This window comes from Methylobacterium sp. Leaf91 (assembly GCF_001422815.1).
In the GTDB taxonomy this organism is placed as follows: Bacteria; Pseudomonadota; Alphaproteobacteria; order Rhizobiales; family Beijerinckiaceae; genus Methylobacterium.
Genome location: NZ_LMMP01000012.1, coordinates 56,738 through 285,858, shown reverse-complemented (window position 1 = coordinate 285,858; position 229,121 = coordinate 56,738). Strand labels below are relative to the sequence as shown.

Sequence of the window (229,121 nt, the reverse complement as noted above, 5' to 3'; positions counted from 1 at the left end):
TCAGCGGCGGTTCGACACCGGAGGCCTTCGGCGCCAACAACAGCGGGACCGGGGTTGGTGGCTCCACCCTGCATTGGGGGGCTTTCACGCCGCGCGCCGACGAGCGCGACCTGCGTCTTCACTCCGAGACCGGGATGGGCGTGGATTGGCCGCTCGATTACGACGACCTGCTACCATTCTATGAGCGCGTCGAGGCGTTTATCGGCGTGTCCGGCTCCTCCCAGTACCCCTGGGATCCCGGCCGGCGCTATCCTCTCTCACCGGTCCCGCGCAATGCGCCGGCGCAGGTGATGGGCCAAGCCTGCGACCGGCTCGGCATTCGAACCGCCGACTCGCCTGCGGCCGTCGTCTCGCGCGACTTCTCCCAGGAGGGCGGCGGCCTGCGACGAGGCTGCATCAGTTGCGGCTACTGCCACCAGGGCTGTCGCACCGGCGCCAAGACCAGCATGGATGTGACCTACCTGCCGCATGCGGTCTCCAATGGCGCGGAAATCCGCCCCGATTGTCGCGTGCACGGGCTCGAGCGCGACCGTGAGGGCCGGATCACGTCGGTGATCTACCGGCATGGCGGCATCGATCATCGGCAGCGTTGCGCGGCAGTCTACCTCTGCGCCGGGGCCGTGGAGACGCCTCGGCTCCTCCTGCATCTCGGGCTCGCCAACGGCAGCGGTCAGGTCGGCCGCAACTATATGGGCCATGTGGCGACACAAGTCTGGGGGACGTTCGAAGCCGAGATGCGGATGAACCGCGGCTATCCCTCGTCGCTCATCAGCGAGGACATGGTCCGGCCCGATGATGCGGATTTCGCGGGCGGCTACCTGATGCAGAGTCTCGGCGTCCTGCCGGTCACCTGGGGCAACTCGGTGGCGCGGGGGCGCGGCCTTTGGGGGCGGGCGCTGACCGAACATCTCAATCGTTACAACCACATGGCGGGCATCGGGATCAACGGTGAGACCCTGCCCTGCGACGCCAACGTGCTGGTCCTCGCCGACGAGGTGGACGCGTTCGGGATGCGCAAGGCGCAGATCGATTTCGGCTATTCCTCCAACGAGGATCGGCTGAACGCCCATGCGACGCGGACCATGAAGGCGATCTGGGAAGCCGCCGGCGCCTCCGACATCTGGGTGCTGGAGCGCGTCGCGCACACGATCGGCACCTGCCGGATGGGCATGGATGGCGACAGCGCCGTGGTCGATCCCCATGGCCGGAGCTTCGAGATTCCGAACCTCTGGATCAGCGACGGATCGACCTTCCCGAGTTCGCTGGCCGCCAATCCGGCCCTGACCATCATGGCGCTGGCCCTCCGCTCGGCCGAGGCGTTCCTCGGGCATCCCTCCTGAGGATTCATCAGGAACGCCACCGCCATTCCCCGGTTGGATTCACCGCAACGCGACGAGGTTTCAAGCGCCATGACCACGAAGATCTCCACGACGAATGCCCGCGCGGATGCGCATGGCGAAATCCGCCTCGCCAAGGGCGAGCGGGTCGCCATGCGGATGTGGCGCCACGAGCCGCCGACGGACGACAAGCCGAGCGCCAGCCGACCCTACGAGACGGTGGGATACGTCATTTCCGGCCGCGCCGAACTCACGGTCGGCGGCGAGACCGTGACCCTGGAGCCCGGCGATTCCTGGCTCGTCCCGGCCGAGGCCGAGCACACCTACACGATCCTCGAAGAGTTCACGGCGGTCGAGGCCACCGCTCCGCCGGCCGCGTAAACGGCAATACCCGCCGAACCCAAGGCGGCGACGTGAGACCAGACATGAGAGGGGCCGGATCGATCGCGATCCGGCCCTTTTCGATATTTTGTTCCCGAAGAGAGACCCGCCCTACGCGCCGCCCCATTGCATGGTCAGGCCGCCATCCACCACGAGGGTATGGCCGGTGACGTAATCGGCGTCGTCCGAGGCGAGGTAGAGGATCGCCTTGGCGATCTCGTCGGGCTGGCCGGCGCGGTGCCACGGGATGCGTTCCAGGGAGGCTTCGAGCTTCTCGGGGTTCTCGAACCGGTCGCTGGTCATCGGCGTCTCGATCAGGCCGGGGGCGACGTTGTTGACGTTGATCTTGTCCTCGGCGAGCTCGCGCGACAGGCTCCGGCAGAGTGAGCCGACACCGGCCTTCGACATGCCGTAGGGCGCGCTTTCCGGCGTCGGCAGGTGCTGGGCCACCGACGAGACGATGACGATCTTCCCCCGCCCGCCATTCGCCCGCCGGACCTTGATGAAGGCACGGGCACAGAAGACCGGCCCCATCAGGTTGACCCGCAGGATCTGTTCGAGCTTGCCGTTATCCATCTCGGCCACCGGCATCCCGCTCATGGCCTGGCCGGCATTGTTGACGAGGATATCGAGAACGCCGAACTCGGCCGCCACCTTGGCGAAGGTCGCCTCGACGGAGGCCGGGTCACCGGCATCGTCCTGGATCACCAGGCTTCTGCGCCCGGCGGCCTCGACCCGGCGCGCGGTCTCCCGCGCGCCGTCCGCGTCGGTGTTGTAGGTGATCGCCACGTCCGCGCCTTCGCGCGCGAACAACTCGGCCGCAGCCTGTCCGATACCGGAATCCGCCCCGGTGATCAGAGCGCGTTTGCCCTGCAACTTCATGTCTGTCCCATCTGTGCGAGAAGGGGTGCGCGGCCATTGCGCGGCCGGCGATCACCCGTGATCTTCAGGACAATGGGCCGAGGAAAACGCGGTTCCCGGAATGCGGCATCGGCGGGGAGGGACGTCCCTCTCCGGGCTCAGGTGATGACGCTGGGCTCGCTGCGCCCCGTGATGCCGGCGATGTCGGCGATGTCGCGCGCCGCCTGGACGACAGGGGCGAGGACGACATCCGGCGCTAGGTCGAGCCGGTCCGGGTCGCTCTCGTAGCGCTCGATATAGACCCTCAGCGTCGCCCCCGCCGTGCCGGTGCCGGAGAGGCGGTAGACCACGCGCGCATCCTCGGCGAAGCTGATACGGATGCCCTGCTGCGCCGTCACGGAGCCGTCGACCGGGTCGACATAGCGAAAATCGTCCGCCGTGGAGACGGTGAGATCGCCGATCCGGCGGCCGGGCAGGCTCGCGACCTGCGCGCGCAACCCCTCCATGAGACGGTTGGCGCTCTCGGACTCGATCTCCTCGTAATCGTGGCGGGTGTAGTAATCGCGGCCGAACGAGGCCCAATGCTCGCGCACAATGGCGTCGGCGCGCTTGCCCGTCGCCGCCAGGATGTTCAGCCACAGCAGCACGGCCCAGAGCCCATCCTTCTCGCGGACGTGGTTCGAGCCGGTGCCGGCGCTCTCCTCACCGCAGAGGGTGATGAGGCCGGCATCGAGCAGGGTGCCGAAGAACTTCCACCCGGTCGGGGTCTCGTAGGCGGGAATGCCGAGCGATGCGGCGACCCGGTCGGCGGCACGGCTCGTGGGCATCGAACGGGCGATGCCCGCCAAGCCGGAGGCGTAGCCCGGCGCGCGATGGGCATGGGCGGAAAGGATCGCCAGGCTGTCGCTCGGGGTGACGAAGAGGCCGGGCGCCACGATCATGTTTCGGTCGCCGTCCCCGTCCGAGGCCGCGCCGAAATCCGGCGCGTCCGCGCTCAGCATCAGCTCGTAGAGCTCGTGGGCATGGACCGGGTTGGGGTCGGGGTGGTGGCCGCCGAAATCCTCCTCCGGCGTGCCGTTCACCACCGTGCCGGAAGGGGCGCCCAGCGCCCCTTCCAAGATGGCGACGGCGTAGGGACCGGTCACCGCGCTCATGGCATCGAACCGCATGCGGAAGCCGGAGGCGAACAGGCGGCGGATCGCATCGAAATCGACGAGTTCCTGCATCAGGGCCGCGTAATCGGCCACCGGGTCGATGACGGACACGACCATGCCGTCGATCCGAGCTTCGCCCACGCTATCGAGGTCGAGATCCGGCACGTCGGCGATGCGATACTCGGTGATCGCCTTCGTGCGCTCGTAAATGGCGGCGGTGACGGATTCCGGGGCCGGACCGCCATTGGCGGCGTTGAACTTGATCCCGAAATCTCCGTCCGGTCCGCCGGGATTGTGGCTCGCCGAGAGGACGATGCCGCCGATCGCGCCGTGCTTGCGGATGACGCAGGAGGCCGCCGGTGTGGAGAGGAGACCACCTTGGCCGACGAGAACCCGGGCGAAGCCGTTGGCGGCGGCAAGTTTCAGGGTCGTCTGCACCACCTCGCGGTTGAAGAAGCGGCCATCGCCGCCCACGACCAGGGTCGCGCCCTCGCGGTCGGGGATGATGTCGAAGATGGATTGGACGAAATTCTCGACGTAGCGGGGCTGCTGGAAGACCGGGACCTTCTTGCGAAGGCCCGACGTCCCGGGCTTCTGGTCAGAGAATGGCGAAGTCGGCACGTGCCTCGAAGTCATCCGCGAAAGCCCCTCGTTGTCGGCGGGGACAACACAACGGCTGGTCCGTTCCGGTCAACCACCCTGAATGGGTCGAGACGGAAACTTTCTTCGGAATCGTCTCGTCGCGCCTCCTTTGCCACGAAGGCGGGCGACGTCCCGTCGCGTCATCGCTTGGTGTTCGTCGCGACACCTTCGGAGAACGGGACCGTCAGGACGGTTTCGCCCGCTTCGTCGATGATTTCGAACGAGCGATCCAGAGCGTCGCTCAGGGTGGAGCCACTGACGAGGGCGTTGGCGACGATCTGCTTGACGCCGATCATGACCTCGTCGCGCAGGTCGTCCAGGCCGCCGAACTCGTCTCCGTCCGGATCGAGATGGAGCCCGTCGCGATCGCGCAGGTTCAGAAAGTATCGCGGCATGCCGATCTCCTACCGTAACGGCCAAGCCTAGACTGGGTGTGCCATGCGGCTGCCGCAAGGGAGATCGGGCAGGAAACCGCAGGCAAGAAAATGTACGCAAGCAACCACGGGCAGGAAACCGGACGCAGCCCCGCCTTTGGGGGCGGCGAGCCTGCTCAAAACATGGTCTGTCCATCCACCCGAAGGTAGCCGGCCTTGAATTCGGCAAGAGACCTCAGCCTGGGCCAGTCCAGGACCTTCAGGTTCTTGCCCTTGAGTTCGATCAGCCCCCGCCGTCTCAGCTCCTGCAACGAGCGGTTGACGTGGACGGTCGTCATTCCCGTCGTGTCCGCCAGTTCGTGCTGCGTCATGGGGAGATCGCAGCTATCCTCCGTGGCCAGGCCGACAGCCCGCAGCCGGACGAGGAACTCGCAGAAGAGATGCGCGATCCGCTCCAGAGCCGACCGGCAGCCGATATTCACCAGCCATTCGCGCAACGTCGCCTCGTCGATCAGGGCGGAGATGCGCATCGCCCGGGCGATCGCCGGATGGTTCTCGGTGATCTCTCTCAGGGTCGTGGCGGAAACGCGTGCGACCTTGCAGGGGGATAGGGTCGCGATCGTATGGTCGAGCCGGTTCAGCAGGGCGATGTCGAGATCGCAGGTATCGCCCGGAACGAGATAGGCCGTGATCTGTCGGGCGCCGTTGGCGCGTTGCTTGAACCGGCAACCGATCCCTTCGGTGATGAAGATGATATCGCTCGGCGGCTCGCCTTCGCGGACGAGGTTGGTGCGGGCGGGAACGTCGCGGGCGACGGACGCGAGCCGATGAAGCGCGTCCCTATCGGCGTCGCTCAGTTCCACGAAGCCTTCCAGCTTCTGGATCAGAGGATTGAACACGCTATCCGCCGTATTCGAGAATCTATTCCGCGACAATGGTCGATATCTCTATGCGATCAACATCGGCTTTCGCCAAAAGTAGCATTCTTCGAAACGCGTTTTCAATGATCTATGACAATTGAAGGACGCGAACCGCGATTATCTTAAGATAGTCGTTCTCGTACGAAAGTCGTAGTCATGTCCCGGATCGACGCTCGGTTCGAGCCGGACGGGCGCTGCCCCCACCTCCTGCTGTGACTGATCGATTCCCGAAACCGTGGATCGTCATGGCGAAAGGGACTTGCTCGACCGCCAGATCCATGGGGATGATCATTTGTCGCATGCTCTCGTCTTCTTTGACTATACGTCCTCGCAAAATTGCCAAAAGCTCCTGGTGGGCCACATAACCGTAAAGACGGCTCCGATAACAGCTGTAGGGAAGGTGAGGCATCGATCGCGAAAGTTCTAGTTCAGGCCACGGGGCGAGCGCCTCGATCATATCGAAGACGAGATGTCGATTCTAGGACGGTGATACGCAAAAGGAAGGCGGTGAATAAGGTCGGCCAGACACTTGGTACGGATCATGACCATCGCCGGAGGGGAGATCGACGCTCATCGAGGCCTGAACACGTTGGGGGGCGGTCCAGGGATCAACCCTCCGCGGCATCCTCGGCGATGAGGCGGCGGTACTCCGCCTCCGGTATGCCGTAGCTTTCGCCCGCGATGAGCTTGAGCTTGTCGCGATTGACGATCTCGATGTGAGACCTCCGGGCCCGGACCGTGCCGGCGCCTTCGAGGATATGGATCGTCGTCGTCACCCCGGGGCGATGGACGCCGAGCATGACGGACAGGAATTCGTGCGTGATGGGAAACTCATCGCCCGAGACACGGTCGTGGCACATCAGCAGCCAGCGAGCCAGCCGTTCTTCCAAAGTATAAGAACCGTGCGACAAGGCTGTCTGAGCGGTGAGAAGCTGGAAGATGTGAGCATAGCGCATCATCAACTTGCGGAAGGCAGGTCTTTCCTCGACTAGGTTGCGGAACGAGGCCTTGTCCACCTGCAGCGCTTCGCCGTCGATCTGCATGAAGGTTTCGTGGGGCGTGGATTCCACGTCGAACAGCAGCGGTAGGCCGCTGGCTCCCTCCGAGCCGATGATCCCCACCTCGATGCGCCTGCCTTCGCGGGTGCCGACCACCACCGAGGCCACGCCGCTCTCGATGAAACGCATATGGGTCAAGGGCTGGCCGGGTTGGATGAGGACGTCCTTCCGCTTCAGCGTGACCGGCTCGAGAACGGTTTCGATGGCCGCATAATCGTCGGGGTGCATCCGGGAGAGAAGGCTGTTGCGAACGTGTTTTTGAGAAGGAATGACCATGCAATTGCCCCGAAGAGTCGGCGTCCGGTTTACGCGCCGCTCATCAACCCCAAACGCCGAACGTACCATAGCAACTGCGTCACGGGTCCAACAAATGATAGGCGGTGATTTGTGGATTATGAGCGTTTTTGGCGTTCTTTGTGCGTAATTCGACATTCGGCATGATCGAGTCCCTGTCTCGGGATCTCTGACGCGCCCGATCGAGACGATCGGCATCCTTGGCCGCTCGCCTCGATTTCCTTTTTCGGCCGGGCCGGACGAAGGGATTGCAGGTGCGAATACGCTTTCGGGCGATGCCGCCCGGAGGGATCATGTTGCTGCCGGGCGAGATTCCGTCATCGCGGCGCGGGAATTGCAGCCGTGGTTTCACGGGGTGGGGAAGGGCCGGTTTCCAGGCGTGTCACGAATGATGGGAGATTCGTTTCGGCCGTCGGGCATGCGGATTGTCACGTCGACCGGCGTGCCGTGGCCCTCGGATTCATGGCCCTCGGATTCATGGCCCTGGGATTCTTGCATGGCCTGTATGAGGAATGTCGAATTGTCATGGCACTGCGATAAGCTTAACCGTTTGAAGCCTCTGGGGTTAAGGCGCCGCAGATACATGTCTATGGCCGAAAGATCATAGATCCGACTTTTGAAACGGAGATGTCAGTGCCTAATTTCCTCAAAGCACTCGTCATGACGGTGATTGCTTTTGTTTCGATTTACTATCTGACCGGTAATTCGACGATGGCAGTGACGCTATCTGTCATCCCTCTCCTGCTCGGACTGCTGGGAGTGATGCACGGGCTTGCCTATAGCTTCGCTGCACTCTGCCTGGTCTGTGCGGTAGCCTGGTCCGTTGCTCCCCAGGAGACCAAGACGATGGTACGGGCCGAGGTGGAGAAGACCGGCGTCAAGATCACCGCAAAGTAGCACCGATCGGGCCGGGCGAGGGGATGCGGCACGAGGGGCCTCGGTGCCCCCTCCGATGCCGTTGTCGGCGCGGCGCTTCCCCTCGCTTTGGCGCGTTCGACACCGATCTGGTAGGGTCACCGCAGGGCTCGCGTGCGAGATCGGTGCGGGATGGGTTCGATGCCGGGGGAAGAGGGCAGGGGCGGGGCGGCCACGCGTCTTTTGATCGTCGACGACCATCCGCTGTTCCGCGATGCGTTGGCGAGCGCCGTCAAGCTCGCCTTTCCCGAAGCGGCGATAGCGGAGGCCGAGGGGATCGTCAGCGCCATGGCGGCCCTGACGGCCGACAGTCGAATCGATCTCGTGCTGCTGGACCTGTCGATGCAGGGCGTCGTCGGATTCGATGGCCTGATCTCGATCCGCTCCCGTTTCCCGCGCGTTCCGATCCTCGTCGTGTCCGGCCTGGAAGATCCGCGCATCATGCGCGAGGCGCTGCGGCACGGCGCGGCCGGGTTCGTGCCGAAGGCGGTGGACAAGGCGACGCTGACCCGTGCCATCGCGGACGTTCTGGGTGGAGGCCTGTCGATCCCGGCGGCGCTTTCCGGGCCCGCGGCGGATCTGGCCACTCCGGCGACGCAGCTCGCGGAGCGGATCGCCCGCCTGACGCCGCAGCAATTACGGGTCCTCCTGATGATCCGGCAGGGAAAGCTGAACAAGCAGATCGCGCACGAGCTTCAGGTCGGGGATTCCACCGTCAAGGCGCATGTCTCCGAGATCCTGCGCAAGCTCGACGTCATCAGCCGCACCCAGATCGTGATCGAGACGGCCCTGCTCGATTTCGACCAGATCCGCGCCCCGCAGGCGGGGTGAGCGCGGATCGTCGCTCCTCGGCCGAACCGCGCCGTCCCGGGGCCGATCCTCACGGGAATGTGCCCGGGGGCGGGCGAAGGGCAGGGGGCCGGATGTTGCATCCATGGCGGGCATGGTCGATGACGGAGTGTGGTGCGACGACCGACGCACGGGGCGCGTCGCCACACCGATCGCGGCCACGCTCCGGTCCGTCGCGATCCCATCCCCCCCTCCATCCGTTGAAGCGAGTGCGATTATGAAGAACTCGACGTTGCGACTCGTCCTGCTTGCCGGGATGCTCACCGGATTGCCCATGACGGACGCCTCCGCCGCCGTGGGTGGCCGCATCGGCGCCTGCAAGCAGGAGCTGAAGGCCAAGGGCCTGAAGGGCGACGAGCGCAAGACGTTCATGAAGTCCTGCAGGGACGACGCGCTCAAGGCGTGCAAGGAGGAGTTGAAATCCGCCGGCGTGGACAAGGCCGACCGGCATGCCTTCATCAAATCCTGCCTGAAGGGCGACGACGCCTCCGGAGCGGCCACCGCCCCCACGGCCCCCGCAGCGAATGCGCCTGCCCCGAATGTACCCGCCCCGACGGCGCCCGGCTCGACCGTGCCCACCGGCACCGGCACCGGCTCCGGCATGATACCGGAGGCGACGCCCCCGGCTCCTAAGCCCTGAAGCGCCAGACGCTGCTGCGCTTGATCTCCGCATCCTCGAGGGAGCGGCTCACCGGCACCTCGTAGGTCGCGAGGATGTCGAGCCGGTCCCTCGGCAGGTAGGAACGGCCGGGATCGCCGATGAGGATGGTGGCGCCCTGCTCATGCAGGGCCGCCAGCCAGTCGGTGACCCGGCCGGCGATGTCGCTCTCGTAGAAGATGTCCGCGACGAGGATCGTCGTGACGCCGAGATCGGCCGGCCGCGAACCGATGAGATCGTCGAGGACGGGCGTGATCCGTTCGCCGACGCCGTTGGCTTCGGCATTGAGGCCGATGGCCGCGATGGCGAAGGCGTCGAGGTCGCTCGCGGTCGCATGGGTGGCGCCGGCCAGCGTCGCCGCGATCGCCACCAACCCGGAGCCGGAGGCGAAATCGAGGATCCGCTGCCCGGCCACGAGGTCCGGGCGGTCGAGGATATGCCGGGCCAGGGCTTGCCCGCCTGCCCAGGCGAAGGCCCAGAACGGCGGCGGCAGGCCGATGGAATCGAGTTCGTCCTCCGTCTTCTGCCAGAGATCGGTGGCCTCGTCGGCCACATGCAGCACGATCTCCGGTGCGTGGGGGACGGGCAGAAGCCGCGTATTGGCGCGGATGAAGCGAAGTGGATCGACCGAGGGCGTCATGAGCGGATGAGATCCGCGTAGAGGCCCGAGACCGCCCGCATCACCGCATCCTCCGTGAAGCCGCCCTCGACCACGCGCCGCCGCGCGGCCTCTCCCATTCGCGCCACGAGGAGCGGATCGGCGGCGAGCCGGATCATCGCGGCAGCGAGGCTCCGCGCATCGTCCGGCGGGACCAGCATGCCCTCGATTCCCTCGCGAACCAGCGTCCGGCAGCCGGGAACGTCGGTGGTGAGGAGGGCGCGCCCGCAGGACGCCGCCTCCAGCAACGTGCGCGGCAGGCCTTCGCCGCCCCGGGAGGGCAGGCATCCGACATGGTGCTCCGCCCACACTCCGCTCACGTTGCGGGTCGGGCCATGCCAGGTGATGCCGTCCCGGCTCCAGGAACGCAGGGTCTCTTGCGGGATCGCCCTCCGGTTCGAGGCGTCCGGAGCACCGTAGAGGGAGAGCTCCACCGCCGCGCCCTCCGCGCGTGCGAGGCGCGTCGCCTCCACGGCAGTGTCGATACCCTTCGACCACAGCATCCGCGCCACGACGGCGATGCGCAGGGGCGGGGAGGGCGGTTGCGGCGTCTCTGCGAGCAAGGCCGGGTCGATGCCGGCCCCGCCGACGATGGTGACGGCCGTGTCGGCCGGATCGAGGCCGAGGGCGATGGCGTCGTCCGGGTTTTCGAACAGGAACCGGGTCTGTTTCGAGGCGAGCGGTCCACGGATCAGCTGGCGCAGGGCGATGCGGGCCATGCGTCCCGCGACGTCGGCGCGCGCGCCCATCAAGCCGAGCCCGGTCAGGGCATAGACCCGGCCTGAGATACCCGCCATCGCCGCCGCCGTCCCGCCCACGAGGATCGAGCGCAGCGCGATGCAATGGACGATATCCGCCTTCAGCGCCTTCAGGATCGCCGCGAGCTGGCCCGCCGCATAACCCGCCGCCATGGGGTTGAGGCTGGAGCGCTCGGCCTCCAACTCGACCACGCGCGCCCCCGTCGCCTCGATCACCGCCCGGTGGTCGCGCACGCGGGTCACCACCGCCACGGACAGGCCCATCGCCACGGCGGCCCGCGCCATGGGCAGGAAGTGCGAGGCGAAGAACCAGTCCTCGGTGACGACGAAGACGAGCCGCTTCATCGGCGCGGAGGAGGGCGAAGGGGACGTGGCCATGAGAGAGGCTGTAGCACGCCGCCGCTCCGGGGCGAGGCGAATGGCAGGAGTGTTATGGCAAGTGGGAGACAGGATGAGCGAGGACGTGCTTGTCAGGCATCCCCCCGGCGAGACATCGCGCCGCCGGTCCGGCTCGGAACGCCGCCCGTGCCCGGCCGGTTGACGGTTCCTGACGATCGACGGGAGGCGGGTGATGGCGATGGATCGCGAAGAGGACGGCGTTGTCGCCGATCCGCGGGATGCGGCCATCGAGGCAGGCCTGACCTATGTGGATGCCGACCGTCCGGGGCTCACGCGCCGCAGGAGCGGAACGGGGTTCTCCTATCGCGATGCCAAGGGCAAGCCCGTCCGCGACCCGAAGATCCTGAAGCGGGTCCGGTCCCTCGCGGTCCCGCCCGCCTATACCGATGTCTGGATCTGCCCCCGCGCCGACGGCCATATCCAGGCCACGGGACGGGACGCCAAAGGGCGGAAGCAATATCGCTATCACCCCGATTTCCGGCAGGCGCGCGACTCGACCAAGTTCGAGCGCATCATGGCCTTCGCCGACGCCCTGCCCGCCATCCGGGCGCGGGTGGACGAGGATATGAGCCGCCGCAGGTTGTCCCGCGAGAAGGTGCTCGCCACCATCGTCCATCTCCTGGAGACGACGCTCATCCGAGTCGGCAACGACGATTATGCCCGCACCAACAAGAGCTACGGCCTCACCACCCTGCGCGATCCCCATGTGACCGTCGCTGGCGCGGAGCTGACGTTCCGCTTCAAGGGCAAGAGCGGCAAGATGTGGAACCTGTCGGTGAAGGACCGGCGCGTGGCCCGCATCGTCAAATCCTGCCAGGACCTGCCGGGCCAGGAACTGTTCCAGTATATCGACGACGCGGGCGAGACGCGCGACGTCACCTCGGCCGACGTGAACGCCTATCTTCGCGAGATCACCGGGCAGGAGATCACCGCCAAGGATTTCCGGACCTGGGCCGGCACGGTGCTGGCCGCCCTGGCCCTGCAGGAATTCGAGGCGTTCGACAGCGAGGCCAAGGCCAAGAAGAACCTGCGCGCGGCCATCGAGAGCGTATCGGCGCGGCTCGGCAACACGCCGACGATCTGCCGCAAATGCTACATCCACCCCGAAATCCTCGACGGTTATCTGGAGGGCGCGTTGCTGATCCAGGTGGCGGATGCGGTGGAAGACGAGTTGCGGGACGATATCGCACGGTTGAAGCCCGAAGAGGCTGCGGTTCTCGGATTGCTGCGGGCGCGTCTCGAAAAGGCGAAGGGCACCGTCTCAGTCAAGACGAAGGTGCCGGCCAAGGTAAAGGCCAAAAGTTCGACGAAGGCCAAGAGTTCGGCAAAGGCCAAGAGTTCAACGAAGGCCAAGGCCATGGGGGCTGCGACGGGCAAGGTGACGCCGTGCAAGGAACGTTCCGTCTCGGTGAAGCCCGAGGCCCGAGCGACGGCATAGGCCGGGACCGGACATCCCGTGGCCGAAATCTACCGGACGGTACCCGCCCTGAACGTCCGCGATGGGTGGAAGCGGACTCTGACGGTACGCCCCGAAGCAGACGTTTCGCCTCGACCGTGATTGCCGCTGCGCATGCGCCATAAGCAACATGTCTATATTGAAAACGGTAGCTGCCCCTTACAAAATCTCGGACAGCCCATATAACCTTACTTAAAGGCTCCCAGTTTTGTTTGGTAAAATCTCATTTATTCAACCGAAGGTCGCGTAAGTTTCAATGAGATAGCGTCGATGTGCTGTGACCCCCGTGCAACAACTAGTCAAAAGGGCGTCTCAGTTTATAATACTTCTAGATTTTTTGGCATCCAGATTGAAATGCCTATAAACGTCACTTCTCGCGCAGGGCAAATCAAGCTTGACGCCATATGTTTCTGAATTGTAACGGACGAAAAACCATAACAGGCTAGCTTTTGTTCGTGTCCAAATCTTTCAAAAACAATAAAAAAATCTTTCCGCTGGTTACTTCGGTTGCCATTGGTTTTGTGGCGCAATCCGGATCATTGAACGGTTTCGGGCCAAGTTCCGCTTTAGCACAGCTTGCGGCAGACTCCTCTCAGGAAGTGCAGCTCGACGAATTATCAGTGGTTGGCAATGGCGGTCCGGCAAGCAAAGTGGATGGTTACCTCGCCAGAAACAGTGTCAGCGCAACGCGCACTGACACGCCCCTGCGCGAGGTGCCACAAACAGTCGTTGTCGTGCCAGACCAGATCCTCAAGGACGTCGCCGCCACCCGCGTCGATGCGGCGCTCGATCTTGCCGGAGTCGGCCGAGCGAATAACTTCGCAGGTCTCGGGCTGACGGAATTTACGATCCGCGGCTTCTCTACGGGGGAGTACTATCGAAACGGCTTCCCCGTGAACCGTGGCTATCCAAACTCGCCTGATGTCGTCTCGATCGAGCGGATTGAGGTCCTGAAAGGCCCCTCGGCATTCCTCTATGGTCGTGGCGATCCAGGCGGCACCTTCAACATCGTTACCAAACAGCCTCAGGCCGAACGCTCTCTCGCCATCGGAACACAGTTCGGAAGCTTCAATCAGAAACGCACCACCTTCGATGCTACCGGTGCGCTCGATCAGGAGGGGCGCGTGCTCGCCCGCGTCACAGGTGCAGTCGAGGACAACGGCAGCTTCCGAGACTTCGTGCATAGCGACCGTTACTATCTCGCGCCCGTAATCGCGTGGAAGCCGTCGGCCGACACCACGATTACGCTCGAGGGCGAGGTGGTGAGCACCGCGGCGACCTTCGACCGAGGTATCGTGCCTATCAACGGCAACTTGCGTGCGGTGCCGCGCAGCCGCTTCATCGGCGAGCCCGGCATCCCGCCCGTCCGCAACGACAACGCGCTCGGGCAGCTCCGCATCGAGCACCGGCTCGATTCGAACTGGGTGGTGAGCGCGGGCGCGCAGGCGCTCGGCGGCCAGCTTTACGGCGATGGTGTCGGTGCTGTGAACGTGCTGGGCGACGGCCGCACCCTGCGGCGCACCTTCGAACACCGCGATTTGAGCTGGTCGGATCTCAACCTGCAGCTCAATCTTGCGGGCAAGTTCGAGACCGGACCTTTCCGCCACACCCTGCTGATGGGCTTCGAGTACGACAGCTATCGCTACCGGGAGATCTTCGATCGCTCGAATGTGAACGTCAATCCGTTCACCCTCGACCTTCTCGCGCCTCGCTACGGGCAATCTCCGCTGCCGCCGCTCGGCTCGATTACCAACTTCCTCCAAAACACTCAAAGCTACGGAGGCTATATCCAGGACCAGATCGATATAACTCCGCGGCTTCACGCCCTCCTCGGCGTGCGCGTGGAGGATCTTGGTCTCGTCTCGACCGATTATCGGACTGGCCGCACCACCAGCCTGCAGGGGACGGTCGCGACCCCGCGTTTCGGCCTCGTCTACGATCTCACCGACGCAATCGCATTGTACGGCAATTATGGTCGCTCTTTCCGCCCAAACACCGGCACTGACCGCAGCGGGAACCCCTTTGCCTTCGAGCAGGGTGAGGGATACGAGGCCGGCGCGAAGATCAGCCTGCTCGACGGAAGCCTGAGCGCTACGGCCGCCGTGTTCGACATCCGCAGGACCAATGTCCTCACCGTCGATCCAGGCGATTCGAACTTCAGTGTTGCGGCTGGCGAGGTACGCAGCCGTGGTTTCGATCTGACCGTCGCGGGCTATCTGACCCCCGGCTGGCGGGTATTCGGCACCTACACTCATGCCGATGCCGCTGTCACGCGCGACAACACATTGGCCGTCGGGACACGCATCGCAAACATCCCGGCCGATAGCGTCGCTCTACAAAGCGTGTACGAGTTTCAGAACGCCGATCTGCGCGGTCTCGGTCTTGGCGGCGGCATGACCTATGTCAGCCAGCGGGTGGCTGGGACCGCTCTTTCCACCTTCCGCCTGCCGGAATACACGATCTTCAACTTAATCTCGTATTACTGGATCACGCCTCAGGTGCGGGTCTACCTCAACGTCGACAACCTGTTCGACGCAAACTATTTTGATCGCGCTTGGCAAAACCGGTACGCCACTCCAGGCACACCCCGCACTATCATGGGCGGTGTCGCGGCCCGATTTTGACGTGAATCACCGGTGAGTAAAGATCCTCGCCGGAGGCTCGCAGTTAACTCAGGCCATGTGCGCTTCGCTGTTCCAGAAACTCGCGGCAGGACAGTCGCAAACCTACCCAACCGGCCGTACCATCAGTTCCACCAATCTGCCTGGAAGCGGACCTTCGGCTGCGTGGAAGCTCGGCAACGATTGGAGCACCTCGGGATCGCCGCGTTTCGAGATGATGGGGGTTCCACTGCGGTTAAATAAACGACGCTGAAAGCGGGCTCCTCCCGGCGGCGGTTACCCAACGTCGGATTTTTACCGCTGGCATCGACGCGAAAGCGCCCGTTCGGCGAATCCGGTCCTGCCTGCGTCTGGCGGGATTTTCTTCGGGGGCGCGGGTACGGCCGACGCGGCGAGCCGTCCCGTCACGGTTCCTCAGTGTCGCGCCATCGCTTCGATGATGGTCGAGCGGCCGTGCAGGCCGGTCTCGCTTTTGCCTTTCTCGGACTTGCCCTTGTCGCCCTTGCCTTGGCGCGGCATCTCGCTTTCGACGACGGGGGCCAGACCCAGTTGTCGTGCGAGGCAGACGAGGTCCTTCAGCCGGCCCGTCTGGGTCTTGCGACGAAGATTGAGCCGATGCGTCTCCACGGTGCGGACGCTGAGGCTGAGGCGTCGCGCCACCTCCTTGTTGCTGAAACCGGCACTGAGAAACCGCAGGATTTCCGCCTCGCGGGGGGTGAGCCCTTCCCCGGCATCCGCCGCATCGGACGTTTCGACATTGGAGGTCGAAACGTCCGCCTTGCCCGCCTGGGCCAGGCGGACGATGGTGGCGCTGATCTCCCGCGGGGTCGCCGATTGGGCGACCACCGCATCGATACCGGCCACGAGCAGATGGCGCAGGGTGTCGGCGGGCAGGCTCTGGAAGGCCGCCAGCACGCGCAGCCTCGGATGATTCTTCAGCACGGTGATCCGGGCGAGGTCGGCCTCGCTTGCGTTCTCTCGCAGGAAGACCAGGGCGACGACGCTCTCGATTCCCGGACCGTCGAGCGGCAGATCGGCCTCGCTCACCGTATGCAGGCTGGGCTCATGCTCCAGGAAGGCCCTCAGGACAGGCCCGAGCCCCACGGGTTCGTCGACGATCAAAACTCCAACGGCCTGGTTCATGCCGCTCCCCCCTCTGTCCCATCGCGATACATCGCGCCCGGGCTGGTCAAGAGCAGTTCAAATCCCATTCCATCGGTTTATTCGGCGCGATTCCGCGCCGTGCGATGAATACAAGGGCGCATATCGCGAAAACAGCCGCGAAAATCGCCTTATCTCGGTTAACGCGGGCGAATGCATGCTGGCCGACCGACCACGCCTGTCCCTATCAGGAACAGCCCGGTCCGAAATGGGATCGGCTCATTCCATGCCTCACTGACACCGACCCATAGGTTGGGGGCAGTGAGATCCGGGATCAGCCTGCCCGGGCGAGGACGAGGTCGGAGGCGGCGGAAATCACCCGGTTGCGGCCCGTAGTCTTGGCCTCGTAGAGGGCGATATCGGCGCGCTTGATCATGGCCTCGATCGTGTCGCCCTCGCTCCATTGGCTGACCCCGAAGCTGCAGGTCAGCCGGATCGGCGTGCGTGCTCCACGGATACGCATGCCTTCGACGAGGCGGCGCAGGCGTGACGCGAGAGCCTCGGCATCGGCCACCGGCCGGTGCGGAAGCACGATGCCGAACTCCTCGCCTCCGAGCCGCCCGACGATGCCCTCCTCCGCGATAGTCTTGCTGACGTTCTGGATCGCCGCATCGCCGACATCGTGGCCGTACTCATCGTTGATGCGCTTGAAATGGTCGATATCCACCAGGATCGCCGACATTTCGCCGTGGTTGCCGACGCGGTCGGCGGCGTCCCGCACCCGCTGGAGGAAGGCGCGCCGATTGAGGAGACCGGTGAGCGGATCGGTCTCGGCAAGGCGAATCAGCTCGCTTTGCATGGTCGTCAGCCGTTCCGCGGCACGCATGCGGGCATGCAGTTCCTCGGCGCCGGGCGGTTTCTCGATGAAATCGTCCGCTCCGCTGTCGAGGGCCTCGGCCAGATTGCGGGAGTTACGGGCCGAAGACATGGTGATCACGTAGAGCGGACGATTGGTCTCGGCGATCAGGCGCGCCGACCAGCACAGTTCGAGCCCGCTCAAGGGGCGGACTTCCAGGCTCGTGATCAGGACTCGCACAGTCGTCTCGTAAGTCATGAAGTCGAGTGCTGCCTGAGAATCGGTAAAGACGTCGACCGTATGGCCTTGCGGTTCCAGAAGTCCGGCGACGACCTTCAGGACAACACGGCTCGTGTCGACGATGACAATGTGCATGGCGTTGGTCACTCGCCCGATTTCTAGCGCTGTGTTTCAGCATGGCAGCCACAGATTAACATGTTGCCAAGACGGCATGCCCACATGAGTCCATCCGAGGCCCCGGCAGGCGGATGCCCTGCATCGCCCCCTGCGGGAGGGGCGTCGCAAGGCAGATCACCGACGCTCCGTCATCCCCGGTTGAATGCCGCGCCTCCGACTGGTAGCTAACGCGTCGGGCCGGCGTAGCACAGCGGTAGTGCAGCGGTTTTGTAAACCGAAGGTCGGGAGTTCAATCCTCTCCGCCGGCACCACGCTTTCGTGTGTAAGCGCAATAGGTTACGCTGTCTGACGGACTTAGGCTGGCCGGGTCTCACACGGCGGCCTCCCAGATGGCGCGTCCCCGGAAGGATCCCGGCACGGGAACCTGTCACCTGCGGCAAAGGCCCCACAGGATTGTGTCTCCCGTATCAAAGGGACGCGAGTCATTCTTCACATCGATGAAAAGCCTGTGGCCGTCACTGCTGGCGCAGTGGTCCAGGTGTCCCTTCGAACCAAGGATGTTGCGGAGGCGAAGCGACGCCACAGCGAGGCTGATGCCGAACTCAAGCGCTATTGGGAAACCGTCCGGATCGGGCCACAGCCGCTGACGCATAGAGGAGTGATGGCGCTGACAGGCGAAATGTACGCCGCAGTGAAGCAATGTCTCGGTGACGACAGAAGTCGATACCTCCTTAGGGTGGCCGAGGAAGCCGATCGGGTTGGGAGCGATCTCAAAACGGATCACATCAATTTCGAGACCCTGCGCGACGCCTTCCTAAGCACTCTCGAGGATGCCGGAACACCGGCAGAGTGGGCCAAGTTCGACGATCTCCGTGCCATCCCGATGGTGACGCTAGAGCTGCGTTCGAAGCTCAAGCGGACGCACTTCTGCAGCAAAAATCGCTTGTGACGGATGTAGCCAGTCGAGTTCTTCTGATGCGGGAGCTTTGTCGAGCAACGCGCCAAGCTGCAGACAGCGGCTTTCGAAACGCGAGCTGGGATTATAGTGTGGATAAGACAATTTCTCGCTTCCCTGCCTGGGATAGCGGCGGTCGTCGTCGGGTGAAGAGGCGGTCTGTTACAATCAGCGACATTTTTTCGGCCGGGGAGGCAGGGCCAAAACAGGAAGTTCAGCCTGCGACAGGCAAACGCTATCGCTGCATATTTGGATTCCTTTCTTCATATTTCGGAGACCGTGACGTCAATTCCTTATCAGATGATGACGTTCATGAATGGGCAACTCATCACCGCGACAAGCAAGGCGTCACCGCGCGATCAATTAACAGGAATGATTTATCCGAGTAAAAGATGTGTTCGGATGGGCCACAACCCGTGACGCAACGCGCTTGCTGCAACAATACCCAGCTAGCAACGTGCGTTTGCCTGAACAAAAGTTCGATTTCACGCAGCAAACTCACCTAAAATCGTTGAGGGCAATGCGATGCGATTGGCTGATTGAATCCGATCTTATGGAACAAATGCCCCAAGGAGCTACGGCACGGTCAAGTGCCGTGACGCGGGCGACGATTCGCGATGGGCGTGAAGCTTGCGAACCTGGGCTATGGCCCAGACCGCCTGTGTACTCCTCCACGCCCGAAGCTGGATCTCCAGCACCCAAGTCGCCAAAGCCGGACGAGCATCCGAAAACCGCCGAAACCGAAGCACAGCCTGATAAGCCAGTGTCAATCAGGATGATGTTCTGTAGGGGCGGACGAGGAGGTCAACCGTGTCTTTTCCTCAGCGATCGCCTTCAGCCGTTAGCCAGGAAGGGCGTCACGCCCGTGATCGTGGCGACCCAAGCAGCGCCAATCCTTACCCCTTGGACACTGAGGAGCATGCCACCTGGAAACGGGGTTGGGAAATGCCCGACCGAGAGATCGGGCAGGAGAAAGCTAAGGGCGATCAGGAGTGAGAGTTTGGCCCATCACCTGTCAAAACAATCTGGCTAGGTTCTTCCGCGCCTTGGGTTTGCCCCACCCTCAAGCCCACCACTGAACGAACGAGCTGCAGCACGTCGCAGCGCAGTTGATCGTTCTCGATGGTGGCATAGGCACGAAGCAGGTCGACAGCGCTGGCCTCGCGGAAGAAGCCGAAGGTATCGTTGTGCTCCTCGGCTTCATGATCGCCGAACAGCGTAGACATCGGCACTTCGAGGAACTGAGCGATCTGCTGTAGCCGGCCGCTGCTGACGCGGTTCGCTCCTTTTTCGTACTTCTGGATCTGCTGAAACGTGACGCCGACGTGCTGGCCTAGCTCAGTCTGCGACAATCCCTTCGCCTTTCGCAGCGTTGCGATGCGTAGGCCGACGGTACAATCAACGTCTGTCGTGGATTTTACAGTCATAGTGGCCACCCACTATATTAAGTAATGATTAAGCATGATGGCATTCCATATGAGGGCCACTGCGTATTTGTCTTTGCAACATAGGGAATCGGCACTCGGCTGATACGCTGTAAATTCCCAGTGTTGCAAGATCGCACTATCGCTGCTGACGCTTTCGAGGCTCTGTGTCGTTCAAATTCATCGCACGGGCCAACGACTTCCATGTTCAAGAAGCTTCTCCTCACCACTGCGGCCACCGCTCTCCTCGCTGGCGCCGCTTCGGCCGCCGACCTTCCGCGTCGCGCCGCTCCCCCGGTCTTCGTGCCGGTGCCGGTGTTCACCTGGACGGGTGCCTACTTCGGTATCAACGCCGGTTACGGCTTCGACGCCGGCAGCAACAGCGACCGCTACGCCCTGCCGGGTGGTTCGGTGCTGAACTCCTTCACCCGTACCCCGGTGGTCGTCTCCACCAACGGCGGCAACGATCTCGAAGGCTTCGTCGGCGGTGGTCAGGTCGGCTACAACTACCAGTTCACCCCGGGTTCGGGCGTGGTCGTCGGTGTTGAGGCGGACGCCCAGTACACCGACTTCGGCAACAAGAGCCGCACCGTGACCGGCACCATCAGCCCTGTCGCCGGCGCTCTCAACAGCCCCGTCGGTGTCCGCGTCCCGGGCAACGAGATGAACTTCTTCGGCACCGTCCGCGGTCGCCTCGGCTACGCGTTCGATCGCGTCCTGTTCTACGGCACCGGCGGCTTTGCCTATGGCGACGGTGGCACGGGTGGCGACGACTTCCGCACCGGCTACACCGCTGGTGGTGGTTTCGAGTACGCGATGCCTACCGACTCGTTCTTCAACTTCTTCAAGTCGTCCGCAGTGACGCTGAAGGTCGAAGGCCTGTACGTGAACCTCGAGAACGAAGGCCGGGCCGGCAATCGCTCGGTGTTCAACCCGGCCACCAACGTTCTTACGCTCAGCCGTTCGGTCACCGCTCGTGAGAGCGAGTTCGCCGTCGTCCGCGCTGGCCTGAACTACAAGTTCGGATCTTACTAAGGCGCTTCGCCTTATATCCTCTGACTGAGCATCCCCAGCCCGATCCAGCCGGCCGCTCGGCCAACAGACGCCCTAGGAGCTTCTCCTGGGGCGTTTTTCGTATGGGCATCAATCCTGGTCGTGCCGATGAGTGGATGTGGCTGGCCAGTAGGGCCGATGCGCGCATCGCGATGGCTTGGGTTGGCTCGCACACACTCTCGCCGAACTTCAGGAGGATCGTGGCTGTGGTGCAGGCCCTATGCCGCTGCACGCCGGAGTGAGCAAGCCTATGATCAAAATCCTGACGGCGATCCTGTCGGTCATCGTGGTCCTGGCGCTGGGCGCCTGCCTCACGGTTGTGACGCTTCCGTTCCGAGCCGTCCGTGGCCTGGTGCGCAGCCGAGCCGTGCCAGCATAGAGAAGCGAGTCTTTCTCCCGCACCTTAACGGTTTGTTGCCAACGTCCGGTTAGGAAGTCTCAATCTTTTGAGGATCTTCCCATGCGCGTGCTGCTGATTGAGGACGACGCTTCGATCGCCGCGAGCATCGAACTGATGCTCAAGTCGGAGAGCTTCAACACCTACACGACGGATCTCGGCGAGGAAGGAATCGACCTCGGCAAGCTCTACGACTACGACATCATCCTGCTCGACCTCACCCTTCCCGACATGTCGGGCTACGAGGTGCTCCGCAATCTGCGCGTGGCGAAGGTCAAGACACCGATCCTGATCCTCTCCGGCATGGCCAGCATCGAGGACAAGGTGAAGGGCCTTGGCTTCGGAGCCGACGATTACCTCACAAAGCCGTTCCATAAGGACGAACTCGTCGCCCGCATCCATGCGATCGTCCGCCGCTCGAAGGGCCATGCCCAATCGGTCATCACCACCGGTGACCTGACGGTGAACCTCGACGAGAAGATGGTGGCCATTGCCGGCAACCGGGTGAACCTCACCGGCAAGGAGTACCAGATTTTGGAGCTCCTCGCGCTGCGCAAGGGCACGACCCTTACGAAAGAGATGTTCCTCAACCACCTCTATGGCGGCATGGACGAGCCCGAGCTCAAGATCATCGACGTCTTCATCTGCAAGCTGCGCAAGAAGCTCGCCAACGCTTCCTCCGGTAAGAACTACATCGAGACCGTCTGGGGACGCGGCTACGTGCTCCACGATGGCGTAGCCGAGATGCAGGCTTTGGCCGGTTAGGGTCTCTCATCCGCGTTTTGTGAGCAGGCTTCAAAACCGCTGCGCGTCAAACGGCTGCGTCTGGCAGCCGATGGGGCCGCGCAGGTCCGTGAACTGTGCCGCCTCCGGTTGGGCCTACGCGGCCGGTGTTTCGCCCATGGTCGCAGATCCACCGCCCATGATCGCCTGTAGGAAACTCGCGGCACTGAACGAGTGAGTTGCCCGAGCTTCCGTTGGCATCGGCCTCGGTGTCACCGGCCCGGTCGAAGCTGGCGCACTCGATACACCGAATGTTTGCTGTGAAAGTCTGCGGGGCCGTTCGGCCGTTCGTCTTCACCGACGGAAACGTCCGTGCCATCGAGGGAGGGATCTGCAGGAGCGCTTTGCCGACCACGAGGAGAAGACCCGCTCGCTGGGCGGAAGGAGCGGAGTGGTGGCTCGCAAACATGCTTGATCCACGATCGAACTCCTCATGGAGGCGCTTGCCCGCCTCGAGGCTGCGTTACCGACGCGCAGGTGGCGGCGCGCTTCGCACGATGAGGCCCAACCGCGCCTTCGCCAAGAACGGGCTTGGAGTAATTTAGCAGGCGATCCTGCCACCTGAGGCTTTAACTAGCCGGTAGCAGCATTGCTCCTCGACGCAACCTACGATCGGCGGGGCGGCATTGACGCCGAGAGGATCAGGGCGCCGATGCGGGACAATGCCGACGGATCGAACGGGTGCCGGAGTTGAGGCCGATCCGCTCACCTACCCTGGATATGGGGCAATTCGCATCTAGCTCTAAGCCCGCGGCCGAGAGCCTTAACCTATGCATGCAAGACAGAATCGAGTTGCTGCCTGGCGCAACGCATTGGCTGCACCATGAGAAGGGTAGGACGCTAACAATGCGCCTATGACCTTTCTCAGCCAGTAGACGCCCTTCGTGTACCCCTCAGCGAGGCCCGCTGACCGAAAACAACCTGAACTGCTACCACGTGTTGCGAGGAGATCTTTATTCACTTGCTAGTGCATGCGCCCGTGCTGCTGTGCGACAGTAGCTTGACCGATGCTTGCTGCGGAACTCTCCTCCAGCCCTTCCCGTTTGCGTAGCCCACAGAGAGAAACAACTTCTGACGGGCGCAATATGGTAGGAACCGACGAGCTTCGTTTCGGACCACTCGGCCGTAGCTGCGCGCATCTGTGTGTCGACATGCAGCGTATGTTCGCTGAGCAAACCGATTGGTGCACGCCCTGGATGCCTCGCGTTCTGCCGAAGGTGGTGCAGATCGTGGAGGCTCATCCCAAAGAGACCCTGTTCACTCGTTTCGTGCCAGCCCAAATGCCGGGCAATGGGGAAGGAACGTGGAAGCGCTACTACGAGCGCTGGACTTCCATGACGATTGCGCACCTCGGAGTAGACAGGGTCAACCTTGTCCCAGAGCTTAGCCGTTTCGTGCCGCCTGCTGAGATGATCGACAAGCACGTCTACTCGCCATGGTTGGGCACAGACCTGCACGAACGTTTGCGCGGGCGGGGCATCGACACGCTCGTGGTTACAGGTGGTGAGACGGACGTGTGCGTGCTTAGTGCCGTGTTAGGCGCTGTCGATCGCGGCTACCGCATTGTCGTCGTCACAGACGGGCTCTGCAGCTCTTCGGACGAGGCGCATGATGCGATGCTCACCCTCTACCATGGCCGATATGGCCAGCAGGTCGAGACCGTCACGACTGATACCCTGCTTCGGGGGTGGGTGTAAGGAAGCGGGCTCGTGATAGCTCGGAAACCATGCGATGCGTTCTCTGGTCTTGCTTATCGGCCATAGCAAGACTTGGCCGCAATAGGCCTGATACTTCCTCTGCCCTCACATCCTAGATGTGCATATCAGGTGAGACATCCATGCTGCACGTTGTACTGCTCGGCGACTCTGTTTTTGATAACTCTGCTTACGTGGGCGGAGCGCCAGATGTGGTAGAGCAACTGCGAACAGTTCTGCCTGAGGGCTCACAGTCCACATTGCTGGCCGTCGATGGTCACGTGATCACGGACGTGCCGCGCCAGCTGAGCCGGCTTCCAGACAGCGCGACCCACCTCGTGGTGAGTGTGGGTGGTAACGACGCGCTGAGAGCGTCCGGTGTGATCGAGCATCCCACCCGATCAGTAGCTGAGGCTCTCTACCTGTTGGCTGAGGTAAGAGAACGCTTTCAGACCGCGTACAGCGCCATGCTGGACACGGTCCTGGCGGCGGCACGCCCCACGGCACTCTGCACGATCTACGACCCACGCTATCCAGACCCTCAACGACGACGGCTGATCACGACAGCCCTCACGCTGCTGAATGACGTAATCACGCGCGAGGCCTTCACGCGTGATCTCTCGCTGGTCGACCTGCGCGTTCTGTGCAACGAGGACGCTGACTTTGCCAACCCCATCGAGCCGTCGGTCAAAGGCGGGCAGAAGATTGCCAAGGCTATCGCGGCCTTTCTTCATGCGCGTCCTGAGATGCAAGGTGCCAGGGCCTTCGCCAGATAGCGGCGGATGCACAAAGCCCCTATCGCTAGCTTCGCCCGACCCCATGGACCCGAGATGCCGCACCATCCGATCCAAATCCTACTACCCCTCTCCGATAACCAAGGCCACGGCTTTCCCGGCTCCGATTACACGTGGGTGCTGATCGGAACTTACCAAGCAGTTCGGCGGGCTGACGGCGTTTACGCGTAGTCCGGCTGAGGGTCTTTGGGCTCATGTGCGGCCGGGCGAATTCACGCCAAAGGCAGGCAATCTAAACCACCTAACCGGATGGAGACTACCTATGTGCATGCGCGATTGATCAATTTGAATTTGGCTAAAGATGATATGAGGCGTCACCTAACTTGGGTGTCCTCCTCACTGCGGCGGCAACGGCGATGGGATAGAGATGAAGTAAATGGCGTATGCCACCAGCGCTGCGAACAAGATACCTGCCGCAATCAGGCCGAAGCGGTTACTTTTGACCGGTGACGGTTTTTTATCGATGGGAGCCATTGAACCTCCTGTTTCGCTAAAAGAACCCCGTTTTTGAAGTTTGGTTCAGTATCTCTTGAACATACTAGGTGATTCACGGATGCTCGTGTTCGGAACGGGCGGCCTCGAACTGGGCTGTGTGGACGGATTAATATCCTTGGGCTGTCGCTCTGATGGGCGACACGGCAGACAGCGTCGAGGATTACCGCAACCGCCTGGAGGGTCGCCTTCGTGCACTCGCCCGGACGCAGGCGCTGCTCACCCGAACAGCCAATGCCGGCGTGGATCTGGCCACCCTGGTCCGAGAAGAGATCAGGGGCCAGGCGGAGCACAACGACCAGTACCGTCTCTCCGGACCGGAACTCCTACTGGCTCCAAAGGCCGCGGAAGTCCTCACGCTGGCCGTCCATGAACTGGCGACCAATGCCCTGAAGTATGGGGCTCTGGCTGAGCCGCATGGCCGGGTCATCATCGCCTGGACGGGATTATTGTGGGACACTCTCTCGTTAGCTCGCCTAGCGAACGTCTGCTTCCGGCGACCATTGGAAGTTGCGTCTTCGACTAGGTTGGGTCGGGACCCGTCCGTCCGCTCCAAGACCGGGCTGGGTGGATTTGCGACTGTCAGCTTCCACGAAGCGGAGGTCACGTAGAGGGCGTACCGGAGCTGTCGGATCTCGGCAGCCCGAATCTTCGGCACGTTGGTGCGAAGCTATCGCAGGGGTTGGCAGAACTCAGCTGCGAGCCCATCAAACGCGGCGTGCAGGAAGGAGTCCAGCGGCTGATCTCCGCCCACCTGGATCCAGTCCTCAATGGCCAGGCGCATGGCGCCGAGCGAGGCCATCGCGAGGAGGCGTAAGGGCGTGCTGCGATCGGGACTCGGCCACCGCTCGACAAGCGTCGCATACAGGGCCTGCTCATGCAGGCCGTAGGTTGCCTGCTTGCGCACCCTGAGGGTTTCGCTGGACCGCAGGACGCGGTCGATGCTGATGAACTCCTGGGTCCGGAAGCCTGCGGATAGCGTCAGCATCGCATCGCGGACCGCATCCACCGGCACCTTGTCGGAAGGCTGGGCCAGGATCGCCTTGTGCAGGGATGCGCTGAACCCCCGCATCTGCCAATCCAGCAGGATCTCCTCCTTCGACTTAAAGTAGTAGAAGAAAGTCCGACGCGAGATGCCGGCCGCCTCGGCGATGGCATCCAGCGTCGTCGCCTCGTAGCCGTTCCGGCTGAACAGCTTAAGGCCTGTCTCCGCGATCCTCTCCAGCGTCTCCTGACGCTTACGCGCGCGCAGGCCACTCGGCTTTGATGACACGATTTCCATTCCGGCGTTTTCGCATGCGATTTCGCACATACAAAACTGCACTCAGTGCGAATATATCTTTGCACCGAGTGCGATTTAGCGTGTGGGGCGGGAAAGACTTGGATGTCTGGCTGGACATTGAAAGACCTTCCTTCCCAGTCGGGACGGGTTGCCATCGTGACGGGGACAAGTGGCCTCGGCTTCGAGAATGCGCTCGCACTCACGCGGGGCGGGAGCGAGGTTATCATCGCTGGGCGCAACTCGGACAAGGGCGGACAAGCCATCAAGTTGATACGGCAGAAGTCGCCTGACGCCAGGGTTCGCTTCGAAATCCTCGACCTGGCAAGCCTCGCTTCGATTGCTGCCTTCGCTCAGCGCATGGCGGGCGATCTCAACGGCGTCGACTTACTGATCAACAATGCCGCAGTGATGAATCCGCCGGTGCGCAAGGTCTCTGGCGACGGCTTCGAGTTGCAGTTCGCCACGAACTACCTCGGACACTTCGCGCTCACCGCCCATCTGCTGCCGTTGCTGCGCCGGGGGCGCACACCCCGCGTGGTCACGTTGTCCAGCGTGGCGGCCCGTAGCGGCCGCATCGACTTCGACGACCTGCAGACGGAGCGCACCTATCGCCCGATGGCGGCCTACGCTCAGTCCAAGCTCGCCTGCCTGATGTTCGCGCTCGAACTTCAGCGCCGCAGCGAAGCGAACGGCTGGGGGGTCACCAGCCTTGCGGCGCATCCCGGGATCTCGCGGACAGACCTGTTGCCGAACGGCTCAGGTCGCTGGAGCTTCGCCGGCATCATGCGGACCTACATGTGGTTCCTGTTCCAGCCGGCAGCGCAGGGGGCATTGCCAACCCTGTATGCCGCGTCCTCGCCATTTGCTTTGAGCGGGGGGTACTACGGTCCGATGCGACTGGGTGAGACCCGCGGCGCGCCGGGGCCCGCCGCCATTCCGGTCCAAGCTCGGGACGAGGCCGTTGCGGCTCGGTTATGGGCCGAATCCGAACGTCTGTCCGGCGCGGTGTTCCAGTAGATCCCGGTCGTCGGACGGACCTTCCCGATCATACGTAGCGAAGCGAAGGAGCCGCCGGATGCCTGGGCGTCCCACTGCCCGGCCAAACGGTGACCCTCCGTCGGGCACAGTAAGTCGCCTCGACCGGCCTAATTCCCAAGATCCCATGCCCGTGGCCTTCCTCGGCCATTCCAGAGCAGCTCCCACTTGGATGGAAACGATGTCGAACGGCTCGCTCACGTTCTGGATCGTCATCGCCGCCGCCAGTGCCGCGTTCGGTGCCCTGTACGGCATCCTGTTCCACGAGGGGCCGGCCGTACTCGGCGTTACGTATGGGACGTGCATCGGCGTCCTCGCCATCGCCTACGAGCGCGGTGCCCTGTTCCCGCGGTACACGACCTGCCTCCGGCGCCTGCCCTCTCTGGCCTACTTCGCCGCGGCGGAGATGAGCTTGCTCCTCGTGATCATCATAGGAATGGGCGTGATGGGCATCGTGGTCCGAGCCCTAGGCCTGACGGACAAGAGCTTGGCGGAGGTCGTGATACCTCGGCCCCAGGCTGTCATCTACGCGATGGCTGTGTCGGCGCTCCTGATCGGCGTGTTGCGCATGCGCGACCTCATCGGCCGCAGCACATTCACCAACCTGATCCTCGGTCGCTATCATCGCCCGCGCAGCGAGGAGCGCATCTTCCTGTTCCTCGATCTCGTCGGCTCGACCGCCTATGCGGAGAAGCACGGGGACTTCGCGGCGCAGGAACTGCTGAAGGACGTGTTCGAGACGATTGCCGAACCGGTTCGCCGACATCGCGGTCAGATCGACGACTACATTGGCGATCAGGTGATCATCTCCTGGCCACTGATGCGCGGCATCGAGCGGGCCAGGTGCATCGAATGCATCTTCGCGATCCAACGAATGCTCCGCGATGACCGCAACCGATGGACTAGGAGATTCGGACTCGTCCCGGAACTCCGCGCGGCGCTCCATGGCGGCAGTGTCGTCACGGCCGAGATAGGGATCGACCGGCACAAGATCGCCTACTTCGGCGACGTCATGAACGCAACCGCCCGACTGGAAGGTCTGTGCCGGGAGACAAGCCGGTCCGTGCTCGTCTCGGAAGCCGTGCTCTGCAGGATTCCCGTGCTTCCAGACGGCATCGAGGCGGAGGCCTTGGGGCAGCATGTTCTGAGGGGGCGTAGCGGGGAGATGGTCGTCCACGCGCTTAGCGAACGGCGGAAATTCTCGGTCGTTGGCGAGGTCGTCGGTCAACCCCATCATGGGCGCGGGGTTGCGGCGTCCCATCGCTTGTCTTGAACGCTCTCCGCCGAAGTGGATGCCGGTTCGGCGAAAAAGAGCGCGGCAAACAGAGGCTTAGAGATGTGTCCCGACCCAACGTGGTCGGGCGCAGCTCTAGATGTCCATCCCGACCCCGAATGCTTCCGACGAAGGCCACCAGGCTCCCGCCCGATCAACCTGCCGTCAAACACCGTGAGACGTTCATGCCCATCACCGCCGATGTCCCGCAACGCACGGACGCCTTCCCGGCACCGACCAATCGTAGCCTCAGCCGCCGCCGCTTCGGCACGATGGCCCTGGCGTCGGGTGCCGCAGCCTGGCTCTCGTCCCTGTCGGCCCAGGCGCTGCCGGCATCCGAGGAAGCCCGGGTCATCGACTTCGAATGGGTCGATCCGACACGCGACCGCGCGGTGCCGGCGCGGCTCTACTGGCCAGCCTCCGCGACCCGGAAGGGACCGGTCCCGCTCATCGTCTTCTCCCATGGGCTCGGCGGTTCGCGAAAAGGCTACAGCTACCTCGGCGAGGGGTGGTCGGCGCGCGGGATCGCGAGCCTGCACATCCAGCACGTCGGCAGCGACCAGACGCTTTGGGAGGGCAACCCGATACTGCTCCTCGACCGTCTCGATGGGGCAGCGGACGAGCAGGAAGCCATAGAGCGGACGCGGGACGTGAGCTTCGGCCTCGACCGCCTGCTCCATCGTGACAATCCCTTCCAAGCCGCCATCGACAGGAAACGCGTTGTCGCGGCCGGTCACTCATACGGGGCGAACACGACCCTGATCCTGACCGGCGCTCAGGTGATCCGCAACGGGAAGCCCATCGGGGGCCGGGACCCACGCTTCACGGCGAGTATCGTGATCTCAGCCCCGCCCTTCTACGGCGAGGCCGACCTCGCGGCAGTTCTCGCTTCCGCGGATGTCCCCTCCCTCCATGTGACCACGACCGAGGACACGATCCGCATCCCCGGCCGTTTCTCGCCGGTGCAGGACCGCATCGACGTCTTCAACGCCATCCCTACGGCACGAAAGGCCCTCGTCGTGTTCCAGGGCGGTTCGCATAGCGTCTTCACCGATCGATCCCTTAGGAACGGCGGGCCGCTGAACCCTCTGGTGAAGCGTGCGACGATGGAAGCCGGCATAGCCTTCCTCGACCTCGTTCATCGCTCCGATCGCGCTCCAATGGAGGAATGGAACGTGACCTGGAAGCCGATCCTGGCCGCTGCACCGGTGCCTTTTCCGGTCCCGACGAGACAAGCGGACCGTAGACGTCGCGCCTGAGGTTCGGACCACATTATTGCTCAATTAAGCGGCCGGCGCGACCTAATCCCACGGCTGGCGGACGTTACGGCGTTGATGGGTTCGAACTCATATGCGTTGCCGTCTACGTACTTGCATGCACCCACTTCGAGACGTCCGCTCAGCCCCTCGCGACCGTGATGATCTGCCGCCATGCCGGGACGCGGCGAGGCCGCTATCCCGTCCTGCTCTCGCCACTACTGCCCCGGCTTAATAGCCCGAATGATCCGTTGTGGAAAAAGGCAATACAGCTGATCTGGCGATCCGCCTACGTCGCGCGGAACGACGGCATACCAGGACCGTTCGTTCCATTGCAGCGTGCTATGGGCGAACCCGCCTGCTGATGCTGCTGGCCACTTTGATCGGACACCTGCCATGGCTCAGAGCCGCGACTTCGCACGTCCCGCTGCTCTCATGGCGTTGGGAGCCGCGGCTCTCGGTCTTACCGCCGTTGTGGTGAGTGCGAGAGCACGACAGGCGGAGCGGGACAACCCGCCGACCGGCCGGATCATCGACGTTGATGGCCTTCAAGTTCACTATGCCGAGGTGGGCGACGGCGAACCTCTGGTGCTCCTGCACGGCAACGGCAGCATGCTCCAAGATTTTATGTCGAGCGGCTTCGTCCAGGCAGCAGCCAAGCGCTATCGCGTCATCGCCTTTGATCGACCGGGCTATGGTTATACCGAGCGACCCCGCAGCACCATCTGGACACCCTCCGCCCAGGCAGATCTACTTCGCACGGCGCTGCAGCAAATTGGGGTCTCGCACTCCCTCGTGCTGGGCCACTCCTGGGGTGCCTCTGTCGCCATCGCCCTCGCGCTCGACCACCCGGACATGGTCCGGGGCCTTATCTTAGAGAGCGGGTACTACTACGGTTCAGTCCGTGCGGACGTCGTACTGATGTCCGGTCCCGCCTTGCCGCTCATCGGCGACATCCTGCGCTACACCGTTTCGCCTCCCGTCGCTCGTCTTCTCTGGCCGTCAATGATCCGGAAGCTGTTCAGCCCTGCACCGGTGGCCGCCACGTTCGAAGGCGTCCCCTCCGAGATGGCAATCCGTCCCTCACAGTTGCGGGCCAGCGCGGCCGAGTCTGCATTGATGATCCCAGATGCGCTGGCGGTCCAAAACCGCTACGCCGAACTCTCAATGCCGGTGGCCATTGTCGCCGGAGCTGGGGACAAGATGGTGGATCTTGCCACTCAAGCCGTGCGCCTGCATCGCGTGCTACAAAATAGCAGCCTGCATGTCGTGCAGGATTGCGGTCATATGGTGCATCATACCGCTCCCAGTGAAGTGATGTCAGCTGTGGAGACAGTTGCCGAGGCGGTCGAAGCGGCGCCGCGCCTCAAAACCGATGGGTAGCGGTTAGAGCGCGTTCCAGCAGGGAATAGGCGGTGGCTATCGATGCCGGGGCGGTATTCCAATGGAGTCGACTTGGTAGGTTAAGATTGTGAAGACGCAGTCGAATCCTTCCCACCGGTTAGACCGATGGCCTGCTATCTCCGCAAGGCCGTACGACCCGTTTAATGAGCTGCACCATGCTGCTGGAGTGGCGCCCTTTGGCTCACGAGATCTTCGTCTTGCTTCCGCCAATTTGGGCCAAAGTCCCTGGGAGAATTCGCGAACGCTGGCGGCAAAAGTATGCCTCGGCCTTACGCAGCAAACTCGCCTAAATGCGCTGAAGGCAACGGTTAGACGGATGCCTTCTCGGCCTTCGCGCCTTCCGGTCTCTCTTGCCTTTCCTTTTAGGGAAGGTTGCAACCGGCCGCTCGTCCTCGCCACGCTCCTTGAGTGAGAATGCGCAGCAAGGCATTCCAGGAGGCCGGACCGTGCAGCGCCTGACCGACATGCTCCGGCGGTTGGTCGAGAAAGCAATGGCGGCGGATGTTCGGTTCGCTCCTTTCATTGGGATCGGTTGCCCCGGAGAGATCCGCTCGGACGGCTTCCATCACCCGGAACGCGTTTGCTCTGCCCTGCCGGTCATTGCTGGCGCCGAAACCGTCATCGTTTTGCACAACGATGCGGTGGTCCAGGGCCTGAGCGAATTGCCTTACATGCGTGATGTTCAGCGCCGGGGCATCCTGACCATCGGCACAGGTCTGGGCAACGCCCGCTTCACCTGGGCTCAAGACGAGTAGGGTTCGACCCCCAACATACACTCTGCAGCCTTCCGAGCACTGAGAACGGCGTTTTCCTCAGGCCGATCGACCGCCTATGGCGCATTATGGCGATCACCGGCCTGGGCGCGCGAAGCGTAGCGGACGCGAAGCACCCTGTGAAGAAAGAACAGCTAGCGAGCGCGTTTGAATGAGACGCTTATTTCCAGAATATCATCATTATAATGAGCGCCTCAGGCGAATATATGGGGTGGTGGCATGCTCGAATACTGCAGCACGGCCAGGAACGCGTCAGCGGATCACCTCAATGGCGAGCGCCAAATCCTTCCGTAGCATCGCCATCCTCCGGACCGTTTTCCTCCCGCTCCAACCTGCAGTAATCGACCAGTAAACGCTGAAAGGGAGCGAGGTCGGTCGCCTCAGGGTAAGTGTTCTCACGTTTGATGGCCGCACGACATTTGGCGATCTCCTGGTCCGCCTCCCGGTCGACATCCGCCGTCTGCGCAGAGCTCAATGTCTGTAGCGATCCCAATCCCATTCGATCAGCAATTGCTACGCGGATCTCGTCACGCTTGGCCACCAGCTTGTTCACGATGCTCTACCTCCGCGCCATGACAGGCTTCTTCCCAGGTAATCGCACGATGCCAAATATGGCTCCCAGCGGATCAACATCTTTATGCGGGCAGGCATTTCCTTAGGCGGCTCAAGTGAATTCGCCTCCTTTGATATTGAAACTGGCGATGCACTCGAGATGCATGATTGAAGTTCCGCCTTTCCTCGAATCCAGGCGTTGCAGTATGCGGCCTTGAAGGCTGAAATCGGGTCAGTATCCATTGTCGACAAGAGCCCACGCTTCGGTCCGCTTTAGGGCTACGCTTGCGGCCGCCAGTGCGACCCCGTCGAATCACTTCCGGCCAATGCTCTGTATTGCAAGGTCGGTCTGAGTAGGGTCGGGCCTTGCTGGTCTTCTCTACCGCCGGAGCGGGTAGTTTGCGGGCATGCAGCTTTCAGAAAGGAAAGTGCCGGAATCTGCGGCCTGCAGCCCTGTTCGACCGAGCGTTCAGTCCCTACCGCTCCTGGCGAAGGCCCCGAGCGAGACGCGCGCCACCTCTCGCAGAGCCTCGCGATTGGCCCCCGACGACGCGATGACGCCCATGCCAGAGGCCACCGTCGACAGGAATCGCGCCAGTGCCGCAGGATCCGCGTCCTCCGGCAGATCGCCGTCGGCCTTTGCCTGAATGAAACGCCCGAGGAGTTCCGTCTCCGACTCGGCCCGGCGCGAGGCCAGCTCGAACGGGATGTTCTCCGAGCCGGCGCCGCAGGCGAGTCCGCCCTGGACGAGAAGGCAGCCGGGCGGATTGGCCGGGTCGGTATGGCTCTCGGCGATGCTGCTCAGGAAGCGCTCGGCCACGTCGCGCGCCGTGGCGCCGGCGAGCACGTAGCGCATGTGCTCCGACCGCCGCAGCGCGTAGCGATCGAGGGCGGCCATGAGGAGGCCCTCTTTGCTGCCGAAGGCTGCGTAGAGGCTCGGCGCCTTGATGCCCATCGCCTTCGTCAGCATGGCGAGACTGGCGCCGTCGTAGCCGTGACGCCAGAACACCTCCATCGCCTCGTCGAGGGCTTTGTCCCTATCGAAGGACCTGGGTCGCCCCATCACCATTGTCAGCTGACTCCAACTTTTATAACGAGTGGTAGATAAGTCTCTTGACGCCCGCCGTCCATGCCGACATGTGTAGCGAACTCTACAGATGTCGGAGTCGGCCGTGAACCCTTCGCCTCACGCTTCCCCTACCCGTTCCGGTTTTCGCCGCAGCCTCGCGGCCGGCGTTGCCTTCGCTCTTCTGGCGGGCGCCTTCGTTCAAACCCTCCCCAGCCTGACGGCGCACGGAACGGAGGCGGTCGCCGCACCGGCGCCGTCCGAGCCCGCGACGCCGGTGCCCGTCGCCACCGTCGCGCCTCGCCCGGTCGTGCTGTGGGACGAGTTCTCCGGCCGACTCGAAGCGGTTGACCGGGTCGACGTCCGGGCACGTGTTGGCGGAGCGATCCAGGCGACGCACTTCACCGAGGGCGAACTCGTCAGGCCCGGCGACCTGCTGGTGACCATCGACCCCGCACCCTACGCCACCGAAGTCCATCGCCTGGAGGCACAGGCCGCCGGCGCCGAGGCGCGTCTCGCCCTGACCGCAAGCGACTTCGAGCGTGGACAGCGGCTTTCCGACCAGCGCATCGTCACGGCCCGCGATCTCGATGTCCGCGCCAACGCGTTCAAGGAAGCCAAGGCGAGCCTCGACGCTGCCAAGGCGACGCTGGAGGCCGCCCGACTCAACCTCAGCTACACGGAGGTGAGGGCCGCAGTCGGCGGACGCGTTGGACGCCGTGAGATCACGCCGGGGAACCTCGTCGCCACTGGCGCGGGCGCTGCTGTGCTGACCACCCTCGTCTCCGTCGATCCCGTCTATGCCAGCTTCGACGCGGACGAGACCGTCGTCCTCAAGGCCCTGGCCTCACTGGCTGACCCCTCGGGCAAGCGCGGCAGCCTCGACCGCATCCCGGTCGAGATGCTCACCGCCGACGGGGCGCGGGCGCGTGGGCACCTCCAGTTCATCGACAACAAGGTCGATGCGCGAAGCGGCACCATCCGGGTCCGCGCAAGCTTCGGCAACAGCGACGGACATCTCATCCCGGGTCAGTTCGCTCGCATGCGCCTCGGCCAGGCCGCACCCGAATCGCTGCTGCTCGTGGACGAGCGGGCGGTCGGCACGGATCAGGACAAGAAGTTCGTGCTCGTTGTGGGGGCCGACGACCGCGCAGAGTTCCGTGCCGTCACCCTCGGCCGGTCCGTTGACGGACTGCGCGTCGTGAACTCCGGCCTGTCAGGCGGCGAGCGCATCGTCGTCAACGGCCTTCAGCGGCTCCGGCCCGGCATGCTCCTCCGGCCCGAGCCGGTCGCCATGGGCGCGCGGCCGCAGGACTCCGCAACGGCTCCGCGCCGAGTCGCGCAGAACTGACGGGCGGCGCAGGCCGCTCTTCCCGATCGGACTTCTACCCAGCGGCCGCCATGCGACCGCTCTCTCTCCCCGTGCGCCCAGGAGGGCGGCATGAACCTCTCGAAATTCTTCATCGACCGGCCGATCTTCGCAGGCGTGCTCTCGGTGCTCATGTTCATCATGGGCCTGATCTCGCTCTTCGCGATGCCGATCTCCGAGTATCCGGACGTGGTGCCACCCTCGGTCGTCGTGCGCGCGACCTTCCCAGGCGCTAACCCCAAGGTCATCGTCGAGACGGTGGCGACGCCGATCGAGGAGCAGATCAACGGCGTCGAGGGCATGCTTTACATGTCGAGCCAGGCCACGACCGACGGCATCATGACGCTCACCGTCACGTTCCGTCTCGGCACTGACCCCGACAAGGCCCAGCAGCTCGTACAGAACCGCGTCTCGCAGGCAGAGCCGCGCCTGCCGGCCATCGTGCGCCAGCTCGGCATCGTCACGGTGAAGTCCTCGCCGGACCTGACCATGGTGGTGCACCTCGTCTCGCCCAACGGGCGCTACGACATGACCTACCTGCGCAACTACGCGGTGCTGAACATCAAGGACCGGCTCGCCCGCCTCGACGGCGTCGGGCAGGTGCAGCTTTTCGGCTCTGGCGACTATTCGATGCGCATCTGGCTCGACCCGCAGAAGGTTGCCGAGCACGGGCTGTCGGCCGGCGACGTCGTGCGCGAGATCCAGGCGCAGAACGTGGAGGCGGCGGCCGGTGTCATTGGCGCCTCGCCGGCAATCCCGGGACTCGACCTCCAGCTTTCCCTCAACGCCGACGGGCGGCTTACCACTGAGGAGCAGTTCGGCGACATCGTCGTAAAGACCGGGGAGAGCGGTGAGATCACCCGCCTGCGCGACGTCGCCCGGATCGAGCTCGGAGCTTCCGACTACGCCCTGCGCTCCCTTCTCGACAACAAGTCCGCCGTCGCCCTGCCGATCTCCCAGTCGCCCGGCTCGAACGCGATTCAGATCTCCGACGAGGTCCGCCGGACCATGGCGGAGATCAAGCAGAACATGCCCGAGGGCGTCGACTACGAGATCGTCTATGATCCGACGCAGTTCGTGCGCGCCTCCATCGAGGCCGTGATCCACACTCTGCTGGAGGCCATCGCCCTCGTCGTCCTCGTGGTGATCCTGTTCCTGCAGACCTGGCGCGCTTCGATCATCCCGCTTCTCGCCGTGCCGGTCTCCATCGTCGGCACCTTCGCGGTCATGCACGTCTTCGGCTTCTCCATCAATGCGCTCAGCCTGTTCGGCCTCGTGCTCGCCATCGGCATCGTGGTCGACGACGCCATCGTGGTCGTCGAGAACGTCGAGCGGAACATCGAGAGCGGCCTGTCGCCGCGAGACGCCAGCTACCAGGCCATGCGCGAGGTCTCCGGACCCATCATCGCCATCGCCCTCGTGCTCGTGGCGGTATTCGTGCCGCTCGCCTTCATCAGCGGCCTGACGGGCCAGTTCTACAAGCAGTTCGCCCTCACCATCGCTATCTCGACCGTCATCTCGGCCGTCAATTCGCTGACCCTGTCGCCGGCACTCTCGGCGCTGCTGCTGAAAGACCACCACGCCCCCAAGGACCGCCTGACCCGCATCCTCGACGGGATGCTCGGCTGGTTTTTCCGGCGCTTCAACCGCGTCTTCGGCCGAGCCTCGGACGGGTACGGGCGAGGCGTCGGTTTCGTCGTCTCCCGCAAGGCGACAATGATGGTGCTCTACCTCGTCCTCGTCGGTCTGACCGTGGTGCTGTTCCGCCAGATCCCCGGCGGCTTCGTGCCGGGCCAGGACAAGCAGTACCTCGTCGGCTTCGCGCAGCTGCCGGACGGCGCGACCCTCGACCGGACCGAGGACGTGATCCGCCGTATGAGCGAGATTGCCCTGAAGGAGCCCGGCGTCGAAAGCGCTGTCGCCTTCCCAGGCCTCTCCATCAACGGCTTCACCAACAGTTCGAACTCAGGGATTGTGTTCTCCACCCTGAAGCCATTCGAGGAGCGCCGCTCGCCGGCCCTGAACGGCGGTGCCATCGCCCAGTCGCTCAACAAGAAGTTCGCGGCAATCCCCGAGGCCTTCATCGCGATGTTTCCGCCGCCGCCTGTGAACGGCCTCGGCACCATCGGCGGGTTCAAGATGCAGATCGAGGACCGGGCCGGCCTCGGCTACGAGGCGCTCAACGACGCGACCAAGGCCTTCCTGGCCAAGGCCGCCCAGGCCCCGGAGCTCGCGGGCCTCTTCTCGAGCTTCCAGATGAATGTGCCGCAGCTCTTCGCCGACATCGACCGGACGAAGGCTCGACAGCTGCGCATCCCTGTAACGGACGTGTTCGACACGCTGCAGATCTATCTTGGCTCGCTCTACGTCAACGACTTCAACCGGTTCGGCCGCACCTACTCGGTCCGGGTTCAGGCCGACGCGCCCTTCCGCGCCCGCTCGGACGACATCGGGGCGCTGAAGGTGCGGGCGGGCTCCGGCGAGATGGTGCCGCTCGCCGCACTGCTTCGCGTCCGGCAGACGGCCGGGCCGGAACGCGCGATGCGCTACAACGGCTTCCTCTCGGCCGACATCAACGCCGGTGCGGCACCGGGCTACTCCTCGGGCCAGGCCCAGGCCGCCGCCGCCCGCATCGCGGCCGAGACCCTGCCGCGCGGCTTCGCCTTCGAGTGGACGGACCTGACCTACCAGGAGTTCATCGCCGGCAATTCCGGGATGTGGGTATTCCCGCTGGCGCTGCTCCTCGTCTTCCTCGTGCTTGCCGCCCAGTACGAGAGCCTGGCCCTGCCGCTCGCCATTCTGCTGATCGTGCCGATGGGCCTGCTCGCGGCGATGTTTGGGGTCTGGCTTTCAGCGGGCGACAACAACGTCTTCACCCAGATCGGCCTCATCGTCCTCGTCGGCCTCTCGGCCAAGAACGCGATCCTGATCGTGGAATTTGCCCGCGAACTTGAATTCGCCGGCCGCACGCCGCTTCAAGCCGCCATCGAGGCGAGCCGCCTGCGTCTGCGCCCGATCCTGATGACCTCGATGGCCTTCATCATGGGCGTGCTGCCCCTGGTGACGGCCACTGGTGCCGGCTCGGAAATGCGCAGCGCCATGGGCGTTGCGGTGTTCTCCGGTATGATTGGCGTCACCGCCTTCGGCCTCTTCCTGACGCCGGTCTTCTACGTCCTCCTGCGTCGCCTCAGTGGCAACCGGCCGCTCAAGCAGCATGGCGGCAGCGCCCCGGTTGTTCATCAGGAGCGGATCACAGAGGCCGCATAATGGTTCCGTACCGACGGGCTGGTCTGCCTGAGCCGGCATGGATCTGCTGCTCTATGACCAAGAAGGGTGGATTTCTGCCGGTCCGCTTTTGGAATGCGGTTCGCCCAATCAGACATACGACCAAACGGCTGAGCCCACGCGGTCTTACTCTTCGGTGCCCTGCTTCTCGCATGGCATGGCTTCCACCGCTTCGTCACGGCGATCAGCGCTGTCGAGGGGACAGGCATCTCACGGCGGATGGATCGAGACGTCGATGCCAAAGCGACCTCGCAATAAGGGCTGTAATGCGCTCCCTGATCGCGTCAAATCCCGCGTCACGTCGCTCGGAAGCAGCGGGCGATGAGGCCCCGCAGAGCAAGTCGCAGGCTCGCGGTGCGCGCGATCGGGTCCACTGCCTGCGTGAATAGTCGCAAGATCAGGGTTCGGCGCTGCAGAGGGTTTGGCGCGAGGGCAACCGCATAGTTGCCCGCCTGCACCGCAAGAAAACTGGCTGGAACCCAGCCGGTTGGCTCGATCAGGACATCGAGGCCGTCGCCCACTGCGAAGGCGTGGCCCGGTGCGGTGAGACGCAGCCGGGCGGTCTCCATGCCGAGGGTCGCCAGAACCGCGTCGTAAGCGACCCCGCCCGACCTCACCCGCACGGGCTCTTCGATCCGGAACTCCTCCGCCCCGCGGGGACGCTCGAAGCAGACCAGGAAGGCGACGAAGCAGAACAGCATGGCGACGCCGGCCCAGATCAGGTTGAAATAGTCGAGGGATGAGATCTCGGTGGCCCCGGACGGGGAGACGAACGACCAGACAATCGCGCCGGCGGAGAGCAGGGTGATCGCTCCGAATCCTGCCGCCATGCGCCAACGCACCATGGACACCGAGCGATCGCCGCCCTTGTCGGTAACCTTGAACGGACGACCGAACGGCCGAATCGCGGCGGATGCCAGGGTGAGCGTGATGGCCAGGGCCGTCATGATGTGAGTGACCTCCATGAACAATGGGAGGGTGCGCCGTCCGGACACCCAGCTACTGTAGGTCCAGAGGGCGAAGAGCGTCGGCAGGCCGTAGCGAAGGAACGAGAGGTAGTCGGCCTGGAAGGCCGGCATATCGAAGAGCCAGTAGATCGACGGGGCCACCAGCATGAGCACGATGAACGGCTTGCACAGCCAGTTCAGCACTCCGTGGAAGTAGTGCAGCCGCTGCAGCAGGGTGTAATCGCCGCTGCGGAAGGGGCCGACCTTGAGCAGAGCAACCTGAATCGTGCCGAGGCACCAGCGCGTGCGCTGGGTGATGTATTCCGGTAGTCCCTCCGCCGACAACCCGGCACTAAGGCGCTCGTTGAGCCAATGGGTGCGATAACCGTGGCGCATCAGCGAGTAGGTGAGATTGATGTCCTCGCAGATCGCATCGTGCGGGAATCCCCCCATCTCCTCGACGCGGTCGCGCCGCACCAGGAACGAGGTGCCGACGCAGAAGGCGCAGCCCCAGGCATCCTTGGCCGGCTGGAACACGTCGAAGAAGATCCGCTGATCGTCGACCCAGGCCTCCGACGCCATCAGGTTGTGCTGGATGGGATCGGCGTTGAAGAAGAATTGCGGAGTCTGGACGACGGCCGCTCGTTCGTCATGGAAGAGGCCGACGGCGCGGCGCAGGATGTTGGGCGCTACCGCGAAATCCGCGTCGAGCACCAGGATGATCGGCGCGTTGGACCGGCTCGCAGTATGACGCAGGGCATTGTTCAGGTTGCCGGCCTTGGCACCCTGGTTGTCGTGCCGCGTGACGTAGTTCGCCCCGACCTCCTCGCAATAGGTCCGCAGCCAGTCGCGCCGGGTGTCGTCACAGACCCACACCGTGGCGTTCGGGTAATCCACCGCCAAGGCCGGGATGATCGACTTCTCGACCACGTCCAGGGGCTCGTTGTAGGTGCAGATGAAGATGTCGACGGCGGGCCAAGCACCGCTCACCGAGAGCCGCGCCTCCTCGCGGTCGGCCTCGGCGGACCGGTCCTCGAAGCGGAATAGGATGACGATGGACATCAGCGTGTAGAGGATCGCCACCATCTCGAAGGCGAAGAACAGGTAGGGCCAGAGCATGTCGAGCCCCGGCTCGAAGCTTGGAAGGGTGTCGTGCCAGCGCCAGGCGGCGTAGCAGACGATGAACACGGCCGTGGTTAGGCCGAACAGAATGCGGGCGGCGGCGCTCGTGCGGTCGAGCAGGCCCGCCATGACGAGGAGCCCGATGAGAATACCGAGATCGATGGTGAGGACGGACAGGACGTCCTGAGGCGCTTCGAACATGGGCGGGGTTACTCCACGTTCCGTCCGGTGAAGGGATTCCAGCCCACGGCCGCGAGGATGCCCCAGGCGGTGGCGCCAAGATGCGGCCGGCGGAAATAGAAAAAATCGGGCTCGGCACTGGCCGGACCGATGGCGATGCCGGTGGTGAGGCGGGCGATATCGGTGGCGAACAGGAAGCCGGATGGCGAGAGCTGCCCAGCGATGGTGGCGAGGAGGCGGTCGGCCTCGGCGCTTCGGCCGAGAAAACGGACGGTCAACGCGGCCTGGGCCGTGCCCTCGACCCAGAGGCCATCGAGGTCCTCGTTAAAATCGAAACCGCCCCGGATTGCGAGATGGCGTTCGGCGAAGTCGAGCGCCCTGCGCCAGATGTCGGGTGCATCGATCACCCCGATCAGGGGCCAGAGCTGCGTATCCAGGGCGATCTTGGCGATGGGCTGGAGCTTGCCGTCTGGCGTCGTGCCGAGACGAAACACCCCCGGATCGCGCGCGTAGACGGCGTCGAGGAAGCCCCGCGCCGTCGCCGCGATCCGAGCTTCCTCCGCTCCACCGTCTAGACGATGAAGCCAGGCCGCGACCGCGTGGATGTCGAGGTTGTGCTCAGTAGATTTCCACATCAGGCGTGTCTGATGCGGATCGAAACCATCGACGCCGCCGGTATACCCTTCGGGAGACCGCGGATCGCCGGTCTGTCCGGCGATCCACCCCAGCATCCGTCGAGCGCCGGCGCGGTAACCGCCGCCGGGTGCCACTGCGTCTAGGTTGAGAAGGGCGAGGGCGGCCCAGGCGACGTTCCCGGTAGCAGTGCCATCCTGATAGGCGTCCTCGGCCCAGAGATTCTGCTTCGCGTCCCACCACCCGGGCAGAGCCAACGAGCCGTCACCTACTGGACCGGCACGATAAGCATTGCGAATGCGGCCATCGGAGAAGCTGCGGTCCCGTGCCAGCGCGGCGAGGAGTGCGTCACCGATCCTGCGGGCCCGCCCAACCTCCCCACAGGCAATCAAAGCGATCGCCGCAACGGCATTGTCGTAGGTGAAGGCCGAACTCTTCAGGGGAGCGGGCAGCTCAATCTCATGCGGGCCCGGACGATAGCTCGAGACAAAAATCGGTCCGGTTCCCGTCGTGTCGACGGCCTCAGATAGAGAGTGACACAGCGTTCCCGCCAACGGCAAAGGGGCACGTTGGCCTCTACCTGGCGAGGACTCCGCCTCCATGGGCCGGAGCGAGACCAGGAGCAGCGCTGCCACGGTCAGAGCCAGCACAGATCCGCCGCGCGGATGCGGCCGGGTCAATGGGTGTTCTCGGCGCTGTGCTGGCGCGGCGCGGATTGTGCCGTCTTACCGTTCGCGGGGGCGGTCGAACCTTTCGAGAACAGGTCTTTGACCCCATTCGCCACTGCATCTGCCGCCTGCGTGACGCCGTTCGCCACAGAGGCCCATGCCTGCTTCGCCGCCGGCGAGTTCACACCACGGCTCACGAGATCGGAGGCTTGCACCGCCGTCCCGTTGACGGTCGTGGCCAGAGAAGCCCAGGCCGCCTTGATCTCCGGCCCCGTAACCCCAGACGCAACCGCCTTCCAGGCCACAGAAGCCGATGGAACCCAACCGTTCTCCCGGGTAATCGTGACCCACTGGCCCACCGAACACGGCGTGGTGCGGCGCGCGGCCTCGGTGGGGGAAGCGGTCTTGTCCGAGTTAGGCAGCGTGTCGCGGTCCAGGCTTACGAGCACATACATCTCGCGCCGCTCGGTTTGAGGGAACGGCACCGCGTATTGCTGATCGGTCTTGTCGCTGGTCTTCGGCAGAATCTCACTGACCCACCCGCGCTCGGGAATGCTGCTGCCCGCCGCCGAAATTCGCACCGGCGTTCCAACTGCCAGTTCTTGTGCTTGGCGATAGGAGAAGATCCCGACAGCGAAGGATTGATCGCAATCGACCAAAGTCGCCACCGAGTCGCCTGGGTTGACGTGACGCCCTTCCGCAACACCGAGTCCGAGGACGACACCACCGTTCATGGCCCGCATCTCCGCATCGGCAAGGCTGTCGAGGCGCTTGCGTTCCGCGACGAGCAACGCCTCTTGCGCCTTCAGACTTGTGGAGAGTTGTGCCTCCTCGATAGCAAGCCGCTGGGCATCAAATGCAAGATCCCGCCGCTTCTGAGTCAGCACCGCCAGGCTATTGGACTGGTTGCCTACGAAGACGCTCTTCTTGACCGCACTGAGCTCCGCCAACTTCTGGTTCAGCTTGGCCGTTTCTGCTTCCTTGTCGAAGCGAGCGGCTTCGAGCTTGTGCTGAGTCGGACGCAGGAGATCGAGGCTGGCGGTGTTGCGATCAACCATGGCCTGCTGGCGGTCGACCACCGCCTTGGTGGATTGACCCTCGGCATCTGCTGACCCCACGCGGGCGCGAGCTTCAGCCACTTCTCCGTCGAGCTTAGCGACAGTTTGTTCCACCTGACGCCTAATCTCGGCATCAAGAGCCGCTACGTAGGTCTCGTCGGACTCCCTCTTTTGCCGCGCTGCCAGGAGAGAGCCGCGCAACTCGTCAACTTTGCCATCAAGAGTAATCAGCGTCGTGCGGTCGATGCGAACGTTCTGAATGCGCGCCACCGGTGCTCCGGGGCCGAGGTGCTGCCCGATGGTGGCAGAGACCTTAGTCATCTCCCCGGCAATGGGCGCCGTCAGTAAGCTAATTGGCGCGTTGATGACGGCACGATCCGACTGATCAGCGAGGAGGGGCGGTAGGGTCGCCGTAGTCATCAGTAGGGCGAGGACGGTTGCGACCGAATATGCTGAGACTCGCACCATCCGTGTATGACTTGGTTTCTGGCCAACGAGGGACGCGGAGGCCGGCACGGGTCGCTGCATAGGACTCTCCTTAAGTAGATAGCATGAGTGACAGGCACGCCAAGGATCCAAGCAAATCTATACTTGGCTCCAAGCGACTAATGGCACAGCGATCCAGGCGTCCAACATGGGCGCAGACGCAATCGCGGAGTATTAGATGTGGTTTAGGCCCGAATGCTGCCTGGCGTTGGCTCATTCGATGAATTTAAGATGGCTAATAGTAAATTAACCAAATGGCAACCTGCGGCTAACTGGCATGCTCAACAGAAGTTTAGCCGTTTTATTTAGAGGGCTATCACGCACGACTGTACGGCTGGATCAACGCCTCTGATAAGGCGGATGATCGCTAGTTCTACTGACTAATCTCGTTAACCCAAGGCAAGAGCGCACTTTGTTGCAAGTGCGCCCAATTAGTTGCATTATAAATCTATGAGGCGACCTGTCTCCGCGCCGCCTTTGTGCGCTGCGCCAGGATTTCGGCATCAGCGAATTATTCAACGGCATCGCAACAAAAACCGTTCCTTAACTAATTCATTCACTTTTCTGAAAATTTATGGCGCGAATTGCCTACGTAGTCCGACTTGCCGGTGGTGGCGCAATATGTGCCACATGTACACTCTATAGGTTGAAGATATGCTCTGAGCGCCCGGGCCTTTCCAGTTAACTCGCTGAGAACAAGGGCAATCCAACTCGGCGGTCAATTTTGCGGTCGCTGGTAGGGGCGGCATTTCGCCTATGCATCCGATCAATACGCGATGCGGCCAGAATGCGGGGTGGCAATCTGCGCCTCACAGTGTCGCTAGAGCGCTCGCCGCCGAAGTGGATGCCGGTTCGGCGAAAAAGAGCGCGGCAAAACAGAGACTTAGAGATGTGTCCCGACCCAACGTGGTCGGGCGCAGCTCTAGGTTGCGGAGTGAACTTCACTAGACGACGCTAGGACGCCCAACGCTCCAGGATCGAGAGCGCGTCGCCGGTCGCGGCGAAGGTGGCAGTGTTATCGAAGATGCACCAGCTTTCGCATCCCCGCGTCGCGTCTGCGGCGAGGCGGTCAGCCATCGCGTCGAGGGCGTGCTGCTCGTAAGCGGAGTAGTAGATTTTCGGCGAGCCGTGAAGTCGATAGTAGCGTAGGCCTTGCCAGCCACCGGGCTCGTCTGCGCCCGGCATCGGTGCCGGATCTGCTGCCACACGGGCAATACGAAGTTTCGTCAACAGCGCATCAACACTTGGCGCCAGCCAGCTGTCATGCCGCGGCTCGCAAACGATGCTGCCGCCATGGGCGTGCCGAAATGCTCGCAGGAACGGGTCGCTCGTCCGATCGTCGAAGCGAAGGCTCGGCGGTAGCTGAAGCAGGAGCGGGCCGAGCTTCGGGCCGAGTCCAGCGATCTCATCCAGAAATCGCTGTAGCGGGGCGTCGGCATTCCCAAGCCGCAGCTCGTGCGTGATCATGCGCGGGACTTTCACGGCGAAGCGAAAATGCTCAGGCGTGGCCTCGGCCCATCGCTTGTAGGTGGCGAGACGATGAGGGCGATAGAACGACGTATTGATCTCCACGGCGGTGAGGCGCTGGGCATAGCGCTGTAGGTGGCTTCCAACGGCCGGAAACGCACCAGCGTAGGCTTTCGGCACATTCCACCCAGCAGTTCCAATGAAGGCCACGCTTTCGGGCTCACAATGCGTTCGAACAGCTTCATTAACATGGTCGGCGTGCCGAGGTTTCTCTGCCGTCATGGTAGGGCGTGCGGTTCCTGGGTCAGTTCGAGTGCGCCGGCGACAGCACCGAGCCAGCTCCTGATCGAGAAGGCACCCAACGCTCTGCGATCGTCTTCGAGTTCGTCCTAGCCAGTGTCGGTGACAAGCCGCTCGAGGTCGGAGAGGAGCAGGCCGAGGAGGTCGACGTCGATCTAGCCGTCGTCCGCTCGCGCGCTCTGGATGCAGCTCGATTGACGCCCCAGGTCGCTGGCACTGAATCTCGCCGAAGCCTTTACCGACGCTCGGCAGCTGTCCGTCGCTACGCCCTCGCTCAAGCGGCCGGGATCTGTGAGAGCTGCAATCAGCCTGCACCCTTCGTCACTCTGCGGGGAGAGCCCTACCTTGAGCCCCATCATACTCGGCGGTTCAGCGACGGCGGTCCAGACGATCGACGGTTCGTAGGAGTTGTCTGTCCAGGCTGCCACCGCGAGATCCACCACGGCCTGCACGGGCCCGTAAAGAACGAGCACTTGGTGGAAGCGATCCGGCAGAAGGAGAGGGACTCTGACACGTAAGGTCTGCAACGAACTCTTCTCTTAGTGAGGTGCCCCCCGAAGCTTAACAATCGTCTCGAGGTCGTCCTGGCTAATGCTGCGCAAGGCGTGGAGGAACCTGGCAAGTGCCTCCTCTAGAGTGTGCCCCTGGGTTTGTGCCGCTTCTTCCATCTTCGCGAGCTCGGTCTCGGAGAACCGCCGCCCGGTGAGATGCTCGAGCTCCTGAAAGGCAATAAGGTGACCGACTTGGTCCCGGATAAAGTTGTCGCTCGTCATAGGTTTCCTCGTCGTCATCGATCGGTCCTACACCTCTGCCATCGTAGACGTCGTGTTGATTTGATCGACGTTCTTACAATGGTTTCTGTGTGTTAGCGGGCCCAAAAATGCGCCATCCCTTCGGCTCGCAGGGCTCCAGCTCATATTGACTATCGATTGCGAGCTATTTTTACGGACGGTTGCCACATCGAGAAACGTGGCTCGCACGGGGCCAGCGAGCGATCCTATGGAACTCAGCCCTGTACCTTGGCTGCCGAGGAGAAAAGCACGATGGATTGGCGCGCGATGATCGTACCGGAGCACTCGCTTCTTGAAATACTTCTGCGTGGCTCTGTGATGTACCTGATGCTATTTATCATCATGCGCTTCGTTATGAAAAGGCAAGCTGGCGCTGTAGGTCTTGCCGACCTCCTTGTGATCGTATTGATTGCAGATGTGTCGCAGAATGCATTTTCTAATGAATACAAGTCTCTGACAGAAGGCATCCTGCTGGTTCTGACGATCGTGTTTTGGAACTATGCTATCGATTGGTTGAGCTTTCGATTGCCAATTTTCGAAAATTTCATCGTACCCAAGCGCCTGCGATTGGTGGCAGATGGCGAAATCTGTTGGAAGAACATGCGCCAAGCCATGATCACTCATGCGGAACTGATGAGCCAGCTCAGACATCAGGGGATCGATGACCCAGCATGCATCAAGGAAGCCTCGATCGAAGCCGATGGCCGTATCAGCATCATCCCGGCGGATGAAACCAAGGCCAAGCCACCGGACGATAAAGCCAGAGGCGCGATCTAGACCGAGCGCCACAAGCCGGGGTTTGCGGCAGACCAGTAGCCACCGAGCATGTCCGCTCTCCACGTTCCTGCACGAATTGTCGCAGCGGAGTTTGGGTTCGCTGCATTCAGGCGGAGCTGGATGGCTGCCCCGTCGCCCCAGCGGGCCAGGGAAGGCACTCGGTCCGAAACCGCCACGACCACCGGCCGAGTTGACGGCGGCCCTAGACGGTCAATTTTGGCGACCCTTCGCGCATCGCATCACACCACCTCCTAAGGACGATCGCGTTGTGCAACTCGATCGGACGGGCCCTGTCGGTAATCGGCGGGGCCTTTCCATGTCAGCAACGCCGGTGGGGCACGGCATGTGACAGGATGGGGCATGCTTGAGATCCAGAGCGGGTTGGCGTGTGAGCGAGTGCCGAACCGCACGGCGTGCCGGGCGAGGCGGGCCTAGATCATGGTCACTGAACAAGTCACGGCCAACCGCCATTCGACGGAGACCGCGCAAACCCAAGTGGATTGTGCCATGAACACTCGTATTACGTCTGCTGTTGCTGCTGTCGTCCTGAGCGTCAGCGCCGTTGCTTCGCCCGCCCTTGCCAAGACCTATCTCGCACGTGGCGAAGTTCCGGCCTATGAGGTGACCTCTTCCGCCCCGAGCCGTGTCACGGCCGATGACGATCTGACTACCGGATCGATCGGGTACAGCCGCGGTCGCACTTCCGCTCAGGAAGGCAATGCGGAGCAGAACAGCTTCCCGGTCTGGCAGTATGGCCGCACCTCGGGCGGTAACCGCTAAGCTTGCTGAGAACGGTTGTCGTTGGCGGCGGGGCGAGAGCCTCGCCGTTTTTGTGTGTGAGATCCGACGGGCCCGCTGGGTATCAACCTGTGTGAATGAAGGTGGCGACCCTAAGGTGGACACACTTTCTTCTGACCTGACGGGAGAAGTCGCCATGCTCGAACGGTCCGGGGAATTCTGGGAAGCGATCCCCGGCCTCGTAGAGGCGAGGGTGACATCCGTGTTTGGTCGGGCACCCAAAGCGCGAGAGCCTGTGATCGAATATATGCGAGACCTTGAAGTCGTTGCCCGGCAGGAATGTTCTCGCCGCCAAGCCGTGCAGGTGATCGCATCCGGTCGTCGCCTGCTTGGCGATGAGACCGATGTCGGTAACGGCTTGGGCCACTCGTTCGAGAAGGCGTTGATGGGGTAGGCGTAGCCGTCAATCGCTCTGTCGGTGGGACGCTCATGACAACCACCCCGCGAGGCCGGTCCATGCCTCGGTGATGTTGGCCTCGCGAGGGTCGGCCTTGTTGGGGCCAGTTCGCGGATAAATGCGATTTCGTGTGTTAGGGCCTCGGGGCCGCCGGCCTGGATTAATTCGTCACCCTTCCTGCGGATCGCGCGACAGAACGCCGTGGCGGTTCGCCTGCCCGGGACAGGACCCCGAGATCGTGCGCCGAAGCGCTTTGGGCCGCATCTTGGCCTTCGGGCGACAGGCCGAAATAAACGGCGCCAACTCCATCGCCTGTCCGTCCGACAGCACCACGTCTCCTCACCTGAAACGGGAAAACGTCAGACTTTGCAATCCGTTCGGGCGAGGCCAGGTCCGAGGACGGACCATGTTTCAGGGGGGGCAAGCCATGGCAGAGCGCCAGCCCGGACGTTTTGCGGAACGTTCCTTCAGACACATGTGTAAGTGGAACGGGACGACGAAGGCTGGGGCGGGTAGAAACCTTTATGGAAGCGATCAAGCATCGTCTCAGAGACCTGTACGAGGGCGATAGCGACAGGGCACACCGATTTCGCTACGGCCTGCTTGTCTTCGATATCGCGACGATCCTTTTCATTGTGGTGTCGTCGTTCATGCCAAGGGCGCCGGTCGTGGAGGGACTCGATGTCCTCGTCGGCCTTGCAGTGCTCACGGACTTCGTCGCCCGATTCTCCATCGAACGGCACCGCTGGCGGGAATTACTCCGTCCGACCACCTGGGCCGACATCGCCGCACTGGTCTCGTTCCTCGCCCCCATCGTCGGCGAAGGGGCCGGGTTTCTGCGTATCCTGCGAACCTTACGGCTGCTGAGGACCTATCAACTCCTTGACCGCTTGCGCTCCGATAGCGGGTTTTTCCGCCGCAACGAGGAGGTGATCCTCGCCGCCGCCAACCTTTCGGTGTTCGTCTTCGTGATGACGGGGTTGGTATACGCCACTCAGCACCGCACCAATCCGGCTATCGCCAACTACGTCGATGCCTTGTACTTCACCGTCACCTCACTCACCACCACCGGCTATGGCGACGTGACCTTGCCTGGCACGTCTGGTCGCTTACTGTCCGTCGTGGTGATGATATGCGGAGTGACGCTGTTTCTGCGCCTCGCTCAAGTTCTGTTTCGTCCCAACAAGGTAAGGCATCCTTGTCCGGCCTGCGCTTTACAAAGGCACGAGCCGGATGCGGTTCACTGCAAGGCCTGCGGGACCGTGCTGAGCATTCCCGATGAGGGAGAGTACTGACCGGAAGGCGGCGTGGTCGCGTAGATGCCGCACCGGTCCACCGGGCTCACATGTCAGACAAGTGCCCTGGACGCGAGGTGGAGCCCGAGCCCCAACAGCCCGAGATAGAAGCAGCGTCGGAAGACGGGCTCACTCACACGGCCGCGCACCCAACCACCCAGCTTCATGCCGAGGAGGGCAGGGACCAGGGCGAGCGCCGAGACACTGGCGATGCCGAGGTTCAGGATCCCGCTACCCGCCAGGGCGACGGCAAGCGCCACGGTGGACACCGTGAAGGATAGCCCAAGGGCCTGGATGAGATCCTCCCGATTGAAGCCCAGTGCGGCGAGAAACGGTGCGGCGGGAATCGAGGAGACACCCGTGGCGGCCGTCACCAATCCTGTCGTCGCCCCAGCCAGAGGTGCCAGCCAGCGCTCGGTCCTCGGTGGGACTCTCAGGCGGGGGGCCGCGAGCCCGAGGATCGCAGAAGCGATCAGGGCAAGGCCCAAAGCAACGATGGCCCCGCCTCCGAAATTTCCATGTAGGAGCGCAGCTGCCGCCAGGGTCCCAACGACACTCGCCGTGAGCATCGGCCAGAGGCGCCGCGCCAGCGTCCCGAAGCGCGGACCGGCCGCAAGCTGCCAGATGTTCGTCACGAAGGCCGGCACGACCAGGAGTGCGGCGGCCTGAGCCGGTGCCATGACCAAGCTGAGCAACCCCATGGCCACAGGCGGTAGGCCAAGCCCGACGACACCTTTGACGAACCCGGCAAGGAAGAAAGCGAAGGCTGCGACAGCGAGAGGGAACGGTTCGAGGGCGAGGGGCATGATGACCGGGAGATCCAAAGGCATGAGGCCCAGCCTGCCTCGCCCCTGACCCTGGCGCCGTCACGGCACAATATGGAAAACAGGAGCGTTGTGCACGCGACTTCACGCAGGGCGATGGGCTAGGGCAAGATGACGGAAGACACCCTTACGGAAGCGAGCTTGCACGCGTTCCTTGGTGCCTTTTACGCCAGAGTTCAACGCGATCCCCTCATCGGGCCGGTTTTTGCCCGTGTCATCGCCAATGACGATTGGCCCCGCCACTTGGCTGTCATTCAGGATTTCTGGTCCTCGGTGCTTCTGAAATCCGGCCGTTACAAGGGTAATCCCTTCGGCAAGCATCAGGGGCTCGGTGATCTGACGCCAGCCCATTTCGCCCGCTGGCTCGCGCTGTTCGAACAAGCGGCGAACGAGGAGTTCCCACCTGACATCGCGACGATCCTCGTGGAGCGTGCTCACCGCATCGGCGACAGCTTGCAAGCGGGTCTTTTTTTCCGTCCGGGGATCCCGCGGGCGGAGACCTGAATTCGCGGACCGCTGCAAAAGCGAGAGCTACCCTCAGCGTATTGCAACGAAGTGGTCGCTGACTGCTTAAAGGCCCGACTGGCTCTTCGACCCAAGGAATGAGAATGCGCGGCTCAGCACGAATGCATCATACAGGACCGCGTCGCGCCGCCGCCGCTGTGTCGGCCATTCTGCTTGGGATTTTGACGACGCCTGCTTTCGCCATCACGCCGGTGACGCCGGTGGGAGTGGAGAGCTGCGACGCGTTCCTCGATGCATATGCCCGGTGTGCTGCCAGCCCTGGAGTTCCGGAGGCGGCCCGCCCAGGCATTCGACAGGGCATCAACACGATGCGGGAGAGCTTCCGCGACACGGTCATGCGTAACGAGACGGCTCGGCCGACCGTGGCCTATCAATGTGCCCAGGCTCACGAGGCCGTACGCAAAAGCCTGATCGATGCCTTCAAATGCGATTTTCCGGCAGCGCCCTCAGCTTCGCAGGCTCTGTTGCAAACCCCACCGTCACCACCGAGAAGCACTGGTGCGCCCACCCGCACTGCGCCGCCGCCGACCCCCGAGGCTCAGGCGCTCGCCAAGGCCAATGCCTATACGGAGGCTCAGAACCATCTCGTCCGGTCCCACCCTCTCGAGCAGCAACTCGCCGATTATCGCCGCGACAATGAGCGGGTGCTCAAGCTCGGCACGAAGCTCGGAGCCAATGCGTGGTACCATTTCGGCATCGTGGATTTCGATGGAGTCATCGGCGAGTTGGAGAAGGCCATCGCCTTGCCTGGAGCGGTGTCCGAGATCGATGCCGAGGCCGCCCGATTGCTCGCGGCGCTGCGCGAGCTCAACCCCACGCTGAAGGCACTCACCCGCTATCAGACCACGCGAGAATTCAAGGAGGACGGCTATAAATTCGCACGGGAGCAGAACGCGGTCCTCGTCCCCCGTGTCGAGGCCGCCGCCAAAGCGATGGAAACTTACGGCTCCGCGCTGTTCGAGCGTGAGATTGCCCGGGACGAGCGGCGCCTGGCGACGCTTCCGGAAGACGCGCCGGCGCGCCGTCTTCTCTCGACGAGCCTTACCTTGCGACGCGCCGTGCGGCGCTTCGAGTCACTGGGACCGAAGGCAGATGTCGCGCCCTTTCTGGCGGCGCTGGGGGAGGTATCGAACGCCAACCGGCAGCTTGGCACGACCTTCGACGGCATGAGTCCGAAAGCCGACTCATCCTGCACGGGCTACACAGATACGGTCGCGAGCCTGATCGGGCATGGCCGGGATGTGGCACGTGACATTCGCGCGAAAGGCGACCCGAGCCAGCCGGCGCAACGCTTCAACGAGACCTACAATCGCTCGGTGCGGGATTTCGAATCGTGCCAGAAGAACGACGATCGCGTCCGTCCGGGCTGATGCCGCGCGGACAAGAATGGCTGTAGCGCCCGGACGTCTCACGTCTCGACCGTCACGTCAGAAAGCTTCTTCCACGACCTCAAGGTCGGGCCTCGTCTACCCGCGACGATGGCCGGCCCGGGACGAGGCCTGACGCAACGTGTTCGCCTACATGGAGGGCTACGCTCGACCAGACTCATCACCTCCAATCGGTGATGCGTGATGTCGGTGAACAGGTGGAAGCAACGCCGCGTCAGATCGTTGACAATCTTTCGTATTTTTAATCATAAAGCAGCATCAAAACATAAATAAAATTCAACTTTCATCAGAATCCATCGTAATAATCAAAGAAGACGCGATCTGGATCGTGCTTATCTCTCAGGGCACAAAGCCGCTCCCATTTTTCAGGGGTGAAGGCTTGGGGGATATTGCTTGGCTGTTCGACCGTGTTCGTCTCGCCGATATAATATCCGGTATTGAAAGGGCGCAAGGTCGTCGTGATACGGCGATGCCATTCGGTGTTGGCGTCATCGTCTTCGGCCTTCCACCACATGGTCCACGGGCCACCGTAAACCTTGGAGGAGACGGAATAGGCCATGTCCTTCTGCGCGGCCGGGACATTGGGGCCGCAGAAGATGGTCAACAAGAAGACGGATGTCGCGGAAGGCGCGCTCGGAAGCAGGTGCAGGATGGCCTGCACCAACTCTCCCGGAGAGTGATCGGAATAGGTCGCCTCCACGCGAGAGCGGGCACCTTCCGGCCAGAAGGATCCTGACGCATCGAACAGTTGCTCGAAGGTAACGGGCGTCGCGAACGACGACGAAAGCGGAGGGATCGGAGCGTGCTCCAGCGCCTGCAGCGCGGCCTCCGCGGCGTGCGGTGTCTGCTCGAACGCCGTCGCCGTGACCATGCAAAGCCAGCCGTCCCGAGCGGCGGCCTGTCCTCTCAACTCCGGTGGCGCCTGTACGACGAACAGGCTCAGTTCGACCGCGGGAGACAGGCTCGGGGCTATCGTGCCGAGCCAGGTTCCGATCGCCGGTGCGTCCTCAAGCCGATAGTAATAGGTGCTGCCATGCATGGCTTCGGGCAGCCGATGAAGCTTGAGAAAGTATTTCGTGACGATCCCGAAGAATCCGGAGCCTGCTCCTCGGGCGGCCCAGAAGAAATCCGTGTTCTCGGTCGCGCTCGCCTTGATCAAGTCGCCCTGTGCCGTGACGAGTTCGATCGCCTCGACGCTCTCGGCTCCGCTCCCCCAGACGGTGGGGTTCCAGGCCATGCCACCACCGAGCAGATAGCCGCTCGCTTTCACCTGAGGACAATGGCCGGTGGGGAAGGCCAGCCCAAGGGGATTGAGTGCTTTCTGAATGTCGCGATTGCTGATGATCGGCTGGATGACCGCCTTCAGATTATCGGCATCGATGGAGATGATTTTCGTGAAATTCGAGAGATCGATCAGGATGCCGCCGTGACGCAACGAGGGCTGGCACCAGTTATGGCCGCCGCCGCGGACGACGACCTTCAGGCCGCTCGCGCGGGCGAACCGCACGGCCGCGACGACATCGTCCTCGTCCACGGCTCTCACGACGGCCTGGGGGGCACGGTCCGGGATCAGCCTGTTCCAGAGATTCCCATGGATCGCCTCGATGAACTGCGCATCGCCCGCAGCGAAGACCTCACCTTTGCAGGCGTCCCTCAGACCAACGATATTCATGGCGTCACGCAGTATGAAGGAGGAGCCCGCCCGGATGGGAGCAATCCGGGCGGAGGATCTTGCTTTGATCGGCGTTCGAGAGTCGGATTCAGTAGGGGACTCTGTCCGCCTTCTGGGCATACTTCTTCCAGACTTCGACGGCTTCCGCGCGCATGATCTGCGTTGTCGGAATGGAACGCTCGGAGACATCCTTCTTGAGCTCGGCATAGATCATGCTGTCGTCGAAGCCGCCGTATTCCAGTGCGTCTTCCACCTGAGCGGCGTAGTAAACCCGCTTGATGCCGGCCCAGTACGCGGCCGCCATACACATCGGGCAGGGCTCGGCGCTGGTATAGAGCGTCGCGTCGCGAAGCTTGAACGTCCCTTGCGACTTGCAGGCCTTGCGAATGGCCTCGATCTCTCCGTGCCATGTCGGATCGTTTTCCGCGACGACGCGATTGGCGCCCTCGGCGATGATCTCGCCATCCTGAACGATGACGCAGCCGAAGACGCCACCGGCGCTCTCGACCAGGGAGGTCTTTTCGGACAACGCGATCGCCCGAGCCATGAAATCAGTGTGGTCGTGAGCCATTTCCAGTCTTCCTCGGTTGAGTGGTCAGCTTATGCTGTGACGAACGATGACGAATGATTAAAACAGGTGGGAGAAGAAGAACATTTCGAGCCCGTAGAGTGCGACCAGAATCGTCACGCCCAGCAACTCCTTGCGCCAGCGCTTGTGCGTATCCGGTTTCAGCCACCAGCCCAGGCCGAAAATCGCCACCGCCATTAGCGGCCATGAAACGAGCGAGACGCTGATGGCATTGCCGATGAAGGTGGAAACGGTCAGCGGCAATCCGTTCAGCAAGGGGCTGAGGAAGCGGATTTCCAGCATGACGACGGGAAACAGAACGAGCAGGACGAGGCAGGTCTGCTTCCAGGCGGGTGGCGGCGCGAGACGTTGCTCATTGGCGAACCACCCGGCGAACGGGTTGCTCATCCTGTGGCTCCGCCAGGTCGATACCTGGGGCGTCGCTTCGGCCAGGATCGCCTGTCTTTCCGGGGATTGCAGCCAGGCATCGAGGAAGGCCGGGCTTTCGAAGCGAACCAGCGTTGTCCAGTACGGGACTTCCGGCGACAGGGGCGCCTGGACGAGGGTACCCATATATCCTGGAAAGCGGGCCTGTCCCTGCTGAATACGTTCGGCCCAACGCCGAAACGCCTCTTCCTGCCCCGGCTTCACAACCGTCGTGATGACCTCCGTGACAGTCGTCGTGGAGTGATAATCCGGCGCCGCCTCATCGGCGTGTGGTCCCTTGCCGTCGCTTTCCAAGGCTGTGAGGCTTGCCAGGAGCGTAGCGCGCGCCTCGTCCTCGACCCATCGGGTCAGCGCTTCGGGCGAGCGGAACCGTTGGATGATCTGCCATTCGGCCGAGCCGGCGAAAGCCGGGATGATCTCGAGGCTGACGAAGTCATGGGATGCCGAGACGGCCCGGGTAAACTCGGCCTGCCACGTTGCGAAGCGAGCCTCCATGCCGGGCCGCACAGTGAGTTTCGTCGCGACGGCCTTCGTCGTCCCGGTTTTGATTGCGCGCGACGCATCCTGCCGTAAGTCTAGACCGTCACTTGCATTCGGTTTTTCGATAACATCTTGGTTGTACGCCACCGAACTCATCCTGCGAATCCCATATCGCCCAAATACATGACTGGTTCGGTAGCCCTGTAGGTCATTGACCTACAGAAATTCACTTCCATGCTCGATTCTTGAGCAGCGAATGGAATTTAAATACAGAGATGAACGAAAATCATGAGCTTATTGTAAACATTTCAATCTTTGGGGAAAGTTCAAGTCAAACGAAGCTGATTGCTTTGATTGAAGGTTACTGAATTGTTTTTGCGGCGTGGGGCGGCATGGGGAGGGTACCTGAACGAGGGTGGTGCGGCGTGAAGCCGTGAAGCGTCGGCGCTGGTGCGCCTTCGTCCAAATGCTCCAGGTCGCTCACGCCGGGTGGGCGACACAGTCTCCGATGGCAGACTCGGGGCGTCGAGCGTCGGGCGTCGTGCGGACCAAGGCTGTCCGGTTGCCCGGGCCGGCGGGCGAGGGCTCTATCCGGCGGCGTGTACGGGTCTGTGAGACCGTATGGCTTATGGCTCACGGGCCTTGGCCGCCCGCGCGAAACGGATTCGCCTGAGGGTCATTCAGAAGCGTACGTGGCGTCTTGGACGGATCATGGTCGCATGACGTTGATCTCGTGTAGGTCGGTGACCTACAGGGGGGCGTAACAATGAGGAATCATACCCTGGTTGGCCGCTTCGCTCGGGGTAGACATGTCCTTGTTTCGGTTGCTGATCGTCGACGACCACCCGATCGTGCTGGCCGGCCTGAAGCTGTTGCTCCAGGGCAATGACCGCTTTGACGTGAGCGGAGAGGCCAACTCGGCCCGGACGGCCCGTATCGAGGCCGAACGAGTGCAGCCCGACATCATCGTTACCGATCTCATCATGGGGGACGGTGACGGCATCGCCTTGATCGAGGATCTGCGCGCCATCCTGCCGGCGGCCAGGATCATCGTCTATTCCAGCCGCGACGAAACGGTCTGGGGGCCTCTTGTGATCTATGCCGGCGCGCATGGCTACGTGGCGAAATCCGAACCGCTCGAAACCGTCGCCGTGGCCCTCGACCGCGTGGTGGCGGGTGCGATCCATCTGAGCGAGCCGGTGCAACAGCTGCTGATCGGTGATCTCGCGCGTCGATGCGACCGTCGGACGGATATCGGCGCCCTATCAGGTCGCGAGCTTCAGGTTCTCCGGCTGATCGGCAGCGGTGCGACGCTGCAATCTCTGGCGAAGGAACTCGGGTTGAGCGTGAAGACCGTCGGTACCTATCGGGAGCGCCTGAAGGTCAAGCTCGGGCTGGACAGCGTGAGAATGCTCGAACGCTATGCGGCGGATCACCTCGCGGGGCGTCTCGATCCGTCATGAAAGGCAGGCCATCATGAAGAGTTGGCTGGCACGCTGGGACGTGTCCCCCGCCGAGCAGGCCGGCATGAGCTTCGGAGACATGCTGACCCTCGTCAATATTCGACGGGTCGAGATCGCCTGCATGCTGGGGCTGTTCACCAAGTCGATCGAGTTCGCCACCGGACTCAGGACCGTTCAGATCGCCGTTGAGATCGTGCTGGCGCTTTGCTTCCTGCTCGCCTCGCTGACGCTGCGACGCGGCGGTGGAACGTGGCTCCCGCGCGTCTTCGTCGTAATCTTCCTGGTTCTGACATTGCTCGATACTCAATGGGCGATCGCCGCGATGGGCGCCAAGGGGCGGCTGACGAGCGGATACCCCATGATGCTCCTGTCTCTGACCTTGCTGTTCGTGCTGCCGCCGCTCACCTTCGGGCTGACCTTGATCCCGCTGCTGCTCACCTATTGTTGGATCGTGCTCGGCACGGCGACGTTTCCCGCCGAGCAGGTCATCGCCATCGTCAATGCCGCGATCGTCTCGGTCATCGCCGTCGTCGCCGCAGCGCTGATCCATGCCGGACGTCGCAGCGATTACGAGCAGAAGCGCACCATCCGCCTGCAGAATGACCGGCTGATGGAGAGGAACGGCGAACTCGACACCCTGATGGCGATCACCGCCCATGACCTGCGCAGTCCCCTCTACGGGCTGCGCAACCTGTTCGATCTCGCCGTCCGGCGCGCAACGCGGGAGCCGGAATTGCCGCTCGTCGTCTTGCAGCAGGCGAGAGCGAGCATCGACGCGATGCTCGCTCTCGCGACCCGGCTGCTCGATGCGCACGCCGCCGAGCACCGGCCGCTCACGCGCCTCACCGACGAGGATGTGCGAGGGCATGTGCTGGCCGCCGCAGGCCGGACCAAGCCGCTCGCCCAATCCGCCGACGTCCGGATCGACGTGGATCTGCCGGATCGCCCGTTGGTCGCCACGCTCGACGCAGGAGCCCTGGCACAGATTCTCGACAATCTTCTCGGCAACGGCGTCCGCTACAGTCCGACGGGGGGCATCCTGACGGTCAGCGCCGCACAGGAGAGCGGAAACGTATCGATCCGGGTTCAGGATCGCGGACCGGGTATCGATCCTGCCCGTCACGATCTCCTGTTCAAGAAGTTCCATCAGTCCGTGGGGACGCGATCCGATGGACCGCCGAGCACGGGCATGGGGTTGTTCATCGTCGCGACGCTGTCCGAGCGCATGGGCGCGACGGTGCGTTGTGAACCCGGGACGAATGAGGGCGCGGTCTTCGTGGTAACGCTGTCCGCCGGCAAAGAATGAGCATCGGCGTTCCCACAGCGCCTGTCTCCGACCCCTGCGCCAAGTGGCTGTCGCATATAGTGGGAAACGACCGACTTACGGAGCGAGCCGGAAGGCAGGCTCCAGCAGGCCACGTATTCCGGCGGCCACCAGGAGGGTGCGCCCGTGCTCGGGATCGGCGTCGCGTTCCTCCTGGCTCATGCCCTCATAGGCGCTGGTGATCAGCAGGCGATCGAGATCTGGCCCGGCGAATGTGGGGCATGAGGGGCGGGTCACCGGCAGGGGAATCGTCCGCACGCGCTCGCCCTCCGGGCTGTAGGCATCGATGCAGGATGCCCCCCAGCGGGCGCACCAGATGCGGCCCTCGGCATCGACCGCAGCGCCATCGAGGCCGCCATCCCCGCCGCGATGATCGTAGAGCGTCGACGGCTCGCCCGTCGGCAGGCCGGTGTTGGGGTCGAGGCTGACGCGCTTCAGCAGACCCGCATCGGTGTCGGCGAAATAGCCGGTCGCGCCATCGGGCGAGAAGCAGATGGCGTTCGGGATGGTGAGCGACCCGTAGAGGCGCGTCACCCGGGTACCGGCGACATGGTAGATCGCGCCACGCCCCGGCTCGGCATCGCGGCCCATGGTGCTGATCCACAGAGCGCCGCAGGGATGCACACGGCCGTCGTTGGAGCGGGTGCCTGCATCCTCCACCTCCAGCGGACAGAGCAGCGTGAGCTTCCCGTCACTCAGCCCGCGCAGGTAAAGCCCGTACTCGGCGGCGAGGAGATGACGGGTTTCGTCCACCGCGGCGACGGCGCTCGCCATGAAAGGCAGATCGTGCAGGCGCGCGGTGCCGTCCGCGAGCGACCTCTCGAACAGCTGCCGCTCCAGAATGTCGACCCACCATGCCGTGCCGGTTCGCGGATCGTAGCAGGGGCCCTCGCCGAGATGGCAGCGGTGCGCGTCGAGGATCGTCATCGTGTCCATGCTCGTCCTTCCTTGGGGCAGCCGCTCGCGGCGACCGGCATGCCTGTCATGCCGAAATATCCCCCGAGAGTATCCCCCGGGTCGAAGCATCCCCAAGTCGGGGCTTTCCCAAGTCGGGGCTTTCCGAAGTCGGAGCCTCCAATGTGGAATCTTCGGGTTTCGTGTGGGAACGATGAGCCCCCTCAGCATCCAGGATCGGGGCCACGAAAGATGCAGCGGGGCACAGCTCGATCTGCGCATACGCCTGCGAGACCGGCATCGATGGTTCAACAGGTCTTCGCAGGCTATTCTGAAGGTCGTCGATATCCGTTGCGATCACTGTACAAGGTGCGTGATGCAACACTCGGGTCGATACAAGCGTCAGTGCTGCGAGGATACGCAAGCGGCCTGCATGCCGAGAGCCAGGAGGCGCGCGGAAGCGATGCCCGCGCGACGGAAACCGAGGCCTCCCGTCGCGTTAGATCGGCAGGCGCATCACATACCGCGCGATGGGTTGCTGAGAGGATTCGATGGAATACAGGCAGCTTGGCCGCTCCGGCCTTACCGTACCGGTGCTCAGCTTCGGCACGGGCACGTTCGGCGGGACAAACGAATTCTTTCAGCGCTGGGGCCAGACCGATGTCGCTGAGGCGACCCGCATGGTGGACCTTTGCCTGGATTCCGGTGTCAATTTCTTCGACACGGCCGACATCTACTCGGGAGGTGCCTCGGAGGAGATCCTGGGCCAGGCTCTGAAGGGCAAGCGCGAACGCGCGTTGATCTCCACCAAGGCGACTTTCCGCTTCAATGACGACCTGAACCAGGTCGGCTCCTCGCGCCATCATCTGGTCCGTGCCTGCGAGGCCAGCCTGAAGCGGCTCGGTACCGAGCATATCGACGTCTACTTCATGCACGGATTCGACGCACTCACCCCCGTGGAGGAGACGCTTCGGGCGCTCGACGATCTCACCCGCTCGGGCAAGATCGGCTATATCGGCGCCTCGAACTTTTCCGGCTGGCACCTGATGAAGGCGCTCGCCACATCCGAGCGCTATGGGCTCGCGCGCTACGTGGCCTATCAGGGCTACTATTCCCTGATCGGGCGGCATTACGAGTGGGAGCTGATGCCGCTCGGCATCGACCAGGGCGTGGGCCTGATGGTTTGGAGTCCGCTCGGCTGGGGCCGTCTGACCGGCAAAATTCGCCGTGGGCAGCCGAACCAGAGCGGCCGCATCGCCGCGGGCGGCGCCGAGGGCGGGCCGCCGGTGTCAGACGAGTACCTCTTTGGCGTGGTCGATGCCCTGGATGTTGTGGCGGCGGAGACCGGCAGGACGGTGGCGCAGGTCGCCTTGAACTGGCTGCTGACCCGGCCCACCGTATGCAACATCGTCGTTGGCGCCCGCACCGAGGAGCAGCTCAAGCAGAACCTTGCCGTTCTCGACTGGACGCTGACGCCCGAGCAGGTGGCCCGCCTCGATGCGGCGAGCCAAGAGACGCCGATCTATCCCTATTGGCACCAGAAGGGGTTCGACGAGCGCAACCCCAAGCCGACGACTTGGTAAAACGGCTCTTCGTCTATCGTCTTGAGCAGTGCGTTCGTTACGCGTGCACCTGCTCTCGCTTGGCAGCGCGGCCTGCGTGGTGTCGCATTCCGCCCGTCTCGACTGGAAAACGGCCTTATGCGTCGTTGCCGACCAACTCGGAGATCATGCGGGCTCATCGGTCGGGCTGACTTGAGGGCCCGCGGACGGCCACCACGCGGCCGCGCGGGCAGGCTTCAAACCATCGAACAATGGAGGCTACATCTCGAGCAAGGCAGGAAGCCGTTGCGTTGGATTACCAAAGTGCACGTGGCAGCCGCCGCTTCCAACGCTCGCCCGGCCGTAGAGCCGCTGCCTGCTGAGCGCGCCGTGCGGTCCGCGCTTGAGCCAAAGCAGGCCCACTGACGCCACCGGATGGCTGTATCGAGTCGGGGCTCGCGACAACCGGTGTATCGTCGGGCTCGTCGTCCGCATCGGCAAACGAAAGTGCCGAGTCGACCTGCGCCACGACCTTCTGCTTACGTTTGGTCGGTGGCTTCACGCGTTGCACGCGTGGCAGTCGCTCCTCTTCCGGCGCTTTGACGACCTCGGGAGCGTCCGGCTCATCGGGCATGGCAAACATCGGCACGAGACTCGGCAGGACACGCCGAGCGGGCGGCTCGGCGGGCGCCACTGACGGTGCAGGCTCGGGATGAGCGAGGCGCAGGGGCTGCATATCGGCCGGCTTGTCGGCCACAGCTGCCTGCAGGTCCCCCCACAGGTCGTCGCCGACGCGGGAACGTGCTGGGGCGTCGGGGAGCGAGGCGCGGGACGTACGGGTGTGCTTGATTTCGACCGTGAAAGGTCGCGCGCTACGGCGCTTCATGTATGAGATAATCCTGAGATCGACACGCTCAAGGACGCAAGACGCGTCGGCAGCGAATGCTTAGCATATGAGGAACAGATGATGCTTGTCCAGTGAGATACAAGCACAAGCCGTTTTATCTTAGATGAATGCATGTTGGCGCAACCGCCGGATCGATGCATCCGCAGTGCGATGATGGATGAAGACGCCTCCAGCCTGCTCCCAAAGGGGCCGGTATTTCTCCCGGTCATCCACGAGGGCGTCGCCAGGACGGCAATGTTCTCGTTTCAGCGCGGCACTCGTCGTGATCACCTCGACACAGGGGAAATACCGGGCCGCCCAGAGGCGTTTCTGTGGCTCAGCCCAGTTTCCCCGCGGAAGACCCGTGAGGATGATGGGCTCGAGGTGGCGAACCGCCTCATACAGTTCCATGGCATCCGGCATCAACGGTAGCTCACCGAAGAAGTTGTTGAGCGAGGCAAGCTCGCCCCAGAAACGCTTCAGGCCAAAACGCCGCTCGAATTCCGCCGGTGCCATCCCGAAGGCTTGCTTCGCGCCGGCATCGAAATCGGCCAGCACGCCATCGCAATCCAGGAACACCGTTGGCATGGACAGTATGGCCTCAGAAATCGTGTATCGTTGATCTGGAGGAAGAACAGGGACGTACGATCTTCGTCTGCGACCGGTCAGAGGCTTTTCGAGACGACACCGAAAGCCAGCAGGACATACGCACCGACGAAGAACCAGGTCCGGTACTTGACCACAGTGGGACCAATGGTCGGAAGGCGCAAATAGATGCTGGCGACGGCGAGGCCGATCAGCACCAGCGAGAGAAGGAAGGTCAGACGGCGTGGAGGCGAGAGGTGCAGCATAACCCGATCCTGGCGCCGTGTGGTTGAGGAGTCGTGAAGGAGTCGGCATCCGTGCCGGACGGCGTATTGGCGCGGTATCCTATGAAGAGCCCGTTCTTCGGCGAATGTTTCGACAACCGATCCCTCGGCGCGCCCGTCATCGCCTCCGGTCCGAGACGGACTCCTGCCAAACTATGTCGTGACCGGCGAGAGCAACGATAACGGCGCTCGCTGGCCGAATGTCAGCCTGTGCCGGCCGCCTGGAGTTGCACCCGACCACGTTGGGTCGGGTGCAACTCTAGGCCTTTGTTTTGCCGCGCTCTTTTTCGCCGAACCGGCATCCACTTCGGCGGTGAGCGCTCTAGGACTGGTTCTGCGCGGCAGACCTGTCGCCTTCGGCAAGGAGGAAAGGGAGCAGCACGGCAGTGAATGCCTCGGGGTGGGAGTAGTTGATCCCGTGGGCCGCACCGGGAATGACGGCAAGGCGTCCGTGCGGCAGGCTTTCGGCGAGGATCGTGACGAACGCGTAGGGGACGATGTAGTCACGGGCGCCCCAGACCACGAGCGTGGGCTGCATGATGCGGAGCGCCTTCTCTCCGATGCGGTTGCCGATCATGCTGTGCAAGGTCAGGATGTATCGGTTGATCCCGCCCCGCGCATAATCGCTCAGCGCCACCCAGGCCAGCGACCAGCGCTCGAACGGCGCGATGGCCAGGAACCCCGCAACCTGCCGGAAGAGGCTCCTTGCCTCCGGGTCTGGCGTGGGCCCCTGCAGAACCAGGCGGTCGACGAGGTGGGGGTGAACGATCGCCAGTTCGACCAGTATCTCGCAGCCGAGCGAGTTGCCGATAAAAGCCGCGCGCTTCAGGTCGAGGGCCTGCATCCAGGCGGCCAGCGCATCGGCGAGTTTGCGAACGGTGAGCACGTGCCGGGGCTTGTCGCTCAAGCCGAAGCCGGGCAGGTCGGGGGCGTAGACCTTCAGGTGAGGGCCAAGATGCCTCGCGAGCGGGACCATGTATCGGCTGGACATTCCCAGCCCATGGACCAGGATCACGGGCAGGCGATCATCCGGCACGGAATCGACGGAGACCCTGGCATGGATGATCCGGCCGTCGACACGGGTTCGCCTCGCCGCGAGCCGTCCCAAACCTGCGTGGCGAGCCTTGCCGGCACGCCGCCACGGTAGGGCGGCGACCATGGCCAAGCGGGCCAGGATGCCGCCAGCCGTTGTACCGATCCACCGCAGGGACACGCCCATATTCCCGTTTCTGCCGCATCCGCCCTCGAACTCGACGCCGAAGAGAACCGGCCCCGCGAGACGCGAGCGCTCGCGAGATCGTTTCAGAGGGCCGGGCTTTGGGTCATGCACCGGGACTTGAGGCCAGTCGAGTGCGGGCACGCAGCCTTGTGGACGCGTTGCTATGTCTGCGGTCGAACCGCGTCAAATGCCGTACCCGGACTGGTCGCGCAGACTTCAACTCGCGAGCCGCTGAGTCTGACGTTTCGCGGCATCGAAAGCCTGAAGATCGAGGGCGAGGGCGATGACCTTGCCGCTTGTCAGGCGCGTCGGGTCGATGAAGCTTCCGATGCCATGCTGCAAGTAAATTTCTTCAACTTCTGGGGTTCGCATGGCGCCACCCATGGTCCAGTTGGGAAAGGAACGGCCCTGAACGTTCCGTGCATCCAGAATGGTAGCACTTGTATGGCGCGGATCGCGGGCGATGCGCGTATAGGTGCTACTCACCTGCGCTTGGTCGCCCTCAAGAACCTGAATGAACCAGGTTTTATCGAATATGAGAAAACCGGTAATCCCATCACGGCTGTTGTTGCGTTGTGAGGCCGAGACGATGTCACGCAAATTCATAAGCATGGAGCGATCGTTGCCGGCAACAACGTTTCGGCTATAGTAAACAAGCTGATGTATCATTGCGGATTTTTGTCCATCACGTTTAGCATGGCACGATCAAACGAGCTCCCCTCGTGCCGTGCGGACAGACAACGTAGAAAAGAGCGGCTGGTTTGGCCCATGAGGCGGAGAAAATTCTTTGGGTTAATACATACCTTTTACATCAAAAAGGCTAGGCATCCGGGCGGATGCTGAGAGGCGTTGACGTTGTTGCCAAGCCGATCGTCCGTCTTTCACAGAGCGGCAGCATGGCCATCCGTTGAATGGGTGTTGTAAGGGAGCCCCCATCATCCTGTCGGTCGCAACGGGCTCTTCCCCGCGAGGGAGCAGAGCGTTGTCAGGATCGCACGAACATCGAGGACATGGTCTGCATGGTAGATAAGACGAGACCTGCGCAGTCACGCTTGGGGCTGGCCGCGACGGTGGCCTTCGCAATCCTGCTCGCAGGCGTCGGCACCCTGGGCTGGCGCTGGTACAGCTACGTCACGGCCGGACTAACGCCCTACGACGAGGTTGGCATCGAAGTGAATCGCCGCCTGCCAGAGTCGCTGCGGTCGTGGGGCTGCGAGCGCATCAAAGAACGCTTCCCGCGCTCGGTGCCACCCTATGGCTGCCAGCCCGGACAGATCTGATACGTATCGAATCTCGTCCGTTATCGACTGTCTGCGCGTTGAACAGCCTGTTCGAGTAGAAGACAGACGAAGGCTGCGATGTGGAGATCTGCGAGCGCGCTGGAATACCATTCGTCATCCTTGACGATTCGGCGGAAGCGCGTGCCTCCGGCGCAGGAGCGTTCCACCGCCCGCCTGCAAAGCAGATCTTGACTTGGCCACCTGAACCGAGTGGCTCAGCGCTGCTCGCTTGCCTTCCTGCTGACGGGCGGACAAGTCGCGGACCGCAAGGCAGGAGCCTTGCTCCTCGAGCGCTCGCCCCGGTGCCGGATCCTGCTCGCCGACAAAGGCTACGACAGCGATGCCATTCGCCGGCAGATCGAAGCGACAGGAGCCGCCCCCAACATCCCGCCAAAGTCCAACCGGCGCTGGAAGCCCTGCTTCTCGCCGGTCCTCTACCAAGGCTGCAACGCCGTCGAGCGCATGTTCGGCCGCATCAAGGACTTCCGTCGCAGCGCCACGCCATACGACGGGTCTGCAGCCCACTCACTCAAAGCTGTCTGCATCGCTGCAACCATCAGCTATTGGTTATGAGTCCAAATCCTAATTCGTCGAAAAATTGGCGCACCCGACACGATTCGAACGTGTGACCTTTGCCTTCGGAGGATTGATGTCATGGGTTTCCCCGTGATTGCCCGACTTTCCCCGTCATTGCTAAAGCTTTGACAGATATTGCGAATTTCACGGGCCGAGTTATCCAGCGACGATCTGAAATGGCGTGAGTTTTCCGCCACGTGCTTCCGCAGCGCTTCCGCGGAGGCAGTGAGGATCGTATGGCACGGATCACGAAGAGGGTCGTCGACGCCGCCGAGCCCCTGGGAAGGGACTACTTCATCTGGTGCGACGAGCTCCCCGGTTTCGGGCTCCGCGTTTTCGCTTCAGGGCGCCGCAGCTACCTCGTCCAGTATCGATCGAGCGGACGAAGCAGGCGCGTGACGATCGGCTTGCATGGGGTGCTGACAGCTGACGAAGCTCGCCGGGAAGCGAAGTCGCTCCTCGGTCGCGTGGCCAGAGGGGAGGACCCTGCGGAGGAGAGAAAGGCACGGCGTAGCGCGATGACCGTGGCCGAGCTCTGCGATGCCTATCTCGCTGCGACCGATAAAGGGCTGATTATGGGCAAGGGTAGGCAGCCCAAAAAGGCGTCTACCCTCTATGTCGACCGCGGCCGTATCGAACGACACATTCGCCCCTTGCTCGGATCACGCCTGGTCAAGGATCTGACCGTCTCAGATGTTCAGCGGTTCGTCAGGGACGTCCAGACGGGAAAGACCGCTGCCGTGGTCAAGACGGGCTTCCGCGGCAAGGCGGTGGTCGAAGGCGGACCAGGCACAGCCGCTCGTACCGTGGGGCTTCTCGGCGGGATCCTGACATATGCCGTCAGTGAAGGCATCATCCACCTCAACCCCGCGACGGGCGTGAAGCGGCCGGCGGACCTGAAGCGCACACGCCGGCTGAACGCCGAGGAGTACGGTGCTCTTGGGCAAGCCCTGAAGGCCGCCGAGGCTGAGGAGGCCGAGCGCTGGCAGGCCGTGGCAGGCGTCCGGCTCTTGGCGCTCACTGGGTGCAGGCTGGGCGAGATCGTCAAGCTGCGTTGGTCAGAGGTAGACGCTGCTGGCTCATGCCTTCGGCTCGAGGACACGAAGGAAGGCGCATCGGTCCGGCCTATCGGTTGTGCTGTGACAGCCCTCTTGGCGGCTCTGCCTCACACCACGGACTCGCCTTACGTGCTTCCAGCGACCCGCGGCAGCGGACCCTTCGTAAGCCTTCCGGACGCCCTTGAGCGAATCATGGACCGCGCCGGCTTGGCAGGCGTCAGCGCCCACACGCTCCGCCATTCCTTTGCCTCTACGGCCGCTGATCTCGGCTACAGCGATTCCACCATAGGGTCCATGATCGGCCACGCTGGTACTGGCGTCACCTCGCGATACATTCATCATTTGGACGTCGTGCTCTTGAACGCGGCGAACAGATCAAGTTTATACATAAGTCTTTCGTTAGAAGCGGGATAAATTCTATTTGATAAGACTTAGCCGCTTATCTTAATCAGCCTATATACGCAAATATTATTGCTAATCTGTAATCTTTGTCGCTTGTTTGCAGCTAGACAATTATAATGACGTATCAAAATTCGGTTTTGCAAGATCACGCTGACCGCTTTGCGCGTCCGATCAAAATCTCTAGTCTGATCGTGAAAAACCATGGAATTGAACTGCGTGAGGCTTTAGAGGAGAGTGCGGACGCACGAACGCCGAAAGCATCGAGAGAATTCCGGATGGCACTTCTGCAAGAACTCCGGCAACTAATTGCTCTGATTTCCGTGGAACAGCATCCAGAAATCAGCACTTTTGAAGAAGGAGAGGACACAAGTACTTGGATAAGAGCCCAAAAATTTGTCTTTTTTATTGGAGTCATGCAAACTGGTGAGTATTACGGCTTACGCCAAGAGGCCGCACAAGAACTTATAAATTTTGCCGGTTTATTGCGAAGCGCTAATGTTAAGTATGTACGCGGGACGGATTTCTCGGTTTTCGTAAGGAAAGTTTTCGAAGAATTAGTCGCGATTAAAAGACGTATAGAGTCGCGGCCTGCTCAAAATGCTGATCTTACTGTTATCTCTGACAACATCGCAGCATGGTTTTCTGCCAACTCTATCAGGCGGTTACACTTAATTCCTTGCTCTATCATACCCGACATGGCGAACAGTGTAGAGGTCGGCCCCGTAATATTTCAGCACATCGCGTCGTTCGACTTCGTCGCCTTCGGCGTCAATCCAGCAATGCCCGATATATTTGTAAGTCGTTTTCTCGAAACCATGGGACAACGAGCAGCGACGTGGGTAGCATCAATTGAAATCATAGACGTTGAACCTGTTCGATCATCGGAAACCGCCGGTATTATTGTTGATGTTGCGCTCGCAACTCTTCAGTTAGCAACCCCCCAAGAATTGATCGATAAATCAGCGAGAATTACTGGGAGATCCCTGCCTCCGTTCGTTGTTGCCCTGACTCGTCAAAACGGCGAAGTATCACCGACATTCTCTAATTATGAGTCCGGGAAGTTGCTGCGAGGGGAGGCATTTAACAATCTAACTTCTAGCGCACGACCATTTTTTGAATCCGCAGGCAGGCGTATTAACACACTACTATTGAGCTCGACAGAATGCCCTCAACTAGAACTAGCTTGGTGCAATGCTGCTTACTGGTTTCACGAAGCTTTGGCCGAGCCCCTCGCAACGGTAGCAATCGCCAAGCTCGAAACGTCTATTGAAAACCTCTTTGGTGCCGGCAATCCCCTTGAATCGACAAATCGGATATTGCAGGCCTTAGAAGGAGTCTTTGGCCTGAAACCCAATGATATCATTTCCGCGGGATCCTCCGTCAAAGTAAAGGATTTCGTTAAAGATGTCGTTACATCTCGATCGCGGATCCTGCATGGAACTTGGTCAACTCTTACGGAAGACTTACCGCTCGGGCGTACCGAAGTCGAGAAATTAGCACGCCAGCTTTTGATTAGTTTTACCCTGAAACTCGACGAATATGTTTTAACGCCATCCCCGCCCGATAAAACGAAAAATTTTCTCGACTGGATAACAGCCGAGCGGGCTGCTGGATCAAAAGCAAGCCCGTTAGACCATGCTACCTCCCCAACACAGAAGTCGCCTTAAAACTTTTTTGGGGCTCATGGATACAACGAGGGCCAGCTATCTCACTCCTTACTACTCATGGCTAGCACGACTTCTTGCCCTTCAGCGCTTCTTCAACGAGCCTGCGGATGGCTTCTGAGCGCGTCGGCTTGTCTGGCTGCCCAGCCGCCCATGCGTCAATCTGAGCACGCAGATCGACCGATAGTCGAATCGCCGACACCGGGTCCTGGCCAGTAGCGGGCCGACCGCGTCTTTTTTGAACTACGTCAATTGACATCAGCATCCACTAAACGTAGTACGAAAAGCGGGCCGAGGGGAAGGTTGCAACTTCCTCTCGCGCCCTGACCAGCAACGTCGAGTGAGGACGTCCCATGGCTAATCCCATCCATACCACGCCGACCTTATTACCTGCCACGCCCCGTGAGCGCCTGGGCTTATTAGGGACGCAACAATCGCGGCGATCCTTATTATCCATAGGGCCCCGGCACACTCCGGGTCCCGTCACCCTCGCCATCCGCACAGCTCGCGGGGCAAGTACCATCGACCTCTGGCAGGCGACCCACGATGACGAACAACGCGCCCTCCGGGACCTCGACCATCGGCTCGAAGGGGGCGCCACATGAAGCGTCCCCTCCGCACCGCAGGTCTCTTCCGTCAAGATGACCACACACTGGCTTCGGCGTTTCTCGCCATTGAGGAACGGATGAACCTCGCGCGCACCTCCATCATCGCAGCCGAGATGTTGTTTGTCGACGCTTGGGCCTGCGGGCCACAGTTCCTGCCCGAGGCGAAGAAGGCCGCCCTGGGCCTCAGCGGCAACTATCACCTGCTGGTCGTCACAGATGACCAGTTTCAAGCCGTCGAGCACCTAATTGGTCGCGCACGCGAAGATGTAGATGCACTTCTAAGCGCCTATTACGAGTGGCTCGAACTGCCGGTGCAATCCACCGTCTAAGCAACTCGCAGCTATAGAGGTGGAAGAAGGATTGGCACTCACCCCTTCTTCCACCCGACGGCGGTAGCCGCAGCGATCTTAGCCATGTGGTGACGGAAAATGCCGGCTCGTGTCGTGGAAACTATCGCCCACGATGCCCCTTGCACGCCACGAAAGAGTATGATCGCGCCAAGCGGGCTATCCACCTAGCCGCCTACTTCGGCGATGGGTCAGGATCGATTTACTTCGTACTTCCTCCGATCAAACCGTTCTAGGGATCGTCATGACTGAGATTGCAATGCCCTCTCTGCAGGGCGCGGCGGAGCTTTGCCTCAACCCGAGGTTCCGAAAGCCACGGTTTAACCCGGTTGAAGCATCCGACTACTTGGCCCAAGTCCACGGCACGCCGGTGGCGATCGCCACGCTCGCAAAAATGCGGTGCCTCGGCGGCGGCCCGAGCTTCGACAGGTTCGGTCGATCCATCTTCTACTCCCGAGCCGATCTCGACGCCTGGGTCAGCGGCCGTATGACCGGGACGCGCCGCTCGACCTCCGATCAGAGCGCCCGATGAAAGCGCGGCGTATCTCACCTTGTAAAAGGCGGGCGGCACAGGAGGTCCGCCCTTCGCTGCCGCCGGAGTTCGATGCCGTGATTGAGGGCGATCGCCGCTACTTCGCCCGGCGCCGCGATCGATCCTACCGGGTCCGGCATATGGCCGCGATCGAGATGCAGGTCAGCCGTGACGCCGGCCAGACGTTCGAGCCGTTATTCCCGGGCGCACGCTGGTTCACCGCCGTCCGGCAGGTCGCCCCCGGCTATCGTATCCGCGCCGTCTATCAGGCCTTCGCCAATGCGGACGTGGATCTGTCAGAAGCCACGTCCTGTCGCCTCTACGTAGAGGCATGCGGACCAGACGGCCGCCGGCTGGCCGAAGCGCTGGAGCGGGCAATCCACGACACGCCGGGGTGCCGGTGACAGAAGACAGCGACGACCTCACTGCATTGCTTCAGGCGATCCGCCTGTCAGGCAGGCCTTCAGGCGACGGTGACGCGGTATGACGGCAGGCCTTCATGAGGCGTCATCCACATCTCAAAGTGAGTTTGCGCCAGGCGCGTCCGGTGCTCTGCCGACCGCCCTCACCCCTCTCGTCGCCGAGCGGCGCTGGCTGGTGTGGAAGTGGGAGCTCAACGACAAGGGGAAGCCGACGAAGGTCCCATATCGCGCCGACGCTCCGAGCGTGAAGGGATCCAGCACCGACTCGCGAACCTGGGCCGATCATTCGACCGCAGCGGCGGCCGTTGCCGCCGGGCGCGCCGACGGTATCGGCTACGCCCTGCACGGCGGAAAAGTCGGGGCATTCGATCTCGATCACTGCCGGGATCGGGAGACGCAGGAGATCGCGCCGTGGGCGCTAAAGCTCTTGGCCCGGGCCAAGAGCTATGCCGAGGTGACGCCCTCGGGCGAAGGCATCAGGATCCTTGGTTTTGCCGAGGGCAGCAAGGTTCATCGCCGCCAGCGTGTGCCGATGACGGCCGAAGGCGCGGTGGAGACGTTTCGAGACGCGGAGCGGTTCATCACCGTAACCGGAGATGTTGTTCCGGACACGCCGGCCACCCTGGCCCAGCTCGATGCCGTGATAGACGAGACGGTCGCGGAGCTCGACGAGGCGAAGCGCGCCGAGAAGGAAGCCCGACGAGAGGCCGAACAGGACGCACGCCGCGAGAGCTTCAGCGAGCGCGCCGCAGCCCAGGCACGCTCGCGAAGCTACGACGCCGAGCGCGATCTTCCACGTGAGCTTGACGAGCTCGTGCGGTTCGGTCCGGCGGCCGGGGCCGATCGTAGCGCGGCGTTCCATCATGCCGTGTGCTGGCTGAAGGATTACGGCTGGAGCGTCGATCGCATTGAGGGCCTTCTGTCAGCTCATCCGAACGGCGTGGCGGAGAAATACGAAGGCCGCCTGCGCGGTGAGATCGAGCGGTGCTGGGACAAGGCCGAGGCGCCGCGCGAACGATCGAGGCCGGGCAACGGCAGGGGCTCTCAACAGAACGGCGACGGCAGCGCTCCGCGTGGCGAGAAGGATGCGCGTAAGCCGATTCCATTGCGCTGGCACCGGGACGCCAATCTGGATGCCGATCGGCCCTGGTTGGTGCGCGATCTCATCGCCGAGGTGGGCAAGGGTCTGCTGTCCGGCCAGTGGGGGTCCGCCAAGACTTTCATCGCCCTGGACCTCTCGGGCTGCGTGATGACCGGCGAGCCTTTCGCCGGCCGGAACGTGATGCGCCGGGGCGGCGTCCTGTTCATCGCGCCGGAAGGTGCCTTCGAGATCCCCATCCGTCTGAAGGGCCTCGTATCGGGGAAGGTCGCAGGTACGGCCATTTCACAGGCTGCGTCGGGCGAACGCCCGATCGATCCCGACGACATGCCATTCGCATGGATCGAGGAATGCCCGCGCTTGGTCGATCGCGACGCTGCGGACTTGCTTATGCTGACGGCCGACGCCGCTGTGCGCGAGCTGCACGAGCGTTATGATCTGCCGCTCGCCCTCATCATCGTAGATACGGTTGCGGCCGGTGCGGGCTTCGACGACGAGAACAGTGCGGCCGAAACGCAAAAGGTGATGAACGCGCTGGAGCGCTTGAGTCATCACACTGGAGCCTTTGTGCTCGGGGTCGACCATTTCGGCAAGGCCGTGGAGACCGGGACGCGCGGATCTAGCGCCAAGGAGGCAGCAGCGGACACGGTGCTCGCGGCCCTGGCCAGCCGTGACGAGGCCGGCAACACCAGCAACATGCGAATGGCGGTCCGCAAGGTTCGCGGGGCCCGGACGGGCCAGGAGACGCCTTATTCGCTAGAAGTGGTGCAGATCGGCGAGGATCGCTGGGGCGACCCCGTCACGACCTGCGTGGTTAACTGGGAGGCCGATCGCATTGCGGAGCCCATGGCTTCCAAGGCCAAAGACCCTTGGACTAGATCACTGAAGGTCCTGCGTAGCGCGATTCTCAATGCGCTTGCGGTGGCTGGGAGCCGAGTCCGCCCATTTGGAGGTGAGGGGCCGGAGGTTCTGGCGGCGCGCCAAGAGGACGTCAGGCAGGAGTTCTATGCCGCGTATCCGACCGAGGGGGACACCGAGGCCCAGCGTGCAGACGCCAGGAAGAAGGCTTTCAAGCGTGCGCTGCTCCAGGGCGTCGAGAACGGACTGATCGCCACTCGCGACGTGATGGCGGTGCCGCACGTCTGGCTCGTGGGTGAGCAAGCATGATCAAGAATCTCCCCAGGGGACAGGGACACGGGGGACACTCCCTAGTGGTCGTGTCCCCGTGTCCCTCATGTCCCCCTACACGGGACACCAGGGACATGAGGGGACAATGTCCCTTTTGTCCCGCATGTCCCCCTCGGGATCGTGCAGCCTCGTTCTCTTTAATCGGCGCGAGGGACCCACCAAGGCGGAAGCGAAGGTGCGGGCGAACCGCACCGAGCACACCATCCGGATATGGCGCCCGGACCACGACAACGGATTCCTCATCAACGCCGACTTCGCCGTAGTGGAAAACTTGAGCTCCCCCGATTAGGGGAGCGGGAAACCGCGGGGCCCGGACTAACTATTCTTTTGCGCTCCTAGTGATCGAATGAAAGCTCACGAGAAGGAGGTGAAACAAACCCCTCAAACCCTTAACTCGGTTTTTCGACGTTTCTCGTCCTTACCCGCGGCCGCCTTGGATTCAGTAGAAATTAATATGCGCTTGAATCAACAACGCGGAATGATCCGCCAATTTTAGCAAATATTGATCTGGCGCTGCACCTGCATGTACATTCGTGCAACTTCAATTCGACAATTGACGGTTTCGCGAGGCGCCATGTCCAACCGTACAGCCTACGAGGTCCGCATCGCGGCCCGTATCCCCAGCGAGATGCCAAGCCTCATCAGTGCCGCTGCATCCCGCGTGTTCATCTCTCCCTCCGCCTACGTGCGGCAGGCCCTGGCCGAGAAGCTGAAGCGTGACGGTTTCGGCCTGCCCTCTCAGGAAGCCGCGTCCGCTCAGCAGGCAGCCTGATCCGTTTCGCAGAGGAGATTTCCATCATGGCCAGAGCCAAGCCCCAGCCCAGCACTGGAACGCCCGATAACGATCTCGCCGGCTTGATCCGTACCCGCGAGAACCTACAGGCACGGCAGGTCACCCTGGCGGCGGACACCGAAAAGGCGATGGCCGAGCGTCGCGCGCTGCTCATCGCTGGCGTCGACGCGGCCGGCATCGCCGATGCTGAACGCCGTTGCCGCGAAGCCGAAAGCGCAGCCGCCGGGATCGCCGATGCGCTGTCGGAGGTGGATCGACTCATCGCCGAGGCGGAAGCGCGGATCGAGGAAGCGCGGCAGGCCGACGAGCGCAAGTCAGCGGCCGACCGCCTGGAGCGCGACAGCCACGCCATTGAATCGGCGGCCGCGAAGGTCCGAAAGGTCGTGGACGATCTCGCTAAGGCCAATGCCGCCCTGGCGTCCGCGATCAGCCCCGTGGCGGCTCCGTTGTTCGGCAAGCGTGACATGCACGGCCCACGAGACGGCGAAGCTCCCGAAACCATCGCTGCCTACATCACGGGGCACATGCTCGCCACCACCATCCCGACGATCGAGGTCTCAGAGGCGGGCAAGAACATGGGGTTCGGATGGGTTAGCCCGAAACCCATCGAAATCACGGATGGCGACGCCCCGGCCGTCCCGCTCCTTGTCGCCCCCATGCGCGAACTGGCCGAGCGCATCCGCAGCGGAGAGGCCACTACAGACCTGCGTGCTTACGTCGAACCCGAGCCCAACTTCGAGGTGCACCCCGGCGAAATCCGCATCTATGCGCTGACGCGCTTTAGCTGGAAGCGGCGGGCGGACAGCGTGCCCGACATTGTGGAAGTCTCCCACGCCAGTCTCCCCGAGCCGGTGGCGCGCCTCGCCATCGCGCAGGGCGTCGCTTCCGAGACCGAGCCGTACAACTGGCGCCAGCTGCGCGAGGCGAGCCGGGCACGGGGCAGTCAGGGCATCCCGGTCTCGCAGTTCCCCTTCATCGGGTTCGTGCTGTCCGATTGGGTGAAGGGTGAGACCGAAAAGGCCCGCAACGCTTGGCTCGCCGAGCACGACGTTGCCGCCTGATCGCCAATCGTCGAGGGAGACTGACCCTCCCTTGATGAGGCGCCCGCGGTGTTGGCCCGGATCTGATCCGTGCCGCGGGCGCCGCCCCCCTTCAAGCAGCAGGATGATGCCATGCCCGGCTACAGCCAGGATCAACTCAACCGAGCCCGTCAGCCGTTTCATGGCGAACAGGACCGCAACGATGCCGTTGCCGTCTTGGGGCACTTGCTAACTGAGCAGCGGGATGGCCACAGCGACGACCGCGCGACAGCTATTCGCACCATCACGGCAGCCGTTCAGAACTTCGATACCCGGGCGGCCCTCGGCGCACCCGCATCAAGCTTCGCCGAACCTAGCGGACTGCCGGCGGTGGCCAGTGTCGTTCCGCCCCCGCGCCCCAGCCCTACGCCGCTCAGCCCGACGCCCCCTCCGGCAACGCCCGCCCGGCCGAGCGCTTCAGTGACCTTGCAGGACGGCAGCGTCGCCGCCTCTCGAGCCAGCATGGAGCGTGAGCTGAAGCGCGTCGGCCTCGCCGCGTCGGACGGAAGCGCGGGGAAGATCGATGTCCTCGGGGTCAGCCCTTCATCGAGCATGACCCGCGAGCTGAAGCGTGCCGGGCTGATCCCGCGGTGAGGGCTTGCGCGGCCCTCCACCGCCCGACCCAACCCGGCACCCGACTGACCGCCCGAGGTGCCGGGGACCCTGGGGGGTCTGACCCGATACGGGTGGTCGGGGCCCCCAATGTTCCTAGCGCCAACCCTCAAAACTCGCTTAACAGTACGACTTAACCGGATTTGCCGTGACCGTCATTACTAAGGCTTCACTTGCTGACGAGATGAGGGTTAGTCGCGCCCGCGTCTCCCAATACGTGAAATCCGGTCTGCCTGTACGTTCTGACGGCAAATTAAACCGCGATGAAGCCCTTAACTGGCTTAAGCGGAATGCGGTCGGACTTTACTCAGGCGAGGACCGAGGAGTTAACCGGGCGGGGCGCCTCGCGAGGGCGGTTAAGCCGGCCCCGAAGGCGCTTGAACCCGCGCCGGAGCCGGAGCCCGATATGATCCCCGACGTCGACCCCTGGGTGGTCGCCGCCGAACTCGTGGCCCAGAGCGGCGCCGTCGCAGCGCGCGTGGCCGTCGAGGCCGGCGCATCTATGCAGGTCGCCTATGCCCTCGACCAAGCCGTGACGGTTCTCCTTTGGGGCATCGCCGACGCGCAGCTTGGCATCCCAGCGGCGGGCAGCGCCGAGTTCGAGCGGATGGTTGACGCCCGGATTGCCCATCCCGACTGGCCCGTCCTCGCCGATCAGGCCAGCGAGCCCGTGGACGAAGACGCATGGTCGGCTTTCGCCGATTCGCTTCCCTCCCTGAAACCCTCTCACCCCTGACAAGGATTCGAAATGCTCAACCTCTCCCCGGCTCCGACCGAACCCACCTGGATCGACCTCATGGAGGGTGTGCGCCTCCAGATCCGCCCCCGCTCGATCGTCCACATCCTCGTCAGCCGAGAGGCCGCCGGCAAGGCGTACATCGAGGAGCGCGATGCGGGCTTGCTGGACGAAGCCAGCGACCTGCGCGCCACGACCGCGATGGTGATCCGGTACGCCCGCGCCGTCATCGCCGATTGGTCCGGCATCGGCGACACGAACGGCGACCCAGCGCCGGTCACCCCGGAGAACGTCGACGCCCTGATGGCCCGTTGGGACGCCTACGAGCGCTTCGACCAGCTCGTGTTCACCCCAGCCCTCAACGCGAACGCCGGCCAGTCGGTCGACGCCGCAGCCTGACCCCAACCGCATAAAGGAGGCGGACCATGGCCAACAACATCGCGATCCGCCTGGGCGTAGAGGGCGGAGCAGACGTAAGGCGGGCATTCGAGGATGCGGGCGGCGCCGGCCGGCAGGCGTTCGATGGGGTTGCGGCCTCGATGGACAAGGCCGGGGTGGCAAGCGACCGCCTCTCTCAGAAGACCCGCGAAGCGCAAGCGGCGGCTCGTGCGGCGCAGGCCGCCGCGAGCGCATCGGCCGCGACCGGCCCCGCCTCCGGCTCCGGCCAGCCGGCGAACGCTCCCGGCTTCAGCCCGGCATCCCTGCGAGTGGCCGAGCGGGTGCGGGCGGAGGTGGACGCCGAGTATGCCCGCCAGATCAAGCTTGCCCGCACCGAAACGGGCATTAACACCGGGTATGCGGCCGGCCGGTATGACGACGCCGAGCGCGACCGCCTTCGCGCTCTCGCCGCCGCGAAGTATTCGCCCGCCTCCGATCCTGTGCCGGTCACCACCTCGCGCACCATCGCCGCCGGTTGGCGTGATTTCGAGGCGGCTGGCAGCGCCACCCTGAAAGAGATCGAGGCCGGCCGCACGGCCGCCATGCGGAATGCCGAGGCCAGTCGGCGGCTCGGAGCGCTCGGCCTGTCGCCGCAGACGGCGGCGAACCAGAACCGCCGTTTGCGCCAGGATGAAGCCACCAACCTGATGTATCAGGGCGGTGATATCGTGGCCCAGCTGGGCAGCGGCTCCGGCCTTGGCATGATCGCCATGCAGCAGGGGCCGCAGATCGCTCAGATCTTCGCGGGTCCGGGCGGCGCCAGCATCAAGGGCGCGGCGGCGCAGGCGAGCGAGGCGGTTTCGAGCTTTGTCTCCCGCATCGGCCTCGTCGGCGGCGCGATCGGCGTCACCACGGCGGCGGTCATCACCGGAGCGGCCGCATTTGCCAGCTACCGCTCTCAGCAGCGCGAGGTGGAGATCGCCACCTCCGGCATTGGTCGGGCGTCCGGCGCCACGGTCGGCGCGATCAACGCCATCGCCGATGCGCAGGCCGGCGCTGCGGGCCTCTCGCGCAGCGCCGCCCGCGATCTACAGGCGCAGTTCGCTGGCACCGGGCAGATCGGCACGGAGATGTATGCCGGCCTGCTGGCCAGCGTGCGCGATTACGCGAACGCGACCCGTCAGGATATACCGGAGGCGGGCGCGGCGCTCGCCGAGGCATTTGCTGACCCGACGCGCGGCGCCGAGAAGTTAAACGCGCAGCTCGGTTTTCTCGATGATACCGCGCTCCAGGCCATCAGCCGGCTTCAGGCGCAGGGCGACCGCCTCGGCGCGCAGAAGATGCTCCTCGACGCCTATTCCGGCAGCGTGGCGGGCGCCTCGCAGAAGCTCGGGTTCTTCGCCAGGCAGTGGCAGGACTTCAAGACCACCACCAGCAACGAAATCGACGGAATCGGTCGGTTCATCGACCGGGGCCTCGGAGGCGGTGACGCCGAAACCCGCCTCAAGACGCTCCAGGCGCAGCTGAAGCGCAACGAAGGCTCGAAGGGCGCGCTCGGCGGGCTGCTCGACCCGCTGTTCAACTACGACGCCGGCGTCATCAAGGAGCAGATCGCGAAGGTTCAGGCCGAGATCGACAAGGCCACGAAGGAGGGCGGCCAGACGCAGGCCAACCAGCGCTCGTTCGCGGTCGGTAACCTCGTCCGGTCCCTCAACCCGGAGCGGGAGGAGCTGAAGAAGCTCACCAGCGAGGGCGTGCTCCTCCGCAAGGCCATCACCGATCCGATCGCCTGGGGCCTGAAGACGGACCAGATCGACGCCGCCAGGCGCGCCTTTGGCGACGTGAGCACGGTCGTGAAGAACCTTGTCGAGGACATGGACAAGTTCGGCAGCCGGACCGTTGCCGCGCTCAACCGGACGGCCGACTTCAACCTGAAGACCGTCGGCTACGCCCCCGGGGCGCAGGCCGTGGCGGCGACGAACGACAAATACGACCAGCTCCTCCGCGACGCCAAGGAGGCCGACCGAGCTGGCATCGAGGCGGCTCGTCAGAAGGAGCTGGAGACCCTTCGCCAGTCCTCGCTGCTTCAGCCCGGCAACTACTCCACCAGCGTCCGCGACATACCGGAGCAGTACCGGGACCGCGTGTCGTCGGCCGCGAATAGTGCTGGTATCGACGCCAGCCTCCTCGCGTCCGTGTTCCGGCAGGAGTCGCGGTTCCGGCCGGAGGTGATCGACGGTCGGAAGCTCAGCCCTGCCGGCGCGGCCGGTCCATTCCAGTTCATGCCGGGAACAGCGACGCAGTACGGCGTGGATCCGCTCGACTTCACCAGCGCAGCCAATGGCGCGGCTCGGCTCCTCCGCGACCGTCTGAAGGCTCGAAACGGTGACGTTGCCCTCGCCCTTGCCGATTACAACTGGGGTCAGGGGAACGTCGATAGCGTGGGCCGTGACCCGTCCCGCTTCCCGAAGGAGACCCGCAACTACATCGCCGACGTGACCCGGCAGACGCCCGGCCTCACCGAGCGGGTCCAGGACCTCGATGCGAACGCCCGCGCGGTCCAGCTCGCCACCGACAACCTGAAGGCCAACACTGAGCTCTACGGGGTCAACGGCCAGAAGCTCGAGGCCACCACCCGCGCGAACGAAATGCTCTCGCAGCAGATGGCGCGGGGTATCCCTGTCACGGATTCGCTTCGGGCCAGCATCCTGCAGTTCGCCAACGACGCCGCGGGCGCGGCGCAGAAGCAGCGCCTCGTCCAGTTCGCAGGCGACAGCACATTCGACCGTGAGCAGTTGGGCCGGTCCACCAGCGAGCAATCGGCGTTCGCGGCCGGGCGGCGGGTCGTCGGTGACACCACCAGCGACGCGGCCCGCGCGGTCATCGAAACCACCCGCATGAACGACACCTTGCGGGAGACGAAGGGCATCGCGACCGACGCGTTTGGCGGCCTGCTCACCGACCTGCGCCAGGGTCGGGACATCATCGGGTCTATCTCGAACCTCACCGGGCGCTGGGCCGACAAGCTGCTTATGACGGCGGCGGACAAGTCGATTTCGGCCCTCTTCGCGGGGGGAGGTGGCGCCGGAGGCAGTGGCGGCATCACTTCCATGCTCGCCAGCGCGAAGTCGTTCTTCGGCTTCGACCAGGGAGGCTACACCGGGCCTGGAGGACGGCTGGAGGCGGCGGGCGTCGTCCACAAGGGCGAACTGGTCTGGAGCCAGGACGATATCCGCAGGGTCGGCGGCGTTGCCAGCGCCGAGGCGCTTCGGAAAGGCTTCCGAGGCTACGATCTCGGCGGCTTCGTCGGCGACATGCCGGGGCGCCCCGTGTTCCCGAGCGGCGGCACCGGCCAGCCCGCCCTCTTCATCGGAGTTGCCGCATGACCGCCAACGCCATGTTTGTGGTGGAGGACGGCATCGTCGTGTTCTCGGACGGTGCCGCCTATGACGAGATGGGCACCGTCCGCCAGATCCACGACAAGCAGCTCATCCGCGCCGACATCGACACCGTCATCACGTGCTCAAGCAGCGGTTCGGGTCTGTCTCTGCTCAATCTCGCCATGAGCTCGGATGCGCCGGGGAGCTTCGATGATGTGGCCGACCAGATGCCCGGATGGTCGAGGGAAGTGCATGCCATGATGATGGCGGCGTTTCCGGAGCGCGGCGAGGCCGAGAATTGGGCCATGTACCTCTACGGAGGGTGGTCGGAGCGCGCGCAGGCGTGGAGGGCGTTCCTCATCATCACTCTGTCAGGGGCGATGTTAGGGATGCGCTGTGAGGCATACACGCCCGTACCGCTTTCCTCCTACGTCAAGCCGGAAGCTTCACCGGAGGCGCTCGCGAAAGTCGGGTTGCCGGCCGATCTGAATACCCTGTCGGCGCCGGTCGATCCCCACGACCTGGGGCTCCGAATGATGATGGCCCTGCGCCACACTGAGCAAACCGAGATCCATGGGCCGGGCTCGCGTTCTGGCTACATCGTCGGCGGGTTCCTTCAGCACACTCATCTCCGGCGGGGTCGCGCCGAGACGCGGGTTGTCTACCGCTGGCCGGACGAAATCGGGCGACCTATCGATCCATCGGGCGACCCACCCTTCACGATCGAATATGGCACCGCGCCGTCCTCAACGTTCGAAGATTGACAACTTGGCTTTTCACAAACCTCGGCGAACCCGCGCCGTCTGCCTGCAGGCTTCAAGCTAATCGCGTCAACAGCACGCCCGCTCGGTCCAAGAAATGCTACTAAACGCTGCGTTAAAGCATCAGGCTTTGATGTTTCGCATTCCCAAATAACAAGCACTTCCCACCCGGCATCTAAAAGTAATTTTTGAGATCGCAAGTCTCGCGCGACGTTGCCCCTGAACTTTTCGGCCCAATACTCTAAGCGACTTTTTGGAACAGAAGCGTCTTTACAACCGAAATGTTGATGCCAGAAGCACCCATGTACAAATAAGGCCTTCCGGCAGCTCGGAAAGGCAAGATCTGGCTTTCCCGGCAGGTCCCGGCGGTGAAGGCGGAATCTATAGCCAAGTGAGTGCAAAAGCTTACGAATCCGAATCTCGGGCTTAGTATCCTTTGATCGGATTTTTGACATGCAGCGGCTACGCTGAGCAGGGGTCATGACGTCTGTCATCTGACGTTTCCCACTGTTTTCGCCGATTGGGGATGGAGCCGCGGCCTTGCTATCGATAGAAGCAATGCCATAGCGTTCCTAACGTTCCTGGAAGAGGGTGTCATCCGTGCTGCTGAGTTTGTTTTGCGGCGCTGGGGGCCTGGACCTTGGGTTCGAGAAAGCGGGCTATAAAGTTGGATTGGCGTTCGATAAGAAGGCCGACAGCGTTGCCTCTTACAACCACAATCGTAAGCCTGCCAACGCAGTCGCGTTGGTGGCGGACGTCAAAGAGCTTACGCTCGACCATTTAGACCAGCTATATGGAAAGCGGTTTGAACCTACAGGCTTGATTGGCGGGCCGCCGTGCCAGAGCTTTAGCCAAGCAAATCGCACAGTTCTAGAGAGTGATATAAGGCACACTCTGCCGCTGGTTTATTGCGATATCCTAGAGCGTCTTAATAATAGGAAGCCAGTTCAGTTCTTTGTAATGGAGAATGTAACAGGTTTATGCAGACGCGAGCATGCGGACCGGCTTTCCGCAATTATTCGTCGGATGGATAGCATCGGCTTTAATGTTGAGAAGCACATCCTAAATGCATCATTGTATCAAACACCTCAGAAGCGAGAGCGTCTTTTCCTGGTGGGAATAAATCGACATTTATTTAATGATCAGCGCTGGCTTCCACCTATTCCTACAACGTTGGACCAAGAAAGTGTAACTGTTCGTTACGCTATCGGTGGGCTACCTGAACCTGCCTATTTTGAACGGGGAGCAGATCCGGCCAAATTTCCAGCTCATCCTAACCATTGGTGCATGCAACCCAAATCTTCGAAGTTTCTAGCGCCCGGCGCACTTATTCCGGGGAATGGAAGCAAAAGAAGCTTCAAAACACTTGCTTGGGAGACGCCAAGCATCACTGTAGCTTATGGTAATAGAGAAGTTCACATACACCCCAATTGCCACAGGCGCCTTAGCGTCTATGAAGCAATGCTGCTACAAAGCTTTCCTAAAAACTATGAGCTTGTAGGGTCGCTGTCGTCTCAGTTCGCCCAGGTCAGCGAAGCAGTGCCCCCATTACTGGCACAAGCCGTGGCCGAATCTATCTCGAGACAGCTAAAACACCGGCCACAGAAGCAAGATAAACATCCTTTTCGTCCTCTTCCGTTCCTCCGGAAAGTTGTCGAGCCCCATATTTCTAAGACAACTCGACAACAACTTCGTCGACAGTCATAGGTCTTTGAGGGTGGGCCGCCAGCCAATCTCTCCAAGCTTGTTCATCGTAGTTGGCGGAACGTAACAAACTCTCTGTGTTCCTCAGAGCTTCGCTTCGTAGATCTGGCTCTGCTTCCATCGCGCGATCTAGATCTTGCAAGCGCTGAGCACGCTCGGCGAGCTTGACTGCGCGCTGTGGCTCTAAAGATGGCACAACGGTTACGCCACCGGCGTTGGCGGGGAAAGCCCGCTGCGCCTCCGGGCTAATACGAAAAGCCAGTGCCAGCATGTCAGGCTGATCGCCATGAACTCTATATGCGTAGGCGCTCGCGAGCTCGACAAGAGCGGGCAGATTCGGCTGTGCATGAAAAAATTGAAGCAGAAATTTGCCAAGTCCAATTGTGTATAGCTTCAAAAATGAGCTGTCAGTACTCGCCCAAGCTCCGGCAAGTGCGGCTAGCAAGCGCGTTGGGTCGGCACCGATGGCTTCCGCTAGCGCACCCCCGAACTGTTCGGCACTGGCCCGAAGATTCTCACTGATCGCCCGCTGAAACTCAAGCCCTGGTTGTCCGAGCAAATCCGGGTGAACTCGGGTCGTAATAAAAAGCAACCACGGCCTCTTCGCAACCATTTGATGCTTCAAAATGGCGTTCAGAGCATCAAAGGTACAAACATCTCTACCTGTCGGCTTGTAAGCAAGATGATCACAGGCATCAATATTGACGACGTCAAATATGTCGCGCAGTCGAAGTTGCTCGGCGGCCTGTGAGTTGTTGATTGCAATATCCTCAAGTCTATCTGGTAATATTACTGCATCCCCAGTGATGCGATTAGCCTGACGAAGAGCTGACTCAGCGCTAATCCATGCCCCCTGATCCTCGTTCAGTTCAGTGAGATCCCCCTGAGCAGCAACATAGCCCGAGTTAAACCCAAAGTATTCAATTCTCACATTTATGGCCGAGCACTTTTCTGCAAGCACGCGGACATCTAGAAGATCTGCTCCGGGAAGTGTGAAGTAGCGGAGGGTATCGCCCTGTGTCGCACGAGCTTTAATAAGCCGAACAGTAAGATCTGCCCATTGCCGATCGCGGACGACTTGCTTTACGGGATGGTGCCATGGAAGAAACCCACGCCTCTTGCTTGCGAGCCCCGAAGGCGCATCTATGTCCGCTCCAACTAATTGCCCGAAGATCGCACGAAGATCCTCTTCGTTTTCTGGCTCGCTCGTCCCATGATCTTGTGCGCTCATCATTGGGCAGGCATTTCAAAGAAGATCCGCAAAATTGCGTCAATCATGATCTGCTGCTCTTCATAGGATCGGTCGTCGAGTACTCCGAAGGCAGAAAGCACTTGGACAAGCGCTTTCGCACGGCTGTCTCGATCTGTTCGCACGGCAGATTGATGTACGGCCAAGCTGGGCATCTCGTGGCGCGAGTATGCTATATAACCCTGCTGGCGAGCCTCCTGGGCGCGGAAAACATCCGGGGAAATTGTTACCTCGGGGGGCGGCTCAGAACCACGGTGGCTCCGCCACACTGTTTCTGCATAGGTAGCCACCGCGCTTCTTAGATCGGCGGCTTCTTCGTCCCTACGATTTTCTCGCGCTCGACCGCTGAGGTCTTTGTGTTTGTTCGTTAATTGTCTAATGGCGCGATGGAGCCACAGCGTAACGAGTTGAACGTGGGGGTGTGAAAAATTGAAAGACTCACGATCTATATTTAGCGCAGCATCTAGTCCGCGCTGAATAAACAACTCGGAGGTTATCTGGCGAAGTCGCGTCTGCTCAGAAATTTGATATTTAAAAAACGTAGGATCAAACAATGCGCCGCTAGATCCACGAATTCTGATCAATACACCGTTGTTTTCCTTAGGAACTACTCGTCCGTTCCAAAACAAATATCCTTCGAGTTCCAAGCCTCCGCCAGTTACATTTCTATCTACCCGGTGAAGGTTTGGGGCGTAACGACCCACGAATAGCATAGTCTTTTCAAGTCCGCGGCGCTCTGTTCGTATAAACTTGAAGCGTATCGGGCGCTTCAGTTCAACACCGTCAAGGGTTACCTTGAACCCTCCAGCAGGATCAGCTGCACCGTCCAATAGATCAGGATTGCCTTTAACCTGCTCCTTGACAGCAAGTCGAACAGTTTTCCCGGGGGGCAGGTCTAATTCTTGCGCTTGTCCTCGGGTTTCATTCGATATCCAGAATAAGCGTACAGACGCGTCTGAAGTCAGCTCGAATGGATGCTTGTCGACATAGCCAACCGGAACCGAAAGAGCTAGTGTCCATATCGTTTCTAAATAGGTATCAAGGGTATTTGCCAAATCCGGCCGTTCAAATTTTGTAAACTCCCTTTCAACGGCATCCATAAGCTTGCCCATACGCGAGCCCGCAGGATCGGATGCCCCCCATGGTAGATTGGGGGGGCGGCTCAAAATATCGGCGCCATCCTCGCGGACGCCGAGATCAGCAATCCAACCAGAGTGATAGACCGGCGCTTCAGTTCGAATGGTCGCTGCAAATTCGAAGTCGCCTCTCGCAACAGCAGCTGCTTTTTCGTCTACGGATCTCCACCGGTCCGCGCTACGTAACAAGTCGCGGACTCGCGGCTTAACGTCATCCAAGACAACGTCAGTCCCATGTGCACTTGTATCGTTCGTGTGCTCACGGGTTATCAGAACATCTCCGCTGATAAAGCTGTCGTCGGCCTCAGACTCGTCGTCATCGGAGTCGTCCTCAGAGTAGGCTCGGAGACTTATTTCAGCGATTAGTCTGTAACTTTCGCCTTTCACCTTCGTTACTATGCGAAACTTGCGAGCAAGCTGGCTCACGGAAAACAGCCCGATGCCTATCTTGCCGATTAGCAGCCTGCCTTTTGGCGTCCGGTCAGCGTCATCTTTCGCTGTTACGCCAAGCTCCTGTCCTTCCTCGCGTCTTTTCGCACTTCCGCCGATGGAATGCAGTAAGCGCGAGAGCGTTTGATGGGACATGCCCGCCCCATCGTCGCGCACATATATTCGCGAAAAACGAGGGGCGTCGGTTAAGATTGAAACCTGATTCGCATCAGCATCCCAAGCGTTGGAGATGAGCTCTCTAAGTGCGGATGCTGGCTGCCGATAGATGCCGTCCGTAACGCGCGCAATGACACGCTCGCTCGCCTTAAGCCGGGTGCGGGCGACCAATCCCTCATTGCTCGCCTCGGCAAGCCACTGCGACAACGCGGCGTTATCAGCTAAGAGTGGCAGAGTGCCGTCCGCTACGCCCTGTGACGTCGCTGCGGCCGACGTATTCGGTGATTCATCAACCAAGAGTCTGCCCCACGTTCAGCGCAAACTAGGTGCATGAGCACGCTCGAGGCAAGCCTCTTGATCCTTGCATGCACGACTTCTGGCTCCCTGCTCTCGCGTCTAGAACCGGCGGGAAGGAGACCTCACTACCAGCACTGACACCCAGCATGCTCGGGGCCCATCTGCCTGGAATCGAGCTGAGATCTAAACGATAGGGATGGGCTGATTCGCCCCACTTGCTTCCGCAGCGCTTCCGCAGCCCGTTCTTCAACAAACGACAAAACAGCTAAGTCATTGAAAAAATTGGCGCACCCGACACGATTCGAACGTGTGACCTTTGCCTTCGGAGGGCAACGCTCTATCCAGCTGAGCTACGGGTGCTGACCGTGGATGACACCTAACCCAAGCCGTGGCCCCGCGCAACGGTGTCGGCGGTCAAAGCGGCGTTTCGCCATGCGAGACTCGGATAGCCATCCGGAGCAGCATTGGGCGCACACGTTCATGCATCTCACCGGCCCCCGATGCGCCGGCATGGTCCGATCCTCGACGAACCTCTCCCGTAACGGAGCCGGGCTTCAGTTGGCGCCGCGCACGAAGGCGTAGCGACCGACCGTGGCGGCTTCTCCGCGATAGCGCACGCCTTCGCCATGGGCTGGGGGTGTCTCAGCGCGGTCGAGGGCTTTGGTCGTGATATCCACCCGGTGATCGGGATAGCGTGGGGTCAGGGCGAGCAAGGAATGCCTCAGGCGAGCCAGTTCGGCCCGCAATGCGGCGTTCTCGCGTTCGATCTGCCCGAGATGGGCGACGCCTGCCGGCGGTAGACCGCCGAGGCGGCGACGCCAGCGGTAGAACGTGCCGACGGAGATATGAGCCGTCTCGCAGATGGCCGAAATGGGAGTCCCATTCTCGGCTTCCCTAAGGAGAAAGGCGACCTCCTGATCGGTGTGTCGGCATCGACGCATGTGTAGACCTTCGCGATCGAAGATGGGGTTTGGCTTCGAGCAAGATGCACCAGCAAGAAGCGCACCGTGGAATGGGAGGACAGGCCGGCGAATAGCTGACGGCGCAAATGCGAATTTTGACGTTTTGCATCGGATCCAGCCCATGTTGCAGGCGGTCCGATGACCTTTTGCGCATCCCAGGGGGGGCATGCAGCCTATTTGACCTTCCGTTCAGTCCTGAGGAATTGGAAACTTCGGGTCGTATCGGGGGAGGTTCGAAGCCCATGGTCGATGTCACGAGGCGTCATTTCATCGGGACCGCGGCGGCGCTCGCCGCCCCCGCAATCATCCGTCCGGCCTGGGCCGCCGACACGGTCAAGCTCGGATGCCTGTTCTCCTCCTCGGGCACGATGGCCAATATCGAAGGCCGCCTGAACCATGTGGTGCGCATGGCGGCCGATGGAATCAACGCCAAGGGCGGCGTCAACGGACGCCGGATCGAGGTGGTGACCTCGGACCCGGCTTCGGATTGGCCGCTCTACGCCCAGATCGGCCGGCAGATGCTGCAGCAGGAGAAGGTCGCCGCCCTGTTCGGCTGCTGGACCTCGGTCTCGCGCAAGTCTGTCCTACCGGTGGTGGAGCAGAATGACGGGCTGTTGTTCTATCCTCTTCACTTCGAAGGCGACGAGAATTCGAAGAACGTCGTCTATGTGAATTCACCGCCGGCGAGCTCGGTGCTGCCTGCGGTGGATTACCTAATGGGTGCCGAGGGCGTCGGGGCCAAACGCTTCTTCATGATCGGCTCCGATTACGTCTGGCCGCGCACGATCAACAAGCAACTCAAGGCCTATTGGGCATCGAAGGGCGTGGCGGCGACGGCCTGGCGCGAGGAATACGTGCCCCTGGGTTTCTCCAACTTCCAGACCCTGGTGAACCAGATTCGCAGCTTCGCCGCCGAGCCCGGCGGGCAACCGATCGTCGTGCTCACGGTGGTGGGCTCGTCGATTCCGGATTTCCTGCGCGAATTCGCCAACCAGGGCATCCGGGCCACCGATGTGCCGATCCTCGGCCTCGATATGGTGGAGGCCGATCTCGAAGGACTGGATACGGCGCCTCTCGTCGGCCACCTCAATTGCTGGGCCTATCTCCAGGCGGCGAAGGCGGAGGCCAATACCCGGTTCCTTGCGGATTGGGCTGCTTACGTGAAGGCCAAATCCGTGCCCTTCAGCGCCGACACCGTCATCGATCCGATGGTCTCGGCCTATGACAGCGTTCAGCTCTGGGCCCTGGCGGCGGCGAAGGCCGGGAGCTTCGACGTGCCCGAAGTGCGCAAGGCCTTCGCCGGCCTGAGCTTCGCCGATCCCTCCGGCTACACACTGACGATGACGGGAGAGAACAACTACGTCGCCCGCGGCGTCTTCATCGGCTCGGTCAACGAGAAGCAGGGCTTCGACATCCTCTGGCAATCGCCCGACGCCTCCAAACCCGTGCCGTTCAGCCCGTATGGTTGAGAGCCTGAAATCCTGGCTCTGCGGCGCGATCCTGCTCGTCGCCGGTCTGATGCAGCCGGCCTTCGGAGCGTCGCCTAGCTTCGAGCGCGCGGGCTTCGCCGTCGGTCTGTGCGGTGACGGGGCCGCGCAGAGCCGGGTGCTCGATGCGCTGATCCGGTCGAGCGGTGAGGTAACGGCCGAGGATCTCGCTTTCGCCGGCATCCTGCTGGGCGGCTTGCTTGAGAGACGCCTCGTCTGCCTCGGCGATACGGCTGTTCTGCTCGAGAAGGCCGGGGCACCGGACGGGCGCGAGGTTGTGAGCGGCGGCGTTCGTTCCACGAATGGCGGACGTTCGCCGGTGCTCGGCCTCCGGCAGCGCGGCCTCGTGGAGACCGCCCTCGGCATCTCGGCCCTCATCGCGGGCGAGACGGTGGAGCTTCGACGGAAGGGGTTGGCAGCCGTCGAGCGGCGCATGGCGGGCGTCCCCGATGCCGTGCTGGTGCGGGCGCAGGACAACGAGAGCGATGCCGGATTAAAGACGGCAATCGGCGTGGCGGCACAGGGAGCGGCTTTGTCCTCGCCCGATCCGGCGCGTCGCCTGGCGGCGATCCGGGCGGTGGCCGAGGCTCTCTCGGGTGCTGCCTTCTCGCGGCTCTCCGCCCTGAAGAGTGATCCGGCCTATCGCGCCGACCCCGCCTTCCGTGCGGCTTTGGAGGCCGCGATCGCCAAGGTCGAACGCGCTGTGTGGATCGGCAACGGCCTCGCGCTCCTCTACAACGGCTTGAGCTTCGCCAGCATCCTGTTCATGGCCGCCGCGGGGCTGGCGATCATTTTCGGACTGATGGGCGTGATCAACCTCGCACAGGGCGAGTTCATCATGGTCGGCGCCTATGCGGCCTATGCCGTGCAGGAGGCGTTCCGCCGCTTCGCTCCGGGCTTCCTCGACCTCTATCTCCTCGCGGCGATCCCCGTCGCCTTCTTCGCCGCCGCCATGGTGGGGATCGTCATCGAAGCGCTGATCCTGCGCCACCTCTATCGTCGACCGTTGATGAGCCTGCTCGCCACCTGGGCCGTGAGCCTGTTCCTCATCAATTTCGTGCGCGTGGTCTTCGGATCGCAGAACCTGCAATTCGCCATGCCGTCCTACGTGAGCGGCGGCGTGCCCCTCTATGCCGATTTCATCGTGACCTGGAACCGGCTCTTCGCCATCGCCTTCGCGGCGATCACCCTGGTGCTGACGCTCCTGATCCTGAAGCGCTCGCCGCTCGGCCTCGACATCCGTGCGGTGACGCAGAATCGCGACATGGCGGCCTGTCTCGGCATCCGCACCCGCCGGGTCGACCGCCTCGCCTTCGGCTTCGGCTCGGGACTGGCGGGGCTCGCCGGTGTGGCCCTGTGCCCGATCTACAGCGTCAATCCGGGCATGGGCGCGACCTTCATCGTCGACAGTTTCATGGTGGTGGTGCTCGGTGGCGTCGGTACCGTCATCGGCACCCTCGTGGCGGCCCTCGGCATCGGCGGGGCCAACGTCCTGATCGAGCCGTTCTACGGCGCGGTCGCTGCCAAGGTCATCGTGCTCGTGGGCATCATCCTCTTCCTCCAGCGCCGGCCCGAAGGGCTGTTCGCCGTCAGGCGGCGGCGATGAGCGAGGCCGTGGAACCCTCGCTGATGACACCATCTCAGCCCATGACACGATCTCGGCCCATGCCGGCGTCCCGTTGGCGTCTTCCGGCTTTGGGGGGAGATCCCTTGCTGGCGGCGGTGATCGGTCTCGTCCTCGCCGGCGCGCTCGCAATCCTCCTGCTGCAACCCGCCCCCTACCTCGTCAACATGGTCGGCCAACTCGCGGCCTTCGCGATCCTCGCCGTCTCCCTCGATCTGGTCTGGGGCTATCTCGGCATTCTCAGCCTGGGACATGGCCTGTTCTTCGCCATCGGCGGCTATGTCTGCGCGATGCACCTGCTCTCCCACGCCTATGCCGTCACCGGCGTGGCGCCGGACCTGATGCAGTTCATGGGTTGGAAGACCCTGCCGATCTATTGGTCCGGTCTCGCGAGCGCGCCGTATGCCTTGGTCGTGGCCCTGGTCCTGTCGGCCGCCATCGCTTTCCTGTTCGGCTATGCCTCGTTCCGCTCGCGGGTGAACGGCGTCTACTTCTCGATCATCAGTCAGGCCCTGGTCTATGTCGCCATGCTGCTGATGTTCCGCAACGATACCGGTCTCGGCGGGAATAACGGCATGACCGGATTCCCGCTCCTGTTCGGCTATCCCATCGGCGCGCCCGGCATGGTCACGGGTCTGGCCGTGGCGACGCTGCTGGCCCTGGCCCTGATCCTCGTGGTCACGCGTGCCCTTGTGGTCGGCCGTATCGGCCGGCGCATGCTGGCCTGCCGCGACGACGAGGCCCGCCTGCGCACCCTCGGCTACAGCACGACGCGCCTGAAGCTCTGGATCTGGTGCCTCTCCGCGACGATCGCCGCCATCGCCGGGATCCTCTACGTGCCTCAGGTCGGCATCATCAACCCGCGCGTGCTGAGCCCTGATCTCTCCATCGAGATCGCAGTCTGGGTCGCCATCGGCGGGATGGGAAGGCTCGGCGGCGCGGTGATCGGCGCCGTGGCGGTCAACGCCCTCAAGTTCTGGCTGAGCGCCGCGATGCCGGAGGTGTGGCCCTTCATCCTGTCGGGGCTCGTCCTCGTCGTGGTGCTGGGGCTGCCGAACGGCCTCCTCGACCTCGCGGCCCTGCGCCTGAAGCCGACCTGGCTGCGGCGCGGCGGGAGGCTCGGATGAGCGCCCTGACCATCGACAATCTGAGCGTCGTGTTCGGGCGGTTCCGCGCCCTGGACGAGCTGTCACTGGCCATCGATCCTGGTGAGGTCCGGGCGGTGATCGGTCCGAACGGCGCTGGCAAGACCACCCTTCTCGACGCCATCACGGGCATCGCCAAACCGACCTCGGGCCGCATCATGCTCGGCGACGACCTCGACCTGACCCGCCGCTCGGAAGCCGAGATCGCCCGTGCGGGCGTGCGTCGCAAGTTCCAGAAGCCCAGCGTCTTTCCTGCCCTGACCGTGCGCGAAAACCTCGAGATCGGCTGTGGCCTCGACTGCCCGATCTCCGAGCGATCCGACCGCATCGCGGTATCCCTCGCCGAGACCGGGTTGGAAACGCGTGCGGACACCCTCGCCGGTTCCCTGGCGCACGGGGAGAAGCAATGGTTGGAGATCGGCATGGTCCTGGCTTCGCAGCCGAAGCTGGTCCTCCTCGACGAGCCGGTAGCAGGATTGTCCGATGCCGAGACTGCACGCACCGCCGATCTCATCCGATCCCTGCGCCGGCCCGACCGAGCCATCCTGGTGATCGAGCACGACATGGCTTTCGTGGAGGCGATCGCCGACCGGGTGACCGTGCTTCACGAGGGCCGCACCCTGTTCGAGGGCGGGATGGAGGGTGCGCGCGCCGATTCACGGGTCATCGAGGTGTTCCTCGGCCGATGAGCGACGTGTCCCCCTCCCTGTCGCCGGTTCCGCTCGGCTTGTCCGTCACCGGCCTCGACCAGCATTACGGCAGCGCGCAAGTCCTGCGGAACGTCGACCTGTCCATCGAGCCGGGTTCCTGCATGGCGGTGCTGGGCCGCAACGGCGCCGGCAAGACAACGCTGTTGCGCTGTCTTGCCGGCCTGATTCCGGTGAGCCGTGGCTGCATCATCCTCGGCGAGACCGACATCACCGACATGTCTCCCGACCGGCGAGCGCGGGCGGGCCTCGCCATCGTGCCGCAAGGGCGCGAGATCTTCGCCGACCTCACCGTGGCCGAGAACCTGCGTGTCGCCGCCCGGGCACATGGGCTGGACCGCACCGACGCCGTGGATGAAGCGGTCGCCTTGTTCCCGGCCCTGCGCGACCTGTGGAACCGGCCCGGCGGCAATCTTTCGGGCGGTCAGCAGCAGCAACTCGCCATCGCCCGCGCGCTGAGCACACGCCCCCGCCTCATCCTCCTCGACGAGCCCACGGAAGGCATTCAACCCTCCATCGTCTCGGCGATCGAGGCCGTGATCGAAGAGCTCAAAGGCCGGATCACCGTGCTTCTCGTGGAGCAATATCTCGAATTCGCGGTTCGCCTCGCCGATTCCTTCGTCGTGCTCTCGCGCGGCAACGTGGTCGAACGGGGCACGCGCGACACCTTGGACCACGCCACCCTGTCCCGGCACATCGCGGTCTGACCAGCCGCCATCAGACCTTCGGAAGGATCCCTCATGTCGACGCATCACGAGATTCCCGCGACCCCCGACACGATGGTGCTCGGCTATTTCGACGCCGCTCTGCCGCCGGTCCTGGAGGTCGAGTCCGGCGACACCGTCACGCTCCATTCGTTTCCGGCCGGCGGCAAGGAATCGCTCCATCCCGATCCGGCCCGGGTGCCGGCCGATTACCTCGCCGCCCTCGATACCCTCGCCTCCGGCCCCGGGCCGCATTTCGTCACCGGTCCGGTCCATGTCCGCGGGGCGGAACCCGGCGACGTGCTCCAAGTCGACATCCTCGATCTGAAGTTCCGCATGGATTGGGGCTTCGTGGCGATCCTTCCGCTGCTCGGCACCCTGCCGGACGAGTTCACCGACTACGAGACGATCCATCCCGACATCGACGTCGCCCGCGGCGTCGCGATCCTGCCCTGGGGCGCCGAGTTGCCCCTCGATCCGTTCTTCGGAATCATGGGCACGGCGCCTCCCGCAGCCTGGGGAAGGGTCGGTTCTCCGGTTCCCCGCGCCTTCGGCGGGAACATGGACAACAAGGAACTCAAGGTCGGCACGTCGCTGTATCTGCCAGTCTTCAACCCGGGCGCGGGCTTCTATGCCGGCGACGGCCACGGCGTGCAGGGTGACGGCGAGGTCTGCATCACCGCTCTCGAGACCGGCCTATCGGGGACCTTTCGGCTGACCGTGCGCAAGGATCTCGGCTATGCGTGGCCGTTTGCCGAGACCCCGACCGATCTCATGACGATCGGCCTGCATGAAAGCCTCGACGAGGCCATGCGCCAGGCGGTACGCGAGATGGTCCGCCATGTCTGCGCACGCAGCGGCCTGACCCGCAATCAGGCCTACATGCTGTGCTCGCTCGCCGGGAACCTCCGGATCACGCAAACGGTCGACGGCAACAAGGGGGTGCACATGCTACTGCCCAAGAGCGCCCTGGCAGGACCTGCCTGAGCCGGGACGCCCCCGGAGCTCATCGGACCGATCGGCCGGTCACTCGATACGAAATGCTCCGGACATGGGGTGGGTCGCGTCGCACTACCCGGGCGCTCGGACGGACTCAGGACGATGCCTGCCCGCAGGATGTGTTTGAAAAGACGGAACCCATCCCGTCCTTCGCAGGACCGCAGACCAAGCCCTACCCTTCGACCACATCCGCCTTGTGCGGGCGGAGTTCCGGAGCGCCCTGGTCGATCTCGGCCTCGACCGGGGCCGTGCGGCTCTCCACGCGGGTGCTGTCGACGAAGATGCGGGCTTCGCCTTCCTTCAGCCCGAGGCTGCGCAGGGCGTAGAGCGTCATGCCGAAGGCCAGTTCGCGCTCGGCCATGAGGACGAGGCCGACGCCCTGTTCCTCGAAATAGTGCCGCTCGCCATCGTTATGGGTGCGCACCAGCGTGTCGATGCCGGGATTGGCCTCGCGGGCGAGTTCGACGAGGCGGCGCGCCGTATGCGGCTCGGGCGATGCGATCACGATGAGCTTCGCCTGGCCGATATCGGCGGCTTCGAGGATACCCGGCGCCGTGGCGTCCCCGAACACCGCTTCGACACCGTCCTTGCGCAGGTCGAGGACGCGGCGGCGGTCGCGGTCGATCACCAGATAGGGAAGGTCCCAGGTGGCGAAGGCCTTGGCGATGGTGCTTCCGACACGGCCATAGCCGATGACGATGGCATGCCCGCGATGAGGCTTCGCCTCCTCGGTCACCGCCATCGCCGCAGCGCCGCGACGCTCGAACCGGGCCGCGAGTTCCGGCCGCTCGGCGAAGAAGCGCGTCGCCCGCTCCGCCAGGACGAAGAAGAGCGGGTTGAGCGTGATCGACAGGATCGCGCCGCCGAGGATGAGGTCGCGTCCTTCCGTAGGCAGGAGCTTCAGCGACAATCCGAGGCTGACGAGGATGAAGGAGAACTCGCCGATCTGCGCGAGACTGGCCGCGATGGTGAGCGCGGTGCCGATGGGATGCTTGAAGGCCAGCACGATGGCCACGGCGGCGAGCGATTTGCCGAGGAGGATGATGCCGAGGACGGCCAGCACCGAAAGCGGCTCGCGCAGGAGGATGCCCGGATCGAACAACATGCCCACGGAGACGAAGAACAGCACCGCGAACGCGTCCTGCAGGGGCAGGGAATCGGCCGCCGCCTGATGGCTGAGGTCGGATTCGGCCAGCACCATGCCGGCGAAGAAGGCGCCGAGCGCGAAGGAGACCCCGAAGAGCTCCGCCGATCCGAAGGCGATGCCCAGCGCCAAAGCGAGGACCGCGAGGGTGAAGAGTTCGCGCGAGCCGGTGCGGGCCGCCTGATCGAGGAGCCAGGGCACGACGCGGCGTCCGCCCACCAGCATCACCAGGGCGAATACCGCGACCTTGGCCAGCGTCAGGGCCAGGGTGAGCCAGATGTTGCCGTCGGCGACATGGTGGGCCGCGCCGTCGCCGGTTCCCCCGAGGGATGGTGCGAGGGCGGGGAGCAGGACCAGGGCGAGGACCATCGCCAGATCCTCGACGATGAGCCACCCCACCGCGATGCGGCCCTTGTCGCTGTCGAGGAGCCGACGCTCCTCCAGGGCACGCAGCAGCACCACGGTGCTCGCCACCGAGAGGGCCAGGCCGAAGACGAGGCCCGCGCCGATGCCCCAGCCCCAGAGATGCGCCAGCAGCCCACCCATGGCGGTAGCGGCCACGATCTGCACGATCGCGCCCGGCAGGGCGATGGTGCGCACCGCCATCAGGTCTTTGATCGAGAAATGCAGGCCGACCCCGAACATCAGCAGGATCACGCCGATTTCGGCGAGCTGGCTCGCGAGTTGGCTGTTGCCGACGAAGCCGGGTGTGTACGGCCCAACCAGAACCCCGGCCAGGAGATAGCCGACGAGGGGAGGAAGCCGCAGGCGTTGGGCCAGCATCCCACAGGCGAAGGCCAGGACGAGACCGAGGGCGATGATGGCAATCAGCTCTGTCGCGTGCGGCACGGGGCTGTCGTGTCCTCGTTTGGAAGATTTCGCGAAAACGGTGAGGGCAACGGCTGCCGAGGGCAAGCGCCGAATGGCGCTAGATAACCGCAGACGGGTTGACAGTCCGTGCCTGAGAGCACGCACCATGCCGGACAGCGCGTCTGCGGCTCTCCCTCACCGACTTCGTCCGCTGAAAGACGGTCGGGGACCGTGCATGAAACTCTCTGGGCGGCGGAAGGTTGTCGCAGGGAATTGAATTCACTTTCCGCTCTACAGGACGAACCGCCGATGGCCGAACCACATCATGACCCTGCGGGAGCGGGGGGGGCTGGGCAATCCGGCTCCACCCTGTGGACGCTGGGGCTCGTGACCGCGCTCGTCGGTCTCGTCGTCCTGCCGCGGAAGGGCACGCGGCCATCCCCGTCCGGGTCATCGTCGGACAGGTCTCCCTCCGCCCCGCGCACGAGCGAGCCCTCCCCCTCCCATGAGGGAAGGGACGCCAAGCACGTCGCCAGGACGGAGACCGAACGCGGGCGGCAGGCGTCGACACCGTCCGAAATCCCCGCCAAGGGTTGGAAGGATATCGGTCTTCGGGTTTTCCACGATATCGGCGAGAACAACCTCGTCTCGGTGGCCGCTGGCGTGACCTTCTACGTTCTGCTGGCGATCTTCCCGGCCATTGCCGCCCTGGTCGCCTGCTACGGTCTGGTGGCGGAGGTATCGACGATCAACGATCACCTGCAGAACCTCCAGGGCGTGATCCCGTCCGGTGCTCTCGACATCATCGGCGAACAGGTGAAGCGCATCGCTGAGAAGGGTGACACCACCCTGGGTCTCACTTTCTTCACCGGTCTCGCCCTGTCGATCTGGAGCGCCAATGGCGGGATGAAAGCGGTCTTCCAGGCCCTCAACATCGTCTACGAGGAGCGCGAGACCCGGAACTTCTTCTGGCTCAACCTGCGCTCGCTCACCTTCACGGCGGGGGCGCTGCTCTTCATCGTGCTGGCCCTGGTGGGCATCGTCGTGGTGCCGGCGGTGATCAACATCGTCGGTCTCAGCGCGGAGGCCTGGTACATCTCGCTCCTGCGCTGGCCGGTGCTGCTGCTCGCGGTGCTGGCCGGCCTCGCTGTGCTCTATCGCTATGGTCCGAGCCGCGACGCGCCGCGCTGGCGCTGGGTGACCTGGGGCAGCGCCATCGCGGGCGTGCTCTGGCTCGCGGGGTCGCTGGGCTTTTCCTGGTACGTCTCGAATTTCGGCAAATACAACGAGACTTACGGCTCCCTCGGCGCGGTCGTGGGCTTCATGACCTGGATCTGGATCTCGACGACCATCGTCCTCGTCGGCGCCGAGATCAATGCGGAGATGGAGCACCAGACCGAGGCCGACACCACTATCGGACACGAGGAGCCCTTGGGAGCTCGCGACGCCCGCATGGCGGATACGGTGGGCGCCGCGAGTTGAGTTCCGCTCAGCCCTTGTAGCTGATCCGGTAGATGATGCCGTGCTGGTCGTCGCCGAGGAAAAGGCTTCCATCCTTGGCGACCGCCAGACCGAAGGGCCGGGCGAAACGCGACCAGCCGCTCGGGCCGCCTTCGGTGAGGAAGCCCGACACGAACGGGGTGATCGTCGTCGGCAGGCCCTTTTCGAAATGCACGCGCAGGACTTCGTAGCCACTCGGCGGCTTGCGATTCCATGATCCGTGCATGGTGACGAAGGCATCGCCTTTGTACTCGGCCGGGAATTGCGCGCCGTCGTAGAAGGCGAATTGCATCGAAGAGGCGTGCGCCGTCCAAGTGAGAAGCGGCCGCTCGCTGTCCTTGTCCCACTGCTCCAGCGAGCTTTTCGGGACCTCACGGTAGAGGTTCTTGATCCCGGCACCGAAGATGTAGGGCCAGCCATACTTCTTGCCCGGCTCGATCCGGTTCAGCTCCTCCGGCGTTGCGTCGTTTCCGAGCCAGTCGACGCCGTCGTCCCAGCCATAGAGGGCCTTCGTCCCAGGCTCCCAGGCGAAACCGATGGTGTTGCGCAGGCCCGAAGCGACGATCTCCCGGCCCGACCCATCCGGTTTCATCCGAACCATGGTGGCGTTCTCGGGGTTGCGCTCCTCGCATTCGTTGCAGGTGGAACCGAGGCTGGCATAGAGCCAGCCGTCCGGCCCGAAGCCGATGGTGCGGTTTGGATGCTGGCCGGCATCGGGAAGGTCGGCGACGAGCCTCGTCTCGGGGCCGAGACTGCCATCGGCCTTCATCGGCGCGGAGAAGATCTCTTTCACCGTCACGTAGAACAGAGTGCCGTCATGGATGGCGAGCCCGTGCACATCCGGCTTCTTCAGGACGACTTGGCGCTTGGCCGCGTCGGTCGCATCAATGCGGGTGACCGTGCCGGCGTCGCGGTCGCTGACATACAGCGCCCCGTCCGGCGCCACGACGATGACGCGGGGCGCGCCGAGATCGCGGGCGAAGGCCTCGATCTTGAACCCTGCGGGGAGTTTCAGAGCGGCGATCCGCTCCGGTGTCGCCTCCAGCGGCGCGGCCTTCACCACATGGGCCTCGATCGTCGCCGTGCCGGGGTTCTGCAGCGCCTGGGCAAAGGCCGGGAGCGGGGCGGCGGAGAGGGCGAGGGTCAGGGCGAGGCAGGTCGAGCGGCGGACCGGGATCATGCGGTAGGATTCCGAAACTGTGGAGGACGAGGCTGAAACGCGGTCTTGGAATCCGCCGTTCCGGCACGCGACACTTCCACCCGGCCCTTCAGCGCGCCCGCGATTTGAAGTAGTGTCGCCGAATGGATCGCGGCATCGCCATCGGAATTCTTCGAGAGAACGAGGCGGAGCTACGCCTACGCGGCGTCCGTCATGCTGCGCTGTTCGGGTCGACGGCGCGGGGAGAGGCAATCGGTTCAAGCGACGTCGACGTCATGGTCGTTCTCGACCGAGAGACCATTCGTGACGTCGACGATTATGTTGGCCTGGTGTACTTCATCGAGGCGCTTTTTCCGGTCGCAGTGGACGTCGCCAGCCGTGATGCTCTGAAACCGCATATCCGTCTGCGGGCCGAACGAGATGCCGTTCATGCGTTCTGAACGCGTCCGCGATGCGATCATCGACATCATCGACAATATCGACGCCGCTCAGCACTTCACGGCTGGAATGACGTTCGATACGTTCATCGCTGACCAACGTACGGTCTACGCTGTCATCCGCTGTCTCGAGATCATCTCCGAGGCCAGTCGCCGCCTCGATCCGGAAACGAAGCTGCGCAACCCGTACATTCCCTGGCAATCGATCGCCAATGTCGGCAACGTCTATCGACATCCCTATCACAAGGTAGAGCTGGATCTGGTCTGGGCTGCCGTCCAAGAGCGGCTCGGCGAAGTACGTCATGCCTGCATCGCCGAACGCGACGCTTTTTCTGCCTCCTGAGCGCGCTCGCTCTCGTCTCCTGAACTTGGCCTTTTTCTCACGATGAACGCTGTCTCTCCATCCGCCCCCGTCGGCCCCGGCGATCAGATCATCCTGGTGGACGGGTCGTCCTTCATTTTCCGGGCCTACTTCCAGTCGATCAACCAGGACCAGAAGTACAACACCCGGCCCTCGGACGGGCTGCCCACGGGGGCGGTCCGGCTGTTCTGCACCAAGATTGCCCAGTTCGTTCAGGACGGGGCAGCGGGGATCAAGCCGACGCATCTGGCCATCGTGTTCGATAAGTCCGAGGGCTCGTTCCGCAAGGAGCTCTTCCCCGACTACAAGGGCCACCGCCCCGACGCGCCGGACGACCTCAAGCGCCAGATGCCGCTGATGCGCGAGGCCGTGCGCGCCTTCGGCCTCAAACCCATCGAGCTGGAGCGCTACGAGGCCGACGACCTCATCGCCACCTATTCGCGCCAGGCCGAGGCGCGCGGGGCCGGCGTCATCATCGTGTCCTCCGACAAGGACTTGATGCAGCTGGTGGGGCCGCTGGTGCGGTTCTACGATTTCGAATCCGGCGTGAAGGGCAAGCCCGGGCATCGGCCCGAGCGCAACCTCGACCTCGACGCCATCATCGCCAAATGGGAAGGCCTGCAGCCGAACCAGATCGGTGACGCCCTGGCGCTCATCGGCGACACGTCCGACAACGTGCCCGGCGTGCCCGGCATCGGCCTCAAGACGGCCGCCGCCCTGATCAAGGAATACGGCAGCCTCGACGCGCTGCTGGAGCGGGCGGGCGAGATCAAGCAGCCCAAGCGCCGCGAGACCCTTCTCGCCAGCATCGACCAGGCGAAGCTCTCTCGGAGGCTGGTGGCGCTGGAAGAGAACGTGCCGCTCCCCATCGCCCTCGACGACCTGCGCCTGCCAGCGCCCGACCCCGAGAAGCTCGTCGGCTTCCTCAAGGCGATGGAGTTCAACACCCTGACCCGCCGCATCGCCTCGATGCTGCATGTGGACCCCGAGAAGGTGAAGCCCGATCCGGCCCTGCTGCCGGGGTCGGACGGCGCCGACGCGCCCCCGTTCGAGGCCGCGGCACAAGGCGGCGAGGTCGATCCCTTTGCCGACCTGAACCTGCCGGAAGGCGAAGCGAAGCCGCGCGGCCCCTCAGAACCGACGCCCTCCGGCCTCGTTGCCCTGCGCGCGGCCGAGGCGACGAACCCCATCGACACGACAGGTTACGAGACGATCACCAGCCTCGACCAATTGGCGGCCTGGATCGCCGAGGCACGCGAGGCCGGAGTGGTGGCGGTGGATACCGAGACCGACTCCCTCGACGCCAACAACGCCAACCTCGTCGGCGTCTCCCTGGCGGTGGCGCCGGGGCGGGCGGCCTACATCCCCCTCGCCCATCTGGAACCGGTGGCTGCATCCGAGGCGAGCGACCTGTTCGGCGATGCCAAGGCGGCCACGGGGCAGTTCAGCCCGGTCGGCGGACAGATCCCGATCAATGCCGCCCTGACGGCGCTGAAGCCGCTCCTCGAAGATCCGGGCGTCCTGAAGGTCGGCCAGAACATCAAGTACGACTGGCTGGTGTTCCGGCGCCAAAGCGTCGCCATCGAGATCGCGCCGTTCGATGACACGATGCTGATCTCCTACGTGCTCGATGCCGGCAAGGGCGGGCACGGTATGGATGAACTCGCCCGTCGCCATCTCGGCCATCAGCCGATCACCTTCTCGGACGTGGCCGGCACCGGCAAGGCGAAGGTCACCTTCGACAGGGTGCCTCTGGACAAGGCCACCGCCTACGCCGCCGAGGATGCGGACGTGACCCTGCGCCTGTGGCGGATGATGAAGCCGCGCCTCGTCGCCGAGCGCCGGGTGACGGTCTACGAGACCCTGGAACGCCCCCTCATCCCGGTCATCGCCCGGATGGAAGCGGCGGGCATCCGCGTCGACCGCAACATGCTGAGCCGGCTCTCGGGTGATTTCTCGCAGATCCTCGTGCGATTGGAGGAAGAGATCCAGGAGGATGCCGGCGAGCGCTTCCAGGTCTCGTCGCCGAAGCAGATCGGCGACATCCTGTTCGGCAAGATGGGCCTGCCCGGCGCCAAGAAGACGCCGTCCGGCCAGTGGGCGACGCCCGCCACCCTGCTGGAGGAACTGGCTCAGGCCGGGCACGAACTGCCCAAAAAGATCTTGGAATGGCGCCAGCTCGCCAAGCTGAAATCCACCTATACGGATTCGCTGCAGCAGCATGCCGACCGGGAGACCGACCGGGTCCACACCTCGTTCTCGCTGGCAGCCACCACCACCGGCCGGCTCTCCTCCTCGGAGCCGAACCTGCAGAACATCCCGATCCGCACCGAGGAGGGCCGGCGCATCCGCCGTGCCTTCGTGGCGCCGGAGGGCAGGAAGCTCATCTCGGCCGATTACAGCCAGATCGAGCTGCGCATCCTCGCCCACATCGCCGATATCCCGCAGCTGCGCCAAGCTTTCGAAGACGGCGTCGACATTCACGCGGCCACCGCCAGCGCCATGTTCGGCGTGCCGTTGAAGGACATGACCTCGGACCTGCGCCGGCGCGCTAAGACGATCAATTTCGGCATCATCTACGGCATCTCGGCCTTCGGGCTCGCCGACCGCCTCGGCATCGGCCGCGAGGAGGCCTCGGCCTTCATCAAGCAGTATTTCGAGCGCTTCCCCGGGATCCGCGCCTATATCGACGACACCAAGAAGCTCTGCCGCGACCTCGGCTACGTCACCACCCTGTTCGGCCGCGTCTGCCACTATCCGCAGATCCGCTCGAACAACCCGAACGAGCGGGCGAGCGTGGAGCGCCAGGCGATCAACGCTCCGATCCAGGGCTCGGCCGCCGACATCATCCGCCGGGCCATGGTCCGGATGGAGCAGGCGCTGCGGGCGGAAAAACTCAACGTGACCATGCTGCTGCAGGTGCACGACGAACTGGTATTCGAAGCACCCGAGGACGAGGTGGAGAAGGCGCTGCCGGTGATCCGCCGGGTGATGGTCGAGGCGCCCGCACCCGCGCTGACCCTGCGCGTGCCGCTGGTAGTGGAGGCGCAGGCGGCGGGGAACTGGGAGGAGGCGCATTGAACGTTGTGCTGCTCTCTCACCTTATTCCAAGGCGGAGCCCTCCAGTTCGTGCGGTGGATTCTGGGACTCTCCTTCTAGGCCGCTTCGCGGTGCCTCAGGACGAGGTGATCGGGTAGGAGGGCGAACGATAGCCATGTCACAAATAGGTGAAGCATGCCGCACCGCACCACAGCCATGCCCTTCAAGCAGGAACCGTCACGTTAACGAAACGTTCATGCCGGACGAAACGGTCTTTCAACCAAACGCCGTAAGGGCGTGTGAGGACAACCTCCGCCATGATCAACACCAAGCTTCTCGCCGCCCTCGGCTTCACCGTCGCGGCGATCACGACCCCGGCGCTCGCGCAGGAGCCCCTCGGTATCCGTGTCGCGCCCCAGTTCGACGCCAACGCCCCTGAGGCCCGCGACACTTCCTCGTTCCGCGCCGCCGCCCTGCGCTCGGATGCCGTCAGCATCGAGTCGAGCCGCATCGCCCTCGAGCGCTCGCGCAACCCGAACGTCCGCAACTACGCCAAGAACGTGCTGGTCGAGCGTGAGGCCACCACCAAGGCACTGCTGCCCGAGGGCACTTCGCTGACCGCCGGCGGCACCGTCGTCTCCGACAGCCAGCCCTTCGAGACCCGCTTCGACAACCCGGTCGGCGTCGTCCTCGCCCCGGTGACGATCTCGGCCACCATCGCGTCACGGATCGTCGGCGGCGTGCTCGGCGGCGTCGGCCTCGTCGACAACACCCCCGGTGAGCCCGGCCGTCGCGTCGCCATCGGCCCGGACGGTCAGGCCCGGATCGACCGCCTGAAGAATGCCCGCACCGGCCGTGAATTCGACCGTACCTTCGTGCAGCAGCAGGCCCGTTCGGATGCCCGCACCCTCGGCCTCTACGAGTCCTACTCGCGCAACGGCGACAACGCACAGGGACGCGAATTCGCCAACCAGGCGCTGCCCTACATCGCCAACCAGCACGGCCACTCGGCCGTCCTCGCCAACCGTATCGGCGGCTGAATGATTCACTCCTGAAACAGGAAAGGGCCGCCCGGTGGGGCGGCCCTTTTCGTTTGCGCCCAATCCACCCTCTCCCCTCTGCGGGAGAGGGTGCCTGCGGAGCAGGCGGGAGAGGGGGCGACCTCTCCGGAGATGGCGCTCCCCTCTCCCGACCCGCTTCGCGGCCCACCCTCCCCCGCAGAGGGGGGAGGGAAAGCGTTCCGTCAGATCGTCTGCTGGCCGACCTCGTCCTCGGGACGCGTACCCCGGCGTCGGCGGGCGCCGCGCTCCAGGAGCGACCGACCGATGGCACGGAACGGCGCGGTGAGGCGGCGGGCATCGTCGGCCCGTTCCATGAAACGCTCGCCGTTGCGGATCTCCTTGTCGAGGCGGGCCATGGTGCGGGCGAGGGCCGGGTCGTCATCGTCGAGCCACACCTCGACGGTGCGGGCGAAGGCGATGACCACGCCCTGCAGCTTCAGCCGGCCCAGAGGCCCTTCGGTGTTGATGCCGGCCGCAGCCAGCATGAAGCGGTGCGAGTTCAGCGCCACGCCGTTTAGCGCGACGAGGGAGAGCGGATCGCCGCGTAGGGCGTAGGAGATCCGGCGCAGGGCGTCCTTGTAGGGGGTCATCGCATCGAGGCGGCGCATCAGCACGTCGAACAGACGCTCGCGGGTGGGCTCCTCGGCGAGGTCGGAGGAATCGCCTTCCAGCACCTTGCGGTCGATGATCCGCGAAAGGCCACCGAGTACCGCGCCCTTGGAGGGGAACAGGTCGCGGAATTCGGCGAGGGACAGGCCGGCCTCGCGGGCGATGTCGCCGATTTCGATGTCGTTCCAGGGCTGGACGGCGGCGAGCCGCATCAGCGCCTCGACGGCAGCCTCACGCGGGGAGTGCTGCGGGGCGGCGACGGCGATGTCCGTCCCAGCGGTCTCGTTGCCGCCGGTCTCATTACCACCCTCGGGCTTCGCACCTGTGGTGTTTGCCATGGTCGTTCGATCCTCGTGTCTGTTCCCTATCATGTAGGTTGTGCAGGCGGATCGGTTAGGGGGCGGCTCAGCCAGAGAGCTCGCCTGCCCGCAGCTTCGCGGCGGCGACCGCTTCGCGCATCAGGTCCGGCACACCGCCCTCGCGCATCAGCACGGAGAGGGCCGCCGCGGTGGTGCCGCCCGGTGACGTCACGTCGCGCCGCAACTGTCCCGCATCGTGAGGGCTGGTGGACAGGAGCGCCCCGGCCCCTGACACCGTGGCGCGGGCAAGCCGTGCCGACATGTCGGCCGGCAGCCCAGCCGCCACACCCGCCTCGGCCATCGCCTCTGCCAGGAGGAAGACATAGGCCGGGCCGGAACCGGATAAAGCCGTCAGAGTGTCGATCAACGCTTCGTTGTCGAGCCATTCCACGCCCCCGACAGCCTTGAGCAAGGCATCGGCCTGGTCACGCTGATCCGGGGAGACGTTGGCATTCGCCACCGCGCCGGTGACCCCGCGGCCGATGCTCGCCGGAAGGTTCGGCATCGCCCGGACAATGGCGCGCGCGGAGGGCAGGCGGCCCTGCAGGTCGCCGATGGTCTTGCCCGCCAGGATAGAGACGACGAGCGTATGGGGTGTGATCATCCCATCGAGGAGGCCGGCCGCACCCTCCAGCCCCTGCGGCTTGATCGCGAGGATCAGCGCATCGTTGGTCGGCAGGTCACTCGGGTTCAGGGCGATGCCATGGCTCTCGCAGAGCCGCACCATCTCGGGCGAGGCATGCGGATCGACGACGCATGTCCTGGCGGCATCGAGTCCGCCCGCGAGCCAGCCCGCCAGCATCGCGCCACCCATCTTGCCCGCCCCAACCAGGGTGAGGGAGGCGGGCAGGGCGGAGGAAGATGGAATGCTCACGCCTCGCCTTCGGTCTCGAACAAGACCGCATCCAGGGATTCACGGGCGGACTTGCCCGCCCAGAGCACGAACTGGAACGCCTGATAGTAGCGCTCGCAGGCATCCACGGCGGATTTCAACATCATCGCGCACTGGCTCTGGGTCGGCGCGGCACCGTCGGTGAGCAGCAGAGAATGCCGGAACATCACCACGCTGTCGGTGGACCACAGGTCGAAATGACCGACCCAGAGCTGCTCGTTGACGAGGGAGATGAGGGTGAGGATCTCGGTGCGGCGGTGAGCCGGCACCTTCAGGTCGAAGGCGCTGGCCACATGGAGGGCCTCCACATCCTCGATCCAGGTGAAGGCGACGTGATAGTCGGACCAGCGGCCGGCCACGGCCACCGACATCTCGTCGGTCTCGGCCCGGTCGAAGATCCAATCGCGAAGGGAAGCGAGCCGCTCGACGATGTCGAGGGGGTGCTCGTTCCGGTCGAGGCCTTCGATGTGAAGTTGGGTCATAGCGGTCCAGCTAGGCGTCCCGAAAGGGGCGCCGATAATGGTGAACGACAATCAATCCCCTTCCGGATTTCCCATCCCCAAGCTGAATCCGCGCACAGGCAAGACACAGCGTGATCGAGAGGAAGCTTAAGGGTCGAAGGTCGGGTCCGGGGGCGAAGCGAATCAGTGCTTCACTCACTATAGACCGTGGCGGACTCGCGTTTCAAAGCGCTCCCGATGACCGGTGAACAGGAAAGCGGATTTCCACCGTTCCTTCCTGTGCACAAGCTTAGACCGGACTCGGGGTCCGCGAATCAGACCGATGTCGCTGGCGGAGGCGGCGGCTCCTGCGTGCCGAGCCGGCCCTCCAGCACGGCGACGCGGGCTGCGAGAGCATCGTTCTGGGTGCGGAGAGCCGAAACCAGATCGCGCAGCACGTCCACCTCTTCGCGGGTGGCGATGTCCATGTCACGGATCAGCCGCTCGACCTGCGCCTTGAACACGGTCTCCGCCTCACGCTTCACGCCCTGCGCCGCACCGGCGGCATCGGTCATGAGTCGGGCGAAATCGTCGAACAAGCGGTTGGAGCCGCGGCCCGCGCCGTCCTTAGAGCCTTGCATCGTCGTCTCCCGAGATCGAGGCCCGCGTCGGACATCGCGCCGGCACCTGAGGTAAGCAGATAAGAATCGAAGGCGTGCGAGGCAATCCGAAGGCAAGGCGCACGGCCGAGGAATTCGCGGTCCGGCCCGCCAAAACCACGTTCGATCCGCCACGATGGGACCGCAAACCGGTCGCCATGGTCACCGCCGATTCGACGGACCGGCAAGGATGCGCATGGTCACCCGACGCGATTGGACCTTCGGCACAGCCGCCTGGGCAGCGGGACATCTTCTCGCCGGGGGGAGACCGGCGCTTGCCGCGGCTTCGTTTCCGGAGAATCTTGCCGACAGGTTCGCGCAGATCGAGGCGACGAGCGGCGGACGGCTCGGGATCGGTCTTCTCGATACCGGCAGTGGCACCCAGGCGGCGCATCGCGGGGCGGAGCGCTTCCCGATGTGCAGTACGTTCAAGGTTCTCGCGGCCGGTGCTGTGCTGGCGCGGATCGACCAGGGCGAGGACAGTCTCGACCGGCGGCTGCGTTACGCGGCGAGCGAGGTCGTGCCCTACTCGCCCATGAGCGGACCGAGGGCGGATGGCGAGGGCATGACCCTCGCCGAACTCTGCGAGGCCGCCGTTACGCTCAGCGACAACACTGCCGCCAACCTGCTCCTCGGGACGATGGGTGGCCCGGCCGGACTCACCGCCCAGATCCGCGCGTTCAGCGACGCGACGACCCGCCTCGACCGTATCGAGCCGGATCTGAACGAGGCCGTGCCCGGCGACCCGCGTGACACCACTACGCCGCTGGCCATGGCCCAGACGCTCCGGCGCCTCGTCCTCGCGGATGCGCTCTCGCCCTCATCGAGAGCCCTTCTCACCGCCTGGCTCGTGGGTTGCCGCACCGGCGATGCGCGGCTGCGCGCCGGCCTGCCGAAGGAGTGGCGCATCGGCGACAAGACCGGATCCGGCGAGAACGACACGGCCAACGACATTGCCGTGATCTGGCCGCCGCGCCGGGCTCCCCTCGTCCTGACGGTCTACCTGACCGGGGCGAAGACGTCGCCGGAGGCGCGCAGCGCCACCATCGCCTCGGTGGCCAGGGCCGTCGCCGCCGCCGCGGAACGAGATGGCGGTTGACGCGCACCGATCTGTGTAAGTGTCCCTTAAGTGGTTGTCTGCCAAGGCTTAACCGACAAGCGGTGGCACCGAGACGAGGGCTCCGCCGCCGCTTTACCAGCGTGTCGGAGGGGTGAATGATGATCGAGGGCCTCAAGCACCGCATCCGCGCCGCGGGACGCGGGTCCCGATCGCCCAATGAGGCAACGCTTGCCGCACTTGCTTTTGGGATGGCCGCCTTGAGCACATCCGCCAACCCGGCCTCCGCCGACGAGCGACCGCATTACGACGGCTTCCGTCAGGGCACGTATCTCTCCTACCTCAACGCGGGGGAGGATGGCGCCGAGATCACGCGCTCGCCGCGCCTCGGCCTGTCCTTCGGGGATGAGGTGCGCCCGGTCCTGATGGATACCGGCTCCACCGGCATCGTCGTCTCGGCGAGCCGGATCCCCGGCTTCGAGACGATGCCGTCGCGGCCCGGACGGCTCACCTACAGCAGTTCCGGGCGGATCATGATCGGACGCTGGGTGACGCTGCCCGTCACGCTCGTCGGCGGCAACGGGGCCAGCGTGACCACCTCACCGCTCCCCGTCCTGGCGGTCACCGAGATCGCGTGCACGAACAACGCCCGCGCCTGCACGCCGGAGACGATGCCGGGCCACGTGGCTATGTTGGGCATCGGCTTCGGACGGGAGGGCGACTCGCAGAGCCAGAGCACGCCCGACACCAACCCGCTCCTCAACCTCGCCCCTGACGGCAGGAGCCCCGCACGGCGCGGCTACGTGGTGACGCGGGACGGCATCCATGCGGGTCTCACCGGAGCCAATACGCGCGGCGGCATCCGCTTCGTGAAGCTCGATCCCCACCCCGACATTCCCGGCGAATGGCAGGGCGTCCCGGTCTGCATCACGGTGAACGGCCAGGCACCCGGCGCCTGCGGCCGGGCGCTCGTCGATACGGGCGTGTCGGCGATGTACCTGACCTTGCCGACAGGGGCCGTGGACGGTGCCGTCACTTCCGATGACGAAGGCCGAAGCCAGTTCCTGCCCGGCACCCGCCTCGGCTTCACCTTTCCCGGACGAGGCTCCGAACCGGCGGCGGCCTACGACATCGTCATCGGCGACGAGTCCCGACTCTCGCCGGGCAAAGTGACCCTCAACACCCGTCGCCCGGAGCCCTTCGTCAATACCGGCCTGCGCTTCCTCAATGGCTTCGACGTGCTTTACGACGCCGATGGCGGCTATTTCGGGTTTCACAGGCGGTAGAGCATAGTCGACGCAAGCGTCTTTGCGATGACATTTGCCGAATGTGTCCCGGATACCGGACCGAAACAGACGTTTACAATTCTGATCTCGGTATCCCCTTCGAATCCCTCCGCCGAGGCGTCATAAACGGCCACCGGATGGACGAGACATGACGCAGACGAATTCCGCCACGCCCCATATCCTCGTGGTCGAGGACGACCGCGAGATCAGCGCCCTGGTGGCGCGCTACCTCCGCGCCAACGAATGCCGGGTGAGCCTCGCAGGGGACGGGCGCGAGATGGACAAGGCGCTGGCGGATGCGCGCGTCGACCTCATCGTGCTCGACCTGATGCTGCCGGGCGAGGACGGGTTGAGCCTGTGCCGGCGCCTGCGCGCGGGGTCCTCGATCCCGATCCTGATGCTCACCGCCAAGGCCGAGGAGATCGACCGGATCGTCGGGCTCGAGATCGGGGCTGACGATTACCTCGCCAAACCGTTCAACCCGCGCGAGCTTCTCGCCCGCATTCGCGCGATCCTGCGGCGGGGCGCGAGCGCCGAGGCTGCCGGCGACGATGGCGCCCGCCGGCTGCGCTTCCTCGACTGGACCCTCGACGTGTCCCTGCGTCAGCTCCTCAGCCCGGACGACGCCCGCATCACCATCACGGGGGCGGAATTCGACCTGCTGCACGTGCTCTGCCTGAGACCCGGCCGGGTGCTCTCGCGCGACCAGCTCCTCGACCTGACCCAGGGACGGGCCGCTGGCCCATACGAGCGGAGCATCGACGTTCTCATCAGCCGCATCCGCCAGAAGATCGAGGCCGACCCTCGCAACCCGGAGATCATCCGCACCATCCGCTCCGGCGGCTACCTGTTCACCCCTGTGGTGACGCGATCATGAGCGCGACCACGAAGGGCCGGTGGGGGCGCCTCCTCGGCTTTCCGCCCCGCAGTATCGCCGGCCAGATCGCGATGCTCAGCGTGGCCGCCATCGTCGTCAGCCATGCGGTCGCGACCCTGGCCTTCCTGATGCTGCGCGAACCCTGGAACCCGGACAACCATCCGGGCGTAGCCGCGACACGGCTGGCCACCATCGTTCGCCTGCTCGATGCCGCTCCGCCGGGGGATCGGCCGCGCCTGCTGCAGGATGCGGCACGCAGCCTGCCCGGCCTGCAGATCGAAGCGGCCCCGCCGGAAACTCCCGCCCCCGGCACTCGGGACGGGCAGGCCGACCATCCCATAGTCCAGCGCATGCGCGACGGGTTCGGACGGCCCCTCACGATCACCGATCTCTCGTCTCCGGGGAAAGTGCCGGAGACGGCCAGTGGCATCCGGATCGGCATCACGACGCCGTCCGGTGCGAGCCTGCGCGCGACCCTGCCGGATGACGTCCGGTCTCCGTTCGGCCCCGGCCCGATCATCTTCACCTTCGTCCTCCTCGGCATCACCCTGTCGCTCATGTCGATCTGGGCGACGCGGGCCTTGACCGCTCCGCTGGCGAAACTCGCCGAGGCCGCCGATGCCTTCGGCACGGGCATGAACCTCGTGGCGCTGCCCCGGAACGGGCCGAAGGAGGTGATGGCCGTGTCCCGCGCCCTCGACACGATGCGCGGCCGCGTCCGCCGCCTCATCGACGATCGAACCCAGATGCTGGCGGCGATCAGCCACGATCTGCGCACCCCGATCACCCGTTTGCGGCTGCGGGCCGAATTCATCGAGGACGATCACGCACGCACCATGACCCTGCGCGATCTCGACCAGATGAACGGGCTGGTGGACGCCGCCCTGTCCTTCGTCCGGGACGGTCAGGCCGGGGGCACCCAGACTCTCGTCGACCTCGCTTCCCTGGTCCAGACCGTGTGCGACGGCTTCGCCGATGTCGGCGCGGACGTGCGTGTGGAACAGACGCGGCACGTCCTCGTGCGCGGCCGGGCGGACGAGCTCCAGCGGGCCATCGTCAACCTCGTCGATAATGCGGTGAAGTATGGCGGCGCGGCGCGGCTGACGATGCACCCGTCGGATCAGGGCGTGGCTCTCGAAGTGTCCGATGACGGTCCCGGCATTCCGGAGGCCGAGCGCGACGCCATGGTGCAGCCCTTCGTACGCGGAGACCGGGCCCGGAATCTCAACGAGGCCAGCGGCTTCGGCCTCGGTCTGTCGATCGTTCTCGCCATCGTGGAGGGGCATGGCGGCCGGCTGACCCTGTCGAACAAGCCCCCCCGCGGCCTCGTGGCCCGTATCGACCTGCCCCTCGCCGTCGCTCAGGGAGGGCAGCTGCGCGCGTCTCCATCAACGAACCCTGGGACCGTCGCCCCGGTCATTTCCTGATTTTGGCATTCGACTGTTTCGGAACGTGGGTTCGAAACATCGCGAAACTCTTGTGCCGGGCGCGGGAAAGGTCCGCTTAACCCTGGGTGTCGCTCTCTCGACACCCGTCGCGAGCTCCCCGCGACGGCATTCGACCGAGGCGACCGCGCCATGACATCTGTCAGTTCCACTCAGACCTCCGCCACGTTCCAGGCCCAGCGTCCGCCGCCGTCCAGAGGCAATCCGGTCGCGCAGGCCATCGCCAGCGAGGTCTCCACCGGCGGCATCAGCGCCACCGACGGCACCGCTCTCACCGACGCCCTCGATTCCATCGATTCGAGCCTCAAGAGCGAGAGCTCCAACGCGACCGGCAGAACGAGCACACGCCTCGACCCGTCGCAGATCGAGGACACGATCGGCAGCCTCATCGAGGATCAGGTCTCCAGCGGCGACCTCACCACCGATCAGGCCGAGACCCTGAAGACGCTGTTCGAAGCCAACGCGTCGGGCAGGGGAGGCGTTGGGGACGCAGGTGGCGCGGGCGCTCGACCAGCCGGCCCGCCGCCATCCGAGGTTGAGGCACAAGGCGCGTCATCCTCGACAGACATGTCGGCCGGCGTCAGCGAGCTTCTCGACAGCTTCATGACGACGCTCCAGGAATCGCAGACGAGTGCGTCCGGTTACGCCGCCTCCGGTGCCAAGGCGTCCGGCGCGAGCGCCAGCGCCCTGTTGTTCGACTTCAACACGTAAGGGCGGTCCCTCCCGGTGCCCGGCATCCACGCCCAGGCACCGGGGGGCTACACGCCGGGGGTCTCCCTTAGAACTCCATGTCGAGTTCTTCGATCTCGTTGGGCTCGGCGGCGGCCGCCTCGCTCCATTCCACCATCAGGGGCCAGGCCAGGATGGTGTCGCGATAGGCCGCGACGTTGCGGGGCAGCGAGACGTCGTAGGTCTGGAACCGCGTGCAGACCGGCGCGAACATGGCATCGGCGAGGCTCGGGCGCGTGCCGAACAGGAACGGACCGCCGTAGCGCGCCAGGCAATCCTCGACGATGGTGATGACGCGCTCGATATCGCCCCTGGCTCCGTTGAAGATCTTGAAATTGGTGTGGCGGGCCTTGAGGTTCATCGGCAGGGCCGAGCGCAGGTTGATGAACCCACCATGCATCTCGCCCGAGATCGAACGGCAGCGCGCCCGCGCCACCGGATCCTTCGGCAGGAAGCCCGCATCGGGGTAGGTCTCGTTGAGATACTGGGAGAGGGCCAGGGTATCCCAGACCTCGATCTCGCCATGGACGAGGCGGGGCACGAGGAAGGAGGGCGACAGGTGTAGAAGCTCGGCCCGTGAGGATTCGTCGTCACCGGACAGGACCTCGACCTCGAAATCGAGCCCGGCCATGCGGCAGACCAGCCATCCCCGGAGCGACCAGGATGAGTAGTTCCGGCTCGAAATCGTGAGCGTGGCGACTGGCATGTCCATCCCCTGTCTTCTCATCCCCGACCGTCCATAAGGTTTTCGGCCCGAGCTGTGCAGGGGGCATCCAAGTCTCGTGCCGCATCGAACCGGCCCTCTCCGAAGGAGAAAAACCTTTCCTGTCTCGTCGATGGGACAGTGATGCATTCTCACAACATTTATTACAGATCGTACCTGCAGCCGATTGCGTTGCGCGCAACCGTGGCTCAGCCTAGCGGGCTGTGACCACCGTCGGAGGCGATCCCGGCGGTTGAGCACAACGAAGCGAATGACCCGCTATCCGATCGTTCGCGCAGGAGTTCGAGCGTCATGCTCTACGATGCCTTCGAAGTGCAGTCCGACCTTGCCCAGCGCACGCGCTCCTGGGGGAAGCTCGTCCACGACGCCGTATCGCCCTGGGTCGGGTCGCGAAACGCGGCGCCGATGAACTGGTGGTCGGCCGGCGCCCGGATGATGATGCGCGCGGGCCTGACCTTCGCCCGCCCCGCCTTCGGCATCGACAGCGTCCGGGTCGGCAACCGCGAGGTGTCGGTGAGCGAGGAGGCGACGTTCTCGACCCCGTTCGGGACGCTTCTGCGCTTCAGGAAGGACATCGATTCCGAGCAGCCCAAGGTGCTCGTCGTCGCGCCGCTCTCGGGCCATTTCGCCACGTTGCTGCGCGGCACGGTGCGGACCCTGCTGGCCGACCACGACGTCTACATCACCGATTGGCACAATGCCCGCGACGTGCCGCTCGCCGACGGTCCGTTCGGGTTCGACGATTACGTGGATCACCTGGTGCAGTTCCTCGGCGTGATGGGCGAGGGCTCGCATGTGGTGGCGGTCTGTCAGCCGGCGGTCCAGGCGCTCGCCGCCGCCGCCGTCATGGCCCAGTCGAAAGACATCGCGCATCCGCGCAGCATGACGCTCATGGCCGGGCCGGTGGATTGCCGCATCAGCCCGACCTCGGTGAACAAGCTCGCCACCTCGAAGCCGATCGCGTGGTTCGAAAAGAACCTCATCGCCACCGTACCCCAGCGTCATGCGGGGGCCGGCCGTCGGGTCTATCCCGGATTCATGCAGGTCTCGGCCTTCGTCTCGATGAACGCCAAGCGCCACCAGCAGAGCCATGCCGACCTGTTCTGGCATTTCGCCAACGGCGAGGCCGACAAGGCCAACCAGATCGAGACGTTCTACGACGAGTATTTTGCCGTCCTCGACCTCGCGGCCGAGTTCTACATCGAAACCGTCCAGACGGTGTTCCAGGATTACACCCTCGCCAAGAACGAACTGACCTATCGCGGAAATCCCATCGACATGCGGTCCATCCGCAAGACCGCGCTGATGACCGTAGAGGGCGAGCGCGACGATATCTGCGCCGTCGGGCAGACCATGGCGGCGCACGACCTGTGCGGCAGCCTCCCCCCGCACATGAAGAGCCACCACCTGCAGGCGGGCGTCGGCCATTACGGCGTCTTCACCGGCCGCAAGTGGGAGGGCCAGACTTACCCGCTCGTGCGCAACTTCATCCAGTCGCACGCATGAGGATGCGGGTCCGGCTCAGGATTTAACCGAGAGCGGTTGGAACTCGTGTCCGCTTGGTGTATGAGCCTGCCCCAAGTGAGTTTTCAGCGTCGATTCGAGACCGTCACACACAGGTCCCTCCCTGGAGCGATCCAGGGTATGGGGCTATTGGCGGTTTGCCCTCGTCGGACAGGCGGGGGCGTTCGGAGAGGGCGCCGTCCGACAAACATACGTCTCTAAAGGATCAAGTCCGTTGCAGGTACTCGTTCGCGATAACAACGTCGACCAGGCACTCCGCGTTCTCAAGAAGAAGATGCAGCGCGAGGGCATCTTCCGCGAGATGAAGCAGCGCAAGGCCTACGAGAAGCCCTCCGTGCGCAAGGCTCGCGAGAAGGCCGAGGCCGTGCGCCGCGCCCGCAAGCAGGCCCGCAAGACCGCGATCCGTGAGGGCCTGATCGCCGCTCCGAAGCCGAAGCCCCGTTTCGGCGCCGGTGCGCCGCGTCGTCCGGGCGGTTCGCCTTTCGCTCCGAGCGCCGCTCCCTCGGCCAACGTCGCCTCGTAAGACCGACCGGCGGCCGATCCCGTATCGGCCCCGAACGCGGTTACTGGCGCTACCGTCCCATCTCTCAGAATGCCCGGGCGCCGATGCGGCCGGGCATTCTGTCGTTTCAGGCGATCCCCACGGCGGCGGAGGCGTGCTCGGCTTCCATCAGGACATCGAGGGCGCGCCAGGGCTTCTGCATGTAAATGGCCTGTTCGGGCAGGCGACCGGTGCTGCGCTCGTCGTAGCCCGAGGTCAGGACCATCCGAACATCGGGCCAGCGCCGCTCCACGGTCCGCGCCAGGGCGATGCCGTCCATGGCCCCGCCGAGGCGCACATCGGCGAACAGCAGGGCGACGTTCATGCCCTTGCGCTCGAGAACGCCGATGGCCGCCTCGGCGCTGTCACAGGCAATCACGTCGAGATCGGTTTCCTCGAGAATGGCGGCGGCGAGGTCGCGAACCGCCGCGTCGTCCTCAACCACGAGGGCAACGGGGCCGTCGATCTGGGCTGGCGATACGGTGTCGGCGGTCGAGTGGATGGTATGATTCATGAGGTCTCCTTCTTGGAATGGGGGCGGGCGCGATCGCGGCCCCACAGGGCGTCATGCGCCCGGTCGATGATTCGATTGTTCGAAGGCTGCGCCGCCTCGCCGGGATCGGCAAGAGTGCCAGCCGCCGCCACGGCCATGCGCCTCTCGCTCCATAAAAAGCGGAACCGCCTCAAAGCGGGCTTGGTGGCAGCCTAAGATCCGAGAATGCGCGAAATCGAGCGTCTCTGCACATCGTCTACGCAGACGCACAAGGTTCAGGCATACCGCAACGCATTAACGATCTGTTCACCGCAAAAGATCGAATGTTACAGTTCAACGACCGTCAAGCTGGATCATGGAACGGTTTCTGTTTCCCGATCCGGGGAGGGGTGCCGAAACAGGGGGTTGTTGCTCAGTCATGTGCCGCTTTCTCGCCTATAGCGGTGATCCGGTCTTCCTGACCGATCTCGTCTGCGCGCCGACGCACTCGCTGGTGCATCAGTCGCTGCACGCCACCGAGGCGAAGACGGAGACCAACGGCGACGGTTTCGGCATCGGCTGGTACGGCGAACGGACCGATCCGGGCCAGTATCGCGACGTCTGCCCGGCCTGGTCGGACGAGAACCTCGTCAACCTCTGCCAGCAAGTCCGCGCGCGGATGTTCTTCGCCCATGTCCGCGCCTCCACCGGCACGGCCACCACGCGGGCGAACTGCCATCCCTTCGCCCATGGCCGGCACCTGTTCATGCATAACGGCCAGATCGGCGGTTATCATCGCATCAAGCGGCGGATCGAGGCCCTGATCCCGGACGCGCTCTACGAAGCGCGGCGCGGCACCACCGATTCCGAGGCGATCTTCCTCCTGGCGCTGGCCAACGGCCTCGCCGAAGACCCGATCGGCGCCATGGCCGAAACCCTCTCCACGGTCCGCGACCTGATGCAGGCGGCCGGAATCACCGAGGCCCTGCGCTTCACCTCCGTCGTCACCGACGGCGAGACCCTGACGGCCTATCGCTGGGCCTGCGACGGCCGCCCGCCGAGCCTCTATTACCGCCAGACCGAAACCGGCCTCGTAGTGGTCTCCGAGCCCATCGACGATTGCAAGGAGGGCTGGATCGTGATCCCGCGCGGCGGCACGCTGCAGGCGACGCGCGGTGGCACGGTGACGGTGAAGGGCGCCGACGAGGCGCGGGTCCGCATCGCCGCCTGAGACCGCTCCCGAGGGTTGCGGCACGGAGGGTTGCGGCGTCGGCGCGAAGGGCGGACAACCCATGCTCCTTCGAGAGCGTGAGCCGCCGATGACCGACACGGACGTGACCCTTCACATCGCCGGGGCCTGGACGCCCGGTTCCGACGCGCGGACGATCCCCGTCCTCAACCCCGCCACCGGCGACGCCATCGGCACCGTGGCGGTGGCGACGCGCAACGATCTCGACCGTGCCCTGGAAGCCGCCCGTCGCGGATTCGCCGAATGGCGCAGGGTCGCGGCCTTCGATCGCGCCAAGGTGATGCGGCGGGCCGCCGATCTGCTCCGTTCGCGCGTCGACGACATCGCCCGGACGATGACGCTGGAACAGGGCAAGCCGCTGGCCGAAGCGCGGGTGGAGACGCTTGCCGCCGCCGACGTCATCGACTGGTTCGCCGAGGAAGGGAAACGCGCCTACGGCCGCATCATCCCCGCCCGCGTGTCGGGCGTGACCCAGATGGTTCTGCGCGAGCCGGTGGGTCCCGTGGCCGCCTTCACGCCCTGGAACTTCCCGATCAACCAGGCCGTCCGCAAGCTGTCGGCGGCGCTCTGCGCCGGCTGCTCGGTGATCCTGAAGGGGCCGGAAGATACGCCGGCGAGTTGCGCCGAACTCGTCCGCGCCTTCCTTGATGCCGGGGTGCCGGGTGACGTGCTGTCCCTGGTCTTCGGCGATCCGGCCGAGATCTCGTCCTACCTGATCCCGCATCCGGTCATCGCCAAGATCTCGTTCACCGGCTCCACTCCGGTGGGCAAGGAGCTCGCGGCTTTGGCCGGGCGCCACATGAAGCGCATCACCATGGAACTCGGGGGCCACGCCCCCGCCCTGGTCTTCGCCGACGCGGATGTGGAGAAGGCCGTCTCGGTGCTCGGCGCCAACAAATTCCGCAATGCCGGGCAGGTCTGCGTCGCGCCGACCCGCTTCCTCATCCACGATTCCGTCTACGACCGCTTCGTCGAGGGGTTCATGGCGCATGCACAGGGCATCAGGGTCGGCGACGGGCTCGATCCCGAGACCCAGATGGGGCCGTTGATCCATGCCCGCCGGCGCGAGGCGATGGAATCCCTGGTGGCCGATGCCGTAGCGCAGGGCGCGGAGCTCCGCACCGGCGGCAAGCGCATCGGCAACCGCGGCCATTTCTTCGAACCGACCGTGCTCGCCGAGACCCCGCTCACCGCGCGGATCATGAACGAGGAGCCGTTCGGCCCCGTGGCCCTGGTCCAGCGCTTCTCCGACGACGAGGCCGCCTTCGCCGAGGCCAACCGGCTGCCCTATGGTCTCGCCGCCTACGCCTATACGCGCTCGGCCACCCGCGCGACGGAGATCGCCGCTCGGGTCGAGAGCGGCATGCTCGGCATCAACCATCACGGCCTCGCCTTCCCCGAAACTCCCTTCGGCGGCATCAAGGATTCCGGCTACGGCAGCGAGGGCGGCTCGGAAGCGATCGAGGCCTATCTGACGACGAAGTTCGTCAGCCAGGCGAGCGCCTGAGCGCCCGCATTCGGTGGGCTCGACAAGCAAAACGCTCCATGGGGCAGACCCCATGGAGCGCTGATGCACGCCTTTGCTCCGGCCCCGCTCACGGGGGGCGGCCTTAGCGGGTCGCGGGGTCGACGATCTCGGCGACGATGCGCCGGGTCGCGGGAGCACGCGAGGTCAGGGACGGCGTGGTGGTCAGCTCGGAGGCCGGACGCACGGCGGCCGTGACGCGGGCCTGCTCCCGATAGAGCGTGGGGGTGACGGTGATGCGCTCGTCAGCGGTCGCGGTACCGACCAGGGTGGCGGAGGCGAGAGCGGCGAGGACAAGGCTACGAACGGTCATAATATTGATCCCTCTGATGTTTCGGGGCCGATGCCCCGTTTCGTGAGACCGATATATTTTGCGGCGCAACATTCATCAAACAGATAGCATCGATATCCGATATCGACCGTATCAATGCGATGCTTCCAATTGGACCGTGCGGCCGTTTACGTCTTCAGCCGTTTCGATCCGCAAACGTCGCTGGAAAGCATGAGACAGGATGGGATGTCTCACCCTGTCTCGTCATCGGCTGGGCTTGTCACTTCACCAAGGGTTTCAGACCTATGTCCCGAAGCCGAGGCGCCTCTGATCGGCAGCCGATGGACGCCGACCGCCAGCGATGAGGTGGAGCTTCGACGTCGTTCTCGGCCCTGCCGTCAGTAGCGGGGGGCATCGACGCGTGCACCCCAGATATTGAGCGTGCGGATCGATGGCTTAGACGGAGCGTCCACGGCCTCTGCGCTCGCCTTGGCGGATGCGTAGGACCGCTTCGGCACGATGGAAGCGGTGTTCGGCGAGTTGGTGGCGGGTGCGGTCAAGGTCGCTTGGGTACCGGGGACGGTGAAGCGATGCCCCCAGGCGTCGAACGACCTCGCCGGCTCGGCCTTGGCAGGAACGATGGCAGCGGCGACGAGTGTGAGGATGGCGCCGGTGATGAAGGTGGAGCGAGTGGTCATGATACGACGTCCTGTTCGGTGAGCGTTCGTCGGGGGAGGTTTCCGATGACCCGACGCTTCGGCCCGTTGCAATAACGTTGATATAAACGTAGCGCTGTGGCCTGCGGTGCGCGTCCGCACATAGGTTGATATCAATTATATTCCGAGGAGGTCTCGTTTGGCAGGGGCTGTACAAAACCCGCAGGACCATTATCTCGTTGGTATCAACACTCCAGGGAAATCTCGCATGGCCGGACATCCGGTCCTCACTCCAAAGATCGCGGCCGGGGTCGAACAAGCCTGCTTCAGCTTCGCGGCTCAGAAGGCGGCACGCGCCATTGGCCGGCGCTATGACGCGGCGCTCCGCCCGACCGGTCTCTCGAACTGGCAGTTTACGCTGCTGATGATGCTCGTCCGAGACGAGGCTCCGACCATCGGCGTGCTGGCACAGGCCCTAGCGATGGATCGCACGACCATCACCGCGAACGTGAAGCCCCTGGAACGACGCGGGCTGCTAAGAATCGAGGCCGATGCGGACGACAGGCGCGTGAGACGCATCCTGCTTACCGACGAAGGTCGCACAGTCCTGGCACAGGCGTACCCGCTCTGGGAGAAGGCGCAAGCCGCTTGCGCCGAACATCTCGGCGCGATCGATCAGACCATTTACCGTGCCGCCGTGGCCGCGCTGACGATGTGACCCGGCCCGGCAGGGCACTCGGGGCCTATCGCGCCCGGAGACCTTGCCACTTTGCTCGAAACATTCGCGAGGTGCGAGAAACCGGTGCTCTTCAGTAACGCACCGTCGCCCGCACGCCGAACACCGCGGCATTCTTGATCCGGGCGCCATCGGGATCGCGCGGATTGGGCACGCCGCCGCCCGGGCGAAAGATGTACTGGATGTCCGGCTGAACCGTGACGCCGGGTCCGAGGACGGCCTGATAGGTCGCCTCGATCACGGCCTCGCTGCTCCGACGGGGTCCACTCGCGCCGCCGAAGCGGATCACATCGGTGTCGAACCCGCGGGCACTGTCCGAGATGCGGGCCAGGGCGAAGGCGACGCCGATCGTGTCGTCTGACCGTCCCTTGAAGAGGCCCTTATAGGCAATGCCCATATCGGCGTAGAAATCCACGATGTTGCGGTCGGAGGGCGAACCGGACAGGCGCAGGAACACACTGGCACCGTCATTCGGGTCATCGGGCTCGCGGTAGATGGTCTGGTCGATGATGCCGTAGAGGCCGCTATCGCCGCGAAAGCGCCGGGCGATGCCGGTGGTGGACGGATCGGCCAGTGAGCGCCCGGCCTCGTCGAAACGCTGGCTGTCGAACCGGCCAAAATGATGCCAGCCCCCCAGCGTCACCGTGCCGGGATCGCCCTCATCACCCTGCGCGATGTTGTACGCATAGGCGGCCTCCGCGATGACGAGGGCGGGATCGCTGGTGCGGAAATTCGTGCCGGTGCGGTTGCGGCGCTGAGGATCGAGATCGCTGGGGTAAGGCCCTGCTGGATCGCCGTCGAAGACGCCGACCTGCAGCGAGAAATTTTGGTTCGGGACGTATTTCGCCCGGATCGCCGGCACCGCCAGCGGGTAGATCGGACCGCCGCTCGGCAGCACCTCCGCCATGATGTTGGGCCAGCCGAAGGTGGAATTGATGAACAGCGTGCCGGTCTGAGTCACGGCGAATTCGGTATCGGCCGCGATCTGACCGACCTTCAATCCGAACTGTCCGTCGAACAGCTTCTGTTCCAGCCAGATTTCGTAGAGCCGCGAAGAGGGCAGTGCCTCGATGGCGCTCACGGTGATGAAATTGTTGACGTAGTAGCGCGACAGGCCGGTGCCGTGGATGAGGTAGAGATTGGTGTGGAAGGTCGCCCCTTGCCAACCTGCCAGCTTCTCGAGGTCGGCATCGAACTGGATATCCAGGCGCCCTTCGACGATCGCACCGCGCCGTACACCGCCCGTCGCGTTGCCGAAGCTCTCGCCGATATAGGTGAGGCTGTACTCGATGCCTTTGGTCTTCAGAAAGGAACGCAGGCCATAGGGGTCGCCATACGGGCCGAGCTGGTCCTGTATCGAGGTGTTGAGGTTGGCCGAAGGCTTGGCCGAGGTCACCGACTGCGCCACCGACGTCTGCGGATCGCCGCCGGCGCCGCGCGGTGAGCCGATATCGAGCCCCTCCAGCGCCAGACGCGCCTGCCGTGCCGCAATCTCGGCAGCGGTCTGGGCGTGGGCGCCAGACACGGCAAGGCCGGACATCAGGGCTGCGACGGTCGCAAGAGGAAACGAGCGGAGCATCATTCCTCGGAAAAGCGTGTCCCAGGGCGACCGACCCCCGCTCGCGCTCTATCATGCAGAGCGTGACAGAGCTGTAACCGATACGAGGGAGCGATGTGGCCGCAGGGATTCCCTATCCCGGTGTGTCGCGCTTCCCACATCCGCTTCAGAGCAGTGCTCTGTGAGGAGCGCCTTACTTGCCGGTCCAGTTCGGCGGGCGCTTGGCCAGGAACGCCTCCATGCCCTCGCGGAAATCGGCGCTCGTGTAGCACATGAGGATGAGATCGTCGTCGGGCCGTTCCGATGCCTCCTCCTCGGCGGCGAGGCGGCGCAGACCTTCCTTCGTGGCGCGTAGGGTCAGCGGTGCATGGCCGGCAAGCTGCGTCGCGAGTTCCGTCGCCCTGGCGGCGAGAGCGGCGGCATCTTCCACGACTTCGCCGACGAGACCGGCCGAAAGCGCCTCCTCCGCGCCGAACAACCGAGCGGTGAAGATCATGTCCTTCACCCGTGCGGGACCGATGAGGCCGGACAGGCGGTGAAGGTTCGACATGGACAGGCAATTGCCGAGCGTCCGCGCAATGGGAAAGCCGAACCGGGCATCTCGTGTGGCGATGCGTAGGTCGCAGGAAGCCGCGATGGCGGCACCGCCGCCGGTACAAGCGCCGGCGACAGCGGCGATGACCGGCACGCGCAGACGCTCGAGCGTGCCGAGGACCTTGTCCATGAAGCGCTCGTATCCAAGGGCGTCCTCCGGGCTGGAGAAGTCCCGGAACTGGGCGATATCGGTGCCGGCGGCGAAGGCCTTCTCACCGGCGCCGGTAATGACGAGAACCTTGATCCGTTCGTCCGCCTCGATCCGTCCGCACAGGTCGATGAGGCCCTGATACATCGCGAAGGTCAGGGCGTTTCGTGCCTGTGGCCGGTTGAGGACGATGCGGGCGATGCCGGCATCGTCGGTTTCGAACAGGATCTCGTCGGTGGCGCTCATGCGGGGTTCCCATGCCGGACCGGCCGTTCATCGGCCTCTTCGACACAGGTCTTGCCCATCCGTGCCGCTTTGGGCAACCGCAGGGAGACCGGACAGGCGGCCTTCGATGCCCTCGGCTCCGATCAGAACAGCGCCGGGACGAACATATCCTGCGGAACTGGCTGGCGGGCGTAATCCTCGTGGCGCATGCGCTCGGGCAGATGCACCGGCGGGTGCTCCACGTCACCATAGGGGATCTGCGTGAGGAGATGGCTGATGCAGTTGAGGCGGGCCTTCTTCTTGTCTACGGCCTCGACCACCCACCACGGCGCCTCGGGAATGTGCGTGCGGGCGAGCATCACTTCCTTCGCCTTGGTATAATCCTCCCAACGGCGACGGGATTCGACGTCCATCGGTGAGAGCTTCCACTGTTTCAGGGGATCGTGGATGCGCATGTTGAAGCGCAGTTCCTGCTCCTGATCGGTGATCGAGAACCAGTATTTCAGCACGATGATGCCGGACCGCACCAGCATGCGCTCGAATTCCGGCGCGGACTGGAAGAACTCTTCGTACTGGTCCGGGGTGCAGAACCCCATCACGCGCTCGACGCCGGCGCGATTGTACCAAGAGCGGTCGAACAGCACGATCTCGCCGCCCGCCGGCAGATGCGCGACGTAGCGCTGGAAATACCATTGCGTGCGCTCGCGCTCGCTGGGAGCCGGAAGCGCGGCAACGCGACAGACGCGCGGATTGAGACGCTGGGTGATGCGCTTGATGGCCCCGCCCTTACCAGCCGAATCTCGCCCTTCGAAGATCACGACCACGCGGAGCTTCTGGGCCTGGACCCAATCCTGCAGACGAACCAGCTCGTGTTGGAGCCGAAACAGCTCACGGAAATAGACTCGCCGGTCCATGCTGGGCGGACGCGGGCTTGCATCGATTTCGCTAACCAGTCGCTCAAGGCGCTCGTCTTCTAGTTCCATCTCCAATTCTTCATCGAAGTCGTCGGCCATCTCTCGACGAATAGCCTCGATATCGAAAGGACGAGTCCCGGCGCGCGTGCCGTCCATAACATTGCCTTCCTGATGAATGGGAATGATCCAGGCCCTTGGATCACAACTGCATGACAGTAAGGAGACCTCCTCGGCGACGGCAACGAGCTCCCTAGAGCCTGTATTGGCCTGCCTTCTCATGCGGGATTGTCGAGGGCATTTTTGGCCGGGAGGACGGCGACGCAAGCGAGCCGTCTGGTTGCGACATCCAGGGCGTTCGGCACGTTGTCGGTGCGGGCCGCCCCAATGGCGAAGCCCACCGAAGATTCATTCAACGTCTCGGCGCTGTTCCAGCACGACATCCTTCGACAAGCTCAAGATGAGGGCAGCTCTGATCCGGCGGCTTCTCGATGGCGGGGTGGCGCGTGCCCTGGATCAGGCACCAATCCTGGCGGCGCTCGACCGTGAGGCACCGTCGAATTTGGCTGAGTGCAGGCTGGACCATCTCTTTTTGCCGTCATCAGGGGCAGCCAGCGCAACGCGATCCTGCACGTTCGCTGAAGCCAGGACATGCCCTTCGGCATCGATCAACGCCACGCGTTTGTGCCCGGCCAGCTTCTGGGTGCCGTCGTAGCCGCGCAGCCCTGCACGCCAATGCAGGTGACGCTTTTCTCCGGGCTAAGACGAAACTTCGCGGCTACACACAACCTGTCTGTTTCAAACATTCGCCCGGTTTCGGATTTCATCCGTTCTCCGCCGCCACTCCAGACGGCGTACTATCCCCGCGTGCCCCAGCGCACGCCCATCCGGCTCGGGGCGGCCGCATCGGGGCCGATCGGGGGACCGCTCGGCCGGGCGACCGGCGGGGAGGACGGCTCTGCGGCCTCCTCCTCTGAAGCGGTGAAGGCCTCCTTCGAGAACTGGCCCGCCTTGCGGAAGGTCCAGAGGTAGCCGGGCACGATGGCGGCCATCGCGGTGGGCAGGATGCCGAGCCCGTCCAGCGTGCGGCCTTCCGCCTTGGCGGCTTCCGAGACCACGTTGTCGGTCTGGAGCAGCGTGACCTGGTCGCGGGTGAGCTTGAGGCTGTCCGGCAGCAGGCCGAGGCTCAGCGTGTCCACGGTCTCGATCACGCGGGCCTGCAGCATGGCGATGGGCTTGGGCAGGTCGACGACGAGGCGGCGGCGGCGGGTGGTCTTCAGCATATAGCGGACGAGGCCGTCGAGGGTCTCGACCTCCGGGCCGCCGAGTTCGTAGACGCGGCCGGCCTCGGCCTGCCCGTCCACCGCGCGGGCCACGGCCTCGGCCACATCGCCGACGAAGACCGGCTGGAAGCGCGTCTCGGCTCCGGCGAGGGGGAGGACCGGGAGCACGCGGGCGAGCGACGCGAAACGGTTGAAGAAGCTGTCTCCGGGGCCGAAGACCAGGGAGGGACGCAGGACCACAGCCCGGGGCTGGGCCGCCAGCACCTTCGCCTCGCCCAGCGCCTTCGAGCGCGCGTAGAGAGAGTCGGAATGCGGGTCCGCCCCGATGGCCGAGACGTGGACCAGGGGCGCGCCGATTGCGGCGGCGGCACGGGCGATCTCGCCCGCCCCTTCAGCCTGAAGCGTGAGGAATCCCTGCCTGCCGGTCTCCTGGAGGATGCCGACGAGGTTCACCACCGCGTCGGCTCCCTCCACCGCCCTGGCGATGGAATCCGGGTAGCGCAGGTTCGCCTGCACGGCGACGATCTGCCCGACCTTGCCGAGAGGCTGCAGGAACAGGGCGAGGTCCGGCCGCCGGACCGCGACCCGGATACGGTAGCCGCGCTTGGCCAGCGCCCGCACCACATGGCGTCCGAGGAAGCCCGAACCGCCGAAGACGGTGACCAGCTGCGATGACGGACGCGGCAATGACGGTCCGGCGAAAGGAGAGGTCGAAGCGTCGAAGCCGGTCATCGCCTGGTTCCCACCTGTCATCCGAGATGCCCTGCCACGCCCTGTCCGGGCCGGGGCCGAGTCTCTGTCCGTCACCACTGAACGCGGGATTACCATCGCTCGCGCATCGATAGCTAGGGCCGTTGACCGCAGCGCGGGAGGCCCAGGCGGCGATGAAACATTCGGCGAGGGAAAACCCCCGATACCCCGTCGTTCACGGAGGGGCCGGCGGTCGGCACCCTGTGGCGAAGGTCGGCTCCGCGACGCGTCCGATGCACCCCGGGTGATCGTCTCACCGAGGGGGGGCGACGGGGAGGAAATAGAATGTTCTCGCTGAACGGCTGCGTATCGAAAGATTGTCCTTGTCTGCGGCAAGAAAATGTATTTCCATTCCTTTGACTATAGGGCCGGTTTGTAAGAGATTTCATCTATCAAAGATGAAGCACAAGCAGTGAATGATAATGTGCTTGCTGCAATAATGTATTCAACTGAGGCTTTCGCTCCAGATGAATGCCTGGTTTCTCACATTCGCGGATAGAACTATGACCCGCCCGAGCCATCGCCCTCCGGAGCCGATCCGTTTTGCCTATTGGGTGCCGAACGTGTCCGGTGGCCTTGTCATCAGCAAGATCGAACAACGCACGAGCTGGGAAGCGGATTACAATCGCCGCCTCGCACAGATCGCCGAGGAGGCGGGGTTCGACTACGCCCTGACGCAGATTCGCTTCACCGCCGGTTACGGCGCCGAGTACCAGCATGAATCGGTGGCGTTCAGCCACGCCTTGCTGGCTGTGACCACGAAGCTCAAGGTCATCGCCGCGCTCCTGCCCGGCCCCTGGAACCCGACCATCGCCGCCAAGCAGATCGCGACGATCAGCCAACTCACCAACGGGCGCATCGCCATCAACGTCGTGTCGGGCTGGTTCTCCGGTGAGTTCCGCGCCATCGGCGAGCCCTGGCTCGACCATGACGAGCGTTATCGCCGCTCGGAGGAGTTCATCCGCTCCTTGCGCGGAATCTGGACGCAGGACGACTTCACCTTCCGCGGCGATTTCTACCGCTACACCAACTACACCCTGAAGCCGAAGCCGGCCGACCCGCAGCCCGAGATCTTCCAGGGTGGCTCGTCCCGCGCGGCGCGCGACATGGCGGCCCGCGTCTCCGATTGGTACTTCACCAACGGCAACACGCCGGAGGGGATCCGCGCACAGGTGGACGACATCCAGGCCAAGGCCTCGGCCAACGGCCATTCGGTGAAGGTCGGCGTCAACGCCTTCGTCATCGCCCGCGACACCGAGGAAGAGGCTCGCGCCGTCCTCCAGGAGATCATCGACAACGCCGATCCCGATGCGGTGAAGGCCTTCGGCCACGAGGTGAAGAACGCCGGCAAGGCCTCTCCGGAAGGGGAGGGCAACTGGGCGAAATCGAGCTTCGAGGACCTCGTCCAGTATAATGACGGCTTCAAGACCAACTTGATCGGCACGCCCGACCAGATTGCCGAGCGTATCGTGGCCCTGAAGGATGCCGGCGTCGACCTCGCGCTCCTCGCCTTCCTGCACTTCCAGGAGGAGGTCGCCTATTTCGGCGCGCACATCATCCCGAAGGTGAGGGCGCTCGAAGCTGCGCGCGAGCGCCGGGCCGAGGCCGCCTGAGCGGCCTTTCCAGCGCCAGCTGACGACAGCCGCGCATCCCCTCTCCCCGCCTGCGGGGAGAGGGCCGCGACGACCTCATCGTCGGCGCGGCGAGGCGGCAGCCGCCGGTGAGGGGACTCGTCCGGAGGAGCCTCTTTCGGAATCGCCCCCTCACCCTCGCTTCGGCCTCGCCTCCGCTTGCCTCGCCCCCGACGAGGGGGGCTCGACCCTCTCCCCGCAGGCGGGGAGAGGGGGGCGGCTGAGATCTTCAAACGCCCGTTCAAACCAGCCCATCGTCTGCCCGGTACCCTGGAGCCATCCATGAACATCGCCGTCAGCGCCCAGTCGCTCGAAACCGCCCGGGGCGCGCCGCCGGTTCCCCGTCCGGCATCCCCCGCCCACGTCATCCGCGACGATGCCGAGGCGATCCGCGTCGCCCATTCCCTCGCCAGGGAGTTCCGCGAGGGCGCGTCCGAACGCGACCAGACCAACCGGCGGCCCTATGCCGAGCTCGACGCGTTCTCGCAGAGCGGGCTGTGGTCGATCAACGTGCCCAAGGCCTTCGGCGGGCCGGAGGTGTCCTACAAGACACTGGCGCAAGTCGTCGCCATCATCTCGGCCGCCGACCCCTCGATCGGCCAGATCTCGCAGAACCACCTCGGCATCGTAGCGGCGATCCGTACGGTGTCCGACCCGGAGCAACAGGCGCTGCTGTTCGGCGAGGTCCTGAAGGGCACCCGCTTCGGCAATGCCTTCTCGGAGATCGGCACGCCGCGCGCCACCGACTTCAAGACCCATTTCGTCGACGACGGCGACCACGTCATCGTGCGCGGCAAGAAGTTCTATTCGACGGGGGCATTGCTCGCCCATCTCGTCCCCATCGTCGCCCTCGATGGCGAGGGGCGCGCCTGGTACGCCATCGCCGACAGGGGCGCCCCCGGCCTCACCGTCATCGACGACTGGTCGGCCTTCGGCCAGCGGACCACGGCGAGCGGCACCGTCCTAATCGACGACGTCCGGGTGCCCAAGAGCCATCTCGTCCCGGCCTGGAAGGGCTACGAGCAGCCGCGCTCCGACGGGGCGATCTTCCAGATCATCCAGGCGGCGGTGGATGCCGGTATCGCCCGCGAGGCCATCGACGACACCATCGCCTTCGTCCGCACCAAGACCCGCCCCTGGGTCGATAGCGGCCAGGACCGCGCCTCCGACGATCCCTATACGATCCAGGCGATCGGCGAGCTGACGATCCGGCTCCATGCGGCCGAAGCCATCCTCGACAGAGCCGGCCTCGCCCTCGACGAAGCAGTGGCCAACCCGAGCGCGGAGACGGTGGCTGCGGCCCAGCTCGCCGTCGCCGAATCGAAGGTGCTCACCACCGAGATCGCCGTGCAGGCGAGCAGCAAGCTGTTCGAGCTCGCCGGCACCCGCTCGACCCTGGCCGAGAGCAACCTCGACCGGCACTGGCGCAACGCCCGCACCCACACCCTCCACGACCCGGTGCGCTGGAAATACGCGATCATCGGCAACCACGCCCTCAACGGCGTGAACCCGCCGTTCCACGCCTGGAGCTGACGGAAGGAGTCGGACGAAGGGTGCTCGTGCCTGAACCCAGCACTTCGTCGTGAAATGGTGACCCGTCCGCTTTCCAACGACGAACGAAGGAAGCGGACGTTCTCCCCGAAATGGCCGAGCTCTGTTTTGCGCAGGAAGCGAATGGCAGCAGCCACCCTACGGCCTCGCGCCCGAGGGAGCGCCCGCCGAGGTACAAAGGGCCAGCCACAGGGGTACTCTCATGGCTCATCGAGAAATGCCTCGAGAGCGCCGAATGGTCAGACCTCAGCGCCTCCACTCGCAGGCGGCATACGGTGTACCGCGCGATGCAGGAAACCGCCGGTTCGAAGCCTCTGACAACCATAGATCGATGGGGGGATTCTCGCTGGCCGGGATAAGCGCCGCGACAAGCCGCACGCCGCCAACACATTCCTGAAGGCCATGCGTGGCCTCTTCGGTTGGGCCACGGTTCGGGGCCTTGTCCCGGTCGCCCCGACCCTCAACGCCAAGCTGCTGACGGGCGCGAATGATGAGGTGGGCTTCTTTGGCTGGACAGACGACGAACTAGCCCGGTTCGAAGCGAAGTGGCCGGTCGGCACCCGCCAGCGCCTCGCCTTCGACCTGTCGCTCCATACGGGCTTCAGGCGCAGCGATGCGGTGAAGATCGGTCGCCAACACGTCCGGAGCAGGGAGCCATCGAAGACTGGAGACGTCGTCCCGCGGCCAATCCTCCGGATGCTGGCCGAGTCGATCGCAGCGACGCCGACCGGAGATCTCACCTGCATCATCAGCGAGCAGGGCCGGGCCTTCACGAAAGAATCGTACGGGAACTGATTCAACAAGATCTTTCGTGATGCCGGCGAGCGGGGTCAACGCGCGGTTTACGGAACTCCGGCGCGCCGTGCTGCCAAAGCTGGAGCTACGGTGGCCCAGCGCAATGCTCTCTATGGGTGGACGCCCGGAAGCCGGGAAAGCGCGGTCTACACACGCACCGCCGAAAAAGTCCGGCTAGCCCACTCGGCGCTCATTTATCCCTCACCTGCTACCCTGGTGCGGAAGCCGATCGGGATAATCCAGCGAAACTACGGGCTTAAAAAAATAGATGGTGCCCAGGGACGGAGTCGAACCGCCGACACTGCGATTTTCAGTCGCATGCTCTACCAACTGAGCTACCTGGGCCCCCGCCGAAGCGCTTGGCGCCGTCGACTGGAGCGGGGGTATAGTGAGGTGGCGGGGCCCTGTCCAGCCTCCTTTGCGCGCTTCGTGCGATGGAATCGGCTCAGGACGAACGCGGCGGGTCCTCGTCCTCGGTTTCGTCCTCATCGGTGGGGATCGCGTAGCGGTCGGTGAGCCAGCGACCAAGGTCGATATCGGCGCAGCGGGCCGAGCAGAAGGGCTGGAATTCCGGCTGTGCGGGCTTGCGGCAGATCGGGCACGGCTCCGGCTTCGGCTTGATGGGACCGGCCCGGCTCATGCCATCGCCCCCCAGCCTTGCCGCACGGGAAAGCCCTCGCCTTCGAGAAGGCTGATCGTCTCGTAGAGCGGCAGGCCGATGACGGCGCTGTGCGAGCCGACGAGCTTGACCACGAAGGTACCGGCGAGACCCTGGATGGCGTAGCCGCCCGCTTTGCCCCGCCACTCGTCCGAGGCGATGTAGCGCTCGATGTCGCGGCCCGAGAGACGCTTGAACCGCACCCGCGTCTCCACCACGCGCTCGCGGCGGCTTCCCTTGGGCGAGAGCACGCAGACCGCCGTGTAGACACGATGCTGGCGCCCGGAGAGCAGGCGCAGGCAATCGGTGGCCTCGTCGGCCAGTTCCGCCTTCGGCAGGACGCGCCGTCCCACGGCCACCACCGTATCGGCCGCGACGATGTAGCTGTCGCGCATGTCGTCGCGGCGGCGGGCGGCGTCCCCCGCCACGTCGAGCTTGGCCCTGGCGAGGCGTCGTGCGAGCTCGCGCGGCGCTTCCGATTTGTGGGGGGTCTCGTCGACATCGGCGGGAAGCAGGGCGTCGGGCTCGATGCCCGCTTGCTGCAGCAGCGCCAGCCGGCGCGGTGAGGCGGAGGCGAGAACGAGGCGAGGGCCCCGGCGCGGCGTCTCGCCGGAGGCGTCATTCATCGTGGCGTGCGTGCCGCCCTGCGCGGAAGAGATATCCATTGGTGCTTTTTGACAATCCGCAGGCTGGGGGAGGAGGCGGGCCGACCCGGTCGCGAGCGGCCCGCTCGGAGTGCCGGATCGACATGCCGGACCGGCCGGTACGCTATCGGAAAGCCCGCTCCTTGGAAACGCAAACCGTCGCGCCGCGCCCTGGCCAGGCCGTGGACAAAGCGGGCCGCTCTGATATGGTCCACTCCGCTGGACGAGTGGAGGCTGTCGAGGCCTTCCCGCAACCGGCATGCGGGCGTAGTTCAGTGGTAGAACGTCAGCTTCCCAAGCTGAATGTCGTCGGTTCGATCCCGATCGCCCGCTCCAACTAACTCGTTGAAGCGTCAGATTTTCTGGCCCCCTTCTGCTGATCTCGCGTTCCTCATGTTCGCCGTCGCGTTCCCCAAGGCCTGTTCAGGCCCCGTTCTTCACGGCCCGATGCGCGACCCGAAGATTCGCTGCTGCCCGTGATTTTCCGCCTGCGCCGCGCGAGTAGCGCTGCGTCGTCGATGTCCGTGCGTGCGCCGCAGCCGACCCGATGTGGTCGAGATCTGCGCCAGCATCCTCAGCTTCCGTGATCGCTCCTGACCTGGCGTCCACGTTCCAGACATGGTCCGGCACTCCTGCGGCCTTCGCGACGATTCGCCATTCGCGCCCTTAGCGGACTCGGCGAAGGGCCGGCCGGCTGTCTCGTCTAAGATTAACGGACCGACGCGGCGATCAGCCGGCACCTTGTCCGGTAAGGTCACTACGAGGGGGCAGAGCTTCAGATCGTGAGCGGCGAAGACGCCCGCCTTCGCCGTCGCCTTCCTCACCACGAGGTCGGTCGCGATATTAGACCAAGTCAGGCCGTTCACCCACCGGCGCCCGCTCAGGACGATATGCGGTGGATCGCAGGCCGCGGCGTCGACGGCCTGGTCGGTGTTCGCGTCGAGGGCCGGGGTGAACACGAGCCGGTCCACCGCTCGTAAGCCACCCGACGGGCCATCAGGGCGTCGATGTTCTCCGGGGTGACCGGGGCGGGGTCGCCGCACGCGTCGCCGATGCCGGACCAGTCGGCGATGGCGGCACGGGCGTACCGGGTCAGGCTGAGGGACGAGCGCTTTATGCGCCCTGTCCCATGACGAGCGACACCGGCTGTCCGCGACAGGTCTCGACAGCAGTGAACCCGCGGGAGCGCAGTTCAACCTCCATGTCGTGACAATCCCACAAATGCCCGCCACTCCGGGCCAGCCGCAGGGCCGCCAGTGCGGCTCCGATGGGCTCTGCCGGCGGGGCATAGAGCCCCACGACCAGATATCCCTTCGGTCGGAGAGCAGCCGTCAGTCGATCGAGCGCTGTCCGGGCCGCGTCCTGCGAAAGGAAGGGCGCCGGGAGCCATGTCAGCGAGTAGCCCGCTACTTCATCGAAACGGGTCACATCCTGCAGGCGAAGTTCGATGCGGCTGCCAAAAGGGCTCGCCGCCACGTTCTGGCGGGCCAAATCGAGGGCGGGCTTCCAGATGTCCAAACCAACGACATGCAGCGAAGGCCATTGCGCAGCCGCCTCCAGGGCGATGCCGGCGACACCGGTGCCGACGTCCAGGAAACGCCCGCCAAGCGCGGCCGCGAGCGCTGGACGCTCCGCCGCCAAGGCTGCCAAGCGCCGTACGACGCCGCGCGAGGCTTGGCCTTGGGCCTGCAGCATCGCAGGATCGCTGACCTGCCAGAGCGGAGGCCTGTCCGGATGCTCGAGCAGATCCCGTGCTTCCTCCAGCGCGTGGGTGGCGGATGTCAGCAGAGCGGACATCCGCTCCTGATCGAGCTCATCCAGGCCTCCCGGCACCAAGGCGGCGACCGCATCGAGCAGACGGCGCTCTACCTCCGGATGAACCTTTGCCGCTCCTTGCCGCACGCGTAAGACCGCACCGATCACGGCGAGCCCCCTTGCCTCATCTCCCATTTGCCGCAGCTTGCGTTCGACAGCATGGACGTTCATCGGGGACCACCAGTGCGACGATCGCGACACTTGGTCGTGACCTGTGAATGAGAAGGATCTCGCATGATTGCGACCGATCCGATGTGCCTGGATCAAGATCGATTCATGCGCGCGGAGATGACCGGCCGGCGATCATTCGGCGTTTCACAGACGACAAGCGCGCTTGAGCCGGCAGTACTGATGAAAATTCTGATGATGCCGATATGATGCTATGCATTTGCTTGACGATGCATGAAACTATCCGTTCTCGGCTCCCGGTATCACACAGGATGGCGCCAAGACCTGGGACAATCGTGTCGATGACCGGGCATCCAGGAACCGCCATCCTGCCGATATCCTCACCGCGAACGCCGTCCGTCGGCGCGGCGCATGGCTGCGCTACGATGACAGGCCGTGAGCTTGGTGGATCATCTGTGCAGCCCGCTCTCCGATAATGGCGCAGGGCGCTTGAGTATTCCCCGTGGTCACACGCGGCATGACCGAGGCATCTGCGATACGCAGGGATTCGATCCCGTAAACCTTCAGCGATGCATCGACGACCGACATCGCGTCACGGCCCATCTTGGCCGTGCAGCTCTGGTGCCAGTAGGTGACCGCGGCATCACGGACGAAGTCTTCGCGCGCGTCACCCTTGAGGTCGCCGGGCATGGCCTCGTCGCGGACAAAAGGCCGGAACGCGTGAGCATTTCCCAATTGGCGGCAGAGATCGACGCATCTGAGGGCCGTTGCCATATCCGCGGGCTCGGACATCATGTTGGCCTCGATCGCCATCGGCACCGAGGGGTCGGCGCTCGTCAGACGCAGCCGGCCGCGGCTCGCCGGATGCGCGAGACCGGCGAACATCGTCCAGCCATGCGCCGGCACACCGCGCGCCGCGGTCCGCTCGCTTGGGACGGGAAATTCGACTTGGCAGAACAACACGTCCGGCGCATCGAGTTCCGGACGACTCTTCCAGTACAGGGTGGCCTCGCTGCCGCTGTTACGCGGGGCGATCGGCTCTTCGTAATTCCAGATGCATCCGAAGGACACGTGGTCTTGAAGGTTTTGCCCGACGCCCGGCAGATGCTGCAGCACCGGTATTCCCATACGGGTCAGTTCCGCCTGATCTCCGATGCCCGAATGCATCAGGACCTTGGGCGTCTGGATCGCGCCCAGTGACAGCACGACCTCGGACCGGGCGTGGATCGTGAGGGCCTGCCCGGCGCGAACCACCTCGACACCAACGGCGCGCCGATTCTCGATCAGCACTCGCCGAACGGTCGTGTCGGTCAAGACCGTCAGGTTGGGGCGGTCGAGCCAGGGGCGGATATAGGCCCGGTAAAGCGACTGGCGCCGGCCGTCGCGGACCAGCATGTCCGAGATAGAGGCGCCGCCCGGCCCCTCCATCATCAGGCCGTTCGGGTGCTCGAAGGTCGGGATACCGATCTCGCGGGCGGCATCGAGCATCGCGTATGCAATGGGACTGGGATCAGAGGCGGGCTGGACCCAGACCGGACCCGATTGGCCGCGATAGGTGGGATCGGGCGTCCCCTGCCAATTCTCGATCCGACGGTAGATCTCGATGACGTTGTCGTAACCCCAGCCAGGATCGCCTGCCTCTTCGGCGAAGAAATCCCAGTCGCTGCGATGCCCGCGCGCCCACACCATGACGTTGATGCTGGAGCCACCCCCGAGACCTTTGCCCATCGACATCGACAGGGCACGACCGTTCAGATGCGGGTTCGGTTGCGCCTGGAAACCCCAATCCCGCTCGCTGCCCAGATTGGCGGGCCATTGAGCGGGGTCGAGCACAGCCTCCGCGTCATCGCTGCCGCCGGCTTCGATCAACAGCACCTGCGCTTCGGAGTTCTCCGCGAGCCGCCGTGCGACGACGGAGCCCGACGCGCCAGCGCCGCACACGATGAAATCGTAGTGCGGCTTCAACTCGGCGATCAGGCGCCCTTGGTTCTCCCGCGCACGACGAGACAAATCCCGGTCTTCATCAAAGGGGTGGCTCACCATTTCATGCCTCCTTCTTCCGTAAAACTGTGGTCACTAGGGACAAAGACAGTCTCCCCCGGTCTTCGGTGGCTTCCGCTGCGAAATGCTGAAGTTGCTGGGGTCCGGCTTCGGGAGACGGTGCACCCGTCTGAGGCTCTTAGCTGAACCGCTACAGGGAAGCGTCGCTATATCAAATCTATCAGATTTAGCAAATATGCCAATTTTGCGCGGGGACGGCTTCCCTGCTAGGGCTCGTTTTTTGCTGCCGACGGCGCCGTTCGCGTCGGCGGGATCGGCAGGTGGACACAGTGAAGGCGATGGAGAAGGACATCCTCACCACGGCCCAGACGGCCAAGCTGCTCGGCGTTTCAGTCCGCACAGCTCAGCTGCTCATCGAGGGGGGCTCGGTTCCGTCTTGGAAGACGCCGGGTGGGCATCGCCGTGTGTATCGGACGGATATCGAAGCGCTCATCGAGGGTGGTGGATGTGGCACGCCCTCGGCCTCCGCCACTGTGATCGTCATCACACCGGGAGATCGGATTCGATCCTACGAGGAAGTGTTCGCCGCCGTCCCCGAATGCGAGGCTGAGATCTTCGAAGATCTTCATGCCGCGCTGTTCGCGCTCGGCTCGGCCCGTCCCCATGCCATCGTGGTCGATCTTGCGGATGGGGATGTCGAGCGGTCCGGCCTCCTGCACAGTCTCGTGGCCAACCCCTCCTTAGGTCACAGCCACATTCTGGCCGTGGGTGCCTCCGTGCAGGCGAGGAAGACAGATGGGCTCGATCGGGTGATCGCCATCGATACCCCCGAACAGGCGGTAGCGGCCGTCCGCCGGTCGTTGGCTGATACGGGGCAGACGGCACTGCCGCCCGGGGCCTTGCCCTTCCCAGTCGCCCTTAACGAGGGCCAGAGGCTTGTGGCGTTGGAACGATCCGGGCTCCTGGGCACGGCGCCCGAGGAGACCTTCGATCGCCTGACATGGCTTGCCAGCCAGACACTGAAAGCACCGATCTCGCTGCTGACCCTGCTCACGCCGACGCAGCAATGGTTCAAGTCACGCCTTGGGCTCGACCTTCCGGAGACGCCGCGGAGTTGGGCGTTCTGCAACTATACGATTCTGCAAAAAGGGGTCTTCTCAGTGGAGGATCTCGCAAAGGACCCTCGGTTCAACAATAATCCGGCCGTTGCGGGCGATCCTGGGTTCCGCTTCTACGCGGGCGTTCCCGTCCTCGACAACGAAGGTTTCCCCGTCGGCGCGCTGTGCGTGATCGACTACAAGCAGCGCGTGCTCGATGAGCGTGAGGCGCAGGCTCTGTCGGCGCTTGCCGCTCTGGCCTCCTCCGAGGTCCGCCTGCGGGCGACCGAGCGGCAATTGCGAGAAGCGCTCCGAAGGGAGGGACGGCATGACTCGGCCCGAGGCCGCGCTCCTGCTGCGCAGCATGCGGTGAAACCTCACGCTCGATCTCGGGCTTGAGGGCGCAAGGCGGGGCATAGGTTAGGTTGCCCGCCTTTCTTCAAATCTCCCCTTTGGTGCAGCGTCCCGCGTCTTCGTCGAGCGACCCGTTAGGCCGTCTGCGGCTCAATCCGGCCGGGTGATCGAAGCAATTCCGCCGTTGCTGAGCATGACGATTCCGCGGCGCGATCTTATTCCTGCGTGTCTGGCGCAGCGGCCCATTTCAGAAGCGCGTCCAGCATCGGGCACAACGATTGCCCCCACTCCGTGAAGCTATACTCGACTTTCGGCGGGAACTGATGGTGGACGAGGCGTGTCACGATTCCGTCTGCTTCCAACCCTCGTAACCGCTGAACCAGCATCTTTTGTGAAATCGCCGGGATCGCGCGCTCGAGATCGGAGAACCGGAGACGCTGAATGACGAGCGCTCGCGCAAGACCAGCCAACCTGCCGGACGGTGTGGAATTCGTCGCGGCGGACCTGCTGTCATCCGCCGGATGCTCCGACTTGGCCCGGGCAGCGATTGCGGCGTTCGGGGGTGTCGACATCATCGTCAACGTACTCGGCGGCTCGAGCGCCCCGGGCGGCGGCTTTTCGGCGCTCGACGACGAGACCTGGGACAGGGAGATACAACAGAACCTGATGGCGGCGGTCCGCCTCGACCGAGCCCTTGTCCCTGCCATGGTCGAGCGTGGGCACGGAATCGTCGTGCATGTCACGTCGATCCAGCGCCAGCTCCCCCTGCCGGAATCCACCACCGCCTACGCCGCTGCGAAAGGCGCGCTCTCCACCTACAGCAAGGCCTTGTCCAGGGAGGTCACGCCCAAGGGGGGCAGGGTCGTTCGCATCTCTCCGGGATGGGTCGAGACCGAAGCATCGATCCAGCTGGCGGAACGCCTCGCGGCCGAAGCGGGGACGGATTATGAAGGGGGCAAGCAGATCATCATGAACAGCATTGGCGGCATCCCACTCGGACGCCCCGCAAAGCCCCAGGAAGTCGCGAGTCTGATCCTGTTCCTCGTATCACCCCATGCGTTCTCGATCAGCGGGACCGAATACGTCATCGATGGGGGCACGATACCGACCGTGTGAGGAAGGCGCGACGCCCCGACCGAAGAAGACGCGCAAGTCTTGCCGAAGGACCGGCCTTGCCAGATCTCCCGGCTCCAAGAGTGCTCACGAAACTCCCGGCCACGGTCGGCCCTCGCTCGGAGCACGACGGCGCAAAGGCAGTTCTGTGAGAGATACTGAGACGCCGTTGTGCATCGGGCCGTCATGCGAGCCTAATCTCGCGCGACGACTTGGCTGCGCCGCTCTGTGACCTTCATCACGGACGATCCGGCCCATGAAGAGCCATAGGGCGAGGCGTCGTGCCGACACGAGGCTGCAGGACGGATCGGACGATGACGGCGAAACAGAGCAATGCCTTCGGCGGGAGTACCCGTTCCGGTGCGAAGAAGACCCCGGGGGCGACGTTGCGCGCCGAACGCCGTCCTCACAGATCCGGTCCGAGGTTCGACCGTCGACGTATCGCTTGTCTGCGAAGTCTGGTCCCGAACGTGCGCCCGGCCTCGCGACTTCAGGGGGCGCTGTCGTGAGCACGCCACACAGGCTCACCCGCATCCTGGCGGCCAATCCTTTCTTCGCCGAACTGGGCCAGGAAGCCATCCAAAGCATCGCCGGCCTGTGCAGGACGGTGAGCGTCGCGCGAAACGGGGTACTTTTCCAGAAGGGCGATCCGGGCGATGCTCTCTACGCGATCCGTCGCGGGCAGATCCGCATCGCCGCTTGCAGCGAGGAGGGGCGGTCCGTGACGCTGAATCTCCTCGGGGCCGGTGATGTCTTCGGCGAGATTGCCCTTCTGGACGGCCATGCCCGCACCGCAGAGGCTGTCGCACTCGAGGCGACGGATCTCTTCGTCATCGAGCGGCGGGACTTCCTCGGCCTTCTCACGCATGACGCAACCCTGGCGGTCCGGATCATCGAATTCCTGTGCCAAAGACTGCGCTGGATGAGCGAGCGGATGGAGGAAGCCACGCTGCTTCCTCTCGACGCTCGATTGGCACGCCGACTGATCATGTTGTCCGAGGATTACGGTGCCGAGATTCAGGTGACGCAGCAAGAGCTTGCGGCTTATGTTGGCGCGGCGCGGGAAAGCGTGAACCGCGTTCTTCAGGATTGGCGTCGGTCCGGCATCATCGATCTTGGGCGTTCACGCGTGAATGTGAAGTTCGCACAGCGTCTGGCGGCCCTCGGTGGGCCGTCCCGGATCTGAGGCGGCAGAAGGGATCCAAATCATGAAAAACCCGGCACGAGTCGCGGCGGCACTCGCGGCCAGCATCGTCCCCGGTATCGCCCTTGCCCAAACGCGCTGCACGGAAACGACACGCTTCGATCCGCCCCTGCGGGTCCTGCATTGCACGGATGGTCTTTCACTGGAAACCGAGCGGTCGGCCACGCTGCGGCCGATCGATCGGAACGGCGACGGGCAACTGGAAGGCGCCGAGATCGGCGGCCGCGCCGTTCTGGTGACCCTGCCGCCCCGTTCGCGTCCCCGGAAGGGCGGCTTCCAGATCCTCACGCCCCACGCGATTGCCTCCGTGCGCGGCACGGTCTACGCCGTCGATGTGACCGACGCCAAAACGGCGGTGTTCGTGGCTCGCGGCCATGTCGTCGTCGCACGTCGTAACGCGCCGGGCGTTTCCGTCACGCTGGCCCCGGGTGAGGGCGTCGATGTCGACGGGGACCAGGGGCCCCTGGACGTGCGGCGGTGGCCGCAGGAACGCGTCAGAGGTTTGCTGGAACGCTTCGGGCAGTGAAAGCAGCGGGCCTGATGCAGGGGCGTGAGCCGATCTCGAAATGCCGTCGGGTGACCCGGCGCTTCGTCCTCCTTGCGTTGGTGACCGCTTTTGGCTGGAGCGGCTGGCTCGCCCATCTGCACATCGCCGGGCGGGCGACGCCTCTCGACCATCTCGAGGCGGCCATGACGGACCTGCGCATGCGGCTGGCCGGTCGGCGCGCCCCCCCCGAAGAGATCGCGATCGTCGCCATCGACGACGAGATCGTCCGCCGGGACGGAGGCTTCCCCATCTCGCGCGCGACGATGGCGCGGCTGATCGAGACGATCGCCGCCGCCCGCCCGCGCGCGCTCGCCGTGGATGTTCTGTTCCTGGAAGACGGGCGCCAGCCGGAGGCGGATCGTGCCCTCGCCGCTGCCCTTGCCAAAGTGCCCGCCGTGTTGGCGGCGGCGGCCGTGTTCAACGACGTGACGATCGAGGACGGTATTCCGGTCGCCACCGCCGTGCACCGGCCGATACCGGGGATCGGCGCGACCGCGCTGTCGGGGATCGTCAATGTGTCCGAGGACGCTGCGGGCGTGCCGCGGCACCTTCCCCTGGTTGCGATGACGGATGAGGGCGTGGCCACGGCTTTCGTCCTGCGCGCGGCGGCCCTGGCCGCCCGGACCGATCCGGTCCTGCGCGAGGGACAGGTCCGGATCGGCTCTAACGTCATCCCGCTCGATCTCGGCTATCATCTTCCTCTTCGTCCCTATGGGCCGCGGCGCACGATCCGGACCCTCAGCGCCGCCGCGCTCCTCGATGGTACGGCGGCAGTGGCAACTCTGAGCGACCATATCGTCGTGATCGGCGCGACGGCACTCGGAGGCAGCGACACCTTTGCCACGGCCTTCGATCCGGTGATGCCCGGCGTCGAACTGCTGGCGACCGGCATCGCCCACCTGACCACGGGGGACAGCTTGGTGCGCGATGCCCGCGTGCGGCGGCTCGACGCCCTGGCGGCCGTGACTCTCGCGGGCGCCGCCGTGCTTCTGATTGCGCTGGCGCCGCCTGGCCCGGCGACCATTCTCGTGCTGATCTTGCTGGCTGCGTGGTTTGCCGTGGGCACCGTCGCCTTCAGCCATGGCATCTGGTTGAGCGCCGCCCTGCCAGTCGCAGCGGTCGGACTGCCGATGCTTCTGTGTGCGGTGGCGCGGCAGATACTGGATCGCCACCGAGGCGTGCGGCTGGCGCAATCGGAGCAGGCCCTGCGCCAGCTTCAACCCGCAGCCCTCGCGGATCGTCTCGCCTGGGACCCGACTTATCTCGCTGAGCCCCTCGCGCGCGAGATCCCGGTGCTCTTCATCGATCTCACCGGATTCACTCGCCAGAGCGAGCGCCTTGGCCCGGTGCGCACCCGCAACATCCTCAAGGCGTTCCACGATCTCGTGGACGAGACGGCCTCGTCACACGGAGGTCTCGTCGTCAACTTCATGGGCGACGGCGCGATGGTCGTGTTCGGCGCATTGGACCCCGATCCGGCGCGAGCAGAAAACGCCGTGCGGGCAACCGAAGACCTCATCCGACGCACCCGGGATTGGATCGCACGCGACCTTGAACTGGCAGGCGCAGGACGCGCGCTCGATGTGCGCATCGGCGCTCATTACGGGCCGGTCATTCTCTCGCGCCTCGGAAGCGACACCAATCAGCACATCACGGCGACAGGCGATACGGTCAACGTCGCAAGCCGCCTGCTGGCGGTGGCCTCCGAGAGAACGTCACGCCTCGCCGTGAGCGCCGATCTGCTGAAAGCCGCCGGCATCGATACACCGGATGACATTTTCGACGAGCAACAGATTGCGGCCATCCGTGGACGCGCTCAGCCGATAGAGGTTTGGCTGCGGCACGATCCACCTCCGCCGTGATATTCTTCGAGTCGAGGCGAACGCTCAGGTATTCGTGACCCAGATCACAGAGATCAATCATCATCGAGGGCAGAGTGCTTCCACCCCAACAGGGAGAAGCACGATGAAGACAAATTCGACGAAGATGATGATTGCAGCCGGTCTCGCGCTCGCGACTTTGGCTGCCGGTAGTCTCAGTGCGGATGCCCGCGGGTTCAGACACGGCGGCTTTCACGGCGGCTTCGGCCATCATGGAGGCTTCGGTCACCGCGGGTTCGGGCACGGGCGGTTCGGGTACGGGCGGTTCGGGCATGATCGACGTTTCTACCACCGCGGGCTCCGCCAGCGCTTCGGCGGGCTCCCCTGGGTCGCTCCCGCAAGCGGCTACTTTCTCAGCTCCGATTTCGGCGATTGCCGCACCGTCTACACGCCCTTGTTCGACGGTTACGAGCGCGTCTGCGGCTGATCGGGCGCCAAGCTCTTCAGGTTTGGAACCGTAGAACGGCCGCCGCCGTACGCACGGCGGCGGCCCGGACACGCTCTTCGCCACATCACGCCTTGCGGGGACGACGGGGCGCGTATCGGCACGCTGGCCTCGGCCGTTGCGGAGATCTCGCGAGCCTCGTGAAAGACAACGCCATCGCGTTGAAAACAAATCGGGTCATGGTCCGGCACCGTATCGGCGGGGACAGCTCTACTTGGACAGGGGAGCCGCAATGGCACAGACATGGGATCGAAAGACATTCAGCGGCTTCATTGCGCGCGCGATACTGACGATCATCTTCACAGCTGCGGCCGGCATGAAGTTTGCCGCACTGCCCTTCGAGGTCGCGGGCTTCGAGCGCTTCGGCTACTCGCTCTGGTTCATGTACGTGATCGGGGCTCTGCAACTGCTCGGCGCGGTATTGCTCTGGGTTCGCGGCTTCACCGCAGCCGGAGCGACACTGCTCGCCATCCTGATGGCCGGCGCCGTCGGCAGCCACTGGTATGCGGGTGATCCTGCCGCGACGATGCTTCCTCCGCTCGTGCTGCTGATTGCGCTTGCCGGGCTCGCCTATGCCCGTCATGCGGAGTTTGCCGCCATGCCCTTGATGAACGCGTCGCGACCCGAACGCCGCTGGTCCTAATCTTGACTTGATCTGGTCTTTTCCGAGAGCGCTTCGCATCATCCGTTCTTGATGCACTTGCGCGAGAAGCAGGATCGCAAGCCTTCCCGTTGGCCGAGCCTTCCCGTTGGCATTGAGCAAAGGCGAAAAGGATCGCGAAGTCGTATGGCCAGAGACGAAGAGGATCGAGTTCTCATCGCCGGTGGCGGCATCGCGGGCCTCGCCATGCGGCGGGCGCTGCGACGGCGCGGGCTGCCTTCGCTCACCCTGGAGCGGCGTGGAGAGCCGGCGGATGCGGGCCTCGCCATCAACCTGCCGGGCAATGCGGTCCAGGCTCTCGGCCAACTTGGCCTGGGCGACGCCCTGCGCAGGGTCGGCGCACCCATTCACCGGCGCGAATACCGCACCGAGAGCGGGCGCCTCCTCTTCGCCGTCGACGAGACGGCGTTCTGGGGCGAGGCGGCACGGCCTCATTGTCTCCGTCGCGCCGACCTGCTGCGCCTTCTGACGCTCGACCTCGAGCCGGACGACATCCGAAGCGGATGCGAGGTCGCCGCCGTCAGGCAGGGGCCGCACGGTGTCACCGCCGAATGCCTGGACGGAAGTGTCGAAACCGGGGGGCTGCTCGTCGGCGCGGACGGGGTGCATTCGCGGGTCCGACGCAGCGTGTTCGGCGATCGTGCGCCCGACGCGGCGATGCTGGCCCCGGCGAGCTGGCGCTTCATGGCACCGAATCCAGGCCTCGACGCCTGGACACTCTGGGCGGGATCGGGCGGATTGTTCCTGCTCATCCCCGTCGGCCGGGGCGAGGTCTATGGCTGGGTCTCCGTCGTCAAGGCTGCCGGACAGGGGCGGGACTTGGCCGCCTCGCGTGCTGCCTTCGCGTCGTTCCCGCGTCTCGTCCGCGACACCCTCGATGTGGTTCTGGCCGAGCCGGGCGGGCTCTATCACTCCCCCCTCGAAGAGGTTCGGATTCCGAGCTGGAACCGGGACCGGGTGGTGCTGGTCGGAGATGCCGCGCACGCGACCGCGCCGGTCTGGGCCCAGGGCGCCGCCCTCGCCCTGGAAGACGCGCTCGTGCTGAGCGCTCTGCTGGCGGAGAGAACGGACTGGGGCACGGTGGGTGCACACTACGAAGCGCTGCGCCGGCCTCGCGTGGCCCATGTCCAGGCCATGACCGATCGCCTGTCCCGCACCGCGCGGATGCCGGGCTGGGCCAGAAACCTCCTGCTTCCCGTGATCGGCCCGCGCAGCTACCGCGCCACGTACTCCCCGCTTCGCACCCCAGTGTCAGCCTGAGGCTGGCTCCGGCGATCCCATCCTTCCCCTGATGAGGGGTCGTACCCCCGACCGCGGGAACCAGGAGAACGTTCCCGGACGCTGGTCCTCGGGACAGACGAATATGCCGGCTCGCTAACGACCGTGATCGGTGCGAACCAGGCAATGCCGATCCTATGCGGGGATGAGCCACGCTAGACGGCGCATGGCTCGGCTCGCACGAGAAGGACCGTTCATGAAAAAACGATGGCCCGAAGGCTGGAGTGAGTGTCCGGATGGATCGGTTGCGGAAGGAAACCTGTAGCCGCAGTTTCCGATCGACCCGACGATGGTGTTTCGCAATCCGACTGCTTTGCGGACTTCGCCGAACCATCGGGTCGGGAAGCGGTCGCAGTTGAACGAAGCCCGCTCACTCAAAATCTTTCGGTGAACATGGATTAAAGCGCGCCCTGCCGCGTAGCTTCACTCCGCGAGATCGGATTGCAAAACAAGTTGATTGTTAACGCATGGCCACTTTTAGAGGTTTCGGTTCAGGGCATAGCCTCTTGACAACGATCAATAGGGGCGATCCTATGATTTTAGGTCTATCTTTTCTGTGTGAGCGAAAGCGTTAGCTGCCCAGGCCGCGCAGAGGCCGTCCTCGAGGATACGCTTCGTCGGAACACATCTGATCTGAACATCGCTGTGACGACCGCCCGAAGAACGAAGGCGGCGCGCGTAGGGGAGAAACGATGAGTGACGCATCCGACGGCGTGCGGCGGACAAGGTCCATCGTGCCTGCGCCGCAGAGCTTCGTGGCCGGCATCGCGCTGGTTCTGCTTGGGATGTTTGGCATCTGGGCCGCAAGCGATCTGCCACGGGGCACCCTGGGGTCCATGGGACCGGGCATGCTGCCGCACTGGGTCGCGATCGGTGTCGCCATCTGCGGCGGCGTGCTGGCCTTGACGGGGCTCGTCCGTGAAGGCGCGGGCCTCCAGACCTTCGGCTTGCGCGGCCCGGTCACCGTCGTGCTGGCGATCCTTGCCTTCGCGGTCACGATCCGTCCCGTCTCCCTCGGCCCCGTTGCCGGTCCCGGCCTCGGCTTGATCGTCGCGGGGCCGCTCGCGGTGATCATCGGGGGCTACGCCACACCCGAAGCGCGATTTCGCGAACTTCTGATCCTGGCCCTGCTTCTCACCGCCGGTTGCATGATGCTGTTCGGGGACCTGCTCAACCTGCCGATCCCCATCTTTCCCACCGTCCTCATCGAGGCGGCGAGCGGCACGATCCCATCGCGCGTGATGCTGAGGCTCGGGGCCGGCGCCCTCGCCCTTGCGGGACTCGGCCTGCTCGCCATGCAGCGCCGCTCCACCCACCGAGGTCGGATCGACGTCGCGCCGCACACGATGTCGATCTGATCGGGAGCGCGGCACGTGACGGATCTCCTCGCCAATCTCGGCCTCGGCTTTGCCGTCGCGCTGAGCCTGCAGAACGTGACGCTATGCTTCTTGGGCTGTCTCGTCGGCACCCTGATCGGCGTGCTGCCCGGCGTCGGCCCGATCGCCACCATCGCGATGCTCCTGCCGATCACCTTTGGGCTCGATCCCGTCGGCGCCCTGATCATGCTCGCGGGGATCTATTACGGGGCGCAATACGGCGGCTCCACTACCGCGATCCTGGTCAACATCCCCGGTGAGGCGACGTCGGTCGTCACCACCCTCGACGGGCACCAGATGGCCCGTCAGGGGCGGGCCGGAGTAGCCCTCGGCATCGCCGCCATCGGCTCGTTCTTTGCCGGCACCGTCGCCACGCTGCTGATCGCGGCGCTCGGCGCACCGCTGACGCGCCTCGCGCTGATCTTCGGGCCTGCGGAGTACTTCGCCCTGATGGTGATGGGGCTCGCCTTCGCCGTCGTCCTCGCGCACGGCTCCGTGCTCAAGGCCGTGGCCATGATCCTGGTCGGAATCCTGCTCGCCGCCGTGGGCACCGACCTCGAGACCGGCCAGGAGCGCATGACCTTCGGCCTCGTCTTCCTCACTGACGGCGTCGATTTCTCGGTCCTGGCGATGGGCCTGTTCGGGGTCGCCGAGATCCTGCGTAACCTCGACCAGACCGAGACCCGTGAGATCGCCCGGGCGCGGATCGGCCGCCTGCTGCCCAGTCTCGCGGACCTTCGGCAGGCCGCACCCTCGGCTCTGCGCGGGACGGCGATCGGGTCGATCCTGGGCATCCTGCCCGGCAATGGCGCCGTCCTCGGCCCCTTCGCCTCCTACACGATCGAGAAGCGGCTCGCTCGCGATCCGAGCCGTTTCGGGCGCGGCGCCATCGAAGGGGTCGCTGGTCCGGAGAGCGCCAACAATGCCGGAGCTCAGACGGCCTTCATCCCGCTCCTTACCCTCGGCATTCCGCCGAATGCCGTGATGGCGCTGATGGTCGGCGCGATGACGATCCACGGCATCGTTCCGGGCCCCGGCGTGATGACCAAGAACCCCAACCTGTTCTGGGGCATGATCGCGTCGATGTGGATCGGCAACCTCATGCTCCTCGTCATCAACCTGCCCCTCGTCGGCATCTGGGTGCGCCTGTTGAAGGTGCCCTACCGGCTGATGTTCCCCGCGATCCTGATGTTCTGCTCGATCGGCATCTACTCGATCAATTCCCTGCCCACCGACGTGATGCTGATCGCGGCCTTCGGAGTGTTCGGATACGGGCTGATCAAGTTCGGCTTCGAGCCCGCGCCGCTGCTACTCGGCTTCGTCCTGGGCAAGCTGATGGAGGAATACCTGCGCCGTGCCCTCACCCTGTCGCGCGGCGACGCCCTGGTGTTCCTCGAGCGCCCGGTCAGCGCGGTGCTGTTCCTCGTCGCCTTCACCATCCTGGCGGCGGCGCTGCTGCCGTCGCTGCGGCGAAGCCGGGACGAGGTGTTCACGGAGGCCTGACGGCGCGGACGCCCCGGCGTCCTTCGACGGCGGACACGATAACCAGAAACGAAAAGGATGAGGAACATGAGAAGGGCTCTCGCCATCGGCCTCCTGTCGGCGCTCGCCGCCGTCAGCGCTGCAGCCGATACCTATCCCCAGCGCCCGATCACCATGGTGGTGCCTTTCGCGGCCGGTGGACCGACCGACGTGGTGGCGCGGATCGTCGCCGAACCCATGTCCCGCGCGCTCGGCCAGCAGGTCGTCATCGAGAACGTCACCGGAGCCGGCGGCACCACCGGCATCACCCGTGCATCACAGGCCTCGCCCGACGGCTACACCATCATGATGGGCCACATGGGCACGCATGGCGCGGCACCGGCCCTGTTCAAGGGCCTGAAATACGATCCGGCCAAGAGCTTCGATCCCATCGGCCTCGCCGCCGGCACGCCGATTGTCATCGTCGCCAAGAAGGGCTTCCCGGCGCAGGACCTCAAAAGCTTCATCGAGGCGATCAAGGCGGGCGGCCCCTCGATAAACCAGGCCCATGCGGGCGTCGGCTCGGTTTCGCATTCGACGGGCGTGCTCTTCGACTCGCTCACCGGCGCCAAACCCACGCTCGTCGTCTATCGCGGCACGGGGCCTGCGCTGAACGACCTGATGGCGAACCAGGTCGACTTCATGACGGATCAGATCGTCAACGTCGCCCCGCAGATCGCCGGCGGCACGATCAAGGCCTATGCCATCGCGACGCCCGAGCGCTCCCCGAGCCTGCCCGACGTGCCGACGACGAAGGAGGCCGGCCTGCCGGGCTACGAGGTCAGCGCCTGGAACGCCGTGTTCGCGCCGAAAGGCCTGCCGGCGGATGTCCGGGCCAAGCTCGTGGCGGCTCTCGCGACGGCGCTCAAGGACCCGGGCACGACGAAGCGCATCCTCGATCTCGGCGGCACGGTGCCGAAGGATGCCGAGGCCGGCCCGGACGCTCTGCAGGCGCTTGTCGAACGCGAGGTGGCGCGGTGGACTCCCGTGCTCCGCTCCGCCGTCGAAGCCAATCCCTGAACCCGCGATCAGAGCCGGTATCTCCTTGGGGGGATTGCCGGCTCTGCCGATTATCCGAGGTGCCCGTCTGCGCATGTGCAGGCGGGACAATGGGCACCTGCCGAGTGCTCGATCGCTTCGCCGAGCCGGAGCAGCAGAGGCGTTTTCGACGTGGAATCCTACCTCACCTCCTCCTTCCTGTTGTCGCTCCTGCAGATCGTCTGGATCGACATCATCCTGTCGGGCGACAATGCGGTGGTCATTGCCATGGCCTGCCGCGGCCTGCCCGAGCGGCAGCGGCGGATCGGCGTATTCGCGGGCGCTTTCGCGGCGGCTCTGCTGCGGATCTTCTTCGCCGTCATCATCTCGCAATTGCTGGCGGTGCCCCTGCTGAAGGTGGCCGGTGGCCTCATCCTGCTGCATATCGCGGTCAAGCTCGTGCGCGGCGAGGAGGAGGATGAGAGCGCCATCAAGGAGCATTCCAGCCTGCCCAAGGCGATCTGGACGATCGTGGTGGCCGACGCCGTGATGAGCTTCGACAACGTCGTCGCGGTGGCGGGCGCCGCCAAGGGACACGACGAACTCTTCATCATCGGCCTGGCTCTCTCGGTACCGCTGCTTGTGGTCGGCGCCAGCCTGATCACCCGGCTGATCGACCGGTTCCCGATCCTGATTTGGTTCGGCGGCGGGCTGTTGGGTTGGGTGGCCGGCGAGATGATCGCGACGGATCGGCTCGTTCAAGAGCACATGGTCGCGCTCATGCCCCCAACCCTGCAGGGCTTGGTCCCGCACGCGACAGGTGTGCTCGGCGCTACCCTCGTCATTGCCATCGGCCTCCGTCTCAAGCGCAGATCCGACAGGGCCGTCGCCCAGCAACAGGCTGCGGCCGTGGGCAGGGCAGAGGCGGACATGCTCGGGACTTGAAAGACGCACGAGAAAGAAAGAGCTTCGCGTCACCTCTCCGGTGCATCGCACGACTGTCTCCGGCGTCAGCAGGACAGATCGCCGATATGAGAAAAGCCTCGTCTTCAAGGGGCAGGGCTGATGCGTTTGGCCGTAAGGCAAAGGTTACGGTAGCTCAGGTGGTCAACGTTACCGGCTTGGGCGGGGTGTTGTTGTTTTCAATCACCAACCGCCGGTTCGCTCAACGGTAAGGTCGGGTGGTTTGCCGTCAGTCGGCTATCGTTCGATCAGATCCGCATGCGGTCGATGAGGACCTTGAGACCTCCGGAGACGTGCCGCCGGCTGGGATAGTAAAGGAACAGGTCTCCCTTTATGGGGCACCATTCCTCCAGGCACAGGACCAGTGTCCCGGCGTCGAGGTACGGCCTGGCGCGATCCTCCCAGACGTAGGCGAGGCCGCCTCCCTTGGCGGCCACCTCGATCATCAGTTGCTGGTCGTCGAGGGTGATAGGACCATCGACCTCGACCTCGATGGCCTCGCCGTCGCGCTCGAACCGCCAGTTGAAGATTTTGCCACTGGGGAAGCGGTATCGGATGCCGGTATGCCGTGCGAGGTCCCGTGGATGCTCTGGACGAGAGTTCTTGCTCAGGTAATCCGGCGAAGCCACCACGACGAGACGCTGCACCGGGCCAATCCGGATGGCAACCATGTCGCGGGATAGCACTTCGCCGAACCGGATGCCGGCGTCAAAACCTTCCTCGACGATGTCGACCAAGCGGTCTGTGGACACGACGTCCAGGTGCAGACCCGGATTTCCCTCGGTCAGCGGAACCAGGACGTCGCGCAGCAGGAAGGGGGCAATCGAGGTGGGCAGGTTGATCCTGACCATGCCGAACGGCGTCTCCCGGAAGGTGTTCAGGCTCTCCTGAGCCCTCGCGATCTGGTCGAAGGCGGGTGCGAGTTCGGCGAGAAAGCGTTCGCCTGCGTCGGTCAAAGCAACGGATCGGGTCGTGCGCTGTAGCAACCGAACGCCGATGCGTTCCTCAAGGCTGCGGATTGCATGGCTGACAGCGGAGGAAGCGACGCCACGCTCAGTTGCGGCTTTCCGGAAGCTGCGATGCTTGGCAACGGCCAGGAAGGTCGACATCTCACCGAGCTCGCTCGCGCGCATTGTTCACTTCCATTCATCACCGCGCGCAGAAACTAGCAGGTTATCGCAGCAGTCGCCCGTCCTTAGGTTCGAGACACCAGCCCATCCGCGATCCGCGGGAATGGCGCCCACGACAGGAAACAACCCATGACGCGCATCGTACGCTTCCATGAAATCGGGGGCCCCGAGGTCCTCAAGGTCGAGGACGTGGCGGTACCGGCGCCGAAGGCCGGCGAGGTCCAGATCCGGGTCAAGGCGATGGGTCTGAACCGCGCCGAGGTGATGTTCCGGACCGGCCAGTACGTCACCGAGCCGACCTTCCCAGCCATCCTCGGGTACGAGGCCGCCGGCACCGTCGAAGCTCTCGGACCGGACGTCGATGGCCTCGCGCTGGGCGATGCCGTCAGTGTAATTCCCTGCTTCATGCTGGGGGAGTACGGCCTGCACGGCGAACTCGTGAACGCACCGGCCACCGGTGTAGTGAAGCACCCGGAGACGCTGTCCTGGGAGGAGGCGGCCGCCGCCTGGATGATGTTCACGACCGCCTACGGCGCGCTGATCGACATCGCGGACGTGAAGGCCGGCGAGACGGTGCTGATCCGCGCTGCGTCCAGCAGCGTCGGGCTCGCCGCCATTCAGATCACAAAGGCGCTTGGCGCCATCCCCGTTGCGTTGACCCGGCGCAGCAACAAGCGCGACGAACTCCTGGCCCATGGTGCCGCCCATGTCATCGCCACGGAGGAGCAGGACCTCGTCGCCGAGGTGAGGCGGATCACGGACGGCAAGGGCGCTCGCGTCGCCTTCGACCCGGTCGGCGGACCGGAGGTCGGTAAGATCCTTGAGGCGTTGAGCTCCCTCGGGATCTTCTTTCAGTACGGCGCGCTCGACACCACGCCCATCACGATCCCGGTCCTGTCGCTGCTCGGCAAGAACCTCACCGTGCGTGGCTACCAACTCTTCGAGATCACCCAGGACCCAGAGCGTCTTCGGAAGGCCAAAGTGTATATCGTCGAGGGCCTCGCGTCAGGGGCACTCAAGCCAGTCATCGCGAAAACCTTCAAACTCGATGGCATCGCCGAGGCGCATCGGTTCATGGAAAGCAACGATCCGCCGAAGTGGATGCCGGTTCGGCGAAAAAGAGCGCGGCAAACAGAGGCTTAGAGATGTGTCCCGACCCAACGTGGTCGGGCGCAGCTCTAGCCGCGGCGCGAGGGCTCGGTAGGGCCGCCGATGGGGGACGCGTCCGCTTGCGGACGTCCAGGATGATTGCGACGACTGGGCTAACCATCCAGCAGCCCAATTCGGCCCGGGCTCGTTCTGCCAGCTTATTCATCTGCCGATTACTCAAGGAGGCCAGCCTCGTGATCGAGCTATGGCGGAGGCGCTACAACAGCATCCGTCCACACTCGTCGGTCGGCTGCCACCCGCCAGCGCCAGAGGTCGTCATCTGGTCAGAAGAGCCAAGCAGCTCAGCGCCGTTCACTCGCCCCGCCACCGTCACACGACCGATGATGCGCTAACTTTGTACTTGGGCCACCAGATGGGGCAGGCCGTGGCGTAATGGTGCCGATTACGGAGGATACCCCCATATTCAAGTTGGGCGGCGCATCCTAGCACCGTCGAAAATGGCCAGTACTTCACTACCGAGCGGACCGACTTCTAAGTCGCGCTGTCTTGGTGGCAGCGCATTACGATGTCTGGGAAGGCTGGCGTCGCCTACGTCCCGCCGGCCTACGCAAACGGGGCCTGCGCCGACGATCGCATCGTGTGCGAAATGGTTCCTCGCCGCTTCGTTTCCTATACAGGCCAACGACTGCAACGTTCAGGCATCATTGAACAATGGCGAGGGATATTCGGCCGCGTGGATGCCGATATGATCGCGTGCAGCAACGCAGATTGCCGCGATTTGCCAAACGAATAGCGCAAAGTAGATAATCTTTGCGCTTTCGTCAAAATGTTCAAATTCAGCCAGCAGGCAAAATTTGATAAGTCCCAAGCAAAGCGGCAATGCCGTTTTGCTTGGGACTGGGTCCTCTTCAGCCATTCACCAACGGTAGCGCAGCGTCGCCAGCACGGTTTGACGATTGCCGTAGAAGCAGCCGGTCGCGGCGATGCAGGTCGATACGTAGGTCTTATCGAACAGGTTCGTCGCATTGACGGCGAGATCCACGCCTTTCAGCGCTGGATAGCGGTAGCCGAAATCATACCGAACGGCCGCGTCGACCAGGGTGACGACCGGGATATGATAGAGGTTGGCGTTGTCCCCCACCGAGGCGCCTATGTAGCGCACGCCTGCCCCGAGACCGAGCCCGGCCCAATCGCCCGTTCGGAACGTGTAGTCGAGCCAAGCCGATGCCTGGTGCTGGGGCACGAAGGGGAGTTCGTTCCCGATGATGCTTGCCCCGGCCGCGTTCGCATTCGCCTTGGTGATCTCGCTGTTCATGGCGGCGTAGGAGGCGATCAGGTCGAGACTCTCGGTCAGGCTTGCCTTGACCTCCAGTTCCACGCCGCGGACGCGGGCCTCGCCGGTCTGTGCATTGAACCGGAAATCCGTCGGGTCCGGTGTCAGAACGTTCTTCTGCGTCAGATCGAATACCGTTCCCGTCATGAGGAGGTTCGTACCGGGCGGCTGAAACTTGATGCCGCCTTCGATCTGCTCACCCTCCGTCGGTGCGAAGGGCTGACCGGCGCGGTTCGTCCCGGCCGTCGGCTGGAACGAGGTGGCGTAGCTGATGTAAGGCGCCAATCCGCCATCCAGCAGATAGCTCAGCCCGACGCGGCCCGTGAAGGCAGCGTCATCCTGTTTCACTCGCGTGAGCGCGCCGGTCGCGGCATTCGTCGTGCGGGTCACCGCGTCGGCCCAATCCTGACGCCCGCTGACGGTCAGGCGGAAGCCGCCGAAGCGGATCTCGTCCTGCGCGTAGAGTCCGGTCTGGTTTCGTCCCTGGGTGATCCGCGTCCCGAGCGGGGGACGTGTGACCGTGCCTGCATAGACCGGGGCGAACACGTCGACGGATGGCACGATCCGGAGCTGGGACTCATCGTACCGGGCATCCTCGCGCAGGTAGTCCGCGCCGAGGAGAAGCGTATGCGCGAAGGGGCCGGTGGAGAAGCGGGCTTCGGCCTGGTTGTCGATGTTGAACAGGTCGGACCTCTCCGGGAAGGCCCAGGCGTAGCGGGAGAGCGTGCTGTTATCGGCGCCGAGGCCGATTGCCTGCACACGCTGGGTATTGGCGTCGACATGCGAGTAACGCAGGTTCTGCCGGACGGTCCAGACGTCGTTGAAGCGATGTTCGAACGCGTATCCGATGAAGCCTTGCTGCAGCTTGAACCGGTCGTAATTCGGCTCTCCGATGAAGCGTTTCGTAGGGATGCGGCCCTTCGGGTTCGCGTAGAGTGTGCCCAGGGCGGGCAAGCCCTGAGGCGCTCCCCCGCCGGGCGAATCGATGTTGAGATATTGTGACAGGATCGTCAGGGACGTATCGGCATCCGGCCGCAGAGTGAGGCTCGGCGCGATGAAGACGCGGTCTTCCTCGAGATAGTCGAGCTGCGTTCCCGTGGTGCGGGCCAGACCGGTCAGCCGATAGAGGATCCTGCCTTCAGGATCGATCGGCCCGGACAGGTCGAAGGCGGCTTGCGCACGCCCGAAACTACCGGTCTGGAGTTGGATTTCACGAAGAGGTGTCGCCGTCGGACGCTTGCTCACGAGGTTGAGTAGGCCCCCTGGGGAATTCTGACCATACAGTCCCGACGATGGCCCCTTCAGCAACTCGACACGCTCGAGACCATAGGATTCGACACGCGGTTGCGAGTAGCCCCGGGCTCCGAAGGGCAACCGCAATCCATCGAGGTAGCGGCCCGGCACGAAGCCGCGGACGTAGAGCCAATCATAGCGCACATCCGTGCCGTACTGGTTCATCACGCCGGGCGTGTAGAGCAGGGCCTGACTGACGCTCTGGGCCTGACGGTCCTCGATCTCCTTCCGCCCAACCACGTTGATGGCCTGAGGGGTCTCCAGGATCGGCGTTCCGGTTTTGGTCGCGGTGGCGCTGCGGCGGGCGACATAGCCGTGGACGGGACCGATGGCGTTCTCGCCCGACACCTCCAGCATGTCGAGGGCAACGGCCCCGGCCTGATCCGGGGCGACGATACCGGCCTGTGCCACCACGCGCAGGAGGGTGGCGGATCGCTCGGCGGTGAACTGGGGCGTCAGTCCCGTGCCGGCCAGGAGCCGCCGCAACCCTTCGGCACGGTCGTAGCGTCCGACGACTGCGATCGAGCGCAGATGTCGGGTGGCGCTGCTGTCATAGATCAACTGAACGCCACTGGCCGCGCCATAGGCCGCGAGCGCTTCGTCGAGGGGCATGGCGGGAAGGGCGAAGTCGATCGCCGCGTCCTGGGCCGGCATGAGTGCCGATGCCTGGACGAGATGTAACCGACCCATCGTTGCAGACGGGCCGGCATGCTCGATCGCCGCCGAAGCCGGAGCCGGCATGACGGCGACCAATGTCGCGAGACCGCTCAATCCAATGGCCATCCGGTACTGGTCCCGTCCCCGGTCTTGTCTGCTACGCCGCACCGTCATCAGCCCCATCGTCTCAAGGCGGCTTGCCACCGCTGTGCGACGGGTCGTGATCGCCCGTCTGATTCCTGAGACGCTGCGGAGCCCGTCACCCCGCAAGAAAAGTCCGTGACGGGTCAGCGCAGGATGACGAGCCGGTCGCCGAGCCTGAATTCGGAGAGAGCGAGGGCGGTGCGGATGTTCGTGAGTGCCTCCTCCGGACGGGACAGGTGGAAGATGCCCGTCACCCGCCGGGCGGAGGCCGCCGAACTGCCCAGCACGATCCGACCGGGGCGATAGCGGTTGAGATCATTGACGACCTGAGACAACGGCGTGTCGCGGAAGACGAGAAGGCCGCGCCGCCACGCCGCTGTCGTCGCCGTGTCGATGGAATGAATGTCCCGCGCCCCACGCTTCGTGCCGACCCCCTGGCCGGCGGCCAGAACCGTCGGCGGCGCGCCCGGTTCCGCCACCACTTCGACAGAGCCCGAGAGGCAGGAGAGTTCGGCGTCCGTCCCGCCGGTCCAGCCGGTAAGCCCCTCGGCCGGACGGCAGCGAACGACGAACTCCGTCGCCATCCCGGGACGCGTGGCCACATGCGCCGGACCGACCGTCAGGGAGATCGGACGCGCATTGGCGGGGACCGTGACGGCGACGGCCCCCGCATGCAGGACGAGGGTGCCGGGTTCGGCCGTCCCGGAATCGAGGGCGGTTTCGGCATCAAGCTCGATCCGGACCCCTCCTGGCAGATCGATCGTCCGCACCTCTCCGGTGCCGGTTCGGAAATCCGCGCTCAGTTCGGGCCAGTTCGCCAGGAAGGCAGCCCCACTCGCGGCGATGGAGGCCGAGGCGATGCCCAGCCCCGCACCCCGGAGTATCCGGCGACGGGCGATGTCACGTGGTGCCTCGCGGACAAGGGCAGGGGCGACCTGCTTCGGGAGCGCGATACCGGCTTGGCGCCACAGCTTTGAGGCCGCGATGAAAGCGGCATCGTGCTCGGGCCGCGTGCGCCAGGCGGTAAGGGCCTCCGCATCGGCATGCGTTGCCGTCCCGGACGTCAACCGCACGATCCAGGCACGAGCCTCCCGTTCGACGGCCGCCGCGTCGCCGGATCCGAGTTCCCGGTCGTGATCCCCGGCCATCATAGCCTTCGTGCCTTCTCCTCGTGGACACGCCGCAAGAGCATTCCCAGACTGCGGCGTGCAAGGGTTACTCTCCCGGAGCGACGGCTTAGACAGCCTATCCCGCCGCATGCTCGGAGCCTTCGCCGGTTATTGGCATGACTCTGCAACACAGCCCCTCGGTTGCGGGCCGTTACGTTGGAAGACGCCTCCGCCCGTGCCGCCCCGCAATCAGCTTCCATGGTGACCGATCCGTAGGCGCTCGGCGCAATGGTCCAGTGCCATCCGAACCTCCGATTCGACCGTGCGGAGTGAAACACCGAGATGCGTGGCTATGGCCGCATGGCTCATGCCCTCGATCCGGCTGAGACGGAATGCGGTCGCCCGGCGAGGCGGCAACTCGGACAGCGCCTGCGTCAGACGGCGGAGATCGGCACGTGCCTTGGCATCCCGGTCCGGTCCCGGTGCGTCATCCGGCACCGAAAGATGGGCGGCAATGTCCTCCGCGCTGAGCAGGCGTGCCCGACGTGCCTCGGCTCGCCGATGATCGATCGCCAAGTTCGCCGCGACCTTGAACAGGAATGCGCGTTCGTTCTGCAGCGGGGGATCGTCCAGGGCGACGTGGGCCACCCGAAGAAACGTCTCGTGCGCGAGATCGGAGGCTTCGTGAACACCCACCTTCCGACCGAGAAACCGCAAAAGTGCCTCGCGATGGGTGCGATAAAGTATGCCTAGCCGGGACTCCTGTTCGGACTGCGTTCGGGAAACGCGGAGCATTTCGAGTGCCGAGTTAAAGCATCCTGGAACAGATGCGCGTAAAGGATCGGATTGCAAAATTCCGATACACACACAAGAGGCAATTCACACAGAGCAGTGATGTGATCAATATTAGAATTGATACAATTAAATAATCAATCCGCCGCCATACGGGTAGCGTACGCAGCTACGACATCGATGCGCTCCTCGATCGTCTCACCGAGGAGGCTCATTGTACGGAGCGCAAATGGATTTGCGGTAATTACTCCGTGTGCCCCCGAGTGATGTCATACAGTGACGCATCGCCTTACCTCCTGCGCTCACTTCTCGGAGGCAGATCCTCCGTCCCGCCCAACACCATTGTCCTTTCGTTGTACGTCGAAACAGGCTGCGGTGAGGCGTCCTTGCAACCGGATGCCTGACACTGCTTCGATGCCGCATTGCCCCTGCCGACATCGCAGGAACGATCGAAATCACTGGTCGAAGCCAACGCGATCATGCCCGCGCTACAGCGGCCGAATCTCTTCGCGGCACGCTCAAGCTTCCTGACACTCGAACATCAGCGCAGCCGACTCGAATTCATTGAGGTGCGCCGTGCAAGACCGAAGGCGCCGATGAAAGCGTCGAGATAAGACCCATCCCATGTCACATCCGGCCTTGGCGCGTCGTCACCCACACTGACCAGTTACGTGGGGAGAGTGCGATGACCAAAGCTATTCGGCTGCTGGCTGGCCTTCTTGGCGCAGGATTGATCGGCAACGGCCTCTCCATGCTCGCCGCACCCGAGGCTTGGTATTCCGCCGTGCCGGGCGTGACCTCGACAGGCCCGTTCAATCAGCACTTCCTGCGAGATATCGGCCTGATCTTCGTGCTGATCGGGTCGGGATTTGTGTACGGTGTCGTGAGACCCGGCTCGCGTGTCCTGCTCTGGACCATGGGTGCGACCTGGCTCTCGGGCCATGCGCTGTTCCATGTCTGGGAGGTGGCCGTCGGCATTTGCGGGCCGGAGGTTCTGCCTCGCGACTTCCCCGCGGTGACACTTCCTGCGCTTATTGCGGTCGCCCTCAGCATCTGGTCGTTCCGCCATGCCGACCATTGACGATCCGACCCTCGTCTTCGAGCAGGAGCGGGTGCGGCTCGTCCGGCTCGCCTACCGCATGCTCGGGTCCATCGGCGAGGCCGAGGATGTCGTACAGGACGCCTGGCTCCGCTGGCGGCGCGTCGACCATGCCGAGGTCGGCTCGGCCGGTGCCTTCCTGTCACGCACGGTCACGCGGCTCTGCCTGGACGTCATGAAGTCCGCGCGGGTACGGCGCGAGACCTATTTCGGGACCTGGTTGCCCGAGCCCGTCGCCATGGCCCCGGACGAAGACCCGGGCGACGACCTGACACTCACGCTGATGTTGGCCCTGGAGCGGCTCTCGCCGCTGGAGCGGGCCGCGTTTCTCCTGCACGATGTCTTCGCGGTCCCGCTCGCGGACGTCGCGGTCACGCTCCGGCGTGAGCCGCCGGCGGTTCGTCAACTCGCCGCGAGGGCCAGGAAGCACGTGCAGTCCGCCCGCCCGCGCTTTCCGGTCGAGAGGGAAGAGGGTGCGCGGATCGCGAAAGCCTTCTTCGAAGCATCGGCGACAGGCGACGTCGCGGCCCTGCGCAGCATGCTCGCCGATGCCGTCGTCGTGCACTCGGACGGCGGCGGAAAGGTGCATGCATTCCCGCGGCCCATCGTCGGCATCGACAAGGTCACGCGCATGTTCGAGGGCGCCGCACGCAAGTCGTGGATCCAGCATGCCCAAAAGCTGCAGGACCTTTGGATCGATGGCCTGCCGGGCTATGTCAGCCTGGAGCCGGGCGGAATGCTCCAGACCGTCGCCTTGGATATTCAGGCCGGACTGATCGTCGGCATCTACTTCACCCGCAATCCGGACAAGCTCCAGCGGATGGCCATGCGGTTCGGAGGGATGCCGGGAGCGCCGGTGTCTCACTGAGCCTCAACGGCGGGCGATTGCCAGTTCCTTGCGGCAGGCGATCGAGAACGCGCAGAGCGGATCGAGGTCCCGGGCATGGCGGATGTCCGAGAAAGCGGCGAGATCCTTTTTGGGAGCGAAGTAGGTCTCGCCGATGCGCTGCATGACACGCTCAGCCTCTTCGAGTGTCTCCGGCTCTCCGAAGAGCCGGATCTTGTTCACGATGGCATAGAGGTTGACCAGCTTGGCCGGGTCGTCGAGGTCATGCTCGAAGGCGTCGCCGAACAGGGTCGAGGCCTCGCGGATGAACTCGCCGTAGAGTGCCTCCCGTCGCGCGCGGTCCTGCACCAGGAGCGTCGCGCGCTCCTGGCTGTGCTGCGTCAACCATGTGGTCGCGAAGGAGGCCATCGCGCCGATGGCCGACCCCGCAAGCGCGGACAGCGCCGAGATATAGGCCGCATCCACCGGCGGGGAGCCTCAGGCCACGCGCTTCGGCTGCGCCGCCAGCCAGTCGCCGTAGCGCCGCTGCGAGAGCCACGCGTCGCCGGTGGGCGTCAGCCAAGGCCCTCCAAGGACCACCCCGAAATACGCGGCCGTGTCGTCCGTGATGACGTCGCGTGTCTCGCCGATGCCGTCGAAGTGGTGCTTCACCAGCTCGGCCATCGGCAGCCGGTCAGGGCCGGCGATCTCGATCATGCCGTTCCGGGGCGGCGCCAGGGCAATTTCGGCGACCTTCGCGGCCACGTCGGCCGATGCGATCGGCTGGATCGACGCGGAGGTGACGCGCGCAACGCCGTCGACGATGGCGGCCTCCGCAATCGCCGCGACGAATTCGAAGAACTGCGTGGCACGGACAAGCGTCCACGGCACGCCCGCCGAGGCGATCAGTTCTTCCTGGGCGAGCTTGGCGCGGAAGTAGCCGCTGTCGAGCAAGAGTTCGGTCCCGACGACCGAGAGCGCGACATGGTGGGAGACGCCGGCATTCTTCTCGGCCTCCGCGAGGTTCCGTCCGGCACGAACGAAGAAGTCCATTGCCGCGTCGTCGGCGAAGGACGGTGAGTTGGCGACGTCGACCACCACGCCGGCGCCCCGCAACGCATCCGCGAGGCCTTCGCCCGTGACGGCGTTGACGCCGGTATTCGGCGAGGCCGCAAGGACCTGGTGGCCGGCGGCTTTGAGAATGGTGACGACCTGCGAGCCGATCAGCCCCGTGCCGCCGATGACGACGATCTTCATGTGACGCTCCATCTTGTCTCCAGTCCCATCGGGACCGGTCGCCGTCATGACGAGGAATGCCCCTCGCGGTGTGACATCGGCGCGGACGATCGATGCGTCCGACTCGGGACCGGCGAGGGCTCGCCATGTGGGATGCTCGCGACGGGCGCAGCCTCGGAGAAAAAGCGTCCCGGTTCGGGCGTGCCGGGACAGCGTGATCCCATGGAAACCGCTCCTCGCGACGGATCCCGAGGAGCGGCGATTGCCGATGGATCATGCGTGCGCGTACCCCGGTTCGAACGGACGACCGGGTCGGCACTGACCCCATGCCTTCAGTAGTCCCAGAACACGGGAACCCACCGAAAGGCGTCGCCATCGACCGCGACCCGACCGACCGACGGGAACGGCAGGTGCGTGGCGATCAACTGCTCACCGGTCGCCGCCAGCTCCCGCAGAAGCCGGACACGAACGCGAGCCGCCTCCTCGGGATCGTGTTCGAAGCCATTGTGCCAGTCTGGGTGCTCGAACCCGACCGTGAACACGGCGTCGCCGGCGAATGTCAGCCGGTCGCCGCCGGATGCCAGGCGGACCACGCTGTGCCCGGGAGTGTGGCCACCGGTGCGATGGACGACCACCCCCGGCGCGACCTCGTGCTCTTCATCGAACAGCCGCAACTGGCTTCGGTACTCCTGCGCGAACCGCTTGGCGGCCGCCCGAAGCGCGTCCGGGAACCCCTGTGGCATGTCGACATGAGTAAAGTCGGGCGCTTCCCAGAATTTGACCTCGGCGGCCGCCACATGGATCCGCAGGTCCGGGCGCAGCCGCTCCTTCACTCCCTCGACGAGGAGCCCGCCGACATGGTCCATGTGCATGTGGGTCAGCACCACGTCGGTCACGGACGCGAGATCAATACCGGCGGCCTCCAATCGCCTGACCAGTTGCCCGGCCCGCGGCAGGTTGAGGTTCGGGTCCAGCCCCAATCCGGCGTCGATGAGAATGGTCTGGCCGCCACTGCGGACAACCACCACGTTCAGCGACCAGTCGAACGCGTCCGGCGGCAGGAACATGTCGTTCAGCCAAGTCGCCCTCTCGGCCGCCTCGACGTTGTGTCCCAACATCTTGGTCGGGAGCGGCAGCACTCCGTCGCTGACGACCAGCACGTCGATCTCACCGATCCGCACCGCGTAGCGCGAGGGCACCAACTCCTCAGCCCCCACAGGTGGAGCGCCAGCATATCCCGGATCGGTTCGTCCGGTATTGGTTGTCACTGCAGTCGTCATCGTCATCCCTTTCGTGGGACGCGCTTGCATCTGGCTCGTTAGGATCAAGAAACGCGCGTCATGCCACAAGGACGAGACTGGGTCGGCAGATGTGACATGAGCGATGAGGCCTCGAACTCATCGCTTCTGGATGAACGGTTCTCCTCGATACTTCCCCTCTGGAGCGGACGGTCCCTCTTCCGACCAATAAGAAGCTTCGAAGCTGGTACCGAGCGTCGGGTTTCCACGTATGGGCGCGTCTCATTCCCCGCAGAGGAGTCGGGGGCTCGTCCGCACGCGAGGGCGACGAGAGGCTTCCGTGAGAAACTCGCTGCCCGGATCTTCTATCGCTGCGTGGATTCCAAGGAAAACCGCTTCGAGATTTCGGTGCGCACATGTTCGGGGAACAGGCGTACGCGTTCCGGCAAATTCCGTCCCGCCAGACTCACTGTCCTCGATGCCCCGCCCGTGGTGGCCCACGGTCCGCGAACCCGGACGAGCAGGCCCCCTTCGACGTCACGGGCGGCGATGAGGCTCGGGAGGTGCCCGCCCCGGCCAGGGTCAGTCGAAGCGTCGTCGCGACGTCGCTCGCCCGGATGGCGGGACGGATGCCGACCTGTTCCCTGCATCCCTTGCCGTCGTTGAGAAGGATGCCCATCACGCCGGGCCGCTGGCGTGCGAGGACAGCGTCGTGTTCCGCCAAGGCCGCCGACGGCGGCGCCCTCCGCTTCGCGGCAGCGGCGCTCCGCACCGGCGATGCCGGCCGCGTCGGTGCCGGCGATGAGAAGCACACGGCGCTCGACATTGATTTGTCGGTGTCCGCGGCGAGGGCAGCCTACGGCTCTCTCGTCGAAGCGGCGCCGAACCTTCCGAACCGCCGGCCGTTGCTGATCGACTTCAGCCGCACGGACGGACACATGACCCTCACGAAACTCGCTCTCACGACTACGCTGGCTGTCCTGTTGACCGCGCCGGCTTTCGCCGAGCAGCTGGCTCCCACCGGCGGGGCTGGGAACACTGGCGTCATGACGCCATCCATGGAGCCGGGTCCGGTGCCGCGGGCAAGCGGTGCGAGGGGCCGTCCTGCCGATGCTATTCCGGGCAATCCGAGCCCGGCTTCCGTTCCTGGCAACACGCCGGACGTGAATATCGGCGGCACGCTCACCAGCAGCCCGCCCGGCACCGGTGGGACTTCGGGCGGACCATCTCTTAGCGGGCAGTAGATTGAAGCTTGACCATGTGACGGTGCGACACCAGACCCAGGCATACCAGCCGGAACACGCCCGCTCGCAGCGCATTCTAAGCTCACTTCTCCCAATTCAACGCGTCCAGATGGGCCTGACAAATGTACAATCACATTGAACGTGATCGTCTTGCTACGCCTGCAACCTTGGAACCAGTGGTGCGCGGCTCTAACTCCTTGACCGAGATTGGGCGTAGAGAGCCAACCACTAATAGCGGGACGATCCAGCCTACGTCGGCACCTCCGGCTCCATATGTCAGAGCTGTGTCTCCGTCGGTTTTTGAGAGTTTCGGCTCATTCTCCTGAGAAGGCTTTCCCGCAACCAGATCCGTGGCGTCGGCCATACCACCGCGTGGCCGCCGTCACGGATGGGCTACGACCAATCGCCGTGTCGCGGGCTGTCGTAGCCCATCCGTTTGCCTTCCATGCGCGGACGAGCGTGTGAATGCAGTATGGAGGACTAGCGATAACCGGCGATACGTCATTCGGCCTCCCTAGCAGGAGGCAGCTTGACCGCGATCCCGCGAGCAAGGCCGCCCATGCGGATTTGCTCGACGATGATAAAAAGAAGCGTATCCTCTTTCTCGTCCCGCACGGGGCAAGGGAGGAAATAATGTCTGCAAACTGGAAATCAGTTAAAGACGACCTGGACTGGAGCCTGAACCAAGGACAGGATGTAAAAGGTCGCGCTGAGTTGAGGGAGGCCTTCAGCAAGGGCGATGCAAAAGAAATAGGGCACGTGATCGAAGCGTTTAAAATGGGCCAGCGCGACAGTCATAAGCTTGCAAACCTAGCGCGGTGTGCCCAGGAGGACGACAAGAGGCTGTACAATATTGGCCGGAAACTGATCGAGCTGAAGCCTTCATAAAAACCCAGTTGAGAAAGCGGATCGTAACACGAAGAACAGCTTAGGGTCATTGAAGCTGCCTTCACACGCCGACTGGAGGGGTAATGGCTTTGCCCATCCTCGCAATTTCTAGTTTCACGCCTCGCCTTGTTCCCCAATCGCGGATGGCCGGCACTGACCTGTTCGCGCGGAGCGAAGGCGGCTACACCCGTCAGCTTTATGGCCCAGCTCGCGATATCGGTCCCTTCGGGGGGGGGGCGCGAGACGGCCTCGACCTCGTGAATCCGAGGCGGGGGCGGGGCCATCGACAGGGGTCACGATATGCGGTCCAGCCGAAGATTGTCTGAACGCTGGTTGACGCTCGGGCTTTGGCTCATCGCCTTCCTCTTCGGCTGGTTCCTGATCGGCCTCGGCGCCCTCGTTGTCGGTGACCTGCCCCAGGTCGAGCACCGCTATACCCTCGAACAGTTCCTCGACGGACCGGCCGATGGCGCGGCGGCCGAGTCCCTCAAGCGGATCCGTCGCGAGCAGGACGACATCCGGCGCCGGACGGAGCAGGAGCAGCTCGCCCTCGATGCCGCGCGTTCGGCCTCGGAGGCTGCGCGCGAGACCTTCGCCAATTGGCTGAAGACCCGCGACGCCACGCAGCGCGTCGACCAGGATCCGGACCTCATCGCGCGCACGCAGGCGCTCGATGCGCTGAAGGGGGCGGAACGGACCATCGAGGAGCGGCTGGAAGGGCTGGCGAAGGCGCGGCTCGCCCTTTCCGAGCAGGAAGAACCGCTGACGCAAGCGGAGAGCGACCTGCGCGCGGCGGCTCAGGTCAAGCTCGACGCCGTCGAGCGGGAGCAGGAGCTACGCGTCTTCGGATATCGCCTCGCCTTGACCCTGCCGCTGCTGGGGCTGGCCGGGTGGCTGTTGCTGAAGCGGCGGCGGGGCCGCAACTGGCCCTTCGTCTGGGGCTTCGCCTTTGCGGCGACCTTCGCGTTCTTCGTCGAGCTCGTTCCGTATCTGCCGAGCTATGGCGGCTACGTGCAATACGGCGTCGGCGTCCTCGTGACCCTCGTCGCCGGCCGTGCGGCGATCGGTGCCCTGCAATCCTATAACGAGCGGCAGAAGCTGGCGGAAACGCGACCGACCGAGGAGCGCCGGGGCGAAATCGCCACGGATCAGGCGTTGGAGCGGCTCGCCAAGAAGTCCTGCCCGGGCTGCGAACGACCGATCGCCCTCGACGACCCGAACCTGAACTTCTGCCCTCATTGCGGCCTCGGCGCCTTCGAACGCTGCCCGACCTGCGACCACCGCAAGAGCACCTTCGAGCGCTTCTGCCGGGCCTGCGGAACGCCGTCCGCTCATGAGGTGCGCCCTGTCGCCACCTGACGGTGACACCCCAAGGGGCGTTAGATAAGCGGCGGACCGTCGGACCGCGGCCGACGGCCGGGCCGGATGGGGGACGTGGCGCGTGCGGGCGGGGAACGGCCCGGTTCCGCTTGGGAACACTGAACGATTGCAACCCGCTAACTGCCGCGCTTAAAGAGTTTTTAATGCTGATCTGTCTGTCTGATGTCTCCCCGACGGTCAGGAACGCGGTCCCGGCGTGACGCCGAGAACGATCAGCGTGAGATGAGATGAAGAAGCTCAGCCTGAGCCTGATGTCGCTGAAATCGCTCTATGCCGTGGTGGCCGGAGCATCGGCGCTCGTGGGCATCCTCGTCGTTTCGGGCAGTCTCGCGGTCTCCAACCTGAGCCGTGATGAGGCGCGCAAGCCGCTGGAGGCCGCCCAAGCCTCCCAGCGCTTCGCCGCCGCCCTCGATCGCGGGGTCTACAACGTCGTCCAGGATCTCAAGACGCTCGCCGTCACCCTGAAACAGACGTCCCAGCGCCTCGATGCGGATGAGCTTCAGCCGGTGCTGAGCGCATGGCTCAGGTTGCGTCCCGATTACGCCGAGCTCAACCTGGTGGGCCCGAATGGCCGCGTGAAGGTCGCCGGCAACGATCTCGGTTTCGGCCGGGACGTATCCGGCCGGTCCTGGTTCCTGCGCGCCAGGGCCTCCCAGGCCATCGTCGCCGTGCCGTCTCCGGGGGCGAACGGACGGACGGTGTTCGACATCGCGCTCCCGGTTCCGGGCCCTGCGGCCGGCGGAGAGGGCATTCTCGTCGCCCGCCTGAACGAGGCGTGGATCGGCGAGATTCAGGACAGGGTGCTGGCCGCCTCTGCCCCGGCGAGCGGCCCCGTGACGAACGGCGTCATGGGCCTGTCCATTCTCGCTCCCGATGCGCGGCCGAGTTCGGGCCTCATGGCCCAACAGGCTTCTGGTGCCCGGGAGGTCGTGGAACAGGCGACGCCGAGCGCAGGATTTCGTGATCTCGCCCCCTCGGGCTGGCTCGCTGTCGCACGCGTGACGAATGCCGGAGCGCCGCGGAGCATCGAGGCCTCCCTTCCCGATAACGGGAGCGTGGTGCTATGGCTGGCCGTCTGTCTTCTGACGGCCTGCGGCGGCTGGATCGTCGGCGATCGCATCGTGCGGCGGCTCAAGCTGATCGGCGAGAGCGAGCAGGGCGTCTCGTCGCCCTCGCGCATCGCGGAATTGTCGGAACACGAAGAGCGCCTCGTGGCACGGGAGCGCAGCGGTGTCCGCGCACTCCAGGAGACGCGCTCGGCCCTCTCGCGCATCCGGGAGCGCTTCCGCACCTTCGAATCCATGTCGGGCTGGACCTATTGGGAGATCGACACCGAGGCCGGCAGCGTCACCTGGAGCGACCCCGCCACGCACGCGAACCATGCGGTTCCGGACCGCGCCGTCGCCCTCACCGATCTCAAGAGCGGAATCGCCCCGGACGATCGCGACCTGATGGATTTCACGATGCGGTCGGCGCTGGACCAGCCCGGCCCGCATGACGTCGTCCTGCGCACCACCGGAAGCCTGGCGGAGAATGGCCAGCGGCGCCTCTTCGTCCGTTTCATCCGTGCCGAGGACGAGACGCAGTCGGCCAAGCCCACGATCCTGCATGCGCTGAGCCGCGAATTCGTCGGCGAGACCGTCAAAGACCCGAATTTCGTCGGTGGCGCGGAGGCGGAGGGCAGCGCGTCTCCGGTCGAGCGGCGTCGCCGGGAGACCGATGGTCCCGTGGAATCCCGGACCGGTACCGTCCTGCGCAAGGTGGTGGATGGGGTGATCCACGACTTCAACAACGTGCTCACCGTGGTCATCGCCAATCTGGCGACCCTTCAACGGCGTCATGATCTTCCCTCGAACCAGGCACGCCTGATCGATGCCGCCCTGGCGGGCGCCCAACGCGGATCGAGCCTGACCCGGCGCCTCGTCAACTTCGTGCGCCGCGACGATTCCGGCCTGCAGGAAACCGACGTGGCCGTGACGCTGACCGCCTTCGTCCCGTTCCTGGGCGCCAACGTGCTGCACCAGACCTCGGTGGAGACCCGGATCCGTCCGGGCCTCGCCAAGGTCCTGTGCAGCGAGAAGGTTCTGGAGGCCGTCCTTCTCAACCTCGCCTTCCATGTCCGCGACATCGGCTCGGAAGGGTTCGCCATCGGTGCCGACGAGAAGGTGCTCTCCGACGACGAGGGGATCGCACTCGCCTCCGGCCGTTACGTGCGGATCATCCTGGCCAGCGGCACGCCAGGTCGCCATGCCACGACCATACCCTCCAGCGACAGCGAGGCGACCAAGGCAGTGGCAGCTCTCCTCACCCAGGTCGGAGGTGGTTTCAGGCTTCTGGCGGATGGCAGCAGTGCCACCGGCTTCCTCGCGGAAGTCTGGCTCCGCGCCGGGGATGCGCCCTCCGAAACCGAGGCGCAGGAAGCCGGCGCGCAGATGCCCGCCCTTCGGGTGCTCCTCGTCGACAGCGACAGCCTCGTGCGCCAGAGCTTCGCCGATGCGCTCACCGATCTCGGTCACGATGTCGTCCAGGCGGGCTCAGCCGAGCATGCTCTGGCCCTCGTCGACGAAGCGGCGACCTTCGATGTCATGATCGCCGATTGGGCCATGCCCGTGGTGAGCGGTCTCCAATTGGCCGTGACCATGACCAATCGCCATCCCCAGATCCGCGTCATTCTCGCGAGCCCGGGGGGGCAGTTGCCAGCGAGCGCCCGCGCGTTCCTGCATATCGAGAAGCCATTCCGCTATCCGGCCCTGGCGGCGGTCATGCGCGAGGCCGCCCGCAAGAACGCGGCGGTCGCGGCCTGAGAAGGCGCGGGACGCCTCGTCCCGCGAGCTCGGACCGACAATCGCGGCTTCGTGGCTGGACTGGCGTGGGACGCACGTCCCGCCGGCCGACGATCCTGGATCGCGATCGATGATCGCGGCATCCGCCTCGGCTGTCGCCGCGCCCCCGTCGCCGGATGAGCCGGCCTGTCACGGACGTATTGGCTTGAGCGTTCTCGTCCCGTTGCGACACAAGATCGCGCGTCTCCGAGTAAGTTTCCAGCAAGCTTACGAAGAATGGTGGCTTCCCGCCCGCCGTTAGCTCTCAGTTAACGTTGACGGAACATAAAAGAAAACGCGTCGATGATAACGGTACCCGTTGAGGGATGCATCCGGGCGCGCCGGGACAACAGGGTCGTGCCCCCATGAAGTGCTTTGCAACTCTCGCTACTGTCCTCGTCCCCGCTTTGCTCGTCGGGATGTCGGCTCAGGCGGCGGATTGGTACACGGGCGCCGAGCCCGTGGCGCGGGACGACGCCTGGACCACGGCCGTGGATGCCTCGGCGGCCGTCACCTCGAACAGTTCGGCTTTCGGTTCGGTGACGGGGACCTTTGCCACGGAAGGCACTCTGCTTCAGAGCGGCCCGCGTATTCGCGTCGAGGCGGTCGCCGGAACCTACAGCTATCCCGGCCAGGGCGTCGCCCAGCGGGTCAACGGCTACCAGCAGGAAGGCGCGCTCAGCGCCGGCTACGAGTGGATCTGGCGCGACGCGGCCTTGGCCGGCTTCGTCGGCTTCAATGTGAGAAGCAACCAGCTCTCGATTCTCGACCCGGACAACCCCGTGATCGGAACCGGAGTCGGGGCCAAGCTCGCCGCGAATTTCTACGCTCGGCCCACCGAGAATACCATGGTCTCGGCCTATGGCTCCTACTCGACGCAGTTCAGCGCCTATTACACGCGCTTCCGCGCCGGCTACATGGTCGCCGACGGAATCTATATCGGGCCCGAGGCCATGGTCCTGGGCGACAATTTCTTCAGCCAGTACCGCATCGGCGCCCATGTCACCGGCTTCTCCATCGGCCCGATCAAGATGGCCGTGGGCGTCGGCTACGTGAAGGACCGGATCCAGGGCAGCGGCTACTATTCCAGTGTGGAGGCCCGGGCCGCGTTCTGAGGCCGTGCCTGCCGTGCTTCGTTTCGACGCGTCACACCATTCCGCGCTTCTTCGGCGTAGCAACCGCCCAATTGCATCCTAAACGACATATTAAGACCGAGATTTCTCGATTTTCAGCGTAGCAAGACAATCGCAACCGGTTGGCCGCAAAATGGCCGAGTCCGATGCCTGACGCTGCCGTGGATGTCGGATGCTGGAAGTTAAGCATTCTTCCTCACGACAGCTTCATGCACCCGCGCGATAATTGCTTGTGCCGACCGATTGCCCGCCCCCAGAGGGATACTCGTTTTGAGATCTGCATTGCGCTGGATCGTGTGGATGGTGTCCGCGGTCGCCGTTCTCGCTCTGCTGAGTCAGCCGATCAGCACGCAGGATCAGCTCGCGATGAGCCTGTGCGCCATGGTGGCGATGAGCATCCTATGGATTTTCTTCGACAATCCGCCGGCGCGGTTCGTCTTCCTGGCTCTCGGGAGCCTCGTGGTCCTGCGCTACATGTTCTGGCGCGTCACGAACACGTTGCCGTCCCCGTCCGATCCGGTGAGCTTCGGGTTCGGCCTCGTCCTGCTGCTGGGCGAACTCTATTGCGTCTTCATCCTCTTCATCAGCCTCATCATCAACGCCGATCCGCTGCGCCGCGCCACGCCGCCCCTGGGCCCGCCCGAGGACCTGCCCACCGTCGACATCTTCGTTCCGAGCTACAACGAGGATGCGGGGATTCTCTCCACGACCCTGTCCGCCGCCAAGCTCATCGACTACCCGGCTCACAAGCTCCATGTCTGGCTGCTCGATGACGGCGGCACCGACCAGAAATGCGCCGATCCCGACCCCGCGAAAGCGCAGGAGGCGATACAGCGGCGCAGCGAGCTTCAATCCCTGTGCAAGGCGCTCGGCGTCACCTATCTGACCCGGCCGCGCAACCAGCACGCCAAGGCCGGCAACCTCAATAACGGTCTCAAGCATTCGCAGGGCGAGATCATCGTCGTCCTCGATGCCGACCACGTGCCGTTCCGCTCCTTCCTGCGGGAGACGATCGGCCATTTCGCGGCCGACCCGCGCCTGTTTCTGGTTCAGACCCCGCACGCCTTCCTCAATCCGGACCCGATCGAGCGGAACCTGCGCACCTTCGACCGCATGCCGTCCGAGAACGAGATGTTCTACTCGGTGACGCAGCGCGGCCTCGACAAGTGGAACGGGTCGTTCTTCTGCGGCTCTGCCGCCCTCCTGCGCCGGCGCGCGCTGGACGAGGCCGGCGGTTTCTCCGGCGTCACGATCACCGAGGATTGCGAGACCGCCTTCGAGCTGCATTCGCGCGGCTGGAACAGCATCTACGTGGACACGCCCCTCATCGCCGGCCTGCAGCCCGACACGCTGGTGGCCTTCATCGGCCAGCGCTCGCGCTGGTGCCAGGGCATGTTCCAGATCCTGATGCTCAAGAACCCGCTGTTCAAGCGCGGGCTCCACCCGATCCAGAAGCTCGCCTACCTGTCGAGCATGACGTTCTGGTTCTTTCCGGTGCCGCGCATGATCTTCATGTTCGCGCCCATGCTGCACATCTTCTTCGACCTGAAGATCTTCGTCGCCAGCGTCGATGAGTCGATCGCCTATACGGCGACCTATATCGTCATCAACCTGATGATGCAGAACTACGTCTACGGTAAGTTTCGCTGGCCCTTCGTCTCGGAGCTCTACGAATACGTCCAGGGCCTGTATCTCTTCCGGGCCATCATTTCGGTGATCGTTTCGCCGCGCAAGCCGACCTTCAACGTCACGGCCAAGGGAGCCGCCCTCGATCAGGACCACCTCTCGCCCATGGCGTGGCCCTATTTCGCGGTCTACTTCATCCTGCTCATCGGCTGCGGCACGGCCCTCTACCGCTACCTGTTCGAGCCTGGCGTCACCAACCTGATGCTGGTCGTGGGCCTCTGGAACTTCTTCAACCTCCTCACCGCCGGCGTGGCCCTCGGCGTGGCGGCGGAGCGCAGGACCACCGAAGCGAGCCCCTCGCTGGCGATCAACCGGCATGGCCGCCTCGTCTTCGGGGGGCGCGCTCTCGATGTCGCCATCGAACGCGCCTCTGCTTTGGGCTGCACGATCCGTTTCGGCGCCGAGGCGCTGCCGCCGGGAGCTGGGAGTACGCACCGCACCGGCCAGCTCTCCGTCGTCCCCATCGACGGTGCTCCGGTGCAGGTACCGCTGCCGGTGGAGATCGGCGAAATGACCCAATCGGGCGACGAGATGGTGCTCAACCTCCAATTCCAGCCCCTCGATCCCAAGGGATACGGGGCGCTGGCGGGCCTGATGTACGGCGATGCCGGTGCGCTCCTGCGCTTCCAGCAGAGCCGCCGCCGGCACAAGAACATCCTTTCCGGCACGCTGCAGCTGATCTGGTGGGGCCTGGTCGAGCCGTTCCGCGCGGCGAGCTACGCCTTCAAGAGCGGACATGCCTCTACGGCGGAGACCGTGGCCAAGGCAGGCCCGGTCCTGCCGAAACAAGGCGCGCAAGCCCCCCTCCTGGTGCAGCAGCCGGCCCCTTTCACCGCACCCGCCGACACGCAGCCCACCCCGCCCGGCCCGTCCGACAATCCCCTCGTCGTCCGCCAAGGATCGAGCCGCATTCCCGGCAGCGAGGCCGCGACGGACTGGGTCCGGTTGATGCTGGAATTCGAGAACGACCGCCTTCTCGAAAGCTCGGGCAAGCAAGCGAGCCGTGGGTCGCACGACCCGCTCGTGCGGACGTGAGGCAGATCACCATGTCGACCTTTCGCGTCCTCGCCTGTCTTGGCGCCCTCGGCCTGATCCTGCAGACGCCGGCCGGCCAAGCCCAGAGCTTCCTCGGATCGGGGCCGACCGAGCGCTTCTCGGTGCCGCCCGTGGGCGATGCCATGCGCCGCCCGGACGCCCCGCCGCCCGCAACCCGCCCCGCCGCGCCCCCCGAGGAGGCCCAGCGCGAGCCTGTCGGCAGGATCGCCCCGGCGCGTCGCCTCGCGGCCACCACCGACGGGTTCCGGATGGAGGGGGAGGAGGCGACGCTGCGCTTCCCGGTCTATCTGACGGAAGCACAGACGCGGGGCCGCCCGCGCCTGCGCATTTCCTACCTCTCGGCCATCTCTGTCGCGCCCGAAGCCTCGGAACTGACCGTGAGCGTCAACGGCGCGGTGGTCGGACGCACCAACATCCAGGCGCCGGGCGCGGTGAAGGTGGTGGAATTCGAGATTCCGGAGGGAAGCCTCAAGCTCGGCTACAACGCCGTCTCCCTGCAGGCCAGCCAGCGCCACCGGGTCGATTGCTCGCTCAACGCCACCTACGAACTCTGGACGCAGATCGATCCGTCGCGCTCCGGGCTCGTGGTCGCGCCGGTCGCTGCCGCCAGCCTCGAACTCAAGGATCTTCCCGCCCTCGAGCCCGACCATAGCGGCGCCCTGCCGGTGCGGGTGGTCGCCAACGACAAGCCGAACCTGCCCCGGCTCGAGCGCATGATCCACGCGGTGGAGGCGGTGGGCCTGATCGGTCGCATCGCCCGGCCGGTGGTGGAGTTCGGCCCGCCCATGTCGGGCCGGTCGGGTCTCAACCTCATCGTCGGGACGGCGGCGGAATTGCGGGAGATGCCCGATCTCGAATCGATCGGCTCCACCGGCGGGCCGAGGCTGGTGGTCCTGCCGCCGCGCCCGGACCGGGTACCGACCCTGGTCGTCACGGGCACCAGCTATGCCGAGATCGAGGAAGCCATCGCCGCCCTCGCGCGGGGAGGGGAGGTCTACGGCACTCCCGCCGGCCTGAAGGCGGCGTCCCTGGCGCGCGGCACGATCTTGGACGGGGACGAGACGGTCTCGCTGCAGAGCCTCGGCGTCTCGACCCGCGAATTCTCGGGGCGGCTGCTGCGCACCGCCTTCGACGTCTACCTGCCGGCGGATTTCCTGCCGGCGGACTACGGCAAGGTCATGCTGAACCTGGCGGGCGCCTACGCGTCCGGCCTGACCTCGGACGCCCGCATCCTCGTGGATCTCAACGGCAGCAACGCTGCCAGCGTGCCGCTGGCCCAGACCCGCGGCGAAGTGTTCGAGAATAACACGATCCCGCTGCCCCTGGCGAAGTGGCGTCCGGGCCTCAACCGCGTCGCGATCATGGCCCAAGTTCCCGCCCCGGCGGACGAGACGTGCGGCCTCAACGCCACGGATTCGAAGCGGGAGCGCTTCCTCATCCTCGACCGCGCGAGCCTGTCGATTCCCACCCTGGCGCACGCGGCCAGGATTCCCGATCTCGCCGCGACGACGAGCGGGGCCCTGGCCTTCGTCAAGTCCGAACGCCGTCCGCGTCTGGTCCTACCCACCCTCGACAAGGATACGGTGGCGGCCGCCGCGACCCTCGCCGCCAGACTGGCGGGCGCCGCCGGGCGGATGATCGATTTCGAACTCGCCGGCGACATGCAGAGCGGCTCTCCCGGGCCGACCCTCGTCGTCGCCCCGGTGCGGTCCCTGTCTCCCTCGACGCTGTCGGGGCTGGGCCTCGACCCGGACCAGATCAGGACGATCTGGCAGGCGCGCGCAGAAACGGCGCGGGCGCCCGGCCAGTCCGGCTCGGTGCCGGCCCCGACCCTGGACCGGCTTCGCCGCAATCTGCCGCCGCGCTGCAGCCTGCCCGAACTGACCTTGCGCGCGCCGGCCCCCAGCCCGACCATTGCCTCCGCCGCGCCCGCCGAGGCGCGACGTTCGCCCCAGGCTAGGCTGTCGGACGGTGATCTCGTCACGAAATGGGACGAGACCCTTCGCGCGCGCCATCCCGTCCTCGAAGCTGCGGACGGCGTCGTCGAGCGGGGGAGGGCCTTGCTCAACTCCGTCGTGGGTGACCCCCGCGCCTTGTTCAGCGCGGCGCCATCGACGCCCGCCACGGTCACGGTTCCCCCCGGCGCCAGCCTGATCATGGCCCAGGGCTTTCCGACGACGGCGGCGGCGCAGAACGGCTTCGACGGGTCGGTGACCGTGATCACCGCCCCCAATGCCCTGCTGCTCAAGGCATCGGCGGCCTGCCTCATCGATCCCGAGGTCTGGTCGCGGATCGATGGGCGCTTCGCCTTCCTCGATGCCTCGGACGGATCCCTCGAGACGGTGGCTCCCCGGAACGTGGAGCTCGTCGAGACGAAGACGCGCTCACTCTCCAACATTCGCCTCGTCACCGCCGGCTGGCTCTCGATGAACCCGGCGATCTATGTGGCGCTGACCCTTGGGCTCGCCCTGCTCCTCGGCCTGACGACGACGTCCCTTGTCCGCAATATCGGCCGGAAAAACGGATGACCCGCACCGTGCATCCCATTCTCGGCCTGGTTTTCGGCGCGGCACTGGCCGTCGCGAGCCCCTGGATCGTTCCCGCGAGGGCGCAGGACGGCGCCTCGCCGGTTCCACCCGCCACCGCGATGCCCGGTGCCCCCACCGCGAAAGGCGAAGCCATGCCGGGAGCCTCGAAGCCGGCGGTTCTCGCCGATTCCCTGAAGAATCCCGATGCCTGGCGCTCCTACCGGTCCCGCTTCATCACCGAGGCGGGCCGCGTGGTGGACACCGCCAACGGTATGATCAGCCACAGCGAAGGGCAGGGATACGGCATGCTCCTCGCGGTCGCCGCCAATGACCGGACCACGTTCGAACGGCTCTGGGGATGGACCCGCGCCAACCTGATGGTCCGCTCGGACGAGCTGCTGGCCTGGCGCTGGGAGCCCGGCAAACGACCGGCGGTGGCCGATCTCAACGACGCGTCCGACGGCGACATCCTCGTGGCCTGGGCCCTCACCGAAGCGGCCGAGGCCTGGGACGAGGCCTCGTACCGGGTGGCCGCGCGGCGCATCGCCGTGGAGGTCGCGCGCAAGACCATCCTGTTCAAGGACAAGAACGGGGCGCTGCTGCTGCCGGCGGTCTCCGGCTTCTCCGCAGCCGAACGCGCGGACGGGCCGCTGATCAACCTCTCCTACTGGGTGTTCCCGGCCTTCGCCCGGCTCCCCATCGTGGCCCCCGAATTCGACTGGGCGGCCCTGACCGCCAGCGGGCTCAACCTGATCCGCCGCTCCCGCTTCGGGACGGCGAAGCTGCCGACCGAATGGATCTCCCTGAAGGGCGAGGAGCCGCGTCCGGCGGATGGATTCCCGCCGCTCTTCTCCTACAACGCCATTCGCATTCCCCTCTACATGGTCTGGGCGGGTGTGGGACGCCCGAGCGATTACGACCCCTTCGTCGCGCTCTGGTCCGGCCCCGACCGGGAGCGCCTGCCCATCGTCGACACCTCCGACGGCCGGACGGTCGAGTCCCTGAGCGAGAGCGGCTATACCGCCCTCTCGGGGCTACTCCTGTGCGACCGGAAGGGCATGCCGCTGCCCGACGGGTTCGGACGGCCGCAGGGGAACGAGAACTACTATCCGACCACGCTGCACCTCCTGTCGATGGTGGCGCTGCAGATGAGGAACCTGTCATGTCCGGCACGGTGATCCGCGGATGGGGGAGGCCGGCGACCGCTCGCGCCACGGGAGCGGCGCGGGGTTTCGCCTTGCTCTGCGGCGTCTCCCTCGCCGGGTTCTGCCTCGTCGCTCCGTTGGCGGCGCAGACCGAGAGCCCGGACGACGCGGCGCGTGCGCCCGCGATCATCGCGGTGCCCGGCAGTTCCGCCGCCGCCGGCATGGTCGATGAGAGCGCCCTGCGCTACTACGCGTCGCAGAAGCAGACGGCGCGGATGAAGGCCGAGGCGGCGCGGCTGAAGCAGCTCTATCCCGGCTGGGTCGAACCCACCGACCTCGACACCCTGCAGCCGAGCCCGCCTGAGGAGGCGCCGCTCTGGGACCTGTTCACTGCCGGGCGTTTCGACGACCTCGATGCGGCGATCGCGGCCCGCCGCGCCGCCGACCCGAACTGGCGCCCCTCCGACGAACTGTCGCGCAAGCTCCTGCGGGCCAGTTTCCGCAGCCGCCTGAAAGCCCTGACCACCGCGCGCAAGACGGCGGATATCGTTACCCTCTACCGGGCCGACCCGAGCGCCCTCGATCCGAGCGACGTGGAAAGCTACTGGACCACGGCGGAAGCCCTGGCCTCCGAAGGGGGAGCGGCCGGATCGGACGAGGCCCTGGCCCTCTACAAGACCGTGCTCGACACCAGCAACGACACCAGCGTGCGGTTGGCCACGATCCAGAAGGCGATGTCGACCTTGCCAATGGTCCTGGCGGAGAAGCTCATCGCCATCGGGCGCACGGATGCCGAGGGAGGCTCCGAGTTCAAGGCGATCGCCAACGACATCACCCGCGCCCGCATCGTCGCGGATCTCCACGGCGCTCCGGCCCAGGAGCCGAGCGCGGCGGACATGGCCGCGTTCCAGGCCTATGCCCGCGCCTCCGGCGATGCGAGCCAGACCGGATTGCTCGGCTGGTACACGTACAACCACCGCCAGTTCCGCGCGGCCCTCGACTGGTTCAAGCTCGCCATCAGCCGCGGCGGCGATGCCATGATCGCCCATGGCCTCGCCCATACCCTGCGCGAGCTCGGGATGCTGCGGGAGGCCGAGGAGGTCGCCTATGCCTGGCGCGACAAGTATGTCGGCAACAGCATCCTGTTCATCGACCTCATGGGCCGCAGGCTGACGCAGGCCAATCCCAGCTTCATCGATCTGGAGCGGATCAACCGCTATGCGAAGGTGACCCTGGCCACGGCGTCGGGGGAGGGGGCCGAGGCCCTCGGCTGGTACGCCTACAATTCGTGCCAGTTCGAGGCCGCGCTGGAATGGTTCCAGCACGCGGTCGCTTGGCTTCCGAGCGAGTCCGCGGTGACCGGCTATGCCCTGTCGCTGCAGCGCCTGAAGCGCAAGCAGGATTACCTCACCATCGTGAACCGCTACGACGGCCTGTTCCCCAAAGTAGTGGATCTCCTGTTCCGCGAGGGGCCGGCCGGACCACCCCTGGCCTGCGCCGCGACAGCGGACGCAGCCCCGTCCCAGGGGGGGCGCCCGGCACCGGCCGCCTCCGCCGCTCCCGCCCCGGCCGCGCCGGCCCGCAACACGGCAGCCTATGGCCGGGTGCCCAAACCCGATGCGTCGGGGGACGGCCAGGCCAAGCCCCTGCCGGTCCAGCGCAGCGAATTCCCCCTCGCGGTGTCGGCGGAGAACCCCCTGCGCTACGCTCCGCCCTCCCTGGCGCGGGTGGTCGCGGATCGGCAGGATGGCGCCTTCCTGGCCGAGCCGCCCGCCTCGAAGACCATGCCGCTCGTCGCGCGCCGGGTATCGGGAGCGGGGCCGATGCCCTACGAGAGCTATGGCTTCAACCTGTTGCCGGGCTATGACGGCTCCGAGCGGCCCTCCACCCTGTCGGAGCCGGGCGAGGGCACCCTATGGCGGGCGCAGCAGGCCTCGCGGAACCGTGGCCCGCAGGAGCGTGCTGCGTCGGAGGCCGACCGCTTCACCTTGCCTAATTCGCAGGCCGTCAATCGCGGCTACGATCAGCCCGATACCGCGCCGAGCTCGATGCAACGTCCATGATCCGCTCCCATCGGTTGGTCTCCTCCCTGCGATCCGGCGTTTTCGCTGCCCTGGTCCTCCTGCCGTGGGCCTTCACGACACGGGCCGCTCTCGCGCAATCCGTGGTCGAGATCCCCGGCGCGGGCCGCGTCTCGGATGTAGCGCAGACCTCCTTTCGCGATGGCTTCGCCCAGCGCGTGACCTTTGCCGGTGGCCCGCGCAACTACGCCGAGATCAGCGTCCGCAACGGAGCCGATGCGGGGGGGCGCTTCGGCTCCGCCCTGACCATGGCGAAGCCGACCCGCCTCGGCATCGCCGCGGAACTCCTGGCGCGCTTTCCCGGGGAGGGCATGCGCGTCTCCACCGTTCCCAAGCGGAACGCCTATGGCCCCGTGGGCCTCGCGGTGGGCAGCAACTGCCTCTACGCCTGGCAATGGATCGATCTCGCTCCGCGATCCGGCGGGCGATCGGCCCCTGACAGTCTCTTCGGCGGAAGCACCGAGCGCGCGGCGTCCCTCCGGGTCAGCCTGTGCCGGACGGCTACCGCGACCCTCGCGGATCTCGTCTCCGGCGTCGAACGCATGAACCTCTCCCTCGGTGCCGGACGCGAGGGCGGCCGACCGCACGTATCCACCCGCGCGGCGCCCAAGCCCCGGCGCGAGGCACCGTCCGCCCGCGCTTCGAAGGAGCCCGCGAAGGCGGCGGCGCAGCCGCCCGGTGCCATGGAACGGCCGAGCGCACGAAACCAGAAAGTCGATGACGGCCGGCGCGTCCCGGTTCCGGTCGTGGAGCGCACTTCCCCCACGATCCCGTTACCGCCCGCCGCGGGCACCGCCGTTCCGCTGCCGGCCGGTCCCGCCACGGGCGCCCCGCGCTACATCACCGATCCGGCCCCCGCCCTTGCGCCAACGGCTCCCGTTGCCGCGCCGAAACCCGCTGCCCCCACGAGCGTGGAGACGGAAGACCGCCTGTCCCCCGATCTGCCGATCCGGGCCTATCGCCCGCCGCCGTAGCGCCGACGCCGCATCTGGTTACCCAACTCTTCGCCCATCGTCGGCGACGTGTTCCTGGCGTCTCCCGGTGTGGGGATGTGCGAGGGCGCGACTGGAGCGGTCGCTCGCCGACGCGGAGAAGGCGGATCCGGTTCGCCGGCCGTGCTTCGATGACAATCTTCACGCCATGCCTGGGCGCCTGCTGCCAGTGGTGTCCAATCCCGGGAGGCAGGCCGAGATCATGCATCCATAGCAGCGGCATCTTCCTGCGACCGGGCGGCGATCGATGTCTCATCGATTGCCACATTCGCGTTTGACAACCCTGACGGATACTCCTTCTGCTCTTTTGAAAGGTTGCGAATTTTTCTATAAATTATCCAAGATCTTAAATTATTGCGCATCATGGGGGCCGCTTTTCCGATGCAGCATTTCGACAAGGGGCACCTGCCCGAGCCCGGTCCTCATTATGCCGACCATTTGGCCATCCAGGCCGTCATGATCTGCCGCGTGGTCATGGAGACAATCGTAATCGGAATTATTCTATTTGGATTGTCGGGATTACTAAACGTTTAATTGTGCGTCATCTTCAATTTAAGAATGATGTACTCAAGATGCTTGGTTTCCCGCGAGCAGGATCGCGGATGGAAGGTCGGTTGGCTTAGCGTCGCGACTCATGGGCGTCGCAGGCCTTCGAGACGCGAATGCCTCGCAGGCTTCGATCCTGCCGCCGTGCTTGTGCCTGTGGCGACTGATCCTGGACTGGCGGCCTCTGCATCCTCACACCGAACCACGATCTGCGGTCCTTGCTGGTGCATCTCCGGCGCTCGACCCGTTGCAGGGTCTCGAGCGACTGCTTTAAGCCATGGAACGTGCCGTTTCGAGAACGAATGGCATCGCTGTCGCCATCTTGAAGGATAAGCATCTCAACGACGAGGGGGTGGGAAATATTCGTCCGCGAAGGCGGGGAAATTCAAAAAACTGTTTTCTTGCGGAGAAGTAAAGCATCTCGGTAAGACACCGGGGTCGGTCGGTGCCTATGCTTGGTCAAGCCGCAGATCCGCAGGCGCTGTCTGGATCTGTGTGGGGCTTCATCTTGTAATAGGCTCGCACCGGACGTGCTTTTCTCACCCTGGAGACGAAGATGAATCACGACACTCCGGGCGGAGCATCCCCCTCGCGTCGGACGATTCTCCGTGCCGGCTTAGGAGTGGCAGCGAGCCTGTCGCTCGGATCGCCGGCGGTGCACGCCGCCGAGCGCACCGTCCGCCTGAGCTACCAGCGCTCCTCGACCCTGCTCACCATCCTGAAGGCGAAGGGCACCCTGGACGAGCGTCTGAAGCCCCTCGGCTTCGCGCCGTCCTGGCATCTGTTCACCAGCGTGATCGAGCCGATGAATGCGGGGGCCGTCGATCTGCACGCGGACGTGGCGGATGCCATCCCGATCTTCACTCAGGCCGCCAACGCTCAGCTCACCTTCTACGCGCGCGAGATCGGTGTTCCTTCCGCCGAGGCGATCATCGTACCGGCCGAATCGCCCATCCGCTCCATCGCCGACCTGAAGGGCCGGACGGTCGGCGTATCGCGTGGGTCGGGCTGCCATTTCATCCTGGCGGCGGCGCTGAAGAAGGCCGGTCTCGGCTTCCCCGATATCAAGCCGGCCTATCTCCAGGCGCCCGAGGGGCTCGTCGCGTTCAACCAGGGCAGTCTCGATGCCTGGGTCATCTGGGACCCCTTTCTTGCCATCGCGCAGTCCAAGCGGCCGGTGCGCGTGCTGGCCGACGCCACCGGCCTGTCGAGCTATCACCGCTATTTCCTCGCCAATGACCGTTTCGTGGCCGAGAACCCGCAGGTCGTCGCCACGGTCTACGAGGCCCTGAAGGAAGCCGGCCGGTGGGCGAAGGCCGAGCCGGACGCCGCGGTGGCGCTGCTGGCCCCGATCTGGGGCGACCTGTCCCCCGACATCGTCGCGACGGTGAACCGCCGCCGGACCTACGAAGTCACTCCCGTGACCCGTGCCGAACTCGGCGAGCAGCAGGAGATCGCCGATACGTTCTATGAGGCCAAGCTGATCCCCCGCAAGCTCGACGCCACCGGGGTGGCGATCTGGCAGCCGCCCGCCGCGCGGGCGGGGTGACGCGCATGAGCGATGCGCCCCGTTTCGGGATCTGGGCGGCCGTCCACGGCTCGCGCGCGTCCCACCACGATCCGGACGAGCCGGACGATGCCAGCTGGACCCGTAACCGGGCCCTGGTGCTGGAGGCCGAGGCGTTGGGCTTCGACTCGGTCCTGGTGGCCCAGCACACGGCGAATCCCTATGACGACGAGCGCGACCAGCTGGAGGCCTGGACCGCCTCCGCTGCGCTGGCCGCCCTGACCCGCCGCATCGAGATCATCGCGGCGATCAAGCCGGGGCTCTACCACCCGGTCGTGCTCGCCAAGATGGCCCTGCAGATCGAGCATGTGAGCGAGGGTCGCTTCGCCCTCAACCTCGTGAATGCCTGGAACAAGGCCGAATTCGAGCGGGCGGGCCTGCCTTTCCCGGCCCATGACGACCGCTATGCCTATGGACGGGAATGGATCGGCCTCGTGGACCGTCTCATGCGGGGCGAACGCGTGACCCATGCGGGCCGGCATTTCCAGGTCGAGGATTACCAGTTGCGCCCGGCCGGGACCTTTCGGCCACGGCCGACGGTCTATCTCGGCGGCGAATCCGAGCCGGCCCGCGCCCTGGCGGCGGAGCGGGCGGATGTCTGGTTCATCAACGGACAGCCGCTCGACGATGTCAGGGCCCTGATCGCGGATGTCGCGCGCCGGCCCGCCGCCAACGGGCCGCTGCGCTACGGCCTCTCCGCCTTCGTGATCGCCCGCGAGACGGATGCCGAGGCTGAGGCCGAGCATGCCCGGCTCCTCGTCCTGGCGCGGCGCGACGAGGGGCTACGGAATGCCACGAGGGCCCGTACCGACGCCGCCAGCGTGATGTTCGCCAAGACCGATGCGGCGGCGACCCGTCATGTCGGCACCAATGGCGGCACGGCGGCCGGGCTCGTCGGCAGCTACGAGACCGTCGCCGCGCGCATCCGCGCCTTTCATGACGCCGGCATCGACCTGTTCATGCTGCAATTCCAGCCGTTCGAGGCCGAGATGCGGCGCTTTGCGAAGGAGATCCTGCCGCGCGTGCGGTGAGCCCGCGACACGAAGGATAAGGACCGGTGGCATCGACTGCCCCGGATCGTCGTCGCGATGCCCCCTTTTGCATGAGGCCGATCATCTATATGTTGGGAGGTCAAGCAGGAGGGTCTCACCGTGCCAAAGGTTTCACAGGCGCAGGCCAAGCTGAACCGGCAACGGGTGGTCGAGGTCGCCGCGGCCATGTTCCGCGAGCGTGGGCTGCATGGCGTCGGCGTCGCCGACATCATGGCCTCGGCGGGCCTGACGCATGGCGGCTTCTACGGCCAGTTCGCCAGCAAGGAGGCGCTGGCGGTCGAGGCTTTCGACTTGGCCGCCAACCAGAACTGGCGCCCTGACGATCTCGACGGATGGATGGCGAGTTACCTGACTCTCGGCCACGTTCGGAACCCGGGCCTCGGCTGTCCACTGGCGTGTCTGGCCAATGACGTGTCGCGTGAAGCGCCAGGTTCTCCGCTGCGGGCGCGGTTCCTTCACGGGGCCCGAGGCCTGATCGAGCGCATGACCGGCCTGCTTCCCGCGGCCCTGGCGAAGCGGCGGCGCCAGCGGGCCTTGGCGAGCCTGTCGCTCATGATCGGAGCCGTCGCCCTGGCCCGCGCCATCGACGACGATGAGCTCAGCGAGGAGGTGCTGGCGGCGGCCCGCGGCGTCCTCACCACGGGCAAGGTCGGCTGAGGGGCGAGGTTCAGCCCTTCCAGGCCTTGAGCGCCGCGAAGGGGCTGGAGGCCGGATCGGGCTGGGGCGGGTTGAGCACCGGCTCCACCTGGGAGACGGCATCGGCCAGGGAGAAGGCCGATCCGGCATTCAGCTTGCCGCCGGCCGCATCCTTGTGGCCACCGCCACGGAACTTGCGCGCACCGTCCAGCGCCGTTTCGTTGTTCGAGCGGAACGACAGCGAGCCCGTGCGCTGGACATTGACGACGCGGGTCGCCCTGCCGCTCTCCATCACGAGGTCGGACACGCGCTGGAACATGCCCGAATCGAGGCCGAAGGACAGCATCGTCCCATCCGAGAGTCGCTGGAACAGGGCATCCGACCGGGCGAGCGCTCGGGCCATCCGCATGCGGGTGGTGAGGGTCGGGTCGTCCTGAGGCTCGTCGGCGAGGAGCGCGTCCACGAGTCGACGCCGGGTCGCGGCGATCTCGGCCTCGACGCGGGCCGGCGATGCCCCTTCGCGCAACAGGGCGGAGACCGCCCGCAGCAGCGCGCTGATGAAGCGGTCATGCCAGGGATGGCCCACCGGGATCAGGGTCGCGACGTTGTCCCAGAAGATCTCGTCCAGGGCGAGGCCGCCCCGGAAGGTCGGGCGCTCCTTCTTCCATAGATCGAGGGCATCGACGGCAGCGACAAGCGTCTCGAGTTCCTCGGTTGTCCCGGCCTCCACCTCACGCGAGGCGTAGAGCTCCCGATGCTCGTAGGCGAGGCGGGTGGCACAGCGGTCCTCGTCGATGAGCACGACCACGTTCGGGTCGGCGAGTTCGACCTTGGTGAGGCCGGGTCTCTCCGGCACGGGCGCGAGAGTGAGGCCCTGGTCGCGCAGCTGGTCGAGGGAGGAGGCATGGTGGTCGAGCACGATCAGCCGGTGCCGCGCGGCCTCGTCGCGACGCAGGTTCATGGAAGTGAACCGGGTGATGAAGGTGACGGCCACGGCCTCCAGGCCGAGATCCGTCATGATCAGGCATTCGGGCGCCTGGGCGCGGGAGAGCCGCTTCAATTCCGCGTCGACCACCGGGCCGACATCGGCATAGCGCGGGATATGGACGATCCGCGACACGTCGAGGAAGGCACCGACGATGGTCGAGGCTCCGTAGCCGTCGAGGTCGTGGTGGGTCAGCTGGGTGACGGTCAAGGTTCGTCCTCGTGGCTCGGGTCTTCCGCTCGCCTTATGGGCCAGACGGGCGGGCTCGGCGAGCCATACCACCGGGGATCGGGTAAAATTCCCCGGCGGCGGCAGGTTACGCCGCGCGGCGCGGAATTTCCGGCTCCTGCCGGGCGAGGGGCGCGGCCTCCGCCTGCATCCATTCCGCCCGCTGGCGCGGCAGGGCACCGGGATATTCCGTCTGCAGGAAGAAGATCATCTTCTCGCGCACCTCGCAGCGCAGGTCCCATGCCTGCGGCGCGTTGCGGGCGCTCACCAGCATCCTGATCTCGATGACGCTCTCCTTGGCGTCGGAGACCTGGAGATTGACGACGTTGCGGTCCCACAGACGCGACTGCGCCGCAATCTCGGAAAGCTTTGCCCGCATCGCTTCCACCGGTGCGCGGTGGTCGACATAGAGGAAGACGCTGCCGATGAGTGAGGCGCCCTCGCGGGTCCAGTTCTGGAACGGCTTCTGGATGAAGTAGGTCAGCGGCAGGACGAGGCGGCGCCAGTCCCAGAGCCGGATGACCACATAGGTGGAGTTGATCTCCTCGACCCAGCCCCACTCGTTCTCCACGATCACCGCGTCCTCGATCCGGATCGGCTGCGTGATCGCGATCTGGATGCCCGCCACGAGGTTCGAGAGGACCGGTTGCATCGCGAGGCCCAGGATCAGCCCCGCCGCCCCGGCCGAGGCGAGAAGACTGACGCCGTATTGCCGGACTGGCTCGAAGGTCATCAGCGCGATGGAGATGGTCAGCAGCGCGACGAGCGTCACGCCGGCACGTTCCAGGATGCGCATCTGAGTGAAGTGCTTGCGCGCGAGAAGGTTGTCCTCCGCGTCGAGCTTGAACCGGCGCAGGTAGATCACTGTCGCGATATGCAGGGCGGTGGCGCAGCACCAGCCGGCCAGCGCCACGAGCGCGACGACGAGGATCTGGTTGAGGACGATCCGCACGTCCCATGAGAGGGGTGCGGCAGACGAAGCCGCCGTGACGGAAACGATCAGCAGCGCGAGACGGCTCGGCCCATGCGTCCGCGAGACCAGGGACCGCCAGAACAGGCTCCGATCCGCCACTGCGCGCTGCATGGCGCGGAACACGACGCCATGGAGCGGGAGGACCACGGCACAGCATCCGGCGACGAGAGCAAGGGTCTGCGCCCACCAGGGCAGCCACGTGAGCCAGCGGATCGCATCGCCTGCGAGCGATTGGATGATCGGCATCGGACCTCCTGTATCAGCGAAGCCAATGATCCCGTTGGATGGCGGTTCCGCGCCGCACGGGCAGCCCCGTGCGGTGCACAACCGTGCGATACCGAAGGGACATCCGAGGCCGGAAATTCATATTTCCGCTCGATTTCAGGCGGCGCGATCGATGTCCCTACGCGCCGCGCCGAGGCGCATAAAACCGTTAGGATTCGTGAATCGGTCGGGCCGGCCTTCATCATCCCCGCGCGGGGCACCGTTCTCGTTCAGCATCCATCCAGATTTGTAAATGTAGTGTGGATCTACGGCTCAGCTTGTTCTGGCTGTGCTTCCGCATAAGATGTCTTTCGACACATCGAATCGCGCGAGAGACGCTGCTTTTACAAGCTTAAAGGTTTCTGAATACATTTTTCAGAACGCGTTAAAGCGCTCGTCACTAGGACCGACACCGACATAACGGTGGAGAACCATGACGATCGACGCCAGCGATATCCACGGCCCTTTCGACGTGCTGGACGTGGGGAAACGGGGTTCCCGTGACCACGCCTGCGGCGGCGAAGCGTCGTCTGCGGAAGCGGAAGCCATGGCCGGCCCCGGTCCGGGCGTCGCGCAGGTCGGCATGGACCGATGGGGCATGGACCGAGCCGGCATGGACACGGAGTCCCGGCGGCGGATCGGCCGAAACCTCCGCATTCTCTACGGCAACGTCCTGGATCTGCCGCTCCCCGACCGTTTCGAGACCCTTCTCGCCGAACTCGCGGCCAAGCCTGCTTCGCGGGAGACCTCATGATGAGCTGCCATACCCATCCTGTCGGCACGCCCTCGGGCGCCGATACCGAGATGCGTGAGCTTCTGCTCGGCGCGATTCCGGCCCTGAGAGCGTTCGCCTATTCGTTGACCTACGATCTCGATCGCAGCGACGACCTCGTTCAGGACACGCTGGTCCGTGCCTGGACCAAGGCGGACAGCTTCACGCGGGGCACGAACCTGACGGCTTGGCTGTTCACCATCCTGCGCAACCTGTTCTATTCCGAGCAACGCAAGCGCAAGCGCGAGGTGGAGGATGCCGACGGCGTCCATGCCGCGCGGCTCACCAGCCTGCCCGAGCAGGAGATCCGGGTGGAGATGCGGGAGTTCCAGGCCGCCCTCGACCTGCTGCCGCTGAGCCAGCGCGAGGCCCTCGTCCTCGTCGGCGCGCAGAGCTTCACCTACGAGGAGGCCGCCGAGATCTGCGGTGTCGCCGTGGGAACGATGAAAAGCCGTGTCAGCCGCGCCCGTGGCCGGCTGATCGAAACACTGGGCATGAACGGCACCGAGGATATCGGGGCCGACGCGCTCACACGGGCGGCCTTGGGCGGTCCCTGATCCTGCCCGCGCCGCAAAACGCGGTTCCTGATAGCGGGCCTCGATGACGTCTTCTCATCGGGGCCCGGCTGCGCGAGTGTGCGGCAGTGGACACTCGCGCGCCTCGTTGAGGCTTGGTCTTACTTGCATTCCTCGCGGGCGCGCTTCATCGCGTCACCGAAGCCCGCCAACGCGTATTCGTCGCTGGTGGAGGTGCCGCGCATGGACGTCGTCTTGACCTGAACCTTGGCCAGTTTGGCCATCTCGCCGACGAGGCGGGCCTCTTCGGACGGGTTCTGAAGCCAGGCATTCTCGTCCTTCACGACCAAGCCGTATTGCGAACTGCCGAGGCTGAGGATCGGATCGGAGGCGGCCGTGGCATTGGCCTTTGCCTGGCTGGCGGCCGGTTTGGGCGGGAAGCCGAACATGACCGCGACCTCGTTCTGCACGTTGTCACCCTTGCGGATGGTGACGAACAAGTAGGCGGTGTCGCGTTTGAGCGTTTTCGGTGTGCGGGCCTGGGGCTGAGCGATGGCGTAGCAGGTGCGTGATTTGCCCTGGCCGTTGGCGAAGACGTTCCAGTCCCCGAAGATGGCGACCGGCGTCGCCTGCTGCATGCCCGGCGCGCTGACCGCTTTCTTCTTCTCTCGCCCGCGCCCCCGTGATTTGGCCGGAGCCTCGGCTGCGGTGGCGGCCTCCTGCTGCGCCAGTGCCGGCGAGGGAGCGGTGAGAGAGGCCGGGCCGAGGGTCGCCAGGACAGCCGCCGAGGCGCTGACGGCGAGGAGGCGGCGGAGAGGATGCTGCATCGTGTTCAGGTTCTCGAATACGAAAGAAGGCCCGCCGACAGCGTGGAGGGCAAATCTGCGCCGCGAAGGACGGACTGGCAGCCAAAGCGGCTGTCCCGACACAGGCTGTAAAATTGTGCGGAATTGCGGCGAGACGCCATCAGGCGTTCACGCCGGGCCGGATCGACCAGCGGCTCCGCGCGAATGGGGTCGGCGCGTTGGGACGATTCAGGCCGGGTGCGCCTCCGGTGCGAAGGTCGGTCCCGCGAGGATGGCGCCCATTGCCATCTCCACCCGCGGCGGCTCGGCGATGGCCGCCAGATCGGCGATCGAGGCTGCCATATGCGGTGCGGTGGCATTGGCTTCCATCACGTCGCGGACGGGCAGGGCGCGGGGCTTCGGGTCGTTGTAGGGCGTGTTGTAGCATTTGCGGATCGATGCCCAGAACGCAGCCCGGTCCGCCTCGGGCAGGCGGGCCAGAACGGTATCGATCAGCGTGGTGGCTTCCGCCGCGAGGGCGGCGGTGTCTTCGGGATTCATCCAACTCTCGACGGGCATCGACATCTCCGGCGTGCGTGGGTCCGAGCTTTAGGCAGGATCACATAGCTCGACCGTGAACGCATCCGCTCCGGCCGAGCTTTTTTGTCGCCCTGTGAATCACGCTGTCGCGGCTGGCGCGTCGAGCAGCGCCAGCCAGCGCGTGGCCTGCGTCCTCACGTTGTCCGGCGCGGTGCCGCCATAGCTGGTGCGGCTGGAAACGGAGTTTTCCACGCCCAGCACCGCATAGACCGCATCGGTGATCCTCGGCTCGGCCGCCTGCATCTCGGACAACGCCAATTCCTCCAGCCCGATCCCCTTGGCGGATGCAGCGCCGACGAGGCGGCCGGTGACGTGATGCGCCTCGCGGAACGGTAGGCCGAGTTCACGCACCAGCCAATCGGCGAGGTCCGTGGCGGTGGCGTAGCCGGAGCCGGCGGCGCGGGCGAGCACCTCGGCATTGGGCTCCAGGTCGCGGACCATGCCGGTCATGGCGGCCAGACACAGGGAGAGGGCCTGCAGCGCGTCGAACGTGCCTTCCTTGTCCTCCTGCATGTCCTTCGAATAGGCCAGCGGCAGGCCCTTCATCACGATCAGCAGGCCGGTCAGCGCGCCTATGACGCGGCCGGACTTGGCGCGGACGAGCTCGGCCGCATCCGGGTTGCGCTTCTGTGGCATGATCGACGAGCCGGTCGTGTAGCCGTCCGACAATTTCACGAAGTTGAACTGGGCCGAGGTCCAGACCACGAGTTCCTCGGCGAAGCGCGACAGGTGCACGGCGCAGATCGAGGCGGCGGAGAGTGATTCCAGGGCGAAGTCGCGGTCGGCTACCGAGTCGAGGGAGTTGGCGGTGGGCCGGTCGAACCCGAGCGCCGCCGCCGTGGCGTGCCGGTCGATGGGGAAGGAGGTGCCGGCCAGCGCCGCGGCTCCGAGCGGGCACTCGTTGAGCCGCGCGCGGGCATCGCGGAACCGGCCACGGTCGCGGGCCAGCATCTCCACATAGGCCAGGCAATGGTGCCCGAACGTGACGGGCTGGGCCGATTGCAGATGGGTGAAGCCCGGCATCACCGTGGCGGCGTGCGCCAGCGCCTTCTCGGCCAGAGCCCGCTGCAGGCCGGCGGCCTGCTCGTCGAGGTTGTCGAGGGTGTCGCGCACCCAGAGCTTCATGTCGGTGGCGACCTGGTCGTTGCGCGAGCGGGCCGTGTGCAGGCGCCCGGCCGCGGGGCCGACGATCTCGGTGAGCCGGCTCTCGACGGACATGTGGATGTCCTCGAGCTCACGCTTGAACACGAAGCCGCCGCCCTCGATTTCCGCGCGCACGGCCTTGAGACCGTCCTCGATCGCTGCCACATCGGCCAATGGCAGGATGCCCGCCTTGCCCAGCATCGCCACATGCGCCAGCGAGCCGCGGATGTCCTGGGGTGCGAGGCGCTTGTCGAATCCGATGGAGGCGTTGATCTCCTCCATGATCTCGGCGGGGCCGCTCGCGAAGCGCCCGCCCCACATCCGGTTGCTCATGTCGACACTGTTCCTCTCGGCCGCCCCATCCACCCGTCGGGCGACGCAACGATGATGCCCGGAGCCAAGGCGACCCTGGCTGCGGGAGCCGTCGTCGCCGTCCTGATCGCGGGCGGTCTCGCCGTATACGGGACGCGTCCGACCGGCGGCAACAGCGAGGCTGTGGCCGAGCCGTGCCGTGGCGCCGTGGAGACGATCGCGCGCATCGCGCCCCATGCCCGTGGCGAGGTGGCGGCCATGGAAGTCTCCAAGGTTCCGCGCGCCGCGCCGGACCTCGTGTTCAAGGGGCCGGACGGCGCCGACCGGACGCTCGCCCAGTTGCAGGGGCGGCTCGCGCTGGTGAACCTGTGGGCGACATGGTGCGCGCCCTGCAAGGCCGAGATGCCGGCCCTCGACCGGCTCGAGCAGATGCTGGGGGGGACGGACTTCACCGTCGCGGCGATCAATGTGGACACGCGCAATCTCGAGAAGCCGCCGCAATGGCTGAAGGAGAATGGGATCACGAACCTCGCCTACTACGCCGATCCCGGTGGGCGGGTGCTGCCGGCCATGCAGAAGGCGACCGGTTCGCTCGGCCTGCCCACGACGATGCTGGTGGACGCCAAGGGCTGTATCCTCGGCGTGATGAAGGGACCGGCCGATTGGGGCAGCGAGGATGCCAAGCGGCTGATACGCAGGGCGCTCGGCCGCGCGCCGGATTGAACTCAGGCCGAGATGAGACAAGGCCGAGGTGAGACCGAACTGAGCGCCCGATCATGGCGTCGGCTGATGCTCCGCTCTTATCAGGGTTGGCTCCCTGCAGCCTCGGCCCCGTTCAATCCAAGAACGGACATTGAACGACCAAGCAATCACTGGTGGCGAAGGGGCGATCGGTGATTATTGGAGTTACGGTATGTTAATAAGCTCAGTGTTCCCTAGAATCGAGAATTTCAAGGGCGCTGCTGCGATGTTGTTGAGATCGGTATCCGTTCAGACAAGGCTTGTAGCCAGCTTCGGGGTTATATTTTTATTATCCCTTTTGCTCGCAGGGGCATCACTATATTTCCTTCACTCAGTCAACGATATCGGGCGGGAAATGCGGGACGATCACCTGCCGAACACCGAGATGCTCGGCAAGATCCAGGTTCTTGCCCTGCGGCAGCGGGTGAGCGGCGGGCGTCTGATCAATGCGGATACGCCAGAGCTACGCGCCAGCGCTGCCGCCACGGTCAAACTGCGTGCCGATGAGATGCGCGACGTCCAGGCCGCCTACATGCCTCGCTTGGACACGGACGAGGAGAGGGCGCTGTACAAGGCGTTCGAGACTCAATGGGTCGCTTACTCGACGTTGCAGGACACCATCATCATGCAGGCGCAAACCGGGAACCTGGCCGAGGCCCAGCGCACCTACAACACGACCATGTCGACGGGTATGAGCGCGGTGCTGGCCGAGCTTCAGAAGCTCGTCACCTACGAAGCGCGCGCCGCGCGCGAGAGCGGCACTCATGCGCAGACGGCTTATGACGGTGCCGTGATGGCGACCATCGTCCTCGTCGCCATCGCCGCACTCATGGCCTCGGGGGCCGCCATCATGCTGGTTATCACCGTGATCCGCCCCCTGCGCCGGATGACCTCGGCAATGGATGTTCTCGCTCGGGGGGGCACGGACATCGACGTCCCCGGCGTCGATCGCATGGACGAAGTGGGCGCGATGGCAAAATCTGTCCTGGTGTTCAAGGACAACATCATCCGTACCCGTGCCCTGGAGGTGGAAACGGAAGCCGCGCGCGCCGGTGCCGAGGCCCATCGCAGGGCGGTCATGCTCGACATGGCCGATCGGTTCGAGGCCGCGGTCGGCGGCATCGCCACTCAGGTCAGCGCCGCCGCCACGGAGTTGCAGGCCACGGCGGGCAGCATGAGCGCCACGGCCACGATGACCGCCCGACGCTCCGGTAATGCCGCGGCCGCGGCGGACACGGCCGCCGCCAACGTCACCACGGTGGCCTCCGCCGCCGAGGAGCTCGGCTCGTCGGTCCAGGAGATCGGCCGCCAGATGCAAGGCTCCGCCAGCCTGTCCCAGCGTGCCGTCAGCGAAGCGGCCGAGACCGCCGCGCTCGTTCGCGATCTCAGCGAGTCCACCGCCCGCATCGGCGATGTGGTGTCCCTGATCTCGACGATCGCGGGCCAGACCAACCTGCTGGCGCTGAATGCAACCATCGAGGCTGCGCGCGCGGGCGAGGCGGGGAGGGGCTTTGCGGTGGTCGCCTCAGAAGTGAAGGCACTGGCGAACCAGACCGCCAAGGCCACCGAGGAGATCACCGGTCAGATCGCGCGCGTCCAGGCTTCCACCGGCATGGCGGTCTCGGCGATTGCCGGCATCACCCAGCGCATCCGTGAGATCGACGACGTGTCCGCTTCCATCGCCGCGGCCGTGGAGGAGCAGGGCGCGGCGACCCAGGAGATCGTCCGCAACGTCACCGAAGCCTCGGCCGGGACCAGGGAGGTCACCCACAACGTCAGTGCCGTGGCCTCGGCCGCCGAGGAGACGGGGGCCGCCTCGGCCCAGGTTCTCGCCTCGGCCTCGGAATTGTCACTGCAGTTCAACCAACTCGATGCCGCGATGTCGCAATTCCTCTCCACGGTCCGGGCCGCATGACAGCGGGCGCCTGATCCGCCGTAAACCTTTCCGGTCCTGGATCATTATGCCTTCGTCGCATCGGGATCGGCAGGTGCCATAGCACGGCGGCTCTCGTCGGCGACGGCTGGGAGTGAGAACGATGCGCCTCGTCGGAATCTTCATGGCGGGGCTACTCGGCCTCGCGCCCGCCTGCGCCGCCGAGGCGCCGGCCTATCTCCTCGTCGGCCTCGACGGCAAAACCTTCTTCCTGCCCGAAGGCGGCCGGAACGGCCCCAATGGAAGCGATGCGCTGGCCATCGTCGATGTGAGCGACGAGGCCCGCCCCCGCCTCGCTCATGTCCTGCCTCTCGACAATTCCGTCTACGGGCCGCCCACCAACCTGCAGATCGCCCCGGACGGACGGCTCGGCCTCGTGGCGAGTTCGGTTCTCATGCGGCAGGAGGGCGAGGCCTGGTACGCGCAGGCGGACGACCGGCTCCACGTGATCGACCTCCTCGCGAACCCGCCGCGTCTGGTGGAGACCATCCGCGTCGGGCGCCAGCCCTCGGGCCTCGCCATCGCGCGAACAGGCGATGTCGCCCTCGTGGCCAACCGCGAGGGCCGCAGCGTCACGATCCTGTCGATCGCCGGGACGAACGTGCGCGCCGTGTCCACCGTGGATGTCGGCGACGAGGCAGCGGCTTTGGCCATCGCCCCGGACGGGCGCCGCGCGTTCGTGGCCAAGAACAAGGCCGCCAAGGTGGGTGTCCTCGCCCTCGACGGCGCCAAAGCCACCTACGATCCCGCCCTCGACCTTCCCGTCGGTCCCGGCATCTATGGCCTGGAGGTCACGCCCGACGGGCGTTTGGCACTCGCCGCCAATACCGGCCCCGAGCCCAGCGACGGGCACGCCGACAGCGTCAGCGTGATCCGAGCCGATGCGCCGCGCCCGGTGGTGATCGATCATCTCGGCATCGGCGATACGCCCGAAACCCTGACGATCTCGCCCGATGGCCGGCACGCGGCGGTGGCCGTGGTGCGCGGATCGAGCGCTCCGGCGAGCGGCCCCGGCTACACCCCGACCGGGGCGGTGGCGCTGCTCACCATCGATCCGTCGGGGCTCGTCCGCCGCACGGGAGAGGCCGAGGCGGGGGCGGTGACGCAAGGCATCGCCTTCAGTCCATCGGGATCGCATATCTATATCGGCAATTACGTGGACCGAACCATCGGCGTCTACCGCATCGACGGAGATGCAGTTCACGATACGGGGTTCAGGCTGAGTCTTCCCGGCCAACCGGCCTCGATGCGGGGGCGGGCAGGACAGTAACACCGGGACTGCCGTGTGCGGCTCACCTTGCCTGCGCGAGTCGATCCGGAGAACCAGCCGGTCGGACGAGATTAATCCCCGTATCGCCGGTGATTTAATTCTGGAACCCGTCTGATTCGTCACCGGTTTTTCGGGTTCGATACAGAGAGAGGCGCGCAAGCCGAAAGCACAGGCTGTGCTGGCACGCCGCCGACACGATGCGGGGAGGAATGATGCGAGATCGATACGAGGGTTCAGAGCGATCGAGACGTCACGGTCGCATCATCGCCGTTGCTCTCGGTCTGTCGTTCCTTGTCGGCCTGTCTGGAGCACGGGCCGCCGTCACCGGAACGGGGGGCGGACCTGAAACCACCGTCACGGCGCCTCATACGTCGACCACCGGCCAGACCGTTCCGCCGGGTGCGGCCGGCGCCCCCATCGTCGATCCGAACGAGCGGACCAACCGGCAGAAGCAGCTGGACCGCGTCCTGAACGGGATCTGCCGGGGCTGTTGATCCGAGAGGATCAGGCCCGGCGCAGGCGCAGGCCGAAGGCCCGTAGGGTTCCCAGCAGCAAGGCGGCGTAGACGAGGGCACCGACGAGCCCGAGAAGCCCGAGCACCACGATCTCGCGGAAATGCGGCAGGGCCGGTACCGACCGTTCCACAATCGGCAGGCCGTAGATCGCCGTGGCGGCGAGGGCGGCGCAGGCGACGACCACGCCGATGATCGTTACGCCGAGGCCCCGGCTCGGTGCCGTCCAACCCCGGCGCCAGGCAAGCCCCACGAGGAGCGCGAGGTTCAGCCATTGACCGATGGCGGTGGCGAGCGCCAGGCCGGTCACGCCGTAGGGGCCGGTGAGCACGATCTTGAGCGCGACGTTGAGGGCGATGGAGGCGAGCGAGGCGATGAGCGGCGTCATCGTGTCCTGGCGTGCGTAGAAACTCGCCACCGCGCTGCGCACCAGCACCACGGCGGGCAGGGCGAGGCCGTAGGCGGCGAGTACCGAAGCGGCGCGGGCGGCATCCTCGGCGCTGAACGCTCCGCGCTGGAACAGCGCCGTCATCATCAGGCCCGGCAGGGTGAGGAAGGCGATGGTGAAGGGGGCCGACAGGGCCAGCGAGAAGCCCGCCGCCCGGTTCTGCGCCGCATGCGCCCCCGCAACGTCGCCCTTGGCGATCCGCCGGCTCATCTCCGGAAGCAGCACCGTTCCCGCCGCGATGGCGATGACGCCGAAGGGCAGCTGGTACAGCCGGTCGGCGTAGTAGAGGGCCGAGACCGCTCCGGTGGGCAGGAAACTCGCGATGATCGTGTCGGCGAAGGAGGCGATCTGGAAGCCGGCCGCGCCGATCACCGCCGGACCGAGCACCTTGAAGAACCGCGTCATCGCCGGATCGCGCAAGGTCGGCCTCCCCCATTTCGGAGCGATGCCCGCGCGCCGGCAGGCGAGCCAGACGAGGCCGAATTGCAGCACGCCCGAGACGGAGACGCCCCAGGCGGCGGCATAGGCGGCGTTCGGGAAGAACCCCGCCAGCGCCAGGGCCACCAGCATCGACAGGTTGAGGAGAACCGGCGCTCCCGCCGCCACGGCGAAGCGGCGATGGGCATTGAGGATGCCCGACAGCAGGGTCACCAGGGTGATGAACAGGAGATAGGGAAAGGTGATCCGCGTCAGCGCGACGGCGAGATCGAAGCGCAGGGGATCGTCCGAGAAGCCCGGCGCCAGGGCCCGCACCACCCAGGGCATCGCCGACCAGGCGAGGGCGAGCAGCACGATCTGCGTCAGTAGCAGAAGGGTGAAGACGCGGGTGGCGAAGCGCCTGGCCGCGCCTTCCTCGCCGGTCTCCGAAAGGCCGGCATAGGCCGGGACGAAAGCGGTGTTGAACGCCCCCTCGCCGAAGATGGCGCGGAAATGGTTCGGCAGGCGGAAGGCGACGACGAAGGCGTCTGCCACCGGCCCCGCCCCGAGCACGGCCGCCATCACCACGTCGCGGGCAAAGCCGGTGACGCGGGAGACCAGCGTCCAGCCGCCGACGGAGAGGATGCTGCGGATCATGCGAATCGACCGGAGAGAGGGAAACGGAACGCTTCGTCGATGCGCGTTCTTCCCTCCCCCTTGTGGGGAGGGAGCGAGGGTGGGGGTGGTTCCGCCGGGCTCCGCAGCGGGTCGCCCAGCCACCCCCACCTCCAACTCCTCCCCACAAGGGGGAGGAGTGCCGCGCTCCGACGGTCTCGTCAGACTTAATGGATGCGAGCAGTTCCGTAAGGCAACGCCGCGGGCCAGAAGACCCGCGGCGCGACCGTGAGAGCGGAGCTTACTTCGAGGCTTCGCCGTAGAGCTTCTCGACGTATTCCCAGTTCACCAGGTTCTCGATGAACGCCTTGAGGTAGTCGGGACGGCGGTTGCGGTAGTCGATGTAGTAGGAGTGCTCCCACACGTCGACGCCGAGGATCGGCTTGGCGCCGTGGACCAGCGGGTTCTCGCCGTTGGGGGTCTTCAGGATCGCGAGCTTGCCGTCCTTGACCGCGAGCCAGGCCCAGCCCGAGCCGAACTGGCTGACACCCGCCTGAATGAAGTCCGCCTTGAACTTGTCGAAGCCGCCGAGATCCTCGTCGATCTTCGCGGCCAGGGCCGCCGGGGCCGCGCCGCCGCCATTGGGCTTCATCCAGTTCCAGAAATGGAGGTGGTTGAAGTGCTGGCCGGCATTGTTGAACAGCGGCTGGTTGGTGCCGTAGGACGCCGTGACGATCTCCTCGACGGTCTTGCCTTCGAGACCCGTGCCTTCGAGCAGCTTGTTGCCGGTATCGACATAGGCCTTGTGGTGCTTGTCGTGGTGGAACTCGAGGGTCTCCTTCGACATGTAGGGGCCGAGCGCGTCGTAGGCGTAGGGCAGTTCGGGCAGGGTGAAGGTCATCGGCAGGTCTCCCGGGTCTGGTGGCACAGGATGGCGGGTCTCGCTCCGAGGGATGCGAGGGTCGCGCCGTCATCCGGCCAACGCGTTCGTACCTAAGTCGCTCCTCCGCCAAGGGCAACGGGCGTCCGGTATCGAACGGTGAACGGGGATTTCTCCACGGATCGATTTTGCAAAACCCGGGCCGGGCCTTACTGTGCGCGCCGCACTTCCTACGTGCAGGCGTCATCTAGAGAGTTCCATGATCCTCGCGCTGTTCGCGCTCGCCGTCGTCATGATCGTCGGCGGCATTGCTTCCGTGGTCCAGGGCTTTCCCTATGTCAGGCTGGAAAGCGGATGGACGATGACCATCGCGGGCGCCGCCACGGCCTCGTCGGGCGCGCTCCTCCTCGGCCTTGCTGTGGTCGCCACCTACCTGAAGCGGCTGGAGCGGGTCCTGTTGGAGCAGGCCGCCGGCCTCGGCGCGGAGGGGGCCGTCCTGCCCGAAGGGCGGGGCCGCATCGACCCGACGGGGCTGGACGCCACCGACGCCGCGGAGGAGCCGGCACCGTCCGGGCGTCAGCGCCCCAGCGCGCTGGGACTGTCCGAGCCGAGGCTCGCATCGCCACCTCATTTCACCGACGAGGCCTCGCCCCTCGGCAGCGACCCGGCATCGCCGCTCCTGCCGGATCTCCTGCCCGAACCGCCGCCTCCTCCCGTCGAGGAAGCGCGGAAGGACCAGGTCCGCACGGGAGGGCCCGAGACGGAAGCCGATGCCGTGCCGGCGCGGCAGATCAAGCCGAACAAGCCGCCCCGGGCGGTGAAGCCGATGGCGATGGTCGATACGGTCATCCCCGCGCCGGAGCCCGCGCCCCCGGTCGTGGAAGCGCCCGCCGCCGTCGTCGTGCCGCCTTCGCCGCCGCGCGACGCCGATCGGGACGAGCCGCTCGGGCTGCGGTCGTCGGTGGTCGACGAGCCGGAGCCCGTTGCGGAGCGTGCTTCACCCGAGGAGGTCGAACCGGCCGCCGGCCCCGCCAAGGGCGGTCTGACCGTCGTGGGCACCTACGCGTCCGGCGGCAACACTTACGTGATGTATTCCAACGGCTCTATCGAGGCGGATACGCCACGTGGCCAGTTCACCTTCGACTCCCTGGATGAACTGAAGGCCTTCGTCGAGGCGGGCGGCGAAGATGGGGCTGCCCGCGGAGCGGCGTGACATCCGGTCAGGCCAAGGGGTTCAGCCCCTCGGTCCGGGCGGGCAGCGGCGCCGTCATGGTCAGGCGGAACCCTTCGGGCGGATAGCTCGCAGCGATGTCGGCGCGGACCTGGGCCGTGAGCACGCGCTGCAGCAGGCGTGAGCCGAAACCCTGGCGGGTCGGCGGTCGTACCGGCGGCCCATCGGATTCCGACCATTCGAGATGCAGCGTCTTGCCGCCTGCATCCTCCATGACGCTCCAGGTGATGGCGACCCGTCCCTCCTGCGTCGAGAGCGCGCCGTGTTTCGCCGCGTTGGTGGTCAATTCGTGGATCGCCATGCCGATCGGGACCGCGATCTCGGAGGCGAGGTCCACCGGCGGCCCGTCGAGTGCGATGCGCTTGATACCCGGCCCGTCCGACGCACCGTCGCCATAGGGCCTGAGCTCGTTCTCGAGAAGGTTGCGCAGGGACGCGGTCTGCCAGGTATCCTCGGTGAGGACCGAATGGGTATGGGCCAGCGACATGATCCGCCCCACGAAAGCCTCGTAGAAGCTCTCGATGCTCGACGCCGTGCGGGCGGTCGAGCCGACGATGGCCTGGACGGTCGCCAGCGTGTTCTTCACCCGGTGGTGCAATTCGCGGATCAGTAGCGCCTGCCGCTCCTCGGCGATCCTGCGTTCGGTGACGTCGGCGACGACGCCGATGAGGCGGCGGGGAAGGCGATGGGGGGCATCGCTCTCGAAGCGCCCGGCCATGTCGATGATGCGCCACGCACCGTCATGCGCGCGCTGGATTCGGCCGCTGGCCTGCAGCGTGGAATCCTCACGCAAAGCCGTCGAGATCGCCTGGCGGAATGCGGGGCGGTCATCGGGATGGAGAACGGTGCTGAGGAATTCGCGCTTGCCCAGAGCTCCCTCTTCGGGGTGTCGCCCGAAGATCGCGAACATACGCTCGTTCTCCCAGACGGCCTGGTCGTCCAGCATGTGCCATTCGAAAATGCCGAGTTCGGCCAGCGACGTGGCGATACGCAGGCGCTCCTCGCTCTCGCGGAGGGCGTCGCGCGCCTCCACCCGCGTCGTCACATCCTGCAGTACGCCGACGACGATTCCGGACCGGCCGCCCACGGCACCGATCGCCTGCCCCCTGGCGCTGATCCGGATCTCGACGTCGTCGCCCGCCCGACGCAGGCGGGCTTCGATGGCGAAGGGAGTGCCGTCGCTCATCGCGGCGCGGACGGTCGTCTTCACTCTTTCCACTTCGGGCGCGTCCATCAGCTCGGCGACCTGCGGCCAGGTTAGCGACGTGCCGGGCGGGAAGCCGAGGATATGGGCCGCGCGCCGCGACACCCTGAGGAGCCCATCGACCAGATCGATCCGCCATTCTCCGAGACCGGCGGCGGTAAGGGCGGCGCGGTTCTCCTCCGAGCGCACGATATCGTCGGCATCGACCCGTTCCACCACGAAGGTGCGGAGGACGCCCTCGTTCGTGGCTGAGGATGGCCGGATGCGGACGTCGAGGGGGGTGCCGCTCTCGGTGGTCCAGCGCCGGATGCCGGTGGAGAGCAGGCCGGAATCGTCTCCGAACACACTGACGGGCCGGCCTGTCAGGGCTCCAGTCTCGTATCCCAGGAGGTTCGTCAGGAACCGGTTGGCATCGTAGATGCGATTCGTGGCGTGATCGACGATCACCAGGCCGATCCCGGCCTCCTCGAAGCCGCGCCGATATGGGTCGGCCGGGGAGCGCGCATCCCCAAGCACTGGCGATCCTCGATCAGATCCGCTGCCCACTCCGCACCCTCACTCGGCGGCGCCCCAGGACTCGTATGGGGCATCAAGACTCGCTCCGGTAGCCCCGGATGCTCGTTGCCGTGGCATCTGAAGACGCAACGCTCTGCGCCGCAAGGGCTTACGACGAAAAAGCTGTGCCGGAGCGCACCCGTCACCGGTGGCCGAATTTCGATCGCGCCCGAGCTCGGCGCGGCCGCATCGCTCCCGACCGATCAGCCGACGCGACGAAATTCCAGGTAGGTCGGGCCCCGGCCCGCCGCGATTGCCTTGGCTTCGTAGCGGGTGCCGGGCCATTCCGCGAAGGGGCGTTTCCAGTCGGTGGCGGCTTCGGCGGTCCAGCTGAGAGCGTCGCAACGCGCGGCGCGGACCAGGGTCCAGCCGGCATAATCGTCGATGTCGCTGGCGAAGCGGAAGACGCCACCGGGCTTCAGGACCCGGGCGATCTCGGCGAGTGTCTCGTCCGAGACGAACCGCCGCTTGCGTTGGCGGCGCTTCGGCCAGGGATCGGGATAGAGCAGGTAGACGCGGGCGAGGCCCGCATCGGGAATGGCGGCGAGGAGCTGAGTGGCGTCTTCGTCCCAGATCCGGACGTTGCCAAGTTCGCCGTCATCGACGGCCCTCAGCAGCTTGACGACGCCGTTGACGAAAGGCTCCGCGCCGATGATGCCGACCTGCGGGTAAAGCGTGGCCTGGGCGGCGAGATGCTCGCCACCGCCGAACCCGATTTCCAGCCAGACCTCGTCGACCGGATTTGGAAAGAGCGCGGGCAGATCGAGCCTCGCGCCTGCTTTCGGCAACGCCACGCGCAGGCGCGGCAGCAGTTCGGCCAGCCGCTGCTCTTGTCCGGCACGCAGGCGCTTGCCTTTGCGCCGGCCGTAGAAGGCGCGGTCCGCGCCCTCGCTTCCGGCCCCGCCCTCGTCGGGCGGGAGATCATCCCGCCCGTACGTCACGGGTCAGGACAAGACCGACTTGAGCTTGTCGGCGAGGTCGGTGCGCTCCCACGAGAAGCCGCCGTCATCCTCGGGCTTGCGGCCGAAATGGCCGTAGGCGGAAGTGCGGGCATAGATCGGCTTGTTGAGGCCGAGTGCGATGCGGATGCCGCGGGGCGAGAGGTCGAGAGCGTCCATCAGCACGGTCTCGAGCTTGGCCTCGTCCACCGTCCCGGTTCCGTGCAGGTCCACGTAGATCGAGAGGGGCTTGGCGACGCCGATGGCGTAGGCGAGCTGGATCGTGGCGCGAGTGGCGAGACCGGCGGCCACCACGTTCTTGGCGAGGTAGCGCGCGGCGTAGGCCGCCGAACGGTCGACCTTCGTCGGATCCTTGCCCGAGAAGGCGCCGCCGCCGTGCGGTGCCGCGCCGCCATAGGTGTCGACGATGATCTTGCGACCGGTGAGGCCCGCATCCCCGTCGGGACCGCCGATGACGAACTTTCCGGTGGGATTGACGTGCCAGACGGTCTCTTCGCCGACCCAGCCCTGGGGCAGGGCCGCCAGGATGTAAGGCTCGACGATGTCGCGCACGTCGGCGGAATCGAGGGTTTCGTCGAGATGCTGGGTGGAGAGTACGATCTGCGTGATCCCGACCGGGCGGCCGTTCTGGTAGCGCACCGTCACCTGGCTCTTGGCATCGGGGCCGAGCTTGGCCGCATCACCCTGCTTCGCCTTGCGGGCGTCGGCGAGGTCCTTGAGGATCTTGTGGGCGTAGTAGATCGGCGCCGGCATCAGCTCGGGCGTCTCGTCCGAGGCGTAGCCGAACATGATGCCCTGGTCGCCGGCGCCCTCGTCCTTGTTGCCGGACGAATCCACGCCCTGCGCGATATCGGCGGACTGGGCGTGCAGGTGGATCGCGATGTCGTTGTTCTTCCAGTGGAAGCCCGACTGCTCGTAGCCGATGTCCTTCACCGCTTCGCGGGTGAGGTGCTCCAGGTGCTCGAAGGTCACGGAATCCGGTCCGCGCACCTCGCCGGCGATGACGATGCGGTTGGTGGTGGCAAGGGTCTCGACCCCAAGGCGGGCCTCCGGCATCGCCGCCAGATAGGCATCGACGATGGTGTCCGAGATCCGGTCACAGACCTTGTCCGGATGGCCTTCGGAGACCGACTCGCTGGTGAACAGGTAGTTGGAACGCGGCATCTGGGCCCCCCGGTTTCGGGTTCGCCTCGGCAGCGTTAGACCCGGTATTCGGAACGGAGAGCTTCTGGCACTCCCACTTCGACCGGTCAAGACGACAAACCGAACGTATCCGCTAAAACGAACAAAACATACTTTAGATCAGCCGTTTAGTTTCTCGTCGAGGGCGTGGATCGCGGCAGCGAATTCCCGGCGGCTGGCGTCGGAGAAATGCTCCGTCACGTGCTTGGCGACGACATCGACGAGGCCGACCCATTGGGCCTGCGGACCCTCCTGCCTCACGAAAGCCCGCTGCGGTGCCTCGCTCAACCCCTGAGCCGGAACATCGTCGCTGCGCTCCATGCCATCGAAGAAATATTCGATCGGTATACCGGTCATCCGGCTGAGAATCTCGAGATGGATCGCGCTGATGCGATTGATACCCTTCTCGTATTTTTGAAGCTGCGCTGCCGACATGCCGAAGCTCTGGGCGACGCGCTTCTGGGTCAGGGCCGATTTCTTCCTCTGCTCGGAAATGCGCAGGCCGACATGGACATCGCGTGCATCGGTCTTTTGTCCAGCCATGTCGGATCCCGTGCAGTCTCATGAATCCTGTCGCGAGCCGTGCACTTGGGCAGATCGTCGTCGCTCAGGGCGCTCGCAGCTACTGTTTCTTCCACGTTCGCAGGTTCAACCCAACCCGAAAAAGCACGGCGCGGTGTGCTATTCCGAGCGGTCACCTTGTCCAGGATATGGACGATACGTCGAGAATGGAGAGGTGGCGTCCCCGGCAGGTCTCGAACCTGCGACCCCAGGTTTCATCCCACTTCGGCTTCCGCCGCCGCTCCGTGCAGGAGCGTTCGTGGTCTGGACTATCCCTTCGCCATGGACCGGTGGGGATTGACCCGTCGCGATCTTTAGGCGCCGCCCGTCTAGTCTCTACACCTTCCCCGGATGGGTCCGGGGCTTGGCTCGGGATCGGCCGGGCCAGCACGCGTGCTGGCCTTGGGCGTTCCCCGAATTTGAGCGGATCCGCCGCGCGGTTTCCCATCGCGGCGCCCAATTGAAGTTTAGGAAACCTGTGCTCTGTCCAGCTGAGCTACGGAGACTCACCACGTGTTCCCCTAGCATCATCGGGCGGGCAGGCCAACCGGTACGGACGAGGGCAGCAGGCTAATCGGTCGAAGCGATAAGCCTGGCTTTACCCCTCGTCGCCGGCGGCCGGCTTCCGGCCGGTCCCCTCAGGCGACTTTGCGCCGGAGCCACCGGCGGGCCTTCTGCGCGCGGGCAAACCATTCCGGATGGCCGCGCAGCCAGATCTTCGAGGCTTCGGTTCCCGCGATCAGGCGCTTCACCAGATGGCCGCGCAGGGTCACGACCTCGAAGAGCTCGCTCAGATCCCGGGTCTGAACCCCGAAATCCGACTTGTAGGGCATCACGCCGACCGTGAAATCGAAATAGCCGAGTCCCTCGGCGCGGGCCCAGCGCAGGGTTTCCGCGACGATGTGGAGGCCCGGTGAGGTGTTGCGCCAGGCCTCGCCCGCCATGGTCAGGAGGATGCCATGGAAGGTGCCGCCATGGACGAGGCCGTAGGCGCAGGCGATCCATTCTCCGTCGACCGCCAATCCGAACAGGCGGACCGGTCCGCCGGTCAGGCCTCGATGCGCGCCGTCGCGGTAGAACGCTTCGACATCGGGCCGGGAGAGAAGGTTGAACCGGCCTATCTCGGCGAAACGCGAGCGGCGCTGCTCGACCAGCGCATCGAAGATCCGGTCGACCTCGCCGGCGCTTCGCGCCTCCACGAAGGTGACGGCGCCGGCACGCTCCAGCCGGCGGCGCAGCTTGGCCATGTCCTTCAGGGTGCTGGGACGACACAGGCGCGACAGCAGCGTCTCGGCATCGCCCTCGATGGCGACGCCCGAGGCCTGCATGTCCATCCGGCGGTTGCCGGGCAGGAAGGCGAACGGGTTCGGCCGGCCATTCACATCGTCGGGGATCCGGCTGATCTGGATCAGGTCGGTCCGGGGAAGCACGTCCCGGATCGCCGTCCAGGCCTGGGGCATCTCGTCGGCGGAGAGGTCGATCCCGGGGGCGAGGATCGGCGCCGCGTAGTCGCAGACCCCGAGATCGAGCCAGGTGATCGCGCGGTGGCCGCGCCGGCGCAGGCGCGCCAGGGGGACCAGCATGACCGGATGTCCGTTGGCGTCGACCACCTCGACAATAATCGGCTCGGCCTTGGATTCGGTGCTCAGACGCTCCGCCACCGCCGTCGCCCAATCGAGACGCTGATAGGCCGTGGCGGTCCCGTCGGTCTCTAGCCGGCTCCAGAGATCGGCGACCGTCGCCATCGTCGTATGCAGGCGGGCGCTGTAGCGGCGGGCGGAGACGGGGAGCGTCGGTGCGGGACGTTCCGGGATCACGCTCATGACTGGGATGTCCTGGCTATCGTGGTATGGCGGACCGCTTCCGCCTGGGCGGCGGACATGCCGCGATGGATGGCGCGAGGGGCCTCGCCGAGAGAGTCGAGGGTCATCGCCCGGGCCTCGCTTCGAGATCGCCGCCGAGGCCGGGCTGCATCGGGTGACGGGCTGAGCTCCAGGGCTTCAGCATCCACAGGCAGCCCGCCAGGACCACGACTTCCGAACCCAGGACGCCGAAGAGCGACCAAGCCGGTTGGGCGATCAGGAGCAGGCCGATGACGGCGACGGCGCCGATTCCCACGCTCACGCCCGCGATGACCGCCAGGGGACGGAATTCCTGCATCGTCTCCATCAGCACCCTCATCGGCGCATGAATGAGGGAGACCGTGACGATGGCCCAGGCCGCCACCGCGATCAGCGTCATCGGCGCCGCCGTGAACTGGCCGGCAAACAGCTTGTGCTCGATGAGTTCGAGCGCCCAGAGGATGATGGCGCCGTAGGCGATACAGCCGAGCCCGAGGAGGCCGGAGCAGATGAAGGCGAAGCGGCGGGCGAGGGTAAATTCGCCTCGGGCGAGATGGCCCGCCACCTCGGGCTGCACCATGTTGATGAGGGCGGATGCCGAGAGCCGCAGGGGGGAGAACAGCACGAAGGTGGCGGCCATCGGCGCATAGGCAGCCGGCCCCGCGATGGCGGCCACGAGTAGGCTCTGCCCCTGGCCCTGGACGTTGGCGGTGGTGACGTTGACCAGCGACCACGAGAGGGTCGGGATCATGGCCCCGTAGCGGCGGCGCACCGAGCGGCCGAGGCTGAGCCGGATGGGCTCCCGCAGCAGCGCGAGCGAGGCGACGATGCCGAGACCGTTGGCGCAGGCCAGGGCGAACAGGGTCTCGTCGAGGCCGGGCGCGCCCTGGAAATGGATCATCGCCACGGTAAAGGCGGTGCCCGAGAGGGCGAAGACCACGTCTCCCAGCCCCGAGATCGCCGGCCGGTGCTTAGCGAAGAGCGCGAGGCGAAGATAGCTGCGCAGCGACCAGAGGCCGACGAAGAGGCTCCCCGCGAGGGCGTTGATGTCCGAAGTGGCCATCAGCGCCGCGCAGACCCCGGCCCCGATCGCCGCGGAGAGGATGACCGCCACCGTACCGAAGGTCACATCGAAACCACGCGCCGCGCGTCGTCCGGCGCGCGGCGGAATGGTGATGGTGGCCGGCACGCCTGCCAGCGACCGGATGTAGGTGAGCGCCAGTCCACCCACGAGAAAGAGAATGGCGAAGCGCCCGTAATCGTGCGGGCTCAGGCTTCGCGCGAGGACGATGTTGATCCCGAAATGGAAGGCGCTCTGGGTGACTTCGCCCCCCAGCATGAGGATGAAGCGGCGCGCGAGGCGGCTCAGACCGTGCATGGCGATTCAGCTTGCCGCGACGGTGTTGGCATCGGCGCCCGTGCGACCGCCGATGCGGGCACGGATCATCGCCACCAGCCCTTCCGCGGCGGCTTCCTCGCCGAACAGCGACGCGTAGCGGGCACGGGCGGCCGCCGGGAATTCCTGCCAGGAAGCTGGATCGGTGACGATGCGCTCCAGAGCGGAAGCCAGGCTCGGCGCATCGTCAGGCGTGACGACCCAGCCACTTGACCCCTCCTCGACCACTTCCGTCAGCCCGCCGATGCGGGATACGACGGGCGGGCGGCCATAGGCCATGGCCTCGATCGCCACGCGGCCGAGGGATTCCGGCAGGCGCGATGGCACCGTCACCACGTCCGCCCAGCGATAGAGATCGGATGGATCGTCGACGAAGGGGGACAGGCGGATGATCGAGCCGAGCCCCGCATCGGCGATCTGGCGGCCCAGCGCCTCTTCCCGTTCCGTATCCTCGAAGGCGCTGCCGACGATGCGGACCTCGATCCGCCCGCGCACCTCCGGTGGAAGGGCGCGGATCGCCTCGACCAGGATTTCCTGGCCCTTGATGCGGCTGATCCGGCCCAGCATCAGCAGGCGCAGGGGACGCGAGCCGTCATAGGTGGAGGCCGGTGGCGTCTCGGGCCCCGCGATACCGTTATAGACCACCCGCATGGCGACCTTGGAGGTCAGCGAGAAGGCCTTTGCGGTGGCGCGGGAGTTGAACACGATGTCGGCCCCGCTCCAGCGGATCAGCCCGCGCAGCAGCTTCAGGGTGGCGCCCTGCGGGATCTCGTGGACATGCACGATGGCACGACCCGGGCAGAGCCGGGCGGCGAGGAGATAATCCGCCACCACCGAGGTGTTGATATAGACGAGGTCGCTCGCGCGCAGCCGCCGCCAGGCGCGCAGCATCGCTACAGGAAGCGTCAGCAGGCCGAGGGTGGCGAGGCGCGGCAAGTCGCGGCGCCGGAGAATCCAGAGCGGCTCGAAGACGATCCGCGAGGCAACGCCTTCGAGGGCACCCACGATGGGGCCGGTGCGGGGCAGGACGACGTCGATGACGGCAGCTGGATAGGCCGCGCGGATGATCCGCACGCTCTCAACGAAGCTGCGGTCGGACCCATAGAGCTCGTATCCCTGGTGGACGCAGGTGATGCGCATGCCGACTCGACCTCAATCCCAACCTCAACTGCCCCAAGATGACATGCCACGATGTTTTCAATCGTTACCGAGCAAGAACCTCGCCCAGTGTAATCATGGCGCATGGTTGCCTGGAGATGATTCTCATGTCCCGTCTCGGGACCGTTGGGGGCTAAAGGAGACTCGGATGCCGTCGCACAAGCCCTCTCTGCTGATCCTGGGGACGCGTGGCATTCCCGCATCCCATGGCGGCTTTGAAACCTTCGCCGAGAAGCTCGCACTCTTTCTCGTGAAGCGTGGCTGGCACGTGGCGGTCTATTGCCAGGACGAGGTCGAGGCGGTGACGGAGCGTTTCCGCACGACCACCTGGCAAGGCGTCGAGCTCATCCATGTGGCCGTCTCCACCAGCGGCCCGCGGGCGACCCTGGATTTCGACTGGCACTGCGTGCGCGACGCCGCCAGGCGGGGCGGCGTCAGCCTCGTCCTCGGCTATAACGGGGCGGTCTTCCTGCCGTATCTGCGCTTCTCCGGCGCGAAGATCATCACCAATATGGACGGCATCGAGTGGAAGCGGCCGAAATGGTCCATGGCGGTGCGCGCCTGGTTCTGGACCAATGAATGGATCGCCGCCTGGGCTTCGCACCGCCTCGTGGCGGACCACCCCGCCATCGCCGACCATGTGGCCACGCGCCGACCGCGATCCGCCATCGCCACCATTCCGTATGGCGGCGATCCGATTTCGGCGGCGCCGACCGGGCTCATCGAGGTCATGGGTCTGAAGCCGGGGCGGTACATGACCTCGATCGCCCGGATCGAGCCCGACAACAACATCCTCACCATGGTCGATGCCTTCTCGCGCAAGGTGCGGGGCATGCGGCTCGTGGTCCTCGGTACGCTCTCCGACAGCAATCCCTATCACCGCGCCGTGAGGGAAGCGGCCAGCGACGAGGTCCTTTTTCCCGGCGCCATCTATGAATCCGAGACGATCAGATCCCTGCGCTTCCATGCGCGGGCCTATCTGCACGGGCATACGGTGGGCGGTACCAACCCGTCCCTGGTGGAGGCTCTGTGGGCGGGCAATGCGGTGATCGCCCATGACAATCCGTTCAACCGGGGGACAGCCGGTGAGGAGCAGTTCTACTTCGCCGACGCGGATGCCTGCGAGCGGCACATCGAAACCCTGATCGCGGACGACGGCGCGGCGAGAAGGGCAGGTGTCGCCTCGCTCGCCCGTGCCGCCGACCGCTTCGAATGGTCGGAGATCCTGAAGCAGTACGAGGCCGAGGCCATGGCGCTCGGAGGCTTCGCCGCACCGGCGGGCCAGGAGTCGAAGCACGCCGGCACCTCGTCCGCCCATCTCCCTCCGGCCCCTATGCCGATGGCGGTGGGAGGCCAGAGCCGAGATCGCGCTTCGTGAGGCCAGCGCCGACACGCAGGGCGATCCTCGCGGCCGCGGCATGGACGGCGGCACGGGTCCCGGCCGCCGCCGCCCCGGCGCCGCTCCGCCTGAGGCGCGGCGTCAACACCTGGCCCTGGTTCTCCCTGACGCGGGAATTTCCGCCCCCCCGCACGGATTACGGGACGCCTCCGTTCCAAGAGGGCCGGCCCGTCCCGACCGGCCGCGACCTCGCCCGTCTGCGAGCGGCCGGGTTCGATTTCCTGCGCCTGCCCGTCGATCCCGGCCCCTTCGCTGCAGCCTCGCCGGAGGAGCGCGAGCGCCTCATGGCCGAGCTCAGGGCTGCGGTGGAAGCGGCGTTGCGCGCGGATCTCGCGGTCCTGGTCAATGTCCAAGCCAACGGTGCGACCCATCACTGGAACCCTCAGAATTTCTACGGTGATCCCGGCGCGCCGCTCTTTCCCGCCTATCGCCGCTTCGTTTCCGACCTCGCCCGCATGCTGGAGGGGATCGCCCCCGAGCGGCTGGCGCTGGAGCCCGTCAACGAGCCGCCGCAGGATTGCGGCGCGGCATCGTGGCTGACGATCCAGGACGATCTCCTCGGCGAGGCCCGCCGGGTCGCCCCGCGCCTGACCCTCGTGGCCTGCGGCGCCTGCGGCAGCATGATCACCGGGCTCACCGCCCTCGCCCCCGCGCCGCTTGCCCGCTTCGCGCCGCTCCTGTTCACCTTCCACTATTACGAGCCCTACCTGTTCAGCCATCAGGGGGCGCCCTGGATGCGGGAGCCGGTCTACCGCGCGCTCAACGCGGTGCCCTGGCCCGCCTCCGCCGGCAGCCTCGAGACGACGCTCACCGCCGTGCGGACCCGGATGGCCGGTGATGCCGGTCTGTCGGCGGAGGCGAAGCGCGACGCCTACGCCCTGACCGAGGCCAAGCTCGGCGAGTACTTCGCCGCCCAGCCGGACAAACGATACCTCGCCCGCCACCTCGCCATGGTGGGGGAATGGGCCCGCCGCCACGGCATAGCGCCAGCGAATATCGTCCTCGGAGAGTTCGGCGCCCTGCGCAGCGATGCGCGCTACGTCGCCGCTCAAGCGGACGACCGGGCGCGCTACGTCCGCGACGTGCGGGAGGCAGCCGAGGCCGAGGGCTTCCCCTGGGCGTTCTGGAACCTGTTCGACGGGATGGGGCTGATGGACGATGCCAGCAAGCGCTTCGATCCGGCCATCGTCACCGCCCTCGGTCTGCGCGTTCCGGCGGACGATCGCTGACCGCGTGGAACAGGCCGAGGAGGAGGATGGCGAATTTGGCCAGGAGCGTGGTCTTGCCGCCGATCCCCTCGAACGTGTTCACCAGGATGACGAAGGCGATCACGGGCAGGAACGTGCCGGTGCGGCAATGCCGAACCAGTTCCATCATGTAGAGCGTCACCGCGGCAGTGAGCAGGACCGTCATGAAGATGCCCTGGTAGACGAGGGTTCGGACGATGGGGTTCTCGATGCCCCATTCGAGCCCGCTCACGCGCCGTAGCGAATCCACGAGACTCATATCCGGGCCGACCAGCAATTCGCGAAACGGAATGCTGGCGACGAGGTCGAGCATCTCCACGCGGGCATTGGCGCTTCCGCCATCCGCCATGAACCGGCCGAGCAGCGCGTCGAAGAACCCGCCGGCCGCGAGGCCGCCGATGCCGAGGGGCACGAGGGTGAACAGGAAGATCCCCGCCGCTGCCGCCAGGAGCGGAATCCGGCCCGCGCTCAGCACCTTGTGCAGGGCGAAGAGACCGTAGCCGCCGCCGAAGATCAACGTGACCACCATGGCCGAGCGCCCGCCGAAGGCGACGAGGGCGGCGAGTTGCAGCCCGATCATCGCGAGGCGTTGTGGAACCGTCATGCGTCCGCCTCCCCCGATGAGGGCGAGGACGTAGCAGGCCGTGAGGGTGGCGTTGCCGAGGGGGTGCCCCTGAAGTGCTGCCGAGCGCGTATCCGTGGCGAAGACCTGACCGTCCAACCGATAGGGAAAGAACAGCGTCTTCGTCGCGAATTCGGTGAGTCCGAGCAGGGCGTTGACGAGCATCACCGAATGCACCGTCAGTTCGAGGCGTCTCCAGGTCAGCGCGTCGCGATCGGCCAGCAGCACGGCGAAGAGGCCGGGGAGCAGGAATGTGTCCAGCGCTCCCGCCATGCCGGGCCCGCTACGCAGGACGATGTGCAGGAAAAGCCCAATGCTGCAGACGGCGAGCAGCATCCCCGCCGGCCGCACCTGCACGGCATAGACGAGGTAGCTCGCCGGGTTGCCCGACTTCAGCGCGGCCCAACCGAACAAGACGAGGACCAGATAGGTCGAGGGGTGGATCTTCTGCGGGGCCGCACCCGTGAGCCCGTCGTAATTGATGCCGACATTCCACAGCATGCCGCCCGATACGCCGAGGATCAGCACGGTGAGGGCGATCAGGCCGAACGGCATCGGGCTGCGCGACACCGCTCCGGTCTCCCTCCGCGGTCGAGCCGGGTAATGGACCGCGCTCCTCATGCTCAGCCCGTCACGCCGCCGCAGCGTAGCGGTCGACGAAGAGGCTGCCCGAGACCGGACGGCCCAGCACTTCCGAGACGTCGAGGATGTCGAGGAGGTCGCGCTGACGCGTGGCGCCGTTCTTCGCCACGATCAGCAACCGGTCGCTGGCCGAGGCCAGGGGCCCGATACGCAGATTTCCGGTGAGCACGCCGCCATCGATGAGGATGAGGTCGAAGCTCGATTTGGCAGCCGCGAGGAACTGCTCGATATTGGCCCGGCTCAGAGCCTCGCGCGAGGCCCTGGCGGTATCGCCGATGCCGATCCGCGCGGCACCACTCTCGGGATCCGACTTGGCCGCTGCCGCCATCCCGGCCTCGCCACGCAGGACCTCGATGAGGCCGGGGCCGTAGGCCTTCTGCTCCGGCGTCGCTTCGAGATCCGCATCCACGAGGAGAACCCGCTCGCCGCGCGCGGTCGCCACGGCCGCGAGCAGGTGAAGTGTCGAGCGCCGGTCCGCCGCATCGGAGGCCGCCGAGGTGACGAGCACGCTCAACGCCTGGCCCGGCGGGTGGATCTGGCCGCGCACGCTGGACAGCCGGTCGAGGGTGAGGCTCGCGGCGACGCTGGCCGGACGCTCGCTTCCCGCCTTGAACTCCGGATAGGTGGCGACCACGGACGTGTGCGAGAGCCGTTCCATCTGGCGCCGGGAGAGGACGGTGGGGTCGAGATACTCACGCACGAAGGCGAGGCCGGCCCCTAGGCCGAGGCCGCTGACGAGCCCGCCGACGAACAGGAGGAGGCGCAGGGGCCAGCTCCGCTCGGCGGGCGGACGGGCCCAGCTGATGACGCGGGCATTGGTGGTGTCGATGCCGGTCTGTTCCTGGATCTCGCGCGAACGGCTGAGGAAGTTGCCGTAGACGGCCCGGCTGGTATCCACCTCGCGTTCGAGTTCACGCAGGCGCACGGAGGCTTCGCCGGTGACGATGGAGCCCCGCTTCAACTCGTCGAGATTCGAGGTCAGCGCTTTCTCATTGGCGACGGCGCGCTGGTAATCCGTCTCGGCCGAGCGGGCGATGCGGCTCAGCTCCGTCTCGGTCAGGCGCTTGACGTCCTGCATCTGGGTCCGCACCGACTCGATGAAGGGGTGACGGTTGCCGAGCTGGGTGCGAAGATCCGCTTCCTTGCTCGCGAGCTCCGCATATTGGCTGCGCAGCCGCTCGATCACCGCGGACTGGATCGCTTCCGGGGCTGTGTCCGGTCCGAACGCGGTACCGCGCGCATCCTTGATCTGCTGCAGCCGGGTGCGCGCCTCCGCCGTGCGGGCGCGGGCGGCGACGATGCGGTTGTTGCTCTCGGCCAATTGCTGTTCGCTGATGAGCTGGCCGCTCGCCGTGATCAACCCGTTCTCGGCCTTGAACTTCTCGACCTTGTTCTCGGCGACGTTCACGCGCTTGCGCAGGTCGTCGAGGCGCGCGCCCAATTCGGCCGAGGCCCGCGCGGCCGCATCCGCACGGGAGGAGGTCTGGTCCTTGAGGTAGGCGCTGGCGATGGCGTTGACGATCCGGGCGGCCTTGTCCGGGTTGCCGGCGGTGACGACGACATCCACCACGAAGACCTTGTCGGCGCGCTTCACCGATAGCTTGCGCCGCAGGGCGCGGACGGCCCGGGCCTCGGCGGCGGCATCGGTGCTCGGGGCGGAACTTTCGCCCTGGAGGGTGCGCAGGGTCCAGCTGATGAAGCCGCTGCCGACGCCGCCGAAATCCGGGTCATCGAGCAATCCGGCCTCGCGGGCCGCCCGGGTCAGGACCGAATCGGATTCGATCACGCGCGCCTGGCTCTCGACCTGGATGACGCCGCCATCCGGCGCCATCGCCACCGGATTGACGTCGTTGGTGACGATCTGCTTGTCGCGCGGATCGATCAGGATCTGGGCGGTGGCCGCATAGAGCGGCGGCGCGAGGAAGCCGTAGGCCACCGCGATGAAGGTGAGCAGAGCGGCGGTTCCGAGCACCCAAGCCCGGCGCACGTACAGGATGCGCCAGAGATCCCCGATCTCGGCGCTCTTGTCGGGCTCGGACGGGGGGGGCCGGTCGATGCTCGATCGACCGATCCAATCCGCCGCCGCGATGTGTCTGTCCATCTGTGCCATCGGATGCTCGGGCCGTGACCGGGATACAGCCCGTCCTTCAGATATAGGCATGATCTGATTTTACTGACGATTCACCAACACCTGGGGATTTCACCGATCTTCGCCCCTTCCCTCCAATATATGGTTAGTGAAACATTAACATCTCCCTCCCGCGGCCCCTTCGCGCCGATGGCGGTGAAGGGTTTCTCAATCGTGATGCCGTAACCTTGCAAAATGAGGAAACGTCCAGGGTCGGACCGATCCCACCGGCCCGCGGCCATCGGCCTCGGCTTTCGACTGTCTGGGGATCGACGATGCGCCTGCGACTGAGGCTGGATGGACGCGCCCCCCGCCGCTGGCATCTCTGCCTTTTGCAACGGCTCGCAGCACTTCCCGGACTCGAGGTGGAGGTCGACCGCTCGCCGGGGCCGGGGGGCCTGTCGGACAATGCCGCGCTGCTGTTCCGCCTCGAAGCCCTGCTGAACCGGCTGTCCCTCGGCGGTCTGTCCGCCCCCGTTCCGGGGAGCGCATTGGCTGCTTATCCCGAACCCACGGCGGCTGCGTCCTGCATCCTCGATCTCTGCGGCGATGCGGAGGGCGGCCCGGACCTTCCGGTCTGGCGCCTCGGCTTCGACGGGGTGGCGGGCGAGGGCGCGCTTCTCGCCGCGCTTCTCGCCGGCCGCTCTCCCGTCGCGGCCCTCTCCACGGATGGCAGGATCATCGCCTCCGGGCGCTTCGGCGCTGAGGATCGCGGCACCATGCTCACCGCGTTCGAGGATGGGCTGATCCGCAGCATGACGCTCATCGTCGGCGCGCTGTCGGGCGCCCGGCCGCTTCTCCGGGACGGCGTCCCAGTGTCGCCCGAGGCTCCCGCCCTGACCGTGAAGACGATCGGCACCCGCGCCGCGAAAATGGCGGCGCGGCTCGTCGTCCGGCGTCTCTATTACCTCTGCTACCGCGCCCCGCACTGGCGCGTCGGCTGGCGCAGGTTGGCCGGCCCCGATCTCATCGATCTGCGCGCCCATCCTTCATCGGGCTGGCGCGACCTGGCGGATGACGGCCTGCGCTTCTACGCCGATCCCTTCGGGATCGAGCACGAGGGCCGCACGATCCTCTTCGTCGAGGATTTCCCGCACGCGACGGGCAAGGCGCTGATCTCGGCGGTGGCCTTCGATGCGAACGGCCCGGTCGGAACGCCGGTCCCGGTGCTGGAGGAGCCGCATCACCTGTCCTACCCGTTCGTGTTCGAGCGCGAGGGGGCGTTCTGGATGATCCCGGAGAGCTGCGCCAACGGCACGGTCGACCTCTACCGGGCCACGGCCTTTCCGGGCGGCTGGGTCAAGGAAGCGACGCTGCTCAGCGGCATCACCGTCAGCGATCCGACCCTGCTGGAGCGGGACGGCCGCTGGTGGATGTTCGCGACGGTGCGCGATCAGGCCGCCGATGTCGGCGGGGGGACGGTGCTCGGCTCCTACCACGACAGCCTGCATCTCTGGTCGGCCCCGGATTTCCGCGGCCCCTGGACGCCGCATGCGCGCAACCCGGTGCTCATCGACATCGCCTCCGCGCGGCCGGCGGGACGAATCGTCGAGCGGGACGGCGCCCTGATCCGCCCGGTCCAGGATTGCCGCCTGGGTTATGGCGAGGCGCTGGCGCTGGCGCGGATCGACCGCCTCGACGACGAGGGTTACGCGCAGACCGTGGAGACGATCCTTCGCTCGGGCCCGCTCTTTCCCGGCACCCGTCTTCACACCCTCAACCGCACCTCGACCTTCGAATTCATCGACGGCTCGGCCCGCTCCCCCCGCTGGCGCAGGGGGCGATAGCCCGCCTCAGACGGTCTTGGTGCGCCCGATCGCCGGTCCGCGCGGCTTTGCGAAGGCCGTGCGCAGCAGGTGGAGGGCATGCAGGCCGTAGCGGCCGACGCGGTTGCGCAGGCGCCGCAGGGTCCATACGGCGCCGCTGCCGATTGTGATCTGGCGGGCATAGAGGCTCGCCTGAAGGCATTGCCGGTCGGAGGTCTGCTTGATCGGGTCGGCGTAGAATTCGGCGATCTTGTCCTTGCCCATTCCCGGCGTGGCGAACCAGCGCGGCAGATGCTCGGAGCAGAGCCGGTCGACATCGGTCAGCACCTTTCCGATCCCGGTCCCGGGGATCGGACATGGGGTCAGGAAGGCGTCTCCCAGGAGCACGACCCCGTCGCGTTCCGCATCGGCCGCCTGGACGACATCGATGGGGCGCATCTCTACGGGGCCCGTGACGGTGAGGTCCGGGCAGAGGCGGGCGAGGCCGGGCATGGCCTGCCTCATCAGTGCCTCGGGCGATTTGCGGAACTCCTTCACCCAGGGATCGGAGAGCGCGCGATAGACGAAGAGATTGGCCCGCATCGTCGCGCCGATGGGAAAGAGCGTGACATAGGCCACCGCATTGTCCGCGCCCTCGCCGTAATAGGTGAGGGATTCGAAGCCGAAGGACGAGGGCGGGGCCGCCATGTCGAAGCCGAAGCACAGGGAGTGCTTCTCGCTGATCATGGTCCTGCCGATGCCGACCTTGCGCCGAAGCACATCACCGAGGCCGGTGGCCAGAAGCACCAGCCGCGCAGTGCGCACGCTGCCATCGGCGAGGGTGACCGTCTGTCGTTCCGGGCCGGTCTCGATCTCCGCCACGCGCCCGATCACCAGGGGCGACGAGGCGGGCAGGGCGCCGCGCAGGTCGTTGATGAGGGGCGTGTAATGGACACCGTATTCGCGCACGGCATGGCGCGAGACCAGATGGCCGAAGCGCGTGACGCAGACCTCGTCCACCGGCGTCGTCACGGCCCGCGCCAGTTCGCCGAAGCCGAGCTTCTCGAACAGGTCCATCTGCGGCACGCCGAGCTTCTCCGCCCGGAAATCGGGGGGATAGACCGCGTGGGTGTCGATGATCGCCGTGTCGTACCCGGCATTGGCGAGCGCGATGGTCGCGGTGGTTCCGGCGAGGCCTGCGCCGATGACGATGACGTCGTGGTGGATCTCAGACATTCAGAACCTCCCGCCCGAGCCCGAATGGGCCACCTGTCCTCCGCCCTGTGTCCTCATCGTGCCATCCCGAGACGAAGGCGAGGCGCATGCGGAGCGGGACGACCCTTCACAGCAGGGGATATGCCGCCCGCTTCGTCCCGTTCAAGGTGCGCCGTCTCTCTAAAGAATCCGTGCGGTTGAAACCGCCATTTCGCGAGAGGCCATTCAGACCGCCGCATGGAGTCAGGCCGGCAAGTCGAGCCGAGCGCGAAGACCATGGAAGGTCCCGCGATCGAGGCGGAGCGAGCCGCCATAGAGTTCTGCCAGTTCCGTAGTAATCGACAGGCCGAACCCGTGGCCGGGTACTGTCTCGTCCAGACGTTTGCCGCGCCCGAGGACCCCGGCCGCCGCATCCGCGTCGAGACCCGGCCCGTCATCCTCCACGGTGACGGTGACGCCTCGTTCGGAGAAAGAGGCGGCGATCCGAACCCGCGCCCGGCACCAGCGGCAGGCGTTGTCGATGAGGTTGCCGATCATTTCGTCGACATCTTGGCCGTCGCACGCCACGGCCATGCCATCCGGTACCTCCACGGCGAAGGCGATGCCCTTGTCGGCGTAGAGCCGCGCGAAGGTGGCCCGTAGATCGGCTATGGGCGCCTGCAGCGCCGTCCTCTCGCGGGTGGCCCCGCCGAGGGCCGCCGTGCGGGCGCGGCGCAGATGATGGCGGATCTGCCCATCCATGCTGGAGACGAGGGTCGCCAGCCGGCCGTCGGGGTCGCGCTCCCCATCCCGAAGCGCCATGGTCAGGGTCGCGAGCGGCGTCTTCAATCCGTGGGCGAGGTTGGCCACATGGGTGCGCGCCCGTTCGAGATTCGCCGCGTTCTCGCCGAGAAGCGCGTTCACCTCGCGCACCAGGGGGCGGATCTCCGCCGGCTGCGCCTCCGGCACCTGTGCGCGCTTGCCCGCGCGAACCTCCGCGAGGTCTCGGCGCAGGCGTTCCAACGGTCGCAGGCCGAGGCGCACCTGCGCGACGAGGCCGGCGAGGAGGCAGAGGCCGAGCACGGCGAGGATCAGCGCCAGGGTAAGGCTCGCCTCCCGGACGGGGCCGCGCAGGGCCGCCATGGGCGCGGAGGCGACGATCGTCGCCGGGCCGATCCCCGCCGCATCCGGAAGGGTGAGAATGCGCAGGATCACCGGGTTGCCCCAGGGATCGACGGCGTCGGCCGGGCGGGGGCGGTCGCGGCGTCGACCCCCCCCGTCCGGGCGGTCGTCTTCGGGGACGGTGAGGTCGCGGCCTTCCAGGGAGCCGGAGCGGAGGATCGCGTCGCCCTGCCGGACCTGCCAGGACCAGCCCGACCGGTCGCGGTCGAAGGGCGGGCCGTCGAGGTTGCGCCCGAGAGCGAGGCGGCCGTCGCGGCCCCGCTCGAGGCTCGATGCGATGGCGACTATCTGACTGTCGAGGCGGCTGTCGAGCTGGCCCCGCACGAAGCGGTGCAGGATGAAGCCGATGGCGATTCCCGCCACCATGAGGGCCACGGTGACGAGGACGAGGGCGGCGAGGATCAGGCGCCGTTGCAGGGATCCGCGATGCGCATGAGGCGGCCCGTGGGGAGCCGGCCCGTGGGGAGGATGTGGCGGGGTCACGCCGCTTCTCCCGGCAGGAGCTGGTAGCCGTGGCCGCGCACGCCCTCGATCCGGGCCGGCGCGATCTTGCGGCGCAGGCGCGTGATGATGACCTCCACCGAGTTCGAATCCACCTCCGCGTCGCCGTCATAGACCCGCTCGATCAGCTGGCCACGGGGCACGACCCCGTCCTTGCGCAGGATCAGGCAGGAGAGCACCCGCCATTCGAGGCCGGTCAGCTTCAGGGGCAGGCCATCCCGCTCGAACGTGCCGAGGCCGGCATCGTAGGTGAGATTCCCGCAGACGATCCGGTTGGCCCCGTGCGCCGAGGCGCGGCGCACCAGGGCCCGCAGGCGGATGACGAGTTCCTCCACCCGGAACGGCTTCACGAGATAGTCGTCCGCCCCCGCCTTGAAGCCCGCGACCTTGTCGCTCCAGCCGTCCCGCGCGGTGAGGATCAGCACCGGCACGGTCCGCCCGGCGGCCCGCCAGGCCTGGAGCACCGAGACGCCGTCGCGCTTGGGCAGGCCGAGATCGAGCACCACGGCGTCGTAGATCTCCGTTTCGCCGAGATGCTGGCCGTCCTCGCCGTTGACCGCGTGGTCGAGGGCGAAGTTCTCGGCGCGCAGGGCCTTGGCGATCTCGGCCGCGAGCGCCGCATCGTCCTCCACCAGAAGGAGCTTCATCGGAATCCGTATCCTTGGGGATGCAGGGGCAGCCCCGGCGCCTACGCGCCGCGCTTTAACCGGGGCTGAACCGCGCGGTTCAGATCGGGTTGGAGGGGCGAGCCTAGAACGGCGTCAACCCGAGAGGGGATCCGCTTTTCCAGGACATCGACACCATGACGACCGAGAAGACCATCGACGGAACCGCCACCGAGATGCCGAGCCCCGCCGCCCCGCGCCGCTCGCGCCGCGGCTGGATCGTCGGCGCCATCGCGGCTCCCCTCGCTTTCGGGGCCGTCGGCCTTTCCCTGGCGCAGAATTCCGGCGTGACCCTCACCCCCGTCGCGCCGGTCACCGTCGCACAGCTCGCCCCTTCCGCCGCCATCGCGGCCAAGGGCGAGGTGGCGGAGATCTTCGGCAACAAGTTCATCCTGCAGGACGGCTCCGGCCGTGCCCTGGTCGAGACCGGCAAGCAGGGCGAGGGCGGCACCCTCGTCACCAAGGGTGAGGCAGTCACGGTGCAGGGCCGCTTCGAGAACGGCTTCCTCCACGCCACCCTCCTCACCCGAGCCGATGGCAAGACGGTGGTGCTCGGTCCGGCGCAGGGCCCGAAGCCCGGTGGCCTCGACTGGGCGAAGGACAAGGTCGGCCTCGGCCCCGAGGTCGATGCACCTGTGCTCACCGCGAAGGTCGAGGCGGCCGGCTATTCCGACATCCGCGTCACGGGACGCGGTCCGCGCCATCTCGACATGGCGGCCAAGGGCCAGGACGGCCGCGAGCGCCTGCTCCATGTCGGGTTCGACGGCGACATCCGCGAGAAGCGCAGCTTCTGACACCACGTGCCGCCGCCGGTGGCTTCTTCCTCGCCGATGGAAGAAGGCCGCCGGGGSGAGCCGTTCCGTCCAGGATGGGTCGCCGGCGGCGAGCGTGCGGCTGCGTTCACGGAGATTTCAGGCGGCGGCCAGGAACCATCGTTTCGGCTCGCTACTTGCCGCTGCGATCGACGCAAGGTCGCGGCTCGCCGGCCATGGACGCGCGACGATCGATCCCCCCAACACGACATTTCCGCCAAGGATCGATCGGATGACGAGCCACACGGCCGCCGACCAGACTCGCGTGCGTGCCCCGTCGCAGCGGACGCTGCGCGGGCTCGACGCCCTCAACTTCTTCCTCGCCGATGTCCGCGACGGGCTCGGCCCCTATCTCGCCATCTACCTCATCGCCGTGCGCGGTCCCGACCAGGGTTGGGACGAGGCGACGACGGGAATGATCATGACGATCGCCGGCATCGCCGGACTGATCGCGCAGACGCCGGCCGGGGCTCTGATCGACCGGACCAACCACAAGCGCGCCATCGTCATTGCCGGGGCGCTGGCTGTCACGGCGAGCTGCCTGCTCCTTCCCTTCGTCACCAATTTCTACCTGGTGGCCGCGACCCAGTCCGTGGCCGGCATCGCCGGGGCGGTGTTCCCGCCGGCGCTCGCGGCGATCACCCTCGGCGTGGTGGGGCCGAAGATGTTCTCCAAGCGCATCGGCCGCAACGAGGGCTTCAACCATGCAGGCAACGCGGTCTCGGCGGCCATTGCCGGTTCGACGGCCTATTTCTTCGGACCCATCGTGGTGTTCTGGCTCATGGCCGTGCTCGCGGTCCTGAGCGTCGGCGCCATGCTGATGGTGCCGGCCAAGGACATCGACGACGATCTCGCGCGCGGCCTCGACGAATCGGCGGAGGAGGGCGGTGAGCAAACCTCCGGAATCCGGGCCTTGCTGCAGAACCGCACCCTGATGCTGTTCGCATTACTGGCGGCGATCTTCCATTTGTCCAACGCGGCGATGCTGACCTCGGTGGGCCAGCTGCTGACCAAGCTGTCCGGCAAGGAGAGCGCGACCTCGCTCATTTCGGTCTGCATCGTGGCCGCACAGTTCGTCATGGTGCCGGTGGCGGTCTTCGTCGGTGCCAAAGCCGACGCGATCGGGCGCAAGCCAATCTTCCTCGTGGCCTTCGGCGTGCTCGCCATCCGGGGCGTGCTCTACACCTTCTCGGACAACCCGTTCTACCTCGTCGCTGTCCAGCTCCTCGACGGGATCGGGGCCGGCATCTACGGCGCGCTCTTCCCCATCGTCGTCGCCGACCTCACCCGAGGCACCGGCCGGTTCAACGTCTCGCAGGGGGCCGTCGCGACGACACAGGGACTCGGCGCTTCGTTCTCGGCGACGCTGGCCGGTCTCATCATCGTGTCGGCGGGATATTCGACGGCGTTCCTGGTCCTGGCCGGCATCGCGGCGGCGGGGTTCGTCCTCTACCTCGTCGCCATGCCGGAGACCTACGGGTTCGAGCCGCCGAAAACCGCCTCGAAGCCACCGAGCGGCGGCGGGCCGGAGCCGATGGTGGTCTCCCCCGCCTGACGGGGCGACCGATCTCGAACGGGATCGGCAGCGCCGCTTCTTCCATCGGCGCATGGCCAGAGAAGGGCCTCCTCCGTACCAAGCTGGGGCTCGTCCGAAACGACCGGTACCGGCCCCGTGGCGCCGGTCTTCCGCCGCATACAGGATCTCGTCCGCCCATGTTCGCACTTCCCATGACGCCGCATCTGGTGATCTGGATCATCGCCGGACTGGCGACGCTCGGGGTCATTACCCGGCCTTTCGCCTGGCCGGAGGCGGTCTGGGCCGCGCTCGGCGCCGGGGCGCTGCTGGTGCTGGGCCTGATCTCGCCGGACGCGGCCTGGGACGGCGTGCGCAAGGGGACGGATGTCTACCTGTTTCTCGTCGGCATGATGCTGCTTGCCGAGATCGCCAGGAAGGAGGGGCTCTTCGACTGGCTCGCCGGCATCGCCGTGCGCCAAGCCAGAGGATCGGCGACGCGCCTGTTCCTCCTCGTCTACCTCGTCGGCATCGTGGTCACGGTTTTCCTCTCGAACGATGCCTGCGCCGTGGTGCTGACGCCGGCGGTCTATGCGGCGGCCAAGGCGGCGGAGGCCGAGCCTCTGCCCTACCTCTTCATCTGCGCCTTCATCGCCAACGCGGCGAGCTTCGTGCTGCCGATCTCGAACCCGGCCAACCTCGTCGTCTACGCTACGCATATGCCGCCGCTCATGGAATGGCTCGCCCGGTTCGCCCTGCCTTCGGCCCTGGCCATCGTCGCCACCTACATCGTTCTGCGCCTGACCCAGAACTCGGTCCTGCGGCGGCAATTGATTGCGAAGGACGTCGCGGCGACACCGCTTTCGGGCACAGGCAAAGTCGCCGGTCTCGGCATCGTCGCCACCGCCGGGGCGCTCATCGCCGCCTCGGCCTACGATCTCGAACTCGGCCTACCGACCTTCATCGCCGGGCTCGCCACGACGCTCCTCGTCCTTGCGATCAAGCGCGGTGGAGCGGTCGAGATCATCAAGGACGTGTCCTGGGGCGTACTGCCCCTGGTGGCCGGCCTGTTCGTTCTAGTCGAGGCCTTGGAGAAGACCGGCGTGCTGACCATGGTCGCCGATCATCTCAAGCGCGCGGCCGAGATCTCGCCGGATGCGGCCGCCTGGGGCGGCGGCACGCTCGTGGCGGTACTCTCCAATCTCGTCAACAACCTGCCGGCCGGCCTGATCGCGGGGGCGGCCGTGCAGCAGGCCGACGTCTCCGAGAAAGTCGCCGGGGCGATCCTCATCGGCATCGATCTCGGCCCCAACCTGTCGGTCACCGGATCCCTCGCCACCATCCTGTGGCTCACCGCCATCCGTCGCGAAGGCGAGAATGTCGGCTTCTGGCGCTTCCTCACGCTCGGCCTCCTGGTGATGCCTCCGGCCCTGATCCTGGCGCTGGCCGGCCTCCTCCTCCTGCCGTGATCTCCTCCGTTCGAAAACGCTCCGACCTGAGCTCGGCCCTGCTCCATCGCTTCATCCTGGCCATCGACCATTTCGGCGGGCTCGGAATGCGAGAGCACCGTGCGGGTAAGGCACGGATCGCGGGCGCCACGCTGACGGTCACCGGAATCGGTCTCATCGCGGCGTTCCGACGGGCCATCCACCGGGATTTGTCGGCGTTGCCCCTGCGGGTCATTGCCAGGGTTCGCTTTTTGGTCTCCGGACGTGCTATGCCCCGATAATCCCGCCTGAAGCCGGTCCCGTGCGAAGGGTGTGTGGATCACCCTCCCTTGCCGCCGATCGTGGGTTTTCCCATCCGCTGGCACCCGCCGAGATCGTCGATGTCACGCGCCGCGCGAGCGGGCGCGAGCGGCGACTTCGCCGATGCAGCCCTTGCCAGGGCCGGATGATGCGATCGAAGGATGGTACGCGGGGCGAGGGGAGCGAGGAAGGACGACGATGAGCGACGAAACTGACGCCCGGACCCGTTCCGAAGAGCGCGCCGAGCGCGCCGAACGGATGGCCAAGGAAGGCGCCGAGGCGATGGCGGAGCATCTGCAATCGGTGAAGGCCATCGACGAGCGCACCGTGAAGCTTCGCGCGCTTCGCCTCGCCAAGGAAGCCGCCGATGCCGAGGCGAAGGCCGCCGCTCCCGCGCCGGCCCCCAAGCGCAAGCGCTCCGCGAGCTGAGCCAGAGAGCCTCACCAGGAAACCGACCCATGGCATTCGATCGGACCCGTCGCGCCAGCGACCCCCGCCAGGCGGCGGAAGCCGCCTTCAAGGCCGCCACCACCAAGGCGCCCGACGCCCCCAAACCCGCCGAACGCGCCCCCGCCGCGCCGCTCAGCCCGCCCGGCGCCCGCGAGATGGTGTCCCTGCGCCTCGACAGAGCCGTGCTGGAGCATTTCCAGAAGGACGGCCCCGGCTGGCAGGACCGGATCAACGCTGCGCTGAAGGGCATCGTCGGACTGTAGAGGCCGACCGAACTCAGACGGTCCGGCCCGCCTTCGGCAGGCGCTTCTCTTCCTCGCCTATTCTCCCACGCCGAACAGCTTCTCGAGAAAGTTCCTGTCGTCCTGGCTTGGCCCGCGAGCGCGCTGGTTGGCAGCGACGCGGGGCGGCGGGGCAGCGGATTGCGGCTCGCCGAGGAGGGCGCCGATGAGGCCCCCCGGCGCACTTCCGGTGGTGGCGGGAACCTCCGCGGGGGCGCGGTTTCGCCAATGGTTCGCGCCCGGCAACATCGTTGGAGTCTGGCCCTTGAGGGCCACCGTCATGTAGGTCTTCCAGATCTCGCCGGGCAGGTTACCGCCGGAGACCTTCTTGGTGGATTCCCCGTCGTCGTTGCCGAGCCAGACGCCGGTGACGAGGCTCGACGAGTAGCCGATGAACCAGGCATCGCGGAAATCCTGGCTGGTGCCGGTCTTTCCGGCGAGGTCCCATCCGGGAACTTCGGCCTTCCTCGCGGTGCCCGAGACGAAGGTCTCATGCATCATCGCGTTCATCATCGAGACGGTTTCGGCATTCATCACCCGGCCGAGATTGGTGTCTTTGCGCTGGTAGAGCGCCTTGCCCGTCGTGCTCTTCACGTTGGCGATGACGTAGGGGTTCACGCCGGTGCCGCCATTGGCGAAGGCGGCGTAGGCGCCCACCATTTCCAGCGGGGTCACTTCCGAGGTGCCGAGCGCCAGTGAGCCGTTGGCCTGTAGCGGCGAGGAGATGCCGAGGCGCTGGGCCGCCTGAACCACCGCCTTCGGCCCGACTTCCTGGCCGAGGCGCACGGCCACGGTGTTGAGCGAGAGCGCCAGCGCCTCGCGCAAGGGAACCGGCCCGCGATAGTCGCGCGAATAGTTCTCAGGATTCCAGCCCTTGATGCTGATCGGCGCGTCGTCGCGCACGGTGTCCGGGGTCAGGCCCCGCTCCACGGCGGCAAGATAGACGAAGGGCTTGAACGAGGAGCCCGGCTGGCGCTTGGCGGTGGTGGCCCGGTTGAACTGGCTCTGCGCATAGTCACGCCCGCCGATGAGCGCCCGGATCGCACCGTCCGGCTTCATCGAGACCACGGCTCCTTGGGCGACGTTATAGCGCGAGCCCTTCTGGTTCAGCTCGTCCACGAGCGCCTTCTCGGCCGCGCTCTGGAGGCGGGTGTCGACGGTGGTGGTGACGACGATATCGGTGTCGAATTTGGGCAGGAAGTCGTCGAGGACGTCCATGACGAGATCGGCCACGTAATTGGCCGAGCCGCCGCCACGGCTGCTCGCCGGCCGCGCCGGAGTCGCCAGCGCCAGCTTCACCTCGGCGGGCTTGGCGAAGCCGAGTTCCTCCATGGCCGCGAGAACCTGGGCCGCACGCGCCTGGGCGGCGGGCAGGTTGCGGTTGGGGGCGAGGCGCGAGGGAGCCTGGACGAGGCCGCCGAGCATGGCGGCTTCTGCCAGCGTCACCGCCTTGGCGGGCTTGCCGAAATAGCGCTGGGCGGCGGCCTCGATGCCATAGGCGCCTGCGCCGAAATAGACCCGGTTCAGGTAGAGTTCGAGGATCTCGTCCTTGGTGTAGCGATGCTCCAGCCACAGGGCGAGGATCGCCTCCTGGATTTTTCGCGAGGCCGAGCGTTCCGGCGTCAGGAACAGGTTCTTGGCGAGCTGCTGCGTCAGGGTCGATCCGCCCTGCGAGACGCCGCGGCGGGTGACGTTCTGGGCCACGGCGCGGGCGATGCCCACCGGGTCGACGCCGAAATGGCTGTAGAAGCGCCGGTCCTCGATCGCCACGAAGGCGCGCGGCAGATAGGGCGGCAACTCGCCGATGCTCACCACTCGTCCGCCGGTCTCGCCGCGATTGGCCAGGAGCGAGCCGTCGCTGGCGAGGATGGCGATGTTGGGGGGGCGCTTCGGAACGGCGAGCTGGTCGATCGGCGGCAGTTGCGAGGCGTGGTAGGCGACCAGCCCCGCGATGGCGATGACGCCCCACAGGCCGAGCACGAGCGTGCCGTAGAAGAGACCGCCCAGGAACGAGCGCCGGCGCGGCTTCCGGGCCGGTGTCTTGGCCCGCGCCGAGGGGCGCCGGGGGCCTTCGCCCTGGCCGTTGCTGCTCGTCGCGCGTCTTCCCACACCGCCTCCGGCGCGATCGTCGCCGCTGAGCCGCAGGTCGAGGTCGCCCCGCCCACCGATGCGCCCTTCCGGCACGTCGAAGTTCGGCTCCTCCCGCCCGCGTCCCTTGCGTCCGTTCGCCATGCGTTTCGTCTGAACCTGTGAGCATCCCGCGATCCGAGAGGCTCAGGTACCGCATGGTAAATACGGCGGGTTTAAGGGTTCCTAACCCGGATCATTTTACGGATTCTCCACCATAGGAAAATCTTATCACCTTCCTATAGCGTTCCCAGGGCGTCCGAGAAGCTTTGCGGCATTCGGTCGGGCACACTTCGGAGAAGCGACGATGAGCCTGCGACTGCCCGGGGCGTGAACCTCGCTGGTGCTGCTGCCGTTCGTACGGCCGACGACGCTCGACCTGTCGTCCTTCGTGGCGTCACCGCCGCGTGATCCAGGCTTATATCAAGTGCCGATGAGCCCACCTCATCGAGACGCGACCACGCGGCGGCCGGCCAGCGGGCCGTGGTGAGTACGGCCATGGGGCGGGCTCACCGAGGTAAAGGTTTGGCATGAGAGAATCTGTCCCACCGCGCATCGGTCGAGGCGGCATTGGTCGCCACATCACGATGCGCGCCAAGCATCTGAACGGTGCCGCCTTTTCAAAGCGGGGGTGGTTCTGCCCGGTTGCTGCCTCACGAATCCGTGTTTGCGTGTGCGAATGGCGTCAATGCTCCGTTCATGCTTGAAGGGCCATGACGCATCTCGTGAGCTTCACGGAGGAAAACGATGCGAACGAGTTCAAAACTGGTTCTCCTGGCCGTCGCTGCCGTCGCGGGCTTCGCCTCGGCAGCCCAGGCTGCGCCATTGCCGCCGTCATCAGTCCAGCTCGAGCAGCCTGCTCTTGTCGAGAAGGCGCAGTTCTACAGCCGCGAAGGGTACCAGCGCTATCGGTACCGGAAGCAGGTTCGGCGCGAATGGGCGCGTGAACGGCGTTACGACGCCCACCTGCGCCGGCAGGAACACAATTATCGTCGGCGAGCCTATCGCTACGGTTACTAGAATTAGCGTCACGCTCCGACGATAATTCACTCCCCGAATTGGTCCCGCCCGGTGTAAGCCGTGGCGGGATCTTTCGTTTGTATGGGTTCTCCTCGAGAGCGACTGTCCTCAGTACGGCAAGGAAGAGCCGATTCTAGGCTTGCACAGATCAAGCGTATAAACCAGTTTGGTTGCGCTTGTTGGTGGAGGATGCCATGTTTTATAAATTCTTTGCCATTGCAATTGCAGGCTTTTGCGCAATTCTAGGCTCTTATCCCGAAGCATCCAAAGCCGAAGACAATGAATTTGGGCCGACCATACAGCAAAAATATCTCGGTACCTTGGCCAGGTATGTTTATATAAGACATCAATCTGCGAGAAGAATGTACATATCTAACTCGGACGTGATTGTTGTCGTCAACTTCATTGTCGGAAGGGACGGGAACGTCGTGGAATCAAATGTCGTCAACTCATCTGGGTCGCCCGATTTCGACAGGATGGCTTTGTTGACTGTAAAAACGGGTTCAAGATTTCCACCGTTTCCAAAAGAAGTAAAAGCGAACTCATTAAAAGTAACGGTGCCGCTGAAATATGCACGTAATGTCTTTAACTGATGTTCGTTCAAAAAATTCCACAGCCTTCCTGTTACACGGTTCCGTTTGCCGTGAGTTTAGACCGACCCCCGCGAGACAGGTGACTTATCCGCCGCTGATCGAGATGGCGACGCCGGGCTGTTCATCGTGAAGCGCCATTGCCGATATCCGTTTTCGCACCGACTGCCATAGACCCGTTTGAGGGCTTCCGAGCGAACACCGCCGCTTGCGTCTTCGCGGCGCGCCTCGCGCTCTGCCGCTGGACCGGACCGGACCGGCTCGGCCCGCTCCGAGCTCGAGCTCCAACGAAATCGAGCGCGATGACTTCGGCGGTCTCACTTCGGGAGGTTCCCAAACCCGGGTTCTGCGAAGGATTCTATGGGTGCGGTTTGTAGGATCCTCAATAACCTCGCGGCGCAAAGGTGACGAGGCGAGAGCGTATTTTCCGAAACGATCGGTTTCCATCGTTTCTGTTTCATCGAGAGCAGAGATGCTCGATAACCCATTCGAGGCGGACATGCCGGCATTCTTCAAGACCCGGCGCCGGGAGCGAGCGTATAGCCCGACCGATCTGGTGGACCGGCGGGAACGGTGCTGCGGATCGGATGCCTGCCTCGCAAACCGCAAGAGACGTCAATCGGATTAAGCAGAAGGGAAACGGGCGATGAGCTGGCACAGTGCGGACGACCCGGTTCCGGGCGATCACTTTTCCTGCGATGCGATCAAGACCCTGATCGTCCCTCGTTCGCGGGATCTCGGCTCGTTCTCCGTCCGGCGGGCTCTGCCGTCGACGGAGTGCCGGATGGTCGGCCCGTTCATCTTCTTCGACCAGATGGGGCCGTCCGAGTTCCTCCTCGGCCAGGGCATGGACGTGCGGCCCCATCCGCATATCGGCCTCTCCACCGTCACCTACCTGTTCGACGGCGAGATCATGCACCGGGACAGCCTGGGCACCGAACTGCCGATCCGTCCGGGCGAGCTCAACTGGATGACGGCCGGTCGCGGCATCACCCATTCGGAGCGGACCGGCGCCGGGCTGCGCCGGACCGGCTCGAAGCTGTTCGGCATCCAGGCTTGGGTCGCGCTCAGCGACAAGGACGAGGAGACCGCCCCCGCCTTCGAACATTACGATGCGGATGCGCTGCCGGTCCTCACCGGCGAGGGCAAGATCGTCCGGCTGATCGCCGGCGAGGCCTTCGGCGCCAGATCGCCCGTGCGGACCTCGAGCCCGATGGTCTATGCCGACGTGATGCTGGAGGCGGGCGCCGTGCTGCCCCTCGACCCGACCTATGACGAGCGCGCGATCTACACCGTCTCCGGCGACATCGACATTGCCGGCGACGGGTTCGGCCCCGGCCAGCTCCTCGTCTTCAATCCCGGCGACCGCATCAGCGTGCGTGCCACCGAGGCCGCACGCTTCATGGTCCTGGGCGGCGAGCCCATGGACGGGCCGCGCCATCTCTGGTGGAACTTCGTCTCCTCGCGCCCCGAGCGGATCGAGCAGGCCAAGGAGGATTGGCGCCAGGCCCGTTTCGATACCGTGCCCGGCGAATCCGAGTTCATCCCTTTGCCGGAATCACCCCCGCCCGTGCGCTACCCCTGATGCGTGAAGACGGGGCGGGGCCGATGGGGCCTCGCCCGCGAATCCCCTCCGAGAGGACATATCGACGTCATGGCAGTTGAAGCATCCGGTGCCGCGAGCGAACTCGTTCAGGTCGTGGCGCTTCTCGCCGCCGGCGTCGTCGCGGTGCCCGTGTTCAAGCGGATCGGCCTCGGCTCCGTCCTCGGCTACCTCGTGGCGGGGCTCGCCATCGGCCCGTTCGGCCTCGGCCTGTTCTCGGATGCGCACGCCATCCTGCATGTGGCCGAACTCGGCGTGGTGATGTTCCTGTTCATCATCGGGCTGGAGATGGAGCCGTCGCGGCTCTGGGGCATGCGGCGCGAGATCTTCGGCCTCGGCCTCGCCCAGGTCGGCGTCTGCATCGTTGCGCTCATGCTCGTCGGCATCGCCATGGGGTTCTCGCCTGCGATCTCCTTTGTGGCCGGCACCGGCTTCGTCCTCACCTCCACCGCCATCGTCATGCAGCTTCTCGAAGAGCGCGGGTCGCTCTCGACGCCGAAGGGACAGCGCATCGTGGCGATCCTCCTGCTCGAGGACCTCGCCATCGTGCCGCTCCTCGCCATCGTGGCACTTCTGGCCCCCGGCGGGCAGGCGACCGGCACGATGGACCGCGTCTATGGCATCGGTATCGCCCTTGGGTCCGTGGCCGCCCTGGTGGCGGCCGGGCGCTGGCTGCTCAACCCGCTGTTCCGCCTGCTGGCCGCGGCCAAGGCCCGCGAGGTGATGACGGCGGCGGCCCTCCTCGTCGTGCTCGGCTCGGCTCTGGCCATGCAGCTCGGCGGGCTGTCCATGGCCATGGGTGCGTTCCTGGCGGGCGTCCTGCTCTCGGAATCGAGCTTCCGACACCAGCTCGAGGCCGATATCGAGCCGTTCCGGGGCATCCTGCTCGGCCTGTTCTTCCTCGGCGTGGGCATGTCCCTCGACCTCACGGTCATCGCCGCGAATGGGGCGCTCATCCTCATGGGCGTCGCCGCCTACATGGTGGTGAAAAGCGTCGTCATCTACGCCATCGCCCGTCTCCTGCGCGCTTCGCATCCCGAGGCAATGGAGCGTGCGGCCCTGATGGCCCAGGGCGGCGAGTTCGCCTTCGTGCTCTATGCCGCCGCCGCGAGCGCGGGCATCATCGACGGCACCACCAACGCCATCCTTACGGCGACGATCATCCTGTCCATGGCCGTCACGCCGCTGATGGTGATCGCCTTCGACCGCTTCGGTCCCAAGGCCTCGGTCTCGACGGAGGGCGTCGAGGTGCCGGAAAATCTCGTGGGCAGCGCCCTCATCATCGGGTTCGGCCGATTCGGGCAGGTGGTGAGCCAACCGCTGATCTCGCGCGGCTGCTCGGTCTCGATCATCGACACCAACCCCGCCTATATCCGCGTCGCCGAACAATTCGGCTTCAAGGTCTATTACGGCGACGGTACGCGCCTCGACATCCTGCACGCGGCCGGGGCCGCCACGGCACGGGCGATCCTGATCTGCATCGACGACCGCGAGGCCGCGCGGCGGATCGCCGAACTGGCGAGGGCCGAGTTCCCCCTCGTTCCCGTTCTTGCCCGCGCCCGCGACCGCGAGCACGCGATCGAGCTCATCCATGCCGGAGTCGCCTACCAGCTTCGCGAGACGCTCGAATCGGCCCTGGCCTTCGGCGAGCAGGCACTCCTGGCCATCGGTGACGAGCCGGATTCTGCCAGCGCGGTCATGGCCGAAGTCCGCCGCCGCGACGCCGAGCGGCTCGACATGGAGACCGTGGGCGGGATCTATGCCGGGCGCGACCTGATCCGGGGGAATGCGGTGGAGGCTTGAGGCGCGGCGCTCATTGTCGCCGGGCGTGCGTCATACCTCTGGCGGTGCACCGGGATTGCCTTCGTGGCGGTCCCGCTGCGCCGCCGCGCGGGCGAGGAGCAGCAACGTCACCGGGGTCGTCACGGTGAGGAACACGCCGATCAGGGCGTCACGCAGAACGAGGCGGCCCTCGATCAGGGACAGGAGCAGCATCGAGCTCATGAGAATCAGCGCCATGCCCAGCGTCGCTCCCAGGGTGGGGGCATGGACGCGCTCGTAGAACGTCCGGAGGCGAATGAGGCCGAAGGCGCCGGTGAGCGAGAAACCCGCGCCGACGATCGCCAGCGCCACCACCAGCCACGCGGCCCAGACTGGAAGTTCAGCGTCGTTCACTGGATCACCTCGCCCTGCATCAGGAACTTCGCCAGCGCCACGGTGGCGGTGAAGCCGATCATGCCGAGGATGAGGGCGGCCTCGAAATAGAGGCCGCTGCCGGTGCGCATGCCGTGGACCACCACCGCCAGCATGCCGTTGAGGTAGAGGGTGTCGAGACCGAGGATCCGGTCCTGGGCGCGGGGGCCGCGCAGCATCCGCCATGCGGCGAGCGCCATGGCGAGAACCAGCATCCCCTGGGCGAAGCCGAGGCCCCAGTCGAGAACGGTGTTGGCGCTCATGGGAAGAACCTCACGGGACGAAGAAGATCATGGGGCGAAGATCCGCATCAGGGGGCGCTCGTAGCGGTCCTTCACCCGCCGCACCCATTCCTCGCCATCGGTGTAGTCGAGCACGTGAATGAGCAGGCAGCCCGTGTCGGAATCGTACTGGACCCAGAGGGTGCCGGGCGTGCCGGTGAGGATGATCGATAGGATCGCGAGACCGAACGGCTCGCGCATGTCGAGGGGAATCGTGACGAAGCCGGTCCGCCGCTCGCCGCCGCGAAGCCCGAGGATGATGCGGGCGACATCGATGTTCGAGCGCACCATGTCGTAGAGCACGATCACGGCGAGCCGCGCGAGGGTGCCGGGCGCCCGCACCCGCACCGAGGGAGGACGGAGCGCCAGCATGACGGCAGGAACCGTGAGGCCGACCAGCAGCGCCAGCAGGACATTGCCCGGTGAGAGCGGCGCGTTCAGGAGCAGCCAGGTCGCGGCGAGGCAGGCCGACAGGATGGGGTAGGGCAGGAGGCGGCTCACGATCCACCGCCTTCCCGGGTCGGCCCGAGGACGGCCCGAACGTATTCCTGCGGCTGGGCCAGCCAGCGCACGGTCTCGTCGGCATAGGCGAGGGCTGGGCCGCCCCAGAGGGCGAGCGCCACACAGGCGGCGAGCAGGCCGGCCAGAGCGGCGAATTCCGAAAGGCGCAGGACCGGCGGCGGGTCGTCGCTCGGAACCCAGAGGTTCTTGATCCCGAGCCGCACCATCGGCATCAGCGTGGCGAAGCTCGACAGGGTCAGCGCTGTGATGAGCCACCAGGCGGACGCGGTCGTCGTGCCCGTGGTGAGCCCCGTGAAGATCGCGAGCTTGCCGACGAAACCGGAGAGCGGGGGAACCCCGGCCAACATCAGCGTGCAGACGAGGAAGCCGCTCCCGAGGAGCGCCACCGCAGCGGGGATCGCCCGGCCGATCTCGGTGGCGTCGGCATCGTCGAACGGGTCGCGGTACTCGTCGGCGAAGACGGCCTGGGCGGCCTCCAGCGGGTCGCGGCCGCGCTGGAGGATCTCGGCGAGCAGGAACAGGGCGCCCGCCGCGAGGGTGGAGCCGAGGAGGTAGTACAGGGCCCCCGAGAGCGCCCTGTCATTGCCGCTCCCCAAGGCCGCCAGCACCGTGCCCGACGAGATCATCACCGCATAGCCCGCCGCCCGCGTGAGGTCGCGCGCGGCGAGGATGCCGATGGCGCCATAGGCCATCGTCGCGAGACCGGCGGCGAGAATCCAGGTCTGTCCGAACCCCTCCGACAGTCCCGCCCCGAACAGAAGCAGGCTCAGGCGCACCACCACGTAGATGCCGACCTTGCTCAGGATCGCGAGGATCGCGGCCGCCGGCGCACTCGCTGCCGCGTAGGTGGTGGGCAGCCAGAACCCGAGCGGCCAAGCGCTGCACTTGATCAGGAAGGCGATGCCGAGGATCGCGCAGCCGATCTCGAACAATGCGAGTTCCCCCGCCTCCGGCGCCGCGAGCCGCCGGGCGAGGTCGGCCATGTTGAGGGTTCCCATCGTGCCGTAGATGAGGCTGACGCCGACGAGGAAGAACAGCGAGGCGACGAGATTGACCGCGATGTAGCCGAGGCCGGCCCGGATCCGCGTCTCGCCCGATCCGTGCAGGACGAGACCGTAGGAGGCGGCCAGCATCACCTCGAAGAACACGAACAGGTTGAACAGGTCTCCGGTGAGGAAAGCGCCGTTCACGCCCATCAGCAGCAGGAGGAACAGGCCGTGGAAGCGCGGACCCGCCCGGCCCCAGCGGGCGAAGGAGAAGACCAGGGCGCACAGGCCCAGCACGCTGCCGAGCGCCAGCATCAGGGCCGAGAGCCGGTCGGCCACCAGCACGATCCCGTAGGGTGCGGCCCAGTTGCCGAGGCGGTAGATCTGCGCCGCCTCGCTCGCGCGCCAGACGAGGATGAGGGATATGCCGAGGAGGGCCAGGACCGTGGCGAGGCTGAGAGCCCCTTTCAGCCGGCTCCGGCGCTCGTCCATGAGGAACATCGCCCCGGCCACCGCGATCGGCAGAACGATGGGCAGGACGACGAGATGGTCGGTCCAGTCGCTGACCAGGGGGGCATTCAGAACCGTGGCGTTCATGGATGCGGGTTCTCTGGATTCGGCTCCGCCAGATGCGGCTCGCGGCCGTCCACATGGTCGCTGCCGGTGATGCCGCGGGCGGCGAGCAGCACGACAAGGAAGAGCGCG

At 65.2% G+C, this 229,121-nt stretch carries 203 protein-coding genes, 5 tRNA genes and 4 pseudogenes (2 of these 212 running past the window's edge); 120 read left to right on the top strand and 92 right to left on the bottom strand.

Annotated features, from left to right (window positions below; all coding sequences use genetic code 11):
• Together ASF32_RS12170 and ASF32_RS12165 are read left to right on the top strand one after the other, a co-directional pair.
• A protein-coding gene (locus ASF32_RS12170; protein ID WP_056428708.1) for a GMC family oxidoreductase crosses the window boundary here: on the top strand, positions 1-1,340 show its 3' portion. 196 nt of this gene lie to the left of the window's left edge; the window shows 1,340 of its 1,536 coding nt (coding positions 197-1,536); its start codon lies beyond the left edge, outside the window; its stop codon occupies positions 1,338-1,340.
• 69 nt (positions 1,341-1,409) lie between these two features.
• Positions 1,410-1,718, top strand: a complete 309-nt coding sequence (locus tag ASF32_RS12165) for a cupin domain-containing protein (protein WP_056428392.1) — start codon at positions 1,410-1,412, stop codon at positions 1,716-1,718.
• 111 nt (positions 1,719-1,829) lie between these two features.
• Here the strand turns inward: ASF32_RS12165 and ASF32_RS12160 are convergent, their stop codons facing one another.
• The 5 genes from ASF32_RS12160 to ASF32_RS12140 form a co-directional block, all read right to left on the bottom strand.
• On the bottom strand, positions 1,830-2,600 hold the full coding sequence (locus tag ASF32_RS12160) for a glucose 1-dehydrogenase (protein WP_056428390.1): 771 nt from the start codon (positions 2,598-2,600) through the stop codon (positions 1,830-1,832).
• A 137-nt stretch (positions 2,601-2,737) separates the two neighbouring features.
• Positions 2,738-4,369 (bottom strand): alpha-D-glucose phosphate-specific phosphoglucomutase, encoded by a 1,632-nt coding sequence (locus ASF32_RS12155; protein ID WP_056428388.1) that lies wholly within the window; start codon positions 4,367-4,369, stop codon positions 2,738-2,740.
• Positions 4,370-4,515: 146 nt separating this feature from the next.
• A complete protein-coding gene (locus ASF32_RS12150) occupies positions 4,516-4,770 on the bottom strand; it encodes a hypothetical protein (RefSeq protein ID WP_056428385.1) in 255 nt (84 codons plus the stop codon).
• A gap of 155 nt (positions 4,771-4,925) precedes the next feature.
• The gene (locus tag ASF32_RS12145; protein ID WP_244478163.1) at positions 4,926-5,648 is read right to left on the bottom strand and encodes a Crp/Fnr family transcriptional regulator; all 723 of its coding nucleotides are present in this window, start codon (positions 5,646-5,648) and stop codon (positions 4,926-4,928) included.
• Between the two features lie 629 nt (positions 5,649-6,277).
• Positions 6,278-7,159 carry a Crp/Fnr family transcriptional regulator gene (locus ASF32_RS12140; protein ID WP_244478162.1) on the bottom strand — a complete coding sequence of 294 codons (882 nt, stop codon included), beginning with the start codon at positions 7,157-7,159 and terminating at the stop codon, positions 6,278-6,280.
• A 495-nt stretch (positions 7,160-7,654) separates the two neighbouring features.
• Between ASF32_RS12140 and ASF32_RS12135 the strand changes: the two genes are divergently transcribed.
• The 3 genes from ASF32_RS12135 to ASF32_RS12125 all read left to right on the top strand — a co-directional run bounded on the left by ASF32_RS12135 (position 7,655) and on the right by ASF32_RS12125 (position 9,425).
• Entirely contained in the window at positions 7,655-7,918 is a 264-nt protein-coding gene (locus tag ASF32_RS12135) for a hypothetical protein (protein ID WP_156467780.1), read from the top strand.
• A 159-nt stretch (positions 7,919-8,077) separates the two neighbouring features.
• Positions 8,078-8,767 carry a response regulator transcription factor gene (locus tag ASF32_RS12130; RefSeq protein ID WP_056428706.1) on the top strand — a complete coding sequence of 230 codons (690 nt, stop codon included), beginning with the start codon at positions 8,078-8,080 and terminating at the stop codon, positions 8,765-8,767.
• A 235-nt stretch (positions 8,768-9,002) separates the two neighbouring features.
• Complete coding sequence (locus ASF32_RS12125) at positions 9,003-9,425, top strand: PsiF family protein (protein ID WP_056428374.1); 423 nt, start codon at positions 9,003-9,005, stop codon at positions 9,423-9,425.
• On the opposite strand, the gene ASF32_RS12120 is transcribed toward ASF32_RS12125, so the two are convergent.
• Positions 9,415-10,083 (bottom strand): methyltransferase, encoded by a 669-nt coding sequence (locus ASF32_RS12120; protein WP_056428371.1) that lies wholly within the window; start codon positions 10,081-10,083, stop codon positions 9,415-9,417. The two genes, ASF32_RS12125 and ASF32_RS12120, sit on opposite strands and share 11 nt — an antisense overlap.
• Positions 10,080-11,237 (bottom strand): glycosyltransferase family 4 protein, encoded by a 1,158-nt coding sequence (locus tag ASF32_RS12115; protein ID WP_056428369.1) that lies wholly within the window; start codon positions 11,235-11,237, stop codon positions 10,080-10,082. The genes ASF32_RS12120 and ASF32_RS12115 overlap by 4 nt, the downstream gene beginning before the upstream one ends.
• A 199-nt stretch (positions 11,238-11,436) precedes the next feature.
• Between ASF32_RS12115 and ASF32_RS12110 the strand changes: the two genes are divergently transcribed.
• Both ASF32_RS12110 and ASF32_RS12105 read left to right on the top strand, forming a co-directional pair.
• A complete protein-coding gene (locus tag ASF32_RS12110) occupies positions 11,437-12,696 on the top strand; it encodes a DNA topoisomerase IB (RefSeq protein WP_056428701.1) in 1,260 nt (419 codons plus the stop codon).
• A gap of 539 nt (positions 12,697-13,235) precedes the next feature.
• Complete coding sequence (locus ASF32_RS12105; RefSeq protein ID WP_244478212.1) at positions 13,236-15,338, top strand: TonB-dependent siderophore receptor; 2,103 nt, start codon at positions 13,236-13,238, stop codon at positions 15,336-15,338.
• Between the two features lie 411 nt (positions 15,339-15,749).
• Here the strand turns inward: ASF32_RS12105 and ASF32_RS12100 are convergent, their stop codons facing one another.
• A complete protein-coding gene (locus ASF32_RS12100; RefSeq protein ID WP_056428364.1) occupies positions 15,750-16,478 on the bottom strand; it encodes a response regulator transcription factor in 729 nt (242 codons plus the stop codon).
• Positions 16,479-16,770: 292 nt separating this feature from the next.
• On the bottom strand, positions 16,771-17,667 hold the full coding sequence (locus tag ASF32_RS12095) for a diguanylate cyclase (protein ID WP_056428695.1): 897 nt from the start codon (positions 17,665-17,667) through the stop codon (positions 16,771-16,773).
• A 218-nt stretch (positions 17,668-17,885) separates the two neighbouring features.
• On the opposite strand from ASF32_RS12095, the gene ASF32_RS12090 reads away from it, so the two are divergent.
• A tRNA-Thr gene (locus ASF32_RS12090) sits at positions 17,886-17,960 on the top strand.
• Between the two features lie 197 nt (positions 17,961-18,157).
• A complete protein-coding gene (locus ASF32_RS12085) occupies positions 18,158-18,598 on the top strand; it encodes a DUF6538 domain-containing protein (protein ID WP_056428362.1) in 441 nt (146 codons plus the stop codon).
• 992 nt (positions 18,599-19,590) lie between these two features.
• Here ASF32_RS12085 and ASF32_RS12080 read toward each other — a convergent pair.
• Positions 19,591-20,031, bottom strand: coding sequence for a helix-turn-helix transcriptional regulator (locus ASF32_RS12080; RefSeq protein ID WP_056428690.1), 441 nt, complete (start codon positions 20,029-20,031; stop codon positions 19,591-19,593).
• 201 nt (positions 20,032-20,232) lie between these two features.
• Between ASF32_RS12080 and ASF32_RS12075 the strand changes: the two genes are divergently transcribed.
• The 5 genes from ASF32_RS12075 (at position 20,233) to ASF32_RS12060 (ending at position 24,731) form a co-directional block, all read left to right on the top strand.
• Positions 20,233-21,063 (top strand): hypothetical protein, encoded by an 831-nt coding sequence (locus ASF32_RS12075; RefSeq protein WP_056428359.1) that lies wholly within the window; start codon positions 20,233-20,235, stop codon positions 21,061-21,063.
• Positions 21,064-21,331: 268 nt separating this feature from the next.
• Entirely contained in the window at positions 21,332-21,460 is a 129-nt protein-coding gene (locus ASF32_RS26855) for a hypothetical protein (RefSeq protein ID WP_280136556.1), read from the top strand.
• 81 nt (positions 21,461-21,541) lie between these two features.
• Positions 21,542-22,243, top strand: a complete 702-nt coding sequence (locus ASF32_RS12070) for a response regulator transcription factor CtrA (RefSeq protein WP_056428356.1) — start codon at positions 21,542-21,544, stop codon at positions 22,241-22,243.
• 1,103 nt (positions 22,244-23,346) lie between these two features.
• Entirely contained in the window at positions 23,347-23,958 is a 612-nt protein-coding gene (locus ASF32_RS12065; RefSeq protein WP_056428355.1) for an isochorismatase family cysteine hydrolase, read from the top strand.
• 140 nt (positions 23,959-24,098) lie between these two features.
• Complete coding sequence (locus tag ASF32_RS12060) at positions 24,099-24,731, top strand: SGNH/GDSL hydrolase family protein (protein ID WP_082470232.1); 633 nt, start codon at positions 24,099-24,101, stop codon at positions 24,729-24,731.
• A 354-nt stretch (positions 24,732-25,085) separates the two neighbouring features.
• Here the strand turns inward: ASF32_RS12060 and ASF32_RS25310 are convergent, their stop codons facing one another.
• A complete protein-coding gene (locus ASF32_RS25310) occupies positions 25,086-25,223 on the bottom strand; it encodes a hypothetical protein (RefSeq protein ID WP_156467779.1) in 138 nt (45 codons plus the stop codon).
• 152 nt (positions 25,224-25,375) lie between these two features.
• Here ASF32_RS25310 and ASF32_RS12055 point away from each other — a divergent pair, with 152 nt between their 5' ends.
• A complete protein-coding gene (locus ASF32_RS12055) occupies positions 25,376-25,852 on the top strand; it encodes a sensor histidine kinase (RefSeq protein ID WP_056428349.1) in 477 nt (158 codons plus the stop codon).
• Between the two features lie 59 nt (positions 25,853-25,911).
• Here ASF32_RS12055 and ASF32_RS12050 read toward each other — a convergent pair whose 3' ends face one another.
• Positions 25,912-26,523 (bottom strand): TetR/AcrR family transcriptional regulator, encoded by a 612-nt coding sequence (locus ASF32_RS12050; RefSeq protein WP_056428345.1) that lies wholly within the window; start codon positions 26,521-26,523, stop codon positions 25,912-25,914.
• Between the two features lie 102 nt (positions 26,524-26,625).
• Here ASF32_RS12050 and ASF32_RS12045 point away from each other — a divergent pair, with 102 nt between their 5' ends.
• From ASF32_RS12045 to ASF32_RS12025, 5 genes are all read left to right on the top strand, one after another.
• Positions 26,626-27,540, top strand: coding sequence for an SDR family oxidoreductase (locus ASF32_RS12045; RefSeq protein WP_056428342.1), 915 nt, complete (start codon positions 26,626-26,628; stop codon positions 27,538-27,540).
• Positions 27,541-27,739: 199 nt separating this feature from the next.
• Complete coding sequence (locus tag ASF32_RS12040; RefSeq protein ID WP_082470234.1) at positions 27,740-28,831, top strand: adenylate/guanylate cyclase domain-containing protein; 1,092 nt, start codon at positions 27,740-27,742, stop codon at positions 28,829-28,831.
• Positions 28,832-29,016: 185 nt separating this feature from the next.
• Positions 29,017-30,090 carry an acetylhydrolase gene (locus ASF32_RS12035; RefSeq protein WP_244483628.1) on the top strand — a complete coding sequence of 358 codons (1,074 nt, stop codon included), beginning with the start codon at positions 29,017-29,019 and terminating at the stop codon, positions 30,088-30,090.
• 393 nt (positions 30,091-30,483) lie between these two features.
• Positions 30,484-31,470, top strand: coding sequence for an alpha/beta hydrolase (locus tag ASF32_RS12030; protein WP_082470236.1), 987 nt, complete (start codon positions 30,484-30,486; stop codon positions 31,468-31,470).
• A gap of 467 nt (positions 31,471-31,937) precedes the next feature.
• Positions 31,938-32,246 (top strand): hypothetical protein, encoded by a 309-nt coding sequence (locus tag ASF32_RS12025; protein WP_056428338.1) that lies wholly within the window; start codon positions 31,938-31,940, stop codon positions 32,244-32,246.
• 283 nt (positions 32,247-32,529) lie between these two features.
• On the opposite strand, the gene ASF32_RS12020 is transcribed toward ASF32_RS12025, so the two are convergent.
• Positions 32,530-32,817 (bottom strand): hypothetical protein, encoded by a 288-nt coding sequence (locus ASF32_RS12020; RefSeq protein ID WP_156467778.1) that lies wholly within the window; start codon positions 32,815-32,817, stop codon positions 32,530-32,532.
• Between the two features lie 468 nt (positions 32,818-33,285).
• Positions 33,286-33,885 carry a TetR/AcrR family transcriptional regulator gene (locus ASF32_RS12015; RefSeq protein ID WP_056428332.1) on the bottom strand — a complete coding sequence of 200 codons (600 nt, stop codon included), beginning with the start codon at positions 33,883-33,885 and terminating at the stop codon, positions 33,286-33,288.
• A gap of 88 nt (positions 33,886-33,973) precedes the next feature.
• Here ASF32_RS12015 and ASF32_RS12010 point away from each other — a divergent pair, with 88 nt between their 5' ends.
• A complete protein-coding gene (locus ASF32_RS12010) occupies positions 33,974-35,233 on the top strand; it encodes an efflux RND transporter periplasmic adaptor subunit (RefSeq protein ID WP_056428329.1) in 1,260 nt (419 codons plus the stop codon).
• A 90-nt stretch (positions 35,234-35,323) separates the two neighbouring features.
• Positions 35,324-38,518, top strand: a complete 3,195-nt coding sequence (locus ASF32_RS12005; RefSeq protein ID WP_056428326.1) for a multidrug efflux RND transporter permease subunit — start codon at positions 35,324-35,326, stop codon at positions 38,516-38,518.
• A 314-nt stretch (positions 38,519-38,832) separates the two neighbouring features.
• On the opposite strand, the gene ASF32_RS12000 is transcribed toward ASF32_RS12005, so the two are convergent.
• The 5 genes from ASF32_RS12000 to ASF32_RS11975 form a co-directional block, all read right to left on the bottom strand.
• A complete protein-coding gene (locus tag ASF32_RS12000; protein ID WP_056428322.1) occupies positions 38,833-40,806 on the bottom strand; it encodes a cellulose synthase catalytic subunit in 1,974 nt (657 codons plus the stop codon).
• 8 nt (positions 40,807-40,814) lie between these two features.
• Complete coding sequence (locus ASF32_RS11995; RefSeq protein WP_244478033.1) at positions 40,815-41,675, bottom strand: hypothetical protein; 861 nt, start codon at positions 41,673-41,675, stop codon at positions 40,815-40,817.
• A 419-nt stretch (positions 41,676-42,094) separates the two neighbouring features.
• Positions 42,095-43,414: an HlyD family efflux transporter periplasmic adaptor subunit gene (locus tag ASF32_RS11990; protein ID WP_162239902.1), complete on the bottom strand. Its 1,320-nt coding sequence runs from the start codon at positions 43,412-43,414 to the stop codon at positions 42,095-42,097.
• Between the two features lie 1,170 nt (positions 43,415-44,584).
• Positions 44,585-45,379, bottom strand: a complete 795-nt coding sequence (locus ASF32_RS11985) for a DUF72 domain-containing protein (protein WP_082470238.1) — start codon at positions 45,377-45,379, stop codon at positions 44,585-44,587.
• A 557-nt stretch (positions 45,380-45,936) separates the two neighbouring features.
• Positions 45,937-46,170 carry a hypothetical protein gene (locus tag ASF32_RS11975; protein ID WP_056428312.1) on the bottom strand — a complete coding sequence of 78 codons (234 nt, stop codon included), beginning with the start codon at positions 46,168-46,170 and terminating at the stop codon, positions 45,937-45,939.
• A gap of 270 nt (positions 46,171-46,440) precedes the next feature.
• Between ASF32_RS11975 and ASF32_RS11970 the strand changes: the two genes are divergently transcribed.
• The 3 genes from ASF32_RS11970 to ASF32_RS11960 all read left to right on the top strand — a co-directional run bounded on the left by ASF32_RS11970 (position 46,441) and on the right by ASF32_RS11960 (position 48,157).
• On the top strand, positions 46,441-46,965 hold the full coding sequence (locus ASF32_RS11970; RefSeq protein WP_056428309.1) for a YetF domain-containing protein: 525 nt from the start codon (positions 46,441-46,443) through the stop codon (positions 46,963-46,965).
• Between the two features lie 507 nt (positions 46,966-47,472).
• Entirely contained in the window at positions 47,473-47,745 is a 273-nt protein-coding gene (locus ASF32_RS11965) for a hypothetical protein (RefSeq protein ID WP_056428678.1), read from the top strand.
• Positions 47,746-47,899: 154 nt separating this feature from the next.
• Complete coding sequence (locus ASF32_RS11960; protein ID WP_056428307.1) at positions 47,900-48,157, top strand: hypothetical protein; 258 nt, start codon at positions 47,900-47,902, stop codon at positions 48,155-48,157.
• 234 nt (positions 48,158-48,391) lie between these two features.
• Here ASF32_RS11960 and ASF32_RS26480 read toward each other — a convergent pair.
• A pseudogene (locus tag ASF32_RS26480) lies at positions 48,392-48,490 on the bottom strand (IS5/IS1182 family transposase); the annotation flags it as partial.
• A gap of 194 nt (positions 48,491-48,684) precedes the next feature.
• Here ASF32_RS26480 and ASF32_RS11955 point away from each other — a divergent pair.
• Positions 48,685-49,455: a potassium channel family protein gene (locus ASF32_RS11955; protein ID WP_056428304.1), complete on the top strand. Its 771-nt coding sequence runs from the start codon at positions 48,685-48,687 to the stop codon at positions 49,453-49,455.
• A 53-nt stretch (positions 49,456-49,508) separates the two neighbouring features.
• Here the strand turns inward: ASF32_RS11955 and ASF32_RS11950 are convergent, their stop codons facing one another.
• Positions 49,509-50,261 carry a sulfite exporter TauE/SafE family protein gene (locus ASF32_RS11950; RefSeq protein ID WP_056428675.1) on the bottom strand — a complete coding sequence of 251 codons (753 nt, stop codon included), beginning with the start codon at positions 50,259-50,261 and terminating at the stop codon, positions 49,509-49,511.
• 129 nt (positions 50,262-50,390) lie between these two features.
• Here ASF32_RS11950 and ASF32_RS11945 point away from each other — a divergent pair, with 129 nt between their 5' ends.
• Both ASF32_RS11945 and ASF32_RS11940 read left to right on the top strand, forming a co-directional pair.
• On the top strand, positions 50,391-50,783 hold the full coding sequence (locus ASF32_RS11945; RefSeq protein ID WP_056428301.1) for a group III truncated hemoglobin: 393 nt from the start codon (positions 50,391-50,393) through the stop codon (positions 50,781-50,783).
• A gap of 182 nt (positions 50,784-50,965) precedes the next feature.
• Positions 50,966-52,174 carry a DUF3829 domain-containing protein gene (locus tag ASF32_RS11940; RefSeq protein WP_244478034.1) on the top strand — a complete coding sequence of 403 codons (1,209 nt, stop codon included), beginning with the start codon at positions 50,966-50,968 and terminating at the stop codon, positions 52,172-52,174.
• A gap of 304 nt (positions 52,175-52,478) precedes the next feature.
• On the opposite strand, the gene ASF32_RS11935 is transcribed toward ASF32_RS11940, so the two are convergent.
• The 3 genes from ASF32_RS11935 to ASF32_RS11925 form a co-directional block, all read right to left on the bottom strand.
• A complete protein-coding gene (locus ASF32_RS11935) occupies positions 52,479-53,864 on the bottom strand; it encodes an FAD-binding oxidoreductase (RefSeq protein WP_056428295.1) in 1,386 nt (461 codons plus the stop codon).
• A gap of 88 nt (positions 53,865-53,952) precedes the next feature.
• A complete protein-coding gene (locus ASF32_RS11930; protein ID WP_056428292.1) occupies positions 53,953-54,435 on the bottom strand; it encodes a nucleoside deaminase in 483 nt (160 codons plus the stop codon).
• Between the two features lie 57 nt (positions 54,436-54,492).
• Positions 54,493-55,506 (bottom strand): antibiotic biosynthesis monooxygenase, encoded by a 1,014-nt coding sequence (locus ASF32_RS11925; RefSeq protein ID WP_244478035.1) that lies wholly within the window; start codon positions 55,504-55,506, stop codon positions 54,493-54,495.
• A gap of 662 nt (positions 55,507-56,168) precedes the next feature.
• Here ASF32_RS11925 and ASF32_RS11920 point away from each other — a divergent pair.
• Positions 56,169-56,822, top strand: a complete 654-nt coding sequence (locus ASF32_RS11920) for a response regulator transcription factor (protein ID WP_056428286.1) — start codon at positions 56,169-56,171, stop codon at positions 56,820-56,822.
• A 13-nt stretch (positions 56,823-56,835) separates the two neighbouring features.
• On the top strand, positions 56,836-58,128 hold the full coding sequence (locus ASF32_RS11915; protein WP_162239901.1) for a HAMP domain-containing sensor histidine kinase: 1,293 nt from the start codon (positions 56,836-56,838) through the stop codon (positions 58,126-58,128).
• A 75-nt stretch (positions 58,129-58,203) separates the two neighbouring features.
• Here ASF32_RS11915 and ASF32_RS11910 read toward each other — a convergent pair whose 3' ends face one another.
• Positions 58,204-59,082 carry an SMP-30/gluconolactonase/LRE family protein gene (locus ASF32_RS11910; protein WP_056428280.1) on the bottom strand — a complete coding sequence of 293 codons (879 nt, stop codon included), beginning with the start codon at positions 59,080-59,082 and terminating at the stop codon, positions 58,204-58,206.
• Between the two features lie 509 nt (positions 59,083-59,591).
• Here ASF32_RS11910 and ASF32_RS11905 point away from each other — a divergent pair.
• Complete coding sequence (locus ASF32_RS11905; RefSeq protein ID WP_056428278.1) at positions 59,592-60,623, top strand: aldo/keto reductase; 1,032 nt, start codon at positions 59,592-59,594, stop codon at positions 60,621-60,623.
• Positions 60,624-60,897: 274 nt separating this feature from the next.
• On the opposite strand, the gene ASF32_RS11900 is transcribed toward ASF32_RS11905, so the two are convergent.
• The 5 genes from ASF32_RS11900 to ASF32_RS11880 form a co-directional block, all read right to left on the bottom strand.
• On the bottom strand, positions 60,898-61,467 hold the full coding sequence (locus ASF32_RS11900) for a hypothetical protein (RefSeq protein WP_056428275.1): 570 nt from the start codon (positions 61,465-61,467) through the stop codon (positions 60,898-60,900).
• A gap of 120 nt (positions 61,468-61,587) precedes the next feature.
• Positions 61,588-62,055: a hypothetical protein gene (locus tag ASF32_RS11895; protein ID WP_056428271.1), complete on the bottom strand. Its 468-nt coding sequence runs from the start codon at positions 62,053-62,055 to the stop codon at positions 61,588-61,590.
• 77 nt (positions 62,056-62,132) lie between these two features.
• Positions 62,133-62,318, bottom strand: coding sequence for a hypothetical protein (locus tag ASF32_RS11890; protein WP_056428268.1), 186 nt, complete (start codon positions 62,316-62,318; stop codon positions 62,133-62,135).
• 340 nt (positions 62,319-62,658) lie between these two features.
• Positions 62,659-63,549, bottom strand: a complete 891-nt coding sequence (locus tag ASF32_RS11885) for an alpha/beta hydrolase (RefSeq protein ID WP_056428674.1) — start codon at positions 63,547-63,549, stop codon at positions 62,659-62,661.
• Between the two features lie 222 nt (positions 63,550-63,771).
• On the bottom strand, positions 63,772-64,224 hold the full coding sequence (locus ASF32_RS11880; protein WP_056428264.1) for a BLUF domain-containing protein: 453 nt from the start codon (positions 64,222-64,224) through the stop codon (positions 63,772-63,774).
• A gap of 350 nt (positions 64,225-64,574) precedes the next feature.
• Here ASF32_RS11880 and ASF32_RS11875 point away from each other — a divergent pair, with 350 nt between their 5' ends.
• Entirely contained in the window at positions 64,575-64,835 is a 261-nt protein-coding gene (locus tag ASF32_RS11875) for a hypothetical protein (RefSeq protein ID WP_056428669.1), read from the top strand.
• Between the two features lie 20 nt (positions 64,836-64,855).
• Here ASF32_RS11875 and ASF32_RS26475 read toward each other — a convergent pair.
• Positions 64,856-65,020, bottom strand: a pseudogene (locus ASF32_RS26475) (IS5/IS1182 family transposase); the annotation flags it as partial.
• A gap of 43 nt (positions 65,021-65,063) precedes the next feature.
• Between ASF32_RS26475 and ASF32_RS11870 the strand changes: the two are divergent.
• Positions 65,064-65,408: pseudogene (locus ASF32_RS11870) on the top strand (transposase); the annotation flags it as partial.
• Positions 65,409-65,434: 26 nt separating this feature from the next.
• On the opposite strand, the gene ASF32_RS25305 reads toward ASF32_RS11870, so the two are convergent.
• Positions 65,435-65,514: transfer RNA gene (locus ASF32_RS25305), tRNA-OTHER, on the bottom strand.
• A 133-nt stretch (positions 65,515-65,647) separates the two neighbouring features.
• Between ASF32_RS25305 and ASF32_RS11865 the strand changes: the two genes are divergently transcribed.
• From ASF32_RS11865 to ASF32_RS11805, 12 genes are all read left to right on the top strand, one after another.
• Positions 65,648-66,883, top strand: a complete 1,236-nt coding sequence (locus ASF32_RS11865; protein WP_056428261.1) for a site-specific integrase — start codon at positions 65,648-65,650, stop codon at positions 66,881-66,883.
• A 104-nt stretch (positions 66,884-66,987) separates the two neighbouring features.
• Positions 66,988-68,538: a hypothetical protein gene (locus ASF32_RS25300; protein WP_156467775.1), complete on the top strand. Its 1,551-nt coding sequence runs from the start codon at positions 66,988-66,990 to the stop codon at positions 68,536-68,538.
• 598 nt (positions 68,539-69,136) lie between these two features.
• Positions 69,137-69,472: a hypothetical protein gene (locus ASF32_RS11860; protein ID WP_056428257.1), complete on the top strand. Its 336-nt coding sequence runs from the start codon at positions 69,137-69,139 to the stop codon at positions 69,470-69,472.
• A gap of 627 nt (positions 69,473-70,099) precedes the next feature.
• Complete coding sequence (locus tag ASF32_RS11850) at positions 70,100-70,426, top strand: hypothetical protein (RefSeq protein WP_156467774.1); 327 nt, start codon at positions 70,100-70,102, stop codon at positions 70,424-70,426.
• Between the two features lie 79 nt (positions 70,427-70,505).
• Positions 70,506-72,710, top strand: coding sequence for an AAA family ATPase (locus tag ASF32_RS11845; RefSeq protein WP_244483627.1), 2,205 nt, complete (start codon positions 70,506-70,508; stop codon positions 72,708-72,710).
• Between the two features lie 595 nt (positions 72,711-73,305).
• Entirely contained in the window at positions 73,306-73,503 is a 198-nt protein-coding gene (locus tag ASF32_RS11835) for a hypothetical protein (RefSeq protein WP_056428244.1), read from the top strand.
• Positions 73,504-73,529: 26 nt separating this feature from the next.
• Positions 73,530-74,585 (top strand): hypothetical protein, encoded by a 1,056-nt coding sequence (locus ASF32_RS11830; protein WP_056428242.1) that lies wholly within the window; start codon positions 73,530-73,532, stop codon positions 74,583-74,585.
• 111 nt (positions 74,586-74,696) lie between these two features.
• On the top strand, positions 74,697-75,197 hold the full coding sequence (locus ASF32_RS11825) for a hypothetical protein (protein ID WP_156467773.1): 501 nt from the start codon (positions 74,697-74,699) through the stop codon (positions 75,195-75,197).
• 424 nt (positions 75,198-75,621) lie between these two features.
• Complete coding sequence (locus ASF32_RS11820) at positions 75,622-75,951, top strand: hypothetical protein (protein WP_056428236.1); 330 nt, start codon at positions 75,622-75,624, stop codon at positions 75,949-75,951.
• 12 nt (positions 75,952-75,963) lie between these two features.
• Entirely contained in the window at positions 75,964-76,350 is a 387-nt protein-coding gene (locus tag ASF32_RS11815; protein WP_056428233.1) for a hypothetical protein, read from the top strand.
• A gap of 26 nt (positions 76,351-76,376) precedes the next feature.
• Positions 76,377-79,715 carry a phage tail length tape measure family protein gene (locus tag ASF32_RS11810; RefSeq protein WP_056428229.1) on the top strand — a complete coding sequence of 1,113 codons (3,339 nt, stop codon included), beginning with the start codon at positions 76,377-76,379 and terminating at the stop codon, positions 79,713-79,715.
• Positions 79,712-80,473, top strand: coding sequence for a hypothetical protein (locus ASF32_RS11805; RefSeq protein ID WP_056428226.1), 762 nt, complete (start codon positions 79,712-79,714; stop codon positions 80,471-80,473). Before ASF32_RS11810 ends, ASF32_RS11805 begins: the two co-directional genes overlap by 4 nt.
• Here ASF32_RS11805 and ASF32_RS11800 read toward each other — a convergent pair.
• Positions 80,371-80,952, bottom strand: a complete 582-nt coding sequence (locus ASF32_RS11800) for a very short patch repair endonuclease (protein WP_348271424.1) — start codon at positions 80,950-80,952, stop codon at positions 80,371-80,373. The two genes, ASF32_RS11805 and ASF32_RS11800, sit on opposite strands and share 103 nt — an antisense overlap.
• 118 nt (positions 80,953-81,070) lie before the next feature.
• Here ASF32_RS11800 and ASF32_RS11795 point away from each other — a divergent pair, with 118 nt between their 5' ends.
• Positions 81,071-82,177 carry a DNA cytosine methyltransferase gene (locus tag ASF32_RS11795; protein ID WP_082490406.1) on the top strand — a complete coding sequence of 369 codons (1,107 nt, stop codon included), beginning with the start codon at positions 81,071-81,073 and terminating at the stop codon, positions 82,175-82,177.
• Here ASF32_RS11795 and ASF32_RS25295 read toward each other — a convergent pair.
• From ASF32_RS25295 to ASF32_RS11780, 4 genes are all read right to left on the bottom strand, one after another.
• Complete coding sequence (locus ASF32_RS25295; protein ID WP_156467772.1) at positions 82,140-83,408, bottom strand: hypothetical protein; 1,269 nt, start codon at positions 83,406-83,408, stop codon at positions 82,140-82,142. The genes ASF32_RS11795 and ASF32_RS25295 overlap by 38 nt on opposite strands.
• Complete coding sequence (locus ASF32_RS11790; RefSeq protein ID WP_200919102.1) at positions 83,405-85,462, bottom strand: ATP-binding protein; 2,058 nt, start codon at positions 85,460-85,462, stop codon at positions 83,405-83,407. Before ASF32_RS11790 ends, ASF32_RS25295 begins: the two co-directional genes overlap by 4 nt.
• Before the next feature lie 283 nt (positions 85,463-85,745).
• A tRNA-Arg gene (locus tag ASF32_RS11785) sits at positions 85,746-85,822 on the bottom strand.
• A 194-nt stretch (positions 85,823-86,016) separates the two neighbouring features.
• Complete coding sequence (locus tag ASF32_RS11780) at positions 86,017-86,403, bottom strand: transposase (RefSeq protein ID WP_056428224.1); 387 nt, start codon at positions 86,401-86,403, stop codon at positions 86,017-86,019.
• Between the two features lie 263 nt (positions 86,404-86,666).
• On the opposite strand from ASF32_RS11780, the gene ASF32_RS11775 reads away from it, so the two are divergent.
• Genes ASF32_RS11775 through ASF32_RS11750 form a run of 6 tightly spaced genes read left to right on the top strand, consistent with a single transcriptional unit; the run spans position 86,667 to position 93,078 of the window.
• Complete coding sequence (locus ASF32_RS11775; RefSeq protein WP_056428219.1) at positions 86,667-87,893, top strand: transporter substrate-binding protein; 1,227 nt, start codon at positions 86,667-86,669, stop codon at positions 87,891-87,893.
• A complete protein-coding gene (urtB, locus tag ASF32_RS11770; protein WP_056428216.1) occupies positions 87,886-89,517 on the top strand; it encodes an urea ABC transporter permease subunit UrtB in 1,632 nt (543 codons plus the stop codon). The genes ASF32_RS11775 and urtB overlap by 8 nt, the downstream gene beginning before the upstream one ends.
• Positions 89,518-89,576: 59 nt before the next feature.
• The gene (gene urtC / locus ASF32_RS11765; RefSeq protein WP_082470401.1) at positions 89,577-90,662 is read left to right on the top strand and encodes an urea ABC transporter permease subunit UrtC; all 1,086 of its coding nucleotides are present in this window, start codon (positions 89,577-89,579) and stop codon (positions 90,660-90,662) included.
• A complete protein-coding gene (locus ASF32_RS11760; RefSeq protein WP_056428213.1) occupies positions 90,659-91,369 on the top strand; it encodes an ATP-binding cassette domain-containing protein in 711 nt (236 codons plus the stop codon). Before urtC ends, ASF32_RS11760 begins: the two co-directional genes overlap by 4 nt.
• Complete coding sequence (urtE, locus tag ASF32_RS11755) at positions 91,366-92,094, top strand: urea ABC transporter ATP-binding subunit UrtE (RefSeq protein WP_056428210.1); 729 nt, start codon at positions 91,366-91,368, stop codon at positions 92,092-92,094. Before ASF32_RS11760 ends, urtE begins: the two co-directional genes overlap by 4 nt.
• A gap of 33 nt (positions 92,095-92,127) precedes the next feature.
• Positions 92,128-93,078: an acetamidase/formamidase family protein gene (locus tag ASF32_RS11750; RefSeq protein WP_056428208.1), complete on the top strand. Its 951-nt coding sequence runs from the start codon at positions 92,128-92,130 to the stop codon at positions 93,076-93,078.
• Between the two features lie 184 nt (positions 93,079-93,262).
• Here the strand turns inward: ASF32_RS11750 and ybaL are convergent, their stop codons facing one another.
• Complete coding sequence (gene ybaL, locus ASF32_RS11745) at positions 93,263-95,083, bottom strand: YbaL family putative K(+) efflux transporter (protein ID WP_056428206.1); 1,821 nt, start codon at positions 95,081-95,083, stop codon at positions 93,263-93,265.
• A 270-nt stretch (positions 95,084-95,353) separates the two neighbouring features.
• On the opposite strand from ybaL, the gene ASF32_RS11740 reads away from it, so the two are divergent.
• Positions 95,354-96,526 carry a YihY/virulence factor BrkB family protein gene (locus ASF32_RS11740; RefSeq protein WP_056428203.1) on the top strand — a complete coding sequence of 391 codons (1,173 nt, stop codon included), beginning with the start codon at positions 95,354-95,356 and terminating at the stop codon, positions 96,524-96,526.
• Between the two features lie 7 nt (positions 96,527-96,533).
• On the opposite strand, the gene ASF32_RS11735 is transcribed toward ASF32_RS11740, so the two are convergent.
• Positions 96,534-97,724: a PQQ-dependent sugar dehydrogenase gene (locus ASF32_RS11735; RefSeq protein ID WP_056428200.1), complete on the bottom strand. Its 1,191-nt coding sequence runs from the start codon at positions 97,722-97,724 to the stop codon at positions 96,534-96,536.
• A 122-nt stretch (positions 97,725-97,846) separates the two neighbouring features.
• On the opposite strand from ASF32_RS11735, the gene ASF32_RS11730 reads away from it, so the two are divergent.
• The 4 genes from ASF32_RS11730 (at position 97,847) to ASF32_RS11715 (ending at position 102,580) form a co-directional block, all read left to right on the top strand.
• The gene (locus tag ASF32_RS11730) at positions 97,847-98,143 is read left to right on the top strand and encodes a nucleotidyltransferase domain-containing protein (RefSeq protein WP_056428199.1); all 297 of its coding nucleotides are present in this window, start codon (positions 97,847-97,849) and stop codon (positions 98,141-98,143) included.
• A complete protein-coding gene (locus ASF32_RS11725) occupies positions 98,133-98,483 on the top strand; it encodes a HepT-like ribonuclease domain-containing protein (protein WP_244478102.1) in 351 nt (116 codons plus the stop codon). Before ASF32_RS11730 ends, ASF32_RS11725 begins: the two co-directional genes overlap by 11 nt.
• A gap of 42 nt (positions 98,484-98,525) precedes the next feature.
• Complete coding sequence (gene polA, locus ASF32_RS11720) at positions 98,526-101,582, top strand: DNA polymerase I (RefSeq protein ID WP_056428191.1); 3,057 nt, start codon at positions 98,526-98,528, stop codon at positions 101,580-101,582.
• A 275-nt stretch (positions 101,583-101,857) separates the two neighbouring features.
• The gene (locus tag ASF32_RS11715) at positions 101,858-102,580 is read left to right on the top strand and encodes a DUF4142 domain-containing protein (RefSeq protein ID WP_056428189.1); all 723 of its coding nucleotides are present in this window, start codon (positions 101,858-101,860) and stop codon (positions 102,578-102,580) included.
• A gap of 203 nt (positions 102,581-102,783) precedes the next feature.
• Here ASF32_RS11715 and ASF32_RS11710 read toward each other — a convergent pair whose 3' ends face one another.
• The 4 genes from ASF32_RS11710 to ASF32_RS11695 form a co-directional block, all read right to left on the bottom strand.
• Positions 102,784-103,548: a hypothetical protein gene (locus ASF32_RS11710; RefSeq protein WP_056428185.1), complete on the bottom strand. Its 765-nt coding sequence runs from the start codon at positions 103,546-103,548 to the stop codon at positions 102,784-102,786.
• Between the two features lie 67 nt (positions 103,549-103,615).
• Complete coding sequence (gene proC / locus ASF32_RS11705) at positions 103,616-104,443, bottom strand: pyrroline-5-carboxylate reductase (protein WP_056428182.1); 828 nt, start codon at positions 104,441-104,443, stop codon at positions 103,616-103,618.
• Complete coding sequence (locus tag ASF32_RS11700) at positions 104,440-104,943, bottom strand: YbjN domain-containing protein (RefSeq protein WP_018045511.1); 504 nt, start codon at positions 104,941-104,943, stop codon at positions 104,440-104,442. The genes proC and ASF32_RS11700 overlap by 4 nt, the downstream gene beginning before the upstream one ends.
• A gap of 293 nt (positions 104,944-105,236) precedes the next feature.
• The gene (locus tag ASF32_RS11695) at positions 105,237-105,542 is read right to left on the bottom strand and encodes an accessory factor UbiK family protein (protein WP_056428180.1); all 306 of its coding nucleotides are present in this window, start codon (positions 105,540-105,542) and stop codon (positions 105,237-105,239) included.
• A 214-nt stretch (positions 105,543-105,756) separates the two neighbouring features.
• Here ASF32_RS11695 and bla point away from each other — a divergent pair, with 214 nt between their 5' ends.
• From bla to ASF32_RS11670, 5 genes are all read left to right on the top strand, one after another.
• Positions 105,757-106,659 carry a class A beta-lactamase gene (gene bla, locus ASF32_RS11690; RefSeq protein ID WP_056428172.1) on the top strand — a complete coding sequence of 301 codons (903 nt, stop codon included), beginning with the start codon at positions 105,757-105,759 and terminating at the stop codon, positions 106,657-106,659.
• A 209-nt stretch (positions 106,660-106,868) separates the two neighbouring features.
• Positions 106,869-107,903 (top strand): hypothetical protein, encoded by a 1,035-nt coding sequence (locus tag ASF32_RS11685; protein ID WP_056428652.1) that lies wholly within the window; start codon positions 106,869-106,871, stop codon positions 107,901-107,903.
• A 148-nt stretch (positions 107,904-108,051) separates the two neighbouring features.
• Positions 108,052-108,780 (top strand): response regulator, encoded by a 729-nt coding sequence (locus tag ASF32_RS11680; RefSeq protein ID WP_056428170.1) that lies wholly within the window; start codon positions 108,052-108,054, stop codon positions 108,778-108,780.
• The gene (locus ASF32_RS11675; RefSeq protein WP_056428165.1) at positions 108,777-110,207 is read left to right on the top strand and encodes an ATP-binding protein; all 1,431 of its coding nucleotides are present in this window, start codon (positions 108,777-108,779) and stop codon (positions 110,205-110,207) included. Before ASF32_RS11680 ends, ASF32_RS11675 begins: the two co-directional genes overlap by 4 nt.
• A gap of 150 nt (positions 110,208-110,357) precedes the next feature.
• The gene (locus tag ASF32_RS11670) at positions 110,358-110,936 is read left to right on the top strand and encodes a hypothetical protein (protein WP_056428160.1); all 579 of its coding nucleotides are present in this window, start codon (positions 110,358-110,360) and stop codon (positions 110,934-110,936) included.
• Positions 110,937-111,003: 67 nt separating this feature from the next.
• Here ASF32_RS11670 and ASF32_RS11665 read toward each other — a convergent pair whose 3' ends face one another.
• On the bottom strand, positions 111,004-111,660 hold the full coding sequence (locus ASF32_RS11665; protein WP_056428649.1) for a glutathione S-transferase family protein: 657 nt from the start codon (positions 111,658-111,660) through the stop codon (positions 111,004-111,006).
• A 309-nt stretch (positions 111,661-111,969) separates the two neighbouring features.
• Between ASF32_RS11665 and phaZ the strand changes: the two genes are divergently transcribed.
• Both phaZ and rpsU read left to right on the top strand, forming a co-directional pair.
• Entirely contained in the window at positions 111,970-113,184 is a 1,215-nt protein-coding gene (gene phaZ / locus ASF32_RS11660; RefSeq protein ID WP_056428155.1) for a polyhydroxyalkanoate depolymerase, read from the top strand.
• A gap of 232 nt (positions 113,185-113,416) precedes the next feature.
• Positions 113,417-113,725, top strand: a complete 309-nt coding sequence (gene rpsU, locus ASF32_RS11655) for a 30S ribosomal protein S21 (RefSeq protein ID WP_056428151.1) — start codon at positions 113,417-113,419, stop codon at positions 113,723-113,725.
• 106 nt (positions 113,726-113,831) lie between these two features.
• On the opposite strand, the gene ASF32_RS11650 is transcribed toward rpsU, so the two are convergent.
• Positions 113,832-114,257, bottom strand: a complete 426-nt coding sequence (locus ASF32_RS11650; RefSeq protein ID WP_056428148.1) for a response regulator — start codon at positions 114,255-114,257, stop codon at positions 113,832-113,834.
• A complete protein-coding gene (locus ASF32_RS25285) occupies positions 114,254-114,394 on the bottom strand; it encodes a hypothetical protein (protein WP_156467770.1) in 141 nt (46 codons plus the stop codon). Before ASF32_RS25285 ends, ASF32_RS11650 begins: the two co-directional genes overlap by 4 nt.
• 260 nt (positions 114,395-114,654) lie before the next feature.
• On the opposite strand from ASF32_RS25285, the gene ASF32_RS11645 reads away from it, so the two are divergent.
• Together ASF32_RS11645 and ASF32_RS11640 are read left to right on the top strand one after the other, a co-directional pair.
• Complete coding sequence (locus tag ASF32_RS11645; RefSeq protein ID WP_018045521.1) at positions 114,655-115,446, top strand: class II glutamine amidotransferase; 792 nt, start codon at positions 114,655-114,657, stop codon at positions 115,444-115,446.
• Positions 115,447-115,534: 88 nt separating this feature from the next.
• Positions 115,535-116,971, top strand: coding sequence for an NAD-dependent succinate-semialdehyde dehydrogenase (locus ASF32_RS11640; RefSeq protein WP_056428145.1), 1,437 nt, complete (start codon positions 115,535-115,537; stop codon positions 116,969-116,971).
• Positions 116,972-117,074: 103 nt separating this feature from the next.
• Here the strand turns inward: ASF32_RS11640 and ASF32_RS11635 are convergent, their stop codons facing one another.
• Together ASF32_RS11635 and ASF32_RS11630 are read right to left on the bottom strand one after the other, a co-directional pair.
• Positions 117,075-117,302 carry a hypothetical protein gene (locus ASF32_RS11635; protein WP_082470407.1) on the bottom strand — a complete coding sequence of 76 codons (228 nt, stop codon included), beginning with the start codon at positions 117,300-117,302 and terminating at the stop codon, positions 117,075-117,077.
• Positions 117,303-117,658: 356 nt separating this feature from the next.
• Entirely contained in the window at positions 117,659-117,958 is a 300-nt protein-coding gene (locus ASF32_RS11630) for a hypothetical protein (protein WP_056428142.1), read from the bottom strand.
• Between the two features lie 226 nt (positions 117,959-118,184).
• On the opposite strand from ASF32_RS11630, the gene ASF32_RS11625 reads away from it, so the two are divergent.
• A complete protein-coding gene (locus ASF32_RS11625; RefSeq protein WP_056428138.1) occupies positions 118,185-118,634 on the top strand; it encodes a MarR family winged helix-turn-helix transcriptional regulator in 450 nt (149 codons plus the stop codon).
• Between the two features lie 91 nt (positions 118,635-118,725).
• On the opposite strand, the gene ASF32_RS11620 is transcribed toward ASF32_RS11625, so the two are convergent.
• The 4 genes from ASF32_RS11620 to ASF32_RS11605 all read right to left on the bottom strand — a co-directional run bounded on the left by ASF32_RS11620 (position 118,726) and on the right by ASF32_RS11605 (position 124,103).
• Positions 118,726-120,234: a carbohydrate porin gene (locus ASF32_RS11620; RefSeq protein ID WP_200919100.1), complete on the bottom strand. Its 1,509-nt coding sequence runs from the start codon at positions 120,232-120,234 to the stop codon at positions 118,726-118,728.
• 169 nt (positions 120,235-120,403) lie between these two features.
• Positions 120,404-121,198 (bottom strand): enoyl-CoA hydratase/isomerase family protein, encoded by a 795-nt coding sequence (locus ASF32_RS11615; protein ID WP_056428135.1) that lies wholly within the window; start codon positions 121,196-121,198, stop codon positions 120,404-120,406.
• Positions 121,199-121,320: 122 nt separating this feature from the next.
• Positions 121,321-122,247, bottom strand: coding sequence for a polyphosphate kinase 2 (gene ppk2 / locus ASF32_RS11610; RefSeq protein ID WP_056428132.1), 927 nt, complete (start codon positions 122,245-122,247; stop codon positions 121,321-121,323).
• 698 nt (positions 122,248-122,945) lie between these two features.
• Complete coding sequence (locus ASF32_RS11605; RefSeq protein ID WP_056428129.1) at positions 122,946-124,103, bottom strand: complex I NDUFA9 subunit family protein; 1,158 nt, start codon at positions 124,101-124,103, stop codon at positions 122,946-122,948.
• Between the two features lie 521 nt (positions 124,104-124,624).
• Here ASF32_RS11605 and sfnG point away from each other — a divergent pair.
• The 3 genes from sfnG to ASF32_RS11590 all read left to right on the top strand — a co-directional run bounded on the left by sfnG (position 124,625) and on the right by ASF32_RS11590 (position 128,098).
• Positions 124,625-125,734, top strand: coding sequence for a dimethylsulfone monooxygenase SfnG (gene sfnG / locus ASF32_RS11600; RefSeq protein WP_056428126.1), 1,110 nt, complete (start codon positions 124,625-124,627; stop codon positions 125,732-125,734).
• 300 nt (positions 125,735-126,034) lie between these two features.
• Positions 126,035-127,285, top strand: a complete 1,251-nt coding sequence (locus ASF32_RS11595) for an SfnB family sulfur acquisition oxidoreductase (RefSeq protein WP_056428125.1) — start codon at positions 126,035-126,037, stop codon at positions 127,283-127,285.
• A 420-nt stretch (positions 127,286-127,705) separates the two neighbouring features.
• A complete protein-coding gene (locus ASF32_RS11590; protein WP_056428124.1) occupies positions 127,706-128,098 on the top strand; it encodes a hypothetical protein in 393 nt (130 codons plus the stop codon).
• Between the two features lie 269 nt (positions 128,099-128,367).
• Here the strand turns inward: ASF32_RS11590 and ASF32_RS11585 are convergent.
• The 3 genes from ASF32_RS11585 to ASF32_RS11575 form a co-directional block, all read right to left on the bottom strand.
• Positions 128,368-128,443, bottom strand: a tRNA-Phe gene (locus ASF32_RS11585).
• Positions 128,444-128,543: 100 nt separating this feature from the next.
• The gene (gene yacG / locus ASF32_RS11580) at positions 128,544-128,738 is read right to left on the bottom strand and encodes a DNA gyrase inhibitor YacG (RefSeq protein WP_056428121.1); all 195 of its coding nucleotides are present in this window, start codon (positions 128,736-128,738) and stop codon (positions 128,544-128,546) included.
• The gene (locus ASF32_RS11575; RefSeq protein ID WP_162239900.1) at positions 128,735-129,421 is read right to left on the bottom strand and encodes a Maf-like protein; all 687 of its coding nucleotides are present in this window, start codon (positions 129,419-129,421) and stop codon (positions 128,735-128,737) included. The genes yacG and ASF32_RS11575 overlap by 4 nt, the downstream gene beginning before the upstream one ends.
• A gap of 240 nt (positions 129,422-129,661) precedes the next feature.
• Between ASF32_RS11575 and ASF32_RS11570 the strand changes: the two genes are divergently transcribed.
• Positions 129,662-129,736 (top strand) — tRNA-Gly (locus tag ASF32_RS11570).
• A 777-nt stretch (positions 129,737-130,513) separates the two neighbouring features.
• Here ASF32_RS11570 and ASF32_RS11560 read toward each other — a convergent pair.
• Complete coding sequence (locus ASF32_RS11560) at positions 130,514-131,386, bottom strand: class I SAM-dependent methyltransferase (protein WP_056428117.1); 873 nt, start codon at positions 131,384-131,386, stop codon at positions 130,514-130,516.
• Positions 131,387-131,449: 63 nt separating this feature from the next.
• Here ASF32_RS11560 and ASF32_RS25280 point away from each other — a divergent pair, with 63 nt between their 5' ends.
• Positions 131,450-131,593 (top strand): hypothetical protein, encoded by a 144-nt coding sequence (locus tag ASF32_RS25280; RefSeq protein ID WP_156467769.1) that lies wholly within the window; start codon positions 131,450-131,452, stop codon positions 131,591-131,593.
• Positions 131,594-131,764: 171 nt separating this feature from the next.
• Here the strand turns inward: ASF32_RS25280 and ASF32_RS11555 are convergent, their stop codons facing one another.
• On the bottom strand, positions 131,765-133,387 hold the full coding sequence (locus ASF32_RS11555) for a GMC family oxidoreductase N-terminal domain-containing protein (protein ID WP_056428113.1): 1,623 nt from the start codon (positions 133,385-133,387) through the stop codon (positions 131,765-131,767).
• A 278-nt stretch (positions 133,388-133,665) separates the two neighbouring features.
• On the opposite strand from ASF32_RS11555, the gene ASF32_RS11550 reads away from it, so the two are divergent.
• Positions 133,666-134,841: a GAF domain-containing protein gene (locus ASF32_RS11550; protein WP_244478103.1), complete on the top strand. Its 1,176-nt coding sequence runs from the start codon at positions 133,666-133,668 to the stop codon at positions 134,839-134,841.
• A 170-nt stretch (positions 134,842-135,011) separates the two neighbouring features.
• Here the strand turns inward: ASF32_RS11550 and ASF32_RS11545 are convergent, their stop codons facing one another.
• On the bottom strand, positions 135,012-135,266 hold the full coding sequence (locus ASF32_RS11545) for a winged helix-turn-helix transcriptional regulator (protein WP_056428108.1): 255 nt from the start codon (positions 135,264-135,266) through the stop codon (positions 135,012-135,014).
• Here ASF32_RS11545 and ASF32_RS11540 point away from each other — a divergent pair.
• The 11 genes from ASF32_RS11540 to ASF32_RS11490 all read left to right on the top strand — a co-directional run bounded on the left by ASF32_RS11540 (position 135,238) and on the right by ASF32_RS11490 (position 146,744).
• Positions 135,238-135,912, top strand: a complete 675-nt coding sequence (locus tag ASF32_RS11540; RefSeq protein ID WP_082470413.1) for an SDR family oxidoreductase — start codon at positions 135,238-135,240, stop codon at positions 135,910-135,912. The two genes, ASF32_RS11545 and ASF32_RS11540, sit on opposite strands and share 29 nt — an antisense overlap.
• A 502-nt stretch (positions 135,913-136,414) precedes the next feature.
• Positions 136,415-137,095: a Crp/Fnr family transcriptional regulator gene (locus ASF32_RS11535; RefSeq protein WP_056428102.1), complete on the top strand. Its 681-nt coding sequence runs from the start codon at positions 136,415-136,417 to the stop codon at positions 137,093-137,095.
• Positions 137,096-137,117: 22 nt separating this feature from the next.
• Complete coding sequence (locus ASF32_RS11530) at positions 137,118-137,639, top strand: FecR domain-containing protein (RefSeq protein ID WP_056428099.1); 522 nt, start codon at positions 137,118-137,120, stop codon at positions 137,637-137,639.
• Positions 137,636-139,522: an adenylate/guanylate cyclase domain-containing protein gene (locus tag ASF32_RS11525; RefSeq protein ID WP_244478104.1), complete on the top strand. Its 1,887-nt coding sequence runs from the start codon at positions 137,636-137,638 to the stop codon at positions 139,520-139,522. The genes ASF32_RS11530 and ASF32_RS11525 overlap by 4 nt, the downstream gene beginning before the upstream one ends.
• 103 nt (positions 139,523-139,625) lie before the next feature.
• A complete protein-coding gene (locus ASF32_RS11520) occupies positions 139,626-139,967 on the top strand; it encodes a hypothetical protein (RefSeq protein WP_056428096.1) in 342 nt (113 codons plus the stop codon).
• Between the two features lie 250 nt (positions 139,968-140,217).
• A complete protein-coding gene (locus tag ASF32_RS11515; RefSeq protein ID WP_056428093.1) occupies positions 140,218-140,628 on the top strand; it encodes a DoxX family protein in 411 nt (136 codons plus the stop codon).
• A gap of 144 nt (positions 140,629-140,772) precedes the next feature.
• Positions 140,773-141,906, top strand: coding sequence for an FAD-dependent monooxygenase (locus ASF32_RS11510; RefSeq protein WP_056428087.1), 1,134 nt, complete (start codon positions 140,773-140,775; stop codon positions 141,904-141,906).
• Between the two features lie 710 nt (positions 141,907-142,616).
• A complete protein-coding gene (locus ASF32_RS11505; RefSeq protein ID WP_056428084.1) occupies positions 142,617-143,282 on the top strand; it encodes a tripartite tricarboxylate transporter TctB family protein in 666 nt (221 codons plus the stop codon).
• Positions 143,283-143,297: 15 nt separating this feature from the next.
• The gene (locus tag ASF32_RS11500) at positions 143,298-144,803 is read left to right on the top strand and encodes a tripartite tricarboxylate transporter permease (protein ID WP_056428081.1); all 1,506 of its coding nucleotides are present in this window, start codon (positions 143,298-143,300) and stop codon (positions 144,801-144,803) included.
• A gap of 66 nt (positions 144,804-144,869) precedes the next feature.
• The gene (locus ASF32_RS11495; RefSeq protein WP_082470416.1) at positions 144,870-145,841 is read left to right on the top strand and encodes a tripartite tricarboxylate transporter substrate-binding protein; all 972 of its coding nucleotides are present in this window, start codon (positions 144,870-144,872) and stop codon (positions 145,839-145,841) included.
• 150 nt (positions 145,842-145,991) lie between these two features.
• The gene (locus tag ASF32_RS11490) at positions 145,992-146,744 is read left to right on the top strand and encodes a TerC family protein (protein ID WP_056428076.1); all 753 of its coding nucleotides are present in this window, start codon (positions 145,992-145,994) and stop codon (positions 146,742-146,744) included.
• 266 nt (positions 146,745-147,010) lie between these two features.
• Here the strand turns inward: ASF32_RS11490 and ASF32_RS11485 are convergent, their stop codons facing one another.
• Complete coding sequence (locus ASF32_RS11485; RefSeq protein ID WP_056428071.1) at positions 147,011-147,895, bottom strand: LysR family transcriptional regulator; 885 nt, start codon at positions 147,893-147,895, stop codon at positions 147,011-147,013.
• 126 nt (positions 147,896-148,021) lie between these two features.
• Between ASF32_RS11485 and ASF32_RS25935 the strand changes: the two genes are divergently transcribed.
• Complete coding sequence (locus tag ASF32_RS25935; protein WP_056428067.1) at positions 148,022-149,035, top strand: zinc-dependent alcohol dehydrogenase family protein; 1,014 nt, start codon at positions 148,022-148,024, stop codon at positions 149,033-149,035.
• Between the two features lie 182 nt (positions 149,036-149,217).
• Positions 149,218-149,394 (top strand): annotated as a pseudogene (locus ASF32_RS25750) (integrase core domain-containing protein); the annotation flags it as partial.
• 302 nt (positions 149,395-149,696) lie between these two features.
• Here the strand turns inward: ASF32_RS25750 and ASF32_RS25270 are convergent.
• The 4 genes from ASF32_RS25270 to ASF32_RS11465 all read right to left on the bottom strand — a co-directional run bounded on the left by ASF32_RS25270 (position 149,697) and on the right by ASF32_RS11465 (position 154,333).
• On the bottom strand, positions 149,697-149,918 hold the full coding sequence (locus tag ASF32_RS25270) for a hypothetical protein (RefSeq protein WP_156467767.1): 222 nt from the start codon (positions 149,916-149,918) through the stop codon (positions 149,697-149,699).
• A complete protein-coding gene (locus ASF32_RS11475) occupies positions 149,919-152,489 on the bottom strand; it encodes a TonB-dependent siderophore receptor (RefSeq protein WP_244483626.1) in 2,571 nt (856 codons plus the stop codon).
• 83 nt (positions 152,490-152,572) lie between these two features.
• On the bottom strand, positions 152,573-153,580 hold the full coding sequence (locus ASF32_RS11470) for a DUF4880 domain-containing protein (RefSeq protein ID WP_056428061.1): 1,008 nt from the start codon (positions 153,578-153,580) through the stop codon (positions 152,573-152,575).
• 207 nt (positions 153,581-153,787) lie between these two features.
• Positions 153,788-154,333, bottom strand: a complete 546-nt coding sequence (locus tag ASF32_RS11465) for an RNA polymerase sigma factor (protein ID WP_056428055.1) — start codon at positions 154,331-154,333, stop codon at positions 153,788-153,790.
• A 682-nt stretch (positions 154,334-155,015) separates the two neighbouring features.
• Between ASF32_RS11465 and ASF32_RS11455 the strand changes: the two genes are divergently transcribed.
• Together ASF32_RS11455 and ASF32_RS11450 are read left to right on the top strand one after the other, a co-directional pair.
• On the top strand, positions 155,016-155,411 hold the full coding sequence (locus tag ASF32_RS11455) for a hypothetical protein (RefSeq protein WP_056428048.1): 396 nt from the start codon (positions 155,016-155,018) through the stop codon (positions 155,409-155,411).
• The gene (locus ASF32_RS11450; RefSeq protein WP_056428045.1) at positions 155,398-156,297 is read left to right on the top strand and encodes a sigma-70 family RNA polymerase sigma factor; all 900 of its coding nucleotides are present in this window, start codon (positions 155,398-155,400) and stop codon (positions 156,295-156,297) included. Before ASF32_RS11455 ends, ASF32_RS11450 begins: the two co-directional genes overlap by 14 nt.
• A 3-nt stretch (positions 156,298-156,300) precedes the next feature.
• Here the strand turns inward: ASF32_RS11450 and ASF32_RS11445 are convergent, their stop codons facing one another.
• The 3 genes from ASF32_RS11445 to ASF32_RS11435 form a co-directional block, all read right to left on the bottom strand.
• Positions 156,301-156,741: a hypothetical protein gene (locus ASF32_RS11445; RefSeq protein ID WP_056428042.1), complete on the bottom strand. Its 441-nt coding sequence runs from the start codon at positions 156,739-156,741 to the stop codon at positions 156,301-156,303.
• A 12-nt stretch (positions 156,742-156,753) separates the two neighbouring features.
• Positions 156,754-157,512: an SDR family oxidoreductase gene (locus ASF32_RS11440; RefSeq protein WP_056428631.1), complete on the bottom strand. Its 759-nt coding sequence runs from the start codon at positions 157,510-157,512 to the stop codon at positions 156,754-156,756.
• A gap of 311 nt (positions 157,513-157,823) precedes the next feature.
• On the bottom strand, positions 157,824-158,777 hold the full coding sequence (locus tag ASF32_RS11435) for an MBL fold metallo-hydrolase (RefSeq protein ID WP_056428039.1): 954 nt from the start codon (positions 158,775-158,777) through the stop codon (positions 157,824-157,826).
• A 623-nt stretch (positions 158,778-159,400) separates the two neighbouring features.
• Between ASF32_RS11435 and ASF32_RS26470 the strand changes: the two genes are divergently transcribed.
• The 10 genes from ASF32_RS26470 (at position 159,401) to bcsN (ending at position 175,666) form a co-directional block, all read left to right on the top strand.
• Positions 159,401-159,973 (top strand): hypothetical protein, encoded by a 573-nt coding sequence (locus ASF32_RS26470; RefSeq protein WP_244478106.1) that lies wholly within the window; start codon positions 159,401-159,403, stop codon positions 159,971-159,973.
• A 465-nt stretch (positions 159,974-160,438) separates the two neighbouring features.
• A complete protein-coding gene (locus ASF32_RS11425) occupies positions 160,439-160,861 on the top strand; it encodes a hypothetical protein (protein WP_056428036.1) in 423 nt (140 codons plus the stop codon).
• A 300-nt stretch (positions 160,862-161,161) separates the two neighbouring features.
• Entirely contained in the window at positions 161,162-162,220 is a 1,059-nt protein-coding gene (locus ASF32_RS11420; protein ID WP_056428028.1) for a zinc ribbon domain-containing protein, read from the top strand.
• 248 nt (positions 162,221-162,468) lie between these two features.
• Positions 162,469-165,045, top strand: a complete 2,577-nt coding sequence (locus tag ASF32_RS11415) for a response regulator (RefSeq protein WP_056428025.1) — start codon at positions 162,469-162,471, stop codon at positions 165,043-165,045.
• 383 nt (positions 165,046-165,428) lie between these two features.
• Positions 165,429-166,178 carry a cellulose biosynthesis protein BcsS gene (gene bcsS, locus ASF32_RS11410; RefSeq protein ID WP_056428626.1) on the top strand — a complete coding sequence of 250 codons (750 nt, stop codon included), beginning with the start codon at positions 165,429-165,431 and terminating at the stop codon, positions 166,176-166,178.
• A 300-nt stretch (positions 166,179-166,478) separates the two neighbouring features.
• Positions 166,479-168,917 (top strand): UDP-forming cellulose synthase catalytic subunit, encoded by a 2,439-nt coding sequence (gene bcsA / locus ASF32_RS11405; RefSeq protein WP_082470420.1) that lies wholly within the window; start codon positions 166,479-166,481, stop codon positions 168,915-168,917.
• An 11-nt stretch (positions 168,918-168,928) separates the two neighbouring features.
• Positions 168,929-171,466, top strand: a complete 2,538-nt coding sequence (locus ASF32_RS11400) for a cellulose biosynthesis cyclic di-GMP-binding regulatory protein BcsB (protein WP_056428622.1) — start codon at positions 168,929-168,931, stop codon at positions 171,464-171,466.
• Complete coding sequence (locus ASF32_RS11395) at positions 171,463-172,644, top strand: glycosyl hydrolase family 8 (RefSeq protein WP_056428020.1); 1,182 nt, start codon at positions 171,463-171,465, stop codon at positions 172,642-172,644. Before ASF32_RS11400 ends, ASF32_RS11395 begins: the two co-directional genes overlap by 4 nt.
• Positions 172,629-174,674 (top strand): hypothetical protein, encoded by a 2,046-nt coding sequence (locus ASF32_RS11390; protein ID WP_056428017.1) that lies wholly within the window; start codon positions 172,629-172,631, stop codon positions 174,672-174,674. Before ASF32_RS11395 ends, ASF32_RS11390 begins: the two co-directional genes overlap by 16 nt.
• Positions 174,671-175,666 (top strand): cellulose biosynthesis protein BcsN, encoded by a 996-nt coding sequence (bcsN, locus tag ASF32_RS11385; protein ID WP_056428014.1) that lies wholly within the window; start codon positions 174,671-174,673, stop codon positions 175,664-175,666. The genes ASF32_RS11390 and bcsN overlap by 4 nt, the downstream gene beginning before the upstream one ends.
• 218 nt (positions 175,667-175,884) lie before the next feature.
• Here bcsN and ASF32_RS25265 read toward each other — a convergent pair whose 3' ends face one another.
• On the bottom strand, positions 175,885-176,049 hold the full coding sequence (locus tag ASF32_RS25265; protein WP_156467766.1) for a hypothetical protein: 165 nt from the start codon (positions 176,047-176,049) through the stop codon (positions 175,885-175,887).
• A gap of 737 nt (positions 176,050-176,786) precedes the next feature.
• Here ASF32_RS25265 and ASF32_RS11380 point away from each other — a divergent pair.
• From ASF32_RS11380 to ASF32_RS11370, 3 genes are all read left to right on the top strand, one after another.
• The gene (locus ASF32_RS11380) at positions 176,787-177,779 is read left to right on the top strand and encodes an ABC transporter substrate-binding protein (RefSeq protein WP_056428012.1); all 993 of its coding nucleotides are present in this window, start codon (positions 176,787-176,789) and stop codon (positions 177,777-177,779) included.
• A gap of 5 nt (positions 177,780-177,784) precedes the next feature.
• A complete protein-coding gene (locus tag ASF32_RS11375; RefSeq protein ID WP_056428620.1) occupies positions 177,785-178,828 on the top strand; it encodes an LLM class flavin-dependent oxidoreductase in 1,044 nt (347 codons plus the stop codon).
• Positions 178,829-178,948: 120 nt separating this feature from the next.
• Positions 178,949-179,506, top strand: coding sequence for a TetR/AcrR family transcriptional regulator (locus ASF32_RS11370; RefSeq protein ID WP_056428009.1), 558 nt, complete (start codon positions 178,949-178,951; stop codon positions 179,504-179,506).
• A gap of 10 nt (positions 179,507-179,516) precedes the next feature.
• On the opposite strand, the gene ASF32_RS11365 is transcribed toward ASF32_RS11370, so the two are convergent.
• Positions 179,517-180,680 carry a dimethylmenaquinone methyltransferase gene (locus ASF32_RS11365; RefSeq protein WP_056428007.1) on the bottom strand — a complete coding sequence of 388 codons (1,164 nt, stop codon included), beginning with the start codon at positions 180,678-180,680 and terminating at the stop codon, positions 179,517-179,519.
• A gap of 106 nt (positions 180,681-180,786) precedes the next feature.
• On the bottom strand, positions 180,787-181,917 hold the full coding sequence (locus ASF32_RS11360) for a mechanosensitive ion channel domain-containing protein (protein WP_056428002.1): 1,131 nt from the start codon (positions 181,915-181,917) through the stop codon (positions 180,787-180,789).
• Between the two features lie 451 nt (positions 181,918-182,368).
• Between ASF32_RS11360 and ASF32_RS26465 the strand changes: the two genes are divergently transcribed.
• On the top strand, positions 182,369-182,689 hold the full coding sequence (locus ASF32_RS26465; protein ID WP_056427999.1) for a NepR family anti-sigma factor: 321 nt from the start codon (positions 182,369-182,371) through the stop codon (positions 182,687-182,689).
• Positions 182,689-183,264 carry a sigma-70 family RNA polymerase sigma factor gene (locus ASF32_RS11350; protein WP_056428617.1) on the top strand — a complete coding sequence of 192 codons (576 nt, stop codon included), beginning with the start codon at positions 182,689-182,691 and terminating at the stop codon, positions 183,262-183,264. The genes ASF32_RS26465 and ASF32_RS11350 overlap by 1 nt, the downstream gene beginning before the upstream one ends.
• 119 nt (positions 183,265-183,383) lie before the next feature.
• Here ASF32_RS11350 and ASF32_RS11345 read toward each other — a convergent pair whose 3' ends face one another.
• From ASF32_RS11345 to argH, 3 genes are all read right to left on the bottom strand, one after another.
• Positions 183,384-184,049, bottom strand: a complete 666-nt coding sequence (locus ASF32_RS11345; RefSeq protein ID WP_056427996.1) for a hypothetical protein — start codon at positions 184,047-184,049, stop codon at positions 183,384-183,386.
• Positions 184,050-184,256: 207 nt separating this feature from the next.
• Positions 184,257-184,586, bottom strand: coding sequence for a hypothetical protein (locus tag ASF32_RS11340; RefSeq protein ID WP_082470439.1), 330 nt, complete (start codon positions 184,584-184,586; stop codon positions 184,257-184,259).
• A gap of 99 nt (positions 184,587-184,685) precedes the next feature.
• The gene (gene argH / locus ASF32_RS11335; protein ID WP_056427991.1) at positions 184,686-186,083 is read right to left on the bottom strand and encodes an argininosuccinate lyase; all 1,398 of its coding nucleotides are present in this window, start codon (positions 186,081-186,083) and stop codon (positions 184,686-184,688) included.
• A gap of 54 nt (positions 186,084-186,137) precedes the next feature.
• Between argH and ASF32_RS11330 the strand changes: the two genes are divergently transcribed.
• From ASF32_RS11330 to ASF32_RS11315, 4 genes are all read left to right on the top strand, one after another.
• Complete coding sequence (locus ASF32_RS11330) at positions 186,138-186,785, top strand: TlpA disulfide reductase family protein (protein WP_056427988.1); 648 nt, start codon at positions 186,138-186,140, stop codon at positions 186,783-186,785.
• Between the two features lie 190 nt (positions 186,786-186,975).
• Complete coding sequence (locus ASF32_RS11325; protein WP_348271423.1) at positions 186,976-188,718, top strand: methyl-accepting chemotaxis protein; 1,743 nt, start codon at positions 186,976-186,978, stop codon at positions 188,716-188,718.
• 121 nt (positions 188,719-188,839) lie between these two features.
• Complete coding sequence (locus tag ASF32_RS11320; RefSeq protein ID WP_056427981.1) at positions 188,840-190,006, top strand: hypothetical protein; 1,167 nt, start codon at positions 188,840-188,842, stop codon at positions 190,004-190,006.
• Positions 190,007-190,215: 209 nt separating this feature from the next.
• Positions 190,216-190,500: a hypothetical protein gene (locus ASF32_RS11315; protein WP_244478107.1), complete on the top strand. Its 285-nt coding sequence runs from the start codon at positions 190,216-190,218 to the stop codon at positions 190,498-190,500.
• Between the two features lie 10 nt (positions 190,501-190,510).
• Here the strand turns inward: ASF32_RS11315 and murJ are convergent, their stop codons facing one another.
• A complete protein-coding gene (gene murJ / locus ASF32_RS11310; protein WP_056427978.1) occupies positions 190,511-192,040 on the bottom strand; it encodes a murein biosynthesis integral membrane protein MurJ in 1,530 nt (509 codons plus the stop codon).
• A 259-nt stretch (positions 192,041-192,299) separates the two neighbouring features.
• Entirely contained in the window at positions 192,300-192,899 is a 600-nt protein-coding gene (locus ASF32_RS11305; protein ID WP_018041792.1) for a superoxide dismutase, read from the bottom strand.
• A gap of 238 nt (positions 192,900-193,137) precedes the next feature.
• Between ASF32_RS11305 and ASF32_RS11300 the strand changes: the two genes are divergently transcribed.
• The gene (locus tag ASF32_RS11300) at positions 193,138-194,091 is read left to right on the top strand and encodes a hypothetical protein (RefSeq protein ID WP_056427975.1); all 954 of its coding nucleotides are present in this window, start codon (positions 193,138-193,140) and stop codon (positions 194,089-194,091) included.
• A 7-nt stretch (positions 194,092-194,098) separates the two neighbouring features.
• Here ASF32_RS11300 and ASF32_RS11295 read toward each other — a convergent pair whose 3' ends face one another.
• The 7 genes from ASF32_RS11295 to ASF32_RS11265 all read right to left on the bottom strand — a co-directional run bounded on the left by ASF32_RS11295 (position 194,099) and on the right by ASF32_RS11265 (position 202,947).
• Positions 194,099-195,760, bottom strand: coding sequence for an HWE histidine kinase domain-containing protein (locus ASF32_RS11295; RefSeq protein WP_244478113.1), 1,662 nt, complete (start codon positions 195,758-195,760; stop codon positions 194,099-194,101).
• 311 nt (positions 195,761-196,071) lie between these two features.
• Positions 196,072-196,809, bottom strand: coding sequence for a tRNA (guanosine(46)-N(7))-methyltransferase TrmB (locus ASF32_RS11290; protein ID WP_056427969.1), 738 nt, complete (start codon positions 196,807-196,809; stop codon positions 196,072-196,074).
• A 3-nt stretch (positions 196,810-196,812) separates the two neighbouring features.
• Positions 196,813-197,991, bottom strand: coding sequence for a methionine adenosyltransferase (metK, locus tag ASF32_RS11285; RefSeq protein ID WP_056427966.1), 1,179 nt, complete (start codon positions 197,989-197,991; stop codon positions 196,813-196,815).
• A 138-nt stretch (positions 197,992-198,129) separates the two neighbouring features.
• The gene (locus ASF32_RS11280; protein ID WP_056427962.1) at positions 198,130-198,552 is read right to left on the bottom strand and encodes a helix-turn-helix transcriptional regulator; all 423 of its coding nucleotides are present in this window, start codon (positions 198,550-198,552) and stop codon (positions 198,130-198,132) included.
• Between the two features lie 656 nt (positions 198,553-199,208).
• Positions 199,209-200,393 carry a GNAT family N-acetyltransferase gene (locus tag ASF32_RS11275; protein ID WP_056427959.1) on the bottom strand — a complete coding sequence of 395 codons (1,185 nt, stop codon included), beginning with the start codon at positions 200,391-200,393 and terminating at the stop codon, positions 199,209-199,211.
• Between the two features lie 103 nt (positions 200,394-200,496).
• A complete protein-coding gene (locus tag ASF32_RS11270) occupies positions 200,497-201,789 on the bottom strand; it encodes a hypothetical protein (protein WP_056427955.1) in 1,293 nt (430 codons plus the stop codon).
• Between the two features lie 6 nt (positions 201,790-201,795).
• Positions 201,796-202,947, bottom strand: coding sequence for a glycosyltransferase (locus ASF32_RS11265; protein ID WP_056427950.1), 1,152 nt, complete (start codon positions 202,945-202,947; stop codon positions 201,796-201,798).
• Between the two features lie 166 nt (positions 202,948-203,113).
• On the opposite strand from ASF32_RS11265, the gene ASF32_RS11260 reads away from it, so the two are divergent.
• Together ASF32_RS11260 and ASF32_RS11255 are read left to right on the top strand one after the other, a co-directional pair.
• On the top strand, positions 203,114-204,343 hold the full coding sequence (locus tag ASF32_RS11260) for a DUF1972 domain-containing protein (RefSeq protein WP_056427947.1): 1,230 nt from the start codon (positions 203,114-203,116) through the stop codon (positions 204,341-204,343).
• Complete coding sequence (locus ASF32_RS11255) at positions 204,340-205,593, top strand: cellulase family glycosylhydrolase (protein WP_244478108.1); 1,254 nt, start codon at positions 204,340-204,342, stop codon at positions 205,591-205,593. The genes ASF32_RS11260 and ASF32_RS11255 overlap by 4 nt, the downstream gene beginning before the upstream one ends.
• On the opposite strand, the gene ASF32_RS11250 is transcribed toward ASF32_RS11255, so the two are convergent.
• Positions 205,553-206,803, bottom strand: coding sequence for a VpsF family polysaccharide biosynthesis protein (locus ASF32_RS11250; RefSeq protein WP_244483625.1), 1,251 nt, complete (start codon positions 206,801-206,803; stop codon positions 205,553-205,555). The two genes, ASF32_RS11255 and ASF32_RS11250, sit on opposite strands and share 41 nt — an antisense overlap.
• A 61-nt stretch (positions 206,804-206,864) precedes the next feature.
• A complete protein-coding gene (locus tag ASF32_RS11245; protein WP_244478110.1) occupies positions 206,865-208,976 on the bottom strand; it encodes an exopolysaccharide transport family protein in 2,112 nt (703 codons plus the stop codon).
• Between the two features lie 302 nt (positions 208,977-209,278).
• On the opposite strand from ASF32_RS11245, the gene ASF32_RS11240 reads away from it, so the two are divergent.
• On the top strand, positions 209,279-210,790 hold the full coding sequence (locus ASF32_RS11240) for a hypothetical protein (protein ID WP_056427934.1): 1,512 nt from the start codon (positions 209,279-209,281) through the stop codon (positions 210,788-210,790).
• Between the two features lie 6 nt (positions 210,791-210,796).
• On the opposite strand, the gene ASF32_RS11235 is transcribed toward ASF32_RS11240, so the two are convergent.
• The 3 genes from ASF32_RS11235 to ASF32_RS11225 form a co-directional block, all read right to left on the bottom strand.
• The gene (locus ASF32_RS11235) at positions 210,797-211,984 is read right to left on the bottom strand and encodes an NAD(P)/FAD-dependent oxidoreductase (protein ID WP_056427931.1); all 1,188 of its coding nucleotides are present in this window, start codon (positions 211,982-211,984) and stop codon (positions 210,797-210,799) included.
• A 222-nt stretch (positions 211,985-212,206) separates the two neighbouring features.
• Entirely contained in the window at positions 212,207-213,607 is a 1,401-nt protein-coding gene (locus ASF32_RS11230; protein WP_082490403.1) for a HAMP domain-containing sensor histidine kinase, read from the bottom strand.
• On the bottom strand, positions 213,604-214,272 hold the full coding sequence (locus ASF32_RS11225) for a response regulator transcription factor (protein ID WP_056427928.1): 669 nt from the start codon (positions 214,270-214,272) through the stop codon (positions 213,604-213,606). Before ASF32_RS11225 ends, ASF32_RS11230 begins: the two co-directional genes overlap by 4 nt.
• Before the next feature lie 155 nt (positions 214,273-214,427).
• On the opposite strand from ASF32_RS11225, the gene ASF32_RS11220 reads away from it, so the two are divergent.
• The 5 genes from ASF32_RS11220 (at position 214,428) to ASF32_RS11195 (ending at position 219,076) form a co-directional block, all read left to right on the top strand.
• Positions 214,428-215,084, top strand: coding sequence for a hypothetical protein (locus tag ASF32_RS11220; protein WP_056427925.1), 657 nt, complete (start codon positions 214,428-214,430; stop codon positions 215,082-215,084).
• A 250-nt stretch (positions 215,085-215,334) separates the two neighbouring features.
• Complete coding sequence (locus ASF32_RS11215) at positions 215,335-216,657, top strand: MFS transporter (RefSeq protein ID WP_056427922.1); 1,323 nt, start codon at positions 215,335-215,337, stop codon at positions 216,655-216,657.
• Between the two features lie 158 nt (positions 216,658-216,815).
• A complete protein-coding gene (locus tag ASF32_RS11210) occupies positions 216,816-218,084 on the top strand; it encodes an arsenic transporter (RefSeq protein WP_056427918.1) in 1,269 nt (422 codons plus the stop codon).
• A 477-nt stretch (positions 218,085-218,561) separates the two neighbouring features.
• Positions 218,562-218,792 (top strand): hypothetical protein, encoded by a 231-nt coding sequence (locus tag ASF32_RS11200; protein ID WP_056427912.1) that lies wholly within the window; start codon positions 218,562-218,564, stop codon positions 218,790-218,792.
• 29 nt (positions 218,793-218,821) lie between these two features.
• Positions 218,822-219,076 carry a BrnA antitoxin family protein gene (locus ASF32_RS11195; RefSeq protein ID WP_056427909.1) on the top strand — a complete coding sequence of 85 codons (255 nt, stop codon included), beginning with the start codon at positions 218,822-218,824 and terminating at the stop codon, positions 219,074-219,076.
• A gap of 57 nt (positions 219,077-219,133) precedes the next feature.
• On the opposite strand, the gene ASF32_RS11190 is transcribed toward ASF32_RS11195, so the two are convergent.
• A complete protein-coding gene (locus ASF32_RS11190) occupies positions 219,134-221,326 on the bottom strand; it encodes a PBP1A family penicillin-binding protein (protein ID WP_056427906.1) in 2,193 nt (730 codons plus the stop codon).
• Between the two features lie 642 nt (positions 221,327-221,968).
• On the opposite strand from ASF32_RS11190, the gene ASF32_RS24500 reads away from it, so the two are divergent.
• From ASF32_RS24500 to ASF32_RS11180, 4 genes are all read left to right on the top strand, one after another.
• Positions 221,969-222,241, top strand: coding sequence for a hypothetical protein (locus tag ASF32_RS24500; protein WP_082470426.1), 273 nt, complete (start codon positions 221,969-221,971; stop codon positions 222,239-222,241).
• A 194-nt stretch (positions 222,242-222,435) separates the two neighbouring features.
• On the top strand, positions 222,436-222,834 hold the full coding sequence (locus ASF32_RS24495) for an energy transducer TonB (RefSeq protein ID WP_082470428.1): 399 nt from the start codon (positions 222,436-222,438) through the stop codon (positions 222,832-222,834).
• Between the two features lie 643 nt (positions 222,835-223,477).
• Entirely contained in the window at positions 223,478-224,416 is a 939-nt protein-coding gene (locus ASF32_RS11185; RefSeq protein WP_056427903.1) for a pirin family protein, read from the top strand.
• 69 nt (positions 224,417-224,485) lie between these two features.
• Positions 224,486-226,237, top strand: coding sequence for a monovalent cation:proton antiporter-2 (CPA2) family protein (locus ASF32_RS11180; RefSeq protein WP_056427899.1), 1,752 nt, complete (start codon positions 224,486-224,488; stop codon positions 226,235-226,237).
• Between the two features lie 30 nt (positions 226,238-226,267).
• Here ASF32_RS11180 and mnhG read toward each other — a convergent pair whose 3' ends face one another.
• The 5 genes in view from mnhG to ASF32_RS11155 are tightly spaced (at most 27 nt apart) and all read right to left on the bottom strand, a layout consistent with a single transcriptional unit that may run on beyond the window.
• Positions 226,268-226,609, bottom strand: a complete 342-nt coding sequence (mnhG, locus tag ASF32_RS11175; protein WP_056427896.1) for a monovalent cation/H(+) antiporter subunit G — start codon at positions 226,607-226,609, stop codon at positions 226,268-226,270.
• Positions 226,606-226,890, bottom strand: coding sequence for a K+/H+ antiporter subunit F (locus ASF32_RS11170; protein ID WP_018041825.1), 285 nt, complete (start codon positions 226,888-226,890; stop codon positions 226,606-226,608). Before ASF32_RS11170 ends, mnhG begins: the two co-directional genes overlap by 4 nt.
• A 27-nt stretch (positions 226,891-226,917) precedes the next feature.
• Entirely contained in the window at positions 226,918-227,409 is a 492-nt protein-coding gene (locus ASF32_RS11165; protein ID WP_056427893.1) for a Na+/H+ antiporter subunit E, read from the bottom strand.
• On the bottom strand, positions 227,406-229,013 hold the full coding sequence (locus ASF32_RS11160; RefSeq protein WP_056427888.1) for a monovalent cation/H+ antiporter subunit D: 1,608 nt from the start codon (positions 229,011-229,013) through the stop codon (positions 227,406-227,408). Before ASF32_RS11160 ends, ASF32_RS11165 begins: the two co-directional genes overlap by 4 nt.
• Positions 229,010-229,121: the 3' end of a Na+/H+ antiporter subunit C gene (locus tag ASF32_RS11155; protein WP_018041828.1), read on the bottom strand. 257 nt of this gene lie beyond the right edge of the window; only the last 112 of its 369 coding nucleotides appear in the window; its start codon lies off the right edge, out of view; its stop codon occupies positions 229,010-229,012. The genes ASF32_RS11160 and ASF32_RS11155 overlap by 4 nt, the downstream gene beginning before the upstream one ends.

Bases quoted from the DNA above. Each gene is read 5' to 3' on its own strand.
- ASF32_RS11695 (WP_056428180.1), bottom strand. From the start codon at position 105,542: ATGCAAGGCTCTAAGGACGGCGCGGGCCGCGGCTCCAACCGCTTGTTC.
- ASF32_RS11905 (WP_056428278.1), top strand. From the start codon at position 59,592: ATGGAATACAGGCAGCTTGGCCGCTCCGGCCTTACCGTACCGGTGCTC.
- ASF32_RS11665 (WP_056428649.1), bottom strand. From the start codon at position 111,660: ATGCCAGTCGCCACGCTCACGATTTCGAGCCGGAACTACTCATCCTGG.
- ASF32_RS11435 (WP_056428039.1), bottom strand. From the start codon at position 158,777: ATGACGATGACGACTGCAGTGACAACCAATACCGGACGAACCGATCCG.
- ASF32_RS12050 (WP_056428345.1), bottom strand. From the start codon at position 26,523: ATGGAAATCGTGTCATCAAAGCCGAGTGGCCTGCGCGCGCGTAAGCGT.
- ASF32_RS11715 (WP_056428189.1), top strand. From the start codon at position 101,858: ATGATCAACACCAAGCTTCTCGCCGCCCTCGGCTTCACCGTCGCGGCG.
- bla (WP_056428172.1), top strand. From the start codon at position 105,757: ATGGTCACCCGACGCGATTGGACCTTCGGCACAGCCGCCTGGGCAGCG.
- ASF32_RS11560 (WP_056428117.1), bottom strand. From the start codon at position 131,386: ATGAACGTCCATGCTGTCGAACGCAAGCTGCGGCAAATGGGAGATGAG.
- ASF32_RS11955 (WP_056428304.1), top strand. From the start codon at position 48,685: ATGGAAGCGATCAAGCATCGTCTCAGAGACCTGTACGAGGGCGATAGC.
- ASF32_RS11805 (WP_056428226.1), top strand. From the start codon at position 79,712: ATGACCGCCAACGCCATGTTTGTGGTGGAGGACGGCATCGTCGTGTTC.
- ASF32_RS11810 (WP_056428229.1), top strand. From the start codon at position 76,377: ATGGCCAACAACATCGCGATCCGCCTGGGCGTAGAGGGCGGAGCAGAC.
- ASF32_RS12110 (WP_056428701.1), top strand. From the start codon at position 11,437: ATGGATCGCGAAGAGGACGGCGTTGTCGCCGATCCGCGGGATGCGGCC.
- ASF32_RS11680 (WP_056428170.1), top strand. From the start codon at position 108,052: ATGACGCAGACGAATTCCGCCACGCCCCATATCCTCGTGGTCGAGGAC.
- ASF32_RS11750 (WP_056428208.1), top strand. From the start codon at position 92,128: ATGTCGACGCATCACGAGATTCCCGCGACCCCCGACACGATGGTGCTC.
- ASF32_RS24495 (WP_082470428.1), top strand. From the start codon at position 222,436: ATGTTTTATAAATTCTTTGCCATTGCAATTGCAGGCTTTTGCGCAATT.
- ASF32_RS11340 (WP_082470439.1), bottom strand. From the start codon at position 184,586: ATGCCCGTCGAGAGTTGGATGAATCCCGAAGACACCGCCGCCCTCGCG.
- ASF32_RS11360 (WP_056428002.1), bottom strand. From the start codon at position 181,917: ATGCCGATCATCCAATCGCTCGCAGGCGATGCGATCCGCTGGCTCACG.
- yacG (WP_056428121.1), bottom strand. From the start codon at position 128,738: ATGAGCCGGGCCGGTCCCATCAAGCCGAAGCCGGAGCCGTGCCCGATC.
- ASF32_RS11240 (WP_056427934.1), top strand. From the start codon at position 209,279: ATGCGCCTGCGACTGAGGCTGGATGGACGCGCCCCCCGCCGCTGGCAT.
- ASF32_RS25280 (WP_156467769.1), top strand. From the start codon at position 131,450: ATGATTGCGACCGATCCGATGTGCCTGGATCAAGATCGATTCATGCGC.
- ASF32_RS11740 (WP_056428203.1), top strand. From the start codon at position 95,354: ATGGCCGAACCACATCATGACCCTGCGGGAGCGGGGGGGGCTGGGCAA.
- ASF32_RS11420 (WP_056428028.1), top strand. From the start codon at position 161,162: ATGCGGTCCAGCCGAAGATTGTCTGAACGCTGGTTGACGCTCGGGCTT.
- ASF32_RS11265 (WP_056427950.1), bottom strand. From the start codon at position 202,947: ATGCGCATCACCTGCGTCCACCAGGGATACGAGCTCTATGGGTCCGAC.
- ASF32_RS11630 (WP_056428142.1), bottom strand. From the start codon at position 117,958: ATGACCACTCGCTCCACCTTCATCACCGGCGCCATCCTCACACTCGTC.
- bcsN (WP_056428014.1), top strand. From the start codon at position 174,671: ATGATCCGCTCCCATCGGTTGGTCTCCTCCCTGCGATCCGGCGTTTTC.
- ASF32_RS11325 (WP_348271423.1), top strand. From the start codon at position 186,976: ATGTTAATAAGCTCAGTGTTCCCTAGAATCGAGAATTTCAAGGGCGCT.
- ASF32_RS12035 (WP_244483628.1), top strand. From the start codon at position 29,017: ATGCCCATCACCGCCGATGTCCCGCAACGCACGGACGCCTTCCCGGCA.
- ASF32_RS12030 (WP_082470236.1), top strand. From the start codon at position 30,484: ATGGCTCAGAGCCGCGACTTCGCACGTCCCGCTGCTCTCATGGCGTTG.
- ASF32_RS11245 (WP_244478110.1), bottom strand. From the start codon at position 208,976: ATGGACAGACACATCGCGGCGGCGGATTGGATCGGTCGATCGAGCATC.
- ASF32_RS11455 (WP_056428048.1), top strand. From the start codon at position 155,016: ATGACCAAAGCTATTCGGCTGCTGGCTGGCCTTCTTGGCGCAGGATTG.
- ASF32_RS11330 (WP_056427988.1), top strand. From the start codon at position 186,138: ATGCCCGGAGCCAAGGCGACCCTGGCTGCGGGAGCCGTCGTCGCCGTC.
- ASF32_RS11225 (WP_056427928.1), bottom strand. From the start codon at position 214,272: ATGAAGCTCCTTCTGGTGGAGGACGATGCGGCGCTCGCGGCCGAGATC.
- urtB (WP_056428216.1), top strand. From the start codon at position 87,886: ATGGTTGAGAGCCTGAAATCCTGGCTCTGCGGCGCGATCCTGCTCGTC.
- ASF32_RS11645 (WP_018045521.1), top strand. From the start codon at position 114,655: ATGTGCCGCTTTCTCGCCTATAGCGGTGATCCGGTCTTCCTGACCGAT.
- ASF32_RS11950 (WP_056428675.1), bottom strand. From the start codon at position 50,261: ATGCCCCTCGCCCTCGAACCGTTCCCTCTCGCTGTCGCAGCCTTCGCT.
- ASF32_RS11470 (WP_056428061.1), bottom strand. From the start codon at position 153,580: ATGATGGCCGGGGATCACGACCGGGAACTCGGATCCGGCGACGCGGCG.
- ASF32_RS12130 (WP_056428706.1), top strand. From the start codon at position 8,078: ATGCCGGGGGAAGAGGGCAGGGGCGGGGCGGCCACGCGTCTTTTGATC.
- ASF32_RS11190 (WP_056427906.1), bottom strand. From the start codon at position 221,326: ATGGCGAACGGACGCAAGGGACGCGGGCGGGAGGAGCCGAACTTCGAC.
- polA (WP_056428191.1), top strand. From the start codon at position 98,526: ATGAACGCTGTCTCTCCATCCGCCCCCGTCGGCCCCGGCGATCAGATC.
- ASF32_RS11505 (WP_056428084.1), top strand. From the start codon at position 142,617: ATGAGTGACGCATCCGACGGCGTGCGGCGGACAAGGTCCATCGTGCCT.
- ASF32_RS11835 (WP_056428244.1), top strand. From the start codon at position 73,306: ATGTCCAACCGTACAGCCTACGAGGTCCGCATCGCGGCCCGTATCCCC.
- phaZ (WP_056428155.1), top strand. From the start codon at position 111,970: ATGCTCTACGATGCCTTCGAAGTGCAGTCCGACCTTGCCCAGCGCACG.
- ASF32_RS11180 (WP_056427899.1), top strand. From the start codon at position 224,486: ATGGCAGTTGAAGCATCCGGTGCCGCGAGCGAACTCGTTCAGGTCGTG.
- ASF32_RS24500 (WP_082470426.1), top strand. From the start codon at position 221,969: ATGCGAACGAGTTCAAAACTGGTTCTCCTGGCCGTCGCTGCCGTCGCG.
- ASF32_RS11965 (WP_056428678.1), top strand. From the start codon at position 47,473: ATGAACACTCGTATTACGTCTGCTGTTGCTGCTGTCGTCCTGAGCGTC.
- ASF32_RS11915 (WP_162239901.1), top strand. From the start codon at position 56,836: ATGAAGAGTTGGCTGGCACGCTGGGACGTGTCCCCCGCCGAGCAGGCC.
- ASF32_RS12125 (WP_056428374.1), top strand. From the start codon at position 9,003: ATGAAGAACTCGACGTTGCGACTCGTCCTGCTTGCCGGGATGCTCACC.
- argH (WP_056427991.1), bottom strand. From the start codon at position 186,083: ATGAGCAACCGGATGTGGGGCGGGCGCTTCGCGAGCGGCCCCGCCGAG.
- ASF32_RS11945 (WP_056428301.1), top strand. From the start codon at position 50,391: ATGACGGAAGACACCCTTACGGAAGCGAGCTTGCACGCGTTCCTTGGT.
- ASF32_RS11595 (WP_056428125.1), top strand. From the start codon at position 126,035: ATGAACATCGCCGTCAGCGCCCAGTCGCTCGAAACCGCCCGGGGCGCG.
- ASF32_RS11185 (WP_056427903.1), top strand. From the start codon at position 223,478: ATGAGCTGGCACAGTGCGGACGACCCGGTTCCGGGCGATCACTTTTCC.
- ASF32_RS11210 (WP_056427918.1), top strand. From the start codon at position 216,816: ATGTTCGCACTTCCCATGACGCCGCATCTGGTGATCTGGATCATCGCC.
- ASF32_RS11350 (WP_056428617.1), top strand. From the start codon at position 182,689: ATGAGCTGCCATACCCATCCTGTCGGCACGCCCTCGGGCGCCGATACC.
- ASF32_RS11215 (WP_056427922.1), top strand. From the start codon at position 215,335: ATGACGAGCCACACGGCCGCCGACCAGACTCGCGTGCGTGCCCCGTCG.
- ASF32_RS11315 (WP_244478107.1), top strand. From the start codon at position 190,216: ATGATGCGAGATCGATACGAGGGTTCAGAGCGATCGAGACGTCACGGT.
- ASF32_RS11920 (WP_056428286.1), top strand. From the start codon at position 56,169: ATGTCCTTGTTTCGGTTGCTGATCGTCGACGACCACCCGATCGTGCTG.
- ASF32_RS12065 (WP_056428355.1), top strand. From the start codon at position 23,347: ATGGTAGGAACCGACGAGCTTCGTTTCGGACCACTCGGCCGTAGCTGC.
- ASF32_RS12010 (WP_056428329.1), top strand. From the start codon at position 33,974: ATGTCGGAGTCGGCCGTGAACCCTTCGCCTCACGCTTCCCCTACCCGT.
- ASF32_RS12000 (WP_056428322.1), bottom strand. From the start codon at position 40,806: ATGTTCGAAGCGCCTCAGGACGTCCTGTCCGTCCTCACCATCGATCTC.
- ASF32_RS11575 (WP_162239900.1), bottom strand. From the start codon at position 129,421: ATGGATATCTCTTCCGCGCAGGGCGGCACGCACGCCACGATGAATGAC.
- ASF32_RS25265 (WP_156467766.1), bottom strand. From the start codon at position 176,049: ATGATGCGCAATAATTTAAGATCTTGGATAATTTATAGAAAAATTCGC.
- ASF32_RS11200 (WP_056427912.1), top strand. From the start codon at position 218,562: ATGAGCGACGAAACTGACGCCCGGACCCGTTCCGAAGAGCGCGCCGAG.
- murJ (WP_056427978.1), bottom strand. From the start codon at position 192,040: ATGATCCGCAGCATCCTCTCCGTCGGCGGCTGGACGCTGGTCTCCCGC.
- ASF32_RS11700 (WP_018045511.1), bottom strand. From the start codon at position 104,943: ATGACCCAACTTCACATCGAAGGCCTCGACCGGAACGAGCACCCCCTC.
- ASF32_RS11615 (WP_056428135.1), bottom strand. From the start codon at position 121,198: ATGAGCGCCACCGACGAGATCCTGTTCGAAACCGACGATGCCGGCATC.
- ASF32_RS11590 (WP_056428124.1), top strand. From the start codon at position 127,706: ATGCGTGGCCTCTTCGGTTGGGCCACGGTTCGGGGCCTTGTCCCGGTC.
- ASF32_RS12060 (WP_082470232.1), top strand. From the start codon at position 24,099: ATGCTGCACGTTGTACTGCTCGGCGACTCTGTTTTTGATAACTCTGCT.
- ASF32_RS11270 (WP_056427955.1), bottom strand. From the start codon at position 201,789: ATGCACGGTCTGAGCCGCCTCGCGCGCCGCTTCATCCTCATGCTGGGG.
- ASF32_RS12115 (WP_056428369.1), bottom strand. From the start codon at position 11,237: ATGGCCACGTCCCCTTCGCCCTCCTCCGCGCCGATGAAGCGGCTCGTC.
- ASF32_RS12140 (WP_244478162.1), bottom strand. From the start codon at position 7,159: ATGTCGAATTACGCACAAAGAACGCCAAAAACGCTCATAATCCACAAA.
- ASF32_RS25270 (WP_156467767.1), bottom strand. From the start codon at position 149,918: ATGGCTGAAGAGGACCCAGTCCCAAGCAAAACGGCATTGCCGCTTTGC.
- ASF32_RS11530 (WP_056428099.1), top strand. From the start codon at position 137,118: ATGAAAAACCCGGCACGAGTCGCGGCGGCACTCGCGGCCAGCATCGTC.
- ASF32_RS11395 (WP_056428020.1), top strand. From the start codon at position 171,463: ATGACCCGCACCGTGCATCCCATTCTCGGCCTGGTTTTCGGCGCGGCA.
- ASF32_RS12070 (WP_056428356.1), top strand. From the start codon at position 21,542: ATGCGCGTGCTGCTGATTGAGGACGACGCTTCGATCGCCGCGAGCATC.
- ppk2 (WP_056428132.1), bottom strand. From the start codon at position 122,247: ATGGACGGCACGCGCGCCGGGACTCGTCCTTTCGATATCGAGGCTATT.
- ASF32_RS26470 (WP_244478106.1), top strand. From the start codon at position 159,401: ATGCCCATCACGCCGGGCCGCTGGCGTGCGAGGACAGCGTCGTGTTCC.
- ASF32_RS11520 (WP_056428096.1), top strand. From the start codon at position 139,626: ATGAAGACAAATTCGACGAAGATGATGATTGCAGCCGGTCTCGCGCTC.
- ASF32_RS12045 (WP_056428342.1), top strand. From the start codon at position 26,626: ATGTCTGGCTGGACATTGAAAGACCTTCCTTCCCAGTCGGGACGGGTT.
- ASF32_RS12160 (WP_056428390.1), bottom strand. From the start codon at position 2,600: ATGAAGTTGCAGGGCAAACGCGCTCTGATCACCGGGGCGGATTCCGGT.
- ASF32_RS11900 (WP_056428275.1), bottom strand. From the start codon at position 61,467: ATGAAGCGCCGTAGCGCGCGACCTTTCACGGTCGAAATCAAGCACACC.
- ASF32_RS12100 (WP_056428364.1), bottom strand. From the start codon at position 16,478: ATGAACCAGGCCGTTGGAGTTTTGATCGTCGACGAACCCGTGGGGCTC.
- ASF32_RS11625 (WP_056428138.1), top strand. From the start codon at position 118,185: ATGGCCGGACATCCGGTCCTCACTCCAAAGATCGCGGCCGGGGTCGAA.
- ASF32_RS11260 (WP_056427947.1), top strand. From the start codon at position 203,114: ATGCCGTCGCACAAGCCCTCTCTGCTGATCCTGGGGACGCGTGGCATT.
- ASF32_RS12075 (WP_056428359.1), top strand. From the start codon at position 20,233: ATGTTCAAGAAGCTTCTCCTCACCACTGCGGCCACCGCTCTCCTCGCT.
- ASF32_RS11495 (WP_082470416.1), top strand. From the start codon at position 144,870: ATGAGAAGGGCTCTCGCCATCGGCCTCCTGTCGGCGCTCGCCGCCGTC.
- ASF32_RS11485 (WP_056428071.1), bottom strand. From the start codon at position 147,895: ATGCGCGCGAGCGAGCTCGGTGAGATGTCGACCTTCCTGGCCGTTGCC.
- ASF32_RS11160 (WP_056427888.1), bottom strand. From the start codon at position 229,013: ATGAACGCCACGGTTCTGAATGCCCCCCTGGTCAGCGACTGGACCGAC.
- ASF32_RS11670 (WP_056428160.1), top strand. From the start codon at position 110,358: ATGACATCTGTCAGTTCCACTCAGACCTCCGCCACGTTCCAGGCCCAG.
- ASF32_RS11935 (WP_056428295.1), bottom strand. From the start codon at position 53,864: ATGAATATCGTTGGTCTGAGGGACGCCTGCAAAGGTGAGGTCTTCGCT.
- ASF32_RS11510 (WP_056428087.1), top strand. From the start codon at position 140,773: ATGGCCAGAGACGAAGAGGATCGAGTTCTCATCGCCGGTGGCGGCATC.
- ASF32_RS11845 (WP_244483627.1), top strand. From the start codon at position 70,506: ATGACGGCAGGCCTTCATGAGGCGTCATCCACATCTCAAAGTGAGTTT.
- ASF32_RS12165 (WP_056428392.1), top strand. From the start codon at position 1,410: ATGACCACGAAGATCTCCACGACGAATGCCCGCGCGGATGCGCATGGC.
- ASF32_RS11425 (WP_056428036.1), top strand. From the start codon at position 160,439: ATGCAGTATGGAGGACTAGCGATAACCGGCGATACGTCATTCGGCCTC.
- ASF32_RS25310 (WP_156467779.1), bottom strand. From the start codon at position 25,223: ATGGCTCCCATCGATAAAAAACCGTCACCGGTCAAAAGTAACCGCTTC.
- ASF32_RS11635 (WP_082470407.1), bottom strand. From the start codon at position 117,302: ATGACCGTTCGTAGCCTTGTCCTCGCCGCTCTCGCCTCCGCCACCCTG.
- ASF32_RS11985 (WP_082470238.1), bottom strand. From the start codon at position 45,379: ATGACGGCAGAGAAACCTCGGCACGCCGACCATGTTAATGAAGCTGTT.
- ASF32_RS11235 (WP_056427931.1), bottom strand. From the start codon at position 211,984: ATGTCTGAGATCCACCACGACGTCATCGTCATCGGCGCAGGCCTCGCC.
- ASF32_RS11825 (WP_156467773.1), top strand. From the start codon at position 74,697: ATGCCCGGCTACAGCCAGGATCAACTCAACCGAGCCCGTCAGCCGTTT.
- ASF32_RS11735 (WP_056428200.1), bottom strand. From the start codon at position 97,724: ATGATCCCGGTCCGCCGCTCGACCTGCCTCGCCCTGACCCTCGCCCTC.
- metK (WP_056427966.1), bottom strand. From the start codon at position 197,991: ATGCCGCGTTCCAACTACCTGTTCACCAGCGAGTCGGTCTCCGAAGGC.
- ASF32_RS11400 (WP_056428622.1), top strand. From the start codon at position 168,929: ATGTCGACCTTTCGCGTCCTCGCCTGTCTTGGCGCCCTCGGCCTGATC.
- ASF32_RS12040 (WP_082470234.1), top strand. From the start codon at position 27,740: ATGTCGAACGGCTCGCTCACGTTCTGGATCGTCATCGCCGCCGCCAGT.
- ASF32_RS11650 (WP_056428148.1), bottom strand. From the start codon at position 114,257: ATGAATCATACCATCCACTCGACCGCCGACACCGTATCGCCAGCCCAG.
- ASF32_RS11775 (WP_056428219.1), top strand. From the start codon at position 86,667: ATGGTCGATGTCACGAGGCGTCATTTCATCGGGACCGCGGCGGCGCTC.
- ASF32_RS11380 (WP_056428012.1), top strand. From the start codon at position 176,787: ATGAATCACGACACTCCGGGCGGAGCATCCCCCTCGCGTCGGACGATT.
- ASF32_RS12155 (WP_056428388.1), bottom strand. From the start codon at position 4,369: ATGACTTCGAGGCACGTGCCGACTTCGCCATTCTCTGACCAGAAGCCC.
- ASF32_RS11345 (WP_056427996.1), bottom strand. From the start codon at position 184,049: ATGCAGCATCCTCTCCGCCGCCTCCTCGCCGTCAGCGCCTCGGCGGCT.
- ASF32_RS11890 (WP_056428268.1), bottom strand. From the start codon at position 62,318: ATGCTGCACCTCTCGCCTCCACGCCGTCTGACCTTCCTTCTCTCGCTG.
- ASF32_RS26465 (WP_056427999.1), top strand. From the start codon at position 182,369: ATGACGATCGACGCCAGCGATATCCACGGCCCTTTCGACGTGCTGGAC.
- bcsS (WP_056428626.1), top strand. From the start codon at position 165,429: ATGAAGTGCTTTGCAACTCTCGCTACTGTCCTCGTCCCCGCTTTGCTC.
- ASF32_RS12080 (WP_056428690.1), bottom strand. From the start codon at position 20,031: ATGACTGTAAAATCCACGACAGACGTTGATTGTACCGTCGGCCTACGC.
- ASF32_RS11540 (WP_082470413.1), top strand. From the start codon at position 135,238: ATGACGAGCGCTCGCGCAAGACCAGCCAACCTGCCGGACGGTGTGGAA.
- ASF32_RS11725 (WP_244478102.1), top strand. From the start codon at position 98,133: ATGCGTTCTGAACGCGTCCGCGATGCGATCATCGACATCATCGACAAT.
- ASF32_RS11895 (WP_056428271.1), bottom strand. From the start codon at position 62,055: ATGCCAACGGTGTTCCTGGATTGCGATGGCGTGCTGGCCGATTTCGAT.
- ASF32_RS11515 (WP_056428093.1), top strand. From the start codon at position 140,218: ATGGCACAGACATGGGATCGAAAGACATTCAGCGGCTTCATTGCGCGC.
- ASF32_RS11275 (WP_056427959.1), bottom strand. From the start codon at position 200,393: ATGAGCGTGATCCCGGAACGTCCCGCACCGACGCTCCCCGTCTCCGCC.
- ASF32_RS11860 (WP_056428257.1), top strand. From the start codon at position 69,137: ATGAAGCGTCCCCTCCGCACCGCAGGTCTCTTCCGTCAAGATGACCAC.
- urtE (WP_056428210.1), top strand. From the start codon at position 91,366: ATGAGCGACGTGTCCCCCTCCCTGTCGCCGGTTCCGCTCGGCTTGTCC.
- ASF32_RS25295 (WP_156467772.1), bottom strand. From the start codon at position 83,408: ATGATGAGCGCACAAGATCATGGGACGAGCGAGCCAGAAAACGAAGAG.
- ASF32_RS11865 (WP_056428261.1), top strand. From the start codon at position 65,648: ATGGCACGGATCACGAAGAGGGTCGTCGACGCCGCCGAGCCCCTGGGA.
- ASF32_RS11320 (WP_056427981.1), top strand. From the start codon at position 188,840: ATGCGCCTCGTCGGAATCTTCATGGCGGGGCTACTCGGCCTCGCGCCC.
- ASF32_RS11640 (WP_056428145.1), top strand. From the start codon at position 115,535: ATGACCGACACGGACGTGACCCTTCACATCGCCGGGGCCTGGACGCCC.
- ASF32_RS11930 (WP_056428292.1), bottom strand. From the start codon at position 54,435: ATGGCTCACGACCACACTGATTTCATGGCTCGGGCGATCGCGTTGTCC.
- ASF32_RS11390 (WP_056428017.1), top strand. From the start codon at position 172,629: ATGTCCGGCACGGTGATCCGCGGATGGGGGAGGCCGGCGACCGCTCGC.
- ASF32_RS11815 (WP_056428233.1), top strand. From the start codon at position 75,964: ATGCTCAACCTCTCCCCGGCTCCGACCGAACCCACCTGGATCGACCTC.
- ASF32_RS11780 (WP_056428224.1), bottom strand. From the start codon at position 86,403: ATGCGTCGATGCCGACACACCGATCAGGAGGTCGCCTTTCTCCTTAGG.
- ASF32_RS11970 (WP_056428309.1), top strand. From the start codon at position 46,441: ATGGATTGGCGCGCGATGATCGTACCGGAGCACTCGCTTCTTGAAATA.
- ASF32_RS11675 (WP_056428165.1), top strand. From the start codon at position 108,777: ATGAGCGCGACCACGAAGGGCCGGTGGGGGCGCCTCCTCGGCTTTCCG.
- ASF32_RS11605 (WP_056428129.1), bottom strand. From the start codon at position 124,103: ATGACCGGCTTCGACGCTTCGACCTCTCCTTTCGCCGGACCGTCATTG.
- ASF32_RS11730 (WP_056428199.1), top strand. From the start codon at position 97,847: ATGGATCGCGGCATCGCCATCGGAATTCTTCGAGAGAACGAGGCGGAG.
- ASF32_RS26855 (WP_280136556.1), top strand. From the start codon at position 21,332: ATGATCAAAATCCTGACGGCGATCCTGTCGGTCATCGTGGTCCTGGCG.
- ASF32_RS11880 (WP_056428264.1), bottom strand. From the start codon at position 64,224: ATGATACATCAGCTTGTTTACTATAGCCGAAACGTTGTTGCCGGCAAC.
- ASF32_RS11555 (WP_056428113.1), bottom strand. From the start codon at position 133,387: ATGGTGAGCCACCCCTTTGATGAAGACCGGGATTTGTCTCGTCGTGCG.
- ASF32_RS12095 (WP_056428695.1), bottom strand. From the start codon at position 17,667: ATGCACATTGTCATCGTCGACACGAGCCGTGTTGTCCTGAAGGTCGTC.
- ASF32_RS11280 (WP_056427962.1), bottom strand. From the start codon at position 198,552: ATGGCTGGACAAAAGACCGATGCACGCGATGTCCATGTCGGCCTGCGC.
- urtC (WP_082470401.1), top strand. From the start codon at position 89,577: ATGCCGGCGTCCCGTTGGCGTCTTCCGGCTTTGGGGGGAGATCCCTTG.
- ASF32_RS12015 (WP_056428332.1), bottom strand. From the start codon at position 33,885: ATGGTGATGGGGCGACCCAGGTCCTTCGATAGGGACAAAGCCCTCGAC.
- ASF32_RS11195 (WP_056427909.1), top strand. From the start codon at position 218,822: ATGGCATTCGATCGGACCCGTCGCGCCAGCGACCCCCGCCAGGCGGCG.
- ASF32_RS12005 (WP_056428326.1), top strand. From the start codon at position 35,324: ATGAACCTCTCGAAATTCTTCATCGACCGGCCGATCTTCGCAGGCGTG.
- ASF32_RS11975 (WP_056428312.1), bottom strand. From the start codon at position 46,170: ATGACGAGCGACAACTTTATCCGGGACCAAGTCGGTCACCTTATTGCC.
- ASF32_RS11875 (WP_056428669.1), top strand. From the start codon at position 64,575: ATGGTAGATAAGACGAGACCTGCGCAGTCACGCTTGGGGCTGGCCGCG.
- ASF32_RS11300 (WP_056427975.1), top strand. From the start codon at position 193,138: ATGATCCTCGCGCTGTTCGCGCTCGCCGTCGTCATGATCGTCGGCGGC.
- ASF32_RS11685 (WP_056428652.1), top strand. From the start codon at position 106,869: ATGGCCGCCTTGAGCACATCCGCCAACCCGGCCTCCGCCGACGAGCGA.
- ASF32_RS25285 (WP_156467770.1), bottom strand. From the start codon at position 114,394: ATGGCCGTGGCGGCGGCTGGCACTCTTGCCGATCCCGGCGAGGCGGCG.
- ASF32_RS11415 (WP_056428025.1), top strand. From the start codon at position 162,469: ATGAAGAAGCTCAGCCTGAGCCTGATGTCGCTGAAATCGCTCTATGCC.
- ASF32_RS11910 (WP_056428280.1), bottom strand. From the start codon at position 59,082: ATGGACACGATGACGATCCTCGACGCGCACCGCTGCCATCTCGGCGAG.
- ASF32_RS11710 (WP_056428185.1), bottom strand. From the start codon at position 103,548: ATGGCAAACACCACAGGTGCGAAGCCCGAGGGTGGTAATGAGACCGGC.
- ASF32_RS11620 (WP_200919100.1), bottom strand. From the start codon at position 120,234: ATGATGCTCCGCTCGTTTCCTCTTGCGACCGTCGCAGCCCTGATGTCC.
- ASF32_RS11220 (WP_056427925.1), top strand. From the start codon at position 214,428: ATGACGACCGAGAAGACCATCGACGGAACCGCCACCGAGATGCCGAGC.
- ASF32_RS25935 (WP_056428067.1), top strand. From the start codon at position 148,022: ATGACGCGCATCGTACGCTTCCATGAAATCGGGGGCCCCGAGGTCCTC.
- ASF32_RS11375 (WP_056428620.1), top strand. From the start codon at position 177,785: ATGAGCGATGCGCCCCGTTTCGGGATCTGGGCGGCCGTCCACGGCTCG.
- ASF32_RS11800 (WP_348271424.1), bottom strand. From the start codon at position 80,952: ATGACCCCTGCTCAGCGTAGCCGCTGCATGTCAAAAATCCGATCAAAG.
- ASF32_RS11760 (WP_056428213.1), top strand. From the start codon at position 90,659: ATGAGCGCCCTGACCATCGACAATCTGAGCGTCGTGTTCGGGCGGTTC.
- ASF32_RS12055 (WP_056428349.1), top strand. From the start codon at position 25,376: ATGGGCGACACGGCAGACAGCGTCGAGGATTACCGCAACCGCCTGGAG.
- ASF32_RS11960 (WP_056428307.1), top strand. From the start codon at position 47,900: ATGCTCGAACGGTCCGGGGAATTCTGGGAAGCGATCCCCGGCCTCGTA.
- ASF32_RS11440 (WP_056428631.1), bottom strand. From the start codon at position 157,512: ATGAAGATCGTCGTCATCGGCGGCACGGGGCTGATCGGCTCGCAGGTC.
- ASF32_RS25300 (WP_156467775.1), top strand. From the start codon at position 66,988: ATGACGTATCAAAATTCGGTTTTGCAAGATCACGCTGACCGCTTTGCG.
- ASF32_RS12150 (WP_056428385.1), bottom strand. From the start codon at position 4,770: ATGCCGCGATACTTTCTGAACCTGCGCGATCGCGACGGGCTCCATCTC.
- ASF32_RS11450 (WP_056428045.1), top strand. From the start codon at position 155,398: ATGCCGACCATTGACGATCCGACCCTCGTCTTCGAGCAGGAGCGGGTG.
- ASF32_RS11305 (WP_018041792.1), bottom strand. From the start codon at position 192,899: ATGACCTTCACCCTGCCCGAACTGCCCTACGCCTACGACGCGCTCGGC.
- ASF32_RS11170 (WP_018041825.1), bottom strand. From the start codon at position 226,890: ATGAGCGCCAACACCGTTCTCGACTGGGGCCTCGGCTTCGCCCAGGGG.
- ASF32_RS11830 (WP_056428242.1), top strand. From the start codon at position 73,530: ATGGCCAGAGCCAAGCCCCAGCCCAGCACTGGAACGCCCGATAACGAT.
- ASF32_RS11820 (WP_056428236.1), top strand. From the start codon at position 75,622: ATGATCCCCGACGTCGACCCCTGGGTGGTCGCCGCCGAACTCGTGGCC.
- ASF32_RS11465 (WP_056428055.1), bottom strand. From the start codon at position 154,333: ATGCTCCGCGTTTCCCGAACGCAGTCCGAACAGGAGTCCCGGCTAGGC.
- ASF32_RS12120 (WP_056428371.1), bottom strand. From the start codon at position 10,083: ATGACGCCCTCGGTCGATCCACTTCGCTTCATCCGCGCCAATACGCGG.
- sfnG (WP_056428126.1), top strand. From the start codon at position 124,625: ATGACCCGCCCGAGCCATCGCCCTCCGGAGCCGATCCGTTTTGCCTAT.